The 230686-nt window shown below is 74.5% G+C and carries 190 protein-coding genes, 1 other RNA gene and 16 pseudogenes (1 of these 207 cut by a window edge); 90 read left to right on the forward strand and 117 right to left on the reverse strand.

Features of this window, described 5'->3' with window-relative positions; genetic code table 11:
- Nucleotides 1-99 carry the 3' end of a TetR/AcrR family transcriptional regulator gene (locus JD77_RS02830; RefSeq protein ID WP_145777392.1) on the forward strand. Its footprint begins 495 nt before the window's first position, so the window shows 99 of its 594 coding nt (coding positions 496-594); its start codon lies off the left edge, out of view; it ends in the stop codon at nucleotides 97-99.
- Nucleotides 100-188: 89 nt separating this feature from the next.
- On the opposite strand, the gene JD77_RS02835 is transcribed toward JD77_RS02830, so the two are convergent.
- Together JD77_RS02835 and JD77_RS02840 are read right to left on the reverse strand one after the other, a co-directional pair.
- Nucleotides 189-1967, reverse strand: a complete 1779-nt coding sequence (locus JD77_RS02835) for an ABC transporter ATP-binding protein (RefSeq protein WP_145777393.1) — start codon at nucleotides 1965-1967, stop codon at nucleotides 189-191.
- A gap of 252 nt (nucleotides 1968-2219) precedes the next feature.
- Nucleotides 2220-4097: an ABC transporter ATP-binding protein gene (locus tag JD77_RS02840; protein ID WP_145772905.1), complete on the reverse strand. Its 1878-nt coding sequence runs from the start codon at nucleotides 4095-4097 to the stop codon at nucleotides 2220-2222.
- 166 nt (nucleotides 4098-4263) lie between these two features.
- Here JD77_RS02840 and JD77_RS02845 point away from each other — a divergent pair, with 166 nt between their 5' ends.
- From JD77_RS02845 to JD77_RS02860, 4 genes are all read left to right on the forward strand, one after another.
- Nucleotides 4264-4893, forward strand: a complete 630-nt coding sequence (locus tag JD77_RS02845; RefSeq protein ID WP_145772906.1) for a TIGR03085 family metal-binding protein — start codon at nucleotides 4264-4266, stop codon at nucleotides 4891-4893.
- 104 nt (nucleotides 4894-4997) lie between these two features.
- Entirely contained in the window at nucleotides 4998-5939 is a 942-nt protein-coding gene (locus tag JD77_RS02850; RefSeq protein ID WP_145772907.1) for a terpene synthase family protein, read from the forward strand.
- A gap of 192 nt (nucleotides 5940-6131) precedes the next feature.
- The gene (locus JD77_RS02855; RefSeq protein ID WP_281292163.1) at nucleotides 6132-7460 is read left to right on the forward strand and encodes an IS4 family transposase; all 1329 of its coding nucleotides are present in this window, start codon (nucleotides 6132-6134) and stop codon (nucleotides 7458-7460) included.
- A 109-nt stretch (nucleotides 7461-7569) separates the two neighbouring features.
- Nucleotides 7570-9396 carry an AMP-dependent synthetase/ligase gene (locus tag JD77_RS02860; RefSeq protein ID WP_145772909.1) on the forward strand — a complete coding sequence of 609 codons (1827 nt, stop codon included), beginning with the start codon at nucleotides 7570-7572 and terminating at the stop codon, nucleotides 9394-9396.
- Between the two features lie 21 nt (nucleotides 9397-9417).
- Here the strand turns inward: JD77_RS02860 and yczR are convergent, their stop codons facing one another.
- Nucleotides 9418-10875: a MocR-like transcription factor YczR gene (gene yczR, locus JD77_RS02865; protein ID WP_145772910.1), complete on the reverse strand. Its 1458-nt coding sequence runs from the start codon at nucleotides 10873-10875 to the stop codon at nucleotides 9418-9420.
- 58 nt (nucleotides 10876-10933) lie between these two features.
- Here yczR and yczE point away from each other — a divergent pair, with 58 nt between their 5' ends.
- Complete coding sequence (gene yczE / locus JD77_RS02870) at nucleotides 10934-11602, forward strand: membrane protein YczE (protein WP_145772911.1); 669 nt, start codon at nucleotides 10934-10936, stop codon at nucleotides 11600-11602.
- A 68-nt stretch (nucleotides 11603-11670) separates the two neighbouring features.
- Nucleotides 11671-12132: a hypothetical protein gene (locus JD77_RS02875; protein ID WP_145772912.1), complete on the forward strand. Its 462-nt coding sequence runs from the start codon at nucleotides 11671-11673 to the stop codon at nucleotides 12130-12132.
- A 130-nt stretch (nucleotides 12133-12262) separates the two neighbouring features.
- On the opposite strand, the gene hisF is transcribed toward JD77_RS02875, so the two are convergent.
- From hisF to hisD, 9 genes are all read right to left on the reverse strand, one after another.
- Entirely contained in the window at nucleotides 12263-13030 is a 768-nt protein-coding gene (gene hisF / locus JD77_RS02880) for an imidazole glycerol phosphate synthase subunit HisF (RefSeq protein ID WP_145772913.1), read from the reverse strand.
- A gap of 34 nt (nucleotides 13031-13064) precedes the next feature.
- Nucleotides 13065-13460: a RidA family protein gene (locus tag JD77_RS02885; protein ID WP_145772914.1), complete on the reverse strand. Its 396-nt coding sequence runs from the start codon at nucleotides 13458-13460 to the stop codon at nucleotides 13065-13067.
- Nucleotides 13457-14182 (reverse strand): bifunctional 1-(5-phosphoribosyl)-5-((5-phosphoribosylamino)methylideneamino)imidazole-4-carboxamide isomerase/phosphoribosylanthranilate isomerase PriA, encoded by a 726-nt coding sequence (gene priA, locus JD77_RS02890; RefSeq protein WP_145772915.1) that lies wholly within the window; start codon nucleotides 14180-14182, stop codon nucleotides 13457-13459. The genes JD77_RS02885 and priA overlap by 4 nt, the downstream gene beginning before the upstream one ends.
- Before the next feature lie 43 nt (nucleotides 14183-14225).
- A complete protein-coding gene (locus tag JD77_RS02895; protein ID WP_145772916.1) occupies nucleotides 14226-14549 on the reverse strand; it encodes a hypothetical protein in 324 nt (107 codons plus the stop codon).
- A 327-nt stretch (nucleotides 14550-14876) separates the two neighbouring features.
- Nucleotides 14877-15500 carry an imidazole glycerol phosphate synthase subunit HisH gene (gene hisH / locus JD77_RS02900; protein WP_145772917.1) on the reverse strand — a complete coding sequence of 208 codons (624 nt, stop codon included), beginning with the start codon at nucleotides 15498-15500 and terminating at the stop codon, nucleotides 14877-14879.
- A 13-nt stretch (nucleotides 15501-15513) separates the two neighbouring features.
- Nucleotides 15514-15687, reverse strand: a complete 174-nt coding sequence (locus tag JD77_RS31820; RefSeq protein ID WP_170286365.1) for a hypothetical protein — start codon at nucleotides 15685-15687, stop codon at nucleotides 15514-15516.
- 46 nt (nucleotides 15688-15733) lie between these two features.
- Entirely contained in the window at nucleotides 15734-16345 is a 612-nt protein-coding gene (hisB, locus tag JD77_RS02905) for an imidazoleglycerol-phosphate dehydratase HisB (RefSeq protein WP_145772918.1), read from the reverse strand.
- Nucleotides 16346-16397: 52 nt separating this feature from the next.
- On the reverse strand, nucleotides 16398-17471 hold the full coding sequence (locus JD77_RS02910) for a histidinol-phosphate transaminase (protein ID WP_145772919.1): 1074 nt from the start codon (nucleotides 17469-17471) through the stop codon (nucleotides 16398-16400).
- A gap of 6 nt (nucleotides 17472-17477) precedes the next feature.
- Entirely contained in the window at nucleotides 17478-18794 is a 1317-nt protein-coding gene (gene hisD, locus JD77_RS02915) for a histidinol dehydrogenase (protein ID WP_145772920.1), read from the reverse strand.
- 107 nt (nucleotides 18795-18901) lie between these two features.
- Between hisD and JD77_RS02920 the strand changes: the two genes are divergently transcribed.
- The gene (locus JD77_RS02920) at nucleotides 18902-19603 is read left to right on the forward strand and encodes an LON peptidase substrate-binding domain-containing protein (RefSeq protein ID WP_145772921.1); all 702 of its coding nucleotides are present in this window, start codon (nucleotides 18902-18904) and stop codon (nucleotides 19601-19603) included.
- An 898-nt stretch (nucleotides 19604-20501) separates the two neighbouring features.
- Here the strand turns inward: JD77_RS02920 and JD77_RS02930 are convergent.
- The 24 genes and pseudogenes from JD77_RS02930 to mraZ form a co-directional block, all read right to left on the reverse strand.
- A complete protein-coding gene (locus JD77_RS02930) occupies nucleotides 20502-22034 on the reverse strand; it encodes a MinD/ParA family ATP-binding protein (RefSeq protein WP_425463557.1) in 1533 nt (510 codons plus the stop codon).
- Nucleotides 22035-22203: 169 nt separating this feature from the next.
- Entirely contained in the window at nucleotides 22204-23190 is a 987-nt protein-coding gene (locus JD77_RS02935) for a hypothetical protein (protein WP_145772922.1), read from the reverse strand.
- Between the two features lie 43 nt (nucleotides 23191-23233).
- Entirely contained in the window at nucleotides 23234-24178 is a 945-nt protein-coding gene (locus JD77_RS02940; RefSeq protein WP_145772923.1) for an RluA family pseudouridine synthase, read from the reverse strand.
- Nucleotides 24175-24777 carry a signal peptidase II gene (lspA, locus tag JD77_RS02945; RefSeq protein WP_145777394.1) on the reverse strand — a complete coding sequence of 201 codons (603 nt, stop codon included), beginning with the start codon at nucleotides 24775-24777 and terminating at the stop codon, nucleotides 24175-24177. Before lspA ends, JD77_RS02940 begins: the two co-directional genes overlap by 4 nt.
- 63 nt (nucleotides 24778-24840) lie before the next feature.
- A complete protein-coding gene (locus tag JD77_RS02950; protein WP_145772924.1) occupies nucleotides 24841-25260 on the reverse strand; it encodes a TraR/DksA family transcriptional regulator in 420 nt (139 codons plus the stop codon).
- A 223-nt stretch (nucleotides 25261-25483) separates the two neighbouring features.
- Nucleotides 25484-26988, reverse strand: a pseudogene (locus tag JD77_RS02955) (potassium/proton antiporter).
- 22 nt (nucleotides 26989-27010) lie between these two features.
- Nucleotides 27011-27310 (reverse strand): DUF167 domain-containing protein, encoded by a 300-nt coding sequence (locus tag JD77_RS02960; RefSeq protein ID WP_145772925.1) that lies wholly within the window; start codon nucleotides 27308-27310, stop codon nucleotides 27011-27013.
- Between the two features lie 6 nt (nucleotides 27311-27316).
- Entirely contained in the window at nucleotides 27317-27922 is a 606-nt protein-coding gene (locus JD77_RS02965) for a hypothetical protein (protein ID WP_145772926.1), read from the reverse strand.
- Nucleotides 27923-28032: 110 nt separating this feature from the next.
- Nucleotides 28033-28836, reverse strand: a complete 804-nt coding sequence (locus JD77_RS02970; protein ID WP_145772927.1) for a DivIVA domain-containing protein — start codon at nucleotides 28834-28836, stop codon at nucleotides 28033-28035.
- 52 nt (nucleotides 28837-28888) lie between these two features.
- Nucleotides 28889-29188, reverse strand: coding sequence for a YggT family protein (locus JD77_RS02975; RefSeq protein ID WP_145772928.1), 300 nt, complete (start codon nucleotides 29186-29188; stop codon nucleotides 28889-28891).
- A 29-nt stretch (nucleotides 29189-29217) separates the two neighbouring features.
- Nucleotides 29218-29925, reverse strand: coding sequence for a cell division protein SepF (locus JD77_RS02980; RefSeq protein WP_145772929.1), 708 nt, complete (start codon nucleotides 29923-29925; stop codon nucleotides 29218-29220).
- 196 nt (nucleotides 29926-30121) lie between these two features.
- The gene (locus JD77_RS02985) at nucleotides 30122-30868 is read right to left on the reverse strand and encodes a YggS family pyridoxal phosphate-dependent enzyme (protein ID WP_145772930.1); all 747 of its coding nucleotides are present in this window, start codon (nucleotides 30866-30868) and stop codon (nucleotides 30122-30124) included.
- An 8-nt stretch (nucleotides 30869-30876) separates the two neighbouring features.
- A complete protein-coding gene (gene ftsZ / locus JD77_RS02990; protein WP_145772931.1) occupies nucleotides 30877-31992 on the reverse strand; it encodes a cell division protein FtsZ in 1116 nt (371 codons plus the stop codon).
- A 276-nt stretch (nucleotides 31993-32268) separates the two neighbouring features.
- Nucleotides 32269-33084, reverse strand: coding sequence for a cell division protein FtsQ/DivIB (locus JD77_RS02995; RefSeq protein ID WP_145772932.1), 816 nt, complete (start codon nucleotides 33082-33084; stop codon nucleotides 32269-32271).
- Complete coding sequence (gene murC, locus JD77_RS03000; RefSeq protein ID WP_145772933.1) at nucleotides 33081-34562, reverse strand: UDP-N-acetylmuramate--L-alanine ligase; 1482 nt, start codon at nucleotides 34560-34562, stop codon at nucleotides 33081-33083. Before murC ends, JD77_RS02995 begins: the two co-directional genes overlap by 4 nt.
- Nucleotides 34563-34599: 37 nt before the next feature.
- Nucleotides 34600-35706: an undecaprenyldiphospho-muramoylpentapeptide beta-N-acetylglucosaminyltransferase gene (gene murG / locus JD77_RS03005; protein ID WP_145772934.1), complete on the reverse strand. Its 1107-nt coding sequence runs from the start codon at nucleotides 35704-35706 to the stop codon at nucleotides 34600-34602.
- On the reverse strand, nucleotides 35706-37112 hold the full coding sequence (locus JD77_RS03010) for an FtsW/RodA/SpoVE family cell cycle protein (RefSeq protein WP_246141194.1): 1407 nt from the start codon (nucleotides 37110-37112) through the stop codon (nucleotides 35706-35708). The genes murG and JD77_RS03010 overlap by 1 nt, the downstream gene beginning before the upstream one ends.
- A gap of 293 nt (nucleotides 37113-37405) precedes the next feature.
- On the reverse strand, nucleotides 37406-38539 hold the full coding sequence (mraY, locus tag JD77_RS03015; protein ID WP_145772935.1) for a phospho-N-acetylmuramoyl-pentapeptide-transferase: 1134 nt from the start codon (nucleotides 38537-38539) through the stop codon (nucleotides 37406-37408).
- The gene (locus JD77_RS03020; RefSeq protein ID WP_145772936.1) at nucleotides 38536-39936 is read right to left on the reverse strand and encodes a UDP-N-acetylmuramoyl-tripeptide--D-alanyl-D-alanine ligase; all 1401 of its coding nucleotides are present in this window, start codon (nucleotides 39934-39936) and stop codon (nucleotides 38536-38538) included. Before JD77_RS03020 ends, mraY begins: the two co-directional genes overlap by 4 nt.
- Nucleotides 39933-41456 (reverse strand): UDP-N-acetylmuramoyl-L-alanyl-D-glutamate--2,6-diaminopimelate ligase, encoded by a 1524-nt coding sequence (locus JD77_RS03025; protein WP_449289046.1) that lies wholly within the window; start codon nucleotides 41454-41456, stop codon nucleotides 39933-39935. The genes JD77_RS03020 and JD77_RS03025 overlap by 4 nt, the downstream gene beginning before the upstream one ends.
- Nucleotides 41457-41547: 91 nt before the next feature.
- Nucleotides 41548-43757, reverse strand: a pseudogene (locus JD77_RS03030) (peptidoglycan D,D-transpeptidase FtsI family protein).
- A gap of 5 nt (nucleotides 43758-43762) precedes the next feature.
- Nucleotides 43763-44363 (reverse strand): annotated as a pseudogene (gene ftsL, locus JD77_RS35045) (cell division protein FtsL).
- Entirely contained in the window at nucleotides 44360-45448 is a 1089-nt protein-coding gene (gene rsmH, locus JD77_RS03040; RefSeq protein WP_145777396.1) for a 16S rRNA (cytosine(1402)-N(4))-methyltransferase RsmH, read from the reverse strand. The pseudogene ftsL and the gene rsmH overlap by 4 nt, the downstream one beginning before the upstream one ends.
- Nucleotides 45449-45653: 205 nt before the next feature.
- Nucleotides 45654-46085, reverse strand: coding sequence for a division/cell wall cluster transcriptional repressor MraZ (gene mraZ / locus JD77_RS03045; RefSeq protein ID WP_145772939.1), 432 nt, complete (start codon nucleotides 46083-46085; stop codon nucleotides 45654-45656).
- Nucleotides 46086-46524: 439 nt separating this feature from the next.
- Between mraZ and JD77_RS03050 the strand changes: the two genes are divergently transcribed.
- The 4 genes from JD77_RS03050 (at nucleotide 46525) to JD77_RS03065 (ending at nucleotide 50081) form a co-directional block, all read left to right on the forward strand.
- Complete coding sequence (locus JD77_RS03050) at nucleotides 46525-47772, forward strand: MurT ligase domain-containing protein (RefSeq protein WP_145772940.1); 1248 nt, start codon at nucleotides 46525-46527, stop codon at nucleotides 47770-47772.
- Nucleotides 47762-48481, forward strand: coding sequence for a type 1 glutamine amidotransferase (locus JD77_RS03055; RefSeq protein WP_145772941.1), 720 nt, complete (start codon nucleotides 47762-47764; stop codon nucleotides 48479-48481). The genes JD77_RS03050 and JD77_RS03055 overlap by 11 nt, the downstream gene beginning before the upstream one ends.
- Nucleotides 48478-49164 (forward strand): TVP38/TMEM64 family protein, encoded by a 687-nt coding sequence (locus tag JD77_RS03060; protein WP_342799628.1) that lies wholly within the window; start codon nucleotides 48478-48480, stop codon nucleotides 49162-49164. The genes JD77_RS03055 and JD77_RS03060 overlap by 4 nt, the downstream gene beginning before the upstream one ends.
- 173 nt (nucleotides 49165-49337) lie before the next feature.
- Nucleotides 49338-50081 (forward strand): phosphotransferase, encoded by a 744-nt coding sequence (locus tag JD77_RS03065; RefSeq protein WP_145772942.1) that lies wholly within the window; start codon nucleotides 49338-49340, stop codon nucleotides 50079-50081.
- A gap of 250 nt (nucleotides 50082-50331) precedes the next feature.
- On the opposite strand, the gene leuS is transcribed toward JD77_RS03065, so the two are convergent.
- A complete protein-coding gene (gene leuS, locus JD77_RS03070; protein ID WP_145772943.1) occupies nucleotides 50332-53169 on the reverse strand; it encodes a leucine--tRNA ligase in 2838 nt (945 codons plus the stop codon).
- 559 nt (nucleotides 53170-53728) lie between these two features.
- On the opposite strand from leuS, the gene JD77_RS03075 reads away from it, so the two are divergent.
- From JD77_RS03075 to JD77_RS03085, 3 genes are all read left to right on the forward strand, one after another.
- Nucleotides 53729-54778 carry an AAA family ATPase gene (locus tag JD77_RS03075; RefSeq protein WP_145772944.1) on the forward strand — a complete coding sequence of 350 codons (1050 nt, stop codon included), beginning with the start codon at nucleotides 53729-53731 and terminating at the stop codon, nucleotides 54776-54778.
- 2 nt (nucleotides 54779-54780) lie between these two features.
- Entirely contained in the window at nucleotides 54781-56079 is a 1299-nt protein-coding gene (locus JD77_RS03080) for a DUF58 domain-containing protein (protein ID WP_145772945.1), read from the forward strand.
- 160 nt (nucleotides 56080-56239) lie between these two features.
- On the forward strand, nucleotides 56240-58711 hold the full coding sequence (locus JD77_RS03085) for a transglutaminase TgpA family protein (RefSeq protein WP_145772946.1): 2472 nt from the start codon (nucleotides 56240-56242) through the stop codon (nucleotides 58709-58711).
- 278 nt (nucleotides 58712-58989) lie between these two features.
- Here JD77_RS03085 and JD77_RS03090 read toward each other — a convergent pair whose 3' ends face one another.
- The 9 genes and pseudogenes from JD77_RS03090 to JD77_RS03125 all read right to left on the reverse strand — a co-directional run bounded on the left by JD77_RS03090 (nucleotide 58990) and on the right by JD77_RS03125 (nucleotide 69645).
- A complete protein-coding gene (locus JD77_RS03090; RefSeq protein ID WP_145772947.1) occupies nucleotides 58990-59382 on the reverse strand; it encodes a DUF3040 domain-containing protein in 393 nt (130 codons plus the stop codon).
- Nucleotides 59383-59497: 115 nt separating this feature from the next.
- Complete coding sequence (locus tag JD77_RS03095; RefSeq protein WP_145772948.1) at nucleotides 59498-60757, reverse strand: DNA polymerase IV; 1260 nt, start codon at nucleotides 60755-60757, stop codon at nucleotides 59498-59500.
- A 49-nt stretch (nucleotides 60758-60806) separates the two neighbouring features.
- Nucleotides 60807-62065: pseudogene (locus JD77_RS03100) on the reverse strand (alkaline phosphatase family protein).
- A pseudogene (locus tag JD77_RS03105) lies at nucleotides 62062-62828 on the reverse strand (methyltransferase domain-containing protein). Before JD77_RS03105 ends, JD77_RS03100 begins: the two co-directional pseudogenes overlap by 4 nt.
- A 59-nt stretch (nucleotides 62829-62887) precedes the next feature.
- Nucleotides 62888-63058 (reverse strand): hypothetical protein, encoded by a 171-nt coding sequence (locus tag JD77_RS31825; protein WP_170286366.1) that lies wholly within the window; start codon nucleotides 63056-63058, stop codon nucleotides 62888-62890.
- Nucleotides 63059-63148: 90 nt separating this feature from the next.
- Nucleotides 63149-66537 (reverse strand): annotated as a pseudogene (locus JD77_RS03110) (error-prone DNA polymerase).
- 102 nt (nucleotides 66538-66639) lie between these two features.
- On the reverse strand, nucleotides 66640-68289 hold the full coding sequence (locus JD77_RS03115; protein WP_145772950.1) for a DNA polymerase Y family protein: 1650 nt from the start codon (nucleotides 68287-68289) through the stop codon (nucleotides 66640-66642).
- Complete coding sequence (locus tag JD77_RS03120; protein WP_145772951.1) at nucleotides 68286-69053, reverse strand: hypothetical protein; 768 nt, start codon at nucleotides 69051-69053, stop codon at nucleotides 68286-68288. Before JD77_RS03120 ends, JD77_RS03115 begins: the two co-directional genes overlap by 4 nt.
- Nucleotides 69054-69195: 142 nt before the next feature.
- Complete coding sequence (locus JD77_RS03125) at nucleotides 69196-69645, reverse strand: SAV_6107 family HEPN domain-containing protein (protein ID WP_145772952.1); 450 nt, start codon at nucleotides 69643-69645, stop codon at nucleotides 69196-69198.
- Nucleotides 69646-70110: 465 nt separating this feature from the next.
- Here JD77_RS03125 and JD77_RS35385 point away from each other — a divergent pair, with 465 nt between their 5' ends.
- Nucleotides 70111-70536 carry a site-specific integrase gene (locus JD77_RS35385; RefSeq protein WP_145777398.1) on the forward strand — a complete coding sequence of 142 codons (426 nt, stop codon included), beginning with the start codon at nucleotides 70111-70113 and terminating at the stop codon, nucleotides 70534-70536.
- Between the two features lie 63 nt (nucleotides 70537-70599).
- Here JD77_RS35385 and JD77_RS03135 read toward each other — a convergent pair whose 3' ends face one another.
- Complete coding sequence (locus tag JD77_RS03135) at nucleotides 70600-70797, reverse strand: hypothetical protein (protein ID WP_145772953.1); 198 nt, start codon at nucleotides 70795-70797, stop codon at nucleotides 70600-70602.
- A gap of 98 nt (nucleotides 70798-70895) precedes the next feature.
- Between JD77_RS03135 and JD77_RS03140 the strand changes: the two genes are divergently transcribed.
- The 11 genes and pseudogenes from JD77_RS03140 to JD77_RS03190 all read left to right on the forward strand — a co-directional run bounded on the left by JD77_RS03140 (nucleotide 70896) and on the right by JD77_RS03190 (nucleotide 83315).
- Nucleotides 70896-71966 (forward strand): LacI family DNA-binding transcriptional regulator, encoded by a 1071-nt coding sequence (locus JD77_RS03140; protein ID WP_145772954.1) that lies wholly within the window; start codon nucleotides 70896-70898, stop codon nucleotides 71964-71966.
- Between the two features lie 337 nt (nucleotides 71967-72303).
- The gene (locus tag JD77_RS03145) at nucleotides 72304-73605 is read left to right on the forward strand and encodes a DegT/DnrJ/EryC1/StrS family aminotransferase (RefSeq protein ID WP_145772955.1); all 1302 of its coding nucleotides are present in this window, start codon (nucleotides 72304-72306) and stop codon (nucleotides 73603-73605) included.
- A complete protein-coding gene (locus JD77_RS03150; protein WP_246140508.1) occupies nucleotides 73602-74636 on the forward strand; it encodes a Gfo/Idh/MocA family protein in 1035 nt (344 codons plus the stop codon). The genes JD77_RS03145 and JD77_RS03150 overlap by 4 nt, the downstream gene beginning before the upstream one ends.
- Complete coding sequence (locus JD77_RS03155) at nucleotides 74633-75970, forward strand: DegT/DnrJ/EryC1/StrS family aminotransferase (protein WP_145772957.1); 1338 nt, start codon at nucleotides 74633-74635, stop codon at nucleotides 75968-75970. The genes JD77_RS03150 and JD77_RS03155 overlap by 4 nt, the downstream gene beginning before the upstream one ends.
- Complete coding sequence (locus tag JD77_RS03160; RefSeq protein ID WP_145772958.1) at nucleotides 75967-77166, forward strand: MFS transporter; 1200 nt, start codon at nucleotides 75967-75969, stop codon at nucleotides 77164-77166. The genes JD77_RS03155 and JD77_RS03160 overlap by 4 nt, the downstream gene beginning before the upstream one ends.
- Before the next feature lie 838 nt (nucleotides 77167-78004).
- A complete protein-coding gene (locus JD77_RS03165) occupies nucleotides 78005-78493 on the forward strand; it encodes a YbaK/EbsC family protein (RefSeq protein ID WP_145772959.1) in 489 nt (162 codons plus the stop codon).
- Nucleotides 78490-79194: pseudogene (locus JD77_RS03170) on the forward strand (monooxygenase); the annotation flags it as partial. The gene JD77_RS03165 and the pseudogene JD77_RS03170, both read left to right, overlap by 4 nt.
- Before the next feature lie 119 nt (nucleotides 79195-79313).
- Entirely contained in the window at nucleotides 79314-79907 is a 594-nt protein-coding gene (locus JD77_RS03175; RefSeq protein WP_145772960.1) for a GNAT family N-acetyltransferase, read from the forward strand.
- A complete protein-coding gene (locus JD77_RS03180; protein ID WP_387226724.1) occupies nucleotides 79907-80689 on the forward strand; it encodes a carotenoid biosynthesis protein in 783 nt (260 codons plus the stop codon). The genes JD77_RS03175 and JD77_RS03180 overlap by 1 nt, the downstream gene beginning before the upstream one ends.
- On the forward strand, nucleotides 80686-81813 hold the full coding sequence (locus JD77_RS03185; RefSeq protein ID WP_145772962.1) for a glycosyltransferase family 2 protein: 1128 nt from the start codon (nucleotides 80686-80688) through the stop codon (nucleotides 81811-81813). Before JD77_RS03180 ends, JD77_RS03185 begins: the two co-directional genes overlap by 4 nt.
- A gap of 11 nt (nucleotides 81814-81824) precedes the next feature.
- Entirely contained in the window at nucleotides 81825-83315 is a 1491-nt protein-coding gene (locus JD77_RS03190) for a phytoene desaturase family protein (protein ID WP_145772963.1), read from the forward strand.
- Nucleotides 83316-83362: 47 nt separating this feature from the next.
- Here JD77_RS03190 and JD77_RS03195 read toward each other — a convergent pair whose 3' ends face one another.
- The 3 genes from JD77_RS03195 to JD77_RS03205 all read right to left on the reverse strand — a co-directional run bounded on the left by JD77_RS03195 (nucleotide 83363) and on the right by JD77_RS03205 (nucleotide 86037).
- Nucleotides 83363-84052 carry a CDP-alcohol phosphatidyltransferase family protein gene (locus JD77_RS03195; RefSeq protein WP_145772964.1) on the reverse strand — a complete coding sequence of 230 codons (690 nt, stop codon included), beginning with the start codon at nucleotides 84050-84052 and terminating at the stop codon, nucleotides 83363-83365.
- A gap of 40 nt (nucleotides 84053-84092) precedes the next feature.
- Nucleotides 84093-85010, reverse strand: a complete 918-nt coding sequence (metF, locus tag JD77_RS03200) for a methylenetetrahydrofolate reductase [NAD(P)H] (protein WP_145772965.1) — start codon at nucleotides 85008-85010, stop codon at nucleotides 84093-84095.
- Nucleotides 85011-85146: 136 nt separating this feature from the next.
- Nucleotides 85147-86037 (reverse strand): GntR family transcriptional regulator, encoded by an 891-nt coding sequence (locus JD77_RS03205; protein ID WP_211372475.1) that lies wholly within the window; start codon nucleotides 86035-86037, stop codon nucleotides 85147-85149.
- A gap of 290 nt (nucleotides 86038-86327) precedes the next feature.
- Here JD77_RS03205 and JD77_RS35855 point away from each other — a divergent pair, with 290 nt between their 5' ends.
- Nucleotides 86328-87599 carry an NsdA family TPR-like regulatory protein gene (locus JD77_RS35855; protein ID WP_484213882.1) on the forward strand — a complete coding sequence of 424 codons (1272 nt, stop codon included), beginning with the start codon at nucleotides 86328-86330 and terminating at the stop codon, nucleotides 87597-87599.
- 9 nt (nucleotides 87600-87608) lie between these two features.
- A pseudogene (locus JD77_RS03215) lies at nucleotides 87609-88689 on the forward strand (polyprenyl synthetase family protein).
- Nucleotides 88690-88831: 142 nt separating this feature from the next.
- Here JD77_RS03215 and JD77_RS03220 read toward each other — a convergent pair.
- Nucleotides 88832-89146, reverse strand: a complete 315-nt coding sequence (locus tag JD77_RS03220; RefSeq protein WP_145777400.1) for an Rv2175c family DNA-binding protein — start codon at nucleotides 89144-89146, stop codon at nucleotides 88832-88834.
- Between the two features lie 395 nt (nucleotides 89147-89541).
- On the opposite strand from JD77_RS03220, the gene pknB reads away from it, so the two are divergent.
- Together pknB and JD77_RS03230 are read left to right on the forward strand one after the other, a co-directional pair.
- On the forward strand, nucleotides 89542-91518 hold the full coding sequence (pknB, locus tag JD77_RS03225) for a Stk1 family PASTA domain-containing Ser/Thr kinase (RefSeq protein WP_145772966.1): 1977 nt from the start codon (nucleotides 89542-89544) through the stop codon (nucleotides 91516-91518).
- A 1-nt stretch (nucleotide 91519) separates the two neighbouring features.
- Nucleotides 91520-92389 carry a deoxyribonuclease IV gene (locus JD77_RS03230; protein ID WP_145772967.1) on the forward strand — a complete coding sequence of 290 codons (870 nt, stop codon included), beginning with the start codon at nucleotides 91520-91522 and terminating at the stop codon, nucleotides 92387-92389.
- A gap of 174 nt (nucleotides 92390-92563) precedes the next feature.
- On the opposite strand, the gene JD77_RS03240 is transcribed toward JD77_RS03230, so the two are convergent.
- The 4 genes from JD77_RS03240 to JD77_RS03255 form a co-directional block, all read right to left on the reverse strand.
- Nucleotides 92564-93538 carry a threonine aldolase family protein gene (locus tag JD77_RS03240; protein WP_246141196.1) on the reverse strand — a complete coding sequence of 325 codons (975 nt, stop codon included), beginning with the start codon at nucleotides 93536-93538 and terminating at the stop codon, nucleotides 92564-92566.
- A gap of 107 nt (nucleotides 93539-93645) precedes the next feature.
- Nucleotides 93646-95052 carry a class II 3-deoxy-7-phosphoheptulonate synthase gene (locus JD77_RS03245; protein WP_145772969.1) on the reverse strand — a complete coding sequence of 469 codons (1407 nt, stop codon included), beginning with the start codon at nucleotides 95050-95052 and terminating at the stop codon, nucleotides 93646-93648.
- A gap of 109 nt (nucleotides 95053-95161) precedes the next feature.
- A complete protein-coding gene (locus JD77_RS03250) occupies nucleotides 95162-95647 on the reverse strand; it encodes a hypothetical protein (protein WP_145772970.1) in 486 nt (161 codons plus the stop codon).
- A gap of 168 nt (nucleotides 95648-95815) precedes the next feature.
- Nucleotides 95816-97411: a glycosyl hydrolase family 18 protein gene (locus tag JD77_RS03255; RefSeq protein WP_145772971.1), complete on the reverse strand. Its 1596-nt coding sequence runs from the start codon at nucleotides 97409-97411 to the stop codon at nucleotides 95816-95818.
- 141 nt (nucleotides 97412-97552) lie between these two features.
- Here JD77_RS03255 and JD77_RS03260 point away from each other — a divergent pair, with 141 nt between their 5' ends.
- Nucleotides 97553-98041: a glutathione peroxidase gene (locus JD77_RS03260; protein WP_145772972.1), complete on the forward strand. Its 489-nt coding sequence runs from the start codon at nucleotides 97553-97555 to the stop codon at nucleotides 98039-98041.
- A 98-nt stretch (nucleotides 98042-98139) separates the two neighbouring features.
- Here JD77_RS03260 and JD77_RS03265 read toward each other — a convergent pair whose 3' ends face one another.
- From JD77_RS03265 to JD77_RS03300, 8 genes are all read right to left on the reverse strand, one after another.
- Complete coding sequence (locus JD77_RS03265) at nucleotides 98140-98943, reverse strand: SGNH/GDSL hydrolase family protein (RefSeq protein WP_145772973.1); 804 nt, start codon at nucleotides 98941-98943, stop codon at nucleotides 98140-98142.
- Between the two features lie 399 nt (nucleotides 98944-99342).
- The gene (locus JD77_RS03270; RefSeq protein WP_145772974.1) at nucleotides 99343-100584 is read right to left on the reverse strand and encodes a chymotrypsin family serine protease; all 1242 of its coding nucleotides are present in this window, start codon (nucleotides 100582-100584) and stop codon (nucleotides 99343-99345) included.
- Between the two features lie 233 nt (nucleotides 100585-100817).
- Complete coding sequence (locus JD77_RS03275) at nucleotides 100818-101138, reverse strand: GNAT family N-acetyltransferase (RefSeq protein WP_145772975.1); 321 nt, start codon at nucleotides 101136-101138, stop codon at nucleotides 100818-100820.
- Nucleotides 101139-101213: 75 nt separating this feature from the next.
- Entirely contained in the window at nucleotides 101214-101564 is a 351-nt protein-coding gene (locus tag JD77_RS03280) for a DUF2203 domain-containing protein (protein ID WP_145772976.1), read from the reverse strand.
- Between the two features lie 168 nt (nucleotides 101565-101732).
- The gene (proC, locus tag JD77_RS03285; RefSeq protein WP_145772977.1) at nucleotides 101733-102551 is read right to left on the reverse strand and encodes a pyrroline-5-carboxylate reductase; all 819 of its coding nucleotides are present in this window, start codon (nucleotides 102549-102551) and stop codon (nucleotides 101733-101735) included.
- Nucleotides 102552-102623: 72 nt separating this feature from the next.
- The gene (locus JD77_RS03290) at nucleotides 102624-103652 is read right to left on the reverse strand and encodes a 6-phosphofructokinase (protein ID WP_145777401.1); all 1029 of its coding nucleotides are present in this window, start codon (nucleotides 103650-103652) and stop codon (nucleotides 102624-102626) included.
- 163 nt (nucleotides 103653-103815) lie between these two features.
- Entirely contained in the window at nucleotides 103816-104319 is a 504-nt protein-coding gene (locus JD77_RS03295; protein WP_145772978.1) for a pyridoxamine 5'-phosphate oxidase family protein, read from the reverse strand.
- A gap of 80 nt (nucleotides 104320-104399) precedes the next feature.
- Nucleotides 104400-104897, reverse strand: a complete 498-nt coding sequence (locus JD77_RS03300) for a polyadenylate-specific 3'-exoribonuclease AS (protein ID WP_145772979.1) — start codon at nucleotides 104895-104897, stop codon at nucleotides 104400-104402.
- A 249-nt stretch (nucleotides 104898-105146) separates the two neighbouring features.
- Between JD77_RS03300 and JD77_RS03305 the strand changes: the two genes are divergently transcribed.
- Nucleotides 105147-105839 carry a Crp/Fnr family transcriptional regulator gene (locus JD77_RS03305; protein ID WP_091196260.1) on the forward strand — a complete coding sequence of 231 codons (693 nt, stop codon included), beginning with the start codon at nucleotides 105147-105149 and terminating at the stop codon, nucleotides 105837-105839.
- 173 nt (nucleotides 105840-106012) lie between these two features.
- On the opposite strand, the gene JD77_RS33305 is transcribed toward JD77_RS03305, so the two are convergent.
- Nucleotides 106013-106153, reverse strand: coding sequence for a hypothetical protein (locus tag JD77_RS33305; protein WP_246140510.1), 141 nt, complete (start codon nucleotides 106151-106153; stop codon nucleotides 106013-106015).
- A gap of 248 nt (nucleotides 106154-106401) precedes the next feature.
- Here JD77_RS33305 and JD77_RS03320 point away from each other — a divergent pair, with 248 nt between their 5' ends.
- Nucleotides 106402-109926 (forward strand): ATP-binding protein, encoded by a 3525-nt coding sequence (locus JD77_RS03320; RefSeq protein WP_145772982.1) that lies wholly within the window; start codon nucleotides 106402-106404, stop codon nucleotides 109924-109926.
- A 33-nt stretch (nucleotides 109927-109959) separates the two neighbouring features.
- On the opposite strand, the gene JD77_RS03325 is transcribed toward JD77_RS03320, so the two are convergent.
- On the reverse strand, nucleotides 109960-110670 hold the full coding sequence (locus tag JD77_RS03325; RefSeq protein WP_145772983.1) for a lysophospholipid acyltransferase family protein: 711 nt from the start codon (nucleotides 110668-110670) through the stop codon (nucleotides 109960-109962).
- Nucleotides 110671-110911: 241 nt separating this feature from the next.
- On the opposite strand from JD77_RS03325, the gene JD77_RS03330 reads away from it, so the two are divergent.
- Both JD77_RS03330 and JD77_RS03335 read left to right on the forward strand, forming a co-directional pair.
- Nucleotides 110912-111751 carry a DUF308 domain-containing protein gene (locus JD77_RS03330; RefSeq protein ID WP_145772984.1) on the forward strand — a complete coding sequence of 280 codons (840 nt, stop codon included), beginning with the start codon at nucleotides 110912-110914 and terminating at the stop codon, nucleotides 111749-111751.
- Nucleotides 111752-111926: 175 nt separating this feature from the next.
- Nucleotides 111927-113345: an alpha,alpha-trehalose-phosphate synthase (UDP-forming) gene (locus tag JD77_RS03335; protein ID WP_145772985.1), complete on the forward strand. Its 1419-nt coding sequence runs from the start codon at nucleotides 111927-111929 to the stop codon at nucleotides 113343-113345.
- 102 nt (nucleotides 113346-113447) lie between these two features.
- Here the strand turns inward: JD77_RS03335 and JD77_RS03340 are convergent, their stop codons facing one another.
- From JD77_RS03340 to JD77_RS03370, 6 genes are all read right to left on the reverse strand, one after another.
- Complete coding sequence (locus tag JD77_RS03340) at nucleotides 113448-114269, reverse strand: alpha/beta hydrolase (RefSeq protein ID WP_145772986.1); 822 nt, start codon at nucleotides 114267-114269, stop codon at nucleotides 113448-113450.
- Nucleotides 114269-115672 (reverse strand): flavin-containing monooxygenase, encoded by a 1404-nt coding sequence (locus JD77_RS03345; protein WP_145772987.1) that lies wholly within the window; start codon nucleotides 115670-115672, stop codon nucleotides 114269-114271. The genes JD77_RS03340 and JD77_RS03345 overlap by 1 nt, the downstream gene beginning before the upstream one ends.
- A gap of 276 nt (nucleotides 115673-115948) precedes the next feature.
- Complete coding sequence (locus JD77_RS03355) at nucleotides 115949-116650, reverse strand: endonuclease/exonuclease/phosphatase family protein (RefSeq protein WP_145772989.1); 702 nt, start codon at nucleotides 116648-116650, stop codon at nucleotides 115949-115951.
- A 10-nt stretch (nucleotides 116651-116660) separates the two neighbouring features.
- A complete protein-coding gene (locus JD77_RS03360) occupies nucleotides 116661-117608 on the reverse strand; it encodes an ROK family glucokinase (protein WP_145772990.1) in 948 nt (315 codons plus the stop codon).
- A 77-nt stretch (nucleotides 117609-117685) separates the two neighbouring features.
- Nucleotides 117686-118375, reverse strand: a complete 690-nt coding sequence (locus tag JD77_RS03365; protein WP_145772991.1) for a hypothetical protein — start codon at nucleotides 118373-118375, stop codon at nucleotides 117686-117688.
- Between the two features lie 40 nt (nucleotides 118376-118415).
- A complete protein-coding gene (locus tag JD77_RS03370; protein ID WP_145772992.1) occupies nucleotides 118416-118871 on the reverse strand; it encodes an SRPBCC family protein in 456 nt (151 codons plus the stop codon).
- A gap of 163 nt (nucleotides 118872-119034) precedes the next feature.
- Between JD77_RS03370 and JD77_RS03375 the strand changes: the two genes are divergently transcribed.
- The 5 genes from JD77_RS03375 (at nucleotide 119035) to JD77_RS03395 (ending at nucleotide 126063) form a co-directional block, all read left to right on the forward strand.
- The gene (locus tag JD77_RS03375; protein ID WP_145772993.1) at nucleotides 119035-120849 is read left to right on the forward strand and encodes an AMP-dependent synthetase/ligase; all 1815 of its coding nucleotides are present in this window, start codon (nucleotides 119035-119037) and stop codon (nucleotides 120847-120849) included.
- A gap of 74 nt (nucleotides 120850-120923) precedes the next feature.
- Nucleotides 120924-122567 (forward strand): sensor histidine kinase, encoded by a 1644-nt coding sequence (locus tag JD77_RS03380; RefSeq protein WP_145777402.1) that lies wholly within the window; start codon nucleotides 120924-120926, stop codon nucleotides 122565-122567.
- 7 nt (nucleotides 122568-122574) lie between these two features.
- Nucleotides 122575-123243: a response regulator transcription factor gene (locus JD77_RS03385; RefSeq protein WP_007072219.1), complete on the forward strand. Its 669-nt coding sequence runs from the start codon at nucleotides 122575-122577 to the stop codon at nucleotides 123241-123243.
- Nucleotides 123244-123494: 251 nt separating this feature from the next.
- Entirely contained in the window at nucleotides 123495-124307 is an 813-nt protein-coding gene (locus tag JD77_RS03390; RefSeq protein WP_145772994.1) for an SAM-dependent methyltransferase, read from the forward strand.
- Nucleotides 124308-124395: 88 nt separating this feature from the next.
- Nucleotides 124396-126063: a putative bifunctional diguanylate cyclase/phosphodiesterase gene (locus tag JD77_RS03395; RefSeq protein ID WP_145777403.1), complete on the forward strand. Its 1668-nt coding sequence runs from the start codon at nucleotides 124396-124398 to the stop codon at nucleotides 126061-126063.
- Between the two features lie 90 nt (nucleotides 126064-126153).
- On the opposite strand, the gene JD77_RS03400 is transcribed toward JD77_RS03395, so the two are convergent.
- Both JD77_RS03400 and JD77_RS03405 read right to left on the reverse strand, forming a co-directional pair.
- Entirely contained in the window at nucleotides 126154-127278 is a 1125-nt protein-coding gene (locus tag JD77_RS03400) for a glycosyltransferase family 4 protein (RefSeq protein ID WP_145772995.1), read from the reverse strand.
- Nucleotides 127275-128534 (reverse strand): M48 family metalloprotease, encoded by a 1260-nt coding sequence (locus JD77_RS03405; protein WP_145772996.1) that lies wholly within the window; start codon nucleotides 128532-128534, stop codon nucleotides 127275-127277. The genes JD77_RS03400 and JD77_RS03405 overlap by 4 nt, the downstream gene beginning before the upstream one ends.
- 100 nt (nucleotides 128535-128634) lie before the next feature.
- Between JD77_RS03405 and JD77_RS03410 the strand changes: the two genes are divergently transcribed.
- Nucleotides 128635-128916, forward strand: coding sequence for a hypothetical protein (locus tag JD77_RS03410; protein WP_145772997.1), 282 nt, complete (start codon nucleotides 128635-128637; stop codon nucleotides 128914-128916).
- A gap of 31 nt (nucleotides 128917-128947) precedes the next feature.
- Here the strand turns inward: JD77_RS03410 and JD77_RS03415 are convergent, their stop codons facing one another.
- Nucleotides 128948-130489, reverse strand: a complete 1542-nt coding sequence (locus JD77_RS03415; RefSeq protein WP_145772998.1) for an NYN domain-containing protein — start codon at nucleotides 130487-130489, stop codon at nucleotides 128948-128950.
- A gap of 127 nt (nucleotides 130490-130616) precedes the next feature.
- On the opposite strand from JD77_RS03415, the gene JD77_RS03420 reads away from it, so the two are divergent.
- The 5 genes from JD77_RS03420 to JD77_RS03440 all read left to right on the forward strand — a co-directional run bounded on the left by JD77_RS03420 (nucleotide 130617) and on the right by JD77_RS03440 (nucleotide 136194).
- Nucleotides 130617-132374 (forward strand): DEDD exonuclease domain-containing protein, encoded by a 1758-nt coding sequence (locus JD77_RS03420; RefSeq protein WP_145772999.1) that lies wholly within the window; start codon nucleotides 130617-130619, stop codon nucleotides 132372-132374.
- Between the two features lie 126 nt (nucleotides 132375-132500).
- Nucleotides 132501-134294, forward strand: coding sequence for a RelA/SpoT family protein (locus JD77_RS03425; RefSeq protein WP_145777404.1), 1794 nt, complete (start codon nucleotides 132501-132503; stop codon nucleotides 134292-134294).
- A 53-nt stretch (nucleotides 134295-134347) separates the two neighbouring features.
- A complete protein-coding gene (locus JD77_RS03430; RefSeq protein ID WP_145773000.1) occupies nucleotides 134348-134887 on the forward strand; it encodes an NUDIX hydrolase in 540 nt (179 codons plus the stop codon).
- Between the two features lie 80 nt (nucleotides 134888-134967).
- A complete protein-coding gene (locus JD77_RS03435) occupies nucleotides 134968-135792 on the forward strand; it encodes a sugar phosphate nucleotidyltransferase (protein WP_246140511.1) in 825 nt (274 codons plus the stop codon).
- A 114-nt stretch (nucleotides 135793-135906) separates the two neighbouring features.
- A complete protein-coding gene (locus tag JD77_RS03440) occupies nucleotides 135907-136194 on the forward strand; it encodes an Lrp/AsnC family transcriptional regulator (RefSeq protein WP_145773002.1) in 288 nt (95 codons plus the stop codon).
- 68 nt (nucleotides 136195-136262) lie between these two features.
- Here JD77_RS03440 and JD77_RS03445 read toward each other — a convergent pair whose 3' ends face one another.
- From JD77_RS03445 to ctaE, 5 genes are all read right to left on the reverse strand, one after another.
- Nucleotides 136263-136955: a DUF4142 domain-containing protein gene (locus JD77_RS03445; RefSeq protein WP_145773003.1), complete on the reverse strand. Its 693-nt coding sequence runs from the start codon at nucleotides 136953-136955 to the stop codon at nucleotides 136263-136265.
- Nucleotides 136956-137140: 185 nt separating this feature from the next.
- The gene (gene qcrB / locus JD77_RS03450) at nucleotides 137141-138766 is read right to left on the reverse strand and encodes a cytochrome bc1 complex cytochrome b subunit (RefSeq protein WP_145773004.1); all 1626 of its coding nucleotides are present in this window, start codon (nucleotides 138764-138766) and stop codon (nucleotides 137141-137143) included.
- The gene (qcrA, locus tag JD77_RS03455; RefSeq protein ID WP_145773005.1) at nucleotides 138763-139854 is read right to left on the reverse strand and encodes a cytochrome bc1 complex Rieske iron-sulfur subunit; all 1092 of its coding nucleotides are present in this window, start codon (nucleotides 139852-139854) and stop codon (nucleotides 138763-138765) included. Before qcrA ends, qcrB begins: the two co-directional genes overlap by 4 nt.
- Nucleotides 139855-139894: 40 nt before the next feature.
- Nucleotides 139895-140731 (reverse strand): cytochrome bc1 complex diheme cytochrome c subunit, encoded by an 837-nt coding sequence (gene qcrC / locus JD77_RS03460; RefSeq protein WP_145773006.1) that lies wholly within the window; start codon nucleotides 140729-140731, stop codon nucleotides 139895-139897.
- Nucleotides 140732-140801: 70 nt separating this feature from the next.
- Nucleotides 140802-141401 (reverse strand): aa3-type cytochrome oxidase subunit III, encoded by a 600-nt coding sequence (gene ctaE, locus JD77_RS03465; RefSeq protein ID WP_145773007.1) that lies wholly within the window; start codon nucleotides 141399-141401, stop codon nucleotides 140802-140804.
- Nucleotides 141402-141509: 108 nt separating this feature from the next.
- Between ctaE and JD77_RS03470 the strand changes: the two genes are divergently transcribed.
- From JD77_RS03470 to JD77_RS03485, 4 genes and pseudogenes are all read left to right on the forward strand, one after another.
- Nucleotides 141510-142469 carry a cytochrome c oxidase assembly protein gene (locus tag JD77_RS03470; RefSeq protein WP_145773008.1) on the forward strand — a complete coding sequence of 320 codons (960 nt, stop codon included), beginning with the start codon at nucleotides 141510-141512 and terminating at the stop codon, nucleotides 142467-142469.
- A 104-nt stretch (nucleotides 142470-142573) separates the two neighbouring features.
- Entirely contained in the window at nucleotides 142574-142969 is a 396-nt protein-coding gene (locus JD77_RS03475) for a response regulator (protein WP_145773009.1), read from the forward strand.
- 110 nt (nucleotides 142970-143079) lie between these two features.
- Nucleotides 143080-144125: pseudogene (gene trpD / locus JD77_RS03480) on the forward strand (anthranilate phosphoribosyltransferase).
- Between the two features lie 82 nt (nucleotides 144126-144207).
- Nucleotides 144208-144447 (forward strand): hypothetical protein, encoded by a 240-nt coding sequence (locus JD77_RS03485; RefSeq protein ID WP_145773010.1) that lies wholly within the window; start codon nucleotides 144208-144210, stop codon nucleotides 144445-144447.
- Nucleotides 144448-144652: 205 nt separating this feature from the next.
- On the opposite strand, the gene JD77_RS03490 is transcribed toward JD77_RS03485, so the two are convergent.
- Entirely contained in the window at nucleotides 144653-145078 is a 426-nt protein-coding gene (locus tag JD77_RS03490; protein WP_145773011.1) for a cytochrome c oxidase subunit 4, read from the reverse strand.
- A 10-nt stretch (nucleotides 145079-145088) separates the two neighbouring features.
- Complete coding sequence (ctaC, locus tag JD77_RS03495) at nucleotides 145089-146048, reverse strand: aa3-type cytochrome oxidase subunit II (protein WP_145773012.1); 960 nt, start codon at nucleotides 146046-146048, stop codon at nucleotides 145089-145091.
- 169 nt (nucleotides 146049-146217) lie between these two features.
- Between ctaC and JD77_RS03500 the strand changes: the two genes are divergently transcribed.
- From JD77_RS03500 to JD77_RS03510, 3 genes are all read left to right on the forward strand, one after another.
- Nucleotides 146218-147369 (forward strand): cysteine desulfurase family protein, encoded by a 1152-nt coding sequence (locus JD77_RS03500; protein ID WP_145773013.1) that lies wholly within the window; start codon nucleotides 146218-146220, stop codon nucleotides 147367-147369.
- Nucleotides 147366-147611 carry a sulfurtransferase TusA family protein gene (locus JD77_RS03505; RefSeq protein WP_145773014.1) on the forward strand — a complete coding sequence of 82 codons (246 nt, stop codon included), beginning with the start codon at nucleotides 147366-147368 and terminating at the stop codon, nucleotides 147609-147611. The genes JD77_RS03500 and JD77_RS03505 overlap by 4 nt, the downstream gene beginning before the upstream one ends.
- 321 nt (nucleotides 147612-147932) lie before the next feature.
- Nucleotides 147933-149255, forward strand: a complete 1323-nt coding sequence (locus JD77_RS03510) for an IS110 family RNA-guided transposase (RefSeq protein ID WP_145773015.1) — start codon at nucleotides 147933-147935, stop codon at nucleotides 149253-149255.
- A 119-nt stretch (nucleotides 149256-149374) separates the two neighbouring features.
- Here JD77_RS03510 and JD77_RS03515 read toward each other — a convergent pair whose 3' ends face one another.
- The 3 genes from JD77_RS03515 to JD77_RS03525 all read right to left on the reverse strand — a co-directional run bounded on the left by JD77_RS03515 (nucleotide 149375) and on the right by JD77_RS03525 (nucleotide 152374).
- Nucleotides 149375-150352 (reverse strand): carbohydrate kinase family protein, encoded by a 978-nt coding sequence (locus JD77_RS03515; protein ID WP_145773016.1) that lies wholly within the window; start codon nucleotides 150350-150352, stop codon nucleotides 149375-149377.
- A 362-nt stretch (nucleotides 150353-150714) separates the two neighbouring features.
- Entirely contained in the window at nucleotides 150715-151083 is a 369-nt protein-coding gene (gene erpA, locus JD77_RS03520) for an iron-sulfur cluster insertion protein ErpA (RefSeq protein WP_145773017.1), read from the reverse strand.
- Nucleotides 151084-151237: 154 nt separating this feature from the next.
- A complete protein-coding gene (locus tag JD77_RS03525) occupies nucleotides 151238-152374 on the reverse strand; it encodes a glycerate kinase family protein (RefSeq protein ID WP_145773018.1) in 1137 nt (378 codons plus the stop codon).
- A gap of 97 nt (nucleotides 152375-152471) precedes the next feature.
- On the opposite strand from JD77_RS03525, the gene nadA reads away from it, so the two are divergent.
- The 3 genes from nadA (at nucleotide 152472) to JD77_RS03540 (ending at nucleotide 155915) form a co-directional block, all read left to right on the forward strand.
- A complete protein-coding gene (gene nadA, locus JD77_RS03530) occupies nucleotides 152472-153671 on the forward strand; it encodes a quinolinate synthase NadA (RefSeq protein ID WP_145773019.1) in 1200 nt (399 codons plus the stop codon).
- A 211-nt stretch (nucleotides 153672-153882) separates the two neighbouring features.
- The gene (gene murA, locus JD77_RS03535; RefSeq protein WP_145773020.1) at nucleotides 153883-155238 is read left to right on the forward strand and encodes a UDP-N-acetylglucosamine 1-carboxyvinyltransferase; all 1356 of its coding nucleotides are present in this window, start codon (nucleotides 153883-153885) and stop codon (nucleotides 155236-155238) included.
- A gap of 71 nt (nucleotides 155239-155309) precedes the next feature.
- Nucleotides 155310-155915 (forward strand): DUF3043 domain-containing protein, encoded by a 606-nt coding sequence (locus JD77_RS03540; protein ID WP_145773021.1) that lies wholly within the window; start codon nucleotides 155310-155312, stop codon nucleotides 155913-155915.
- 142 nt (nucleotides 155916-156057) lie between these two features.
- Here JD77_RS03540 and JD77_RS03545 read toward each other — a convergent pair.
- The 3 genes and pseudogenes from JD77_RS03545 to JD77_RS03555 form a co-directional block, all read right to left on the reverse strand.
- Nucleotides 156058-156612, reverse strand: a pseudogene (locus tag JD77_RS03545) (ATP-binding cassette domain-containing protein); the annotation flags it as partial.
- Nucleotides 156612-157448, reverse strand: a complete 837-nt coding sequence (locus JD77_RS03550; RefSeq protein ID WP_246140512.1) for an ABC transporter permease — start codon at nucleotides 157446-157448, stop codon at nucleotides 156612-156614. The gene JD77_RS03550 and the pseudogene JD77_RS03545, both read right to left, overlap by 1 nt.
- Nucleotides 157441-158293: pseudogene (locus tag JD77_RS03555) on the reverse strand (ABC transporter permease). The gene JD77_RS03550 and the pseudogene JD77_RS03555 overlap by 8 nt, the downstream one beginning before the upstream one ends.
- Nucleotides 158294-162073: 3780 nt before the next feature.
- On the opposite strand from JD77_RS03555, the gene JD77_RS31835 reads away from it, so the two are divergent.
- Both JD77_RS31835 and JD77_RS03565 read left to right on the forward strand, forming a co-directional pair.
- On the forward strand, nucleotides 162074-163354 hold the full coding sequence (locus JD77_RS31835; protein WP_170286369.1) for a WG repeat-containing protein: 1281 nt from the start codon (nucleotides 162074-162076) through the stop codon (nucleotides 163352-163354).
- Between the two features lie 118 nt (nucleotides 163355-163472).
- Nucleotides 163473-164471 (forward strand): aldo/keto reductase family protein, encoded by a 999-nt coding sequence (locus JD77_RS03565; protein ID WP_145773022.1) that lies wholly within the window; start codon nucleotides 163473-163475, stop codon nucleotides 164469-164471.
- Between the two features lie 64 nt (nucleotides 164472-164535).
- On the opposite strand, the gene JD77_RS03570 is transcribed toward JD77_RS03565, so the two are convergent.
- Both JD77_RS03570 and JD77_RS03575 read right to left on the reverse strand, forming a co-directional pair.
- Nucleotides 164536-165336, reverse strand: coding sequence for a site-2 protease family protein (locus JD77_RS03570; RefSeq protein ID WP_145773023.1), 801 nt, complete (start codon nucleotides 165334-165336; stop codon nucleotides 164536-164538).
- Complete coding sequence (locus tag JD77_RS03575; protein WP_145773024.1) at nucleotides 165336-165536, reverse strand: hypothetical protein; 201 nt, start codon at nucleotides 165534-165536, stop codon at nucleotides 165336-165338. Before JD77_RS03575 ends, JD77_RS03570 begins: the two co-directional genes overlap by 1 nt.
- 143 nt (nucleotides 165537-165679) lie before the next feature.
- On the opposite strand from JD77_RS03575, the gene JD77_RS35390 reads away from it, so the two are divergent.
- From JD77_RS35390 to JD77_RS03595, 4 genes and pseudogenes are all read left to right on the forward strand, one after another.
- The gene (locus tag JD77_RS35390) at nucleotides 165680-167542 is read left to right on the forward strand and encodes a serine/threonine-protein kinase (RefSeq protein WP_145773025.1); all 1863 of its coding nucleotides are present in this window, start codon (nucleotides 165680-165682) and stop codon (nucleotides 167540-167542) included.
- A gap of 85 nt (nucleotides 167543-167627) precedes the next feature.
- Nucleotides 167628-169793: a bifunctional adenosylcobinamide kinase/adenosylcobinamide-phosphate guanylyltransferase gene (locus JD77_RS03585; protein WP_170286370.1), complete on the forward strand. Its 2166-nt coding sequence runs from the start codon at nucleotides 167628-167630 to the stop codon at nucleotides 169791-169793.
- Nucleotides 169783-170555 (forward strand): annotated as a pseudogene (cobS, locus tag JD77_RS03590) (adenosylcobinamide-GDP ribazoletransferase). Before JD77_RS03585 ends, cobS begins: the two are co-directional and overlap by 11 nt.
- A 63-nt stretch (nucleotides 170556-170618) precedes the next feature.
- Nucleotides 170619-171905, forward strand: coding sequence for a DUF2314 domain-containing protein (locus JD77_RS03595; RefSeq protein ID WP_145773026.1), 1287 nt, complete (start codon nucleotides 170619-170621; stop codon nucleotides 171903-171905).
- 380 nt (nucleotides 171906-172285) lie between these two features.
- Here JD77_RS03595 and gcvT read toward each other — a convergent pair.
- Nucleotides 172286-173415: pseudogene (gcvT, locus tag JD77_RS03600) on the reverse strand (glycine cleavage system aminomethyltransferase GcvT).
- A 163-nt stretch (nucleotides 173416-173578) separates the two neighbouring features.
- Between gcvT and JD77_RS03605 the strand changes: the two are divergent.
- Nucleotides 173579-175150, forward strand: coding sequence for a leucyl aminopeptidase (locus JD77_RS03605; protein WP_145773027.1), 1572 nt, complete (start codon nucleotides 173579-173581; stop codon nucleotides 175148-175150).
- Between the two features lie 105 nt (nucleotides 175151-175255).
- Here the strand turns inward: JD77_RS03605 and JD77_RS03610 are convergent, their stop codons facing one another.
- A complete protein-coding gene (locus tag JD77_RS03610) occupies nucleotides 175256-175588 on the reverse strand; it encodes a hypothetical protein (RefSeq protein ID WP_145777406.1) in 333 nt (110 codons plus the stop codon).
- 175 nt (nucleotides 175589-175763) lie between these two features.
- On the opposite strand from JD77_RS03610, the gene lpdA reads away from it, so the two are divergent.
- The 7 genes and pseudogenes from lpdA to JD77_RS03645 all read left to right on the forward strand — a co-directional run bounded on the left by lpdA (nucleotide 175764) and on the right by JD77_RS03645 (nucleotide 183990).
- Nucleotides 175764-177155 (forward strand): dihydrolipoyl dehydrogenase, encoded by a 1392-nt coding sequence (lpdA, locus tag JD77_RS03615; protein ID WP_145777407.1) that lies wholly within the window; start codon nucleotides 175764-175766, stop codon nucleotides 177153-177155.
- A gap of 73 nt (nucleotides 177156-177228) precedes the next feature.
- Nucleotides 177229-179113, forward strand: a pseudogene (sucB, locus tag JD77_RS03620) (2-oxoglutarate dehydrogenase, E2 component, dihydrolipoamide succinyltransferase).
- Between the two features lie 139 nt (nucleotides 179114-179252).
- Nucleotides 179253-180671, forward strand: coding sequence for a low temperature requirement protein A (locus tag JD77_RS03625; protein ID WP_145773028.1), 1419 nt, complete (start codon nucleotides 179253-179255; stop codon nucleotides 180669-180671).
- A gap of 76 nt (nucleotides 180672-180747) precedes the next feature.
- Nucleotides 180748-181257, forward strand: a complete 510-nt coding sequence (locus tag JD77_RS03630) for a hemerythrin domain-containing protein (RefSeq protein ID WP_145773029.1) — start codon at nucleotides 180748-180750, stop codon at nucleotides 181255-181257.
- 599 nt (nucleotides 181258-181856) lie between these two features.
- The gene (locus JD77_RS03635; protein ID WP_145773030.1) at nucleotides 181857-182789 is read left to right on the forward strand and encodes an LLM class flavin-dependent oxidoreductase; all 933 of its coding nucleotides are present in this window, start codon (nucleotides 181857-181859) and stop codon (nucleotides 182787-182789) included.
- A 152-nt stretch (nucleotides 182790-182941) separates the two neighbouring features.
- Nucleotides 182942-183637, forward strand: coding sequence for a hypothetical protein (locus JD77_RS03640; protein ID WP_145773031.1), 696 nt, complete (start codon nucleotides 182942-182944; stop codon nucleotides 183635-183637).
- Nucleotides 183634-183990, forward strand: coding sequence for a transcriptional regulator (locus JD77_RS03645; RefSeq protein WP_145773032.1), 357 nt, complete (start codon nucleotides 183634-183636; stop codon nucleotides 183988-183990). Before JD77_RS03640 ends, JD77_RS03645 begins: the two co-directional genes overlap by 4 nt.
- Nucleotides 183991-184016: 26 nt before the next feature.
- Here the strand turns inward: JD77_RS03645 and JD77_RS03650 are convergent, their stop codons facing one another.
- Complete coding sequence (locus JD77_RS03650) at nucleotides 184017-184313, reverse strand: MerR family transcriptional regulator (protein ID WP_145773033.1); 297 nt, start codon at nucleotides 184311-184313, stop codon at nucleotides 184017-184019.
- A 5-nt stretch (nucleotides 184314-184318) separates the two neighbouring features.
- On the opposite strand from JD77_RS03650, the pseudogene JD77_RS03655 reads away from it, so the two are divergent.
- The 5 genes and pseudogenes from JD77_RS03655 to JD77_RS03675 all read left to right on the forward strand — a co-directional run.
- Nucleotides 184319-185104, forward strand: a pseudogene (locus JD77_RS03655) (aldo/keto reductase); the annotation flags it as partial.
- Nucleotides 185105-185235: 131 nt separating this feature from the next.
- Nucleotides 185236-186135 (forward strand): TIGR01777 family oxidoreductase, encoded by a 900-nt coding sequence (locus JD77_RS03660; protein ID WP_145773035.1) that lies wholly within the window; start codon nucleotides 185236-185238, stop codon nucleotides 186133-186135.
- Between the two features lie 136 nt (nucleotides 186136-186271).
- Entirely contained in the window at nucleotides 186272-188089 is a 1818-nt protein-coding gene (locus tag JD77_RS03665; protein ID WP_145773036.1) for a DUF6311 domain-containing protein, read from the forward strand.
- A gap of 58 nt (nucleotides 188090-188147) precedes the next feature.
- Complete coding sequence (lipB, locus tag JD77_RS03670; protein ID WP_145773037.1) at nucleotides 188148-188795, forward strand: lipoyl(octanoyl) transferase LipB; 648 nt, start codon at nucleotides 188148-188150, stop codon at nucleotides 188793-188795.
- A 4-nt stretch (nucleotides 188796-188799) separates the two neighbouring features.
- A complete protein-coding gene (locus JD77_RS03675; protein ID WP_145773038.1) occupies nucleotides 188800-189192 on the forward strand; it encodes a VOC family protein in 393 nt (130 codons plus the stop codon).
- A 13-nt stretch (nucleotides 189193-189205) separates the two neighbouring features.
- On the opposite strand, the gene aspS is transcribed toward JD77_RS03675, so the two are convergent.
- Nucleotides 189206-190492, reverse strand: coding sequence for an aspartate--tRNA(Asn) ligase (aspS, locus tag JD77_RS03680; RefSeq protein ID WP_145773039.1), 1287 nt, complete (start codon nucleotides 190490-190492; stop codon nucleotides 189206-189208).
- Between the two features lie 441 nt (nucleotides 190493-190933).
- Here aspS and lipA point away from each other — a divergent pair, with 441 nt between their 5' ends.
- The 3 genes from lipA to JD77_RS03695 are packed head-to-tail and all read left to right on the forward strand — an operon-like array spanning nucleotide 190934 to nucleotide 193143.
- Nucleotides 190934-191959, forward strand: coding sequence for a lipoyl synthase (gene lipA / locus JD77_RS03685; protein WP_145773040.1), 1026 nt, complete (start codon nucleotides 190934-190936; stop codon nucleotides 191957-191959).
- Between the two features lie 25 nt (nucleotides 191960-191984).
- A complete protein-coding gene (locus JD77_RS03690; protein WP_246140514.1) occupies nucleotides 191985-192404 on the forward strand; it encodes an FAD-dependent oxidoreductase in 420 nt (139 codons plus the stop codon).
- Between the two features lie 49 nt (nucleotides 192405-192453).
- On the forward strand, nucleotides 192454-193143 hold the full coding sequence (locus JD77_RS03695; protein ID WP_145773041.1) for a DUF4191 domain-containing protein: 690 nt from the start codon (nucleotides 192454-192456) through the stop codon (nucleotides 193141-193143).
- A 33-nt stretch (nucleotides 193144-193176) separates the two neighbouring features.
- Here the strand turns inward: JD77_RS03695 and JD77_RS03700 are convergent, their stop codons facing one another.
- Nucleotides 193177-193602 carry an RDD family protein gene (locus JD77_RS03700; RefSeq protein WP_342799629.1) on the reverse strand — a complete coding sequence of 142 codons (426 nt, stop codon included), beginning with the start codon at nucleotides 193600-193602 and terminating at the stop codon, nucleotides 193177-193179.
- Nucleotides 193603-193851: 249 nt separating this feature from the next.
- Here JD77_RS03700 and glnA (JD77_RS03705) point away from each other — a divergent pair, with 249 nt between their 5' ends.
- Nucleotides 193852-195276 (forward strand): type I glutamate--ammonia ligase, encoded by a 1425-nt coding sequence (glnA, locus tag JD77_RS03705; RefSeq protein ID WP_145773043.1) that lies wholly within the window; start codon nucleotides 193852-193854, stop codon nucleotides 195274-195276.
- Between the two features lie 186 nt (nucleotides 195277-195462).
- On the opposite strand, the pseudogene mptB (JD77_RS03710) reads toward glnA (JD77_RS03705), so the two are convergent.
- From mptB (JD77_RS03710) to JD77_RS03735, 6 genes and pseudogenes are all read right to left on the reverse strand, one after another.
- A pseudogene (mptB, locus tag JD77_RS03710) lies at nucleotides 195463-196958 on the reverse strand (polyprenol phosphomannose-dependent alpha 1,6 mannosyltransferase MptB); the annotation flags it as partial.
- Nucleotides 196959-196972: 14 nt separating this feature from the next.
- A complete protein-coding gene (gene mptB / locus JD77_RS03715) occupies nucleotides 196973-198385 on the reverse strand; it encodes a polyprenol phosphomannose-dependent alpha 1,6 mannosyltransferase MptB (RefSeq protein WP_211372478.1) in 1413 nt (470 codons plus the stop codon).
- A gap of 49 nt (nucleotides 198386-198434) precedes the next feature.
- On the reverse strand, nucleotides 198435-199004 hold the full coding sequence (locus JD77_RS03720) for a helix-turn-helix domain-containing protein (RefSeq protein ID WP_145773046.1): 570 nt from the start codon (nucleotides 199002-199004) through the stop codon (nucleotides 198435-198437).
- A 705-nt stretch (nucleotides 199005-199709) separates the two neighbouring features.
- Nucleotides 199710-201251: a hypothetical protein gene (locus JD77_RS03725; protein ID WP_246140515.1), complete on the reverse strand. Its 1542-nt coding sequence runs from the start codon at nucleotides 201249-201251 to the stop codon at nucleotides 199710-199712.
- Nucleotides 201252-201357: 106 nt separating this feature from the next.
- Nucleotides 201358-204492 carry a bifunctional [glutamine synthetase] adenylyltransferase/[glutamine synthetase]-adenylyl-L-tyrosine phosphorylase gene (locus JD77_RS03730; RefSeq protein WP_145777409.1) on the reverse strand — a complete coding sequence of 1045 codons (3135 nt, stop codon included), beginning with the start codon at nucleotides 204490-204492 and terminating at the stop codon, nucleotides 201358-201360.
- Between the two features lie 6 nt (nucleotides 204493-204498).
- Nucleotides 204499-205266 carry a type 1 glutamine amidotransferase gene (locus JD77_RS03735; RefSeq protein WP_145773047.1) on the reverse strand — a complete coding sequence of 256 codons (768 nt, stop codon included), beginning with the start codon at nucleotides 205264-205266 and terminating at the stop codon, nucleotides 204499-204501.
- A 73-nt stretch (nucleotides 205267-205339) separates the two neighbouring features.
- On the opposite strand from JD77_RS03735, the gene JD77_RS03740 reads away from it, so the two are divergent.
- Together JD77_RS03740 and JD77_RS03745 are read left to right on the forward strand one after the other, a co-directional pair.
- The gene (locus tag JD77_RS03740; protein ID WP_145773048.1) at nucleotides 205340-206269 is read left to right on the forward strand and encodes a S66 peptidase family protein; all 930 of its coding nucleotides are present in this window, start codon (nucleotides 205340-205342) and stop codon (nucleotides 206267-206269) included.
- A 228-nt stretch (nucleotides 206270-206497) separates the two neighbouring features.
- Entirely contained in the window at nucleotides 206498-206974 is a 477-nt protein-coding gene (locus JD77_RS03745; protein WP_145773049.1) for a hypothetical protein, read from the forward strand.
- 93 nt (nucleotides 206975-207067) lie between these two features.
- Here JD77_RS03745 and JD77_RS03750 read toward each other — a convergent pair whose 3' ends face one another.
- Together JD77_RS03750 and glnA (JD77_RS03755) are read right to left on the reverse strand one after the other, a co-directional pair.
- On the reverse strand, nucleotides 207068-207493 hold the full coding sequence (locus tag JD77_RS03750) for a DUF350 domain-containing protein (RefSeq protein ID WP_145773050.1): 426 nt from the start codon (nucleotides 207491-207493) through the stop codon (nucleotides 207068-207070).
- 91 nt (nucleotides 207494-207584) lie between these two features.
- Nucleotides 207585-208934 carry a type I glutamate--ammonia ligase gene (gene glnA / locus JD77_RS03755; protein WP_145773051.1) on the reverse strand — a complete coding sequence of 450 codons (1350 nt, stop codon included), beginning with the start codon at nucleotides 208932-208934 and terminating at the stop codon, nucleotides 207585-207587.
- A 270-nt stretch (nucleotides 208935-209204) separates the two neighbouring features.
- On the opposite strand from glnA (JD77_RS03755), the gene JD77_RS03760 reads away from it, so the two are divergent.
- Together JD77_RS03760 and panB are read left to right on the forward strand one after the other, a co-directional pair.
- Nucleotides 209205-210965 carry an NAD+ synthase gene (locus JD77_RS03760; RefSeq protein ID WP_145773052.1) on the forward strand — a complete coding sequence of 587 codons (1761 nt, stop codon included), beginning with the start codon at nucleotides 209205-209207 and terminating at the stop codon, nucleotides 210963-210965.
- A 145-nt stretch (nucleotides 210966-211110) separates the two neighbouring features.
- Complete coding sequence (gene panB, locus JD77_RS03765; protein WP_145773053.1) at nucleotides 211111-211956, forward strand: 3-methyl-2-oxobutanoate hydroxymethyltransferase; 846 nt, start codon at nucleotides 211111-211113, stop codon at nucleotides 211954-211956.
- A 79-nt stretch (nucleotides 211957-212035) separates the two neighbouring features.
- Here panB and npdG read toward each other — a convergent pair whose 3' ends face one another.
- From npdG to JD77_RS03785, 4 genes are all read right to left on the reverse strand, one after another.
- Nucleotides 212036-212734, reverse strand: a complete 699-nt coding sequence (gene npdG, locus JD77_RS03770; protein ID WP_145773054.1) for an NADPH-dependent F420 reductase — start codon at nucleotides 212732-212734, stop codon at nucleotides 212036-212038.
- Between the two features lie 182 nt (nucleotides 212735-212916).
- Nucleotides 212917-214410 carry an RNB domain-containing ribonuclease gene (locus tag JD77_RS03775; RefSeq protein ID WP_145773055.1) on the reverse strand — a complete coding sequence of 498 codons (1494 nt, stop codon included), beginning with the start codon at nucleotides 214408-214410 and terminating at the stop codon, nucleotides 212917-212919.
- A gap of 73 nt (nucleotides 214411-214483) precedes the next feature.
- Complete coding sequence (locus JD77_RS03780; protein ID WP_145773056.1) at nucleotides 214484-215140, reverse strand: histone; 657 nt, start codon at nucleotides 215138-215140, stop codon at nucleotides 214484-214486.
- Between the two features lie 82 nt (nucleotides 215141-215222).
- Nucleotides 215223-215426: a hypothetical protein gene (locus JD77_RS03785; RefSeq protein WP_145773057.1), complete on the reverse strand. Its 204-nt coding sequence runs from the start codon at nucleotides 215424-215426 to the stop codon at nucleotides 215223-215225.
- A gap of 172 nt (nucleotides 215427-215598) precedes the next feature.
- Here JD77_RS03785 and JD77_RS03790 point away from each other — a divergent pair, with 172 nt between their 5' ends.
- The 4 genes from JD77_RS03790 (at nucleotide 215599) to JD77_RS03810 (ending at nucleotide 217691) form a co-directional block, all read left to right on the forward strand.
- Complete coding sequence (locus tag JD77_RS03790) at nucleotides 215599-216057, forward strand: hypothetical protein (RefSeq protein WP_145773058.1); 459 nt, start codon at nucleotides 215599-215601, stop codon at nucleotides 216055-216057.
- Nucleotides 216058-216135: 78 nt separating this feature from the next.
- Nucleotides 216136-216912: a nucleotidyltransferase domain-containing protein gene (locus tag JD77_RS03795; RefSeq protein ID WP_145773059.1), complete on the forward strand. Its 777-nt coding sequence runs from the start codon at nucleotides 216136-216138 to the stop codon at nucleotides 216910-216912.
- Between the two features lie 62 nt (nucleotides 216913-216974).
- Nucleotides 216975-217331: a hypothetical protein gene (locus tag JD77_RS03800; RefSeq protein WP_246140516.1), complete on the forward strand. Its 357-nt coding sequence runs from the start codon at nucleotides 216975-216977 to the stop codon at nucleotides 217329-217331.
- Between the two features lie 87 nt (nucleotides 217332-217418).
- A complete protein-coding gene (locus JD77_RS03810; RefSeq protein WP_145773061.1) occupies nucleotides 217419-217691 on the forward strand; it encodes a hypothetical protein in 273 nt (90 codons plus the stop codon).
- Nucleotides 217692-218330: 639 nt separating this feature from the next.
- Here JD77_RS03810 and JD77_RS03815 read toward each other — a convergent pair.
- The 3 genes from JD77_RS03815 to JD77_RS03825 all read right to left on the reverse strand — a co-directional run bounded on the left by JD77_RS03815 (nucleotide 218331) and on the right by JD77_RS03825 (nucleotide 220740).
- The gene (locus tag JD77_RS03815; RefSeq protein ID WP_145773062.1) at nucleotides 218331-219629 is read right to left on the reverse strand and encodes a low temperature requirement protein A; all 1299 of its coding nucleotides are present in this window, start codon (nucleotides 219627-219629) and stop codon (nucleotides 218331-218333) included.
- 272 nt (nucleotides 219630-219901) lie between these two features.
- An RNA gene (rnpB, locus tag JD77_RS03820) (RNase P RNA component class A) lies at nucleotides 219902-220318 on the reverse strand.
- A gap of 71 nt (nucleotides 220319-220389) precedes the next feature.
- The gene (locus JD77_RS03825; RefSeq protein WP_145773063.1) at nucleotides 220390-220740 is read right to left on the reverse strand and encodes a hypothetical protein; all 351 of its coding nucleotides are present in this window, start codon (nucleotides 220738-220740) and stop codon (nucleotides 220390-220392) included.
- Nucleotides 220741-220940: 200 nt separating this feature from the next.
- Between JD77_RS03825 and JD77_RS03830 the strand changes: the two genes are divergently transcribed.
- The gene (locus tag JD77_RS03830; RefSeq protein WP_145773064.1) at nucleotides 220941-221702 is read left to right on the forward strand and encodes a sulfite exporter TauE/SafE family protein; all 762 of its coding nucleotides are present in this window, start codon (nucleotides 220941-220943) and stop codon (nucleotides 221700-221702) included.
- A 78-nt stretch (nucleotides 221703-221780) separates the two neighbouring features.
- On the opposite strand, the gene JD77_RS03835 is transcribed toward JD77_RS03830, so the two are convergent.
- Nucleotides 221781-223013, reverse strand: a complete 1233-nt coding sequence (locus JD77_RS03835) for an MFS transporter (RefSeq protein ID WP_145773065.1) — start codon at nucleotides 223011-223013, stop codon at nucleotides 221781-221783.
- A gap of 53 nt (nucleotides 223014-223066) precedes the next feature.
- Here JD77_RS03835 and JD77_RS03840 point away from each other — a divergent pair, with 53 nt between their 5' ends.
- Nucleotides 223067-223543 (forward strand): MarR family winged helix-turn-helix transcriptional regulator, encoded by a 477-nt coding sequence (locus tag JD77_RS03840; protein WP_145773066.1) that lies wholly within the window; start codon nucleotides 223067-223069, stop codon nucleotides 223541-223543.
- A 53-nt stretch (nucleotides 223544-223596) separates the two neighbouring features.
- Here JD77_RS03840 and mctP read toward each other — a convergent pair whose 3' ends face one another.
- The 7 genes from mctP to JD77_RS03875 all read right to left on the reverse strand — a co-directional run bounded on the left by mctP (nucleotide 223597) and on the right by JD77_RS03875 (nucleotide 230562).
- The gene (gene mctP / locus JD77_RS03845; RefSeq protein WP_145777410.1) at nucleotides 223597-225252 is read right to left on the reverse strand and encodes a monocarboxylate uptake permease MctP; all 1656 of its coding nucleotides are present in this window, start codon (nucleotides 225250-225252) and stop codon (nucleotides 223597-223599) included.
- Between the two features lie 58 nt (nucleotides 225253-225310).
- Nucleotides 225311-225559, reverse strand: a complete 249-nt coding sequence (locus JD77_RS03850; protein ID WP_145773067.1) for a DUF3311 domain-containing protein — start codon at nucleotides 225557-225559, stop codon at nucleotides 225311-225313.
- Nucleotides 225560-225803: 244 nt separating this feature from the next.
- A complete protein-coding gene (locus JD77_RS03855; RefSeq protein ID WP_145773068.1) occupies nucleotides 225804-226982 on the reverse strand; it encodes a bifunctional RNase H/acid phosphatase in 1179 nt (392 codons plus the stop codon).
- 6 nt (nucleotides 226983-226988) lie between these two features.
- Nucleotides 226989-227726 (reverse strand): zinc ribbon domain-containing protein, encoded by a 738-nt coding sequence (locus tag JD77_RS03860; RefSeq protein ID WP_145773069.1) that lies wholly within the window; start codon nucleotides 227724-227726, stop codon nucleotides 226989-226991.
- Entirely contained in the window at nucleotides 227723-228631 is a 909-nt protein-coding gene (locus JD77_RS03865; protein WP_145773070.1) for a Nif3-like dinuclear metal center hexameric protein, read from the reverse strand. Before JD77_RS03865 ends, JD77_RS03860 begins: the two co-directional genes overlap by 4 nt.
- Nucleotides 228632-228733: 102 nt before the next feature.
- The gene (locus tag JD77_RS03870) at nucleotides 228734-229336 is read right to left on the reverse strand and encodes a flavoprotein (protein ID WP_145773071.1); all 603 of its coding nucleotides are present in this window, start codon (nucleotides 229334-229336) and stop codon (nucleotides 228734-228736) included.
- Nucleotides 229333-230562 carry a helix-turn-helix domain-containing protein gene (locus JD77_RS03875; RefSeq protein ID WP_145773072.1) on the reverse strand — a complete coding sequence of 410 codons (1230 nt, stop codon included), beginning with the start codon at nucleotides 230560-230562 and terminating at the stop codon, nucleotides 229333-229335. Before JD77_RS03875 ends, JD77_RS03870 begins: the two co-directional genes overlap by 4 nt.
- Between the last annotated feature and the right edge of the window lie 124 nt (nucleotides 230563-230686).

Here is a 230686-nt window from a genome sequence, read left to right on the forward strand (position 1 = left end):
GTCCTCCGGCTGGAGCCGGTCGCCTCCGCCCCGCCCGAAACCCTGGTCGCCGCGCTCGCTCCCACCGTGCAGCGCTACCTCTTCGGCGACCTCGGGTGAGGGCACCGGCCGGCGCCCGGCCCGGCCGGCCCGACCTCCACCGCGGCCGTCGTTCCCCGCCCGCCTGCCGGAGGGCGGGGAACGACGAATCAGCGGGTCTGCTCCAGCCAGGACGCGTACAGCAGGCCGTAGACCGAGTCCGGGTCGCGGACCAGCTCGTCGTGCGGCCCGCGCTGCACCACGCGGCCCCGGTCCACGACGATCACCTCGTCGGCCGCCTGGGCGGTGGAGAGCCGGTGCGCGATGGCGAGCGTCGTGCGGCCCCGGGTCACCGCGTCCAGGGTGCGTTGCAGGCGTACCTCGGTGGCCGGGTCGACCGCGCTCGTCGCCTCGTCCAGCACCAGCAGGTCCGGGTCTGCCACGTACGCCCGGGCCAGGGCGACCAACTGCCGCTCGCCCACGCTCAGCGCCTCGCCGCGCTCCCCCACCGGCGTGTCCAGCCCCGACGGGAGCCCGTCCAGCCAGTCGGCCAGCCCCAGCTCGGTGAAGGCGGCGGTGAGCTGCGCGTCGGTCAACTCCGGCCGGGCGAAGCGGACATTCTCCCCGACGGTGGCGTCGAACAGGAAGCCGTCCTGCGGGACCATCACCACCCGGGAGCGCAGCGAGGCGAACCGGACCTGCCGCAGCGGCACCCCGGAGAGCAGCACCTCGCCGGTGGCCGGGTCCATCAGCCGGGTGAGCAGCTTGGCGAACGTCGTCTTGCCGCTGCCGGTCTCCCCGACCACCGCGACCCGGCTCTTCGCCGTGATCTCCAGGGTCACGTCGTGCAGCACCGGCGGGCCGCCCGGGTAGGCGAAGCTCACCCCGGCGAACCGGACGTCCAGCGGCCCCGACGGCAGCTCCCGCCCCCGTTCCCCGGGGTCGGCCACATCCGGGGCGATGTCCAGCACGTCGAGCACCCGCCGCCAGCCGGCGATCGCGTTCTGCGCCTCGTTGAGCACCTCGGTGGCGATCTGCACGGGCTGGATGAACAGCGTAACCAGGAACAGGAACGCGGTGAGCTGGCCGATGGACAGGTCGCCGCCCGCGCCGAGGACGATGCCGAGGGCCACCACGCCGGCCAGCGCCAGCCCGGCGGCCAGCTCGCCGACCGAGCTGCCCATGATGCTGATCCGGATCGCCCGCTGCTGGGCCAGCCGCTGCCCGTCGATCGCGACGTCGAGCCGGCGAGCCGTCCGCCCGGCGATCCCGTACGCCCGGATCACCGGCGCGCCCACCACGCTCTCGGCGATGGTGCCGAGCAGGGTGCCCGTCCGCTGCCGGACGACCGCGTACGCCCCCGCGAGGCGACGTTGGAGCAGCCGGATCACCAGCACCGCCGGCGCGAACGCGGCGAGCACGACCAGGGTCAACTGCCACGAGTACGCCAACATCACGGCCGTGGTCACCAGCAGCTGGCCGAGGTTGACGATCAGGATCACGCCGCCCCACTGGAGGAACTGGGTGATCTGGTCGACGTCGCTGGTCACCCGCGACACCAGCGAGCCGCGCCGCTCGGACTGCTGGTGCAGCATCGACAGGTCGTGCACGTGCCGGAACGCCCGGGTGCGCACGTTGGCCAGCGCCGTCTCGCTGACCGTGAACAGCCGGCGCATCATCAGGTACCCGCAGACGGTGGTCACCGCCAGGACGGCGGCGGTCACGGCCACGACGGACCACACCACGCCCAGGTCGAGCCCGCCGACGATGCCGTCGTCGATGCCCTTCTGCACCGCCACCGGAACGGCGACCCGCCCGACCATGTAGACCAGCGCCAGGCCGAGCGTGCCGGCCAGGCCGGTGCGCAGCTCCGGGGAGAGAGCCAGCCCGCGGCGCAGCGTCCGCCAGGTCGACTCGCCACCCTCCGCCGGCCGCTCGTCCTGCTCCACGGTCGCGCTGCTCACCGGTCCCACCTCTCGTCCGCGACTGCGGGGCTCCGCTCCGCTGCACTCCTCGCGCTCACCGGGGGCCCGCCTTCCGTTCGCGACTGCGGGGCTCCGCTCCGCTGCACTCCTCGCGCTCACCGGGGGCCCGCCTTCCGTTCGCGACTGCGGGGCTCCGCTCCGCTGCACTCCTCGCGCTCACCGGGGCCCGCCTTCCGTTCGCGACTGCGGGGCTCCGCTCCGCTGCACTCCTCGCGCTCACCGGTCCACCTCGACTTCCTCCAGGCCGGAGGCCAGCGGGCCGACCTCGTCGTACGTGCGCTGCTGCGCGCGGTCGGTCTCGGCCTGCTCGTAGGCGGTGACCAGGTCGGCGTAGCCGGGGACGGTGGCGAGCAACTCGACGTGGGTGCCCCGGGCGACCACCCGCCCCTGCTCCAGGTAGACGACCTCGTCGGCCAGCGCGATGGTGGCCCGCCGGTACGCCACGACGAGGATCGACGCGGCCGGACCGCCGGCGGCCGGGGCGCGCAGCCCGGCCAGGATGGCCGCCTCGACCCGGGGGTCGACCGCGCTGGTGGCGTCGTCGAGGACCAGCAGGCGGGGCCGCCCCGCGAGGGCCCGGGCCAGGGTGAGCCGCTGCCGCTGCCCGCCGGAGAGCGAGGTGCCCCGCTCGCCGACCATCGTGTCGAGCCCGTCGGGCAACGCCGCGACGAAGCCGTCGGCCTCGGCCAGCCGCAGCGCGGCCCAGACGTCGTCGTCGGTGACGCCCGGCCGGTCGAGGGTGATGTTGGCCCGGACGGTGTCGTCGAAGACGAACGGCACCTGGGCGACCAGCGCGACCGTGCCGGCCAGCGACGCGGGAGTGACCTCGCGGACGTCCACCCCGTCCAGGGCGACCGTGCCGGCGAGGGGGTCGACCAGCCGCACGGCCAGCGACGCGATCGTGGACTTCCCGGAGCCGGTGGGGCCGACCAGGGCCACCGTACGGCCGGCGGGGACCGTGAACGAGACCTCGCCGAGCACCTCGGTGCCGGGCAGGTGCGCCTCGGCCGGCTCGTACGCGAAGCTCACGTCGGCGAAGGTGAGGGTGGCCGGGCCGGCCTCGTCCGGGTCGAGCGCGCGCTCGCCGTACGGCATCTCGCCGGTGGCGTCGAGGACCCGGCGGACGCGGTCCCAGCCGGCGACGCTGCGCGGCAGCTCGGCCAGGACCCAGCCGATGGCCCGCACCGGGAAGGCCAGCACGGTGAACAGGAACGCGACGCTGACCAGCTCGGTGACGGTGATCGCGCCCTGCCGGAGCCGGAACGCGCCGACCACCAGCACGGCGAGGGTGCCGAGGCTGGGCAGCGCCTCCAGCATCGGGTCGAAGACGCCGCGCAGCCGGCCGACGGAGATCAGCGCGTCGCGCAGCTCGCCGGCCCGGGTCGCGAACCGGGCGGTCTCCTGGGCCTCGCGGCCCATGGTCTTGACCACCAGGGCACCGTCGAAGCTCTCGTGGGCGATCCCGCTGACCTCGGCGCGGAGCCGCTGGGCCCGGGCCTGGCGGGGGGCCATCCGGCGCGAGTAGACCACGTTGAGGGCGAACAGCGCCGGGAAGACGGTCAGCCCGACCAGGGCGAGCGCCCAGTCGGTGGCGAAGAGCGAGGCCACCGCGCCGACGAGCATCACGAGCGTGCCGACCGCGAACGGCAGCGGGGCGATCGGATACCAGGCCGCCTCGACGTCGGAGTTGGCGTTGGACAGCAGGGTGCCGGTGGCGTTGCGCTGGTGCCAGGACAGCGGCAGGTCCAGGTAGCGGCGGGTGACCCGGCGGCGGTAGGCGGCCTGGAGCCGGAACTGCATGTAACCGGCGCCGAGCCGGCGGCCCCAGATGCCGACCACCCGCAGCACGCTCATGCCGAACAGGGCGCCGGCCGCCGCGGCGAGCGCCGCGACGCCGACCGACCCGCGCTCGATCGCGGGCACCACCACGTCGCCGACCACCGCCCCGACCACGTACGCGGTGGCCACGACCAGCAGGCCGAAGAGCACGCTGCCGGCCACCGCGACCGCGAAGATCCGCGGCTGTTCCCGGATCGCCCGGCCGAGAACCCACAGCCCTCTGCGCAGCACGTCCCGACTTGTCCTGCTGGTCACGCTCTCCCCCGCCGTAAGCCGCAATTATCCCCCCTCATCCTTACCGGTCCGGTCCAACCGCGCCGCCCCGGGCCGGACATGTCGGCGATCACGTTCCGCGCGTTCTCGACGCGGCGGGCCGCCAGCGGGGCGCGCCGGGCGCGCGGTCCGGCCTACGATCGGTGCCATGCCGCGGTACGCCCGGTCGGAGCGCGACGCGCTCGCCGACCTGATGCTGAGCGTGGGCCCGGACGCGCCGACCGTCGCGGAGGGCTGGACGGTCCGGGATCTCGCCGCCCACCTGCTCGTCCGGGAGCGACGGCCGGACGCGGCCGGCGGGATCGTGCTGCCGCCGCTGCGCCGGCGCGCCGAGCGGGTGCGGGCGCAGCTCGCGACCCGGCCGTTCGCCGAGCTGGTCGCCGAGGTCCGCCGCCCGCCGGCGTGGAGCCCGGTGAGCAACCCGCTCACCCACGAGCTGTTCAACACGCTGGAGTTCTACGTCCACCACGAGGACGTCCGCCGGGCCACGGCCGGGTGGCAGCCGCGCGAGCTGCCGGCCGGGCTGCACGCCCGGCTGTGGCGCCAGGCCGCGGTGCTGGGCAGGCTCGGGCTGCGCCGCTTCCCCGCCGACGTGCTGGTGCAGGCGCCCGGGTACGGCGAGCTGGCGGCGGGCCGGGGCGGCCCGCGGGTCCGGCTGGTCGCCGCGCCCGGCGAGCTCGCCCTGTTCCTCACCGGCCGGCAGCGGGTGGCCCGGGTCCAGGTGGACGGCCCGGCGGCGCTTGCCGACCGGCTGCGCGCCGCCCGGCTGGGCATCTGACGCCGGCCGGCGTCGCGCCCACGGGCCAATCATGGGGGCCGATCCGGGCTGTCGTACCCTCGTCCGGGCGCCCGGCCCGGGGCGCCCCGGACGGAGAGGCGCACATGCGGAGCTTCGCGCTCTCGGCACTGCACGAACCGCCGTTTCCCACGCGGCGACACGCGGACACCGACCGCGCCGCCGAGGAGAGCCTGGACTGGGCGCGGGCGCTGGGGCTCGCCACCGAGGAACCGCGCCTGCGCCGGCTGCGCCGCGCCGCCGCCGCCGAGCTGGCCGGGCGCACCTGCCCGGACGCCGCAGCCGACCGGCTGCGCCTGCTGACCGACCTGGTCACCTGGTTGTTCGTCGTCGACGACGCGTGCGACGAGGACGGCCTGGGCGACGACCCCACCCGGCTGGCCCCCGTGGTCGCCGGCCTGCTGGACGTGCTGGACCGGCACGGCGGCCCGGGCGCGCCGCCCGGCAGCCCGCTCGCCGCCGCGCTGGACGACCTCTGCCGGCGCACCGGCGCCCACGGGCGGCCGGCGCTGCTGCTGCGCTTCGTCAGCCAGGTGCGCGACTACCTGCTGGCGCTGCTGTGGGAGGCGGCCAACCGGCAGCACCGGCGGGTGCCGGGGGTGGCCGAGTACGTCCAGCTGCGCCGGCACACCGGCGCCGTGCACCCCGCCTTCACCCTCACCGACCTGGCGTACGACGCGCCACCGGGGGCGGCCCGCCGGGTCTCCGCGGCGCTGGCCGGCGTCGAGACCCTGGCCGGCGACCTGGTCTGCTGGTGCAACGACCTGTTCTCGTACGGCAAGGAACACCGCTCGGACCCGGACCCGCACAACCTGGTCAGCGCGATCGCGGCCGAGACCGGGCAGGACGAGGCGGCGGCGCTGCGCGCCGCCGCCGACCGGTTCAACCGGGGCCTGGCCACGTACGCGGAGCGGGAGGCCGAGTTGCTCGGGGCCGGCGTTCCCGCGGTGGGCGCCTTCCTGGCCGCGCGGCGCAACTGGATCAGGGCGACCTACGACTGGTCGGCTCGCTCCGCCCGGTACGCCTGATCGCGGGCGGTCCACTAGCCGCAACGTCGCTCGGTTAAGGCGTTGTGGCGGCTGTCGAGGGGTGTGTCGCTCAGGCAAACAGAAGCGGAGTTCCGGTATTGAGGTGAGTCACTCCAAGACACCCTCGAGACCAGGAACTCCGCTTTGGTCGATCAGATTGCCATAACCCGTACGGTGAGGGTAGCCGCGGGGGTGTTCGCACCGGGTCATCTGGGTGAGTTGACCCAGTTCATACCTTTCGAGATGGTCGATGAGATCCTCGCGGCGACCCGCCGTACGCAGCAGCGGATCCGACTGCTGCCGGCCCGGGTGGTGGTCTATCTCGTCCTGGCGGGTTGCCTGTTCGCCGAACTCGGCTACGGGCAGGTGTGGCGGAAACTGACCGCCGGTCTGGCCGGGCTGGACCTGGCCGAGCCGTCCTCGGGGACGTTACGTGAGGCACGGCAGCGGCTCGGGTCTGCGCCGCTGCGGGCGTTGTTCGACCTGCTCCGCGGCCCGGCGGTCACCACGGCGAACCACGCCGTGCGCTGGCGGGGGCTGCTGGTGGCCGCGATCGACGGGACCACGATGTCGGTAGCCGACGCCGAGGCGGTCCGGGCCCGTTACCGCAAACAACGGGGTAACCACGGCGGGGCCGGCTACCCGGCCCTGCGGCTGAGTGTCCTGCTGACCTGCGGCACCCGCTCGATCATCGACGCCGTGTTCGGCCCGATCAGCACCGGTGAACTCGACCAGGCCCACACCCTGGCCCGTAGCCTGCGGGCCGGGATGCTGCTACTGGCCGACCGCAACTACGCCGCCGCCGACCTCATCACCACCCTCGCCGCGACCAAGGCCGACCTGCTGATCCGCTGCAAGAACGGCCGCCGCCTACCCGTGATCACCCGCTACCGCGACGGCTCATGGCTATCGACCATCGGCACCCTGCGCGTGCGGGTCATCGACGCCCAGATCACCATCAGAACCAGCGACGGCACCCGCACCAGCGGCTACCGGCTGATCACCACCCTGCTCGACCCGCACACCCACCCCGCCGGCGAATTGATAAAGCTGTATCACCGCAGATGGGAAATCGAAACCGCCTACCTGGAGATCAAATCCAGCATCCTCGGCGGCCGGGTCCTACGCGCACGCACCCCCGACGGCATCGACCAGGAGATCTACGCCCTGCTCACCGTCTACCAGGCCCTCCGCACCGCCATGACCGATGCCACCGACAGCCAGCCCGCCACCAACCCCGACCGAGCCAGCTTCACCACCGCCCTGCACACCGCCCGCGACCAGATCACCAACGCCACCGGCGTCATCGCCGACACCGTCATCGACCTGGTCGGCGCCATCGGCCGCGCGGTCCTGGCCCACCTGCTACCCGACCGCCGGATCCGGGTGAAAACCCGGATGATCAAACGCTCAAACTCCAAGTACCAAGCCCGCGGACCCAACGTAGACCGGCATAGCTACAAAGCCACCATCGCGATCGACATCATCACAAACCATTGCGAAACACCCGCCGGACCTTAACCGAGCGGCGTTGCCACTAGCCGACGTCCGGGGGCAGGCAATACTCTTCGGTAACCGCAGAACCGACGTGACCCCCGTCACGCCTCCACCCCCGAAGGCGGCTACAGCGATGGCTCTCGATGTACCGTACCGCTCCATCCCGGACATGTTCCTCCAGCGCGTGGCGGCGACCCCCGACCGCCGTGCCTTCGGCCACCCCGCCCCCGACGACTCCGGGCCGGTCTGGCTGACCTGGGCGCAGGTCGGGCAGCGCGCCAAGGCGATCGCGGCCGGGTTGCACGGGCTCGGCATCGGCCAGGAGGACCCGGTGGCCATCCTGTCGAGCACCCGGCTCGACTGGGTGCTCGCCGACTTCGGCATCATGCTGGCCGGCGGCGCCACCACGACGGTGTACCCGACCACCGAGTCCGCGGACGCCACGTACATCGTCGCGGACTCCGGGTCCCGGGTGCTGTTCGCCGAGAACCCCGTCCAGGCCGCTAAGGTCGCCGGGGCGGAGCTGCCGGCGCTGACCCACGTGGTGCTCTTCGACGGCGCGGCCGACCCCGCCGCGGCCGTGCCCCAGCTCACCCTGGCCGAGTTGGCGGAGCGCGGCGCCCGGGCGCTCGAGGCCGAGCCGGGGCTCGTCGAGCGGCTGGCCGAGGGGATCGGGCCGGAGCACCTGGCCACCCTGATCTACACCTCGGGCACCACCGGCCGTCCCAAGGGCGTCGAACTGCTGCACGGCGGCTGGTGCTGGGAGGGGGTGGCGCAGGCGGACGTGGGGCTGCTGCGCGACGACGACCTGCAGTACCTCTGGCTCCCGCTGTCCCACTCGTTCGGCAAGACCCTGCTCTGCGGGGTGACCCACGTCGGCCTGCCCACGTACGTCGACGGCCGGGTGGACAAGCTGGTCGAACTGCTGTCCGTCGTCCGCCCGACGCTGCTGTGCGGGGCGCCCCGGATCTTCGAGAAGGTCTACAACAAGGCGGTCACCACCGCCCGGGACGCCGGCGGCGCGAAGGCGAAGATCTTCGCCTGGGGGGTGCGGACCGGCAGGCAGAAGGTCGCGCTCGAGCAGGCCGGCAAGCCGGTCCCCGTCGGGCTGCGGCTGCGCTACGCGCTGGCCGAGAAGCTGGTGTTCAGCAAGCTCCAGGCCCGCCTCGGCGGGCGGATCCGGGTGCTGGTCTCCGGTTCCGCGCCGCTGAGCCCGGAGATCGCCACCTTCTTCGCCGCCGCCAACCTGCCGATCTCCGAGGGGTACGGCCTGACCGAGACCAGCGCCGGGAACTTCGTCAACCCGCCGGGCGGGCTGCGCATCGGCACCGTCGGCAAGGCGCTGGGCGACCTGGAGTGCCGGATCGACACCGACAAGGAGATCCTGGTGCGCGGCACGCCGGTGATGCGCGGCTACCACAACCTGCCCGAGGAGACGGCCGCCGCGTTCACCGCCGACGGCTTCTTCCGCACGGGGGACATCGGCACCCTGGACGACGACGGGTACCTGCGCATCACCGACCGCAAGAAGGACCTGGTCAAGACGTCCGGCGGCAAGTACATCGCCCCGTCGCACATCGAGGGCATGTTCAAGGCGCTCTGCCCGTACACCTCGCAGGCGGTCGTCATCGGTCAGGCCCGCAACTTCTGCACGATGCTGGTCACCCTCGACCTTGACGCGATCCGGGCGTGGGCGGCCGGCGGCCCGCTGGAGGGCAGGGGCTACGCCGAGATCGTCGCGTCGGCCGAGGCCCGGGCCATGGTCGAGGAGCACGTCGCGCAGCTCAACGCGAAGCTCAACCGCTGGGAGACGATCAAGAAGGTCACGGTCCTGCCCCGCGACCTGTCCATCGAGCACGGCGAGATGACCCCGTCGCTGAAGATCAAGCGGCGTGGTGTGGAGAGCAACTTCGCCGCCGAGATCGACAAGATGTACGAGGGATCGCTCGCGGAGATCTGAGCCGACCGGCCAGGGCGGGAGTCAGGCGATGACCGCCGGCTCCCGCCACTGGGGCCGGCCGCCGCGGTCCAGGTCGTACCGGACGGCGGCGAGCCGGCCGACGGCCTCGACGAGGTCCGCGGCGGGCAGGGTGAACGGCAGTCGCAGGAAGCGCTCCAGCGTCCCGTCCAGGCCGAACCGGGGACCGGGCGCCAGCCGTACGCCGATCTCCTCGGCCTCCCGGGCGAGGGCGCTGGAGATCGGCCCGTCCAGCTCGACCCAGAGCGTCACGCCGCCGCGCGGCACGGTGACCCGCCAGTCCGGCAGCAGCTCGGCCAGCGCGCCCGTGAGCGCGTCCCGCTGCGCGGCGAGCTGCGCCCGGCGGGCGGCGACGATGGCCGGCCCGGCGGCGAGTAACTGGACCGCGACCAGCTGGTCCAGCACCGGGCTGGCCATGTCCACCCCGACCCGGGCCGCGGCCAGCCGCTGCACCTGCGGGGCGGAGGCGCGCACCCAGCCGATCCGCAGGCCACCCCAGTACGGCTTGCTCATCCCGCCGATGGAGATCACCCGCGAGTGCCGGTCGAAGGTGGCGACGGGCGGCGGCAGCGGGGTGCCGTCCAGCGGCAGGTCCACGAACGACTCGTCGATGACCAGGTCGGTGCCGGCCGCGTGCGCGGCGGCGACCACCCGCTCGCGCAGCCCGGCGGGCATCAGGTGCCCGGTGGGGTTCTGGAACTCCGGGATCAGGTACGCCAGCTTCGGCCGGCCCTGGCGCAGGCTGCCCAGCAGCAGGTCCGCGTCCCAGCCGGGCCCGTCGACGGCCAGGCCGTGGGTGGTGATCCGGGCCCGGCGCGCGGCCAGCGCGGCCAGGGCGTTCGGGTACGTCGGGGACTCGACCAGGACGCTGCCGCCGGGGGCGAGGGCGAGCCGCAGCACCAGGTCCAGCGCGTGCTGGGTGCCGCTGGTGACCATGATCTGGTCGGGCGAGGTGGGCAGGCCGCGCGCCGCGTACCCGGCGGCCACCGCCTCGCGCAGCTCGATGATGCCCGTCGGATGGTAGCCCGCCCCGCCCAGGTAGCGGGGCAGATCCTCGGCCGCGGCGCGGGCGGCGGCGAGCAGTTCCGGCGGGGCGGCCAGCGCCGCCACCCCGAGGTCGATCATGTCCCGGTCGTCCTGCGGGGTCCACAGACCGGTGCTGGCCACGCGATGGGTGCCCGGAAGCATCGTCCAGCTCCCCGCGCCGCGCCGGCTGGCCAGGTGGCCGGTCTCCCGCAGCTGCCGGTACGCCGCGGTCACCGTGGTCCGGCTGATCCGCAGCGCCTCGGCCAGCTCGCGCTCGGCCGGCAGGCGTACGCCCAGGGGCAGGCGGCCGTCGGCGAGCAGGCCGCGGACGGCGGCGGCGAGCGCGGCGTAGTCGGGGCTGCGCCGACGGCCCGGCAGGGCGTGCCACTGTCCCAGCAGTCGAGCCAATTGGGCACCGCGCACCTGACTTGTCATGGCCACCCCTCCCATATTGGCTCTTCCCGCATCAGAATTGGCCCCTAGAGTGGCATGCATGTCAGATATTGGCAATCTGCTCCAGCGTCCGGTCCGGCGCCTGACCCAGCTCTACGCGGGGCTCGTCCTGTACGGCGCGAGCATGGCGCTGATGGTCCGCTCCGAGCTCGGCCTCGACCCGTGGGACGTGTTCCACCAGGGGCTGTCCCGGCGCACCGGGCTGTCGTTCGGCACCGTCACCATCGCCGTCGGCGCGCTCGTCCTGCTGCTGTGGATCCCGCTGCGGCAGCGCCCCGGCCTGGGCACGGTCAGCAACGTGCTCGTCATCGGGCTGGTGGTCGACGCCACCCTGGCCCTGCTGCCGGGCGGCGCCCCGCTGCCGGCGCGGGCGGCGCTGCTCGTCGCCGGGATCGTGACCAACGGCGCCGCCACCGCGCTGTACCTCGGCGCGCGGCTCGGCCCGGGCCCCCGGGACGGCCTCATGACGGGGTACGTGGCCCGCCGCCCGGGCCGGTCGATCCGGCTCGTCCGCACCGTCATCGAGGTCACCGTGCTGGCGCTGGGCTGGCTGCTGGGCGGCACGGTCGGCGTCGGCACGGTCGCGTACGCGCTCGCCATCGGGCCCCTGGTCCAGCTGTTCCTGCCCAGATGCGCGGTGACCCTGCCGGCGCGGCCGGCCACCGACCGCGTCGCGCCGGTCGCGGTGCGGCGCGGACAGCCGGGCTGAGCTGGGACGACGACGGGGTAGCCAAAGTGGCAGTTTCCTCCGAGGCCCGGGCACGGCATCATTCCTACATGGGGGAGAACGGATGGCGCTGGACGGACGCCTGGATCTTCGTGGCACTGGTCATCGCGAGCGGCGCGGGGCGGCACCGCCGGTCGGCGTCGACCCGCCGGCCGGAGGGGGTCCGGCTCGCTGACGTGCTCTCCACCGCCGACCACCTCAACCAGGCCATACCCGAACGGCACGAGGTGGAGAACGCCGTCCGACGGCTGCTCGGCGCCGGCCTGGTGACCGTCTCGGACGGCTGGTTCCGGATCACCAGCGAGGGCGAACGACTCTGGCGCACCCGGCCGAGTGCCGGCCTGGCGACCATGGTGGACACCGTGCAGGGCGCGCTGCGTCGCCGGCACACCCCGGGCAGCGCCGACTGGACGCTCGCCGAGGAGGAGCACGCCGCCGCCGTGCAGGAGTACGTCGTCCGCTCGATCCCGGCTCCCCGCCGCTCGCCCGAGGGGCAGTCCGGGCGCGGCTGACCGGGTCTCCCGTCCGCCCGGCCGGCGCGCCGGGCGCGGATGGTGCCGCGCGGGCGGCGGCCCCTCCCGGCCGTCAGCGGACAGGGTGGCCGTCAGCGGACAGGGTGGCCGTCAGCGGACAGGGCGGCTGTCAGCGGACAGGGTGGCCCGAGGCCCGGAGGCTCTCCTTGACCTCGCCGACGGTCAGCTCCCCGAAGTGGAAGACGCTCGCGGCCAGCACCGCGTCGGCCCCCGCCGCGACCGCCGGCGGAAAGTGGCCGATCTCGCCCGCGCCGCCGCTGGCCACCACCGGTACGTCGACGACGCGGCGCACCGCACCGATCAGCTCCAGGTCGAAGCCGGCCTTGGTGCCGTCGGCGTCCATCGAGTTGAGCAGGAGCTCCCCCGCGCCCAGCTCGGCGCCGCGCCGCGCCCACTCGACCGCGTCGATCCCGGTGCCCCGGCGGCCGCCGTGGGTGGTCACCTCGAAGCCGCTCGGCGTCCCGCCGGCCGGGGCGCGGCGCACGTCGAGGGAGAGCACCAGCACCTGCCGGCCGAACCGGTCGGCGATCTCGGCGATCAGCTCCGGCCGGGCGATCGCGGCGGTGTTCACCCCGACCTTGTCGGCGCCGGCCCGCAGCAGGGTGTCGACGTCGGCGACCTGCCGGACGCCCCCGCCGACGGTCAGCGGGATGAACACCGACTCGGCGGTGCGGCGCACCACGTCGAGCATCGTGCCGCGGTCGCTGGACGAGGCGGTCACGTCCAGGAAGGTCAGCTCGTCCGCGCCCGCCCGGTCGTACGCCGCGGCCAGCTCCACCGGGTCGCCCGCGTCCCGCAGGTCGAGGAAGTTGACCCCTTTGACCACCCGCCCCGCGTCCACGTCCAGACACGGGATCACCCGTACCGCCACCGTCATGCCGCGAGCCTATCCCCCGACCGTCGCGCCTCCCTCACCCCACGTCCCCGAGGTACGCCTCCAGCTCGACCTCCACCAGGTGCTCCGGGTCGATCAGCCCGGCCACCACCACCATGGTCGCCACCGGGCGGACCGCCCCGAACACCGCGTTGTGCGCCCGGCCGATCTCGTCGGCGAGGCTCCGGTCGGTCACGTACATCCGGGTCCGGACCACGTCGGTCGGCCCCGCGCCCACCTCGGCGAGCGCGGCCAGGCCGATCCGCAGCGCCTGCGCGGTCTGCGCGGCGGCGTCGCCGACGTGTACCACCCGGCCGTCGACGGTCGAGGTGCAGCCGGCGGTGATCGCCAGATCGCCCGCGCGGACCACCCGCGAGTAGCCGTACACGGCCTCCCAGGGGCCGCCGGAGCCGAGCCGGGTGACGGCGGTCACGCGGCAGCCAGGACGTCGAGCGCCTGCCGCACGGTGAACGCGCCCGCGTAGAGCGCCTTGCCGGCGATCACGCCCTCGACCCCGACCGGCTCCAGGGCCGCCAGGGCGCGCAGGTCGTCCAGGGTCGACACGCCCCCGGAGGCGATCACCGGGGCGCCGGTGCGGGCGCAGACCTCGCGCAGCAGGTCCAGGTTCGGCCCGCGCATGGTGCCGTCCTTGGTGATGTCGGTGACCACGTACCGGGAGGCCCCGGCCTTGTCGAGCCGCTCCAGCACCTCGAACAGGTCACCGCCCTCGCGGGTCCAGCCCCGGGCCGCCAGGGTACGGCCCCGCACGTCCAGGCCGATGGCGACCCGGTCGCCGTACTCGCCGCAGATCCGGTCGCACCACTGCGGGTCCTCCAGCGCGGCCGTGCCGATGTTGACCCGGGCCGCGCCGGTGGCCAGGGCGGCCCGCAGCGACTCGTCGTCGCGGATGCCTCCGGAGAGTTCCACCTTGACGTCGAGCCGGCGGACCACGTCGGCCAGCAGGGCGGCGTTGGAGCCCCGGCCGAACGCGGCGTCCAGGTCCACCAGGTGGATCCACTCGGCGCCGTCGCGCTGCCACGCCAGCGCCGCCTCGAGGGGATCGCCGTACGCGGTCTCGCTGCCGGCGGCGCCCTGCACCAGCCGGACGGCCTGGCCGTCGGCGACGTCCACGGCAGGCAACAGGGTCAGGCTCACGTTTCCACTCCTTCGGTCAACTTCTGTCAGCGACGGCGACGCGTCAGGAACGCCGGTCCAGGGCGATCACCACGATCGCCGGCAGCACCAGCAGCAACAGCACGGCCAGCGCCAGCCGCAGCGCGAGGCTGTCGACGAACGCCCAGATCCCGACCAGCGCGACGACGGTCAGCCCGACGATCGCCGCCCGCTCCCCGCGGCTGTGCCGGGCGAGCCGGCCGCTGCGGCGACGCGGCCAGCGGGGCGTGACCCGGCGCACCAGCGCCCGGCGGCGCTCCCGGCGGACCACCCGGCGGCGCCGTACGGCCCGCTCCCGCGCCAACTCGGCCTCGCGGGCCTCCCGCCGGCGGGCCCGCTCCTTGCTCACCGAGCTGCCCCTCGTCCGCCGCCAGCCGCCCGGTCACAGGGCCGGCCTTTCGCTCGCGACTGCGGGGCTCCGCTCCGCTGCACTCCTCGCGCTCACAGAGCTGGCCTTTGCTCGCGACTGCGGGGCTCCGCTCCGCTGCACTCCTCGCGCTCACAGAGCTGGCCTTTCGCTCGCGACTGCGGGGCTCCGCTCCGCTGCACTCCTCGCGCTCACAGAGCTGGCCTTTCGCTCGCGACTGCGGGGCTCCGCTCCGCTGCACTCCTCGCGCTCACAGAGCTGGCCTTTCGCTCGCGACTGCGGGGCTCCGCTCCGCTGCACTCCTCGCGCTCACAGGGCGGCCAGCCAGTTGCGCAGCAGCGCCGCACCGGTGTCGGCCGACTTCTCCGGGTGGAACTGCACGGCCGACAGCGCGCCCCGCTCGACGGCGGCGACGAAGTCCGCCTCGTGGTGGGCCGTGGTCACCGTGACCCCCGCCGCGGCCAGCGCCGCCGGGTCGCTGGCCCCGTACGAGTGGACGAAGTAGAACCGGCTGTCGGCCGGCAGGCCGGCGAACAGCGCCGACGCGGCGGGGGCGTGCACGGTGTTCCAGCCCATGTGCGGCAGCCGGGCGGCCGGCAGCCGGGTCACCCCGCCCGGCAGCAGCCCGAGGCCCTTGGTCACCACGCCGTGCTCGTCGCCGTGCTCGAACAGCACCTGCATGCCGACGCAGATGCCGAGCACCGGGCGGCCGGCGGCGACCCGCTCGGCGATCACCGGCCCCGCGCCCAGCGCCTCGATCCCCGCCATGCAGGCGGCGAACGCCCCGACGCCCGGCACGACGAGGCCGTCTGCCTCGGCGGCGGCGGCCAGGTCGTCCGTCACCGTGACGTCCCCGCCGACCCGCTCCAGGGCCCGCTCGGCCGAGCGGAGGTTGCCCGAGCCGTAGTCGAGGACCACGATCCGCTTGCTCATGCCGCCGCCTCGCTCATGAGCCCTCCCCGGGTAACAGCCAGAGCACCCCGCTGGCGGTGGCGAGCACCGCGAGCAGCGCCGTGATCACGATGGCACCCCGCGACGCACCATGGCGGTACAGCGACCACGTCCCGCCGACGAGCACGCCCGCCAGGATCAACAGCAGGGTGGGCAGCACCGCAGCCATCAGCGCCTTCCTTCCGTCGCCGCGGCGGTCCGCCGCGCCGTCCCGGTCACAGGGCCCCCTTGGTGCTGGGGATCGCGCCCGCCGCGCGCGGGTCGACCGCGGTGGCCTCCCGCAGCGCCCGGGAGACCGCCTTGAACTGCGCCTCGACGACGTGGTGGGCGTCCGGGTGGCCGCCGGGGCGGGCCGCCCGCAGCACGTCCACGTGCAGCGTGATCCGGGCCGCCTGGCCGAAGGACTCCCAGATGTGCCGGGTCATGCTGGTCGGGTAGACCGGCCCGATGTACGGGGCCAGCGGCGGCTCGTCGTGCACCACGTACGGCCGGCCGGACAGGTCGACGGCGGCGCGGACCAGTACCTCGTCCATGGGGACGGTCGCCGAGCCGTACCGCCGGATGCCGGCCTTGTCCCCCAGCGCCTGGTCGAACGCGGCGCCCAGCGCGAGCACGGTGTCCTCCATGGTGTGGTGCGCGTCGATCTCCAGGTCACCCACCGTCCGTACCGTCAGGTCGAAGCCGCCGTGCCGGGCGATCTGGTGCAGCATGTGGTCGTAGAAGCCGACCCCGGTGCTGATCTCGGCCTGGCCGGTGCCGTCGAGGTCGATCTCGACGAGGACCTTGGTCTCCTTGGTGACCCGTTCCACCCGGGCGGTGCGACTCATTGCTCGCCTTTCGATCGCGACTGCGGGGCTCGCAAGCTCACTCCTCGCGCTCTCATCGAACATTCTCCATTGCGGCGAGGAAGGCGTCGGTCTCGGCAGGGGTGCCGGCGGTGACCCGCAGCCAGCCGGGCAGGCCGACGTCGCGGACGAGCACGCCCCGCTCCAGCAGGGCCCGCCACGCGGCCGCCTGGTCCCCCTCGACGGCGAACAGCACGAAGTTGGCGTCGCTGTCGGCGACCCGGTGCCCTCGGGCGCGCAGCTCGGCGACGATCCGGTCCCGCTGGGCCTTGATCGCGTCGACCGTGCCGAGCAGGGCGTCGCGGTGCGCCAGCGCCGCCCGCGCGGCGGCCTGGGTGAGCGCCGAGAGGTGGTACGGCAGCCGGACGAGCTGCACCGCCGCCACCACGGCCGGGTCGGCGGCCAGGTACCCGAGCCGGCCGCCGGCGAAGCCGAACGCCTTGCTCATCGTGCGGGTCACCACGAGCCGGGGGTGGCCGGGCAGCACCGCGAGGGCGCTGACCGCGCCGGGCCGGGCGAACTCCGCGTACGCCTCGTCGACCACCACCATGCCGGGGGCGGCGTCGAGGACGGCGGCGACCACCGCCGGGTCGAGCGCGGTGCCGGTCGGGTTGTTGGGCGAGCAGAGGAACACCACGTCGGGGTTGTGCTCCCGGACCTGGGCCACCGCCTCGTCGGCGGTCAGCCCGAAGTCGACCCCCCGCCGGGCCGGCACCCAGCCGGTGCCGGTGCCCAGCGCCAGCAGCGGGTGCATCGAGTACGCCGGGGTGAAGCCCAGCGCCGTGCGCCCCGGCCCGCCGAACGCCTGGAGCAGCTGCTGCTGGATCTCGTTGGAGCCGTTGGCCGCCCACACCTGCTCGACGGTGAGCCCGTGGCCCAGGTACGCGGCCAGGTCGGCGCGCAGCGCCACGGCGTCCCGGTCGGGGTAGCGGTTCAGGTCGCGCAGCTCGGCCGCGAGGGCCTTGGCGATGGCGTCCGCCACCGGCTCCGGCACCGGGTGGGAGTTCTCGTTGGTGTTCAGCCGCACCGGCACGTCGAGCTGCGGCGCCCCGTACGGGGACAGCCCGCGCAGGTCGTCCCGGATCGGCAGGTCGTCAAGGCTGGTCACGCCGTCCTACCTTCCCGCGAAGCGGACACTGACCGCCTGCCCGTGGGCGGGCAGGTCCTCCACCCCGGCGAGGGTCACCACGTGCGGGGCGACCTCGCGCAGCGCGTCCTCGGTGTACTCCACGAGGTGGATGCCGCGCAGGAAGGACTGCACGGACAACCCGGAGGAGTGCCGGGCGCAGCCGCCGGTCGGCAGGACGTGGTTGGAGCCGGCGCAGTAGTCGCCGAGCGACACCGGCGAGTACGCGCCCACGAAGATCGCCCCGGCGTTGCGCACCCGCAGCGCCCACTCGCGGGCGTCCGCGGTCTGGATCTCCAGGTGCTCGGCCGCGTACGCGTCGACCACCCGCAGACCGGCGGCCAGGTCGTCGACGAGCACCACGCCGCTCTGCTCCCCGCCGAGGGCGGTGGCGACCCGCTCGGCGTGCTTGGTCGCCGGCACCTGCCGGGCCAGCTCGGCCTCGACCGCGTCGGCCAGCGCCACCGACGGCGTGACCAGGACGCTCGCCGCGAGGGGATCGTGCTCGGCCTGGCTGATCAGGTCGGCGGCGACGTGCGCCGGGTCGGCGGTGTCGTCGGCGAGAATGGCGATCTCGGTCGGGCCGGCCTCGGCGTCGATGCCGACCACCCCGCGCAGCAGCCGCTTCGCGGCGGTGACCCAGATGTTGCCCGGCCCGGTGATCATGTCGACGGGCTCGCAGCGCTCGGCGCCGGCCGGGTCGACCGTCGCCCCGTAGGCGAGCATGGCCACCGCCTGGGCGCCGCCGACGGCGTACACCTCGTCGACGCCGAGCAGTGCGCACGCGGCGAGGACCCGGGCGTCGGGCAGGCCGCCGTTGTCCTTCTGCGGCGGGCTGGCCACGACCAGCGAACGCACGCCGGCCGCCTGGGCGGGAACCACGTTCATCACCACGGTCGACGGGTACATCGCCAGGCCCCCGGGGACGTACAGGCCGACCCGGTCGACCGGCACCCACCGCTCGGTGACCGTGCCGCCCGGCACCACCTGGGTGGTGTGGTCCGTGCGCCGCTGATCGGCGTGCACCCGGCGGGCCCGGCCGATCGACTCCAGCAGGGCCGCCCGGACCGCCGGGTCGAGCGCCCGCTCGGCCGCCGCGATCGCCGCGCCGGGCACCCGCAGCCGCTCGGGCGAGACCCCGTCGAACCGTTCGCTCGCGTCGCGGATCGCCGCGTACCCATGCTCCCGGACCGCCTCGACGAGGGGGCGGATCCGCTCGACGGCCACGGAGACGTCGAGCTGGGCACGGGGCAGCAGGCGGCGCGGGTCACGGGCGACGCCGCGCAGGTCGATCCGGTTCAACACGCCTGCGAGTCTAGGCCGCCGGCCCGCGCAGCGGCCCACGGCGCCCGCAGGCCGGGACGGTGAGCCGAGCCACGCCCCGCCGGGGCGGGCGGACTAGGCTCGACGGCGTGACTGCGCGGTTGCCGGTTTTCCCCCTCGGAACGGTGCTCTTCCCCGGTCTGGTGCTGCCACTGCACATATTCGAGGAGCGCTACCGGGCGTTGGTGCGCCACCTGGTGGCCCTGCCGAAGGACGCCCCCCGCGAGTTCGGGGTGGTGGCGATCCGGACCGGCTGGGAGGTGGCCCCCGGGTCGCCCGAGCACCCGGTGCCCGGCGTCGGCCCGGTCACGCTGCACGAGGTGGGCTGCACCGCCGAGCTGCGCCAGGTGACCGAGCTGCCCGACGGGGGCTTCGACATCGTCACGGTGGGGCGGCGGCGGTTCCGGGTGACCGGGGTCGACGAGGAGGCCGCGCCGTACCTGACCGCCGAGGTGGAGTGGCTGCCCGAGCCGGACGGCCCGGACGAGACCGCCGGCCTGCTCGCCGCCCGGGTGATCTCGGTGTTCCGGCAGTACCTCGGCCTGATCCGCCCCGACCCGGAGGAGATCTCCGAGCAGCTGCCGGAGGATCCGACCGTGCTGTCCCACCTGGTCGCGGCGACGGCGGTGCTGACCGTCGACGACCGGCAGCGGCTGCTCGCGATCGACGACACCGCCGCCCGGCTCCGCGCCGAGCTGCGGCTGCTCAACCGCGAGGCGGCTCTGCTGCGCCAGGTGCGGGCGGTTCCGGTGCCGCTGTCGGAGCTGGCCGGTCCGCCGGCTCCGAACTGAGCCCGTCGGCCGTACCGGCGGCGCCGGTCGCCCCGGGCGCGGCACTCCCGGCGACGGTCGCGCCCGGCCCGGCGCCGGGGCCGACCGGGGCCAGACCGCGTCGGGCTCCGGCTCCGGCCGCAGCGACGGCCACCGGGACCAGCCGGCCAGCAGGGTGTACGTCACCGCCGCGCCGAACGCCGCCAGCAGCACGTTGCCGTACGGCACGGGGAGCACGCCGAACAGCAGCTCGACGCCTCCGCCGCGCAGGTCGGCGGGCTTGGTGAACGCCTGCCCGTCCGGGGCGGTGGCCAGCAGGTGCTCGTATGTCGACAGGCCGACGCGGCGACCGAGCTGCCAGGCCACCAGCGCCGCGCCGAGCCCGCCGACCACCCCGGCGACCATCCCGACCGGGCCGCGGCGGCGGCGCAGCACCAGCCACAGCCCGAGCGCGGCCAGCACCCCGAAGCCGAGGCCGAGGAGGCTGAACCAGCCGTCGGCGGCGATCGGCTGCTCGGGCTGCGGCTGGGCGTAGACGGCACCCTCGGCGGTCTTGACCACCGGGGTGCCGGGGGCGATCGCCGCCCAGAGCAGCCCCAGCGGCACGCCCAGCGCGGTCAGCACGGCCGCCCCGCCGAGCGCCACGGCGGCGGCCCGGCCGGGCCGGCGGGGCTGCCCGCCACGGCCGGCGGGAGCGACCCGGCGGGCGGGGCCCGGGGGCGGGCCAGGCGAGCGGATCGGCGCCGGGCGCGGACGCGGGCGTGCCGGCGGGCACCGGCAGCCCGGCCGGCGCGCCCGGGGCCGGGCCGGCCGGTTCGGCGTGGTGCGGGGGCCGGTCGGGGTCGGAGGTGTCCGGGCTCACCCGGCGATCCTCTCAGGCGCCCCGGCGGTCGGGGGCGCCGGTGCCACCGGATCGCCCTCAGCGGGCGAAGGGTTCGAGCATGACCGAGGCGGCGCGCAGCCAGGCCTGCCGCGTCTCCGGCCGGAGCTGGTGGTAGTCGATCGAGGAGCCGGTCTCCAGCGCCGGGTCGTACGGGACGACGGCGACGGCCCGCGTCCGGGTGGCGAAGTGCCGCTCCAGGTCGTCCTGCAGCGGGGACCGGCCGGGGGTCGGGCAGGAGATCAGGGTGACGGCGTTGTCGGCCAGCTCACCCATGCCGACCTCGTGCAGCAGGTCGAGCATCCAGTCCGCGCTGAACGCGGCGTCCTCCCGGGGCACGGTGGTGACCACGAGCTGGTCGGCGGCCTGCATCACCGTACGCCAGTTCGGGCTCTCCACGTTGTTGCCGGTGTCCACGCAGACCACGTCGTGGGTGCGCCGCAGCAGCTCCAGCACCCGCTTGACGGTGAACTGGTCCAGCCGCTGGGCGAAGCGGGGGCTCTCCTCCCCGGCCAGCACGTCGTACGAGCCGTCGGCGGCGTGCCGCAGGTAGTCGTCGAGGCTCGCCAGCAGCTCCTCGCCCTCGCGGATCTCGATGTGGGCGAGGTCCGCGATCAGGTGCCGGATGGTCCGGGCGTGCCGGGCGCTGCCGGCGCGCAGCCCGAGGGTGCCGCGCAGCTCGTTGTCGTCCCAGGCGAGCACGCCCCGCCCCCGCACACTGCCGATCGTGGCGGCGGCCAGCACGGTCGCGGTGGTCTTGTGCACGCCGCCCTTCGGGTTGGCGAAGGCGAGGGCGCGGGGGCTGCCCAGCTCGCGCCGGAGCATCCCGGCGGCCCGCTCCGCCTCGGTGTCGGGGCTCTGCGGCCGCCACTCGATGCGGGCCGGGTAGCCCCGCTCGACCACCGCCGGCGGCCCGGCCGGCGGCCGGTACGCGGGCTCCGCCGCCGGCTGGTACGCCGGCTCCGGACGGTAGCCGCCGCCGTCGAGCAGGGCGTACCGGGATTCCACCGGCGGGGACGGTTCGGCGTACCGGGGCTCGGCCGGCGGGGACGGTTCGGCGTACCGGGGCTCGGCCGGCGGGGACGGTTCGGGCCGGTAGCCCCTGTCGAGCAGGGCGTACCGGGACGGAAGTGGCGGTCCGGGCTCGGCCCGGTGCGGCGGCGCGTCCGGCCCGGAGTGTGCCGGGTCGGCCCGCCACGACGGCTCGACCGGGTACTGCGGCTGCTGGTACGCCGGCTCGGCCCGGTGCCCGGGGTCGAGCCGGTGCGCCGGGTCCACCTGGTAGCTCGCCCCGGCGCGGTAGCCGCCCCGGGCCGGCGGGACCGGCTCAGGGGGGTAGCCGGGCTCCGCCCCGTACCCGCCCCGGATCGGCTCGGCCGCGTAGCCGGGCTCCGCGCCGTACGGCGGCGGCTCGCCGGGGTGCCCAGCCGCCGGTGCCCGGCCGGCCCAGCCGTTGCCCGCCGTCCGGCGGGGCAGCGGCTCCGGGGCCGGCCCCTGGGCTCCTCGGCGCGGTGGTCGGCCTCGGCCTGCTCCGCGCGACCGCCGTGGGCCCGGTCGAGCAGCGCCCGCCATCGCGGGGCTGCTTCGGCCGGCCGACCCCAGCCGGTCTCCGTGCCGTCCAAGGCTCGCCCTCCCAGCGCCATCGATCTCGCCCTGACAGGCTACGAACCAAACCCTATTCGGACCACACCGGTCCGCGCACATCCTGACCGGTGTTCGTCACTCCGGCCCGGCCACCCGGTCAGTCCCCCGCGGCGTCGGGCGAGGTCGCGGGCCCGGGCGGCCCCGCGCCGGGCGCCGCCGAGGCGCCGGCGGGCGAACGCGCGGGCACCCTCGGTGCGGCTTCCGACGTTTCGCCCGCACCCGGGGCCGGCACGCCGGCGGGCCCGTCGTCGACCGGTGGGCGGGCCACGTCGCGCTGCTCGGGCAGCGGCGGGGTGAGCACCGCCCGGTCCAGCCGGACCAGCTCGGGGGCCGGGTCGACGGCCCGCACCCGCGGTCGGACGGCCAGCGCCCGCAGCGCGTCGGGCGCCGCGCGCACCAGCGCGGCGTAGGCGCAGGCGCAGCCCGTCCGGTACGCGGCGGCCTCCCCCGCCGCGACCTGCGCCCCGGTGTCGTACTGCCGGCGCAGCTCGGGGTCGGCGGCCCCGGCGGCGCGGGCGGCGTAGTCGGCGGCCTCGCGGTCCTTGCGCTCGGCCAGGCCGGTCATGCCGGCGAGGACGTCCCGCGGCAGCCGCTGCGCGGGCAGGCGGACGATCTCGGTCTGCCGGCCGGGCAGGGGCGCCCGGACGACCACCTCGGCCACCGACACCCCGGCGAGCAGCCCCGCCAGCCCGTCCGGCGGCACGTACGCCGAGAACGACACCAGCGCGTACGTCCCGGCCGGCGACGCGGCGGCCGGCAGGCCCGCCAGCTCCGCCCTCGCGGCGGCCAGGTAGCCGGGGACCGGGGCGCCGGCGGCGATCCCCACCCGGGTCACCTCGCCCACCGTGCGGTCGCCCACCGGCCGGTCGTGCCGGCTCGCCCAGCCGACGGTGAGCAGCACGGCCGCCACGGCGAGCAGGGCGGCCGAGGTCAGCCAGCGGGGCCGCCGGGAACGGTCGTCGGCGCCCGGCTCCGGCGCCCGGTCGGAGGCGGCGTCGCCGGAGGCCCCGTCGGCGCTCGGCTCGCCGGACGGCGGCCGGCCCCGCCGCGGATCGTCGGACTGCGGCCGTTCGGCAGCGCGCACCGGCGCGGGCCCCCTCGTCGGATCGTCTCGGCTGGTCGCCGGGTCAGTCGCGGAGGATCCGCAGCGCCCGGTCCAGGTCGTCAGGGTAGTCGCTGACGAACGTCACCTCGTCGCCCGTACGCGGGTGCGCGAAGCTCAGCGACCTGGCGTGCAGCCACTGCCGGCTGAGCCCGAGCCGGGCGGCGAGGGTCGGGTCCGCGCCGTACGTGAGATCGCCCACGCAGGGGTGGCGCAGCGTGGAGAAGTGCACCCTGATCTGGTGGGTACGGCCGGTCTCCAACCGCACGTCGAGCAGGCTCGCCGCCGGGAAGGCCTCCAGCGTGTCGTAGTGGGTGACGCTGGGCTTGCCGCCGGAGACGACCGCCCACCGGTAGTCGTGGTGCGGGTGCCGGTCGATCGGCGCGTCGATGGTGCCGCGCAGCGGATCCGGGTGCCCCTGCACCACGGCGTGGTAGCGCTTCTCCACCTCGCGGTACTTGAAGGCCCGCTTCAGCGCGGTGTACGCCTGCTCGCTCTTGGCCACCACCATGATCCCGGTCGTGCCCACGTCGAGCCGGTGCACCACGCCCTGCCGCTCGGCGGCGCCGCTGGTGGAGATGCGGTGGCCGATCGCGGCGAGCGCGCCGATCACCGTCGGGCCGGTCCAGCCGGGGCTCGGGTGGGCGGCCACGCCGACGGGCTTGTCCACCGCCACGATGTCGTCGTCGGCGTAGACCACCCGCAGGCCGGGGACGGCCTGCGGCACCACGGTCGGCGGGGCGGCCGGGGCCGGCAGCGTCACCTCCAGCCAGGCGCCGGCCTTGACCTTGTGCGAGTTCGGCCGGGCCGCGCCGTCGACGCGGGCGTCGCCCGCGTCGACCAGGGCCGCGGCGGCGGTGCGGGAGAGCCCGAACAGCCGGGCCACGGCCTGGTCCAGCCGCATGCCCTCCAGTCCGTCGGGCACCGGGAGGGAGCGCTGGTCGCCGCCCGCGGCGAAGGCGGAGGTCACGCCCGCTCCCGCTGCTCGACCGGGGCCTGGTCGGCGGCCCGCTTCGTCCCGACCCGGGAGCCGTCGCGCTGGCGACCGGTGAGCTCCAGCAGCACGGCCAGGATCACGCCGCAGACCAGGGCGCTGTCGGCCAGGTTGAACACCGGCCACACCCGCCCGTACGGGTCGAACAGGCTGATCATGTCGACGACGTGGCCGACGAAGTGCCCCGGGGCGCGGAAGATCCGGTCGGCCAGGTTGCCGAGCGCCCCGCCGAGCACCAGCCCGAGCGAGATCGCCCACGGCACGGAGCGCAGCCGCAGCGCCATCCAGCCGATCCAGCCGATCACCGCAATGGTGATCAGGGGAAAGACCCAGGTGTGGTCGGCGCCGATGCTCCACGCCGCGCCGCTGTTGCGGGTGAGGCTGAGGTAGACCTCCCCGTCGAGCAGCGACACCGGCCCCCGGTCGGAGAGGGTCTGCAGGGCGAGGTGCTTGGTGAGCAGGTCGACCAGGAAGGCGACCAGGCCGGTGGCGGCGAGGACGACGATCGCCCGACGCCGGGGCTTGCCGCCGCCCGGCTCAGCGGTGCCGGTTCCGGCGGGCGGTGTTGCCGTCATCTGCTCCCCATCGACGCTCTCGGCGGTGACGCTCACCGCCCGGACCGGCCGGGGAGCGCGGTGTCAGCGCCGCTCCTCCAGCTGCTTGCACTTCACGCAGAGGGTCGCCGACGGGAAGGCGGCGAGCCGCTCCACCGGGATCGGGTCGCCGCACCGCTCGCACCAGCCGTAGCCGCCCTCGTCGAGCCGCTCCAGTGCCCGCTCGACCTGCGTGATCCGTTCCCGGATGCTGTTGGCGAGTGAGATCTCCTGCTCCCGCTCGAACGTCTTGGTGCCGGTGTCGGCCTGGTCGTCCCCGGCCGAGTCGGTCAGCCGGTCGCGCTGCAGCTCGGTAATCTCGCTCAGCGTCTGATCGTACTCGGCGCGCAACTCGTCGCGCCGTGCCGCCAGGGCGGCCCGGATCTTCTCCGTCTCCGCGGCGCTGCGGGTGGCCCGAACTGCGGGCTTGCGGCCGGCGGTCTTCGTCTCGGCTGGCTTCGCCATCGTCGCTCCCTCGCGCCACGGGCGCCGCGACACCGCCGCGGGCCCTGGACAGGGGTCGCCGGCCTGGCGCCCCCAGGTAACAAAACGGGCGCGCGGCAAGGCGCCGCGCACTCCGGAGATTGGCAAGAATACGGAACGTACAGGCGTCCGACAACGTGCCGCACCGTCGCACCGCTATTCAGGGCCGAAAAGCCCTCAAATGGGCAAAAGGAACGCTAGCAGATCAGTCGTCGCGATCCTCGCCATACTCGCCAAACCACCTGGCCAGGCGTCCCCGCCGGCTCACCGCGCGCAGCCGGCGCTCCGTCTCGTCCCGCACCCCGGCCGTGGCCACGATGAGCAGGCTGTCGCCGACCTTGAGCCGGGTGTCCGGGCCGGGCACGAAACCCACCCCGTCGCGCAGCACCAGGGTCACCGACGCGCCCACCGGCAGCCGCAGCTCGTCCACGTGCACCCCGCCCAGCCGGGAGCCCGGCGGCACCTCCAGTTGCAGCAGGTCCGCCCGCATCCGCTCCAGCGGGGCGGTCTCCACCCGGATCTCCGCCGCCTCGGCGGGCGCGGTCACCCCGAGCCGGCGGGCGACCGGGGCGAGCGTGCTCGCCTGGAGCAGGGTGAAGATCACCACCAGCACGAAGACCACGTCGAAGAGCCGGTCCGCCCCCGGCACCCGCTCCGACAGCGGGATCGTGGCCAGCACGACCGGCACCGCCCCGCGCAGCCCGGCCCAGGACAGGAAGCCCTGCTCGCGCAGACCGACCCCGAACGGCCAGGCGGACACCGCCACCGACAGGGGCGGGCGACGAGCACCAGCGCCAGGCCGGCCACCACCGCGGGCAGCACCGCCGCGTCCAGCCGGCCCGGCGAGACCAGGAGCCCGAGCAGCACGAACAGGCCGATCTGGGCCAGCCACGCCAGCCCGTCGGCGAAGCCCAGGATGGCCTGCCGGTGCGGCAGCCGGGCGTTGCCCAGCAGCACCCCGGCCACGTACACGGCCAGGAAACCCGAGGCGTGCAGCACCGCGCCGGCGGCGTACGCGAGCACGGTCAGGCCCACCGCCGCGATCGGGTACAGCCCGGCCGAGGGCAGGGCGGCCCGGCGCAGCGCCCACCGGCCCGCGAGCCCGGCGGCCGCCCCCACCGCCGCGCCCACGCCCAGCTCGTAGCCGAGCAGCAGCGCCTCGTACCACCACGGGTGGGCGGCCTCCGCGGCCGACCGGGACAGCAGCACCACCAGCAGCACCACCGGGGCGTCGTTCATCCCCGACTCGGCCTCCAGGGTGGCGACCAGCCGGGGCGGCAACCGCAGCCTGCGTAGCGTGGCGAAGACCGCAGCGGCATCGGTACTGGACAGCACGGCCCCGTAGAGCATGGCCAGCCGCCAGTCCAGCCCGAGCAGCAGGTGCACCGCGAGGCCGACCAGCACGATGCTGACCAGCACGCCCAACGTGGACAGCGTCGCCGCCAGGCCGAGCACCGGCCGCAGGGTGCTCCACCGCGCGGTCAACCCGCCCTCGGCGATGATCACGATGAGCGCGCAGAAGCCGAGGGTCCGGGTCAGCTCGGCGTCGTCGAACCGGATGCCCAGCCCGGACTCGCCCAGCGCCACCCCGAGCGCGAGGTAGACCAACAGGCTCGGCACGCCCAGCCGGCTGGAGAGCCGGACGGCGCCGACCGCGACCAGCACCACCGCCGCGCCGAGCAGCAGCGCGACGTCGAAGCCGGGGTTCACGCCGCCCCGGGGCGGGCAGCGGTCACCGACCCGACCCGTCACGCAGCCGGCACAGCGCCTCGGTCAGCTCGCGTGTCGGGCGCTCCACGAGGAAGAGCTTGTCACGGCTGGCCGCGCCGGCCCGCAGCGAGACCGCCGCCGGTCGGACCCCGAGGGCGTCCGCGAGCGCCCGGCGGGCCGCCTCGGTGGCGCGGCCGTCCACCGGGGGGGCGGTCACGGCGATCACCAGGGCCGGCCCGTGCGGGCCGTCGTGCCGGCCGCCGACCCGGGCCCGGGCGGCGCCGGGCTTCACCCGTACGGGGATCGTGAGCGTGTCGTCCATGGGGCGTCAGCGCGGCCGGGTGTCGGCGAGCAGGGACGTGTCCGGCGCGCAGCGGGCGCACGGGGTGAAGCCCAGCGCCACGGCCTCGGAGACCGGCAGCGCCTCGGCGTCCCGCCCGAGCAGGTGCGGGCAGTCGGCGAGGTGGTAGCGGGGCCGGCCGTCCACGACGAGGACCTCGGCGTCGAGCCCGGCGACGAGCGCCGCGTCGGCCGGGGACACCCGCAGCGCCGGTGGCTCGTCCGGTGGCTCGTCCGGGGAGGGAACCTCCGACGTGGCCGCGTGCGTCTCGCCCGCCGGGACCGACGACCCGGGCGGTTGCCGCCACCCAGCGTCGTCGGTGCCGTCTGTCGCGGGAACGTGCTGGGTCGGGATGTCCGGCCCGGCCTGCCCGGTGCGGCCGGCCGGGGGCCGACGGAACCGGGAGGCGTCGGCGTCGGGCCGCCCGGCGGCCGCCCGGCTGGCAGCCGCGCGGCGGGCGCCCGCCACCAACGCGAGCGCGGCCAGCAGGCTGGCCGCGATCGAGGTGGTCAGCAGGAGGCTGGAGCCACCGGCGAGGCCGAACACCAGGAGCGCGACCGCGACGAGGATGAGCAGCAGGCTTGCGACTATCACGCCGGCTCACCCCCGCCGCGTCGATTCAGGTGGTCGCCGTCGGCGGCCGTCGGAGCGACGGCCGCCGGCCCGGCAGGATCAGCGGCCGCACGGCCGCCGGCCCGGCAGGATCAGCGGCCCGACTCCAGCGCGCCCGAACGACCGCCGCCGTACGAGCTGGCGAGGCCGGCGGCGGCGAGGCCGTTGCTGCCGCCCACGGCCCGGTTGCCCTCGCTGCGGGTCATCTCGGCCTCGAGGCCCTGGCCCCGGCCGTCGAGGTCACGCAGCTGGCTCTCCAGGTACGCCTTGAGCCGGGTGCGGTACTCCCGCTCGAACTGCTTGAGCTCCTCGATGTGCTTCTGCAGCGCGGTGCGCTTGGCGTCCAGGCCGCCCATGGCCTCCTGGTGCCGCTGCCGGGCGTCGCGCTCCAGCGCGTCGGCCTTGGCGCGGGCCTCGCGGGTGACCTCCTCGGCCTTCGCGCGGGCCTCGGAGAGCAGCTGGTCGGCCTCCCGGCGGGCGTCGGAGACGTGGTCGTCAGCCGTGCGCTGGGCCATCATCAGCACCCGCAGCGCCTGCTGCTCGCCGTCGCCGCCCGCGGCCGGGCCGCCCTGCGCCCGGACCTGCTCCAGCTCGGCCTGCATCGCGCGGGCGGCCTGCTCGGCCGCCGCCTTGTCGCGCTGCACCCGGTCGAGCTGCGCCTTGACGTCGTTGAGCTCCGCGGCGAGTCGGGCGTCGCCACCGGGGCCGGCGGGGGCACCGCCACGGCCACCGCGCTCCACCTGGGCGCGCAGCTCGTTGTTCTCCTCGATCAGACGAGCAAGCTCACGCTCGACCTCGTCCAGGAAGGCGTCGACCTCCTCCTCGTCATACCCCCGCTTGCCGATCGGCGGCTTTTTGAAGGCGACGTTGTGGACGTCGGCCGGGGTCAGCGGCATCGGAACTCCTCGGGTCAGTTGCGGCCGCGTAGCGGGCTGGACCTGCGGGTTCTCACCCGAGGATCAGCCCCTTCAACACGAACTCCATCAGCACGAACAGGATAACCAGGAGCACAAGGGAGGCCAGGTCGATGCTCACGGTACCAATTCGCAGTGGAGGGATCACACGCCTCAACGCCTTCAGAGGCGGATCAGTGACGCTCCACACGGATTCCAGTCCCGCCGTCGCCGCCCGTCCCGGCTGCCAGCGGCGACCGTACGCGAGGACCGCGCTGAGGACAAACCGGGCCAGGAGGAGGATCAGGAAGACATACAGGATCAGGTACAGCACTTGCAGCAGGATCGACAACACAGCAGGCGACGTCCCTCGGTCGGGCGGGTCTAACTCAGGCTGAAGAACCCGCCCTCGGCAATCTTGGCCTTGTCCTCCGCGGTGACCTGGACGTTGGCCGGTGAGAGCAGGAACACCCTGTTGGTCACGCGCTCGATCGTACCGCGCAGGCCGAAAGCCAGCCCGGCGGCGAAGTCGACCAGTCGGCGCGCATCCGCCTCGTCCATCTCGGTGAGGTTGATGATCACCGGGACTCCGTCGCGGAAGTGCTCCCCGATCGTGCGAGCCTCCCGGTAGGTGGTCGGGTGCAGCGTGGTGATCTGGTAGCGCTGCTCCTCCTCGGGCGCCACCGCCCGCTCCCGCTGCTGGGCCTGCGGAGCCAGGGCGAGGTTGTCCCGCGTGTGGTAAGTCAGCGCGCCGGAGCCCTCACCGGCGGAGCCGCGGGTGATCGACCGGACGCTGGACCGCTCCGACCGCTCGGCCCGCTCCGACCGCTCGGTCTCGGCCCGATCGGCGTCCAACGGCCGGCTGGCCGAGCGCTCGGTCAGTCGGCCGCGCTCGCCGGCCCGGGGCCGGGGCGCCGGCGGCTCGTCGGCCTCGTCGTCCTCCTCGTCGGCGAACTCCTCCGCGTACCGGCTGCCCTGCCGGTAGCGCGAGTCGCGGTAGCCACCCTTGTCGTAGCCACCGTCGTCGTAGGCCCGCTCGTCGTCCTCCTCGACCAGACCGAGCCAGACCCCCGCCTTGCGCAGTGCACCCATCCCCGCGCCCTTCCCGTCCGCCGTGCGGCACGCGCCCCCGTCGTGCCGTGTCGCTTCTCGCGAGTGGACATCTGGTGCCCACCGGACCGGAACGGCAATCCCCCGGCCCGCGTTTCGCGGTCGCGAGCCGTGCCCCTCGACGTCGGGACGCCGTTCCTGAAACAACACTGATGTAATTTGCCTTCTCGCGGTCAGGCTACCGCAGCGTGGAACGCATTCCGAGCAACGCGCTGCCGACGCGGACATGTGTCGCGCCGTACGTGATCGCGGCCTCCAGGTCCCCGCTCATCCCGGCGGACAGCGCCGCGGCCTCCGGGTGGACCGCCCGGAACCCGCGCGCCACCTCGGCCAGCCGGCCGAACGCCCGCTCCGGCTCCCAGCCCAGCGGCGCCACCGCCATCAGCCCGGCCAGCCGCAGCCCGTCGGCACCGGCCACCACCTCGGCCACCGGGCCCAGCCCGGTGTCCGGGTCGGCGGAGTCGGCCAGCGCGCCGCCCCGGGCCGGGTCGCCGTCGATGCTGACCTGGACCAGCACGTCCAGCGGCCGGTCCCGGCCGGCCACCGCCGCGGCGTCGAGCGCCCGGGCCAGGCGGACGCTGTCGACCGACTGGACGACGTCGGCGTACCGGACGACCGAGCGGCACTTGTTGCGCTGCAACTGGCCGATGAAGTGCCACCGCGGGGCCGCCCCCGCGGTGGTCACCTCGGCGGCCTTGCCGGCAGCCTCCCGGTCGCGGTTCTCCCCCACGTCGGTGACCCCGAGGCTCGCCAGCGCGAGCACGTCGGAGGCCGGGTAGGTCTTGGTCACCGCGATCATGACGACCTCGGAGCGGTCCCGGCCGGCGGCCGAGCAGGCGTCGGCGATCCGGGCCCGGACCCGGGCCAGCCCGGCCGCCAGTTCGGCGCGGCGGTCCGGGCGGACCGACGGGTGCGCGTCCGTCATCGGGATGGTCAGGATCCGTTCTTGAGGAAGTCGGGCACGTCGACGTCGTCGAACAGCACCCGGCGCGGCGACTGGGTCGGCGCCGGCATGGTCGTCTGCGGCGGCACCGCCGGGGCGGGCTGGGCCGGCTGGTTCTGGTTGCTCTTGCGGCCCGACTCGGCCGCCTTGTACGCCGGCGCGCCGCCGTCGAAGCCGGCGGCGATGACGGTGACCCGCACCTCGTCGCCGAGGGCGTCGTCGATGACCGCGCCGAAGATGATGTTGGCGTCCGGGTGGGCCGCGTCGGTGACCAGCTGGGCCGCGTCGTTGATCTCGAACAGTCCGAGGTCGGAACCGCCGGCGATGGACAGCAGCACGCCGCGCGCGCCGTCCATGCTCTGCTCCAGCAGCGGGCTGGAGATCGCCGCCTCGGCCGCCTCGACCGCGCGGTTCTCCCCCCGGGCGCTGCCGATGCCCATCAGGGCGCTGCCCGCGCCGCTCATCACACTCTTGACGTCGGCGAAGTCCAGGTTGATCAGACCCGGGGTGGTGATCAGGTCGGTGATGCCCTGGACACCGGAGAGGAGCACCTGGTCGGCCGTGCGGAACGCGTCCATCATGCTGATGTTGCGGTCGCCGAGGGCGAGCAGCCGGTCGTTGGGGATCACGATGAGCGTGTCGCACTGGTTGCGCAGCTCGTCTATCCCGGCCTCCGCCTGCACCTGCCGGCGCTTGCCCTCGAACGAGAACGGCCGGGTGACCACGCCGATGGTCAGCGCGCCGAGCTTGCGGGCGATGTTGGCCACCACCGGGGCGCCGCCCGTGCCCGTGCCGCCACCCTCGCCGCACGTCACGAAGACCATGTCGGCGCCCTTGAGCACCTCCTCGATCTCGTCGCGGTGGTCCTCGGCGGCGTTCTTGCCGACGTCCGGGTTGGCGCCCGCGCCGAGCCCGCGGGTCAGCTCGCGGCCGACGTCCAGCTTGACGTCGGCGTCGCTCATCAGCAGCGCCTGCGCGTCGGTGTTGATCGCGATGAACTCGACGCCCTTGAGCCCAACCTCGATCATCCGGTTGACGGCGTTGACGCCGCCGCCCCCGATGCCGACGACCTTGATGACCGCCAGGTAGTTGTGCGGAGGTGTCATCTCCGGTCCTTTCCCTTCGAGATTGGCATGGGCCGACCCCACACGGCTTGGCCAGACCAGCGTCGCCGGCCGCGACTCCCCAGAGAGACCGAGAGCCGAACCCTCACCCTCTACTAGAGGCCTACAGTTATGTCAACTACTGATCCTCTTCCGGGCAACGTAAGCGGCCCCACGCCCGGAGCCAAGGACCCGCTCGGCGTGTCGCCGCCGGAGAGGGCCACGCCTCACTTCCCAATCCGCGCACCGCCCACACCCGGCCGTCCGCTGACCCGCGGATCACTTGAACGTGACCACGTCCGGCGCGCTGACGTCGATGGTGTCGGCCTGGCGACCGAGCAGGGCGGTGGCCACCCGCGCCTTGTCCCCGCTCCGGGTGGCGTCGCCCCAGACCACGGTCCGGCCGCCCGGCAGCCGCAGGCTGATCCGGGCCAGTCCCTCGACGGTGACCTCGACGAGCCCGTCGCGCAGCTGCGGGGTGAGCGCCGCCAGCACCTCCAGCCCGGCCCGGGTGCCCGGGTCCTTCGGGCCCGGCCGGGCGACCCGCACCACCGGCAGGCCGCCGGGCCGCTCCGCCACGGTCCGGAAGACCACCCCGGACCGGTCCACCACGGCGAACCGGCCGCCCTGCGGCACCACCGCCACCGGCGTGCGCTCCACCACGCGTACCACCAGGGCGTCGGGCCAGTCCCGCGACACGGTGGCCCGTTCCACGGCGGCGAGCCGGCCGACGCGCCGGGCGGTGGCCGCCAGGTCCACCCGGGCCAGCGGGTAGTCGTCCGGTACCGCGGCGGCCTCCCGGACGTCGACCGGGGTCACCAGCTTCGCGCCCTCCACCCGGACCTCGCGCACCCCGAACAGGCCCGTGCCCAGCACCGTCCAGGCGACCAGCGCGCCCAGGGCGAGCACCCCGGCGACCACCGCCCAGGGCAGCGCGGCGCGCATCCGGCGCTGCCGGGCCCGGGCCATGAACCGGCGGGTGGACGGTGGCACGGCGTCCCGGCCGGCCCGGACCAGCTGCCAGCGCCGCGCCGGCCCGCGCCGGCCGCCGGGGTCCGCGCCGGCGGTGCGGCCGCGCGCCGGACCCGGGCTCATCCGGCGGTGGCCGCCGTGCCGTCCGCGTCGCCGGTGGCGCCGACGCCGGCGGCGTCCCCGGTGCGGGCGAGCAGGGCGTCGAGCAGCTGGTCGCCCATCAGCGAGATCGGCGGGGCGCCCATGGTCACCACCACATCGCCGGGGCGCGCCCGGCGGGCCACCTCGACCGGGGCGTCCTCCCAGGACTCCACGAAGACCTTCCGCTCCGCCGGCAGCGGCACCGCCTCGACCAGCGCGGCCGACCCCTCCCCGGGCGCCCGCAGCTCGCCGGGGCCGAAGACCTCCAGCAGCACCAGCTCGTCGGCGATACCCAGCGCCGCGGCGATCTCCGCCTGGAGGTCGCGGGTGCGGTAGAGCCGGTACGGCTGGAACACCACGATCAGCCGGCCGTCGCCGGCCACCTCGCGCAGCGTCTGCAACGCCAGCGTCATGGAGGTCGGATGGTAGGCGTACTCGTCGTAGACCAGCACGCCGTCCGCGACGCCCTTGCGCTCGAAGCGCCGGCGCACGCCGGGGAAGACCGCCAGCGCGGCCTCGGCCGCCTCCACCGGCAGCCCGAGCAGGTACGCCGCCAGCACCGCCGAGGCGCTGTTGAGGCCCATGTGCCGCCCCGGCACCGGCAGCCGGATCTCGCCCAGCGACCGGCCGTCGATCTCGGCCAGGTAGCGGACGCCCTGCGCGGAGGAGACCATCTCGCTCAGCCGCAGGTCCGCGTCGGGCGACTCGCCGTACGTGTGCACCCGGCGGCCCTCGGCGCGCAGCGTCTCGGCCAGCCGCCGCCCGCCCGGGTCGTCCGCGCAGGTGATGACGTACCCGTCGGGGTCGGTGAGCCGGGCGAAGTCGGCGAACGCCGCCTCCAGCGTGGCCAGGTCGCCGTACGTGTTGAGGTGGTCGGCCTCGATGTTGGTGATGATCGAGACGTACGGGCGGTAGATCAGGAACGAGCGGTCGCTCTCGTCCGCCTCGACCACGAAGTGCTCGCCGGTGCCGTGGTGGGCCCCCGAGCCGACCTCGGAGATCTCCCCGCCGATCACGAAGGACGGGTCGGCCCCGGCCTGCTGGAGCACCATCGTGACCATCGAGGTGGTGGTGGTCTTGCCGTGCGTGCCGGCGACCGCCACCGTCCGGCGGCCGGTCATCGCCGCCGCGAGGGCCTCGGAGCGGTGCAGCACCCGCAGCCCCCGCCGGCGCGCCTCGACCATCTCCAGGTGGTCCTGCGGGATCGCCGAGGAGTACACGACCGTGTCCACGCCGTCCAGGTTGGACGCCTCGTGGCTCATGTGGATCGTGCCGCCCAGGGCGCGCAGGCCGGCCAGCGACGGCCACTCCCGCAGCTCGCTGCCGGAGACCGGCAGGCGCCGGGTGAGGAAGAGCCGGGCCAGCCCGCTCATGCCGACGCCGCCGACCCCGATCAGGTGGATCCGGCCCAGGTCCTCGGCGGTCAGGGTGCCGGCCGGGGTGAACTGCGCGGTGTTCATGACGGGTACCTTCCGGCCTCGACGGTCGCCCTGGTCCTCATCGGGCCACCGCCTCGTAGACGTAGTTCAGCAGCGCCTCGTCGCCGTCGCGGCGCCCGTACGCGGCCGCGGCGGCGCCCATCGCGGCCAGCCGGTGCCGGTCGCGGACCAGCGGGATGACCGTCCGCTCCAGCCAGTCCGGGGTCAGCTCGGCGTCGTCGACGATCAGCCCGCCGCCGGCCTCCACCACGGGCAGCGCGTTGCGCTTCTGCTCCTGGTTGCTGTGCGGGTACGGCACGTAGATGGTGGGCAGCCCGATCGCGGCCACCTCGGCGCAGGTCATCGCGCCACCCCGGCCGAGCATCAGGTCGGCGGCGGCGTAGCCGAGCTCCATCTGGGACAGATACGGCAGGGTCACGTACGGCACGGGCAGGTCGGTGGGGACCGGTACCGGCTCGTTGCGGGCGCCCATCACGTGCAGCACCTGCACGCCGTTGCGGGCCAGCTCCTTCGCCGCGCCCGCCACGGCGAGGTTGATCGACCGCGCGCCCTGCGAGCCGCCGGCGACGAAGAGCACCGGCAGGTCGGGGCGCAGCCCGAAGTGGGCCCGCGCGGCGGCGGCGTTGGCGGCCCGGTCCAGCCCGGCGATGCCCCGGCGCAGCGGCACGCCGACCACCCGCGCGTCGCGCAGCGACTCGGCCTGCGCCGGCTGGTGCGGGAAGCCGACCGCGACGTGCTTGGTGAACTTCATCCCGAGCCGGTTGGCCACCCCCGGCGGCACGTTCACCTCGTGGATGACGATCGGCAGCTCGCGCCGCCAGGCGGCGAGGTAGCCGGGCACCGAGACGTACCCGCCGAAGCCCACGACCGCGTCGGCCCGCACCTCGTCGATCACCTTGCCCGCGGCGCGGGCGGCCTTCCACATCCGGTCCGGGGTGCGGACCAGGCTCATGTTCACCGACCGGGGCAGCTGGTACGCGGGGATCTGCCGCAGGTCGTAGCCGGCCGGCGGGATCAGCTCGTTCTCCAGGCCCCTCGGTGTGCCGAGGCAGGTGATCCGGACGCCCGGGTCGTGTCGGCGCAGGCAGTCGGCGAAGGCGAGCAGCGGGTAGATGTGGCCACCCGTACCCCCTCCGCAGAGCACCACCGAACGCAGCGGACCCATCAGCGTCTCCTCTCGCTCGCCGCCCCGCCCCGGGCCCGGCCCTGCCGGGCGCCGCGGGATGCGGCCTGGTCGTCCTCGCGCCGCGCCCGCGACCGGGGTACGGACCCGCGGTCAGCGGGTGGTGGCGCCGGTCGGCGGCGCCGGCCGGGAAGCGGCGGCAACGGAGCCCACACTAGTCGGACCCACCGGGCCGGCGGACGGGCATGCAGGGCTCGGGCCGCGTCCGGTTCCGCCCGGGCGAACGACGCCAGCATCCCGACGGCCGCCAGGGTCACCACCAGGGCGCTGCCGCCGTCGGAGATGAACGGCAGCGGCACGCCGGTCAGCGGGAGCAGGCCGATGACGCCGCCGATGTTGATGATCGCCTGCCCGACCAGCCAGGTGGTCGCGCCGGCCGCGGCGAGCCGGCGGAACGGGTCCTCGACCCGCCGGGCGATCCGCAGCCCGGTGTAGCCGAGCACCGCGAACAGGGTGATCAGCACCACGCAGCCGACGACGCCCAGCTCCTCGGCGAACACCGCGAAGATGAAGTCGTTGTGCGCCTCCGGCAGCCAGCCGAACTTGAAGCTGCTCTTGCCCAGCCCGACCCCGAACCAGCCACCGTGCTCGATCGCGTTGCGGCCCTGGACCAGCTGGTAGCACCAGCCCTCGAAGCACTTCTCGGGTTCGGGCGGATTGAAGAAGATGGTCAGCCGGGCGAGTCGGTAGTTCTCCTCACCCTTCGCCCCCGACCCGGCGCCGAGCGAGGCCGCGGCGACCAGCAGGCCGATCCCGATCAGCCCGACCACCGACAGCACGGCGAAGACCCGGGTGCGCACCCCGGCGGCCCAGAGCAGGCCGACCACGAGCGCGAGCATGCAGAGCATGCTGCCCAGGTCGTTGAAGCCGACCAGGACGAACAGCAGCGCGACCACCGGGAACAGCGGGGTGGCCAGCTCCTTCCACCAGCCCAGCCGGGCCCCCTTGCGGGCCAGCAGGTCGGCCCCCCACAGCACCAGCGCGAACTTCGCCAGCTCCGACGGTTGCAGCTGGACGCCACCGACGACCAGCCACAGCAGTTTCGCCTCCAGCGGCCCGACCCGCTCTATCTCGAACAGCGAGTTCAGCGCCACCAGCAGATTGAGCAGGAGCAGCAGGGCCACCGCCACGCCGAGCGCCGTCCGGGCGACCGAGCGGTACGTGCTCGCGGGCAGCCGCTGGCACGCCCAGAACGCCACCACGCCGATCACGGCGAAGATCGCCTGCTGGCTCAGGTCGACGAAGGCGCTGCCCTCCTCGGCGAAGTTCTTCACGCTGGTGGCCGAGAAGACCATCGTCAGGCCGATGACCAGCAGCAGGCCCGCGCTGGAGATCAGCAGGTAGTAGGAGGCCAGCGGCCGGGCCAGCAGACCGCGCAGCGCCGCCAGGCCGCCGGCGGCGCCCAGGCCGAAGGGCGGCTCGGGTGCGGGCGGGTCGGCCGTACGCCCCCCACCGCCCGCGGCCCGCCGCGGCGGCGTGCCGGTCGTCGTCGTGCCCGCGTCTCGTTCCTCCCCCACCCGCCCATCATTGCGAATAGGGACGGCCCGTTCGCGTCGAACACCCCCGACTCGGCGTGTCGCCGAGAGGGAAGGCCCCCTGTCGACGCGTTTCGCGCGGCAGGGGGCCCCTGTCGACATCCGGGAGGAGGCGGCGTCGGGCCGGCCCGACGAGCCCGGCCGGATCAGGTCATCGCTGCCAGGAAGTCGCTGTAGAACAGGCCCAGCGCGATGGCCACCCCGATCCCGGCGATGATCCAGAACCGGACCACGATGTTGACCTCGCTCCAGCCGGCCAGTTCGAAGTGGTGCTGCAGCGGCGACATCCGGAAGACGCGCTTGCCGGTGGTGCGGAACGAGATGATCTGGATGACCACCGACATCGTGATGATCACGAACAGCCCGCCGATGATCGGCAGCAGCAGGATCGTCCGGGTGGACATCGCCATGCCCGCGATGAGGCCGCCCAGGCCCAGGGCACCGGTGTCGCCCATGAAGATCCGCGCCGGCGAGGTGTTCCACCAGAGGAAGCCGACGCAGGCCCCGGCCGCCGCCCCGGCGATCAGGGCGATCTCCAGCGGGTCCCGGACGGTGTAGCAGTAGTTGTTGGGGTTGGCCGTGTACGTCGGGTCGGCGCACCAGTGCCGGTACTGCCAGAACGCGATCAGCGCGTACGCCGCGAGCACCATCACGGACGCCCCGGTGGCCAGGCCGTCGAGTCCGTCGGTGAGGTTGACGCCGTTGGTGGCCGCCATCACCACGAAGATGAAGATGACCACCGCACCGATCTTGGTGACGTCCAGCGCGGGGATGTCCCGGATGAAGCTCAGGGTCGTGGCGCCCACGGTCTCGGTGTTGGTCGCCGTGCCGCTGGCGTCGGTCATGGTGCTCGGGAAGTACAGCGCCACGACGCCGAAGGCCGCGCCGACGAGGATCTGCCCGGCCAGCTTGCCGCGCTTGTTGAGGCCGCCGCTGTGCCGCTTGCGCACCTTGAGGAAGTCGTCGATGAAGCCGACCGCGCCCGAGAACACCATCAGCCCCAGCAGCACCAGCGCCGTGATGGTCGGCTCGACCTGGGCGATCTGACGGTCCGGCAGGGTGGTCAGGGCGAGGTGCCCCGCGACGTACGCGACGACCGTGGCCAGGATGAAGACCACGCCGCCCATCGTCGGCGTGCCCTTCTTGCCCTGGTGCATCGCCGGGCCCTCGGCCCGGATCGGCTGACCGGCCTTGAGCCGGGTGAACACCTTGATCGCGATGGGGGTGCAGAACAGCGAGACGATGAAGGCGACCCCGATGGCGACGATCACCGCCCTCACGAGGCGGCCCCGTTCCCGGCGGCCTCGGCGCGCAGCGCGTCGGCCACCTCCCAGGTGCGGTACCGGGAGCCCTTCACCAGGACGACGTCGCCCGGTCGTAGCTCGCTCCGCAGCACCTCGACGGCTGCCGCCTGATCGGTGAGCAGCACCGACTCTCCTCCCCAGTCCTCTACCGCTGTCGCGCCCTCGTGGATCGGCGCCGCCGGCTCGCCCACCACGAGCAGCCGGTCCACACCCAGCTCGGCCGCGAGGCGGCCGACCTCAAGGTGCCCCTCCCTCTCGTACGACCCCAGCTCGGCCATGTAGCCGAGCACTGCGACGGTACGCCGCCCAGCGCCGAGGCCGGCGAGGGCCCGCAGCGCGACGCCCGTCGAGGCGGGGTTGGCGTTGTACGAGTCGTCGATCACCGTCACCCCGTCGGGACGGTCGAAGACGTCCATCCGGCGGGTGGAGACCAGGCCCAGCCCGCCCAGCGCGGTGGCCAGCTCGGCCGGCGGCACGCCCAGCTCCCGGGCCACCGCCGCGGCGGCGAGGGTGTTGGACACCTGGTGCCGGCCGGTGAGCCCGAGCCGCACCGGCGCGCTTCCCTCCGGCGTCACCAGCGTGTACGACGGCCGCCCGCGCTCGTCCATCGCGACGTCCACGGCCCGCACGTCGGCGTGCGCCGCCTCGCCGTAGCGGACCACCCGGGCGGAGGTGCGGGCGGCCATCGCGTCGACCAGCGGGTCGTCGGCGTTGAGCACCGCCAGCCCGTCGGCCGGCAGCGACTCGACCAGTTCCCCCTTGGCCAGCGCGATGTTCTCCACCGAGCCGAACTCGCCGATGTGCGCCACGCCGACGTTGAGCACCACGGAGATCCGGGGCGGCACCACCTCGCACAGGTAGCGCACGTGCCCCACCCCCCGGGCGCCCTTCTCCAGCACCAGGAAGCGCGTCTCCGGGCCGGCCTGCAGCGCCGTCCAGGGGTGGCCCAACTCGTTGTTGAACGACCCCGGCGGCGCGACCGTGGGGCCGAGCCGGACGGTGAGCTGGGCGATCAGGTCCTTGGTGGTGGTCTTGCCCGAGGAGCCGGTCAGCCCGATCACGGTCAGCTCGGGCAGCCGGTCCACCACGGCCCGGGCCAGCCGGCCCATCGCGTCGAGGGCGTCGGCGACGAGCACCATCGGCACCCCGGGCACCTCCCGGGTGCCGAGCACGGCCACCGCACCGGCCTCGACGGCGGCGGCGGCGTAGTCGTGCCCGTCCACGCGCTCGCCGGGGAACGCCACGAAGAGCGCCCCCGGGCCGACCCTGCGGGAGTCGAACTCCACGGAACCGGTGACCCGGACGGCCGGGTCGGCGGCGAGCAGGCGACCGTCGACGGCGGCGGTCACCTCGGCCAGGGTGAGCGGGATCACCGCAGGCCCACCAGGTCGCCGCCGAAGCGGGCGCGCAGCGCGTCCGCCAGCTCCGTCCGGTCGTCGAACGGCAGCACCTCGCCCGCCACCTCCTGCCCGCGTTCGTGCCCCTTGCCGAGCAGGGCGATGGCGTCTCCCGGCGCCGCCAGCCGGACCGCCTCGTCGATCGCGGCCCGCCGGCCGCTCACCTCGATGATCCGGGCCGGCGTGCCCGCCCGGTACGCCCCGGCCAGCACCTCGGCCCGGATCGCGGCCGGATCCTCGGCGCGCGGGTTGTCGTCGGTGACGATCACGACGTCGGCCCCCTCGGCGGCGGCGGCGCCCATGGCCGGCCGCTTGCCCCGGTCCCGGTCGCCCCCGGCCCCGAGCACGCAGATCAGTCGCCCGCCGCTCAGCTCGCGGAGCGCGGCCAGGGCGGCCACGATCGCGTCCGTCTTGTGCGCGTAGTCGACCACCCCGCGCACCGGGCCGGCGGCCACCAGCTCCAGCCGGCCGGGCACCCCACCGCAGGCGGCGACCCCGGCAGCGGCCGTCCGGGCGTCCACCCCGGCTGCGACGAGCGCCGCGACGGCCAGCAGGGCGTTGGCGACGTTGTGCCGCCCGGGCAGCGCCACCCCGGCCGGCACGGTCAGCCCGTCGGGGCCGTGCGCGGTGAACCGCTGGGCGTACCCCTCGCCGTCGACGTCGGTCGCGTACCAGGTCGCGGTCGCGTCCCCGGCGGCCGAGTAGCTGACCGTGGCAGGTTTGAACAGCGGCCGCAGCGCGGGGTCGTCGGCGTTGAGCACCTCGACGTCGCAGCGCCCGTCGAACAGCTGCGCCTTGGCCGCGAAGTAGTCCGCCGCGTCGGCGTGGAAGTCCAGGTGGTCGGAGCCGAAGTTGGTGTACCCGCCGACGGTGAACCGGACGCCGCCCACCCGGCCCAGCGCCAGGGCGTGGCTGGAGACCTCCATGACCACGGCGGTGACCCCCCGCTCGCGGGCGGCGGCCAGCATCGCGTGCAGGTCGGTGGCCTCCGGGGTGGTGCGCACGCTGTCGACCACGAGGTCGCCCAGCCGGGTCTCCACCGTGCCGAGCAGGCCGGTGACGTGGCCCGCGGCCCGCAGGCCCGACTCGACGAGATAGGCGGTGGAGGTCTTGCCGGCCGTGCCGGTCACCCCGATCACCGTGAGCCCCTCGGTCGGGTCGCCGTAGACCGCGGCGGCGAGGGTGCCGAGCACGGCGCGCGGGTCGGGCACCACCAGCGCGGGCAGGCCCCCGTCGGCGACGGCCGGTGCGCCCGCGGGGTCGGTGAGCGCGGCGACCGCGCCGGCGGCCCGCGCGGCGGCGGCGAACTCCGCGCCGTGCCGGCGGGCGCCGGGCAGGGCGGCGTACAGGTCGCCGGGGCGGACCTCCTGGCTGGCGTGGGTCACACCGGTCACGGGGAGGTCGGCGGCGCCGGGCGGGGCCTCGACGGCGAGCCGGTCGGCGAGGTCGCCGAGCCTGATTCCTGTCACGGTACGGGGACGCGGATTCCCTGGCACGGCGTCAGACCCTACCCGGTCGCCCGGTCCCGACCACACAGCCGCCCCGGTGGTTCGTCCCCACTCACCGATGATGTCCCGCCCTGCCAGGTCAGCGTGGAAAGACCTCGAACTTGGGGGTTTTGCCGTCCGTGGACGGCGGTACCCGGTAGTGGTTCAGAGTGAAGCCCATGATCTGCCGGAAGGCCGGCGCGGCGACCGCCCCGCCCCCGCCGCCCGGGCTCCACACGAAGACCGCGACCACGTAGCGGGGGTTCTCCGCCGGGGCCATGCCGATGAACGAGCCGACCTCGCCGGGTTGCAGCTTGCCGTCGACGTACCGCAGGCCCGTGCCGGTCTTGCCGGCCACCCGGTAGCCGGGCACCGCGGCGGCGAGGCCGGTGGCGTTCTCGACGGTGGTGACAGCCTCCAGCATGGTGCGCAGCGCGGCCGCGTTCTGCGGGCTGAGCACCGGCCGGGTGACCGGGGGCTTGGCGGGCGTCCGCTTGCCGTCCGTGCCGCTGATCACCTCCTTGATCAGGTGCGGCTGGACGTACGTGCCGTTGTTGGCGATGGCGGCGTACGCGGCGGCCATCTGCAGCGGGGTGGCGTCGACGCTGTGCCCGATCGGCACCGACCCCTCCGACGACCCGCTCCACTGGTCGGCGGGCAGCAGCCGGCCGCTGGCCTCCCCCGGCATGCCCTCGCCGGTGGGCTGGCCCAGCCCGAACCGCTTCTGGTAGTCGATCAGCCGGTCCCGGCCGAGCTTGTCGGCGATCTCGATGGTCCCGACGTTCGACGAGTACGCCAGCATCCCGGGCAGGCTCATCCGCCGGCCGTTGGCCGGGTGCGTGTCGGTGAACCAGGTGTCGCCCTTGCGGATCGCGTTGGGCACCGGCAGCGTCGTGTCCGGGGTGATCACACCCTCCTGGAGCGCGGCGCCGAACGTGATCGCCTTGTGCACCGAGCCGGGGTCGACGATGAAGCTGGTGGCGGCGTCCTCCCGGTCCGTCGGGTCGCTCTCCTCCGGCTTGGCCGCGTTGTAGCTGGGGTGGCTCGCCTGGGCCAGCACCTCGCCGGTCGCCACGTCGAGCACGATCGCCGCGCCGACGCTGCCGCGGGTGCGTTCCATCTGCGTGCCGAGGATGCGCTGGCACCGGAACTGCAGGTCCCGGTCGATCGTCAGGGCCAGCGAGCTGCCCGGCTTGGCCGGGGTCGTGCGGCTGTAGCCGCCGGGGATGGGGGCCCCCAGGTCGCCCTGGCCGGCCTCGTAGACGCGGCGGCCGATCTCGCCGCGCAGCAGGTCGTCGTAGCGGGCCTCCAGCCCCTCCAGGCCGATCATGTCCTGGCTCGTGAAGCCCAGCAGGTTGGCGGCCAGGTCGCCGCCGGGGACCTCGCGCCGCTCGTCGCGGTGCACGCCGATGCCGTCCAGGTCCAGGTCCAGGATCTGCTTGGCGGTGGGGATCTCCACGCCCCGGGCGAGGTACTCGAACTGGGAGGCGCGGCCGTTCTCCAGGGTGCGCGGCTTCATCCGCTCGGCCAGTTCCGACACCGGCAGGCCGAGCAGCGGGGACAGCGCCCGGGCGGTCGCCGTACGGTCCTTGACCCGGGTGGGGTCGGCGTAGACGTACCGGGCCTCGATGCTGTGGGCCAGCGGGGCGCCGTCGCGGTCGTAGATGGCGCCCCGGGGGGCGGGCAGGTCGACCCGGACCAGCCGATCGGGAAGGCCCGCCTCGGCGTACGCGGGGGTGTCGACCGCCTGGAGGAAGACCAGCCGGATGCCGATGGTGGCGAACAGCGCCAGCACGACCAGGGTGCCCAGGCGCAGGCGGCGGCGGGGGTCGGCCAGCCGGGGCGGCTTGCGCGGCTTGCGCGGGGACCGCCCGGGGCGGGCCGGTCCGCGCGGCGCGGGCCCGGCCGGCGGCGCGGCGGCGCCGGCTCGTCGTCGTCCGTCCAGGCCCGGTCGGGCCGGGGCTGGACCGTGCGGATCACCCCGGACCGGCCGTCCGGGGCGGTCTCCCGGCGGCCGGCGCGGGCGGCGCCGGCCCGGCCGCCGTCGAGCACCTGCAGCGCCGGCCGGAACGGGTCGCCGGAGCGGCTGCTGCGCGGAGTCCGCCGCTGCTCGGCGCCGCCGGACCCCGACCGGCCGGCCGCGCCCTGCTCGCGGATCGTGCGCCCCCGAGGGGTGTACGCCCGCGCGCCGGAGATGCCCCCGACGCCCGGCTCACCGGAGCGCGGCTCCCCCCGCCCGGTCTCGCGTGACGAACCGCGCCGGGAGCCCGTTGTGGCATCCCGGCGCGGTTCCTCCGACCTCGGTGGCACGGTGGTCAGCCTCCCGCGCCCTGCTGACTGGTGACCGAGGGCTTGCCGTTGGCCGGCTGCGGCACGCCGATCATGCGCCCGTCCGGCAGCCGGATGTACGCCGGCTCCTCCGCCTCGACCATGCCCAGCCGCCTGGCGGCGGCGGTGAGGTTGCCCGGCGCCTCCGCCTCGGCGATGTCCTTCTCCAGCTGCTGCTGGTCCACGTCGAGCTTGGCCTGCTGCTGCTGGAGCTTCTCCAGCCGGAACGAGTTCTCGTTGATCTTCGTGTTGACCAGCAGGATGCCCAGCACGCCGCCGACCACGAGCACCAGGATCAGCGCCACGAACGGCGCCCGCGGCACCGACACCGGCGGCGGCGGCGCCACCCGCAGGCGCGGCGACGCGGTCGCCGCCGGGCGGGACCGCTCGGCCGGACGAAGCGCGGCGGTGCCGTTGACCGGGAACTCGCGCGCCCCCCGGGCGCGAGTCTCCGCCTGCCGGTCGAGCCGGCCCGCCCGGGTGCCGGAGTCCCGGCCCGCGTCGTCCGCTGCGCCGCGGTCCGGCCCCCGACCGCGGTGCGCGCTGCCCGACGCCGGTGTCCCGGACGTCGCGCCTGTTGACGTTCATGTTCCCTCCCCCTCTTCGTCCGTCCCTGCCCCGTCCACCGGAGTCGGCCGAGCCGACCCCGTCCCCGGTTGGTGCATCGCCTTGACCCGGCGGCGGTACCGTTCGCGGTCGGTCCGCCGCCGCTCGGCCTCCGGGTCGATCCGTTCCGCGGCCCGCAGGCGCACCGAGGCGGCGCGCGGGTTCGCGGCGACCTCCACCTCCCCGGGAAGCTCGGCGCCCCGGCTGAGCAGCCGGAACGTCGGGCCCGACCCGGGGAGCTCGACCGGGAGGTCGACCGGGCCCTTGCTGCGGACCCGGTCGGCGAGGGCCGCCTTGGTGAGCCGATCCTCCAGCGAGTGGTAGGACAGGACCACCATGCGGCCGCCCAGGGTGAGCTTGTCGAGCGCGGCCGGCAGCGCCGTCTCCAGCGCCGCCAGCTCCCTGTTTACCTCGATCCGTAAAGCCTGAAACGTTCTCTTCGCCGGGTGTCCCCCGGTTCGTCGGGCTGGTGCCGGAATGTTCTCCACGACCAGCTCGGCGAGCCGCGCCGACGAGGTGATCCGGGCGCGCTCGCGCTCCCGGACGATCGCCGAGGCGATCCTGATGGCGAACTTCTCCTCGCCGTACACCCGCAGCACCCGGGCGAGGTCCGGGTGGGGGTAGGTGTTGACCACCTCCTCGGCGGTCACCCCCCGGGTCTGGTCCATCCGCATGTCCAGCGCGGTGTCCTGCGAGTAGGCGAACCCGCGGTCGGGCGCGTCGAGTTGGAGCGAGGAGACGCCGAGGTCGAACAGGACCCCGTCGACCGCCGGGTAGCCCAGCCGGGCGAGCACCTCGGGCAGTTCGTCGTAGACGGCGTGCTCGAGGTGGATCCGGTCGGCGAACCGGGCCAGCCGGACCCGCGCGTGGGCGAGGGCCTCGGTGTCCCGGTCCAGACCGATGAGGACCGTGTGCGGATGCGCCTCCAGCACCGCCTCGGCGTGACCGCCCAGGCCCAGCGTGGCATCGACGTGGATCGTCCGGTCGGCCCTGCCCAGCGCGGGGGCCAGCAACTCGAGACACCGCTCGAGCAGCACGGGCACGTGCGTGCCGCGAAGCTCCCCCATGTCGACCCCCACTGGTTGAAACCGTCCGTTCTCTCGCCGCGCCTGCCGCCGGACGACGCCACCGTCGTACCGCCAGATCCCCATCCGCTCCCGCCCACCGGAGGCCGCGGCCCTCCGATCAGATCGTGCGCCTGGCACCGGGGAAGGGGTGCCAGGAGCTCGAAAGCGGCTGGAGATCTCGCAGTACGTCGGGCGTCGTCCCGCCCTACAGACCGCCGGGCAGCACCCCCTCCTCGATGTCGGCGAAGTCGTCTTCGCTCTCGGCGAGGTAGGTCTCCCAGGCCGCCCTGTCCCAGATCTCCACCCGCGTGCTCGCCCCGATCACCACCAGGTCCCGGTCGAGCCCGGCGTACGCCCGCAGGTGGGCCGGGATGGTGACCCGGCCCTGCTTGTCCGGGACCTCGTCGTGCGCGCTGGCAAAGAAGACCCGGCTGTAGGCCCGGGCCGCCTTGTTCGTCATCGGCTGCGCGCGCAACTGGTCGGCGATGCGCTGGAACTCGGGCATCGGGAAGGCGTAGAGGCAGCGATCCTGCCCTTTCGTGATCACGACACCCCCCGCCAGCTCATCCCGGAACCTCGCCGGCAGGATCAACCGGCCCTTGTCGTCCAGGCGCGGGGTGTGGGTGCCGAGGAACATCGGCCCAACCCCCTCGCCCTTGCAGCGGCGTTCGCGGCGCCGCCTCCCCCCGGGCCGGTGGACCCTCCCGGCCCCACCATCGCGCCCCACTCTACTCCACTTCCCTCCACCTGCAACCAGAATCGCCCGCGCGGCGCGTCCTTTCCGCGCGCAAAACCGCACGTCAGAAGGGGTGGAGCGGAGTGGAGGGCCGCGGCGGCCCTTCGGCCGCGTCCGCTACCCGACATAGATCGACTCCATCCGGCCGAGCGCCCGCTGCCCGTCCGCGGAGAGCCTCCGGCCGTCCGCGCGACGCCTCCGGCCGTCCGCAGGGAGCCTCCGGCCGTCCGCGCGACGCCTCCGGCCGTCCGCGGGGAGCCACCGGCCGAACGGTTCGCCGTCGGCGGCGATCTGGCGGGGACGGCGGTCCGGTAACCTCGCTCGGGTGACGGACGCGAAGATGCCCCTGCGGGCAAAGGTGGCCAGCTCCGTGTCGCGGACCGCTGCGGCGCTGTCGCGAGCCGCGGGCCGCGGCGACGGCTCGGTGATCGGCGGATGGATCGGGCTGAAGATCGACCCCGACCTCCTGGCCCACCTCTCGGCCGGACGCGCCATCGCGCTCGTCTCCGGCACCAACGGCAAGACCACCACCACCCGGCTGGCGGCGGCCGCCGTCGGTGTCCTGGGCCGGGTGGCCACCAACTCCTTCGGCGCCAACATGCCCACCGGCCACACCTCCGCGCTGGCCAAGGCCGGCAGCACCCCGTACGCGGTGCTGGAGGTCGACGAGCACTACCTGGCCCAGGTCCTGCGGTCCACCGAGCCGCACGTCGTCGCGCTGCTCAACCTCTCCCGCGACCAGCTCGACCGGGCCAAGGAGGTCGCCATGATGGCGCAGCTCTGGCGCGCCGCCCTGGTCGACCACCCCGACGTGCGGGTGGTGGCCAACGCCGACGACCCCATGGTGGTCTGGGCGGCCACCCCGCCGGTCGACCCGGCCCGGGGCGTGCGGGCGCCGCACGTCACCTGGTTCAGCGCGGGCCAGCGCTGGCACGACGACTCGTGGGTCTGCCCCGAGTGCGGCCACACCATCCAGCGCTCCGGCGAGCAGTGGTGGTGCAGCGGGTGCCCGCTGCGCCGGCCCGAGCCGCAGTGGACCGTCGAGGACGACGGCGTGCTCGACCCGACCGGCGCGTGGCACAAGGTGAGCCTCCAGCTCCCGGGCCGGGTCAACGTCGGCAACGCGGCCACCGCGCTCGCAATCGCCGCCGAGTTCGGCGTCCGTCCGGTCGACGCGGTCTCCCGGCTGGCCGCCGTCACCTCCGTGGCCGGCCGCTACGCGCAGGTGGAGCGGGAGGGGCGCAACATCCGGCTGCTGCTGGCGAAGAACCCGGCCAGCTGGCTGGAGGCGTTCGACATGGCGGACCTGGCGCCGACCCTGCTGTCCATCAACGCCCGGGACCCCGACGGGCTGGACACGTCCTGGCTGTTCGACGTCGACTTCGCGCCGCTGCGCGGCCGGCAGGTGCTGATCACCGGCGACCGGGCGTTCGACCTGGCCGTCCGCCTCGAGGTCAACGAGGTGCCGTTCCAGCACGTCCGGACGTTCGCCGAGGCGGTCCGGGCGGTCCCGCCCGGCCGCCTGGAGGTCATCGCCAACTACACCGCCTTCCAGGACATCCGAGCGGAGCTGGACCGTGTCAACTGAGAGCCTGCGTATCGTCTGGATCTACCCCGACCTGCTGTCCACGTACGGCGACCGGGGCAACATGCTGATCCTGGCCCGCCGGGCACAGCTGCGCGGGATGCCCGTGGAGGTGCTGGAGGTGCGCTCCGACCAGCGGCTGCCCTCCACCGCCGACATCTACCTCATCGGCGGCGGCGAGGACGGCCCGCAGGCACTCGGCGCGCAGCGGCTGCTCGCCGACGGCGGCCTGCACCGGGCCGTCGCCCAGGGCTCGGTGGTGTTCGGGGTGTGCGCCGGCTACCAGCTCCTCGGCACCTCGTTCTTCGCGAAGGGCACCCAGTACCGGGGGCTGGAGCTGCTGGACTTCTCCTCCGACCGGGGCCCCACCCGCGCGGTCGGCGAGCTGGCCGGCGACATCGACGCCCGGCTCGGCGTGCCGGCGCTGACCGGCTTCGAGAACCACGGCGGCCGCACCCACCTCGGGCCCGGGGTGTCCCCGCTGGCCCGGGTCACCGCCGGCGTCGGCAACGACGGCGCCACCGAGGGGGCGTGGCGGGGCAAGCTGCTCGGCACGTATTCGCACGGCCCGGCCCTGGCCCGCAACCCCGCCCTGGCCGACCTGCTGCTGCGCTGGGCGACCGGCGTACACCAGCTCCCGCCCCTGGACGACACCTGGGCCGAACGGCTCCGCGCCGAGCGCCGCGCCGCGGTGGCCGCCGCCCGCGCGTGATCCGGGTGGTCCGACGGCTGCTCCGGCAGCCGTCGGCGCGCCGGTTCGCCCTGCTGCTGCTCCTGCTCGCGGCGTTCACCGCGCTGCTGGCGGTGGTGCCCCGACCCGACGTGGCGCACCTGCCGCGGCTGGCCGACCCCCTCGGCCCGTACGCGCCGGTCGCGGCCGTGGTCGGCGGCGCGTTGCTGCTGGTCGCCCTGGTGCCCCGCACCTTCGTCACGCTCGCCGCCGGGGCGGTCTTCGGCCCGGTCGCGGGCGCCGCGTACGCCCTCGGCGCCGCGCTGCTGGCCGCCGCGATCGGCTTCGCCGTCGGCCGGGCGCTGGGCCGCGAGTTCGTCGCCGAGCGGGTACGCGGCCGGCTCGCCCGGCTGGACGGCTGGCTCGCCCGGCAGAGCGTGCTCGGGGTGGTCACCGTCCGGCTGCTGCCGATCGCCGGCTTCGGCCTGGTCAGCTACGGCTACGGCACCACGGGCGCGCGGGTGCTGCCGTTCCTGGCCGGCAGCCTGCTCGCCTCCGCCCCGACCGCGTTCGGCTACGCCGCGATCGGCGCGGCGGCCGCCTCGCCCGGCGCCGTGAACTGGTACGCCGCCGCGCCCGCCGCCCTCGGGCTGGTCGCCAGCGTCGTGCTGGCGCACCGGTGGTGGCGGGCGGAACGCCGCCGCCGCGCGGAGCCGGCCCCGTGAGCGCGAGGAGCGCAGCGCAGCGAAGCCCCACAGTCGCGAACGAAAGAAAGCACCCGTGAGCGCGAGGAGCGCAGCGCAGCGAAGCCCCACAGTCGCGAACGAAAGAAAGCACCCGTGAGCGCGAGGAGCGCAGCGCAGCGAAGCCCCACAGTCGCGAACGAAAGAAAGCACCCGTGAGCGCTGAGGAGCTGCTGCCGGGTGGTTGGGTCGCGGAGGTCGCCCGGGTCGGGGACACGGTGCGGCGTACCCCGCCGGCCAACGCCGGGTACGTCGCCGAGCTGCTGCGGCACCTGGAGCGGGTGGGCTGCCGGGTGGCGCCGGCGTACCTGGGGGTCGACGAGCAGGGCCGGCAGGTGCTGGGCTACCTCGACGGGCGGGTGCCCTGGCGGGACCGGGAGGATCCGGCGTACTTCTCCGACGGCGCGCTCGCGGGGGTGGCCCGGCTGGTCCGGGCGCTGCACGACGCCTGCGCCGGCACCCCGCTGGCCGGCGACGCGGAGACGGTCTGCCACCGCGACCTCTCCCCCAAGAACACCGTCTACCGGGACGCTGGGCAGGGACCGCTGCCGGTGGCCTTCCTGGACTGGGACCTGGCCGGCCCGGGCCGGCGGGTCGAGGACGTGGCCTTCGTCTGCTGGCACTGGGCCGAGCTGGGCCCGGGCGCGGACCCGCACGAGCTGGCCCGCCGCTGCCGGCTGGTCCGGGACGCGTACGGGCCGCTGCCGGGCGCCGACGAGCTGCTCGACGTGATGCTGACCCAGGTCGACGGCACGTGGCGCGGCATCGCCGAGGGCGCCGAGCGGGACGTCCCGGGCATGCGCCGACTGCGCGCGGCCGGCGCGGTGGAGGCGATCCGGGGCTGGCACGCCTGGCTCCGGGCCCACCACGGAGCCCTGACGACCCTCCTGACCCCCTAACCGCCCACCGTGCCCTCGCACCCCCGCGCGCCGCGCCCGCGCGCCCCAAGATCCGCGCAACTTCGGGGAAGTAGTCCCCTCCCGGCGCGGAATGGCCGCAACTTCCGTGAAGTTGTCGCCACGGGCCGGGCGGGAGGTGCGGGGGTGCGGGGGGTGCGGGGGGGTGCGGGGGGGTGCGGGGGGGGGCGGGCGGTGCGGGCCGGGCGGGGGCTCGGCGGTGCGGGCGGTGCCGCACCGCCGAGAGCCGGGGTCAGGCGACGACCGAGACCATGCGTCCCTGGACGACGATGACCTTGCGGGGCTCCTTGCCCGCCAGGCTGGCCGCGACCGCCTCCAGGGCCGCCGCGCGCACCGCGTCCTCGGACGCGTCCGCGGGGACCTCGATCCGGCCGCGGACCTTGCCGTTGACCTGCACCGGGTACGTCACCGTCTCCGCGACCAGCAGCGCCGGGTCGGCCGCCGGGAAGTCCGCGTACGCCAGCGAGGCGTCGTGGCCCAGCCGCCGCCACAGCTCCTCGGCGATGTGGGGGGCGAACGGGGCCACCATCAGCACCAGCGGCTCGGCCACCTCGCGCGGCGTGGCCGGCAGCCGGGTCAGCGCGTTGGTCAGCTCGATCAGCTTGGCGATGGCGGTGTTGAACCGCATCCCCTCCATGTCGGAGCGGACCCCGTCGATCACCCGGTGCAGCAGCCGCCGGGTCGCCTCGTCGGCCGGGTCGTCGGTGACCCGCAGCTCGCCGGTCTGCTCGTCGACGACCGCCCGCCAGACCCGCTGCAGGAACCGGTACGACCCGACGACCGCCCGGGTCTCCCACGGGCGGGACACCTCCAGCGGGCCCATCGACATCTCGTACACCCGGAAGGTGTCGGCGCCGTACGCGGCGCACATGTCGTCGGGGGTGACCACGTTCTTCAGCGACTTGCCCATCTTGCCGTACTCGCGGCGCACCTCCTCCTCGCCCAGGAACCAGCGGCCGTTCTGCTCGACGACCTCCTCGGCCTGCACGTAGGAGCCCCGGGCGTCGGTGTACGCGTACGCCTGGATCATGCCCTGGTTGAACAGCTTGCGGAACGGCTCGAACGACGAGACGTGGCCCAGGTCGTACAGCACCTTGTGCCAGAACCGGGCGTACAGCAGGTGCAGCACGGCGTGCTCGGCGCCGCCGACGTACAGGTCGGTGCCCCCGCAGTCGCCGTCGCCGCGCGGGCCCATCCAGTACCGCTCGTTCTCGGCGTCGACGAACCGGTCGGCGTTGGTCGGGTCCAGGTAGCGCAGCTCGTACCAGCAGGAGCCGGCCCACTGCGGCATCACGTTGGTCTCCCGGGTGTACCGCTTCGGGCCGTCACCCAGGTCCAGCTCCACCTCGACCCAGTCGCGCCGGCGCGACAGCGGGGTCTCCGGGTCGGTGTCGGCGTCGTCCGGGTCGAACGTGCGCGGTGAGAAGTCGTCCACCTCGGGCAGCTCGACCGGCAGCATCTCCTCGGGCAGCGCGATGGCCGCGCCGGTCTCGTCGTACACGATGGGGAACGGCTCGCCCCAGTAGCGCTGCCGGCTGAACAGCCAGTCCCGCAGCCGGTACGTCACCGCGCCGGCGCCGTGCCCGTTGGCCTCCAGCCACTCGATGATCCGGGCCTTGGCGTCGGCCACCCCCAGGCCGTTCAGGTCCACGCCCCGCTCCGGCGCGGCGCTGTTGATCGCCGGGCCGTCCCCGGTGTACGCCTTGCCCTCGAAGCCCTCGCTGGGCTGCACGGTCCGCACGATCGGCAGGTCGAAGACCTCGGCGAAGTCCCAGTCCCGCTCGTCCTGCGCCGGCACCGCCATGATCGCGCCGGTGCCGTAGCCAGCCAGCACGTAGTCGGCGATGAAGATCGGGATGCGCCCGCCGGTGACCGGGTTGGTCGCGTACGCGCCGACGAAGACGCCGGTCTTCTCCCGGGTCTCCGCCTGCCGCTCCACGTCCGTCTTGGCCGCGGCCGCCTTCCGGTACGCCTCGACGGCCGCGCGCGGGCTGGCGTGCCCGCCCGTCCAGGCGTCCCTCGTGCCCTCGGGCCAGGCGGCCGGCACCAGCGCGTCGACCAGCTCGTGCTCGGGCGCCAGCACCATGTAGGTGGCGCCGAAGACCGTGTCCGGCCGGGTCGTGAACACCCGGATCGGCTCGGCGTCGGTGGGGAACTCGATGTGCGCGCCCTGCGAGCGGCCGATCCAGTTGCGCTGCATCAGCTTGATCGGCTCGGGCCAGTCCAGGGTGTCCAGGTCCTCCAGCAGCCGGTCACCGTACGCGGTGATCCGCATCATCCACTGCTTCAGGTTCCGCTTGAACACCGGGAAGTTGCCCCGGTCGGAGCGGCCGTCGGCGGTGACCTCCTCGTTGGCCAGCACGGTGCCCAGGCCGGGGCACCAGTTGACCGGCGCCTGCGAGACGTACGCCAGCCGGTGGTCGTCGACGATCGCGCGCCGCTCGGCCACGGACAGCTCCGCCCAGGGGCGGCCGTCGGGGGTGGGGCGGTTGCCGCCCTCGAACTCGGCGATCAGCTCGGCGATCGGCCGGGCCTTCCTGGCCTCCCGGTCGTACCAGGAGTTGAAGATCTGCAGGAAGATCCACTGGGTCCAGCGGTAGAAGCCGGTGTCGATGGTGGCCACCGAGCGGCGCTCGTCGTGGGCCAGCCCCAGCCGGCGCAGCTGCGCTTTGTACCGCTCGATGTTCGCCACGGTGGTGGTGCGCGGGTGGGTGCCGGTCTGCACCGCGTACTGCTCGGCGGGCAGGCCGAACGCGTCGAAGCCCATCGCGTGCAGCACGTTACGCCCCGCCATCCGCTGGTAGCGGGCGAAGCAGTCGGTGCCGATGTAGCCCAGCGGGTGCCCGACGTGCAGGCCCGCCCCGGACGGGTACGGGAACATGTCCAGCACGTACAGCTTCTCCGCGCCCGCGCGCGGGTGACCCGCGTCGGCCAGCGGGCCGGCCGGGTTCGGAGCGTGGAAGGTGTCCTCCCGCTCCCAGTAGTCCTGCCAGCGGTTCTCGATCTCGTCGGCCAGGGCCGCGGTGTACCGGAACGGGGGGATGTCGCCCGCCGCTGCTGCCTCACTCATGGCGTCTCCTCGCTTCGCTCGTCGCCGCCGGCCATGCCCCGGCCGGGCTGGGTGCTGACCTCGCTCGGCGCGGTCATGTCGGGTATGGGGAGTGGATCCGCTCGCCGCGTCGCCGCCCGGCGGCGGTCGGATGCCGCCGCCGGCGTGGCGGACGCGGTGCCCGCCGCCTGTCGCGGGGCGCGGTGCCGCCGCCCGGCGGAGGGCACAAAAAAGCCCCTCGCGCAGGAGGGGCCGCCGTGCCGTCGCGCGTCAGCGCATCAGCACGGCCCGGTAAGAAGCAGGAAGACTCCAGCCATGACGGGCAGTGTACCCCGTTCGTCCGGACGGCACCCCGGCCGCACCGCCAGGTGGGACTCCCGCCCCCCGCGTGGCTCCCCCGTCAGACAGATATTCCGGGCGTAACCGACCGACTGCCTGCGCGGGTCGGCGGTGACGGTAAACATAGTTAGCCTGAGAGGCCAGTGAGAAATCTGCGGCAGACGAGTCTCCCGTCGCGAACCAAAGGGCGGGGCCAGGTGCTCTGAACAGAGCTGCCGTTCCGGCGACGAGGAGGAGGCCCGTGACACAACAGACCTGGGACGAGGTGGGCGGTCTGCTGCCGCACGACGAGTTCCGCGCCGCCAGCGAGGCCATCGTGGCCAACATCGAGCAGGTCATCGAGGGTAAGACCGCGACCGTGCGCCTCGCCCTCGCCGTCCTGCTCGCCGAGGGTCACCTGCTCATCGAGGACGTCCCGGGGGTCGGCAAGACCAAGCTGGCCAAGGCCCTCGCCCGCTCCATCGACTGCTCCGTGCGCCGCATCCAGTTCACCCCCGACCTGCTGCCCAGCGACGTCACCGGCGTCAGCGTCTACAACCAGGAGACGCACGACTTCGAGTTCCGGCCCGGCGCGGTCTTCGCCAACCTGGTGGTCGGCGACGAGATCAACCGGGCGTCGCCGAAGACCCAGTCCGCCCTGCTGGAGTGCATGGAGGAGCGGCAGGTCACCGTCGACGGGGTCACCTACCAGCTCCAGACGCCGTTCATGGTGATCGCCACCCAGAACCCGATCGAGATGGAGGGGACGTACCCCCTGCCGGAGGCGCAGCGCGACCGGTTCACCGCCCGGATCGCCATGGGCTACCCGGACCCCGGGGCCGAGCTGGCGATGCTGGACGGGCACGGCGCGGCCGACCCGCTGCAGGAGCTGCGCCCGGTCTCCGACGCCGACACGGTCCGCCGGCTGATCGCCACGGTCCGCCAGGTGCACGTCGCCGACGCGGTCAAGCAGTACGCCGTCGACCTGGTCACCGCCACCCGCGAGGCCGCCGACCTGCGGCTGGGCGCGTCCCCGCGGGCGACCCTGCAGCTGCTGCGCACCGCCCGGGCCGTCGCCGCCCTGGAGGGGCGCGACTACGTCCTGCCCGACGACCTCCAGGTGCTCGCGGTGCCGGTGCTCGCCCACCGCATCATCCCGACCGCCGACGCCCAGCTCGCCCGGCGCACCACCGACGCGATCGTCTCCGAGCTGGTCCACCGGCTGCCGCTGCCGCACGACCGCAAGCGCTCCCCGTACGACACCCGGTCCGACGGCAACGGCCGCGCTCCGTACGAGCCGCGGAGGCGGTGACCGTGCGCGACGGGCTCCGGGGGCTCACCACCCGTGGCCGCTCGTTCCTGGCCGCGGCGGTGGCCGCGGCCGTGTCCGCCGCCATCCTCGGCGAGAAGGACCTGCTCCGGGTGGCCGTGCTGCTCGCCGTCCTGCCGCTGCTCGCCGCCGCCTACGTCGGGCGCAGCCGCTACAAGCTGGCCTGCAGCCGGTCGCTGGAGCCGCACCGGGTGCCGGTCGGGGCCAACTCCCGGGTGGTGCTGCGGTTGCAGAACCTGTCCCGGCTGCCCACCGGCACCCTCCTGCTGGAGGACCGGCTGCCGTACGCGCTGGGCAGCCGGCCCCGGGTGGTGCTGGAGCGGCTCGGCGCGCACCAGGCCAGCTCGGTCGCGTACACGGTCCGCGCGGACGTGCGCGGCCGGTACGACGTCGGGCCGCTGGTGGTCCGGCTGACCGACCCGTTCGGGCTCTGCGAGCTGACCCGGGCTTTCCCCAGCACCGACCACCTCACGGTCATCCCGCAGGTCACCCCGCTCCCCCCGGTCCGGCTCCCCGGCGAGTACGCGGGCAGCGGCGACAGCCGGGCCCGCTCGGTGGCGGTGCACGGCGAGGACGACGCGGCGACCCGGGAGTATCGGATGGGCGACGACCTGCGCCGGGTGCACTGGAAGTCCACCGCCCGCACCGGCGAGCTGATGGTCCGCCGCGAGGAACAGCCCTGGGAGAGCCGGGCCACCGTCGTGCTGGACACCCGCGCGTACGGTCACCGCGGCGACGGCCCGACCGCCAGCTTCGAGTGGACGGTCTCCGCGGCGGCGAGCATCGCCGTGCACCTGCGCCAGTCCGGGTACAAGCTGCGCCTGGTCACCGGCAACGGCGCGGACGTCGACGCGACCGAGGGCGGCGGGGAAGGGCTGCTGCTCGACCACCTCGCCGAGGTGCGGCTGGACCCGCGCGGCGAGATCACCACGCTCGTCCAGCGGGTCCGGCAGCGCGCCGACGGCGGCCTGATCATCGGCCTGTTCGGCTCCCTGGGCACCGCCGAGGCGGAGCTGCTGGCCGGGCTGCGGGGCAACGGCGCGACCTGCGTCGGCTTCCTGCTGGACAGCTCCACCTGGCTGAACCTCCCGGAGCGAGCCCGGGCCGAGGCCGACCACGCGCACGGCGCCGCCGCGCTCGCGCTGTTGCAGAACGGCTGGCGGGTGATCGGCGTGGAGCACGGCGCCCGGCTGCCGGCGCTGTGGCCGCAGGCCGGCCGGGGTTCGCAGGGGTTCGCCCTGCGGGCGGCGCTCGCCGAGACCGTCGCGGGCGGCGTGAAATGAACCGTCGCGGGCGGCGTGAAATGAGCCGTCGCGGGCGGCGTGAAGTGAGCCGTCGCGGGCGGCGTGGAGTGAGCCGTCGCGGGTGGCGTGGAGTGAGCCGTCGCGGGTGGCGTGAGACGAACCGTCGCGGGTGGCGTGACGTGACCGGAAGGGTGATCCCGTGACCGCGACGCGCAACCTCGGGTTCGTGGCCGCAGCCGCGACCCTGCTGGCGTCGGCCCCGCTGTCGGCCATCTTCCAGCGCTGGACGTGGCTGGTGCAGGCCGCCATCGCGGTCGCGGTGGTGGCCGGGGTGGCCGCGCTGACCCGGCTGGTCCGCGCACCGCTGTGGGGGCAGGCGCTGGGCATGGTCGGCGGGCTGCTGCTCGCGCTCACCTGGCTGTTCCCGGGCGGCACCGAGCTCGTGCCGTTCCTGCCCAGCCCGGGCACGTTCACCCACTTCGGCGGGCTGCTCAGCGCGTCCGTGCAGGACATGCGCACGCAGACCGTCAAGGTGGACGACACCGACCCGCTGCTGTTCGTCGCCGTGCTCGGCGTCGCCGGGGTGGCGATCGTGGTCGACGTCCTCGCCGTCGGGCTGCGCCGCCCGGCGCTGGCCGGGCTGCCGATGCTGGCCATCTACTCGGTGCCGGTCGCGGTCTACGTCGACAGCGTCCCCGCCGTGCCGTTCGTGGTCGGCGCCGCCGGCTACCTCTGGCTGCTGGTCACCGACAACGTCGACCGGGTGCGCCGGTTCGGCCGCCGGTTCACCGGCGACGGGCGGGACGTCGACGTGTGGGAGTCGTCCCCGCTGGCCGCGGCGGGCCGCCGCCTGGCCGTGGTCGGGGTGGCGCTGGCGGTGGCCCTGCCGTTGGCCGTGCCCGGCATGACCGGCGGCATGCTCGACGCGCTCGGCGGCGGGGCGGGCAACGGCAACGGACGCCCCGGCCAGGGCGGCAACTCGGGACGCATCGACCTGTTCGCCGCGCTGAGCGGCGAGCTCACCCAGTCCGAGGTCAAGAACTTCGTGAAGGTGACCACGACCGAGCCCTCCCCGTTCTACCTGCGCTTCGGTGTTGCCGACGAGCTGCGCCAGGACGGTTTCCGCGTGCGTACCCCGACCGGCCGGCCCGTGACCCGCGGGGGTCTGCCCGAGGTGGCGGATGCCCGGCCGGGCGTCGAGCAGCGGCAGTACCGGGCCACCGTGGAGGTCACGCGGAACCTCACCATGCGGCTGCTGCCGGTGTACTCCGAGCCGGTGCGCACGGAGGACCTCGACGGCAACTGGCTCTACGACCCGAACCAGCAGGTGCTGTTCTCCAACCGGGAGAGCTCGCAGAGCATGCGCTACTCGTTCGACTACGTCCGGTCGACGTACAGCCCCGAGGCGCTCCAGGCCGCCCGGTCGCTGCCGGCGGATCACCCCGTACGCCTCCAGCAGACCGGCACCCCGCGGGTGTCCGAGGTGGACGCCCTGGTCGCCGGCCTCGTCAGGGGCAAGCGCACCGACTACGACAGGGTGCGGGCCATCTACGACTACTTCTCCGCGGACAACGGCTTCACCTACAGCACCACCACCAAGGGCGGCACCAGCGGCCAGGACATCGTCGACTTCCTCACCAACAAGGCCGGCTTCTGCCAGCAGTACGCCGCCGCGATGGCCTGGCTGGTCCGCGCCGCCGGTGTTCCGGCCCGGGTGGCGTTCGGCTTCAGCAACGGCAGCGGCCCGACCAACGGCACGTACGTGCTGACCAACCGGAACCTGCACGCCTGGACCGAGGTCTACTTCGACGGGATGGGCTGGGTGCCCTTCGACGCCACCCCGGCCAACGGGGTGCAGGGCTCCACCCGGTCGGAGTGGGCGCCCGACACGGACACCCCTGAGCCTTCCACCCCCTCGGCGGGCGACCCGGCCACGCCGGGCGGGATCGATCCGTCCGCCGACCCGGCGGGGCCGAACGTCGCCGACCGGGAGGCCGACCAGGGCCTGGCCCTCGGCGGCGGCACGGCGGCCGGGCAGGCGCCGGTCTGGCCCTGGTGGACCGCCGGACTGCTGCTGGCGCTGCTGCTCCTGCTGGCCGTGCCGGCCCTGCGTCGGGCGGCCCTGCGGCGCCGGCGGGGCTCCCGGGTGGCCGCGGCCGCACCGGCCAGCATGGACACGAGCGCCGACCGGGCCGGCCCGGGGCGGGCGGTGATCGTCGGGCAGGGCGCCGACCGGGCCCGGGCCGACGCGCACGCCGCCTGGGACGAACTGCTCGACACGCTGGTGGACTACCGGGTCCGGGTGGACCGGACGGAGACGCCGAGGGCTACCGCGGAGCGCCTCGTGGCCGACGCGCTCACCGAGGATGCCGCCGCCGTGGAGGCGGTCCGGCTGCTCGGCCGGGCCGAGGAGCGGGCCCGCTACGCCCGTGACCCGCTCACCGGCGAGCCGCTGTACCCGGCCCTGGGCGCCGTGCGCGGCGCGCTCGCCGCGCGGGCCGGCCGGCGGACCCGGATGCTGGCCGCCGTGCTGCCGCCGTCGGTGCTGCTGCGCTGGCGCGCGGCGGTCACCGACACGTCCTCGCGGGTGGTGGCCCGGACGAGCGACGTGCGGTACAGGCTGCTGCGCTGGAACCCCCGCCGACTGCTCGCCGCCCGCACCGGCCGCTGACCACGTCGCCACGGGCGGGGCGGCCCGACACCCGGGCCGCCCCGCCCACGGCCCGGGGGCACCCCATGTCGGCGATACGGCGGCATCCAGGCCGGGGGACACCCCCATGTCGGCGACGGCCGGCGCGGCGGGGGCTGCTGCGGGGCCGGCAACGGCGGCATGGGGGCCGACGGGAGGCGTCGGGCGGGACGGGCACGACGAGCGGCCCGCCGGCGGGCGGGCCGGAGCCGGCGCGGTCCCGTCAGACGACGGGACCGGAGATCAGCGGCGGTGCGGGGTCAGCGGTGCCCCTCCGGGCGCTGCCGCCACCGCTCCTCCATCCGGTCCAGGAACGACGACCTGCGGCCCGACCGCCCGCGGGGGCGCCGGCTGGTCGTCCCGCCGACGACGTGCAGGTCGGGTGACTGCGCCCGGCGGTGCGACTGCACCGCGTACGCCGCCGAACCCAGCATGACGACGAAGCCCGCCACCGCCAGGGGTGGCGTCTTGATCACCGCACCGTAGACCAGCAGGGCCAGCCCAACGATCATCGCGCCGGCAGCGACGAGCAGGCGACGCCGCGCGTGGAAACGCGGGTCGCTGGCGCGCACGGCCGAGGCGAATTTGGGGTCCTCGGCAAGCGACCGCTCGATCTGCTCGAACAGCCGCTGCTCGTGCTCCGAGAGCGGCACGGCACTCCTCCCCGGTCACGCTAGGTCGGCCCGGACGGGTCGACAGACCGTGCAGCCGACCGGCTGCTTACCATCAAGTCTACGAGGGGGGTCGCGCGTCGGAAAGCGGGACGACCTACGGGCGGGGCGGATTTTCATTTTGCCGCCGATCGCGACGACCGAGCAGACTCGCCGGACCTATGACGGACCGCCCGAATCGGGCGGCCGCGGCGTCCACGGCCGCCTCCGCCTCCCGCCAGCCGCGCTCGGGCGCGTCCAGGGTGAGCTGCCGCGGGGTCTCCCCCGCCGGGGCGAGCCCCTCCATCCGCACCCCGACGAGTCGGATCCGCTCGCCCGGGTCCAGGACGGTGTAGAGGGCCCACGCCGTGTCGAACATCTCCCGCGCCGTGTCGGTGGGGACGCCGAGCGTGCGGGAGCGGTTGACGGTGCGGAAGTCGGCGGTGCGCACCTTGATCGACACCGTCCGCCCCACCTGGCCGGCCCGGCGCAGCCGCGCGCCCACCTTCTCGGCGAGCGCGAGCAGGGCCCGCCGGATCTCCAGCGGGTCGGCGACGTCCACGTCGAAGGTCACCTCGGCGCCGATCGACTTCTCCACGTGCTCCGGGGTGACCCGGCGCGGGTCCCGCCCCCGGGCGAGCTCGTGCAGGTGCGTGGCGGCCGCCTCCCCGAGCGCCTTGCGGAGCATGCCGAACGGCGCCTCGGCCACGTCGCCGACGGTCGCCAGGCCGAGGCGGCGCAGCGTCTCGGCGGACCGCTCCCCCACCCCCCACAGCGCGGCGACCGGCAGCGGGTGCAGGAAGTCGAGGACCCGGTCGGCGGGCACCACGAGCAGCCCGTCCGGCTTGGCCCGGGTGGACCCCAGCTTGGCCACGAACTTGCTCGGCGCGACCCCGACCGAGCAGGTCAGCCCCTGCTCCCGCGCGACCCGGGCGCGGATGCGCCGCGCGATCTCGACCGGGGGCCCGAACAGCCGGCGGGCACCGGACACGTCGAGGAACGCCTCGTCGAGCGAGAGCGGCTCGACCAGCGGCGTGACGTCCCGGAAGATCTGCATCACCGCCCGGGAGGCGGCCGAGTATTCCGCCGGGTCGGTCGGCAGGAAGACGGCGTGCGGGCAGAGGGCCCGGGCGCGCGCGGTGGGCATGGCGCTGCGCACGCCGTACCGTCGGGCCTCGTAGCTGGCGGAGCTGACCACGCCGCGCGGGCCGATCCCGCCGACCACGACGGCCCGGCCCCGCAGCTCGGGGCGGCGGCGCACCTCGACCGAGGCGTAGAAGGCGTCCATGTCGACGTGCAGCACGGGTGAGCCGGAGTCGTCGGCGTCCGGCCCGAAGCGCGGGTCGCCACCGCGCGGCAACGACTGACTGCGACCCATTCCCGCAGGTTAGTCGCCCGGTCCGACACCCGGCGGGGTGCCGGCGCGGTCAGCCGCGCACGACCAGCAGCGGAATCGTCATCTCGGCGGCGGTGTCCGCCCCGTGGTACGCGACCAGCCGCGACTCGATCGGCGTCTCCGACCGGGTGGCGACCACGGCGGACGTGCCCCGGCAGACCACCACCACGTCGCCGACCCGGCGGAGGTGCTCCTCGGGCACCGGGCCGAACCAGCCCGTGGCCACCGCCTCGTCCCGGTGCAGCACCCGGGCTGCGTCGCCGAGCACCGCCGACCAGGCGGCCACCACGTCGCCGGCCGCGCCGGGCGCGACGTGCAGGTAACGGACCCGGGGCTCGCCGGCGAGCACCCGCACCCCGGCCCGCAGCCGGGGGTCGGCGTCGAAGTCGATGCGGTCGGCCCACGGCACGTCGAGCTGACCGTGGTCGGCGGTGACCAGCAGCGCGGCGTCCGGGGGCAACCCGTCGACCAGCCGGGCGAGCAGCCCGTCCACCGCCGTCGCGGCGAGGCGCCACGGCTCGGAGTCGAGGCCGCTGAGGTGGCCGTGCCGGTCCAAATCGGGGTGGTAGCCGGAGACCAGGGTCGGTCCGTCGCCGGCGGCGAGCGTGGCGAGCATCGTGGCGGCCAGCGCGTCGACGTCGGCGGCGCCCCGGTAGGCGCCGCCCCGGTTGGCGGCCACGGTCAGCCCGCTGCCGCCGTACTCGGGGCGGCTCACCACGGTCACCGCGACCCCGGCGGCGCGGGCCCGCTCCAGCTGGGTGGGGACGGGCTGCCAGCGCAGCGGATCGGGGTCGCCGGCCCAGTCGATGTGGGTGAGCACCCGGTCGGTGCCGGGCACCCGCACCTTGAAGCCCAGCACCCCGTGCGCGCCGGGCGCCACGCCGGTGCCGAGGGTGACCAGGCTGGTCGGCGTGGTGGACGGGAACCCGGAGGTCAGCGGGCGGCCGACGGTCGCGGCCAGCCCGGCCAGCGTGGGGGCGTAGGGGGCGGCGGTGGGGATCTGGTACCAGCCGAGCCCGTCGACGAGCAGCAGGGCGACCCGCCGCACCCCGGCCAGCGCGGGGGCCAGCCCGAGCGGGTCGGCGGCCCCGGGCACCCCGAGCACGGCCAGCGCGCTGGGCAGCACGTCGGCCAGGCTCCCACCGCCGTAGCGCGGCGCGACCGGCGCCAACGGCCCGCCCGAGGAGGCCGCGCCGGCCGGGACGCAGCGCCGGCCGGGGACGCGGAGGACAGCCGGGAGCCCGGACCCGGGGCGGTCGGGTCGCCGGACGACGGGACGGGACCGGTCATGCCGGCCGGCGGGCGAACAGGTGCAGCTGGGCGGCGAGGTCCCGGTACGGCGGCCGGGCGGCCAGGGCCAGCTCCAGCTCGACCAGCGCGGCCGGCTGGCCGTCCGCGACGGCGGCGGGGAGCAGGTCGGCGAGCACGCGTACCCCGTGGATCTCCTCCACGACGAGTCCGGCGGCGGTGAGCAGCGCCTCGGCGCGCCCGGCGTCGTACCTCCGGCGCAGGGTGTCCCGGGGGCCGGCGGTGCCGGCGGGGTCGGCGGCCAGCGCGGCGGCCTGGTCGAGGTGGCCGTTCATCGCCCGGCCGAGCACGGCGGCGGCCTGCCCGGCGACCAGAACGCTCGCCGCGCCGCCCGGGCGCAGCGCGGCGGCCAGGGCCGCCACCACCGGCGCGGGTCGTCCACCACCTCCAGCACGGAGTGGCAGAGCACGAGGTCGGCGCTGGCCGGCCCGACCAGCCCGGCGAGCGCGTCCCCGTCGCCCTGGAGCGCGCGTACCCGGTCGGCGACCCCGGCCTCGGCGGCCCGGCGGGTCAGCGCGGCGAGCGCGTCGGGGCTGGCGTCGACCACGGTGACCCGGTGGCCGGCCCGGGCGAGGGGGACGGCGAAACCGCCGGTGCCGCCGCCGACGTCGAGCACGGTCAGCTCGTCGTCGGCGCGGCGCTCCAGCTCGGCTCGCAGCACCGACCAGATGACGGCCGTACGGGGGGTCAACGGCGGGCCGGCGAGCCGGCCTCGGGTCTGCTCCACCCCGTCGAGCCTAGTCACCCGGTCCAGTCGTCCGGCGGGTCCGGTGACCGGGAAGGAACCGGACCCGCCGATGGAGGTCAGGACTCGCCGCCGCCCGCGGGGTCCTCCTCGGCACGGGACCGGTGGCTGTTGGCCACCGGCCCGTCGGTCACCGGATACTCCCGGGCCTCCGTGTGCGTCGCCACCCAGTTCGCGCGGAGCCGGGTGCGTCGGGCGTTCGCCACACCGGTGTGCGTGTCGTTCCCCATCACTGGTTCATTCCCCCTTGCCAAGGGCGGGCCGCTCTGCCCGCCCGCTCCATCTTTCCCGCGCGCGCCGCGGACGAGCAGTGATGATTATCACCGGAAATCACGGGACGCCGGGCTGACCGGCGGCTCGATGGCGTCCAGCCGGTCGGCGGCGAGGTTGACCACCCCCTCGTGCCGCTCCAGCCGTCCCCGGACCACCAGGGCGGCGCTGCTCCGGGCCACCCGCCGGTACCGCTGCCACAGCCCCGGCGAGCAGGTGACGTTGAGCATGCCGGTCTCGTCCTCCAGGTTGAGGAAGGTGACCCCGCCGGCGGTGCCCGGCCGCTGCCGGTGGGTGACGAGCCCGCCGACCCGGATCCGCCGACCCGGCTCCACCGCGCCGAGCCGGGCGATCGGCACCGCCCCGAGGGCGTCGAGCCGGTCGCGGAGGAACCGCACCGGGTGGCTCTCCGGGGACAGGCCCGTGGCCCAGACGTCGGCCACGAGGCGGTCCACCGCCTCCATGCCGGGCAGGGTCGGCGCGGTCGCGCCGGTCACCGTTCCGGGCAGCCGGTCCGGCCGGTCCTGGGCCGCCGCCCCGGCGGCCCACAGCGCCTGCCGCCGGGTGAGCCCGAAGCAGGCGAAGGCGTCCGCGGTGGCCAGCGCCTCCAGCTGCGCGGCGGTGAGGCCGACCCGCCGGGCCAGGTCCGGCATGTCCCGGTACGGCCCGTGCGCCGCCCGCTCGGCCTCGATCCGCTCGGCCACGCCCTCGCCGAGGGTACGCACGCCGCCCAGCCCGAGCCGGACCGCCGGACCGCCCAGCCCCCAGGCGTGCGGCGGCTCCCCCGGCTCGCTGCCCCACCGGGTGGCCGGGGTCGACTCCAGCACCGCCCTGGCGCCGCTGGCGTTGACGTCCGGCCGGCGCACCTCGACGCCGTGCCGGCGGGCGTCGTCGACCAGGGTCTGCGGCGAGTAGAAGCCCATCGGCTGGGCGTTGAGCAGGGCTGCCAGGAACGGGCCCGGGTGGTATCGCTTGAGCCAGGAGCTGGCGTACACCAGGTACGCGAAGCTCATCGCGTGGCTCTCCGGGAAGCCGTAGCTGGCGAACGCGGAGAGCTTGCGGTAGACGTCGTCGGCCAGCTCGCCGGTGATGCCCCGCTCGGCCATCCCGGCGTAGAGCCGGTCGGCGATCTGCGCCATCCGCTCCGCCGACCGCTTCGACCCCATCGCCCGGCGCAGCTGGTCGGCGCCGGCCGCGTCGAAGCCGGCCAGGTCGATGGCGAGCTGCATCAGCTGCTCCTGGAACAGCGGCACCCCGAGGGTCTTCTCCAGCGCGTTGCGCATCAACGGGTGCGGGAAGGTCACCGGCTCCTGGCCGCTCTTGCGCCGGATGTACGGGTGCACCGAGCCGCCCTGGATCGGGCCGGGCCGGATCAGCGCCACCTCGACCACCAGGTCGTAGAACTCGCGGGGCCTGAGCCGGGGCAGGGTGGCCATCTGGGCGCGGCTCTCCACCTGGAACACCCCGACCGAGTCGGCCCGGCAGAGCATGTCGTAGACCTCGGGGTCGTCCAGGCCCATGTCGCCCAGGTCCAGGCTCATGCCGATCATGTCGTAGCCGTAGTGCAGGGCGGAGAGCATGCCGAGGCCGAGCAGGTCGAACTTGACCAGGCCGACGGCGGCGCAGTCGTCCTTGTCCCACTGGAGCACGCTGCGCCCCGGCATCCGCCCCCACTCCACCGGGCAGACCTCGATCACCGGGCGGTCGCAGATCACCATGCCGCCGGAGTGGATGCCCAGGTGCCGGGGGAAGGTCTGCAACTCGTCGGCGTACGCCACCACCTGCTCGGGGATGCCCTCGACGTCCACGGCCGCGACCGCGCCCCAGCGGTCGATCTGCTTGCTCCAGGCGTCCTGCTGCCCCGGCGAGAAGCCGAACGCCCGGGCCACGTCCCGCACCGCCGACCGGGGCCGGTACGAGATGACGTTGGCGACCTGGGCGGTGTGCTCCCGGCCGTACCGGGCGTAGACGTGCTGGATGACCTCCTCCCGGCGGTCGGACTCGATGTCGACGTCGATGTCCGGCGGGCCGTCGCGCTCGGGGGCGAGGAAGCGCTCGAACAGCAGCCGGTGCCGGACGGCGTCCACGTTGGTGATCCGCAGCGCGTAGCAGACCGCCGAGTTCGCCGCCGAGCCCCGCCCCTGGCAGTAGATGTCCCGCTGCCGGCAGAACGCGACGATGTCGTACACCACCAGGAAGTAGCCGGGGAATCCCAGCTCCTCGATCATCCGCAGCTCGTGGTCGAGCTGCGCGTACGCCTCCGGGTGCGCCTCGGGCGGCCCGTACCGCTCCCGCGCGCCGTCCATGGTGAGCTCGCGCAGCCAGCTCATCTCGGTGTGCCCCGGCGGCACCGGGTACGCCGGCAGCTTCGGCGCCACCAGTTGCAGGTCGAACGCCAGCTCCGCGCCGAACTCGGCGGCCCGCGCCACCGCCCCCGGGTACGCGGCGAACCGGGCGGCCATCTCCGCGCCGCCGCGCAGGTGGGCGGTGGCCGCGGCGGGCAGCCAGCCGTCGATCTCGTCGAGGCTGCGCCGGGCCCGGACCGCGGCCAGGGTGGTGGCCAGCCGGCGCCGCCCCGGGGTGGCGTAGTGCACGTTGTTGGTGGCCACCGTGGGCAGCCCGGCGGCGGCGGCCAGCTCGGCGAGGGCGTCGTTGCGGTCGGCGTCGACCGGGTGCCCGTGGTCGGTCAGCTCCACCGCCACGGTCTCGGCGCCGAACAGGTCGGTCAGCCGGTCCAGCTCCCGGGCCGCCGCGTCCACCCCCTCGGTGAGCAGCGCGGCGGGCACGTGCCCCTTGCGGCAGCCGGTGAGGACCAGCACGTGGTCGCGCAGCTCCTCCGCGACCTCCTCCAGCTCGCCGTAGTCCGGGCGGCCCTTCTCGCCGCCGCGCAGCTGGGCGCGGGCGATGGTGGCGGCCAGCCGGGCGTACCCCTCGTGGCCGTGGGCGAGCACCAGCAGGTGCGACCCGTGCGGGTCCGGCTCGCCGTTCTGCGGCCCGGGCAGCCCGAGGGAGAGCTCCGCGCCGAAGACCGTCGGCAGGTGCAGCGTGCGGGCCGCCTCGGCGAAGCGCACCACGCCGTAGAAGCCGTCGTGGTCGGTGACGGCGAGCGCGGTGAGCCCCAGGCGGGCGGCCTCCTCGGCCAGCTCCTCGGGGTGGCTCGCCCCGTCGAGGAAGCTGAAGTTGGAGTGCGCGTGCAGCTCCGCGTAGGGCACCGGGTCGTCCGGACGGGGTAGCTCGGGCGGCTCGTACTGCTGCCGCTTGCGGCTCCACGCCGGGGAGTCGCCGCCGTCGGCGTCGACCGCGAGCGGGTCCACCACGTGCAGGTGCCGCTCGCTCCGGTGCCCCGCCCGCCACCGGGCCGCCCGCCGCCGTCGCCGGGCCACTCGGAGAGCACCCGCTCCAGCTCCGACCAGGGCATATTCGGGTTGTGGAAGCTCACCGGAACCTGGTCCCTGGGCCGCCCGGTCCCGCATTCCTGGCGATCTTGGTACGTTTCGACCCCTTCGAGGGCCGAAACGTACCAAGATCGCAGGGTCCGTGCTCAGTCATAGATCGCCTCCACCAGCCACTGGCCGGCCTCGACCGCCAGCAGCAGGGCGGCGCCGTCGGCGAGGCAGACCTGGAACCGCGCCCGGCGGCGCGCCTCGGCCGGCGCCCACCAGCGCTCGTCGACCGGCCACGGGCCGGCCCAGCCGACGATCTCCACAGGTCGGGCCGTACCGACGGCCAGCCGGACGGGCGGGGCGCTCACCTGGAGCCGCGCGCTGACCACGACCGGCTCGCCGGCGGCGTCGTGCACGGTGGCGAGAAGCGGGGTGGGCAGCACCACGGCCGGCGCGGGCGGTGGCAGCCGCCCCGGCCACGGCGGCGTCGGCGCCGCCCGGCCCGACCGCGCCAGCCCGCCCGCCGGGCCGGCCGGCAGAGGTGGCTCGCCGGGGCGCGCCGGCAGGGATGGCCCGCCGGGGCGCGCCGGCAGCCGCTCGTCGCCCCACGGCACCAGCCGCACCTGGTCGCCCGGGGATCGCCCGCCGCCGAGCACCGCGGTGACCACCGCCTCGGGGCCGAGGATCCCCTGGACCCGGCTCAGCGCCCGGTGCGCCCGCTCCCGCTCCTCGCCCGTCTCCCCCCACAGGCCGGGTTGCAGGCCGGCCCGGGCGAGCACCCCGTCGGGTACGAGCCGCAGCCGGATGATGCCGGACGTCGGGCGGGCCGGGCGGGCGCCGGACCGGCTGGTGCCGCCGGAGAGCCAGCCGTCCAACTGCCAGCGCACCCGGTCGGCGATGGCCGCGGCGGTGAGCAGGCCGTCGTGCCGCCAGACCCGGTGCAGCTCCTGGCCGTGCGCGGTGACCGCCTCGATGCCGAGCCGGGTGCAGGCCAGCCCGTGCGCGGCCAGCCGCTCGTGCAGCCGTTCGGCCAGCGCACGGGCGGCGAACGCCGCGGCGTCGACCCGGTCGATCGGCTCGTCGTGGTCGGCGGTCACCGTCAGGTCGGCCGGGGGCCGGCGGACGGCCAGCGCCCGGTGGTCCCGGCCGGCGGCGAGCCGGTGGGCGAGCGCCCCGTCGAAGCCGAACCGGGCCAGCACGTCCCCGGCCGGCAGCGCGGCGAAGTCCCCGAGGGTGCGTACGCCGAGCCGGCGCAGCAGGTCGGCCAGGGCCGGGCGGCCCAGCGCCTCCACCGGCAGGGCCGCCAGGAACGCGGGTGTGTCGCCGGGGGCCACCACCCGACCCGAGCGGGCGGCCAGGCCGGCGGCGAAGACCCCGTCGGCGATGCCGGCCTGGCTCTCCACCGCGCAGGTCTGGGCGACGTGCTCGATGATCCGCTCGGCGGCGGCCTCCTCCCCGCCGAAATAGCGGCTCGGCCCCCGGGCGGCCAACGCGCAGGCACCGGGGCGGACCACCTCGACCCCGGCGGCCAGTTCCTCGACGGCGGCGACCACCGGCTCGAACGCCCGGGCGTCCCGCCCCGGGTCGTGGTCGACGACGGTCAGCTGCGGGCAGCGCCCCTGCGCCTCCCGCTTGCGCAGGCCCCGGCGGACCCCCTCGGCGCGGGCCCGCTCGGAGCAGGCGACCACCCGGTTGGCGTGCAGCACGGCGACCGGGCCGGTGGCCGGCACCCCGTCGATGATCTCGGCGGCGAGCACCGGCCAGTCCGGGCACCAGAGCAGCAGCGTGCGTACCGGCGTGCCGGTCACGCGGAACCGACCAGGGCGAGCAGGCCGGCCGGGGGCACGGGTCGGAGCCGGCCCGCGGCGGCGCGGCCGGTGACCGAGGCGGCAGGGGCCGCGGACGGGCGGGGAACGACCCGGGTGAGCGCGTCGCCGGGGAGCCAGACCTTGATCTCCTTGGGGCGGGCTGCCGCGCCCCGGCCCCGGGCGGAGACGGTGACCTCGCGGCGCCGCAGCCGTCCCCGGCCCTGCCCCAGCCCCTCCCAGGCCCCTCTGACCACCTGCAACGTGACGTCCGCGCCGGCCCAGCGGCCGTACGGGACGAGCACGCTCCCGCGTTGCCGGGCGCGGGCGGCCAGCCGATTGGCGACCGAGGCGGAGACGGTGGCCGGCACGGCGGCGACCACCACGTCCACCCCGTCGATCAGCGCGGCGACGACGGTGGGCCAGTCCGGCCCGGGCTGCGGTACCAGGGCCAGCCGGTCCAGGGCGATCCCGGCCTCGGCGGCCGCGCCCGCGCCGAAGGTCGGCACCCCCACCACGGCGCACCACGAGCCGGCCCGGGACGCCTCGGCGAGCAGCGCCAGCACCAGCGAGGTGCCACCGCTGCGCCGGGGCTGGCCGGCGGCGACGGCGATCGTGCTGCCCCGGCGCAGCCCCCGGTTGGGCAGCAGGCCGGTCAGCTCGGGAGCGACGGGGAGCAACCGGTGACCGCCGGCCGGGTCCGGCGCGCTGGCCGGGCGCACCAGACCGGCCAGCGCGGCGGAACCGACCACCATGCGGCCCGCCATCGGACCTACCCCCCGTCGTGCCTCGTGTCGTGCTGGGATCGTGCGGCGCGTGTGTGCGGCGCAGTGCGTGTGCGTGCGGTGCGCGCGGGACGGGTCGCGGCGCCGGGCGGCCGGCGCGGCCCGCCTCGTCGCGCCGGACGGCTCAGGCGGCGCGGCCGTCGAGCGCCGGCTGGTGGGCCAGCCCGAGGGCGGTCTCCACCACCGTCACGAACTGTTCGGCGGCCCGGAGCAGGTCGTCGGCCTCGCGGGCGGTGACCACCCGGGGGATGCCGGCCTCGGCGGCGGCGCGCTTGCCGGCGGCGGCGGCGAAGAACACCGCCCACTCGTCGAATTCGGGGGCCACGGCGCGGAGCAGGACCCAGACGCTGGTGACCCGGTTGCGCCGGGTCGGCGCGGGGCGGGCGCGGGCGGCGAGCAGGGCCGCGGCGGCGCGGAGCGCGGCCAGGTGGGCGGCGGCGTAGCGCAGGCCGTCGGGGCGGGTCTGGGCGGCCTCGGCCAGCCCGCGACGGGCCACCGTGAGGAGCTGGGCCGGGGTGCGGTGCGGCAGCACGTGCGCCGGCACCGTCGGTGCCTGGGCCGGGTTGGTCGGCATGGGGCTGTCTCCTCCACGTGGCCGGGGCCGGGCGCGGCGACCGGTCACGGGCTCGGCCGGCGGGGCCGGGCCCTGGGTGTCGCCGGCGCAGGCCGGTCGGGTGGTGCGGAGGAAGACGCACCGGGTGGGGCCGGCCGGGTGTGGACGCTTCCCCACACCACACCCGGCCGGCGTACCGGCGGGTTCGTCGCCCGCCGCCCGGGGGTCGTTGGGCGGCGGGCGACGCTCCTGCCTGACGGGCGCGGGCTCGCGACTGCCCGGCACCCACGTGCGGCCCGCGGAGCCGCACCACCCGGACCGGAGCCGCGAAACACCGACCCGGGCTCGTTGGAACGAACGTTCGAGGCAATCGAACACTCGTTCTAACCACCCCGACAGTACACCCTTCCCCCGACGAAAATGCAACGCCTGCGTACGACGTGCCACGGCCGCACCGGCGCGTAACGAACGCCCTGCTCGACGCCCCTGACGGCGGCGGCACTAAAGGCGGGGATCTCGGTCACGGTGTCGCCGCACGTCCTGCGGCATACCTGCGCGACCCTCTCCCGCGACGCCGGGGCCCGCTTGGAGGACATCCAGGACCAGCTCGGTCACGCCGTCCGTACCCACCCGCCGCTACGACCACGGCGGTGCCCGGCTCGACCGGTCCCCCGGCTTACAGCCTCGCCGGCTACCTCACCGGCTGACGACCCGGCGGGGGCAAGGCTGCCCTGCCACCTCCGGCCCGAACGTGCGAACCCACAAGGCGCGGGACCACGCACGATCCGCGCCGCCACCAGGGCGCTGGCCGGAATGGCGACGGCGCCAGGCGGGTGGCCCTCCGACCCGCTGTGCCCGGCGGGTGGGGCCGCCGTCGCCGGGAATGGCCTGGCGATCACACCGACGCGGTGACGGCTTCCGGGCGCTCCCGTAGGACACCGATGATCGGCGAGCGCCCGCACGATGCCGCAATCCTCAAAGGGGGCGAGTCTCGATGTCTCGTTCCGGCTCCACGCGATCGGCGAGGTAGCGCAGGAGCGCGGCGACCGACACGCGGAGGTCGGCCAGCGGCGGGCCGTCCGGCCGGTGTTCCGGCACGACGGGGGCGTCAGGGCGGGCACTGAGTACGTGCCGGCGTGTCTGTTCGAGGGCGCGAATGCCGAACGGGTCCATCGGTTCCTCCTTGAAGCCGGGCCGCGCGTTTGAGCTCTCGCTCTGAACTAGTTTAGTCTGAACTGGTTCAGTGTGGGAGCATCATCGAGGTGGATGGCGTGAAGCGCGGGCACAGGGGTGGAGGGCGATCGGGCGGAGGTCCTACGCTGGCCGACGTCGCCGCCGCCCTCAATGTGTCGAAGTCGACGGTGTCGAACGCCTACAACCGACCGGATCAGCTCAGTGCGCAGTTGCGTGAGCGGATCATGGCCGAGGCTGGGCGGCTCGGCTACCACGGTCCCGACCCGATCGCTGCTACGTTCAGCCGCCGCCGGGCCGGGGCGATCGGGCTGATCTTCGACGACCCGCTGACGTTCGCCCTCACCGACCCCGCGGAGGTGCTGTTCTCCACGGGCATCGGCGAGGTTTGCGAGCAGGCCGGTGTGGGTCTCCTCCTCATCCCGCAGGGCAGCGGGGTCGGACTGGTGCGGCAGGCGCTGGTTGACGGGTTCGTATGCCACTGCGACATCGACGGGGATACCCGTGTCGATACTGCGGTCGGACGCGGGATGCCCGTCGTCGTCGTGGACGGCCTGCCCCGGCCGGACGCCGGCTACGTAGGCATCAACGACCGCGCCGCCGCCGCCGAGGCGGCGCGTCATCTGATCGAGCTCGGCCATCGGCGTATCGCCGTGCTGGCCTCACCGTTGCGTCCGGACGGCCGCGGTGGGCTGGCCAACATCGACCGGCAGGCGGCGGCACAGCACCACGTCATGCGAGAAAGGTTGGCGGGATACCGGACTGCCCTGGAGGCCGGCGGCATCGACTGGGCCGGTGTGCCCGTGGCCGAGTGTTCTCCGTACGGGCGGGAGTCGGGTTACCGCGCGGCAGCCGATCTGCTCGACAACTCGGGCCCACCGACCGCCCTGTTAGCCGGCAGCGACGAACTCGCCCTCGGGGCCCTGCGGGCCGCTGCGGCGCTCGGCCTGGCCGTGCCCGGCGATCTCTCGATCGTCGGGTTCGACGACGCGCCGCCTGCGGCCTGGGCCACACCCGGCCTCACCACGATGCGGCAACCGCACCGGGACAAGGGCCGGCTGGCCGCCGAATACCTCATGGCGCCACAGGAGCGCGCCATTGTCACGCTTACCGCAGATCTGATCGTACGGGGGTCGAGCGCGCCACTCTGAAATTCACATAGCGAGAAACATTCCGACGGCTCGGATAGCAGCCGATCGGGCATATCGCGCTGCACTTATCTAAGTGCATTCAAGAAAAACATGCGTCAATGTTTAACCGTCGCGGGACAGAGTGTCGCACGTCACAACTCGCCCGTGAGCTGCGAGACAATAGATCATCCTTCCACGTTCCTCGCGGCAAATATGAATCTCGCTTGGCGCAGCTATGTGGCCGGCGACGCGCACAGCTACAGTGGCCTCGGGCTTTCTCGCAATTCTTCATGCACCGGAATGATCGCCGTAGGCCAATGTGTTGTGCCGCTGTAGAGCGGCAACGGGAGGAGGGCGAATGGACACTGGCGCCATTCGCGAGGCGAGGCCAAGACCACGTACCCCGATCATCACCGACGACGACCGCGCACGTATCGATCGCTACCTGCTGCTTAACGACTTCCAGCCATCGTCCCGGGCGCTCAGCGCTCCGTGCCGTGCCCCGCGCGGTGACTGGTACGGGACCGCCCTGGGCGCCGAGCAGGCCGCCCTGGCCCACGAGTTCACCGAGGTGCATGGTCGCGGTTACGACTTCTACAGCATCCCTGTCAGCAACGGCACGCGAGCGATCTCCCTGACGCTGACCGCGCTCGCGGCGCACGCGGACCGGCTCGGCCTGCGCCGGCCGCGCGCCGGTGACAACGTCATCGTGCCCGCCCTGACCTGGCCCGCGACGGCGACCGCCGCGCTCGCCGTCGGCTTCGCACCGCGACTGGCCGACGTCCGCGCGGAGACGCTCGGCATCGACCCGGACTCGGTGAGCGATCTCATCGACAACCGCACGTTCGCGATCGTCGCGGTGCACCTCTACCACCGGCTCGCCGACATCGACGAGCTGGCGGCCATCGCCGCAGAGCACGGGATCGCTCTGGTGGAGGACTGCGCGCACGCCCACGGCGCCAGCCATCGCGGCCGGCCGACCGGCTCCATCGGGCACGCCGGCACGTTCAGCCTGCAGGCGAGCAAGACGCTTACCAGCGGCGAGGGCGGCATCGTGACCACCCGGTACCAGCTGCTCGCAGAGCAGATCGCCTCGCTGGCCAACTGCGGACGGCCGTGCGGACAGGCGCTGGAGATGCCGTCGGGCAACGACCGCCTGCCCGGGCTGTCGGCGGCCTTCGCCCGGGCCCAGCTCGTCGAGTTCGGTGCCCGGCAGGCGGCGCGCGTCGAGCTGTGGGCGCAATTGGACAAGAGGGCCGCCAGCCTGCCCGGCGTCGTCCCGTTCCCGGCACAGCCGGGGACGATCTCGCCCACCTACAAATGGGCGGCCCGATACCCGCTGCACGAGTGGGGCGGCCTGTCCTTGGACGAGGTGGCCAAGGCTTTGTCCGGCCTGCTGGACGTCGAGGTCTCCCGGGTGTATGCGCCACTGACCGACACGTCGCTGTATCGGCCGCTCAACGATCCGCTGGCGGTGAGCATCCATGACCGGGACGAGCTGGACCCGGCCAGGTACGACTGCCCGGTCGCCACCGAACTGAGCAACTCGGTGCTCGCCATCGAGCACGCGGCAGCGCTCCGCCCCAGCTTCGCGGAGGAGTACGCCGCCGCCGTCACCACGATCCAGGCCACCACGCACAAAGGGTCAGCAGCGACGTGAGAAATCTCAGGGTAGGCATCATCGGATGTGGCCAGATGGCCCGCAATCACGCGGTCGCCTACCAGGCCCTGAACGGCGTCGAGCTCGTTGCGGCACACGACCACGACGATCGGGCCGCCGACCGGTTCTGCGCGGACTTCGGCATCAGGCGGGCCGGCCTGTCCGAACTGCTGGAAACGGTGGACGCGGTCAGCGTCTGTACCTGGCCGGCCTCACACGCGGCGCTCACGCTGGCGGCCCTGCAGGCCGGGGTGCACGTGCTCTGCGAGAAGCCGCCCGCAACCAACGCCGACGAGGCGGCCGAGATGCTGGAGATGGCCGGCAAACAGGGGCTGGTGCTCACCTACGGGCTGCTCTACCGACACGTGTTCCGCGACATCGCCGGCCTCGTCACGGACGTCGGCCGACCGTACAAGATCAACGCTAAATGGTTGCGGCGGTTCGGGTTCCCGAGCTGGAGCGCCACCGGCTACCTGCACAGCTCCGGCGGAGCCCTGACCGATCTCGGAGTCCACATGATCGACCTGGCGCTGTACCTGCTCGGCAACCCCGATCCCACACTTGTCCATGCCGCCGCCTGGAATCACCGTACCCAGGAGTTCTACGGCCAGGACACGTCCACCGACGACAGCGCCTTCGTCTTCATCCGGCTCGACAACGGGTGCTCCGTGGTGGTGGACGTGGCGTACTCGACGGACATGACCGACGACGAGCACGTCTCTGTCGAGGTCCAGGGGTCCCGCGGCACGCTGCTGCTCGCGGTCCCGACCACGCAGACCACCTTCACGCCGGAACTGTTCCCGCGCTTCCACCGCTGCGACGAGACGTCATCCAGCTTCTCCCTGGTCAGCCGGCGGCCGCGCCTGGTCCGCGAAGCCATCCAGGACCAGCTCGCCGACTTCTGCGACGCCGTCCGCACCGGGCAGCCGCCGCTCGTCCCTGCGAGCGAGGCGGTCACCCTCCAGCGGATCCTCGACCTCGCGGTCCTCTCCGCCCAGACGAAGAATCGCACGATCGGAGTGAACGCATGACCGACATGCCGGCCGCCCTCGGAGGCCGCCCCGTCGTCCGCCCAGACAACGAGCCGGGCTGGCCGCTGTCCGGGGCCATCGAGAAGGCAGCCCTCGCCGAGATCACCGACAGCGGCCAATGGGTCGGGTTCAGCCACATTCCCGCCAAATGGCGGGCGATCCTCGAGCAGGTGGTAGCCGCCACCACCGGCCATCGCTACGGGATCGGGCAGCCCAACGGCACCCTCGCCATCGCCAGCGGCATCCGCGCGCAGCTGCGCTCCCGCGGCCCGCAGTGGGCACGAGGCCGTGACCAGGTCCTGGTCGCTGACCTGACGCACGCCTCCGCCCACCACGGCGTCCGGCTGGGGGTCGCGTCGGAGCTCGGACGCGCCCCCGAGCTGGTGGCGATCGACGCCCGCCCGGACGCCACCATGGACGCCGAGTGCGTCGCCGGCTACCTCGGTCAGCACGCCAACCGGGTTCTGGCCGTGGTGCCAGCGACCATGTACGGCAACTTCGGACCGATCGAACAGATCGTGCGGCTCGCCGAGGATCACGACGTCGTCGTGCACCACGACAACGCGCTGGGCGGTGCTGCCCGGTACGACGGGCGACACGCGGTCACCGCATCGATCTCCGGACACGGCGAGGGCAAGGCGACACCCTCCTGTGAGGGCGGTCTCGTCGTGACGTCCGACCCGGACGTGGCCGCACTGGTCAGGGCCGACACCGACTGCGGCAACGCCCCGGCGCGGCTCGACCCGATCCCGTACGCCGACTTCGGGCCGATCCCCGCCGGCAACCAGCGCATGGGCGAGCAACCAGCCGCACTCATGCTGATCCAGTGGCTGCGGGCAATGCACAGCAGGCTTCAGGTACGGGAGAACCGGCGGCTCGTCACCGAGCTCGCGCAGGACTCGGCCCTGTTCCCCGTACCGGTGCTGAAGGTCCCGCCGGTCGACGCCGAGTATCCGCCGTTCTTCTGTCTGCACATGGAGTGCACCGACGAGTTGGAGACCGAGCTCGGCCTGACCCCCGACGATCTGCGGGTCGCGCTCACTGCGGAGGGGATCTGGGCCGAGGCAGGGTTCATCCCGACCCACCTCGACCCCGCCTGGCAGGACCAGATCACCGACGTCGGCTTCACCTACGCCGGATCGAAACGGGTGTACGAGCGCGCGATCTTCATGCACAACAAGTATCTGCGCCACCCGGACTTCCCGGTCTGGCTGGCCGAAATCCTGCAACGGATCAGGGACAACGCCGGGAAACTCGCCGGCATCAGCGAAAGCATCCCGGAAAGCGATCGTCATCGGGTGACCAACCCGTTCGTCCGGAAGGCGCACCCATGACCGGGCCGACCCGGCGCTCCGCGGTCGTACCCATGATCGCGTTGTCGGGACTCTACTTCGTCAACACGTTCCTGTCCGCGGCACTCGCCCCGCGCTACGCCGAACTCGTAACCGACCTGGGCATCTCCGCTGACGGGCTCGGTCTCGCCCTGCTTGGGCAGGCAATCGGTCTTACCGCGATCATCCTCACGGTAGCGCCCCGCCTCGCCGACCGCTACGGCGCGCGGGCAGTCGCCCGGCTCGGCGCCGTGTCGTTCTGCGTCCTGACGCCGCTGATCGGCCTGGCAAACTCCTGGACCATGCTGTTCGCCGCCTTCCTGGCGACCGGCGCGGTCAACTCGCTGCTCGATCTGGGCATGGCCCGGTCGGCGACCGAAGCCGAGCAACGGACCGGGCGTACGCTCATCACCTTCCTCGACATCCCGGCTGCGCTCGGATCGTTGGTCGGGGCGGCCGCTGGCGCCGCGACCGCCGGACGGGCCGGCATCGGCGAGTACGCCCTGGCGGCGAGTGTGGCCGGCCTGTTCATCGTCCTGGCGGTATGGCGGTTCCTACCCTCACCGGCGGCAAGGACACCGGACCTGCCGGAACAACATCAGAGCATCCCGGTCGTCGCGCTGTGCGTCCTGGCCGCGGCCGGGCTCGGCATGCAGCTCGCGGTGCTCGACTGGGCCAGCCTCGTCTACCGGGAACTGGCCGCCCCACCGACCCAGTACGGCATCGGCAACCTGGCCTTCGTCACCGGCGCGACCCTGATCCTGATCGTCTGCGGACCGCTGGCCGACCGGTTCGGCCCGGCCGCGGTGCTGCGGACATCGGCGGTGGTCGGCATCGCCGGCATGGTGGCCGCCACGTTCTCCAGCTCCGTCGTGGTTGTCACCATCGGGTTCGCCCTGGCCGGGATCGGTCTGCAACCGGCCCACCCGCTCGCGTTGAGCGCCGCCGGACGCGGGTCGGTCAAGAATCAGGCCCGGGTGATCGGCGCCAGTTACATCGGGATGGCGCTGATGCGGCCAGCAGTCGGTGGTCTCGCCACCGCCATCGACGTCCAGGTCGCCCTGGGGCTGGTGACCATCGCCCTCGGGATTGCTGTGTTCATCCTGGCCCCGAAGGCCCGTAAGGCGCCGACCGTCGAACGTGTCTCGTCAAATACGCACGGCGATGAACGAGGGCTGTCAACTACGCGACAGATATAGCCTTGCTTCTATTCCAACGACTTTGCTGATATGACGTTGGGTAAGGCGTCACCGCAGCCTGGCCGTTCCGATCCGATCAGCCGGTTCTGCGCGGACGCCCGCACCCCTAACTCGATCTTCGAGTTCCTGCACGAACACCGTGACCAGCTGACCGGGGTTGGGCCACTTTCGCGTCGGCGCTGACGCCGTCACCCGCCTGCTGACCTGCCTGGCCAAGACCGGCGGCCGCGACCGCCGGGAAGCGCCGCGGTGCGGGCGCCCAGCCGCGCGAAGCAGACCACCGGCGGCGGGGCAGTTTCGCCGGCCTGCGTGACGTGCGAACGCGGCTACCGCGCCGGAGCTCGGCCCGGAAGGGTGACCGAGGGATGGGCGCATGTGGCCTGCGCCGAGGCGGTCCGCGAGCGGGACCGGATTCCTGCGTGGGGAGACGTTCGCCGCGCGTAAGCCGTCGGACTGGCCGCTCGGCAAAGGCCCCTCATCGAGCCGGGTCACGCGCACCTGCGCGGGCCCCTGGTGCGCGAGGACGCGGTCGCCGCCCGGGTGGAGGCGTTCTTCGCCGAACCGCGGGCGGCGGACGAGGTGTTCAGCACGTACCGCCCGGACAGCGGGTCCGGTGCCCGGCTCGGTGGCCGGGCACCGGACCCGGCCACCGCCGACCCGCTGGTGCGGGAGGTGCTCGGGCTGCGCGAGGCGGCCCGGGCCCGCACCGGCGGCTGGTTCGACGCGCGGCGGCTGCCGCTGCCCGCCGGGGGCACGGGCTTCGACCCGTCCCCGGGACGCGCCGCCGAGCCGAGCGGGTCGCCGCCGGCCGGTGAACCGGGAGCGCGAGAATGGCGGCATGCAGCAACACCCGAACGTACGGGCGGTGCAGGACGCCCTCGCCGCCGCGGGCGCGCGGGACGGCTCCGGCCGGCCCGCCCAGGTCCGCCTGTTGCCCGAGGCGGTGCACACCGCCGCCGCGGCGGCCGAGGCGCTCGGCGCGCCCGTCGGCGCCATCGCGAACTCGCTCGTCTTCGCCGCCGACGACGCGCCGCTGCTGGTGCTCACCTCCGGCGCGCACCGGGTGGACACCGCCGGCCTGGCCGCGTCCCTCGGGGTGACCCGGCTGCGGCGGGCCACCCCGGAGTTCGTCCGCGCGCACACCGGCCAGGTGATCGGCGGGGTCGCCCCGCTGGGCCACCCGCGGCCGCTGCGCACCGTCGTCGACACGGCCCTGGAGAAGTACGACGAGGTGTGGGCGGCCGGCGGGGTGCCGCAGGCCGTCTTCCCCAGCACGTACGCCGAGCTGCTCCGGATCACCGCCGGCGCCCCGGCCGACGTGGCGTGACCGGCGTACCCGAGCTGGTCACCCTGCACGCCTGGCGGATCCCCCGGGCCGCCCTGCCCCGGGCGCTGGCCCGGATGGCGGCGCACCCGGCGCGGCTGCGCCGCACCCCCGGGGTCCGGTTCGGCAAGCTGCTCGGCACCGGGACGGGGACGGGCTTCGGCCCCGGCGACGCCGACCTGACCCGCTGGGCGGCGCTGGTCGTCTGGGACTCCCCGGCCGCCGCCGCCGGCTTCGCCGCGTCGCCGGTGGGCCGCTCCTGGGCCCGGATCGCCCGCGCGTCCGTACGGGTGGACCTGCGGCCGCTGGCCAGCCGGGGCGAGTGGTCCGGGCGGCGCCCGTTCGGCGAGCCGTCCGGCGGCCGGGGCACCGGGCCGGTGCTGGCGCTGACCCGGGCCCGGCTGCGGGCCCGCCGGGCGGTGACCTTCTGGCGGGCCGTCCCGCCGGTGGCCGCCGCCCTGGCCGACGCGCCCGGCCTGCTCGCCCGGTTCGGCGTCGGGGAGGCCCCGCTGGGCTGGCAGGGCACGGTCAGCGTGTGGCGGGACCCCGCGGACCTCGTCGCGTTCGCGTACCGTCACCCGGAGCACCGGGCCGCGATCGCGCGCACCCCCGTCGAGGGGTGGTACGCGGAGGAACTCTTCGCGCGGTTCGAGGTGCGCGGCGTGACCGGCGACCGGTCGGTGCTCGGCTGGGTCGCCGACGGCGACGCGGGGCTCGATTCGGTCGCCGACGGCGACGCGGTGCTGGATTGGGTCGCCGACGGCGACGCGGGACTGGATTGGGTCGCCGACGGCGACGCGGGAACGGCGAAGGGTGGACAGGGATGAGGTTGGTGCGCTGGACGCCGGACGATCTGGTCCGGCGGCTGGACGACGTGGTGGCCGTGTACGGCGAGGCGATGAACTACCGCACGGACCTGCTGGACGCCCGCCGCGGCTACATCGCCACCCACGTCCGCCGCCCCGGCTTCCGCGCCGTCGCCACCCTCACCACCGAGGGCCACCTGGCCGGCTTCGGGTACGGCTACCTGGGCGCCCCGGGGCAGTGGTGGCACGACCAGGTGCACCGGGCGCTGGACGGCGAGGCCCGGCGGCGCTGGCTGACCGACTGCTTCGAGGTGGTCGAGCTGCACGTCCGGCCGCCCGCGCAGGGGCACGGCCTGGGCACCCGGCAGCTCACCGCCCTGCTCACCATGGCGCCGGGCAGCACCACCCTGCTGTCCACGCCCGAGGCCGACGAGCAGCGCTCCCGCGCCTGGCGGCTGTACCGCCGGTTCGGCTTCGTCGACGTGCTGCGCCACTTCCGCTTCCCCGGCGACGAGCGCCCGTTCGGCATCCTCGGCCGGGACCTGCCGCTCACCCCGGCAGCGGCGACCGGGTCGGCCCAGGCCGCGGGCCGGCCGCCGGGGGCGCGGTGATCCGGCGCCGGCTGCCCTGGGCGCTGCTGGGCGTGCTGGTTCTCGCCCAGGTCTGCTACCCGCTCACCGCCGGCGCCACCCGGGCCCGGCTGACCGTGGCCACCGTCCTGCTGGGATACCTGCTCGCGGTGGGCCACGCGCTGCTGTCCCGGGGCGTACGGGCCGCCGGGGCGCTGGTCGCGGTGGCCACCGGCGGCGGCTTCGCGATCGAGGCGCTCGGGGTGACCACCGGCTTCCCGTTCGGCGGCTACGACTACTCCGGCGAGCTGGGACCGAGGCTCGCCGGGGTGCCGCTGGTCATCCCCCTGGCCTGGACGTGGATGGCCTGGCCGGCGTGGCTGGTCGCCGCCCGGCTCGCCCCGCCCGGGCCCCGCCGGGTGGCACTGGCCGCGATCGGGCTGTCCGCCTGGGACCTCTTCCTCGACCCGCAGATGGTCGCCGAGGGCTACTGGGCGTGGCGGGACCCGACCCCGGCGCTGCCCGGGCTGCCCGGCGTCCCGGTGAGCAACTACCTGGGCTGGCTGCTGTTCGCGGTGCTGCTGGCGGCGACGCTGCGCCCCCTCGCCGGGCCGGCCGTCGACCGCGCCGACGGGCGGGACGCGCCGATGCTCGCCCTCTACCTGTGGACGTACGCCTCCAGCGTGCTGGCCCACGCGGTCTTCCTCGACCTGCCCGCCTCGGCGGCCTGGGGCGGTGCCGGCATGGCCGTGGCCGCCGTACCGCTGGCCCTGTCGCTCGCGCGGGAGCAGCGCCACCGCCGGCCGGTCGACGTCGCCGCGTGATCGGGGTCCTGGCCCTGCTGGTGGCCGTCGCCGCGCTCACCGCCCACACCTGGGTCAACGCGACCCGGTGGCTGCGCCGGCCGGCCGACAGGCCGGTGGAGGTCGCCGAGGCCGTAGCGGTGCTGCTGCCGCTGCGCGACGAGGCCACCCGGGTCGCCCCGTGCCTGCGGGCGCTGCTCGCCCAGCGGGGCGTGCCCCGGCTGCGGATCGTGGTGCTCGACGACGGCTCGACCGACGGCACCGCCGACGTGGTCCGCGCGGTGGCCGGCGGCGACCCCCGGTTCACCCTGCTCACCGGGGCCGCCCCGCCGCCGGGCTGGCTGGGCAAGCCGCACGCCTGCCACCAACTCGCCGCCCGGGCCGACCCGGCCGCCACGGCGCTGGTGTTCGTCGACGCCGACGTGGTGCTCGCCCCGTACGCGGTGGCGGCGGCGGTGGCCGAGCTGCGCGCCGCGCGGGTGACGCTGCTGTCGCCGTACCCCCGGATCGTGGTGGCGACGGCGGCCGACCGGCTGGTGCAGCCGCTGCTGCAGTGGCTGTGGCTGACCTTCCTGCCGCTGCGGGCGATGGAGCGCTCGCCGCGGCCGTCGCTGGCGGCGGCCGGCGGGCAGTTCCTGGTGGCGGACCGGGCCGGCTACGCCGCCGCGGGCGGACACGCGGCGGTGCGCGGGAAGATCCTGGAGGACGTCGAGCTGGCCCGGGCCGTCAAGCGGGCCGGCGGCCGGATCGCCCTGGCCGACGCCTCGCGGCTGGCCGCCTGCAGGATGTACGCGGACTGGCCGGCGCTGCGCGACGGCTACTCGAAGTCGCTGTGGGCGACCTTCGGCCACCCGGGCGCGGCGGCGGCCGTGGTGGCGGCGCTGCTCCTGCTGTACGCCGCTCCCCCGCTGCTGGCCGCGGGCGCCCTGCTGGCCGGCGCGCCTGCGGTGGCCGCGGCGGCGTTCGCCGGCTACCTGCTCGGGGTGGCCGGGCGGGTCGTCACCGCCCGGGCGACCGGCGGCCGGTGGTGGCCCGACGCGCTCGCCCACCCCGTGTCGGTCGCGTTCCTCGGCTGGCTGACCCTGCGGTCGTACCATCTGCGGAAGCGACGCCACCTGACCTGGCGGGGTCGCCCGGTCGGCTAGGAGGGCAGGGAATGGCGCGGATCGTGGTCGTCGGCGCCGGGGTGGGTGGCCTGGCCACCGCCGCCCGGCTGGCCGCCACCGGGCACGAGGTGACCGTCTTCGAGCGGGCCGACAGCGTCGGCGGCAAGCTCGGCCGGCACACCCGCGACACCCCCGCCGGGGCGTTCACCTTCGACACCGGGCCGAGCCTGCTCACCCTGCCCGAGGTCTTCCACGAGCTGTTCGAGGCCACCGGGGCGAAGCTCGACGAGTACCTCGACCTGGCGCCGCTGGACCCGATCGTCCGGCACGTCTTCCCCGGCGGCGGCCCCACCCTGGACTCCTGCGCCGACCCGGCCGAGTTCGCCGCCCGGATCGGCGCCGCGTTCGGCGACCGCGCCGCGGCGGACTGGCAGCGGCTGTGGCGCCGCGCCGCCCGGGTGTGGAACGCCTCGCACGCCGACGTCCTGCGCCGGCCGGTCGGCTCCCCGCTGGATCTGGCCGCGCTGGCCTGGCGGCTCGGCGACCTGGCCGCGATCGCCCCCGGCCGGACGCTGCGCGGGCTGGGCCGCCGGCACCTGTCCGACCCCCGGCTGCGGATGCTGCTGGACCGGTACGCCACGTACACCGGCGCCGACCCGCGCCGCGCCCCGGCCGCGCTGGTCGCCGTCCCGTACGCCGAGTTGACCTTCGGCGGCTGGTACCTGCGCGGCGGGCTGGGCACCCTCGCCGACGCGCTGCTGACCCGCTGCCTCGACCTGGGCGTGGTCGTGCGGACCGGCACCACGGTCACCCGGATCGACGCCGCGGGCGGCCGGGTCCACGGGGTACGCCTCGCCGGCGTCGCCGCCCCCGTCCCGGCCGACGTGGTGGTGGCCAACGCGGACGCGCTGACCGTCTACCGGGACCTGCTGCCCAGCCCGCGCCGGCTCGCCGCGCTCACCGACCGCAGCCTCGCCGGCTTCGTGCTGTTGCTCGGCGTGTCCGGGGACTCCGGGCTGGCCCACCACACCGTGTTCTTCCCGCGCGGGACCGACGCCGAGTTCGACGCGGTCTTCGGCCACCCGGGGCGCGGGGTGCGGGCCCGCCCGGCGGCCGACCCGACGGTGTTCGTCACCGTCGCCGACGACCCGGCGGTCCGCCCGGACGGGCACGAAGCGTGGTTCGTGCTGGTCAACGCCGCCCGCCACGGCACCGCCGCCGGGGCGGTGGACTGGCGCCGGCCGGGGCTGGCCGAGGCGTACGCCGACCGGATCCTCGACGTGCTCGCCGAGCGGGGCGTGGACGTACGGGACCGGCTGCTGTTCCGCGAGGTCCGTACGCCGGCCGACCTGCACGCCGACGCGGCCGCGCCGGGCGGGGCGATCCACGGCACCGCGGGCGGCCTGCTCCGCCCGGCCAACCGGGGGCCGGCGGCCGGGCTGTGGCTGGTCGGCGGGTCCACCCACCCGGGCGGCGGCCTGCCGATGGTCGCCCTGTCGGCCCAGATCGTCGCCGACGAGATCGGCCCGGCCTGGGACTGAGGCGGCGACGTCATCACGGGCGCCGGTTGGGCCGACTCCGACAAGGGTCAGCCGGCGGCGAGCAGGGCGCGGCGGACGGCGGAGAGCAACTGCCCCAGGCCGAAGCCGGCCAGCAGCACCCAGACGGCGGTGGCCATGGTGATGGTGCCGGCGGCCAGGTCCGGGGCGATCAGCCCGGTCAGCCCGGCCAGCAGCAGCCCGACCAGGGCCACGCAGACCCGCGTCGGGCGCTCCCCCACGGTCACCGCCCCGATCTCCCGCATCCCGGCCGCCACCGCCCGGGCCCGGACGTACTCGTGCAGCCAGGACAGCCCACCGGCGGCGGCGACCAGCGCGCCCGGCGCCCCCACCAGCCAGAACGCGACCAGCCAGGCGGCCTCGCCGAGCCGGTCGGCCAGCGAGTCGTAGACGTAGCCGAGCCGGGTCGTGCGGTTGGTGGCCACGGCCACCGCGCCGTCGACGCTGTCGGCCACCGCGGCGACCAGCACGAACAGCGCCCCGATCAGCGGCCCGTCGACCGGCCGGACGGCGAACAGGGGCACGCAGAGGCAGAGCAGCACGCCCGCCACGGTGACCGCCGTGGGGGTGACCCGCAGCCGGCCCAGCACGTACCCGAGGTGGTAGGCGAAGCGCAGCCAGGCGCGCACCACCGGGGCCGCCGCCCGGGGGTCGAAGCCCCCGTGCAGCCGCGCCCACGCCGCCGCGTACTGGTCCCAGTTCAGCTGAGTGCCCACCACGGATCAACCGACGCACCGGCGCGCAGGTGTCGCGCCGCGGTCACACCCGCGCGCCGACCTGCAACTGCTGCCAGACCTCGCGGGTCGCGGTGGACCGGTTGAGGGTGATGAAGTGGATGCCGGCCACGCCCTCGTCCAGCAGCCGCCGGCACATCTGCGCGGCCTGCTCGATGCCGAGCCGGCGGACGGCCTCCGGGTCGTCGGCGACCGCCTCGAACCGTGCGGCCAGGGCCGGCGGGAAGGGTGCCCCGGACAGCTGCACCGACCGCTCGATGGTGCCCAGCTGGGTCACCGGCATGACGCCGGCCAGGATCGGGGTGTCGCAGCCGGCCGCCGCCACCCGGTCCCGCAGGCGCAGGTAGTCGTCGGCGTCGAAGAACATCTGGGTGATCGCGAAGTCGGCGCCGGCCCGGCACTTGCGGACGAAGTGCGCCGTGTCACTGGCCACGTCGGGCGAGCGCGGGTGCTTGTACGGGAAGGCGGCCACCCCGACGCTGAAGTCACCGGCGTCGCGGACCAGCCGCACCAGTTCCTCGGCGTAGAGCACGCCCTCGGGGTGGCGGACCCACTCCCCGCCGGGGTTGCCCGGCGGGTCGCCGCGCACCGCCAGCACGTTGCGCACCCCGACGCCGGCCAGCCGGCCGATGACGTTGCGCAGCTCGGCGACGGAGTGGTTGACCGCGGTCAAGTGCGCCATGGGCAGCAGCGTCGTCTCGGTGGCGATCCGCTCGGTCACCGCGACCGTGGTGTCCCGGGTCGACCCGCCGGCGCCGTACGTGATCGAGACGAACGACGGGCGCAGCGGCTCCAGCTCGCGGATCGCCTGCCAGAGCAGCCGCTCGCCCGCGGGCGTCTTGGGCGGAAAGAACTCGAACGAGAAGGTCGGCTGGCGGTCGCGCACCAGCTCCCCGATCGCTGGCTGCGAGTTCGGGAGGACCGAGGGAAGACCGAGCGCCACGGGTGAACTCTAGCGGCCGGCGGGCGTCGTACCCAGAGCCTTCCCACCTGTCGCGACCACCCCTCCACCGCCTTCACGGTGGCCCGTGGGTTCCCACAGGTAGCCCGACAGCCCGGGGCGGAGTGACGTTGAAGGTTCAGGTCAGGTCGATCATGTAGTCCAGACTCACCCTGTCGGCCGGAATGGTGATCTCGGCTACCTCCACCGCCCGATCCCCTACGAACGTCTGCCGGGTGATGACCACAACGGGCACGCCACCGGGCACGCGTAGAGTCTCCGCCTCGTCAGGTATCGGCATCTGTGCCCGCACCTGCTCGCGTACGCCGGTGATGGTGTAGCCGAGCGGGTGCAGCTGCGAGGTGTTACCTCCGGGCCAGGGCTCGTTGGCAGGGTCGGCCACCGGCGTGCCGGCAACCATGTCCAGCAGCAGGTATGAGATGGACATCTGCTGCGGCACGCCGTGTGTGCGGAAGACGAACCGCCGTTCCAGCAACATCGTGCCCGGCGTTACGCCGAACAACTCGGCCAGGGCGTCCACGGCCGGAGCTTCCCTGAATTCCTTGTCGAGGCTGTAGGCGCTCCACGGCACCTGCTGATCGGTGGTGAACGACGTACTCAACTCACCGCTGCGGACCTGCTCAGGCTCTGCCCGGTACCGGTCCGAAGCAAGCCGCCGTACGGGCATCACCGGACGGACGTAGCTGCCCCTTCCCTTCGCGGAGGCGATCAGGCCCTCTGCCCGCAGCAGTGCCAGGGCTTCACGCACGGTGCCCCTGGCGACGGAGAACTCGGCCATCAGCGCCGATTCGCTGGGCAGCAGGGAACCAGCTGGAATCACGCCGGACATGATCCGACGACGTAGCTCTTCTGCAACCTGCCGGTAGCGGGCTGCTCCTGAGTGCGGGGTAGGCACGTCCGACACGCTAATCCGATCTTCCTGAGGCTCCTGATTCCTGCGCGACCACACGCACCTGTCTGGACAGGTTGCCTCGATGGAGTGGTTCATGCGCAAGACAAGCTTCTTCATCCTGGCCGGCACGGGCCGGCCCGGCGCGACCGGAATGTCGTACCCGGGGGGTAGACAGGGGTCAGCGCGGGTGGGGCCGGCCGAGCCGGTCCCCGGGGGCACGCGCGGGGGTCAGCGCCGACCGGCGGCGCACCGGTCCGCCCGACGGGCGGGCGGCGCCGCCACCGCCCGATCCCCCTCGGAGGAGCGATGACCCCGTCCCCGCCACCCGGCCCGCAGCCGCTCGGGCCGTTGCTGGCCCGGCTCCGGCTGGCGCTCGGCTGGAGCCAGCAGCGCCTCGCCGCGCGGCTGTGCGCCGTGTCCGGCGTACCCACCCTCACCCGGCACGAGGTGTCCCGCTGGGAGCGGCAGCTCCGGGTGCCGGGCGACTTCTGGCTGGGCTGGCTGGCCGTCGTCCTCGACGTACCGGTCGGGCTGCTGTCCGGGGCCGCCGCGCGCAGCCGCCCGGAGCCCCCGCCGGTCGTCCGTCCCGGCTCGCGGTCCCGCTCGGCGCTGCTCGCCCTGGCCCGGCGCTGGCTGGCCGACCCGCGCGGATCGCTGCTGATCGTCCCGCCGCGCGTCGGGCCGTCCCCCACCGGCCCGGCCGGCGCCGCCTGGTCGGAGGCGGCGGCCGATGCGACGCGGACCGGCCCGACCGGGGCGGTACCCACGCTGACGGAGCTGCGCCGGCTCGACGACCTGGCCGGGGGCGCCGACCTGGTCGGGTACGGGGCGTACCGGCTGGGGCGGGCGGTGCGGGAGCTGTCGGGGCCGGCCCGGCCGCCCGCCGCCGGCTGCTGCCGGTGCTGGCCGAGTCCGCCCAGCTGGCCGGCTGGCTGGCCGCCGACGCCGGTCACCCGGCGGGCGGCCTCGACGCGTACCGGCTGGGGTTGCGGGCCGCCGCGGCGGCGGGCGACCCGGCGTTCGGCGCGCACGTCCTCGGCGCGGCGAGCCACCTGCTGGCCGGCGCGGGTGACCCGTACGGCGCCCTGGCGCTGGCCCGGACCGGATACGCCGGCGCCCGCCGGTCCGCCAGCCCCGGGCTGCGGGCGCTGCTGCTGCACCGGGTGGCGCTGGCCGCGGCGCTCGGCGGCCGCCCGGAGGCGGCCCGGCGGGCGCTGGCCGCGGCCGACCGGGGCGCCGACGCCGTCGAGCCGGCCCGGGAGCCGCCCTGGCTGTACTGGCTCGACGGGCCGGAGCTGGCCGCGATGACCGGGCGGACGCTGGTCGCGCTGGGCCGGCCCCGGGCGGCCGAGCCGCTGCTCGCCGCCGCCCGCCGGCCCGGCCGGCCGCGCGGCGCCGCGCTCTACGGCGCCTGGTTGGCCCGCGCCCACCTCCAGCTCGGCGACGTGGAGCAGGCCTGCGCGGTGGCCGAGGCCGCGTTGCTGGACGCGGTCCGCGCCGGCTCGCCCCGGGCCGCCGGCCAGCTCGCCGAGGTGCGCCGCCGGCTGGCCCGGCACGCCGGCGAGCCCGCGGTACGACGGCACACCGCCGTCGCCGCCGCGGCGGCCCGGTACCTGCCCAGCAACGGGCCGGCGGCGCACCAGGGACCGCTAGTGCCGCTTTCCCGGGGGATTCGCTAGCGTCGTGGCGTGACCCACGCTGCTCCCGTATCCCCCGTCGACCGTGCCGGCCTCCGGCAGCGGGTCAACAAAGCCCTCACCGAGTTCCTGGCCGGCCAGCGCTCCTGGATGACGGGCGTCGACGACGCGCTGGTGCCCGTGGCCGAGGCGATCGAGGCGTTCGTGCTGCGGGGCGGCAAGCGGCTGCGGCCTGCCTTCGCGTACTGGGGATACCGGGGCGCGGGCGGGATCGACTCGGACCAGGTGGTCAGCGCCCTGGCCGCGTTGGAGTTCGTGCAGGCCAGCGCGCTGATGCACGACGACCTTATGGACCGCTCGGACACCCGGCGCGGCGAGCCGGCGGTGCACCGGCGGTTCGCCGCCCGGCACCGGGGGCCGGCTGGGGCGGCGACGCCGACGGGTTCGGGGACGCGGCGGCGATCCTGCTCGGCGACCTCTGCCTCGTCTGGTCCGACGAGCTGCTGCACTCGACCGGGCTGGACCCGCGCACCGTGGCGCGCGCCCGGCCGGTCTTCGACGAGATGCGCACGGAGGTCACCGTCGGGCAGTACCTCGACGTGCTCACCCAGGCCACGGGCGACACCTCGGTGGAGCGCGCCGGCAAGGTGGCCCGCTACAAGTCGGCCAAGTACACGGTCGAGCGCCCGCTGCTGCTCGGCGCGGCGCTGGCCGACGCGCCCCGGAGGTCCGGGCCGCCTACTCGGCGTACGGGCTGCCGCTGGGCGAGGCGTTCCAGCTGCGCGACGACGTGCTCGGGGTCTTCGGTGACCCGACCCAGACCGGCAAGCCGGCCGGGGACGACCTGCGCGAGGGGAAGCGGACGTACCTGGTCGCGGCAGCTGTGGAGGCCAGCGACGACGCGGGCCGGGAACTGCTGCTCGGACAGCTCGGCGACCCGGGCCTGGACGAGGACGGGGTGATCCGGCTGCGGGAGCTGATCGCCTCGACCGGGGCGCTGGCCCGCACCGAGGAGCGGATCGCCACGCTGACCGACACGGCGCTGGCCGCGCTGGCCGCCGTGGAGCTGGAGACCGAGGCCCGGCAGGCCCTGGTCGACCTCGCCATCGCCGCCACCCGCCGCAGGGGCTGACCACCCGGCCCGACCCGGCCCGACCCGGCCCCCGGCCCCCGGCCCCGCCGGGTGATCATGGAGTTGGCGGCGACGCCGAGCGCCGAACGGGGCTGCCAACCCCATGATCACCGCGGCCGGGAGAAGCGGGCGGGCGCCTGCGTCAGAAGCCGAGGGCCTGAGCGCGGCGCTTGACCTCGCGGGCCTGGTCGCCGCCGAGGGCGCTGGCCGGGGTGCCCGGCAGGGTGTCGTCCGGCTCGTAGAGCCAGCGCAGCGCCGCCTCGTCGTCGTAGCCGGCGTCGGCGAGCAGGTTGAGCACGCCGGGCAGGTGCTTGAGCACGGTGCGGTTGGCCACCAGGTCGGCGGGGACCCGGCGGACGCCGTCGCGCCGGACGGCGAGCAGCTCGCGGTCCCGGATCATCTGGTGGACCTTGCTGATCGACAGGCCGAGGCGCTCGGCGACGTCGGGCAGGGTCAGCCAGCCGGCCGGACCGGCGAGCTCGGCGCCGGAGGCGGCCTGGTCGGATGGCTCGGCGCCGGAGGCGGCCTGGTCGGATGGCTCGGCGCCGGAGGCGGCCTGGTCGGATGGCTCGGCGCCGGAGGCGGCCTGGTCGGATGGCTCGGCGCCGGAGGCGGCCTGGTCGGATACGGAGTCGGTCACCCGCTCACCCTGCCACGCCGCCGGCGGCGACGGCGAGCGGCATCCTCGGCGTCGACTCGGTGGCCAGGCCCGCGACCTGGTCCCCGGTGTCCCCGCTCGTCCCGTATGCGCAGCCGGCGGCGCTCCGGCGGAGCGCGCCGTCGCGGGCCACCGGGCCGGCGGCGGTAGCATCTGTTCAACCCTCACCCGACTGACACATAGACTGCCTGCCGATGGACACACAGGTCGCCGACACGTTGCTGGGCTCGCTGATCGACGGGCGCTACCGTATTCGCGGTCGCGTGGCCCGTGGCGGCATGGCGACCGTGTACACCGCCACCGACGAGCGCCTCGGGCGCACCGTCGCGGTCAAGATCATTCACCCGACCCAGGCACCCGCGGCGCAGGCCCGGACGGCCGGGTTCCTGGGACGGTTCACCGACGAGGCGAAGACCATCGCCCGGCTGACCCACCCGAACGTGGTGGCGGTCTACGACCAGGGCACCCACTCCGGCCTGCCGTACCTGGTGATGGAGTACGTACGCGGCCGGACGCTGCGCGACGTGCTCGCCGAGCGCCGCCGGCTCAACCCGGAGGAGGCGCTGGCCATCGCCGAGCAGATGCTCGCCGCGATCGCCGCCGCGCACCGGTCCGGCCTCGTGCACCGGGACGTGAAGCCGGAGAACGTGCTGGTCGCCGAGGCGCCCACCGGCGGCGTCGCCAACCTGGTCGACAGCGTGGTCAAGGTGGCCGACTTCGGGCTGGCCCGGGCGGTCGAGGCGAGCGGCGACGAGGGCAGCCAGCTCATGGCCACGGTGGCGTACGTCCCGCCGGAGCTGGTCACCGACGGCCACGCCGACCCCCGCAGCGACGTCTACTCGGCGGGCATCGTGCTGTTCGAGATGCTCACGGGTCGGGTCCCGTACGACGGCGGCCGACCGGTGGACGTCGCCTGGCAGCACGTCGACCGGGACGTCCCGGCCCCCTCGACGCTGGTGCCCGGGCTGCCGCGGGTGCTCGACGAGCTCGTCGCCCGGGCCACCCGGCGGGACCCGGGCGCCCGGCCCACCGACGCCGGCGCCCTGCTGGCCGAGGTGCAGGTGGCCCGGGACGACCTGGGTAACCAGAGCACGCACACCGCCGTGCTGCCCCCCGTCGCCGACGAGGCCACCCCGATGTCCCAGCCGACCATGGTGGTCGCCGCCGTCCGCCCGGCCGAGCGGCCCGCCTGGGCCCGGATGTCCGAGCAGGGCCAGCCGCCGCACCGGCGCCGGGCTGCGCCGCAGGGCGGCAACCCGGCCGGATGGCTCGCCGTGCTGCGTACCCGATTCACGGGCGACGCGCGGAGCCGCACGGGCGCGATCGCGGCCGTGGTGGTGCTCGCCCTGGTCGTCGCGCTGGCCGGCTGGTGGTTCGGGGTGGGCCGGTACACGGTCGCCCCGGAGCTGGTCAGCCTGACGAAGGCCGAGGCGCAGGCGCAGGCCACCCGGGGCGGCTTCACCCTCCGGTACGCCGAGCCCCGCTACGACGAGAAGACCCCCCGCGACGGCGTCGTGGCGCAGGACCCGGGGCCCGCCGGCCGGATCCTCAAGGGCGGCGAGATCACCCTCACCCTCTCGCTCGGCCCGGAGCGGTTCCCGCTGCCCGACGTGGTGGGCAAGGAGTTCGCGCTGGCCGAGGCCGACCTGGTCAACCTGAAGCTGGTGGTGGCCAGGGGCACGGCGCGCTACGACGACAACCTGCCCGAGGGCGTGGTGGTCGCCACCGACCCGAAGGTCGGCGCCGAGGTACGGCCGGGCACCAACGTCACCGTCGTCCTCAGCAAGGGCAAGGCCCCGATCTCGGTGCCGAGCCTGGTCGGCAGGAACGTCAACGAGGCCCGGACGATCCTGGCCCAGCTCGGCCTGGTGCCGGTGGAGACGTACAAGGACTCCGACAAGCCGAAGGACGAGGTCCTGGCGCAGAGCCCGGCCGACGGGGCCGGCGTGGAGAAGGGCGCCCAGGTCAAGCTGGACGTCAGCAAGGGGCCGCCGCAGGTGGTCGTGCCCCGGGTGATCGACCTGCCCTGCCCGCAGGCCAAGCAGCAGTTGGAGGCGCAGGGCTTCCCGGTGAACGTGCAGTTCAACCCCAACGGCATCGTCCGGTTCCAGGCCCCCGGGGAGAACAGCCAGGTGCCCCCGGGCACCGCCGTCACCATCGGGTGCCTCTGACATGGCGGCCTCCGCACCGCGCCGGCCTGTCGGGTCGCACACCCCCACCTCGGGCGGGCTGGCGAAGGCGGCCCTGCCGTACGTCGACGCCGCGGCCTCCGAGGTGGTCCAGGTCTACGTCTCCAACTCGCGGGGCTGGGCGCTGCCGCCGGGCGACCCGGCGCAGGACCGGCTGTTCCGCGACGGCTGCGCCGAGCGCGGGGTGCCCGTGTTCATCCACGCGTCGCTGCTGGTGAACCTGGGCTCCCCCACCCCCGCCACCGTGGAACGGTCGACGCAGACGCTGGCGCACGCCCTGCGCCGCGGCGCGGCGATCGGCGCGCAGGGGGTGGTGTTCCACGCCGGCAGCGCGGTCGACGCCGGCCACGCCGAGGCGGCCATGCGTCAGGTACGCGAGGCCCTGCTGCCGCTGCTGGACAGCGCCGCGGCGGCGGACGGCCCGATGCTGCTGGTCGAGCCGAGCGCGGGCGGCGGCCGGTCGCTGGCCTCCCGGGTGGAGCACCTCGGCCCGTACCTGGACGCCGTGGACCGGCACCCGGGGCTGGGGGTGTGCTTCGACACCTGCCATGCCTGGGCGGCCGGCCACGACCTGGCCGCGGAGGGCGGCATGACGGCCTGCCTGGACACCCTGGTGGCCACCGTGGGCGAGGGCCGGCTGCGACTGGTGCACGCGAACGACTCGAAGGACCTGTGCGGCTCGACCCGGGACCGGCACGAGAACATCGGCAAGGGCCTGATCGGCGAGCCCGCGTTCGCCGAGCTGATGGCCCACCCCGCCACGGCGGGCGTCCCGGTCGTCGTGGAGACCCCGACGGAGAAGCACGAGGGCCACGCGGCGGACATCACCACCCTCCGCCGCCTGCACCCCTAACCCGCGGACCACCCTCGCGCCCCCAGGCCGCGCCCGCCCCGGCCGCGCCCTCCCCGGCGGCGCCCGCCCCGGCCGCGCTCGCCCCGGTGATCAAGAGAATTGCGTCATCGCGGGCACCGGATCATGACGCAAACCTCTTGATCAACCGGCAGGGGGCGCGGGGCGGGTGACCGGTCAGGCGCGGAGGATGCGGGTCAGGGCAGCCGCCGCGCGGTCGACGGCGGCGTCGTCGACGTCCATGTGGGTGACCAGGCGGGCGGTACGCGGGCCGAGCACCGAGACCAGCACGCCCTCCTCCCGCGCGGCGGCGGCCAGGGCACGCGCGTCCAGCGGGGACTTGGTCAGGTCCAGCGGCACCACGTTGGTGCGGACCACGGCGGCGAGCACCCCGTACGGGGCGACCGCCTCGGCCAGCCGGGCCGCCTTGGCGTGGTCCTCGGCGAGCCGCCCGACGTGGTGCGCGAGGGCGTACCGGCCGGCGGCGGCGAGGACACCGGCCTGGCGCATCCCGCCGCCCATCCGCTTGCGGACCATGCGCGCCCGGGCGATCTTCTCCGCGCTGCCCACGACGAGCGACCCGACCGGCGCGCCGAGGCCCTTGGACAGGCAGACCGACATCGTGTCGAACAGCCGGCCGTACTCGGCCAGCGGCACCCCGTCGGCGACGTGCGCGTGCCAGATCCGGGCGCCGTCGCAGTGCAGCGCCAGCCCGGCGTCGTCGGCGACGCGCCGCAGCTCGCGCAGGGTGGCCAGGGGGATCACCCCGCCGCCGCCCCGGTTGTGGGTCTGCTCGACGGCGATCGCCCGGGTGGGCACCGCGAAGTAACCGTCCGGGCGGATCATCCCGGCGACCACGTCGGGGTCGACGTCCGCGCCGACCGCCGGCCACGTCCGCGACGAGATACCGCCGTACGCCGCCGCCGCGCCGATCTCGTACGTGACGACGTGCGCGTCGGCGTCGCAGAGCAGCTCGTCGCCGGGCGGCACGAGCAGTTGCAGGGCGATCTGGTTGGCCATCGAGCCCGTCGGGGCGAACAGCGCCGCCTCGTGCCCGAACAGCGCCGCGACCTCCGCCTCCAGGCCGTTGACCGTCGGGTCCTCGCCGTAGACGTCGTCGCCGACCTCGGCGGCGGCCATCGCCTCGCGCATCCCGGCGGTGGGCCGGGTCACGGTGTCCGACCGCAGGTCGATGAGATCCTCAGCCACGGTCGTCCTTACGGCCGCCGACTGCGGGGCTCGCAAGCTCACTCCTCGCGTCAGCCACGGAGCATCTCCGCCACCAGGAAGGCCAGCTCCAGCGACTGCTGGGTGTTCAGCCGCGGATCGCAGGCGGTCTCGTACCGGTCGGGCAGGTCCAGGTCCTCGATGCCCTGGGCGCCGCCGAGGCACTCGGTGACGTCTTCGCCGGTCAGCTCGACGTGCAGGCCGCCCGGGTGGGTCTCCAGCGCGCGGTGCACCTCGAAGTAGCCGAGCACCTCGTCGACGATCCGGTCGAAGTGCCGGGTCTTGTAGCCGTTGGAGGACTCGTGGGTGTTGCCGTGCATCGGGTCGCACTGCCACACCACCTTCGCCCCGGCGGCGGTGACCTTGGCCACGATCGGTGGCAGCGTGTCGCGGACCCGGTGGTTGCCCATCCGGCTGATCAGGGTGAGCCGGCCGGGGACGTTGTCCGGGTTCAGCTTCTCGCACAGCTCGATCGCCTCGTCGGGCGTGGTGGTCGGGCCGAGCTTCACGCCGATCGGGTTGGCGATGCGGGAGATGAAGTCGATGTGCGCCCCGTCGATCTGCCGGGTCCGCTCGCCGATCCAGAGGAAGTGCCCGGACAGCCCGTACGCGCGGTTGGCGGAGACCCGGGTGAGCGCCCGGTCGTACTCCAGGGCCAGGGCCTCGTGGGAGCAGTAGAGGGTGACCTTGCGCAGCGCCTCGTCCTGGGTCATGCCGCAGGCCCGGATGAACGCCATCGCCCGGTCGATCTCCCGGGCGATGGCCTCGTAGCGCTCGCCGGCCGGGGAGTTCTTGACGAAGCCCTTGTTCCAGTCGTGCACCGCGTGCAGGTCGGCGAGCCCGCCGGCCAGGTACGCCCGGAGCATGTTCATCGCGGCGGCCGAGTTGGCGTACGCGCGGATCATGCGCTGCGGGTCGGCGACCCGGGCCTCCGGCGTGGCCTCCAGCGAATTGATCAGGTCGCCGCGGTAGGCCGGCAGCCCGCGCGCGTCGGTCGGCAGCGACCGGGGCTTGGTGTACTGCCCGGCGACCCGGGCGACCTTGACCACCGGCAGGGACGCGCCGTACGTCAGCACGACGGCCATCTGCAGCAGCGTGCGGGCGTTGGCGAGCAGGTGGCTCTCGGTGTTGTCGGCGAAGGTCTCCGCGCAGTCGCCGCCCTGGAGCAGGAACGCCTTGCCCTCGCAGACCAGCGCGAGCCGCTCGCGGAGCTGGTCGACCTCGTAGGGGGCCACCACCGACGGCACGGTGTCGAGCACCTTGCAGACCTCGGCGACGACGGCCGGGTCCGGCCACGGCGGGGTCTGCGCGCGGGGCAGGTCCCGCCAGCGGTCCAGGCCGAGGGCGGCGTCCTCGGCGGAGTCGACGGTCGGCCGGCTGGTCTGCAGCCCCGGGCTGCCCACTGCCGGATGGCTCAGCTGATGCCACTCATGGCGCATGACAGAAAGCGTACGGCGGCCGCCGGCGCGTCCCACCGCCGAGGGCGACGGTTCCGGCAGTTGGGAGATGCCCGGTGTGACCAGCGCCACGGGCAGGCCGCCCGGCGCGTCAGGGGGTGACCGACGGCTCCGGGGTCGGGGTGCGGCCGCCCGGCGTCTCGCCGGAGACGCACCAGTCGGCGCCGCTGCGGGTGACGGTGAACAGCAGCGGCCGCGTGGCCTCGCGCGAGCCGGCGGTCACCGTGACCGAGGTGCTGACCTCCTGCCCCCGCTCCGCGGGGCGGACGTCGGTGATCGTGGCCCCCGACACGGTGAAGTGGTCGGCGAAGTCGCCGTTCGGGCCGGTGGCCGCGGCGTCGAACGCCTCCTGCAGCGGGGCGCAGAGCTGGCTCCGCCCCGCGGCGACGTCCTTGGCGATCATCGCGTCGAGGTACGCCTGGACCCGCTCCCGGGACTTCGCGGCGGCCTCCTCGGCGGGCGCCCGCCCGGCCGGGATCTCCTCCTCGCCGTCGCCGCCGATCCCGCAGCCGAACAGGGCGAACGGCAGGATCGCGAGCGTCGCGGCGAGCGCCGCCCTGGAGTGCGTCACGCCCATCGGTCCCTCCCCTCGACTCCGGCACGACGAGGTGCCGATCCGCGAGTCTGTCACATCGCCCAGGCCGGACCGCGCACCCGGGCCGGCGCGTGCCGGCCCGGGTCGGGGATGCGGGGAGGGACCGGTGTGGTCCCTCCCCGCCGGGTGGGTGTCGCGTCGGCCCTCGGCTCAGCCGAGCCCGCCCTTGACCGCGCCGATCAACTCGCCGTTGCTCGTGTCGCCGGAGAGTTCCCAGATGAAGGCGCCGCCGAGGCCCTGGTTTTTCGCGTACGTCATCTTGCCGCCGATGGTGGCCGGGGTGTCGTAGCTCCACCAGTTGCTGCCGCACTTGGCGTACGCGGTGCCGGCGACCGTGCCGGTGGACGGGCAGCTGCTCTTCAGCACCTTGTAGTCCTCGATGCCGGCCTCGTAGGTGCCCGGGGCGGGGCCGGTGGCCGTGCCGCCCGGGGTGGCCTGGGTCACCCCCGTCCAGCCCCGGCCGTAGAAGCCGACGCCGAGCAGCAGTTTGCTCGCCGGGATGCCCTTGCCCTTGAGTTTCTGGATCGCCGCGTCCGCCCAGAAGCCCTGCTGCGGGATGCCGGCGTACGAGGTGAGCGGCGAGTGCGGGGCGGTCGGGCCCTGCGGGTTGAAGGCGCCGAAGTAGTCGTACGCCATGACCATGAACCAGTTGAGGTTCGCCGCGGCGCCGGCGTAGTCGGCGGCGTCGATCTTTCCGCCGCTGCTGCCGTCGGCGGTGATCGCCGCGGTGACCAGGGCCGAGGAGCCGAACCGGGAGCGCAGCGCGCTGACCACGTTCTTGAACGCGTTCGGGCCGCTGCTGTCGCACTGCAGGCCGCAGGCGTTGGGGTACTCCCAGTCGATGTCGATGCCGTCGAAGACGTCGGCCCAGCGCGGGTCCTCGACCAGCCGGTAGCAGCTGTCGGCGAACGCGGCCGGGTTCTGCGCGGCCTGCGTGAAGCCGCTGGACCAGGTCCAGCCGCCGAAGGACCAGACGACCTTCAGGTGCGGGTACATCCGCTTGAGCTTGCGCAGCTGGTTGAAGCTGCCGCGCAGCGGCTGGTCCCAGGTGTCCGCGACGCCGTCGACGCTGTCCGCCGCCGTGTACGCCTTCTCGTAGTCGGCGTAGCTGTCGCCGATGCTGCACCGGCCGCCGGTCGTGTTGCCGAACGCGTACATGATGTGGGTGAGCTTGCCGGCCGAGCCGCTGGTGTGGATGTTCTTGACGTGGTAGTTGCGGGCGTAGACGCCCCACTCGGCGAAGTAGCCGACGACCTTCTTGTCCCCGCTGGGCGGCGGGGTCGTGGGCGGCGGCGTGGTGGCCGGCGGGGTCGTACCGGGCGGGGTCGTGGTGGGCGGCGGGGTGCCGCCGCCGCACGGCGCGCCGTTGATCGTGCAGTTCAGCGGCGCCTTGTACGCCCCGGTGCCGTTGTAGCCCCAGCTGAACGTCGCGCCGGGGGCGAGCGGGCCGGCCCAGCTCTTCTTGACCGCGACGTAGTGGTTGCCGCTGCTGGTGACGTCGGCGTCCCAGAAGCTGCTGATGGTGGTGCCGGCCGGCAGGTCGAACTCGATGCGCCAGGTGTCGACGCTGGCGCTGGAGCCGTTGGCGACGGTCACCCGCGTCTCGTGACCGGTCCCCCAGTCCTGCACCCGGGCGAACGCGGCGGTCACACTTCCGGCGCCGAACGCCGAGGCCATCGGGACCGCCGCGACGGTCACCGCGACCACGGCGCCGGCCCAGAGGGACCGGCGGAGCGATCTCTTCATGTGGCGTCCCCCCAAACAGTTAGGAAACTTTCCAGAATTATTTCTGAGACGCTACTCACGTTGTCACCAGTTCGTCAAGATGTACTGGTGTCTATACTTGTGAAGCAGGCGTCGGGCTTCGCCGCTGGGTAGCCTCGGCCCATGACCGTCTTCGACATCGACATCGACGCCCTGGCCGGCGGCCCGGCCGACCTTGGCGCGTACCGGGGCAGGGCGCTGCTGGTGGTGAACGTGGCCTCCCGGTGCGGCCTCACCCCGCAGTACGCCGGCCTCCAGGCTCTGCACGAGGCGTACGCGGACCGCGGCCTGGTGGTGCTCGGCGTGCCGTGCAACCAGTTCGCCGGCCAGGAGCCGGGCACCCCCGCCGAGATCGGCGAGTTCTGCCAGGTCAACTACGGCGTGACCTTCCCGCTGACGGAGAAGGTCGACGTCAACGGCCCGGGCCGGCACCCGCTCTACGCGGAGCTGGTGTCCACCCCGGACGCGGAGGGCCACACGGGCGACGTGCGGTGGAACTTCGAGAAGTTCCTGGTCGCGCCGGACGGCACGGTGGCGGCCCGGTTCGCCCCGACCGTCACTCCCGAAGACCCGGAACTGCGCGCGGCGGTCGAGAAGGTCCTGCCGGCCTGAGCCGGTCCCGCCCCCGGACGCGCGCCGGGGCCGCGCGCCCACCCCGGTGGGGTGGGCGCGCGGCCCCGGAGGTCACCGGCGCGGCCGGGCCTGGCCGGTCAGCCCGCGACGGAACGGAAGACCGGGTAGTAGCCGCCGGCCTGGCCGGCCGCGGTCGGGTGGTACGACACGCCGAGGTCCAGGTAGTTCAGGGCGTGCAGCCACTTCTCGCCGTAGCTGCACAGCTGGTGGCCGACGAAGATCGACCGGACGTCGGCGAACTTGAAGCCGGCCGAGGTGGCGGCGGTCCGGGTGATGTCGTCCACCAGGTTGATGCCGTCGTTGAGCGCGGCGCGCGAGTTGGCGCTGAGCCCGACGCAGAAGGTGCCGAGCTGGTAGAAGACCGGGTAGCCCACGACGACGAGGCGCGCGGACGGGGCGCGGCTCTTGATCCCGTTGTAGACGTTGGCCAGCTTGCCGGACAGCTCGTTGCGGGCCTTCGTCTTCGCCGCCTCGATGGCGGCGAGGCACTGGCTCTCGCCGTACAGGACGCAGGTCGTCATGATGTTGGCGAAGCCGACGTCGTTGCCGCCGATGGTGACGCTGACCAGCGTGGTGGTCGACGACAGCGCGGAGAGCTGGTTGTTGATCACGTCCGTGGTGGTCGCGCCGGAGCAGGCGACCGAGCGGTACGAAGCCGGCCTGATGTTGGCGTTGTACAGCGCCGGGTACGCGTTGGTGCTGCGCTGGCAGGCACCGCTCTCAGAGGTGTAGCTGCCGGCTCCGACGCCGGAGGCGTACGAGTCGCCGAGTGCGACGTAGCGGTCGGTGGCGGCCGCCTGGGCCGGGACGGCCAGCGCGAACGTGGCGCCGATGGAGGCCGCGAGGCTCACGGCGAGGGTAACGAGACGGGATTTCCGCACGTCGCACTCCTGGGGGTGGGAAGTGTTGGTGCGAGATAGATATCACTGGATGCACCCCCTATGGAAGATCACCGATATCCAACAGGGTGGACAGGGGTGGATCGGTCTACATCCGCCCGTAGCGGCAGAAGGCGACAAACTTCGATGCGTAGGGCGAGAGCGATCGGCGCCGAACAGGGGCGCCGCGGGCGGCGCGGCCCCTGCCGCTGGCGCGGCGGCAGCGGCTCATGGCAGGTGCCGCACGGGTTCTTCACCAGGTGCCGGGCGACGCGAGCGTCCCCGGCGACCGACGAGCGCCGAGCCGACGCGCTGGTAGGGGCGGCGGCTCCTGGCGCCGGTGCGGCCAAAACGGCGCGGCTGGCCGGAGGGGCTTCCGGCCAGCCGCGTTCCGCGAGTGGATCAGCTCGTGACGATCGACGCGCCGTAGCTGCCCAGGGACACGGGGATCGGGGCGTAGTAGACGTAGTTGTATCCGGGGGTGTAGATGGTGCCGGGGCACGAGGCGTTCGGCACCGCCACGGCGCCCGCGGTCATGGTGCCGAGGGCGTTGGCGCGGCCGTCGGTGCGGTAGGCGATGACCGGTCCGCCGCTGTCGCCGGGAGCGACGGCGCACAGGCCGCCGGTCTGACGCGCCTGCACCAGGGGGCCGACCGAGCCGCACGGGATCCCGCCGACCGCCACGTACATGTTGACCCCGGTGACCTGGACGCTGCCGTGCTCACCACTGGTGGAACCGCTGGTGTTCACGTAGTTGCCGACGAAGCTGCTCGCCGCGCCGCCGATCGCGACACTGGTGTTGGAGTACGGACCGCCGGTGAAGACCCGCCCCCAGGACGGGGTGTTGATGATCTCGATGTCCTGACAGGTGATCTTGCTGTGGATCGTGCCCATGCCGACGCCGGCGCCGGTGGTCACGGCCTGCCCGTTCTCGCCGCAGTGCCCAGCCGTGATCATCTGCTGGGCGCCGCCGACGTTGATCGCGAAGCCCGTGCTGCACCCGCCGACGGGTGACCAGAACCGACCGCCACCGTAGTAGTTGGGGATGTCGGCCTGCCGGTCGTAGGTGGCGACCGGCTGCTCGCCGCGCACGATCGACACCGCCACGCCGGAGTCGCGTACGGCGGGCGCCGCACCGACCCGGGCCGTGTCGCCGCTGACCGTGACCTGCACGCCGCTGCCGTCGACCTTCGGGCTCACGCCCACCACGCCGGGCACGGCGGCCAGCCTCCGGGCGGCGGCCGTCAGCTCCTTCTCGGAGTGCCGGGCCGGGAGGACCCGCACCGGCACCGTGCGGTTGAGATCGGCGACCAACGACCGCACGGATGCTCCGGAATCGCCTTTCCAGTAAACCCGCACCTCGCGATTCTCGGGGGCCGCGACAATCCCGGCGAAGCCTGCGCCCTTCGCTGTCAGGATCTTCTCAGCCGCGTTGTTGAGCTTTGTCTGCACCGCGATCAATTCGGACCACGTGGCGAAGCCACCGGGAACGACGCCGGCCGGTCCAGCGCCGGGCGCGACGGGCTTGCCGGCAGCCGACGCCGGACCGGTCAGTGACCCCGCGGCGAGCACGACCGCGCCGGCCACGACGACGGCGCGGCGCAGCACGGCCCGCCTGTTCGGGGAGTGGTTGAACCGGATCATCCAGGACCTCCTGAAGTCTGCGGCCAATTGATGGCCAGCACTCCGGAGTCTGCCCCTGCACCTTTATCAAGTCATCAACCCTGACGGCTTTTAAACAGATATCCACTAATCGCCGGGCGCACCACCTTACATAAATGACAACCAATGAGAATCCCCCACACACCGGACTCCGGGAATGTCGTGAAGCAGCAATCCCGTTGCGGCGGTGGACCTCGCGAGGGTCGCGGCGGCGGTCAGCGGGGCGGCAGGTTCAGCCGCATCGTCGGGCCGGAGACGGCGACGAAGCCCAGCGACCGATACAGCGGCTCCCCGTCCGCCGACGCCCGCAGGTCGATCTTCCGCACCCCACGCCCGGCGAACCACTCCAGCAGCGCCTCCAGGCACGCCCGCGAGTACCCCCGCCGGCGGCACCCCGGATCGGTGACCACGTTGTACACGTACCCGGTCAGGCCGCTGGGGTTGGTCGGGCCGCCGAGCCGGCGGTCGATCGTGCCGACCGCACAGGCGGCCAACTCCCCCGGCCGGTCCGGCTTGTCGACGACGAAGACGCCCATCGCGTCCTGGGGCTCGGCCAGCCGCTCGCGCAGCGTCCGCCGGGCAACCTTCTCCGTTGATGAGAGGCCTTCCGTTCACACCCGGCGGCGGCCGGCGAAGCCGCAGTCGGCGCGGTGGTACCAGCGCACGTCGGCGTCCCCCTCCAGCCAGCACCACAGCACCGGGTGGCCGTCGCGCTCGCCGGGAAAGTCGAGCAGCACCGGGGCGAGCCCCTTGATCTGGATGTCGTGCTCGTGCAGCTCCTCGACGACCGCGTGCAGTCGCGCCTCCAGGCCCTTGGCCTCGGCCACGCCGCCGAGCGGGCTCGGCCGCCCGCCGGCCAGGTCGGCGCGCAGCTCGGACAGGTCGGCCCGGAGCCGGATCAGTTCGTCGATGCGCGGGTGCAGGGTGGCCACGAGCTGGCGGGCCTGGGCGAGCGTGAACACCGCGCCAGTATGGGCCACCCGGCGGGACCGTGACGCCCCCGCGCCGGCACGCCACAACTTCCGGGAAGACGTGGCGTCCCGGCGGGAGGACGCGGCCTCCGGGAAGTCGTACGGATCCGGACCGCGCGACACGGCCGCGCGCGGTGCGGGGTAGCCGCGTACGCCGGATCAGCCGGACTGGGCGGCCAGCTCGCGGGCCCGGTCGCGCGCGGCCTCCAGCGCGGCGAGCATGGCCGCGCGGACGCCGTGGTTCTCCAGCTCGCGGACGGCGGAGATGGTGGTGCCGGCCGGCGAGGTGACCGCCTCGCGCAGCTTGACCGGGTGCTCGCCGGAGTCACGCAGCATGACCGCCGACCCGATCGCGGTCTGCACGATCAGCTCGTGGGCCACCTGGCGGGGCAGGCCGAGCAGGATCCCCGCGTCGATCATGGCCTCGACCAGCAGGTAGAAGTACGCCGGCCCGGACCCCGAGAGGGCGGTCACGGCGTCCTGCTGGGACTCGGGGACCCGGATCGTCGCGCCGAGCGGCTTGAACATCTCCTCGGCGAGCGCCAGGTGCGCCTCGGTCGCGTGGGCGCCGGCCGAGATGGCGCTCATCGCCTCGTCGACCAGGGCCGGGGTGTTGGTCATCACCCGGACCACGGGGGTGCCGGCGGGCAGCCGCCGGCCGAAGAAGCTGGTCGGCAGGCCGGCGCAGAGCGAGATGACCAGCTTGTCGGCCGGCACCTTCGGCCCGATCTCGTCGAGCAGGGCGGCGGCGTCCTGCGGCTTGACCGAGACGGCCAGCACCTCCGCCTCCTCCACCGCCGTCAGGTTGTCGACGACCCGCACGCCGTAGCGGGCGGTCAGCTCCTCGGCCCGGGCCGACCGCCGGGCCGTGGCGAGCAGCCGCTCCACCGGCCAACCCGAGCGCAGCAGCCCGGAGAGCATCAGCTCGCCGATCTTGCCCGCCCCGATCACCGCGACCGTGTGGACTCCGAGTGACATTTCCGCCGTACCCCTTCCGGGTCCGGGCGGGGCGCGGCGGACCGCTCCGGTCCACCGCGCCGCCGCCGTCGCTCAGCTGCCGAAGAAGACCTCGGCCTCGGCGTACCGCTCCAGCGGCACGGTCTTCAGCTCCCGGGTCGCCTCGGCCAGCGGCACCCGGACGATGTCCGTGCTCTGCATCGCGACCATCTTGCCCCAGTCGCCCTCGTGCGCGGCGTCGATGGCCTGCAGGCCGAGGCGGGTGGCGAGCACCCGGTCGAAGGCGGTCGGGGTGCCGCCGCGCTGGATGTGGCCCAGCACGACCGTCCGCGCCTCCTTGCCGGTCTTCGCCTCCAGCTGCTCGGCCAGCCACTGGCCGATGCCGCCGAGGCGGACGTGGCCGAACGCGTCCAGCTCCTGGTTGTGCAGCACCATCTGGCCGTCCAGCGGCTGGGCGCCCTCGGCGACCACGACGATCGGGGCGTACTGGTGCTGGAAGCGCTTCTCGACGTACCCGGCGACCTGGTCGACGTCGAACTGCCGCTCCGGCAGCAGGATGGCGTTGGCGCCGCCGGCCAGGCCGGCGTGCAGGGCGATCCAGCCGGCGTGCCGGCCCATCACCTCGACGACCAGGGTGCGGTGGTGGCTCTCCGCGGTGGTGTGCAGCCGGTCGATCGCCTCCATGGCGATGTTGACCGCCGTGTCGAAGCCGAACGTGTAGTCGGTGGCACCGAGGTCGTTGTCGATCGTCTTCGGCACGCCGACCACGTGGACGCCCAGCTCGTGCAGCTTGGTGGCGACGCCGAGCGTGTCCTCGCCGCCGATCGCGATCAGCGCGTCGACGCCCTGCGCGGCGAGATTCTCCTTGATCCGCTCGACGCCGTTCTCGATCTTGAAGGGGTTGGTACGCGAGGAGCCGAGGATCGTGCCGCCCCGCGGCAGGATGCCCCGCACCTCCGCGATGCCCAGGGGCTTGGACAGGCCCTCAAGCGGGCCCTTCCAGCCGTCCTGGAAGCCCACGAACTCGTGGCCGTAGCTGGCGACGCCCTTGCGGACCACCGCCCGGATTACCGCGTTCAGACCCGGGCAGTCGCCGCCGCCGGTGAGCACGCCGATACGCATGATCTGCTCAACCTCCTGGAGCATCAGGTAAAGCCCGATTTGCCCCAGGATATGTGTCAGGTCAGACCATCGGCACCGTTGCCGGCCCGGGGCGGGCCGTCAGTGCGCACTGTAGCCGCCGCGCCGGTGCGCCGGCAGCGCGCCCCGGGCAGATGTCCACGGCTCAGAACCGCACCTCGCGGTTCCGGGCCGGCCTCGGCGGCCGCTCGGGCACCTTCCCCCGGGCCGGGTCCAGCAGATCCAGCCGGGAGCCGCCCGGCGCGTCCCAGTGGACGGCGGAGGAGACGCGCACGCGCAGCAGGGTCAGCCCGGAGGTGGCCGGACCGTCCGGGAACCAGATCCACAGCGGCGGGCTCCACAGCCGCCGCGCGCGCTCGGGGTCGTACGCCTCCTGCGCCGTCCCCGAGAGCGAAACCCAGGCCTGGTTCCCGTGGTCGGGAAACGCCGCGTTGACCTCGGGGTTGACCCGGATCTGGCGGACCTTGGTCGAGTCGGCGTACGCGAAGAACCACAGGTCGCCGTCGAACTCCGCCTGCTGGAGCAGCATCGGCCGCCCGACCAGCCGCCCGTCGAGCCCGAAGGTGGTCAGCACGCAGGTCCGGGCGGCGCGGACCAGCTCGGTGACCCGGCGCCGGACGTCATCGGAGCGGGGCCGGTCACTGCTCATCGGGATACCCCCTCGATCGGCTCGACGTCGATCCGATGCCCGGGACGGATCGGGTCAAACCTGCCGAGGGCAGGCCCACCTCAGCGGGCGGTCATGGCGCGCCAACGGGCGAGGTTGTGCCGGGCGTCGACCAGCGCGTCGTGCCGGGCCGCGGCGGCCTGGGGCAGCCTCGGCCGACCCCGGTCGTCCCAGAGCTGCCGCAGGTCCTTGGTGAACCGCGGGATCTCCCGGGGCAGCGCCGGCATCGCCCCCCAGAGCTGGGCCAGCACGACGTGGTCGTACGCCGCGTACCAGGCCCACAGTTCCAGCTCCTCGTCCGGCCGGCCGCGGATCGGCTCGACCAGGAACTCGTAGAGGTCGTCGCGGATCCGCTCCCGGGACCGCCAGGACCGGTCGGCCGGCGACGGGAGCTTGTCCAGCACGTTGCGCCGCACCCACGGCACGGCGCGGGAATCGTCGAACTCCGTGGACACGGCGTAGAACTCGCGCCCGTGCTCGTCGACGACACCGATCGACACCAGGTCGACCGTGCGGCCGTCCTCAATGAACTCGCAGTCGTAGAAGTAGCGGTAGACCATCGCCCGTCATCCTCGCCCACCGGCGCCACCGACCGTCGGCCGGGGGCCGTGCCGCACCCGCGCCGACGTCCTCCGCCGCAGGTCGCGACTGTCACGGAGTTGACTCCAGGGGTGTACAGCGCGCCACAGGAGAGTCATGATCTGATGTGTACCGCTACCGGACGCCGAACCGGTTCAGAACCTCGTACCGGGGGCTGTCAGGTTCACCCGGCTGCGAGTTGTGGTCCTTGACCGGGGAGGGGTTGGGCCGTGGAGGTTCGCCTGCCGGAGCCGGGTGACGCGCTCACGGGTGTCGAGATGTTCGCCGGCCTCGAGCCGGAGGTGCGTCAACGGGTCATCGCGGCGGCGGTGCCGCGCACGTACCGCAAGGGCCAGCTGCTCTTCGTCGAGAACGACCCGGGCGAGTCGCTCATCGTGCTGCGCCGCGGGGCGGTGGCCGTGTTCCGTACGGCGCCGACCGGGGAGCGGGCGGTGCTGACGGTGATCCGACCGCCGGACGTGCTCGGCGAGGTCTCCCTGCTGGACGCCTCCACCCGCTCCGCGTCGGCGGAGGCGATCGAGGACTGCGCCGCGCTCGCGCTGTCCCGCCCGGCCTTCATGGAGCTGGTGCACTCCAACCCGCGCATCCTCGACGCCGTGATGCGCTCGCTCGGCGGCCTGATCCGCCGCCTGACGGAGCAGAACGCCGACCACGTCTTCCTGGACCTGCCCGGCAGGGTCGCCAAGACCCTGGTCCGGCTGGCCGGCGAGAGCCAGGCGCCGATGATCACCATTGAGCTGAACCAGAGCCAGCTCGCCGAGATGGCCGGTGGCTCCCGGCAGAGCGTCAACCAGGCGATCGGGTCCTTCGCCAGCCGGGGCTGGCTGCGTACGGAGGGGCGCCGGATCGTGGTCACCGACGTCGCGGCGCTGCGCCGCCGCGCGGGCATGAACGACCGCTGATTCCCACCCCCACCCCACCCCCTCCAGTGGGTTGATCACGGGTTGGCGGCGACGACGGCGAGCGAAGACGCCGCCGACTCCCTGACCAACCGAAGCCAGGCCCGGGAGAGGCCGCGACGACGGCGCGGGGCCGGTGGGCAGACGCCCACCGGCCCCGGTCGTTCGACGGTCGGTCAGTTGCGCGAGTCGTCCGCCGGCGGCGCGCCCGGGCCCGGGCCGATCTTGCTCGGGCCACCCGACGTGCCCGTCGACGGGGTGGTCGTGCCGGTGCCCTCGGCCGGGGCGGTACCCTGGCCGTCCGGGGTCTCTACCATGCCAAGCTCCTCCAGTGAGGCGAGAGTGACGGCGTCGACGTCTACCGTGTCGCCCGGGGCCCACAGGGTCCCGCGGTGGTCCGTCCAGGCGGCGGACAGTCGTACGTGCACGGCACTCTCCTGACGGTGTATTTCCTGAGTGGAAGATTAGCCTCGCCCGAACAGCCGCACCGACCGCCCGGTTATCGGGTAGCCGACTCAACGGCGGCGGCGCGATACTCGGTTGACCTCGCGCTACGGAGCCGACCATCGACCTCAAGTGTGGACACTGCTCACGCGAAGCCGGTCCGGACGACCGCTTCTGCGGCGGCTGCGGGCAGGCGCTGACCCGCAGCTGCGCGCACTGCGGGCACCCCAACGGCGCCGAGGCCAACTTCTGCACCAGTTGCGGCCATCCGCTGCGCGACCGTCCCATCGTGGTGCAGGAGGACCGCCGGCAGGTCAGCGTGCTGTTCGTCGACATCGTCGACTTCACGACGTACGCCGAGCGGGCCGACCCCGAGCAGGCGCGCGGCCTCCAGCAGGGCTACTTCGCGACGGTACGGCGGCTGGTGCACCAGTACGGCGGGGTGGTCGAGAAGTACATCGGCGACGCGGTGATGGCGCTGTTCGGGGCGCCGGTGGCCACCGACAACGACGCGCTGCGCTGCGTCCGGGCCGGGCTGGAGCTGCAGCGGAACCTGGCCCGCCAGCCCGCCGGCCCGCACCCGCCGCTCCAGTTCCGGGTCGGCATCGCCACCGGCGAGGCGCTGGTGGACCTCTCCGCCGCACGCGACGGCGGGCAGGGCTTCGTCACGGGCGACGTGGTGAACACCGCCTCCCGGTTACAGTCCCTGGCGCCGCCCGGCGGGGTGGTGGTCGACGAGAGCACCTGGGCCGCCACCCGGCACGACATGGAGTACGCCGACCGGCCGCCGGTCACCCTGCGGGGCCGCTCCACCGTCAGCCGGATCTGGCTGGCCGTCCGCGCCCTGCCGCAGCGGGACCTGAGCACGGCCGAGCTGACCCCGATGGTGGACCGGGAACACGAGCGCGGCCTGCTGGTCAGCGCCCTGCACCGGACGGTCAACGAGGGCACCTCGCAGCTGGTCACCGTCTTCGGCCCGGCCGGCGTGGGCAAGAGCCGGCTGCTGCGCGAGCTGGCCCGGCACGCCGCCAGCCTGCCCGGCCCGCCGGTGACCTGGCTGGTCGGGCAGTGCCCGCCGTTCGGCGAGAACGTGACGTACGCCGCGCTCGCCGACATCGTCCGGGCCTGGGTCGGCGTGCCGGACGTGGACGACCCGGCGGCGTTCCGCGGGCGGCTGCGGCAGCGCCTGGCGGCGCTCGCCGACCCGCACGCCGTACGGCTGGCCGACTCGCTGGGCCCGCTGATCGGCCTGCCGGGCGAGCGGCTCACCCCGGGCGAGACCGAGGCGGCCTGGCGGCGGTTCCTGCTCGGCCTCGCCACGGCCGGGCCGACGGTGCTGGTGTTCGAGGACATGCACTGGGCCGACCAGGCGATGCTCACCTTCGTCGAGCAGCTGGGCGCGGCAGCGCGGGGGGTGCCCCTGCTGGTGGTGGCGACCGCCCGGCCGGAGCTGAGGGAGCGGCACCCGGCGTGGACCGGGACGATCAGCGGAGCCATGTCGATCTCCGTGCCGCCGATGCACGACGACGACATCGGCACCCTGTACTCGCTGCTGCTCGGGCAGGCGGCCCTGCCGCCGGCGTCCCGGGCGCCGCTGATCGAGTTCGCCGACGGCAACCCGCTCTACGCCCAGGAGTACGCCCGGATGCTGCTGGACGCGCCCGGGTCGGCCGGGCGCCCCGACCCGGCGGGCGCGCCCGGCATGCCCCGGACGGTGCAGGCGGTCATCGCCAACCGGCTCGACCTGCTCGACCCGTCCGACCGGGCCGTGCTCCAGGCCGCCGCCGTGGTCGGCGTGCAGTTCTGGGCGGGGCCGGTGGCCACCGCGCTGAGCCGGCCGGTGGAGTGGGTCGAGCGGGCGCTGGACCGGCTGCAGCGCCGGGACCTGGTGTACGAGCAGACGAGCTCGACCCTGCCCGGCCAGCCGGAGTACCGGTTCCGGCACATCCTGGTGCGGGACGTCTGCTACCAGCGGCTCCCCCGGGCCGAGCGGGTGCTGCGCCACCAGCGCACCGCGGACTGGCTGGAGCAGGTCACCGACGGCCGGCAGCACGACCTCGTGGAGATGCTGGCCAACCACCGCTGGGCGGCGCACGAGATCGCCCGGACCGTCGGCCTGGACACCGCCCCGTACGCCCCGGCGGCCCGCGCCGCCCTGCACCGCGCCGCCCGGCGGGCGTACGAGCTGCACGCGCTGGACACCGCCGCCACGCTGGTGGGTCGGGCGCTGGCCCTGGCCGGCGAGCCCGACCCGACGCTGGAGCTGTTCGCCGCCGAGGTGGCGTTCTACCGCGATGGCGACGGCTTCCTGGTCGACGGCGGGACGGACACGCTGACCCGGCTGGCCGACCGGCTGGCCGCGGCCGGGGAGCGGACGGGCGCGGCCCGGGCGTGGACGCTGCTGGCCACGGCCGCCTGGAGCCGGGCGGACCGCGCCGAGACGCTGCGCTGCCTGGACCGGGCCATCGGCATCTACGCCGACCTGCCCGACACGGAGGAGAAGGCGGGGGCCCTGCTGGAGCTGGCCCGGGTGCACATGCTGAACGCCGAGACCGATCCGGCCTGCGCGGCGGCCCGGGCGGCCGCCGCCCTGGCCGCGCGGCTCCAGCTGCGCGAGGTCAGCGCGAACGCCCGGATCACCCTCGCCGTCGCCCGCTACCTGTGCGGCGTGAGCGAGGCGTACGCCGAGCTGGCGGAGGTCACCGAGCACTGCCGGGTGGAGCGGCTGACCAGCCGCCGGCGGGCGGTGCAGAACCTGGCCTGGGCGTTGCAGGAGGAGGGCGACCTGGCCGGCTCGGCCCGGCTGGTGGACGAACAGCGCTCGCTGGACAACGGCGGGGAGCACAGCCTGGCCACGAGCTTCGAGGACCCGTGGGCCCGGTCGTACTACGCCGGGGACTGGGGATCGGCGTCGGCGCTGGTCGCCGAGTGGATCCGGCGGCCGACCGCCGAGTGGGACCTGCACCTCGTGGCGGCGTCGGGCTGGATGCGGGCGCTGCGCGAGGAGCCGGAGCCCGCCACGGGCGAGGCGGCGGAGCTGGCCGTGGCGGGCCGCCCGCCGGCCGCGCCCCAGTCCGGCGCGCCGGAGCAGGAGGCCGGGGCCGACCAGGTGGCGCGGGCGGTCGTGGCGGCCCGGCGGTCCGGCTTCCACCGGGTGCTGCGCTCGACCCTGGCCCACGCCGCGTTCTGCCGGGCGGTGCAGGGGCGCGCCGAGGAGGCGCTGGAACTGCTGGGCGAGCTGGACGACGACTGGCGCAAGACCAGGATGATCCCGTTCGCCGAGTGGGTTCCGGCGGTCGGGCACGTCGCCGTGGTGCTGGGCGGCGACGCGGCCCGGCTGGTCCGCGACCTGCTGGCCCACTCGCCCCGGACGACGCCCTGGGCGCGGGCGGCCGGGCAGGCGGCGGAGGCGGCGCTGGCCCGGGCGGCGGGCGACGCCGCGACCGCCGCGGAGCTGCTCCGGTCGGCGGCCCGGCGCTACCGGCGGATGGGTGACGCCACCGACCACATGATCGCCACCGCGCTCACGGCGCCGGCGCTGCGCGAGGTGGACCCGCGGGCCGCGGCCGAGGTGCTGGCCGAGGTACGCGAGTTCGCGGCCCGCAACGACGCGCCGGGGCTGCTGCGGCTCGCCGGGGCGGGTTGAGCGGCCCGTCCCGACGGCCACGGGCCGGGCCCGTCAGACGGTCAGGGGCTGGCGCGGGGGCGGCTCGGCGGGGGACGCGTTCTTGACCTTCTGGGCGTAGACCTCGACGTACTCGCGCCCGGACAGCTCCATCAGCTCGTACATGATCTCGTCGGTGGCCGCGCGCTCGACGAACCGGTCGCCGGCCAGCCCCGCGTACCTGGAGAAGCCCAGCGGCGCGCCGAAGCGGATGCGCACCCGCTTGACCTTGGGGATCAGCTTGCCGGGCGGCTGGATCTCGTCGAGGTTGAGCATCACCACCGGGACGACCGGGGCGCCGCTCTCCAGCGCCAGCCTGGCCACCCCGGTCTTGCCCCGGTACAGCCGGCCGTCCGGCGAGCGGGTGCCCTCGGGGTAGATGCCGGCGATGCCGCCGGTCCGCAGCACCCGCAGCTGGGTGTCCAGCGCCGCCTGGGCGGCCTGCCCTCCGGAGCGGTCGACCGGGATGGTGCCGGAGCCGACGAAGAACATCTTCGTCAGCCAACCCTTGATCCCCTTACCGGTGAAGTATTCGGCTTTGGCGATGAAAGTGACTTTTCGCTTGACGACCAGCGGGGTGAAGATCGAGTCGGAGAAGGAGAGGTGGTTGCTGGCCAGGATGACCGGCCCGGTGTCCGGGACGTGGTGCAGCCCCTCGACCTGTGGACGGAAGATCAGTCTCAGCAGCGGGCCGCGGATGATGTACTTCATCAGCCAGTACAGCACCGGCGTCCTTCCCGAGAGGTGGCGGCGACGCCACCGCGGCCGGGGCCGGGGCCACGGGCGAGCGCCCGGCGGCCCGCGCGGGTGCCCTCGGCGAGCGGGGACTGTCGAGGTGTGAGCCTACGAACCGGGAGCGGCACGCCACAACGCACTCCCGGAACCGGGCCCGGACGTGTCACGATTCAGGGCACGGCGTACGGGACGCGAGCAACGCACCCCGCGGGTGCGATGAGGAGGTTGTCCGGTGTCAGCGGGTGGGGCCCGCCGGGGACGGCGGGACAACGGGCTCGACGCGAGCGAGTACGCCGTCGCCGGTGACGTCGATCCCCGGGTCGGCGAGCACCTGCTGGACGTGCTGGCCGCCGGCGGCATCGCCGCCTACCTCCAGCCCTCGGCCGACCTGAACCCGGTCACCCGCACCACCACCGTCCCGGCCCGGCCCGTGGACCGGCTCTACGTGGACCGCTCCCACCTGACCACGGCCCGCGACTACCTCAGCCAACTGGCCGAGGAGACCCCCACCGAGCAGGCCCGGAACGAGCCGGACGTGGACGCCGAGTGGGCGCGGATCGTGGCCGCCTTCCACTCCGCCCCCGCCCCGGGGGCCACCCCGTGGCCCGCCGCGGAGGACGTCGACGACGACCCGGTCGAGCCGGGCGAGCCGAGCCCGGGCTCCACCGGCCGGGCCGGCGCGGACGAGGGCGCCACGGCCACGGACGTACGCCGGCTGCCCTGGGCGACCGACGTCTCGGGCGTCTCCCTGAGCCGGGGCCGGCAGGACGAGCCGTCGCTGTTGGACGGGCTGGACACGTTCGGCGCCGACCTGCCCGACGACCCGGACGAGGGGTACACCCCGCCGCCGCCTCCCCCGCTGCCCCGGATCTCCAAGTACGCCGTCGTCGGCGTGCTGGCCATCGTCGTCGGCTTCGTGCTCTTCCTGAAGCCCTCGCTGCTGCCGGTGGACTCGTCCGTGGTCACCCTGTTCGGCTTCACCGGCATCCTCGCCGGCTTCGTGACGCTGATCTGGCGGCTGCGGCCGGGCGACTCCGACGACTACGACCCGGACGACGGCGCGCGGGTCTGAGCAGCACGCCCGACCCGCGCCGCCCGATGCTCCGGGGGCACCCCCGCGCCCGCGGGACGGATGCAACAGTGTAACTTACTGTCAGTAGGAATACCGCTGTATGTCACTCACCCCGCTGACTGCCCGGTTTTTCCCTGCTCGTGGCGGTCGGTCTCTGCTGATCGGAATGCCCGAGATGCGACAGAGTTCCCTCGTCGTGGTGGCCAACCGCCTACCCATCGACGACAGTGCGGCGCCCGACGGCGCCTGCGAGTGGCGACGCAGCCCCGGCGGGCTGGGGAGCGCCCTGCACCCCCTCCTGCGGCACACCCCGGCGGCCTGGGTCGGCTGGGCCGGTGGAACCGGGCCGGCCCCGCGCCTGCCCGACATCGACGGCGTACGAATGCACACCGTGCCGCTGAGCCCCGAGGACCTGCGCGACCACTACGAGGGGTTCGCCAACGCGACCCTGTGGCCGCTGTACCACGACGCCGTCGAGCAGCCGGAGCACCACCGCCGCTGGTGGGAGGCCTACCAGCGGGTCAACCGGCGGTTCGCCGAGGCCACCGCCGAGGTGACCGAGCCCGGGGCGGTGGTCTGGGTGCAGGACTACCACCTGCAACTGGTCCCCGGCCTGCTCCGCGACCTGCGCCCCGACCTGCGGATCGGCTTCTTCCTGCACGTGCCGTTCCCGCCGCCCGAGCTGTTCATGCAGCTCCCCCGCCGGGCCGAGCTGCTGCGCGGCATGCTCGGCGCCGACCTGATCGGCTTCCAGCGCGCCCAGGCCGCGCACAACTTCGCCCAGCTCGTGGCGAAGGTGCTGGAGCTGCCGGCGACCGACCGGCGGATCGACGTGGGCGACCGGGCGGTCCGGGTCGGGGCGTTCCCGGTCTCGATCGACACGGCCGAGATGGCGGCACTGGCGGCCCGTCCCGACGTGGCGGCCCGGGCCCGGCGGCTGCGCCAGGACCTCGGCGACCCCGACCGCGTGATCCTCAGCGTCGACCGCATGGACTACACCAAGGGCATCGAGCAGCGGCTCAAGGCGTACCGCGAGCTGCTGGCCGGCGGGCACGTCAAGGTGCCCCACACGGTGCTGGTGCAGGTGGCGGTGCCCAGCCGGGAGCGGGTCGGCCAGTACCAGATCCTGCGGGACCGGGTGGAACACCAGGTCGGCCGGATCAACGGCGAGTTCGGCCGGGTCGGCGAGCCGGCCATCCACTACCTCACCCAGCCGTTCGACCGGGCCGAACTGGCCGCGCTCTACCGGATCGCCGACGTGATGGCGGTGACCCCGCTGCGGGACGGGATGAACCTGGTCGCCAAGGAGTACGTGGCGGCCCGGGTGGACGACACCGGGGCGCTGCTGCTCAGCGAGTTCGCCGGCGCGGCGGCCGAGCTGCCGCAGGCGTACCAGGTCAACCCGCACGACCTGGAGGGGCTCAAGCAGGGGCTGCTCGCGGCGCTGCGGGCCGACCCGACCGACGCCATGCGCCGGATGCGGGCGATGCGCGCGCACCTGCGCGACAACGACATCCGCGCCTGGGCCCGCTCCTACCTCAGCGCCCTCGACGACGGCGACTCGCTGCTCACCCGCCTCACGACGGCCGGCTGACCCGGCCGGCCCGACCGGCCCGCCATGTCGGCGACATCGCGGCATCCGGGTTGCGCGGATGCCCCGATGTCGCCGACCTCGGGTGGCTGAGGCGGCGGCTGCTCAGGCCGACGCCTGGTCCTTCTCCAGCCAGTCGAGGATCGCGTCGATCGGCTCCCGCCAGCGGGCGTCCAGCATCAGGTCGTGCCCCATGCCGGGAAAGAGCAGCGGGGCGCCGCCGTGCCGCCGGGCCGCCCGGGTCAGCGCGGCCGGCGGGACCACCCGGTCGTCGGGGCTGCCCAGCACGAGCACCGGCGGATCGCCCACCGCCGGCTCGGGGGCACGGTGGGTGAGCAGCTGCCACTGCGCCCGCCGGCCGGCCCGGCCCAGCCGGGAGGCGTACCGGCGGGCGTCGGCCTCGGGCAGATCCCGGCTGAACAGCTGCCGGTGGCTCAGCCGCAGCCGCCCACCGACCACGGCCGGCAGGGTGCCGACGGGATTGCGGCGCAGCGCGGTGGCCAGCGTCGCCCAGTCGCCGAGCACCGGCGCGACCAGCACCGCCGCCCGGGCCGGGTACCGGGCCAGCGCGTGCCGGACCACCAGGGCCCCGGCGCCGTGCCCCACCAGCACCGCCTGGCGCGGCAGGCCCGCCGCCACCTGCGTCACGTCGTGGGCGTACGCCCGCAGCGTCGCCTCCGGCGCCGGTCCGCTGCCGCCGTGCCCGCGCAGGCTCAGCGCGTACGCCGGGAACCCGCGCCCCGCGGTGTGCTCCAGCCAGTGCTCGGCGAACGTCCAGGCGCCGTGGCCGAAGCCGGGCACGAACAGCAGCGGTGGGCGGCCCTCCTCGACGGCGGGCGCCGCGCTGAGCACCTCCCGGCGGGCCGGGCGGACCGGGCGCGCCCACTCCCGGCCACGCATGATCCGCGGCAGCTGGGCCTGGGACATTACTTGCCCTCCAACTGGTGCAGGGCGCGCTGGACCGCGCGCAGGTAGTCGGCGTGGCCGACCTCGAACCAGTGCCGGCTGCTGTCCTTGACCCTGCCGGAGTACCGCTCGCCGGCGCCCGCCGCGACCCGCTTCGCGAACGCGGCCGCCCGCTCCGGCCGGGTGACGCGCTGCCGAAGGAGCCGGGCGAAGAGCACGGCCTGCCAGTGCGACAGGGTGAACACGCCGGAGTCCGGCTGCACCAGGCCGACGACGGCGAGGGTCGGCTGCCCGGAAGCGAAGGCGTTGAGCCACAGCCGGGGCCGCCCGGAGCCGTCGGCGTCGCCGAGCAGCGCCGGATCGAGGAACTCGAAGCGCGGCAGGTAGCCGGTGGCGAAGACGACCAGCTCCGGGTCGACCTCCCGGCCGTCGGTCAGCTCCACGGCCTTGGCGTGGAACCGGGCCACGTCCGGCACGGGCGTGATCTCGCCGTGGCCGACGTAGTAGACCAGCTGACTGTTGACGATCGGGTGGGTCTCGTAAACCCGGTGGTCGGGCTTCGGCAGGCCGAACCGGGTCAGGTCGCCGACGGTCAGCCGCAGCGTCCAGTGGTAGAGCCACTGCCGGACGCGCAGCGGCACCCGCAGCGCGATCAGCCGGTCGTTGACCCGGTCGGCGGGGCGGCCGAAGACGTACTTCGGGGCGTACCAGTAGCCGCGGCGGGTGGAGTGCCAGCAGTGGGAAGCCTGCTGGGCCGCCTCGACCGCGATGTCGCAGCCGGTGTTGCCGGCGCCCACCACGAGCACCCGCTTGCCGCGCAGCTGCGCCGGGTCCTTGTACGACGAGGCGTGCATCACCTCGCCACGGAACTCCTCCAGCCCCTCGTACCTCGGCAGCTTCGGCGACCAGTTGTGGCCGTTGGCGACGACCACGGCGGCGTACCGGGAGGTGCGCTCCGGGCCGTACCCGCCGGTGCTGCGGGTCGTCACGTCCCACCGGTCGCCGGCCACCGGCTCCACCCGGACGACCTCCGTGCCGAACCAGATGTGCTGACGCAGGTCGAAGTGGTCGGCGTAGCGCTCGAAGTAGGACAGCAGCTGGCTGTGGTGCGGGTAGTCCGGCCAGTCGTCGGGCATCGGGAAGTCGGGGAACTGCGTGAACGGCCGCGACGAGATCAGGTGGGTGCTGGCGTACACCGGGCTGCGGTCGTGCCGCCAGTTCCACGCGCCGCCGACGCCGGTCTCCCGCTCGTAGCAGTCGACGCCGAAGCCGTGCTCCTTGAGGTTCTTCGCGGCGGTCAGGCCGCTGGCCCCCGCCCCGATGACGCACACCGTGTCACCCCGGTCGGAGACCGGGCGGCCATCCCGGGTCAGGAGCGTCGTCGCTTCCGGCTGCGGGTGGCCGGGGTCGGTCGAGGGGGACACCGGATTATCTCCTTCGTGCGGCACGGGCGCCGGGTCGTGAGCGGAATCCGCCGGTTCGTGCGCGAAATCCTTCCGGCAACCCGACCGCTTTGTCCAGTCCAGGCGGCTGCTGCGCAGCCCGTGGTTCGTCCAGTCCAGGCGGCTGCCGCGCAGCCCGTGGTCCGTCCAGTCCAGGCGGCTGCCGCGCAGCCCGTGGTCCGTCCAGTCCAGGCGGCTGCCGCGCAGCCCGTGGTCCGTCCGGTCCCGGCGGCTGCCGCGTCCGGCCCCGCCGGAGGGTCAGCCGGCGACCGGCAGCCGGAGGTCGGCCAGCAGGGGGAAGTGGTCGCTGGCGCGGCGGGTCAGCGGGGTGTCCACCACGTCGAAGGCGACCACGGTGATCCGCGGGTCGACGAACAGGCCGTCGATGCGGGCGCGCGGGCTCACGCACGGGTACGTGTGCCGGTCGGCGCAACCCGCCGCCGCCGCGTCGGTCAGCCCGTCGGCCACCGTGCGCCAGGCCGCGCCGCCCGGCCCCTCGTTGAGGTCGGCGCCGACCACCACGGGCAGGTCGGCCGCGGCCAGCTCCCGCTTGAACGCAGCGGCCTGCCCGGGGCGCTCCGCCGGGTCGGTGGACAGGTGCGAGCCGGCCAGCAGGAACCGGGCGCCGCCGACGCGGCACTCGGCGTACGCGGCGCCGCGCATGTGCCGCCCTGGGGTGAGCGGGTACCGCTGGCACCGGGTGGCCAGCACCCGCACCCGCAGGCTGGTCAGCAGCAGGTTGCCCAGCGCGGGCAGCCCGCCGGCGGCGACCACCAGGCCGAACGACGCGGCCAGCGTGGCGGACTTCTGCCGCCACCGGAACCGCCGGGGGGCCTCCTGGACGATCACCACGTCGGGAGCGGCCTCGCGGACCACCGCCGCCAGCGCGGCCGTGTCGTCGCGCCGGCTGTGGATGTTGTAGGACAGGACGCGCAGCGGCGCGCCTTCGGCCTCGGTCACCCCGCCCGCCTCAGATCCGGCGGGCCAGGTCGGCGGCGCCGATCACGCCGGCGGTGTTGCCCAGCTCGGCGGGGCGCACCTCGGCCACGGGCAGCCGGCGGCGCTGGGCCAGCGCCTCGGCGAAGGACTGCCGGGTCGGGCCGAGCAGCAGGTCGCCGGCATCGACGACGCCGCCGCCGACGACCAGCACCTGCGGGTCGAGGATCTGCGCCATGTCGGCGAGGCTCGTGCCGAGCCAGCGCCCGACCTGGGCGAACGCCTCGGCGGAGACGGTGTCGCCGCGCTGGGCGGCGGCCGTCACCATCGGGCCGGTGATCGCCTCGGCCACGCCGCCGGCCAACTCCAACAGGAGGGTGGCCCGGTGCGGCTCCTGCCGGGCGGCGGCGCGGGCGAAACGGACCAGGGCGCTGCCGCTGGCGTACTGCTCGATGCAGCCGAGCCGGCCGCAGCCGCACAGGTGGCCGTCGGGGACGGTGAGCATGTGGCCCAGTTCGGCGGCGATGCCGTGCGCGCCGCGGACCAGCTCGCCGCCCAGCACGATCCCGCCGCCGACGCCGGTGCCGATGGTGAACATGACCATCGAGTCGTCGGCGTCGCGGGCGGCGCCGTAGCGGAACTCGGCCCAGGCGGCGACGTTGCCGTCGTTCTCCACGATCACGGGCAGCCCGGTGGCGTTGCCGACGTACGCGCGCAGCGGCTCGTCGCGCCAGGCGAGGTTGGGGGCGAAGAGGACGGTGGAGCGGCTGGCGTCGATCCAGCCCGCGGCGCCGATGCCGACCGCCTCGACCTGCCGGCCCGTCGCCAGCTCGGTGACCACGTCGATGATGACGTCCCGGGTCTTGGCCACGTCGTCGGCGGGGGTGTCCCGGCGGGTCTGCGCGAGAACCGTGCCGGTGTCGTCGACGACACCACCGGCCACCTTCGTGCCACCGACGTCGACTCCGATGGTCAGCGTCACCGCTGCCACTCCCCTCTGCTGTGCTGCCCCGGCACCGTCGCGGCGAACCGCCGCGGGTGGGTCGGGATGTCCGGTGGTCAGGCCCCGTCGCCTGGTGGGTCCCCGTCGACGTCGCCGGGTGCCCGGGAGGCGGGCACCGCGGGTCGGCCGGCCGGCGGCCGGGGGTCTCCCGGCACGTCCGGCCCGGCGTCGTCGGCGGGCGACACGACGGCAGCCGGAACGGCCGCGCCCTCCTGTCGGGTCGCGGCGGACCAGACGTCCCGCTCCGGTGCCGGCTGAGAATCATGCCCGGTGCGGGTGGCCTCGCGCCACACCTGGTCGTCCGCGGTGCTCCCGCCGTCCGGCCGGGTGGCCGTCGGGGCGGCGGGCTCCGCCGGGTGCGACGCCGGCTCCCCGGCGGAGGCGAACGCGCGCAGCAGGCTGGCGATGCCGGCCGCCAGGTCCCCCGCCCCGGTCGCGAGCCGTTCGGCGAATTCCGGACTCGGGTCGCGCAGGGCGGCGATACCCCGACAGACCGGGCAGACGCAGCACTCGGCCGCGCCGGTGGCGAACCCGCCGGACCCGGCGGCGCCGCCCGGCCCGCCGTCGCGGCGCGAACCGTCGGCGCTGTGACCGAGGACACTCGAGACCATCCCGCCAAGCGGACCCCACGGGCTCGCCCCGGAACGGGTGCCCGCGGTCGCGCCGGCCAGCCGGACCGCCGCGAGCACCGTGGCGATCAGCCGCTCCGCCTCCTCCCGGGCCGAGCCCGGATCCGTACCCCCCATGGTCGGCTCCTCTACCGTGACCGGGGCGTCGCCGGCCGCGTCACCGCGCCGCACCGTCTTCTTCTACCCGGCGCTTGAGCTGCTTCAACGCCGCGTCCATGATCATTTTTTCGGCCTTGCGGCGGAACATGCCGAGCATGGCCACGGACAGCTCCACCTCCAGGGTGTACGTCACCGTGGTCGTGCCGTCCGGATTGCCGACCAGGTCGTACGAGCCGCGCTGGGAGCGCTGCATCCGCGACGGGGCCACCAGGTGCCACTCGATGCGGGTCAGGTCCTCGGCGTACCCGTAGGCGAGCACGTACTCGTCGGCCATCACCCCGGCGTCGAGGGTGAACCTGACCTGGCTGGCGTAGCCGTCCTCGTACTCCTCGACCACCTCGGCCCGCCGCACCGCGTCGGCCCACTCCGGGTATCGCGCGAAGTCACAGATCACCGCCGCCACCCGGTCCGGTGACGCCCCGACGACGATCGACTGGGTGGAGGAGTCCGCCATGGGGGGAGGCTACCCGGCGGCGGGGGCCGTCGCCCCGGTCCACCCCCGTCACGCGCCGGGCCGGCCTCCATACCGCCCCCACCCTGGCGGGCGGGTAGGTTTCGACAGAGCCCACCCGTTCGGGCCCCGGCCCGCCCGGTCAGTGCGAGCACGAGGAGTGCAGGTGCGCGAGTTCTCCGTTCCGCCGATCGTCACCGTCGGGAACGCGGCCAACCTCACCGATCCGGTCTGGGACAATGCCGATGCCGCGCCGGACGCCGTCCAGTTCGTCCGCCCCGGCCGGTCGGTCGGGCAGCCGGACCGGGCCTGGGTCGACGTGACCTGCCGACAGTTCCGCGACGAGGTGGTCGCCGTCGCCCGGGGCCTGGTCGCGGCCGGCGTCTCCCCCGGCGACCGGGTCGCCCTGATGAGCCGCACCCGGTACGAGTGGACCCTGGTCGACTACGCCATCTGGGCCGCCGGCGGGGTGACGGTGCCGATCTACGAGACCTCCAGCGCCGACCAGGCCGCCTGGGTCCTCGAAGACTCCGGCGCGGTGGCCGTCGTGGTGGAGACCGACCAACACGCCGCCCTGGTCGCCGGGGTCCGCGAGCGGCTCCCCGCGCTGGCCCGCGTCTGGCAGATCGACCGGGGCGCGGTCGACGAGCTGGTCGCCGCGGGCGCGCCGGTCGACCCGGCAGAGATCGAGCTGCGCCGCAAGGCCGTCGGGTCCGGCGACGTCGCCACGATCATCTACACCAGCGGCACCACCGGCCGCCCCAAGGGCTGCGTACTGACCCACCGCAACATGTACGCCGACATCGCCAACGCGGTGCCCGTCCTGCCGAACCTGTTCAACGCGGGCGCGGCGACCCTGCTCTTCCTTCCCCTCGCGCACGCCTTCGCCCGGCTCATCCAGATCGGCGTGGTGCAGGCCCGCGCCACGATGGCCCACTGCGCCGACACCAGGAACCTGGTCGCCGAGCTGCAGGAGTTCAAGCCGACCTTCGTGCTGTCGGTCCCCCGCGTGTTCGAGAAGGTCTACAACGGGGCCCGGCAGAAGGCCGAGGCGGACGGCAGGGGCCGGATCTTCGACCGGGCCGAGCGGGTGGCCATCGCGTACAGCGAGGCGCTGGAGCGGCCGAACGGCCCCGGCCTGGCGCTGCGCGCGCGGCACGCGGTGTTCGACAAGCTGGTCTACCGCAAGCTGCGGGCCGCCCTCGGCGGCCGGTGCCGGGACGCCATCTCCGGCGGCGCCCCGCTGGGGGCCCGGCTCGGCCACTTCTTCCGCGGCGTCGGGGTGAACGTCCTGGAGGGGTACGGGCTGACCGAGACCGCCCCGGCCGCCGCGGCGAACCTGCCCGGCGCCACCCGGATCGGCACGGTCGGCCGCCCCCTGCCCGGCGTGACCATCCGGATCGCCGACGACGGGGAGATCCTGATCTCCGGCGACCTGGTCTTCCAGGGGTACTGGCGCAACGAGGAGGCGACCGCCGAGGCGCTCACCCCGGACGGCTGGTTCCGCACCGGCGACCTGGGGCGGCTCGACACCGACGGCTACCTCAGCATCACCGGCCGGAAGAAGGAGATCATCGTGACCGCCGGCGGCAAGAACGTCGCCCCGGCGGTGCTGGAGGACCAGGTCCGGGCACACCCGCTGGTCAGCCAGTGCGTGGTCGTCGGCGACCGGCAGCCGTTCGTCGCCGCGCTGGTCACCGTCGACGAGGAGGCGCTGCCGAAGTGGCTGGCCGCGCACGGCCGCCCCGAGGACACCCCCGTCGAACGGCTGCGCGACGACGAACAGCTGCGCGCCGAGGTGCAGCACGCGATCGACCAGGCCAACCAGTCGGTCTCCCGGGCCGAGGCGATCAAGGTGTTCCGGATCCTGCCGCACGACTTCACCGAGGCCACCGGCGAGCTGACCCCGTCGCTGAAGGTCAAGCGCCAGGTGGTGCACGAGTCGTACGCGGCGGAGATCGCCGACATCTACCGGCGCTGACTACCATCCGTCACGTGCCCGACTCCTCGACACCCGTCCGGCCCCCCACGCAGCCCCTCGCCGCCGCTGCGCGGGTGGTCCTGCTCGCGCTGGTCGCCGTCCTGACCCTGTTCGTCACCCGCGACGCCGGCCAGCTCTGGTGGATCGCCCTGCTGGGCCTCGCCGGGCTGCCCGCCGTGCTCGCCCCCCAGCACCGGGTACTCGGCCCGCTCAGCCGCTGCGCCGAGGTCGTGGTGCTGGGGCTCGCCGCGAGCCAGGTCGCCGCCGTGTCCACCCTCGGCGGCTCGGTCGACGCGCTCGGCGCCGGCGCCTCGGCCGTGCTGCCGTACCTCGCCGTCCCGGTGACCGTGACGGCGCTGCGCCGTCGGTTCCGCGAGGGCGGCGCGCTGCTCGCCGTCACCGCCGCCACCCTGCTGCTCAGCGCCGCGCTGACCGAGGTCGACGGCGGCCGGCAGCTCGGCCAGCCCGGGTACCTCACGGTCTGCGCCCAGTGGCTGATCATGGCCGGCCTCGGGCTCTACACCGCCGGCACCCTGCACCGGGTGATGCGGGTCCGCGGCGAGGGCAAGCCGCAGCCGTACGCGGAGGCGACCCGGCTGCTGACCCAGCTGCGTACCGTCGCCCGGCAGCTGCCCGGCGCCACCCTGGACCCCGGGGGGATCTCGGAGCACCTGCTGGAGGAGCTGCGCGCGGTGGCCCGGGCCGACCGGGCGGCGGTGCTCTCCGCCAGCGGCGGCGGCCGGCTGGTGGTGCTCGCCCAGGTGGGCGTGGACCGGGTGGACTGGGAGACCACGCTCGACGCGGACTCGGCGATCGCCGACGCCTGGGCCAGCCAGCAGCCGCAGACGGCGGCCCGCTCGCAGGCCCGCTCACACTCCGGCGGGGACGTCTCGGCGCTGATCGTGCCGCTGGTCGCCGGGGTCCGCACGGTCGGCCTGGTGGTGCTGGAGGCGGACGCCGCGCACGCGTACCCGCCGCCGGTGATGTCCCGGGTGACGGCGCTGACCCGCCCCGCCGCGCTGCGGCTGGAGGCCGCGCTGCTCTTCGACGAGGTGCGCTCGCTGGCCACGAACGAGGAGCGACAGCGGCTGGCCCGGGAGATCCACGACGGGGTCGCCCAGGAGCTGGTGATGGTCGGGTACGGCATCGACAACGCGCTGGCCACCGTCCACGACGACGCCGAGGAGACCGCCGAGTCGCTGCGCACCCTGCGCCAGGAGGTGACGCGGGTGATCACCGAGCTGCGGCTGAGCCTGTTCGAGCTGCGCAGCGAGGTGGACCGGCACGGCGGGCTGGCCGCCGCGATCGCCGAGTACGCCCGCACCGTCGGCGCGTCCGGCGGCCTGCGGGTGCACCTGTCGCTGGACGAGTCCACGGCCCGGCTGCCCGCCGCCACGGAGGCGGAGCTGCTGCGCATCGCGCAGGAGGCCGTCACCAACGCCCGCAAGCACGCCGGCGCGTCGAATCTGTGGGTGACCTGTGAGGTGGATCCGCCGTACGCGCAGATCGAAGTGTCGGATGACGGTCACGGTATCCCCGACCAGCGCCCGGACGGGCGCTACGGTCTTGCGATCATGGCCGAGAGGGCGGAACGTATCCGGGGCCGGTTGGAGGTCAGGCCGCGACAGCCCACCGGGACGACGGTGGCGGTGGTTCTCGGCTCGTCGCCCCGGCGCGATAGGGTGCGCGGCAGCGTCGCAGCAGCAGAAGGGGAGTAACCCGAGGATGACCACAAGTCCGACACCGGCCACCCGCACCAAGGTCCTCCTTGTCGACGACCATGATCTGATCCGCAAGGGGCTGCGGCACGCCTTCGAGCGGGACCGGCAGTTCGAGGTCGTCGGTGAGGCCGCGACCGCCGCCGAGGGCGTACGCCAGGCCGGCGCCCTCCAGCCGGATGTGGTGATCATGGATCTGCGCCTGCCCGACGGCAGCGGCCTCGAGGCCACCCGGGCGCTGCGCAAGTCCAGCGCATCGATGGGCATCGTCGTGCTCACCATGTACGCCGGCGACGACCAGCTGTTCGGGGCCCTGGAGGCGGGGGCGAGCGCGTTCGTGCCGAAGACGGCGCCCGCCGACGAGGTGGTGGCCGCCGCCCGGCACGCCGCCTCCTCGCCCAGCGCCTTCACCGCGGCCGACCTGGCCGAGGCGATGAAGCGGCGGCTGGCCCCGTCCGGCCCGCAGCTGTCCCCTCGGGAGGGGCAGGTGCTGCGGCTGCTCGCCGACGGGATGAGCGTGGCCGGCATCGCCAAGCAGCTGTTCGTCAGCGAGTCCACGGCCAAGACCCACATCTCGAAGCTCTACGAGAAGCTGGGCGCGGCCAACCGGGCGCAGGCGCTGATGACGGCGCTGCGGCTGGGGCTGCTCGAGGCCCCGGACGCCCCGAAGTTCTGACGGCCCCCGCCGGCGTCGAGGGAGCGGACGGCTCGTTCCAGCCGCCGGGCGGGGGCCCGCCCGGTCCGGTCGACGGGACCTCACCGCCGGCTCGCGCGGCAGCGTCCGCCCTGGCCACGGCCCGGGTCGCCGCCGCGCGGGCCGCGGCGGCGGCGCCGACGCGCACTTGGTCACCCGGGCAGGGGGCGGGCAGAATGTCCGGGTGACCCGCGCGGGCGGCGCCGCCCGCGTCGTTGACAAAGGGGTGGGGCATGCAACGGCCGGACTGGGCACCCGACAGCATCGACATCGAACGCCCGAGCGTGGCCCGCATGTACGACTACTACCTCGGCGGCTCGCACAACTTCGCCGCCGATCGGGCGGCGGCGCGCGCGATGGTCGACGCGGTGCCCGAGGCGCCGCTGATGGCCCAGGCCAACCGGGCGTTCCTGCGCCGGGCGGTGCACTTCCTCGCCGAGGCCGGCATCCGGCAGTTCCTCGACATCGGCTCCGGCATTCCCACCATCGGCAACGTCCACGAGATCGCCCAGCGGATCGATCCGGAGTCCCGGGTGGTCTACGTCGACGTCGACCCGGTGGCGGTGGCGCACAGCCGGGAGATCCTCAGCGGCAACGACCGCGCCACGGTGGTCCAGGAGGACCTGCGCCACCCCGACCGGATCCTGGCCCACCCCGAGGTGACCCGTCTGCTGGACTTCTCCCAGCCGGTCGCCGTGATGATCGTGGCGGTGCTGCACTTCGTGCCGGACTCCGACCGGCCCGAGGAGCTCCTGCGGACGCTGCGCACGGCGCTCGCCCCGGGCAGCCACCTGGTGCTGTCCCAGGCCAGCGACGAGGGCCGGCGCCACACCGGGGAACGCGCCGACGCCGAGGAGGTCTACCGGCGCACCGACAACCCGCTGTCGATCCGCAGCCGGGCGGAGCTGGCGTCGCTCTTCGACGGCTTCGAGCTGGTCGACCCCGGCGTGGTGTGGGTGCCGCAGTGGCGTCCCGAGACACCGGAGAGCGCCGAGGACGCCGAGCGGGCGGTCTTCATGGGCGGCGTCGGGCGGCTCGGTGGGTGAGCCGCCCGACGACCCGACCGGCCCGGCCAGCCCGGGCGCCTTCGCCCGCGCCTGGGCGAAGGCGGTCTCCGGCACCAGTTACCTGCCGATGACCCAGGTCCAGCTGGAGGCGTTGCTGCAACGGCTCACCGACCGGCTGGCCGAGGCGCTGCAGGCCGAGCCGTTGGACCTGCGCACGGGGCACCAGGTCGGGGCGGAACTGGTCGCGGCGCACATCGCCTCGGCCGAGGGGCTGGGCCGCACGGTCGAGGTGATCCAGCTCCGGCTGCTGCGCGACCTCGGGCTGGTCGGCGAGGACGTCCAGGACCGGCTGGCCCGGCTGCTGGCCACCGTGGCCACGGGCTATGCCCGGGCCCTGCGCGACCGCACGCTCGACGAGCAGGACGCGATCCGCCGGGCCACGATGACGGCCCAGGCGCAGGCCGAGCGGGCGCTGCGCGACAGCGAGGCCCGCTTCCGCCACCAGGCCACCCACGACCCGCTGACCGACCTGCCCAACCGGACGCTGTTCACCGAGCGGCTCCGCGCCGCGCTCGACGCCCCGAGCCGGGGCGCGGGCCGGGTGGGCCTGTGCTTCCTCGACCTGGACCGGTTCAAGGTCGTCAACGACACCCTCGGTCACCAGGTCGGCGACCTGCTGCTGGTCTCGGTCGCCGACCGGCTGCGCCGGGCCCTCGGGGAGCACCTGGTCGCCCGTCTCGGCGGCGACGAGTTCGTCATCCTGGTCGAGCGCACCGCGTGCACCGACGACGTGGTCAAGGTGGCCGAGGCGGCGCTGGCGGCGCTGAACGAGCCGGCCCTGATCGACGGGCACGAGCTGTGCGTATCCGCGAGCATCGGCATCGCGGAGTGCCCGGTCGCCGCCACCACCCCGGTCGACCTGATGCGGGCCGCCGACGCCACGCTGCACTGGGCCAAGGCCGACGGCGGTGCCCGCTGGTCGCTGTACGACGCCGAGCGCAACCGCCGCGAGCTGGCCCGGTACGCGCTCTCCTCGGCCATCCCGGCCGCGCTGGAACGCGGCGAGTTCTACCTGGACTACCAGCCGCTGACCTCGCTGTGCGACGGCAGCGTGCTCGGGGCGGAGGCGCTCGTCCGCTGGCGGCACCCGGAGCTGGGCGAGCTGCGCCCGGACAGCTTCATCGGGCTGGCCGAGGAGACGGGGCTGATCGTGCCGCTCGGCGGGTGGGTGCTCGCCGAGGCGTGCCGGGAGGCGCAGACCTGGGCGTCCGCGGGGTCGGCCGCGCCGTTCGTCAGCGTGAACCTGGCGGTGCGGCAGGTGCACCGGCCGGGGCTCGTGCAGGAGGTGCGCGGCGTGCTGGAGCGCACCGGCCTGCCGCCCGGGCGGCTCCAGCTGGAGATCACCGAGAGCACGATGATGAGCGCCGACGAGGAGCCCGTCCGGGCCCTGCGGGTGCTGGCCGACCTCGGTGTGCGGATCGCCATCGACGACTTCGGCACCGGCTACTGCAACCTGGCGTACCTGCGGGACCTGCCGGTTACCGAGCTGAAGGTGGCCGGGGAGTTCGTGGCCGGGCTGCGGGCGCCGGCCGACGACCCGGCCAGCCGCACCGACGAGCGGATCCTCGCCTCGCTGGTGTCGCTGGCGCACGCGCTGGACCTGCGGGTCACCGCCGAGGGGGTGGAGACGGCCGGGCAGGCCGAGCGGCTGCGGGCCATCGGCTGCGACGTCGCCCAGGGCTGGCACTTCGGCCGGCCCGCGCCGGCCGCCCGCATCCTGGAGCGCCTCGGCTGACGGCCCACGAGCGCCATATCGCCGACATGGCGGGGTTCCGGCGCGTTGGACACCGCCATGTCGGCGACATGGCGTCGATCAACCCGGGCCTCAACCCGCGAGCAGGGCCGCCAGCCGGGCCGCCTGGGCCTCCCAGCGCCACTCCCGCTCCACCCACGCCCGGCCGGCCGCCCCGAGCTGGCGGGCCAGGTCCCGGTCGGCGAGCAGGGTGGCCACCCGGTCGGCGAGCTGGGCCACGTCCCGGCCGGAGACGACGTACCCGGTCTCCCCCTCGCGGACGGCGTCCGGGGCGCCGCCGGAGTCCCCGGCCACCACCGGCAGGCCCGTCGCGGACGCCTCCAGGTAGACGATGCCGAGCCCCTCGACGTCCAGGCCCCGGTTGCGGGTGCGGCAGGGCATGGCGTACACGTCGCCGGCCGCGTAGTGGGCGGGCAGCTCGACGGCCGGCACCGAGCCGGTGAAGACGACGTCCCGCTCCACGCCGGCCTGCCGGGCCAGCTTCTCCAGGGTGCCCCGGTACGGCCCCCCGCCGACGACCAGCAGCGCCGCGTCCGGCACCCGGCGGCGGATCTCCGGCATCGCCCGGATCAGCATGTCCTGGCCCTTACGGGGCACCAGCCGCGAGACGCACACCACCACCGGCCGGTCGGCCAGCCCGAGCCGGACGCGGACCGGCTCCCCGTCCACGTCCGGGTGGTACGTGTCGACGTCCACGCCCGGGGCCAGCCGGTGCAGCTCGGTCACCCCGTGCAGCGCCCGCTCCAGCCGCACCCGGGTGTACTCGCCGAGGTACGTGACCACGTCCGCGCCCCGGCCGATCCGGCGCAGCGCCGTCCGGGCGCCGGGCAGCGCCGCCCAGCCCACCTCGTGCCCGTGGGTCAGGGCCACCACCCGGCGGATGCCGGCGCGCCGGCGCAGCCCGGCGGCGAGCAGCCCGAGCGGGGCGGCCGCCCCGAACCAGACGGAGTCGCAGTCGTACCTGCGGGCCAGCCGGGCGGCCCGCCGGGCGACCAGCGGGGTCGGCAGCAGCACCCGGGTGCGCTCCCGCACCACCTCGAACGGCTGGTCGGCGTCGAACTTGTCCGCCCCCCGCCAGCTCGACGCGTACACGACGACGGAGCCCGCGGGCTGGCGTACGGCGAGGTTGTGCACGAACGACTGGATGCCGCCGGGGCGGGGCGGGAAGTCGTTCGTGATCAGCAGCGTGCGGCTCATCTGCCGGCCTCCCTGGCGTAGGCACGGGCGGCGGCGATCCGTTCCACCGTGGACGGGTGCGACGCCGAGTAGAGATATTCCCAGCGGGGCGGGTCGGGGTCGGCCAGGTTGATCCCGGCCAAACGGCGCTGCATCGCCTCGAAGGTGGCCGGATCGCGGGTGAGGGCCAGGGCGTGCGCGTCGGCCCGGGCCTCGATGCGGCGGGAGACGAGCGCCTGAGCCGGCGCGGACACCAGCCCGGCCACCGTGACCAGCGCGAGGAGCAGCGGGAGCGCCCTGGGCTCGGCGATCGAGTCGACGCCGGCCAGGCGCAGCAGCGGGCCCGCGGAGCCGAGCAGGTAGAGCGCGACCACCGCCAGGGCCGCGCCCAGCGCCCCGGTCAGGGTGCCGGTCCACACGTCGCGGTCCTTCGCGTGGCCCAGCTCGTGCGCCACCACGCTGGTCACCTCGGCCGGGGTCGCCTCGCGCAGCATCGTGTCGTACACGACGACCCGGCGGGTCGGGCCGAGCCCCGAGACGTACGCGTTGACCGCCCGGGTACGCCGGGACGCGTCGGCGACCAGCACGTCGCGTACGGGCACCCCGTCGCGGGCCGCCATGCTCGTCAGCTCGGTGCGCAGCGGGCCCTGCTCCATCGGGGTGAACCGGTTGAACACCGGCTCCACCAGCACCGGCACCACGAACGACAGCAGCACCACCAGGAGGGCCGCGCCGGCCGCCCCGAACGCCCACCACCAGCGCGGGGCGATCCGGGTGACGGTGTAGAAGCCGAGCAGCGCGAGCGCGCCGATGACGGCGGTGACCGCGTACGACTTGAGCAGGTCGACCGTCCAGCCGCCCCAGCCGTTGGTGGCGAGCCCGTACCGGGTGAGGATCGCGTGCCGCCAGGCGGAGAAGGGCACGGTGAGCAGGTCGGCGACGAACAGCACGGCGAGCCCGCCGAGGACCGCCTGGGCGACCCAGTGGCCGCCGAAGGGCCGGGCGACCAGCTCCACCAAGCGACCGCCCAGCGGGCTGAGGCCGAGGGCCAGGGCCACCAGCAGGCCGACCGCCAGCGCCGCCCAGCCGCCGGGGCGCAGCGCGGCCCGGAAGGCCCGGCCCCGGGCGACCTGCTCGACGGGGAGGTCCCGCAGCGCGGCGAGCTGGTCGGCGCGCGGGGCTGGCGGCCGGTGCCAGGGCACCAGCAGGGCAGCGGCGACGACCAGCGCGACGACGAGCCCGGCGAGGGTGAGCACGGCCCACCCGCGGGGCGTCACCGCGTCACCCCGGCGCGCGGCGCGGGGCCGCGCCGCGCGCGCCGCCGTCGCGTCGTACCCGCGTCATGCCGTCGCTCCTCCCGTCGAGAGCGCCCATCCTATGAGGCGGGCGCGGCCCGGCGCCGACATGGCGGTGTGTCCCGCGCTGTCCGGCCCGCCGAGGCCGCGCGGTCGCAGCCGCGAGCTGCGCTTCGTGGAACTGTCCGAGATCGCCACGGTGCCCTTCGTCGCGGCGGCCCGAGGGCACGACCGCCGTGCCGCCGTCCGCGCCTTCCGTCAGGTCGCGGCGACGGTCGCGGGCCGCCTGCACGGCATGTCCGCGCGGGCCGGCGGCGGACCGCACCGGCTGGCCGGCGTCGGGGCGGGCCGGGCCGGCGGCTGAACCGCGAGCGGTGTCCTCTCCCGCTCGGGGATCAGGAGCGGGCCAGCCGGCGCAGCAGCGAGTCGGCGCCGAGCGGGTACGCGCCGTGCCGGCGTACCCCGTCGGCGACCTCGCGGTCGGAGGAGACCACCACCACCGGGCGGCCGGGCGGTTCGGCGCGGACCAGCCGGCGGATCAGCTCGTCGGCGGTCTCCCCCTTGCGGGAGAACAGCACCCGCACACCGCGCGGGGACGGCGGCAGCCCGTGCATCCGCTCGGCCCCGTCGAAGACCACGGTGACCTCGTCCCCGGTCTGCGCCGCGATCCCACCCAGCCCGGTGATCAGGCGCTTGCGCTGCTGCTCCAGCGACATCTCGCCGAAGCCGCGCTTGGTGACGTTGTAGCCGTCGACGACCAGGTGCGCCTTCGGCAGCGCGAGGAGCTGGTCGAGCCGGGCCGGGTCGTCGGTGTCGCGGGCCCGCGCGGCGGCACCGGCCGGGGTCGCCGCCGACCCGTCGGCGAACGCGTCGGCGACGAAGTCGGCGGGGAGCCGGTCGGCCGGGTCCAGCGCCAGCTCCCGGCGCAGCCCGACGGCGGCCTGCCCGATCGTCTCCAGCAGCAGCCAGAGCCGGGCGTCGTCGACGGAGCGGGCCTCCTTGGCGCTGGCCCGGGCCACCCCGGCCGCGGCCTCCGCCTCGGCCAGCCGGGCCCGCGCCCGGCGCAGCTCGGCGTCCGCGTCGGCCGCCGCGCGGGCGGCGCGGCCCCGCTCGGTGGCCACCATCTCGGTGGCCTTGCGCTCCCGGGCCTGCGTCTCGCGCAGCGTACGGGCGAGCTGGCGGGCCTCCTCGCGGAGCTGGCCGAGCTCCTCGCGGACCCGGGCCAGCTCGTCGCGCAGCTTCTCGGCCTCCACCCGGGCCACCGCCCGGTCGTGCTCGGCGCGGGTGGCCCGCTGCTCGGCCTCCCGGATCAGCTCGTCCACGAGGGCCCTGTCCGCCTCGGCGCGCACCGCGGCCCCGCTGGCCTCGATCAGCTCCCGCCAGCCCCGCGGCCGGACCAGGTAGGCCAGGGCGGCCACCTCGACCGGGTCGGCGGCGGCCGGCGCGGTGCCCTCCACCACCGCCGCGCCGAGGTCGCCGGCGTCGGCGAGCACCCGGGCGGTGATCCGCTGCCGGAACAGCGGGTCGGCGGTGAGCTGGGCGGCGATGGCCGGGGCACCGAGCCGGGCCCGACGGTTGGGGGCGAACTTCGCCACCCGGCGCAACGGCACCGGGATCTCGTCGACGGGCAGGCCGGGCAGCATGGCCGCGGTGAGGGCGACGATCCGCTGGCGCACCGGCTCCGGCAGCGTCGGCTCCGGCTCGGGCGCCGGCTCCCCCGCGCCGGCGTGATCCGCCGTGCCGGCGTGGTCCGACGTGCCGGCGTGATCCGACGTGCCGGCGTGATCCGACGTGCCGGCGTGGTCCAACGTGCCGGCGTGGTCCAACGTGCCGGCGTGATCCGACGTGCCGGCGTGATCGTCCTCACCGGTGTGGTGCACGGCGCCGACCGGCTCCTCCCCCGGGAGGCTGTCGTCGTGCGGCTCGGTGAGGGGCATGTGGCAAGTCTCCCACCGCGACCGGGCCCACCGCCGGGTGAGTGAGCCGATCTCTCATCCTACTGCGGTGGTGGCCAGAGGGACCGGTGGGACGGGAGTGTCGGACCGGGGGTCTACGGTGCCGCACGTGGGCGGAGCGGAGTACGTCCAGCAGGCGCTCGCCGGGCTGGACCCGGCGGCGGGCGACGGGGTGGACCCGGCGCTACCGCTGTACGCGACGACGTTCGTGGTGGTCGACCTGGAGACCACGGGCGGCGCGCCGGACGGCGGCGGGATCACCGAGATCGGCGCGGTGAAGGTGCGCGGCGGCGAGGAGCTGGGCGTGCTCGCCACCCTGGTCAACCCGGGCGTGCCGATTCCGCCGTTCATCACGGTGCTGACCGGGATCACCCAGGCCATGCTGGTTCCCGCGCCGCCGATCGAGCAGGTGCTGCCCAGCTTCCTGGAGTTCGTCTCCGACGCCGTGCTGGTCGCCCACAACGCCCCGTACGACGTGGGCTTCCTGAAGGCCGCCTGCGCGAAGCACGGCTACCGGTGGCCCAACCCCCGGGTGTTGGACACCGCCGCGCTGGCCCGGCGGGTGCTCACCCGCGACGAGGTGCCCAACCGCAAGCTCGGCACCCTTGCGGCATACTTCCGCACGGCCACCCAGCCGACCCACCGGGCGCTGGCCGACGCCCGGGCCACCGTCGACGTGCTGCACGGGCTGATCGGCCGCCTCGGCGGGCACGGGGTCGACACGATCGGCGAGGCGATCGAGTTCGCGCGGGCGGTCACCCCGACGCAGCGGCGCAAGCGGCACCTCGCCGACGGGCTGCCGAGGGTCCCCGGGGTCTACATCTTCCGGGCCGCCGACGACCGGCCGCTCTACGTCGGCACGTCCGGCGACATCGCCACCCGGGTGCGCAGCTACTTCACGGCCTCGGAGAAGCGGGCGCGGATCTCCGAGATGCTCGCCGCCGCGGAGCGGGTGGAGGCGGTCGAGTGCGCCCACTCGCTGGAGGCGGAGGTGCGCGAGCTGCGGCTGATCGCCGCGCACGCCCCGCCGTACAACCGGCGGTCGAAGTTCCCCGAGCGGGTGGTGTGGCTCAAGCTCACCGAGGGGCCGTACCCGCGGCTGTCGGTGGTCCGCTCCCTCTCCCCCGGCGACGACGCGTACCTGGGGCCGTTCGGCTCGCGCCGGGCCGCCGAGCTGGCCGCGGCGGCCTTCCACGACGCCGTCCCGCTGCGCCAGTGCACGCACCGCCTGTCGCTGCGCGCGGTCACCCCGGCCTGCGCGCTGGCCGAGCTGGGTCGCTGCGCCGCGCCGTGCGAGCACCGGATCACCCCGGAGGAGTACGACCGGCGCGCGGTCGCGCCGTTCCGCACCGCCACGGCGAGCGACCCCCGGGTGGTGGTGGACGCGCTGCTGGCCCGCATCGAGGCGCTGGCCCGCGACCAGCGGTACGAGGAGGCGGCCGTGGTGCGGTCCCGGCTCGCGGCGGTGCTGCGGGCCACGGTACGCATGCAGCGGCTGGCGGGCCTGACCCGGATCGCCGAGCTGGCCGCCGTCCGGCCGGCAGCCCGGGGCGGGTGGGAGGTCGCGCTGGTGCGGCACGGCCGGCTGGCCGGCGCCGGGGTCTCGCCGCCGGGCGTACACCCCCGACCGACGCTGGAGGCGGTCCGGGCGACCGCCGAGACGGTCCCGCCCGGGCACGGCCCGGTGCCCCGGGCGTCCGCCGAGGAGTCCGAGCGGATCCTGTCCTGGTTGGAACGACCCGAGACCCGGCTGCTGGAGATGTCCTCCGGTTGGTCCTCTCCGGTCACCGGCGCGGGCCGTTTTCGGGGCCTGCTGAGCAAGGCGGAGTCCGCCTCATCCCACCAACTCTCGACCGAACGCCCATGACCAAGTGACCGATCGGACTACGTCGACTCCCTTAGTCTGTTAAGGAAGTGCAGTCCTGCCCGTTTCGTGGGCCTGCTCCCGGTTGCCGCCTGGCGACCGCGGGGCCGGGGTGAGGAGGTGTCCCTCGTGGACGTCGACGCCGGACGCGGCGCCGCCCTGGGGGGCGCGCTTCCGACCCAGCCTGGCGAGCTGCCCCTGGCCCGGCGGCTGCGGTCGCTGCTGAGCTGGCCGAGCACCGATGGCGACCCGGTCACCCAACTGGTCCGCACGCACCGGGCCATCCATCCCGACACGGACCCGTCGGTGCTGCGCCGGGCGTACACGATCGCGGAGAACATGCACCGCGGCCAGTTCCGCAAGAGCGGCGAGCCGTACATCACCCACCCGCTCGCGGTCGCCCAGATCTGCGCCGAGCTGGGCATGGACGCCACCACGCTGGTGGCCGCGCTGCTGCACGACACGGTGGAGGACACCCGCTACACCCTCCAGGCCCTCGCGGAGGACTTCGGCGGCGAGGTGGCCCACCTGGTCGACGGGGTGACGAAGTTCGACAAGGCGTTCTACGGCAAGGCCGCCGAGGCGGAGACGACGCGCAAGATGATCGTCGCGGCCGGCAAGGACGTCCGGGTGCTGATCATCAAGCTGGCCGACCGGCTGCACAACATGCGCACCCTCGGCGTTCGCTCGGCGGCGTCGCGGGAGCGGATCGCCCGCAAGACGCAGGAGGTGCTCGTCCCGCTCTGCGACCGCCTCGGCATCCAGACCCTCAAACGCGAGCTGGACGACGTCGTGCTGCTGCATCTGGAGCCCGAGGAGCACGCCCGCATCGCCCGGCACGTGCACGACCGGCCCGGCTGGGACGCGTACCTCGCCGACGTGGTCGCGCGCGCGCGGGTGGCGCTGCGGCGCGGCCGGGTCGACGCCCAGGTCGCCCCGCGTCCCCGCCACCTTTACTCGATCTGGAAGGACACCGTGGCCGGGGGCCACACCGTCCCCTACGACCTGCCCCGGATCGTGATCGTGGTGGACGGCCCCGCCACCGACTGCTACGCGGCCCTCGGCGCCGTGCACGGGCTCTGGCGGCCGGTGCCGGGCCGGTTCAAGGACTTCATCGCCTCCCCGAAGAACAACCTCTACCGCTCCCTGCACACCACCGTCCTGGGGCCGAAGGACCGGACGGTCGAGGTGCTGATCCGCACCGTGGAGATGCACCGCTCGGCCGAGTACGGCATCGCCGCCGACTTCCGCTTCCCCCGCCCGGCCGGCGCTGCCGCCGCCGCCCGGGCCGAACAGCTCGCCTGGCTGCGTCGGGTGCTCGACTGGGAGCAGGAGGCCCCCGACCCGGCCCAGTTCCTCCAGTCGCTGCGCTGCGACCTCGCCGAGGCCCAGATCCAGGTGGTCGCCGAGGGACGGCAGGTGGTGCTCCCGGCCGGGGCGACCCCGGTCGACGTGGCGTACGAGCTGGGCCCCGAGCGGGGCGACCACTGCCTGGCGGCGCGGATCAACGGCCGGCTCGCCCCGCTCTCCTCGGAGCTGGAGGAGGGCGACGTGGTGGAGATCTTCACCGAGTCGGACGCGGAGAGCGGCTTCGAGGCCGACGTCGCCCCGCGCGGGCCCCGCCGGGAGTGGCTGGGCTTCGTCAAGTCCCCGCACGCGCAGATGCAGATCAACCGGTGGTTCGCCGAGCACACCGAGCCCGGCATCTCGATCGCCGACAAGGTCCGCCTCGGCCGGGCCACGATCGGGCTGGCGCTGCGCAAGCACGATCGGGGGCTGGCCAGCGACATGCCGCTGCTGCGGCTGTCCGAGGAGCTGGGCTACCCCGACCTGGAGACCATGCTGGTGGCGGTGGTCGACCGGGCGCTGGAGCCCGACGCCGTGGTGCGCCAGCTCATCGACCTGGTGGATCACCGGGAGTGAGCGATCTTCCCCCAGGCCGTCGGGCACCCGCTGGCGGGCACTAGCCTGGACCCATGATCCCCCGCTCGCGCGCCACCGGACGGGCCTTCGCGTACCAGGTCTTCTACCGGCTGCCCGTGCCGCTGCGGCGCCGACTGGTCCGGCTCGCCGTGCCGAAGTACATCGTGGGCGCGGTCACCCTGGTCCGCGACGCCGAGGCCGACGCCCCCGGCCGCCTGCTCCTGCTGCGCCAGCCGCCCGGGCACAGCTGGACGCTCCCGGCGGGGCTGCTGCAACGCGGCGAGGCCCCGGTGGTGGGCGCGGCCCGGGAGCTGTTCGAGGAGAGCGGCGTCCGGCTCGCCCCCGAGCGGCTGCGTCCGGCCGTGCCGAACGCGGTCGTCCACGCCAAGGGCTGGGTGGACGTGGTCTTCGAGGCTGAGGTGCCCGCATCGACCACGGAGCTGAAGGTCGACGGCGCGGAGGTCTTCGAGGCGGCCTGGCACCCGCTGGACGACCTGCCCCGGCTGAGCCGGGCGACCGCGAACCTGCTCGGGTACTACGGCATCGGGCCGCGCGCCGGCGAGGTGCCGCCGCCGGCCGGCCCACGGCAGTGACCGCCCCGGGCCGCTCCGCCGGTGCCTCCGGGCCGGCCGGTCCCGGGGCGGGAAGCGCGGGGCCGGAGGTCTGCGCCGTCGTGCTCGCCGCCGGTGAGGGGACTCGGCTGCGACCGCTCACGGAGCGGGTGCCCAAGGCGCTGTGCCCCGTCGGCAACGTGCCGCTGCTCGACCGGGCGCTGGCCCGGCTGGCCGGGCTCGGCCTCACCGGTCCGGCCCGGGTCGCGGTGAACGCCTGCTATCTGGGCGAACAGGTGGTCGCGCACGCCGCCGGCCGGGCGCACCTGTCGGTAGAGCCGGGTGCCCCGCTCGGTACCGCCGGCGGCGTGGCAAACCTGCGGGACTGGATCGCCGGCCGGGGCGTCCTGGTCGGCAATGCCGACGCCTACCTCGCCGACCCCGCCGCCGCCCCGGGCCCGGACATCGCCGCGCTGCTGACCGGCTGGGACGGCGAGAGCGTACGGCTGCTGGGTCGGCCCGCCGCCGATCCGGCCGCCTCCGGCGCCTTCAGCGGGCACCGGTTCGTCGGCTTCTCGCTGCTGCCCTGGCGGCTGGTCCGGGGCCTGCCGCTCGAGCCGGCCGAGCTGGTCAGGGCCCTCTGGCGGCCCGCCGAGGCGGCGGGCGCGCTGACGGTCGTGCCGTACGCCGGCACGTTCTACGACACCGGCACGCCGGCCGACTACCTGGCGGCGAACCTGCACGCGGCCGGGGACGGCAACCTGGTCGACCCGACGGCGACGGTCACCGGCCGCTGCGACCGGGCCGTGGTGGGCGCGGGGGCGCGCGTCCGGGGCGAGGTCAGCCGGTCGGTGGTGTGGCCGGGGGCCGAGGTGGACGCCGGGGAGCGGCTGGCCGGGGTGATCCGCGCCCCGGGCGGCCTCACGGTCGCCGCCGGCCCCCGCTGAGCCCGACCCGACCGAGCCCGCGGGGCAGCTGTGCCGGCGGCAGGCCAACCCGACGAACGCCGACGGACGGCGCACTAGCATGGTCGGCGTACACGCACGACGAAGGGCGGACCATTGATCACCGCGATCGTACTGATCGACTGCGCCACCGACTCGATCCCGGAGGTGGCCGAGAACCTGGCCAACCTGCCCGGTGTCAGCGAGGTCTACTCGGTGGCCGGGCACGTCGACCTGATCGCCATGGTCCGGGTCCGGGAGTTCGAGCAGATCGCCGAGATCATCGCCGGCAGCATCTCGAAGGTGCCCGGCGTGGTCAAGACGCAGTCCCACATCGCCTTCCGCGCGTATTCGCAGCACGATCTGGAGGAGGCGTTCGCGATCGGCCTGGCCAGCGCCGACTGACCGCCGCACCCCCGGAAAGGCGGTAGCCAGCCCACCGGGCGGCGGGCTGGCTACCTGGGCGTACGGCGTCAGCTGACGCCCGGGGCCGGGGACTCGGTGGTACCCGGGGCCGGGGACTCGGTGCCCGGGGCCGTCGACTCGGTGGCGCCCGGTGCCGGCGACTCGCTGGTGGTACCCGGGGCCGGGGTGCCCGTGCCGCCCGGGCTGGGCGTGCCGCTGGCGCTGGTCTGCGGGACCGGGATGCCCAGGGTCTGGGCCAGGGCGGTCAGCGCGTCGAGGTGCGCCTGGAGCACCGGCAGGGCGTTCTGGGCCAGCTGGACGACCGACTGCTCGCTGCCCTGCGAGATCTCGGTCTGGGTGGCCTGGACGGCCTGGACGTGACCGGCCAGCTCGTCGGTCACCCACTGCTTGTCGAATTCGGCGCCGCTGAGACCGTTCAGCCGGTCGATGATCTTCTGCTGGTCCGCCGTCGGCGAGCCGGGCAGCTGGACGCCCAACTGCTGGGCGGTGCTCTGCACCGTCTGGTCCAGCTGGGTGTGGTCCGTGACGAACTGGGCACCCAGGTCCTTCACCTGCTGGTTCTGGCCCTTCTGCTGCGCCAGGTTTCCCGAGGCGATCTCGAACAGGTTCACCTGGTGCAGGGCCTGCAGGTACTGGGTGTCCTGCGTCGACGGCTGTGCCGCGGCCTGCGCCGCCGCCGCGGGCGCCAGCCCGACCACCACCAGGGCGGCGAGCAGTCCGAGGCGTTTGAGACCCAACATCTTTCCCCCCCTTTTCCGTTGGACCGCACGGATACCCGGCTGAGGAGGATTAACCCTGCCAATCCGCAGCCGCGCCCCCGCGCGGCACCGGAGCGCCCCGGGCGGGCGGGAGTGATCCCGGGGCGGAAAACGGACGTGGCGCCCGTCGGAGGTCCGACGGGCGCCACGTGCGACTCGGGCGAGGGTCAGCGATGGCTCTCGCCGCTGCTGATCTCCTCCCGCGCCGGCCGGGGCTCGACCGGCGGGTGGCCCGGCGAGACCGGCGCCTCGGCCGGCTTCTCGATCGGGAAGAAGAAGCCCCGGATGGCGGGCCCGAGGGCGCCCAGGCGGTTCATCTTCTTGGGCACCACCCAGCCGACGTACTCCAACTCGCCGTGGCCGTCGTGGCCGGCCGCGGTGAGCGGCTGGTGGATCTCCTCGAACCGGCCGTCCGGCAGCCGCCGGATGATGCCGGTCTCCACGCCGTGGGCCAGCACCTCACGGTCGTGCTGTTGCAGGCCCAGGCAGATCCGGTACGTCACGTAGTATGCCAGCGGCGGGACGATCAGCAGGCCGATCCGGCCCGCCCAGGTCATGGCGTTCAGGCTGATGTGGAACTTGTCGGCGATCACGTCGTTGCCGCCCGAGAGCGTCAGGACGATGAAGAACGCCACGGCCATCGCGCCGATCGCGGTCCGCTCCGGGGTGTCCCGGGGGCGCTGCAGCAGGTTGTGGCTGCGGTAGTCCTTCAGCCGCCGCGCCTCCAGGAACGGATAGAGCGTCGAGAGGCCGACCAGGATTCCCGGCAGCACGACCGTGGGCCAGAACAGCGGCGGGATGACGTACCCGTCGCCGATCGGAATGTTGATCTCCCAGGCCGGCATGAGGCGGGTCGAGCCGTCGAGGAACATGACGTACCAGTCGGGCTGGCTGGCGGCCGAGACCACCCACGCCTCGTACGGGCCGAAGTACCAGATCGGGTTGATCTGGAACAGGCCACCCATCAGCGCGATCACGCCGAAGACGACCATGAAGAAGCCGCCCTGCTTCAGCGCGTACCGCGGAAACATCCGCTCGCCCACGACGTTGCCGTTGGTCCGGCCGGGGCCGGGCCACTGGGTGTGCTTCTGCTTGAAGACCAGGCCCAGGTGGGCGCTGATCAGCGCCACGAGCAGGCCGGGGATGAGCAGCACGTGGGCGATGAAGAACCGGCTGATGATGATCTCGCCCGGGAACTCGCCGCCGAAGATCGACGAGGTGACCCAGGAGCCGATCACCGGGATCGACAGCATGATGCCGGAGGCGATCCGCAGACCCGTGCCGGAGAGGCCGTCGTCCGGCAGCGAGTAGCCGGTGAAGCCGGCGAGGAAGCCGACCCAGAACAGCAGCGAGCCGATGATCCAGTTGGTCTCGCGCGGCTTGCGGAACGCGCCGGTGAAGAAGACCCGCAGCATGTGCACGACGATCGCGGCCATGAACAGCAGCGCCGCCCAGTGGTGCATCTGCCGCATGATCAGGCCGCCCCGGACGTCGAACGACAGGTCCAGGCTGGAGGCGTAGGCGGCCGACATCGGCGTGCCCCGCAGCGGGGCGTAGCTGCCGTTGTAGACCACCTCGGTCATCGACGGCTCGAAGAAGAAGGTCAGGAAGACACCGGTCAGCAGCAGCACGACGAACGAGAACAGCGCGATCTCGCCGAGCAGGAACGACCAGTGGTCCGGGAAGACCTTGTTCAGCAGCCGGCGCAGCGGGGTGGCGACCTGGAAGCGCTCGTCCACCCCCACCGCGGCCTTGCCGGGCACGGCTGCCATGTCCAACTTACGACGCTTCACGGCCGCTCCCAGAAGTCAGGCCCGATGGTCTCGGTGTAATCCGACCGCGCCACGAAGAAGCCCTCGTCGTCCACCTCGATCGGCAGCTGGGGCAGCCGCCGGCTGGCCGGGCCGAAGACCGGCCGGGCGTTGTCGGTGATCAGGAACTGGGACTGGTGGCACGGGCAGAGCAGACGGTTGGTCTGCTGCTCGTACAGGCTGGCCGGGCAGCCCGCGTGCGTGCAGATCTTGGAGAACGCGGCGTAGTTGCCCCACATGTAGCCGCCGTGCCCAACCCGCTGGTTGGCCTCCCGGGACTTCTGGGCGTCCGACTCGCGCAGGTGGATCAGCAGCGTCGGGGAGTCGGCGTGCTTGTTGCTCACGCCGTGCTCGATGCCCGGGAAGACGGTCAGCTGGCCGCCGGCGCTGATGTCGGCCGGGCGGATCGGCCGGCCGTCCTCGCGGACCAGCCGCACCGGCCGGCCGCCGTTGTTGCTCGGGTTGAACCCGGTGGTGAACATCTGGTTGTTCTTGTGCGGCTGCGAGATCAGGCCACCGACCAGCGGGGCCGCGACGACCGCACCCACCGGCAGGAGACCGGCGACCAGCGAGACGCCCAGCAGCGGACGGCGCTTCACGCCCATCTCGTCGGCGAGGTACAGCATCGTCTCGCCGGTGATCCTGCGATCGTCCGGGGAGAAGGCGCCCTCGTGCCGGTCCTGGATCGAGACCTCCTTGGGCAGCAGCTTCTTGCCCCAGGTCAGGATGCCGAAGCCGACGCCCAGCAGGGCCACGCCGAGGGTGAGGCCGAGCAGCGGGGTGTAGAGCTTGTCGCCACCGCGGCCCGGCTCGTACTCCCACGGCCACCAGATGTAGACCACCAGGAACGCGGTCGCGGCGAGGCCGGTGAGCAGGAACATCGCGGCGACCGTACGGACCAGGCGGCGCTCGGCCCGGCTGCCCGGGACGACCTGCGGCTCGTAGTGGACGATCTCGATGTCGTCCCGGCGCGCGCCCTCCTGCACGATGTCGAACCGGCTGAACCGGGGGTCGTGCACGTCGAGCGGCTCCCGGCCCTGCTGGGCCTGGTGCTCGGTCTGGGTGCTCATGCCGCCACCTCACAAGCGCTGAATCGAAGGATCCGCCCGGTCACGACTTGCCCGCAATCCACAGGCTGGCGAAGACGAGCGCGACGATGCCGATCAGGAAGATGGCCAGGCCCTCGGTGGACGGCCCGTACCGGCCGAGGTTGAAGCCGCCCTGGTCCTGGTCGTGCTTCAGGGTCTCCTGGATGTAGGCGATGATGTCCGCCTTCTGCTCCGGGGTGATCTGGTTGTCCCCGAAGACCGGCATGTTCTGCGGGCCGCTCAGCATCGCGGCGTAGATCTGCCGGTCGCTGGCGGGACGCAGGCTCGGCGCGTACTTGCCGGAGGACAGGGCGCCGCCGCCACCGCCGAAGGCGTGGCACTGCGAGCAGTTGATCCGGAACAGCTCGCCGCCGGCCGCCAGGTTGGCGCCGTTGCGCAGGTCACCCTCGGGGATCTGCGGGCCGCCGCCGAGCGACTGGACGTACTGGCCGAGCTGGCGCACCTGGTCGTCGGTGAAGACCGGCGGCTTGCGCATGGCCTGGGCCTCCTGCCGGGCCATCGGCATCCGGCCGGAGCTCACCTGGAACTCCACCGAGGCGGAGCCGACGCCGATCAGGCTCGGGCCACGACCCTCGACACCCTGCGCGTTGCGGCCGTGGCAGCTCACGCAGCTCACGTCGAACAGCGCCTTGCCCTCGGCGGCGGCGCCGGTGAGCGGCGGGTTTTCCTGCGCCTGGACGCCGGGGGCGAAGACGGTGTAGGCGCCGCCGGCCAGCGTGAGCGCGGCGATCAGGCGGAACGCCGCGCCCAGCCGGCGGCGGCCCCTGCTGCGCGCTGCGGGCCGCCCGCCGCGCAACCGCGCGAGCAGACCGCGTCGGCGGTCGTTGTCAGAAGTCATGACCTGTGTCCTTAAGGGTGGGACTTGTCTCAGGGACGGGGCAGCGGCGCGGTACGTGACGCCGCCAAGATCACTGGAGCCAGTAGATCATGGCGTAGAGGCCGATCCACACCACGTCGACGAAGTGCCAGTAGTACGACACGACGATCGCCGAGGTGGCCTGGGCGGGGGTGAACCGGCCCATGGTCGTGCGGATCATGAAGATGATGAAGGCGATCAGACCGCCGGTCACGTGCAGGCCGTGGAAGCCGGTGGTCAGGTAGAACATCGACCCGTACCCGTCTTCGTTGATCTTGACGCCCTCGTGCACCAGCTCGCGGTACTCGTTGAGCTGGCCGAGCACGAAGATCAGACCCATCACGAAGGTGACGGTGAACCAGCGCCGCAGGGCGTGGACGTCACCCTTCTCCGCCGCGAACACGCCGAGCTGGCAGGTCACCGAGGACAACACCAGGATCACCGTGAAGGTGGTCGCGTACGGGATGTTGAGGTGCTCGGTGTGCTTCGCCCACTGCTCCGGCGCGGCGGCGCGGATGGAGAAGTACATCGCGAACAGCGCCGCGAAGAACATGAGTTCGCTGGAGAGCCACACGATCGTCCCGACACTGACCATGTTGGGCCGCGTCAGGGAGTGGATCCGGCTCTTGTCAATGGCTGGGGCCGCAGTCACGCGGTCATTATTGCCCTTGACCACGGCCGGCGATCAGCGGGGGGCCAAACCGGTGGGATCCGTGGCCCGAACGTGGCAGGTCCGGTTCGCCTGGCTAGCCTGAAAAGCGTGCTGCACGTCGATTCGATCTTCCCCGCCACCTCGGCGGCCGGTGCGCCGTCCGTGCTCGCGGCCGGCGGCGACCCGCTTCCGCCGCCGTTCACCGTCGTCCGGGTGTTCACCGAGACCCGGCTCGACAGCTGGCTCGCCCTCGGCCTGGTGCTCGCCGCCGGACTCTACCTGTACGGCGTGCACCGGCTGCGACTGCGCGGGGACCGCTGGCCGGTGACCCGCACCGTGTTCTTCCTCGGCCCGGGCCTCGGCGGCATCGCCTCGGTCACGGTGAGCGGCCTGCACGCGTACGACACGACGCTGCTGTCGGTGCACATGGTGCAGCACATGGTGCTGTCGATGGTCGCCCCGATCTTCCTGGCCCTCGGCGCCCCGGTCACGCTCGCCCTGCGTACCCTGCCGGTGCGCCCGCGCAAGCGGCTGCTGGCGATCGTGCACAGCCGCGTCGCCCGGATCTACACCTTCCCCCTCGTGGCGTTCGCCATCTTCGTGGTGAACCCGTTCGCGCTGTACTTCACCGACCTGTACCGGTACACGCTCGAACACGCCTGGGCCCACGAGCTCGTGCACGCGCACTTCATCGCCACGGGCTGCGTGTTCTTCTGGCCGCTGCTCGGGCTGGACCCGCTGCCCGGGCGGTGGCCGTACCCGGCGCGGGCGCTGCTCATGGTGCTGTCCGTGCCGTTCCACACCGTGCTCGGGCTCACGATCATGCAGAGCACCACGCTCTTCGGCGGCGACTGGTACCCGTCGCTCGGCCTCACCTGGGCCAACCCCGGGGACGACCAGGTCGTCGCCGGGGGCATCCTGTGGGCCGGCGGCGAGTTCGTCAGTGTGACCATGCTCGCGGTCCTGGTGGTGCAGTGGGTGCGCCAGTCGGAGCGGGAGGCCCGCCGGCTCGACCGCGAACTGGACCGCCAGGAGGCCCGCGAGCGGGCGGCGGGATCCGCGGCCTGATCAGCCCCGGAGCGTACGCGGGCTGGCCCGGCCGGGCGGCAGCCGGCCCGCCGGCGGCGACGGGTACGATCAGCGGGCAGCTACGAGGTGGGAGCCAGTTTGCGATGAGCGATCGTCCTTGCACCGTCCTGCTCTACAGCGACGACCCGCAGGTCCGTGACCGGATGCGGCTGGCCGTGGGCACCCGACCGGCGCCCGGGCTGCAGATCGAGTTCGTCGAGGCGTCCACCTACGCCGAGTGTGTCCGACTGGTCGACGACTACGAGATCGACCTGATGCTGCTGGACGGCGAGGCGAGCCCCGGCGGCGGCCTCGGCATCGCCCGGCAGATCAAGGACGACCGGGCCGACGCTCCCCCGACCTGCCTGGTGATCGCCCGCGCCGCCGACCGATGGCTGGCCGCGTACGCCGAGGTCGACGCCACCCTGGTGCACCCGCTCGACCCGGTCACCACCGGCACCACCGTGGCCGAGCTGCTGCGTACCCACGCCGCGGCCTGAGCCCTGGGCCCGTGCCGCCAGTCCCCGCCGGCGGCGCCCGGCCCGTCACGACCGCCGTCGTCGCCGGTCGTGCCTCATCCGCACATCCACGCCCGCTCGGGAGGCCCGCCATGGGCGAACGGACCTGGCCGCTTCTGCTCACCGCGCTGCTGCGCGGGGAGGAGCTCTCCAGCGCGGACACCGCCTGGGCGATGGGCGAGATCATGTCCGGCGCGGCGGTCCCGGCGCAGATCGCCGGCTTCGTCGTCGCGCTGCGGGCCAAGGGCGAGACCCCGGCGGAGCTCGCCGGCCTGGTCGAGACGATGCTCGGCCGGGCGGCGCAGGTCGACCTGCCGGAGGAGCTGCGGGAGTCCGCGCTCGACGTGGTCGGCACCGGCGGTGACCTCGCCCACACGGTGAACATCTCGACGATGTCCGCACTGGTGGTGGCCGGCGCGGGGGTCCGGGTGGTCAAGCACGGCAACCGCGCCGCCTCGTCGTCCTGCGGCACGGCCGACCTGCTGGAATACCTCGGCCTCCCGCTCGACCTCGCGCCCGAGGCGGTGGCCCGGTGCGTGGCGGAGGCCGGCATCGGCTTCTGCTTCGCGCCCGGTTCCACCCGGGCATGCGGCACACCGGCCCGACCCGCCGGGAGCTGGGCGTGCCCACCGTCTTCAACTTCCTCGGCCCGCTGACCAACCCGGGCCGGCCCCGTGCCGCCGCGGTGGGCTGCTTCGACGCGCGCATGGCGCCGGTGATGGCCGCCGTCTTCGCCGAGCGGGGCGACTCGGTGCTGGTGCTGCGCGGCGAGGACGGCCTCGACGAGTTCTCCACCGCCGCCCCGACCCGGGTCTGGGTGGCCCAGCGGGGCACCGTCAGGGAGGCGGTGCTGGACGCGACGGAGCTGGGGCTGCCCCGGGCCACGCTGGCCGACCTGCGGGGCGGTGACGCGGCCTACAACGCCGGCGTGGCCCGCCGGCTGCTGGCCGGCGAGACCGGTCCCGTCCGGGACGCGGTGCTGGTCAACGCGGCCGCCGCGCTGGCCACCCAGGGCCCGCTCGACGGAGACCTCGCCGCGGCCCTGCGCGCCGGGATGGCCCGGGCCGCCGAGTCGATCGACTCCGGCGCCGCCGCGGCGGCGCTGGACCGCTGGCTCGAGGTCGCCCGCGCGCTCTGAGCGCCTCCCGGGTGTCGGCTCCCGCGGACATGTCGGGCCCTCGTGGGAAACTACACAGGAGTGATTTTCCGGAGGGGATCCTGTGTCCGACCGCGAGTTGTACTGCGACACCTGCGAGGGCGTGCAGCCGTTCGAGGCGCCGCCGTGCGTCGACGGCCACGGGGCCGACTGCCCCGAGCTGGCCTGCGTGAGCTGCGGCGCGGCCGTGCTGATCGCCACCGTCAGCCTCCCGCCCACCCGGCCCACCGCCCGCCCCACCCCCACCCCACCCCCACCGCCACGCCGCCTGACTAACGCCGCCGCGCCGCCGCCGGCCGCCTGACCGGCCGGCCGCGCCGGCCGCGCCGGCAGCCGGCCAACACGGACCCGCTCGGTGATCAAGAGGTTTACGTCATGCGCGTGGCGCGATTCAGGCGCAAATCTCTTGATCACCCGCCTTCGGCGGGCGCCGGGCGCCGGTGCCTAGACACGCGTGAGCCCGCGCCCCCGCGACGGGGACGCGGGCTCGGCCGCGGATGATTCCCGGGTCAGTGCTCGGCGGTGCGCCGGGTGCCGCTGTAGTACTCGAACAGCAGGCCGCAGGCGGCGAAGACGACGGCCACCAGGCCCACGCCGAGCAGCCAGAACTGCCAGAGAACCAGGCCCATGCCGGCGATCGCGGCGGCGAGCGCCAGGCCGAACGGCCAGTAGCTGCCGGGGCTGAAGAAGCCGATCTCGCCCGCGCCGTCGGCGATCTCACCGTCGGCCCGGTCCTCCGGGCGCAGGTCGATCCGCCGGGAGACGAACCAGAAGAAGCCGCCGCACATCGCGCAGAGCAGGAACGACAGCGCCAGCGCGACGGTGCCGACCCACTCGACCCGGCCGGAGTCGCCGTACGTCCACGCGCCGTAGAGGACGGTGGCGCCGAGCAGGAACCCGGCGATGACAAGGAAGATACGCCACTCGGTCTTCATGCCCGCTCCCTCAGCTGCCCGCGGTGGCAGGGTTGAAGTTGGACTTGTCGCGCCGCGTGTCGAACGGCTCGGTCGTCTTGGCGTACGGCTCCTCGCCGATCGCCGACAGCGCCTCCTGCGTCGACTTGCCGTCGCGCTTGGCGGCCAGGAACTGGTCGTACTTCGCCGGCGAGACGACCCGCAGCTCGAAGTTCATGAACGCGTGGTACGTGCCGCACAGCTCGGCGCAGCGGCCGACGTACGCGCCCTCGGCGTCGAGGCTGGAGACCTCGAAGACGTTGCGGACGTTGCCCGGCATCACGTCCCGCTTGAACAGCAGCTCGGGCACCCAGAACGAGTGGATGACGTCGCGGCTGGTCTCCTCGAAGCGGATCGACCGGCCGGTCGGCAGCACCAGCACCGGGATGGCCTCGGTGGTGCCGAGCACCGACGCGACCGTGTTGGCGTCCGCGCCCTGGCCGTCGCGGTAGTTGAACTGCCAGTTCCACTTGAAGGCGACGACCTCGACCGTGACGTCCGGGTTTTTCGAGGTCTTGTTCACGTCGGTCTGCACGACCGCCGTGTAGTAGAAGAGCACCGACACGATCAGGATCGGGGCGATCGTGTAGAGGAACTCCATCGGCATGTTGTACCGGGTCTGCACCGGCAGCTCGTTGCCCCGCTTCCGGTAGCGCACCACGCACCAGAAGATCAGGCCCCAGACGAACACGCCGACCGCGAGGGCCGCGATGCAGGACGCGATCCACAGGTCGTACATCCGGTGGGACTCGGGCGAGATGCCGCCCTGCGGCCAGCCGAAGCCGCCGAACGTCCTGCCGACGTCGCAGCCCGTGAGCAGGACCAGCAGCGCCGCGCCGCCGAGGCCGAGGCCGGCGAGCCGACCAGCACCACGCCGCCGGCGCGCGCCGGCCCCCGGAGAAGCGCTGTGCCGTACGGCCGAGGGCCGTACCTCCGAACTCCTTGCGACCACCTGGTCCTGCCTCCCTAGCGCGCCGCGGTGGTGGTTTCCTCATCACCGGCGGCAAAGGCGTCACCGACGGTCGCAGATTACTCGACCATGACCGGCCTGACCGTGTTGGGGTCAGTCTCGGCACCGATCGGGGGGATCTTGGGCGTACCGGCGCGATAGCGTTCCAGCCGTGAGCGCATCCCCGGTCTACCTGGACGCGGCCACCGCCGCCCCGCTGCACCCGGTCGCCCGGCAGGCGTTGCTGGCCGCCCTCGACGACGGCTGGGCCGACCCGGACCGCCTTTACCGCCAGGCCCGCCGGGCCCGCCAGCTCCTCGACGCCGCCCGCGAGGCCGCCGCGCAGGCCGTCGGCGTCCGCGCCGACGAGCTGTCCTTCACCCCCAGCGGTACGAGCGCGGCGCACTCGGCCGTGCTCGGCGGCCTGGCCGGGCGGCGGCGGGCGGGCGACGCCCTGGTGCACTCCGCGATCGAGCACTCGGCCGTGCTGCACGCCGGGGAGCGGCACGTCGCCGCCGGCGGGCGGGCGACCTCCGTACCGGTGGACCGGCTCGGCCGGCTCGACCTGGACGCCTGGTCGGCGGCCGTGGCCGCGCCCGGGGTGGCTCTCGCGGCGCTGATCGGCGCCAGCCACGAGGTGGGCACGGTGCAGCCGGTGCCGGCGGCGGCGGCCGCGTGCGCCGCCGCGGGGGTGCCGCTGTACGTGGACGCGGCGCAGCTGGTGGGCCGGGTGCCGGTGCCGGCGGGCTGGTCGGTGCTGACCGCCAGCGCGCACAAGTGGGGCGGGCCGCCCGGCGTCGGGCTGCTGGTGGTGCGCAAGGGCACCCGCTGGGAGTCGCCGTGGCCGGCGGACGAGCGGGAGTCGGGGCGTACGCCGGGGGTGGTGAACCTGCCGGCGGTGGTGGCCGCGGCGGCGAGCCTGCGCGCGGCGGCGGCCGAGGCGGGAGCCGAGACGGCGCGGCTGGCGCCGCTGGTGGACCGGATCCGGGCCCGGGTGGCGGCGGAGGTGCCCGACGTGGAGGTGGTCGGCGACCCGGTCGACCGGCTGCCCCACCTGGTCACGTTCTCCTGCCTGTACGTCGACGGCGAGGCGCTGCTGCACGCGCTGGACCGGCGGGGCTTCGCCGTCTCGTCCGGCTCCTCCTGCACGTCGTCCACGCTGCGCCCGTCGCACGTGCTGGAGGCGATGGGCGTGCTCTCGCACGGCAACGTACGCGTCTCGCTGCACCGGGAGACGACGGAGGCCGAGGTGGAGCGGTTCCTCGCCGAGCTGCCGGGCGTCGTGGCCGACCTGCGCGCCGAGGCCGGGGTGACCGGGCTGTGAGCGCGGGCGACGCCGCACCCGACGAGGTGCTCGACTGCCGGGGCCAACGCTGCCCGCTGCCGGTGATCAAACTGGCCCGCCGGCTGCCGGAACTGCCCGTCGGCGCGGTACTGCGGGTGCTCGCCGACGACCCGGCGGCGGCGGTGGACATCCCGGCGTGGTGCCGGATGCGCGCCCACGACTTCCTGGCGGCCACCGCGGCTCTGGACTCCCCGGCATACGACGTCCGCCGCGCCCACTGACCAACCGCCACCCCGACTCCCCCGCGATCTTGCACTTTATGCCTCCAGTTTGGGTGCTTCACCCCATTTGCCGGGGCCACAACTGCAAGTCACCCGGTCTTTTCGGGACGCCTCGCAGGCGTGAAAATGGTGGACAGGTCGCCCGCCGACGCCGATCGATCTTGGTCTAGTTGAGGCCGTCTGCAAGTCTGGCGCCGGGGCCCGGACTCTTGTGGGTCACGCACTGTTGCTTCGAGCACGCCGGTCAGATTTTCGGTTCCCGACCGAGGCCCCCGGGCGACCTACCCACTGGTCGATCACGGTGAGGAGGGACGCGGGCGGATGCGCGGGTTACCCGAAGAGATCCCGGACGCTGACAGCGAGAAGGTCTGGGAGCGGGTGTGTGCGGTCGATGTGGCCAAGGAGTCGGGGATGGTGTGTACCCGGCTACCCGCCGCGGGTGGGCGGCGGGTGAGCCGGGTGTGGCAGGTGACGGCGACCACGAACGCGGTCAGTGACCTTGCCGCCGATCTGGTGGCGGCGGGGGTGGAGAAGGTCACCGTGGAAAGCACGTCGGACTACTGGCGGATCTGGTTCTACCTGTTCGAGGCAGCCGGGTTGGACGTGCAGTTGGTCAACGCCCGTGACGTCAAGAACGTGCCCGGGCGGCCGAAGACCGACAAGCTGGACGCGGTGTGGTTGGCCAAGCTCACCGAGAAGGGCCTGTTGCGGCCCTCGTTCGTGCCTGCGGCTCCGGTGCGGGTGTTGCGTGACTACACCCGGATGCGGGTGGATCTGGTCCGGGACCGGACCCGCTACTGGTCGAGGTTGGAGAAACTGCTTGAAGACGCCCTGATCAAGGTGTCGTCGGTGGCCTCCACCCTGCGGACGGTGTCGACGCGGGACATGGTTGAGGCGTTGATCGCCGGTCAACGTGATCCGGCGACCCTCGCCTCGCTGGCCCACGGAGCGCTGCGCCGCAAACGCAACGCCCTCATCGAGGCACTCACCGGCCGCTTCGACGACCATCACGGCGAGTTGGCCCGGATCCTGCTCGACCAGATCGACCGCCTCGACACCGAGATCGCGAAACTCACCACACGGATCGGGCAGATACTCGACGACATCGACCCACCCTCCCAGCCGGGCGGCGGCGACGGCGACACCCCGGCGCCAGACGCCCGGCGGCGCCTGGCCGAGATCCCGGGCATCAGCACCGAGTCCGCGCAACTGATCATCGCCGAGATCGGTCTGGACATGACACGGTTCCCCACCGCGGCGCACCTGGTGTCCTGGGCGAAGCTGTGTCCGCGCACCATCCAGTCCGGTACCAGCCTCACCGCGGGCAAGACAGGCAAAGGCAATCCGTACCTCAAAGGCGCCCTCGGTATGGCCGCAGCCACCGTCGCCCGCGGCAAGGGAACGTTCCTGTCCGAACGCTACCGGCGTCTGGTCACACGTCGAGGCAAAGGCAAGGCCAAGGTCGCCGTCGCCCGCTCCATCCTCGTGATCATCTGGCACCTGCTCAACGACCCAACCGCCCGTTACCACGATCTCGGCGCCGACTTCCACGAACGCCGTATCAACACCACCCGGAAGATCAACAGCCTGGTCCGGCAACTCGAAGCCCTCGGCCACACCGTCACCCTGCAACCGACAACCTGACCCCACACCCCCACCCCGCCCGGGCTGGCCATCAACACCGGGCCAGCCCACCGCGCCCAAAACCCGTCGTGGTACAGGTCATTTACCGGTCAGATCGCGGGCGGTGGGCGGGGCGTCGGTCAGGGCAGCAGGTGCGGGCGGACGTCCTCGGCGGCGGCGTCGCCGTACGACTCGGCGAGGCGCTTGACGAACAGGTCGGGGCGCACCTCGTACTCCTGGGTGCCGACGGTCTCCAGCACCAGCGCGGCCAGCAGCGAGCCCACCTGGGCGGCCCGCTCCAGGCCCAGGCCCCACGAGAGGCCCGCGAAGAAGCCGGCCCGGAAGCCGTCCCCGACGCCGGTCGGGTCGACCGCCTGGACCTCCCGGACGACCGGCACGTGGATCGTCCCGAAGTCCCGGCCGGCGAGCTCGGCCCCGTCCTTGCCCAGCGTGGTCACCCGGATCTTCACCCGGTCCAGCAGCTGCGCGTCGGTGAGGCCCGCCTTGCTCCGCAGCAGGGACTTCTCGTACTCGTTGGTCATCAGGTACTCGGCGCCGTCGATCAGCGTCGCCACGTCCCCACCGGACATGCGGGCGAGCTGCTGGGACGGGTCGGCCACGAACGGGTACCCGCGTTCCCGGCACTCGGCCGAGTGCCGCAGCATCGCCTCGGGGTCGTTGGCGCCGACCAGCACGAGGTCGAGCCCGCCGAGCCGCTGCGCGACCGGGGCCAGCTCGATGTTGCGGGCCTCGCTCATCGCCCCGGCGTAGAAGGAGGCGATCTGGCACATCTCGGTGTCGGTGGTGCAGACGAAGCGGGCGGTGTGCGCCACCTCGCTGACGTGTACCGAGCCGCAGTCGACGCCGTGCCGCTCCAGCCAGGAGCGGTAGTCGGCGAAGTCGGCGCCCACCGCGCCGAGCAGGACCGGACGCAGGCCGAGCTGCCCCATCCCGAAGGCGATGTTGGCCGCCACCCCGCCCCGGCGCAGCACCAGGTCGTCCACCAGGAAGGACAGCGAGACCTTGTCGAGCTGGTCGGCGATGAGCTGGTCGGCGAACCGGCCGGGGAAGCTCATCAGATGGTCGGTCGCGATCGAACCGGTCACGGCGATCTTCATGTCAACCCTCGCGGTCGGGGAGCACGGCGCCGGTCAGCCTACCGGCCCGGAACGAGAGCGGGACGGGGGTCGGTCGAACAGCCGTCACCGTCCGCTCAACCCGGCGACCGCCCCCGTACATCCGGCATACCGCCCGTGGTGGCATCCGCGCTGCTCGGCGCTACGAGCGGCGACCGGCGCCGCGAGGGACGGCCGACCGGAATGATCTCGGACGGTAGGGCCGCGTGGAAAAACGGACAGCGGGGCACCCCTGTCCCCAGGGGTGCCCCGCTGTCCGGTGGCGCTTCGGCCCGGATCGACGCCGACGCCGATCGGGGCCGAGCCGGCGTCGGCTCGGCCGACCTGGCTCGGCCGCTGTCGGCTCAGCTGAACGAGTCGCCGCAGGCGCAGGAGTTGCCTGCGTTCGGGTTGTCGATCGTGAAGCCCTGGGCGTCGATCCGGTCGGCGAAGTCGATGGTGGCGCCGGCCAGGTAGGGGGCGCTCATCCGGTCGACGACGACCTCGACGCCGTCGAAGTCGGTGACGACGTCACCGTCGAGCGACCGCTCGTCGAAGAAGAGCTGGTACCGCAGGCCGGAGCAGCCGCCCGGCTGCACCGCCACCCGGAGCCGCAGGTCGTCGCGGCCCTCCTGCTCGATCAGGGCCTTGACCTTCTGCGCCGCGACGTCGGTGAGGACGACGGAACTGGGGGCCTTGGCCTCGGTCGACTCGGTCTGCGCTGGCGTGGTCACGTGGAAGTCTCCCTGCGCGTGTGGGTCTGGACGCACTGGCCAACACCGTACGTCGCCCAGTGATTCCCGATGTGGTCGCAGCCTCGATTGTAAGCCGCCGGGGCCGGGATCAGCAGATCGGCGGCGTGACAGCTCCACCCCGGGCGCCCCGTGGTCAGCGGCTCCACTGCCGGGCCAGGCGGGCGCCGAGCTGCCGCAGCCCCTCGGCCGGGCGGCTCAGCGCCGCGTCGAGCCCGCCGCGTTCCTCGCCGCCGAAGTGCTCCACCAGGCTGTACGCGTCGGTCACCCCGGCCGCCGCGGCTTCCCGGCGCCCGGTGCTCACCTGCCCGGCCAGCACCACGCACGGCACTCCCCGGTCCCGGGCGGCGCCGGCCACCCCGGCGACGACCTTGCCGCGCAGCGACTGGTGGTCGAAGGAGCCCTCGCCGGTGATCACGAGGTCGGCGGCGTCGAGGGCGGCGGGCAGCCCGATCGCCCGGGTGACCAGGCCGATGCCGGACTCGCACCGGCCGCCGAGGGCCAGGATCGCGGCACCGAGGCCACCCGCGGCACCGCCGCCGGGCAGCGCGCCGAGGCCGGCCGGGCAGCCGGGCAGGTCCCGCTCCAGGACGGCGGCGAAGCGCTCCAGCGCGGCGTCGAGCAGCAGCACGTCCTCCCGGGTGGCCCCCTTCTGGGGGCCGTACACGTTGCTGGCGCCGTGCAGGCCGAGCAGTGGGTTGTCCACGTCGGTGGCGGCGACCAGGGTGGCCCCGCGCAGTCGGGGCGAGCCGTCCAGCCCGGCGACGGCGGCCAGCGCCGCGCCGCCGTACGGCAGCGCCAGGCCGGCCCCGTCGAGCGGGGTGACCCCGAGCGCGGCCAGCATCCCGGCGCCGGCGTCGTTGGTGGCGGAACCGCCCAGCCCGATCACCACCGTCCGGGCACCGTGCTCGATCGCGGCGGTGACCAGCGCGCCGAGGCCGTACGAGGTGGTGGCCTTCGGGTCACGCTCGGCCCGGGCGAGCAGGTGCAACCCGCACGCCTGGGCGCTCTCCAGGTACGCCGTGCCGTCGTCGGTGAGCAGGATCTCACCGGCGGCCGGCCGGCCGAGCGGAGCGACGGTCGGCACCGCGATCCGGCGCCCGCCCAGCGCCTCGGCGAGGACGGCGACGAAGCCGGGGCCGCCGTCGGCGAGGGGGCGGATGAACAGTTGGTCCGCCTCGGCCACCTCCCGCCAGCCCTCGGCCACCGCGGCGGCCACCTCCTGGGCGGGCAGGGTGCCGGCGAACTTGTCCGGGCAGAGCAGCACGCGCATGCCCAGCAGTGTGGCAGGCCACACCGGGGCCGCGGGGAGTGTGGCAGACCACACCGGCGGCGACCGTACGGCGGCGCCGCTGTGGGACCATTTGGACGTGACTTCGACCTGGGTGGAACCCTCCAACACCGCGACGGCCCTGCTCCTGCTCGGCCGCGGCAGCGACCCCGCCACCGAGCGTGGCGTGGAGTGTCCGGGCGACCTGCCGGCGCCCAGCGACCCCGACCTGGTGGCCCGGGCCGCGGCGGCGAAGGCGGCCCTCGGCGACCGGGTCTTCGTGCTCGGCCACCACTACCAGCGCGACGAGGTGATCCAGTTCGCCGACGTGACCGGCGACTCGTTCAAGCTGGCCCGCGAGGCGGCGGCCCGGCCGGACGCGGAGTACATCGTCTTCTGCGGCGTGCACTTCATGGCCGAGAGCGCCGACATCCTCACCGCCGACAGCCAGAAGGTGGTCCTGCCCGACCTGGCGGCCGGCTGCTCGATGGCGGACATGGCCGTGCTGTCCCAGGTCGAGACGGCCTGGGACGTGCTGACCGAGCTGGGCGTCGCGCGGGACGTGGTCCCGGTGACGTACATGAACTCCTCGGCGGACATCAAGGGCTTCGTGGGCCGGCACGGCGGCGTCGTCTGCACCTCCTCCAACGCGCGGCGGGCGCTGGACTGGGCGTACGGGCAGGGGTCGAAGGTGCTCTTCCTGCCCGACCAGCACCTGGGGCGCAACACGGCCGTGCTGGAGCTGGGCCTCTCGCTCGACGACTGCGTGCTCTACGACCCGCACAAGCTGAACGGCGGGCTCACCCCGGAGCAGCTGCGGGACGCGAAGATGATCCTGTGGCGCGGGCACTGCTCGGTGCACGGCCGGTTCACCCTCGACAGCGTCAACGACGTACGGGAGCGGGTGCCGGGGGTCAACGTGCTGGTCCACCCCGAGTGCCGGCACGAGGTGGTCACCGCCGCCGACCTCGTGGGCTCGACCGAATACATCATCAGGGCCATCGAGGCGGCGCCGGCCGGCTCGGCGTGGGCGGTGGGGACGGAGCTGAACCTGGTCCGGCGGCTGGCGCTGGCCCACCCGGACAAGCAGATCATGTTCCTGGACCGGGCCGTCTGCTACTGCTCGACCATGAACCGGATCGACCTGCCGCACCTGGTCTGGGCCCTGGAGGAGCTGGTGGCCGGCCGGGTCGTCAACCAGATCACCGTGGACCCGGACACCGCGCGGCACGCCCGGGCGGCGCTGGACCAGATGCTCGCGCTCCCCGGCGCGGACACCCCGCCACCGGCCACGGTCTGATCGCGCCGCGCGACGCGGCTGACACGCAGGCGCACCTCGCGCCCCGATTCATGCCTTCGGGGGCGCTGTGCCCGGGTCCATCTCCTCATGGAGGGCTATGCTGCCGAGGCGACGACGCGCGGCTCCGTTTACCGCCGGCCGCATCGCGGGTACCAGCAGCGAACGCCCGCATCACCATCAACACGGCAGCACCGACGCGCTGGAGGTTGCGTTGACCGACGACGTCCTGGTCGTACACGGAGGCACTCCGCTGGAAGGGCGGATCCGCGTGCGCGGCGCGAAGAACCTGGTGTCCAAGGCGATGGTCGCCGCCCTGCTGGGCGACAGCCCCAGCCGGCTGTTCGACGTGCCGCGGATCCGCGACGTCGAGGTCGTCCGGGGGCTACTCGGCCTGCACGGGGTGAAGGTGACCGACGGCGACGAGGACGGTGAGCTGGTCTTCGACCCGGCCAACGTCGAGAGCGCCAGCACCGACCAGATCAACGTGCACGCCGGCTCCAGCCGTATCCCGATCCTGCTCTGCGGGCCGCTGCTGCACCGGCTGGGCCACGCCTTCATCCCGGACCTGGGCGGCTGCCACATCGGGCCGCGGCCGATCGACTTCCACCTCCAGGCCCTGCGCGAGTTCGGCGCGACGGTCGAGAAGCGGCCGGAGGGGCTGCACCTGTCCGCCCCGAACGGGCTGCACGGCACGAAGTTCGCCCTGCCGTACCCGAGCGTCGGCGCCACCGAGCAGGTGCTGCTCGCCGCGGTGATGGCCGAGGGCGTCACCGAGCTGCGCAACGCCGCCGTGGAGCCGGAGATCATCGACCTGATCTGCGTGCTGCAGAAGATGGGCGCGATCATCAAGGTGCACACCGACCGGGTGATCGAGATTCAGGGCGTGCCGAAGCTGCACGGCTACACCCACCGGCCGATCCCCGACCGGATCGAGGCGGCGAGCTGGGCGGCGGCGGCGCTGGCCACCCGCGGCCACGTCGAGGTGCTCGGCGCCCAGCAGGCCGACATGATGACGTTCCTGAACATCTTCCGCTCGGTCGGCGGCGAGTACGAGGTGACCGACGCCCGGCCGCCGCGGCTCGGCCGGCCGGGCCAGGAGGGCGGCATCCGGTTCTGGCACCCGGGCGGCGAGCTGAAGTCCGTCGCCCTGGAGACCGACGTGCACCCGGGCTTCATGACCGACTGGCAGCAGCCGCTGGTGGTGGCGCTGACCCAGGCCCGGGGCCTGTCGATCGTCCACGAGACGGTGTACGAGCAGCGCCTCGGCTACACCTCGGCGCTCAACTCGATGGGCGCCAACATCCAGGTCTACCGGGACTGCCTCGGCGGCACCCCGTGCCGCTTCGGCCGGCGCAACTTCAAGCACTCCGCCGTGATCGCGGGCCCGAGCAAGCTGCACGCGGCCGACCTGGTCATCCCGGACCTGCGGGCCGGGTTCAGCCACCTGATCGCCGCGCTCGCCGCGGAGGGCACCTCCCGGGTGTACGGCGTCGACCTGATCAACCGGGGCTACGAGGACTTCGAGGCCAAGCTGGCCGACCTCGGCGCCCACGTCGAGCGCCCGTAACCTCGCTCACTCCCCCGCGCCCGGTGCACCGCGATGTGCACCGGGCGCCGTGGTTTGGCTACCCTTGCCGCGTGCCGCTGTTTCGCCGCAAGTCCACCGCCCTCGTCGACGACGCCGTCACCACCGTGACGCCCGACGAGCAGTCCTCCGCTGCCCGGTCCCGGGGCTACACCCCGAGCAAGAAAGAACTGGGCCAGGCGACGCCGAAGCGTCCGGTCACCGGTCGCCGGCCGGCCGGCGCGACCAAGCCGCTGAGCAAGGAGGAGGCGCGGGAGCGCCGCCGCGAGCTGCGGGCGGAGGCGGCGGCCGAGTTCCGGCGCGAGGGCGGCCCGCGCGACCGCGGCCCGGAGCGGCTGCTGGCCCGCAACGTCGTCGACTCCCGCCGTACGGTCGGCACCTGGTTCTTCGGCGGGGCGCTGATCGTGCTGCTCGGCTCCAACCAGGCCATGCCGCCGGTCGTCCGGCTGGTCTCGAACATCCTCTGGGGCGCGCTCGCCCTCGGCGTGGTGATCGACTCGATCCTGATCAGCCGCCGGATCAGGAAGCTGGTCCGGGAGCGGTTCCCGAGGACCGACCAGCGGCTCGGCTCGCTCTACCTGTACGCGATCATGCGGTCGATCACGTTCCGCCGGATGCGCGCCCCGGCTCCCCAGGTGAAGATCGGCGAGGCGATCTGAGGCTGGCCCGCCCGCTGTGGAGTTGCTCCCACGGACGGTGCGCCGCCCACGCGCCGATGTCGGCGACATAGGGGTCTCCGAGCGCTCCGGATGCCGCCATGTCGGCGACCTGGGGGTGGATCACCGGCCGTAGAGGCGGGCGCACCTCCGGGCCGTGCAGCAGGGCGGCGGTCAGCTCGCCGCGCATCCGCTGCCCGAGGGAGAGCTGGCGGACCGGGGTGTCCAGGAACGCGTCCAGGTCGAGCAGGTCCCGGCAGCGGCGCAGCCGGGCGGCGTGGTCGGCGGCCGGCACCCGGTAGACGTGCCGGAGCAGGTCGAACGAGTCGCGCAGCGGCAGGTCCCACCAGAGCTGGGAACGCTGGCCGAACACCACGCCGATGCGCAGCGCCAGCCGGGTGCGCTGCGGCACCGGGCGCAGCCCGCAGACGCGTACCTCGCCGGCCGACGGCGCGAGCACACCGGTGAGCATCTTCAACGTGGTGGACTTGCCGGCGCCGTTCGGGCCGATGTAGCCGAGCATCTCGCCCCGGGCGACCCGCAGGTCGATCCCGTCGACCGCGCTCACGACCCGCTTCTCCCGGCGCAGCCGCCCGGCCCGGACCCGGACCGTGAACTCCTTGCGCAGCCCGCGCACGTCGATGACGTCCGCCGCCGACAGGCCCGGTGCCTCGCGTGCCGTGCTGACCTCTGCGCTCATCAGGACCCCGTACTCCGGTAGTGCCGGACACCGACCCGCCAGGCCGCCGCCGCGGCCGCCGCGGCGACCAGCGCGACCGCCGGCGAGACCCAGCCGACCCACGCCGGCAGGCCGAGCGGGTCGGCCCGGCCGAGCAGCGCCAGCGCCGGCTGGTAGCTGACGAAGGCGAACCCCATCCCGTACGCGAAGACCGCGCGGAACCAGCCGCCGTAGACCGTGACGGGGTACGACGTGAAGTCGCGCCCGCCGTAGGTGAGCGAGTTGGCCAGCTTCCCCGACTCGGTCCAGTAGAACGAGACGGTGGCGGTGGCCACGAAGACCGAGCCGAAGAAGACCACCGCGGCCACCGGGGCGAGCAGCAGCAGCGCCAACCGGGCAGGCGTCCAGTCGACGCCCGCCGAGGCGACCGCCACCACCAGCACGGCCAGGCCCAGGGCCGCCCGGGACACCTTGCGCAACGGCAGGTCCAGCAGGAGCAGCTGCGGCAGCGCCCCGAGCGGGCGGACCAGGACGGCGTCCAGCAGGCCGGTGCGCACGTACCGGGGCAGCCGCTCGATGTTGCCGACCAGCAGGTCGGCGGTGGCGAACGCGAAGGCGGACAGCCCGACCATCACCATGGCCTCGCGGAGGGTGAACCCGCCCAGCTCCCGGGTCACCCCGAACAGCACCAGGACGGTCACCACGTCGAAGAGGGTGGCCCCGACGTTGCCGACGAGGTCCACCAGGAACGACGTCCGGTAGGCGGTCTGCGAGCGGGCCTGCGCCCCGAGCAGCGCCCGGTACGCGGCCAGTCGCCCGCCTGGGCGCGCCGCGCGGGCCACACCGGCCTCAGCCACCCTGCACCACCAGCCGGCGCTCGGCACGGCGCTGCACCAGCCGGCACAGTCCCAGCACCGCCGCCGCCCAGCAGACCTGCACCCCGACCAGCCCGAGCTGGGTGGGCGTGGGGTCGCGCTCGACCAGCACGTCGAGCGGCGTCTGAAACATGCTCGGGAAGGGCGTGCCCAGCTGGACGGCCACGTACAGCCAGTCGGGCAGGAAGCGCAGCGGGAAGTAGAGCCCGGCGAGCACCCCGGAGCAGAGGGTCCACAGGATCAGCGGGCCGCGGGCGTCCTCCAGCCAGTACGCGGTGGCGTTGACCAGGAACCGGCAGCCGAAGCAGAGCACGATCGCGGCCAGCGCGGAGAGCACGAACAGCGGCACGGTCGCCCAGCGGGCCGGCAGGTGCACGGGAAAGAAGATCGGACCGACCAGCAGCGGGGGCGTCAGGCGGGACACACAGGCCCAGCCGGCTCGGCCGAGGTCCGTGGCGAGGTAGCTGGTCACCGGGTGGACCGGCCGCAGCAGGTCGCTGGCCACCTCGCCGGTGCGGATCCGGTCGGCCAGGTCCGTCCAGCCCCAGAGCAGAATCACCGCCAGCAGTCCCTGCCCGACCCAAGACGAAGGAGGCGAGCTGTTCCCGGTCGTACCCGCCCGCCCCGCCGGCCGCGCCGGCCACCGCCAGCAGGACGTAGCAGCGCAGGAAGCCGAACACGGTGTTGGTGGCCGCCCCGGCGAGCGCCGCCTGCCGGTACGTGGCGTAACGCCGGAATCCAGATGCCGTTATAGATAGGAATGTCCGAAACCATAGGGTAACGTTTGAGTCGGCAGGCCGCGCCACAGTGGCGGTGACAGAGCCCACGCCGTTACCCTCCTTCCGCAACCATGCCATGCCGGACCGAGCGACTTTACCGGCAGGTAGGGCGCCCAGCGCGACAATTTCCCAACGAGGTGACATCGCCGTGAGCGAGCGACGCGAGCCGGGCAACGGGGCGCGCCACGCGGGCGGCGACCGGAACTTCCGATGACTGGCGACTACTTCGACCGCTGGCGCGACCCGGCCGAGCCGTCCTGGGTGTTCGAGACCACCGCCGAGTGGCATCCTCAGTTCCCTGGGCAGCGCTACCCCGGCGACATCGGCCTGCGGCAACCCCCGGCGCAGAACCGGGGACGCGCCGCCGTCGTCGGCCGCGCCGAGGTGCAGCCCGGCCACGCCTCCCCCGACCAGCGGCCGGTGAGCCCGGCCCCGGGCGGGCGCGACGCGGCGTACCCCGACGGCCGGGACGACCTCGACCGGCGCGGGTGGGACGACCGCCGCGCCGGCCCCGGCGAGCCGCGTCGCCCCGACGGCCGCCAGGCCTGGCCCGGGAACGGGCGGGCGGACGCGCCCGCGGACCACGGCGGCCCGTTCGAGGACCGCGCCCACCGGCCCGACGACTGGGGTTTCGGCCCGGAGGAACGGGATTTCGGTCACGACGCTCGGCCCGTCCGCCGTGCCGAGCGGCGCCCCGGCTACGACGACCGGGCTCCCGGCTACGGCTACGCGGACCGGACGGCCGGCCAGGACGACCGGCGCGGTGGCGACGGCCGGTGGCGGGACGACGACCGGTTCGCCCGGCCCGGCCCGGGCAGTCGCTTCCCCGCCGAGGGCGGCCGGCGGCGCGTCCCACCGGAGGACGCCTGGCACCGTGACCGGCACCCGGCCGACCGGACGCCGGTCGACCCGTACCCGCCGCGCGGGCCGCAGCGGGATCTGCCCGACCGCCACGACCGGCGCGGGCCGGAGTGGGCGCCGGACCGCGACCCCGCGGCCCGGCACGGCGACCCGTACGACCAGCGGCGCCCCGGCGACGGACGACGCCCGCGTCCCGGAGAGACGCCCGCCCCGGTCTCCCCCGCACCGCGCCCCGGCTCGGGATGGCCGCCCGAGCCGGACGACGGCCCGCACCCGCCGTACGACCGGACGGGCGGCGAGCGGCCCGGGCCAGGCGGCTGGGGGCAGGACCACCGCCAGCCCGTCCCGCAACGGGGCGACCGTCCGGTGCCGGGCCGCGGCGGCCGGCCTGAGCAGGACTACGACGATCGGCCCGCGCCGAGCCGCGAGGGCCGGCCGCCACTCGACCGCGACGGCCGACCCGCACCGGGACGGGACGCGCGACCGGGCCCCGACCGGGACGGCCGGTCCGTGCCGGACCGAGACGGCCGGTCCGGGTCCGACCGGGACGGCCGGTCCGTGCCGGACCGAGACGGCCGGTCCGGGTCCGACCGGGACGGCCGGTCCATGCCGCCCCGCGCGGGTCAGCCGGTGGAGCGGCCGCTCCGCCGGCACGACCAGCCGGGCGTCGGCCAGCCGGGCGTCGATGCGCCGCACCGGCCGGCCGACCCGTACCGGGAAGCCCCCGGGACGTCGCCGCGCACCCGGGGATATCCCGGAACCCGGCGGCCCGGTCGGCACCGGCGCGTCGCGACGACCTGCCGTGGCCGGACGCCGGCCCCATCCAGCCGCACGGGCGGGGACCGAGCCGCCCCGGCACCGACCCGTACGAGCACCGCCCGCCCGTCGACCGGGCCGTCCCGCCGGTCCACGACGATCGGCGGCCGACCGGGTACCCGCCGGCGGAGCCGCGCCGCCCCCGTCCCGACGGTCAACCACCTGCGCAGCGGCCGATCGAGGAGCCGGTACGCGAGCACGGACCGGGCGGGCCCCCGACGCCGGTCTCCGGCCCGCCCGGGCACGGTGCTCCCGGCCAGACCACGCAGCCCGGGGGGCCCGTGCCGGCGTCCGGCGTGCCCGGTCCGGATCTTCCCCGCCGGGGCGCCGCGTCACGGGGGCTGGTACCCGCTCCCAGCGCGCCGGAACTCCGGGCGCCGGTCTCGGCCCCGCCCGTCCAGCCGGTCTCGCGGGTGTCCGCCCCGCCGGTCTCGGGCCCGCCCGCCCCGCCGGTGTCCGCCCCGCCGGCCCCGCCGGTCTCGGGCCCGCCCGCCCCGCCGGTGTCCGCCCCGCCGGCCCCGCCGGTCTCGGGCCCGCCCGCCCCGCCGGTGTCCGCCCCGCCGGCCCAGCCGTCCGGGCCACCGATGGAGCCCGTGTCCGCGCCACCGGCGGAACCGGTCTCCGCGCCACCCGTCTCCGCGCCACCGGCGGAACCGGTCTCCGCGCCACCCGTCTCCGCACCACCGGTGGAACCGGTGTCCGGGCCACCGGCCGCCCGGCTCCGGCTGGAGTTCCTGCCGGCTCCCGGCCCGGCCGAGAGCCGACCCACGCCCGAGCCGCGCGAGGAGCCGCCGGCCGGGAACGACGAGCCGGTCCGTGCGCACCCGACGCCCCCCGATCCCGCGCCGGAATCGCCCGGTCGCGCGGGCTCCGACGGCCGCGTCGCGCCGAGCGCGGACGTCCCGCCGACGCGGGACGGCACGTCGGCCGCCGGTCCGCGCGGCGACGTACCGGCGCGCCCGCCGGTGCCACCGGCAGGGCCGGCGCCCGCCGCCGAGCCGGCCGTCAGGCCAGGGCCGGCGGCCGGCAAGGACGCCGAACCCGACAGTCGCGAGGAGCCCCCGGCCGGGAGCGCCCCGGGTGCCGACCGAACTCTGGCGGCCCGCGGCGGCTCCACCACGGCTCCCGCGGGCGAGCGGGCGTCCCCGGTACAGGTCGAGGGACCGGTCGGCCCGCAGCGAGATGCCCCTGCCAGGGCGGGCGAGGCCCGCGCCGGGCGCCCGCACGATCATCTGTCGTTGCCGGAGAAGCCCGACGGCGTGTCGTCTCCCTCTGCAGCAGATGATCACATCGGCGCCCGGGGCGGCATCGATTACGGCGTTACCAACCGTCCCGGCGAAGACGACGCCGCGGACGCCGGCCCGACCGCGCCGGCCGCGAGGGAGCCGGAGCAGTTCGGCCAGCGGGACGACGACCGCCCGGAGATCCGGGACGTACGGCAGGGACGCGCCGCCTCGCCGGAGCCCGCCGCCGTACCCGCCCCGTCGGCGTCCGCTCCGGTCGACGCGAGTGCCGGCGCGGCCGGTAGCACGGACGGGGCAGCTCCGGAGGCACCCGGCACAGCGAACGCGGCCGCCGTACCCGCCGACGCGCCCCCGCCGCCCGCCCAGTTCGACGAACCGGTTCAACCGGACGAGCCGGCACCGGTCGACGAGTCGGCACCGGTGGAGGCGGCGGCCCCCAGGGCCGCTCCGGCCTCGGGCGGCGCGGACGCCTGGTTCCGGCCGAGCCGCCCCGTGCCGCCGGTCGCCGCCGCACCCGCCGGCGGGCAACCCGCGCCGGCCGAGGACGACGCGGCCGACGAGGACGACGCGGCCGACAAGGACGAGGCGGCCGACGAGGACGACGCGGCCGAGCCCGTCACGGTGCCGCCGCCGGCAGTCACCGCCCCGGCGGCCGGTGACCCGCCGCCGGCCGGTGACACGCCGTCCCGCCCGGTGAGCGCGCCCCCGGCGTACCCGGTCTCGGGGGTGCCCGCGCACCCCGTGTCCGCACCCCCCGCGCACCCCGTCTCGGGGGTGCCGGCGCACCCCGTGTCCGGCGTACCCGCGCACCCCGTCTCCGCGCCGCCCGGTCGGCCGGTGTCGCCCGCCGGGCCGGGGCGCGGCCGGGCAGGACCGGCCGGCGGACCCGGAGCAGGCGCTCGCGGCGTTGCGGTGGCGGCTACACCCGGAGACCCTGCGCGAGGAGACGGACGACCCGGAGAAGCTGCGTACGGTGCGGGACGGGCTGACCGCGAAGCTCGACGTGGCCCTGGACAACCGGTCGCGGGCGCGGCTGCTCAGCCTCCGCGCGGTCGCGTCCCGCATCCTCGGCGACCTGGACGAGGCGCTCGACGACGCGCGGCTCGCCCTGACGTACGCCGAGGCCACCGGCGAGTTGCGACGGACCGCGCTGGCCCGGGCGCGGCTGGCCCAGGTGCTGCGCTGGCGGGGCGAGTTCGCCGAGGCCGACCGGCTCTTCGCCGAGGCGAACTCCAGCGAGCTGCCCGACCGGCTGCGGGCGGCCCTGCACGAGCACGCGGGGCGGTGCTGCTACGACCAGGGCCGGCTGATGGAGGCGTGCCACCACTTCGAACGGGCGCTGGACCTGCGCCGGGCCGACGACCCCGAGCTGACCGCGCGGACCCGCGTCGCGCTGGACGCGGTCGCCGAGCGGGCCGGCCGGGACGGCTTCGGCCCGTACCCGCGCACGCGGGACGAGATCGTCCGCGCGGGCCGGCCGCCGGTGCCCACGTTCGACCAGGACCAGCAGCGGTGGGGGTACGCCGACGCCGACGGCAACCTGGTGCTCGGCACCGACTACGCCGAGGTGCAGCCGTTCCGGGAGGGTGTGGCCTGGGTGCGCCGGCCGGAGGGGACCCGCTGGGCGCTGGTGGACGAGTCCGGGCGCACGCTCATCGAGGCGAACAACGGCTACCGGGCGGCCGGCTCGTTCTCCGACGGCCTGGCCTGGGTCTCGATGGACGGCACCGGTGGCTGGATGGCGATCGACATGTCCAACATCGTGGTGATCCCGCCCGGCTTCGACGACGTCCGCCCGTTCCGGGGCGGGCTCGCGACGGTGCGCGTGGGCGGCGGCTGGGGCGCGGTCGACCGGACGGGTGCCGTGGTGGTCCCCACCCGGTACCACAGCCTCACCACGGCGCTGGCCGACGGCCGCTACATCGACGGGTTCACCGAGGAGGGACTGGCCGTGGTCGAGCTGAACGGCCGGCGCGGGGTGGTGGACCGCACCGGGCGGGTGATCGTGGCGCCCGCGCACCCGACGGTGGTCGTCCACCCGGTCGCGTTCCTGATCGGCGACGGGGCGGGCCGCTGGGGGGCGCTCGACCGGCGGGGCGAGCGGCTGATCGACCGCGTGCACCCGAGCCGGGACCGGGTGCTCGAGGAGATCGACAAGCTGCTCGCCGACGCCACCCCGCTGCTGTGAGCCGCGCCACGCGTCGGGCGGCCCGCCCGGAAGGCGGCCGCCGCCCGGCGCTGCGCCCCGGCCCACCCCGCCGGCTCGCCGCCGCGTGACCATGATCGGACGGGGCTAGGGTCGAGAGATGGAATTCCGACACCTAGGCCGCTCGGGCCTGATGGTCAGCGAGATCTCGTACGGCAACTGGATCACCCACGGCTCGCAGGTCGAGGAGGACGCCGCCCTCGCCTGCGTCCGGGCCGCCCTGGACGCCGGCATCACCACGTTCGACACCGCCGACGTGTACGCCGGCACGAAGGCGGAGGAGGTGCTCGGGCGGGCGCTCAGGGGCGAGCGCCGCGAGGGGCTGGAGATCTTCACCAAGGTCTACTGGCCGACCGGCCCGGGCCGCAACGACAGCGGCCTGTCCCGCAAGCACATCATGGAGTCGATCAACGGCTCGCTGCGCCGGCTGCAGACCGACTACGTGGACCTCTACCAGGCCCACCGGTACGACCACAGCACGCCGCTGGAGGAGACGATGGAGGCGTTCGCCGACGTCGTGCACTCCGGCAAGGCGCACTACATCGGCGTGTCGGAGTGGACGGCGGCGCAGATCCGCGAGGCCCACCGGCTCGCCCGGGAGCTGCGCATCCCGCTGGTGTCCAGCCAGCCGCAGTACTCGATGCTGTGGCGGGTCATCGAGGCCGAGGTGATCCCCACCAGCGAGGAGCTGGGCATCGGGCAGATCGTCTGGTCGCCGATGGCGCAGGGCGTGCTCTCCGGCAAGTACCTGCCGGGCCAGCCGCCGCCCGCCGGCTCCCGCGCCACGGACGAGAAGTCGGGTGCGAACTTCATCGCCCGGTTCCTCACCGACGAGGTGCTGACCCGGGTGCAGCAGCTCAGGCCGCTGGCCGAGCAGGCCGGGCTGACCATGCCGCAGCTCGCCGTCGCCTGGGTGCTGCAGAACCCGAACGTCGCCTCGGCGATCATCGGCGCGTCCCGGCCCGACCAGGTGCACGACAACGTCAAGGCCGCCGGCGTGAAGCTCGACGCCGACCTGCTGAAGGCGATCGACGCCATCGTGGACCCGGTCACCGAGCGCGACCCGGCGAAGACGGTGTCCCCCGCCCGGCGCCCGTGATCCCGCCCGGGTCCGGCCGGCGCGGGCGCGCCGGCCGGACCCCGGGCATCATGATCGCGCGCCGTCAGCCCCGCCAGAAGCGGATCAGGTCGAGGCCGGCGACGTAGAGCTGCGGGGGCAAACCCAGCACATCCGCCACGGCGAAGATCCCGTCGAAGAACCAGCCGCCGATGCGCGGGTTCCACAGCAGCGCGAAGAGCAGGATGAACCCGTACGGGGCGAACAGGTCGTACATCCGCCGCCACTGCGGGTTCAGCCACGGCTGGATCATGTTGCCGCCGTCCAGCCCGGGCACCGGCAGCAGGTTGAGCACGCTCGCGGTGAGCTGGAGGAACGCCAGCAACGCCACGCCGGCCCAGAACTCGACCGACCCGTTGCCGCCGAACCCGAGCCGCAGGACGGCCACCAGCAGCACGGTGAACAGCACGTTGGTGGCCGGGCCGGCGAGGCTGACCAGGGTGTGCCGCCCCCGGCCCGGGATGGCGTGCCGGTCCACCCACACCGCCCCGCCGGGCAGGCCGATCCCGCCGAGCAGCACCACCACCACGGGCAGCACGATCGACAGCAGCGGGTGGGTGTACGTGAAGGGGTTGAGCCGCAGGTAGCCCCGATGCGCGACGCCGCGGTCGCCGGCCCGGTACGCGACCAGCGCGTGAGCGTACTCGTGCAGGCAGAGCGAGACCAGCCAGCCCGAGACGACGAAGAGGAACACGTCGAACCGGACGTTGCCGATCCGGTTCCAGGCCAGCACGGCGCTGGTCGCCATCAGGGCGACCAGGCCGACGAAGATCGGGCTGGGCCGGAACGCGTCCCGGGGCACCCCGAGCACCAGCGGCTCGCCGGCGCCCGGGCGGTCGCCGGTCATCACTCGGCCGGAGGCTGCAGGCTCATCCGGTACTCCACCCGGTCGTCCTCGACGAGCGTTACCGTGGTGACGCCGGACGCCGCGAGTTCCCGCCAGGTCTGGCCGATCCACGACTCGGCGTCCGCCTGGCTGCCGAACGTCTCCGCCGGTCCCCCGACCGACGCGCCGTCCGCGCCCTCGTACCGCCAGCTCCACGCCATGCCGCGTCTCCCCTCGCCGCTGAGTCCCCTGGGACGAACCCCCGCAAGCGTAGTCGGCCCCGCACGGGACGGGCCCGGCGCTCCGTCCGCGGCGGGCGGCCGGGTGGGTCATCGGGGCAGTTCCGGGCCGGTACGGTGGCGCGGTGCTGACTCAAGGAGTGCTGCTCGGCGGCCGGTACCTGCTCACCGAACGCGTCGCGACCGGCGGCATGGGCGCCGTGTGGCGGTGCACGGACACCCTGCTGGACCGGGTGGTGGCCGTGAAGGTGCTGCTGCCGTCGCTGACCGCCGATCCGGAGTTCACCACGCGGTTCCACGCCGAGGCCAGGATGATGGCCGCCCTGCGCCACCCCGGCATCGTCGCCGTGCACGACTTCGGGCAGTCCACCCTCGACGACGGCAGCCAGGTCAGCTACCTGGTGATGGAGTACGTCGACGGCGAGCCGCTGGTGACCTGGATGCGCCGGGCGGGGCGGCTGGACCCGGCGTCCACGATGTCGGTGGTGGCCCAGGCGGCGGGGGCGCTGCACGTCGCCCACACGGCGGGGATCGTGCACCGCGACGTCAAGCCGGGCAACCTGATGGTGCAGCGGGACGGCACGGTGGTGCTGGTCGACTTCGGCATCGCCCGGTCCCGCGGCGCGGCCAGCATCACCGCCGCGCACACCGTGCTCGGCACCGCCTCGTACATGTCCCCCGAGCAGGCCACGGGCCAGCCGGTGTCGGCGGCCACCGACGTCTACGCCCTCGGCGCGGTGGCCTACTACTGCCTCGCCGGCCGGCCCCCGTTCGACGGGACCAACCCGTTGCAGGTGGCCATGCGGCACGCCCAGGACGAGCCGGCGCCGCTGCCGCCGGGCACCCCGCCGCCGGTGGTGGAGCTGATCGCCCGGGCGATGGCGAAGCGCCCCGCCGACCGGTACGCCAGCGCGGCGGAGCTGGCCGACGCGGCCCTGGAGGCGCGCGACGCCACGATGGCCACCTTTCCGGTCTCGGCCCGCCCGCCGTGGGCGGTGCCGGGCCCGGCACCGAGCGCCCCATCCACACCTCCCGGCGTCCCGACCCCGCCTCCCGTCGTCCCGACCCCGCCCACCGGCGTCCCGACCCCGCCTCCCGTCGGCCCGGCCCGGCCGATGCCCCCGGAAGCCCAGGTCACCCCGCCCACGCCGGCCGGCCCACCGCCGGTCCCGCCGGCCGTACCCGTACCCGCCCCCCGGCCCGGCGGCCCCGCGCCGTACCTGCCGGGGGTCTCGTCCGGGCCCGGCCCGGACGGTGGCCTGCCGGCCACCCTGGAGACCGAGACCGCCGGTTCCCGGCGGCGTCGCCGTCTCGCGCTGGCCGGCGTCGCCGCCGCGGTGGCCGCGGTGCTGGTGGCCGTCGTCGCCGCGACGGCGCTCTGGTGGGCCCCGGGACAGGCCGCGCAGGAGCCGCCGGCCGCGCTGGACGGGGGTTCGGCACCGGCCGTGGCCGGGCCCGGTGACGCCGGCACGATCCGCTCGGTCCGGCCCGCCCCCACCGGCGTCGCCGCCTCGGCGACGCCGTCCGGGTCCGCCCGCCCCGGCACCACCGCCCGGCCGACCCGCCCCGCCGACGACGCGGCCGCGCCCTCCGGCGCCGCGAGCGCCAGCCCCCGCCCGGGTACGACCACCACCGCCCCGCCGAAGCCGAACCCGTACACGGCGGCGCGGGTCTGCGGCAGCGGGTACGCCGTGATCGACTCGGCGACGCTGACCGGTTCCGACGGTGTCCGGCGCGGGCGGGTGTTCCTGCTGTACAAGGCCGCGACGGGAGAGAACTGCGTGGTGACGCTCAAGGACACCGGGGTGGGCGTGAAATCGGCCGTGTCCGCGTACCTGGAGGTGCAGGGGAAGGCCCGGGTCACCGACGGCGGCTCCTTCGCGTACTACGCCGGGCCGGTGCGGGCGGCCGCGGCCCGGGCCTGCGTCAGGTGGGGCGGCTCGGTCGGCGGGGCCGGCTACGGCAGCCCGTACGAGCACTGCGGCTGAGCGTTCGACGCGGGCGCCGCCGCGACCGCCGGTCGGCGTACGGGCCGGCGGGCGGCGCGGCCTGCGGCGGCCTTAAGGTACGGGCATGTCCGTTGACGGGTGGCACACGCTCCTGGTGCTCGGCGGTATCCGCTCGGGCAAGTCCGAGTTCGCAGAGTCCCTGGTCGCCGACGCGTCCACGGTCCGCTACGTGGCGACGGCGGCGACCGGCGACCCGGCGGACGCCGAGTGGGCGGCCCGCCTGGCGGCGCACCGCGGCCGGCGGCCGGCCGGCTGGACCACGGAGGAGACGGCCGACGACCCGCGCCGACTGGCCGACGTCATCGCGTCCGCCGGCCCCGGCGAGACACTGCTCGTCGACGACCTCGGCGGCTGGGTGACCGTCCTGCTCGACCCGGCCCACCAGCCGGCCGACGACACGGCCACCATCGCGGAGCTGGCCGCGGCGGTCCGCGGCTGCCCGGCCCGGCTCGTGCTGGTCAGCCCCGAGGTGGGCCTGTCGCTGGTGCCGGCCACGCCGTTGGGCCGGGCGTTCGCCGACGCCCTCGGCTCGGCCAACCGGGCGGTTGCCGAGGCGTGCGACGCGGTCGTCCTCGTGGTCGCCGGCCAGGCGTGCTGGCTGAAGCCGGCCGCCCCGGCCCGCGCCGCCGCCGTCCCGGCGCAGCCCGCCGCGCCCGACCGGGTGGCCGCCGACAGGGGCGAGATGGCCGCCGGCCAGGGCTGGGAGGCCGCCCTGCCGGACGTGCTGACCCCGGCCGCCGTCTCCCCGGCCCCGCCCGCCGCCCCGCAGCCGGAGGGCGCCCCGTGGGCCGCGCCGACGATGGCGCTGCCGATGGTCGCCACGGGCCTGGTCATCCAGCCCGGGATGGACCTGCCCATGCCGGACGAGCACACGGGCCCGCAGGCCGTGGAGCGGCTCGCCACCCTCGACCTGCCCGGGGCGGGGCTGGGCGTGCTGGAACGGGTGGTCGCCTTCGCCGCCGCCACCCAGGGCACCCCGACCCCGGCGCCCTGGGACGCCGTACGGGTGCTGCTGCTGCACGGCGACCACAACGGCGGCGCGGCGGCGGGCGCCTCGACCGCGGAGTCGGCCCGCCGGGCCGCGCAGGCCCGCGCCGGCCAGGGCGCGCTGGCCCGGCTGGCCGCCGAGAACGGCGCCAGCCTCCAGGTGGCGGAGGCCCCGGCCGCCGCCCCGATGGAGGGCATGCCCGCGCTGGATCCGGAGACCGTGGACAAGGCCCTGCGGTACGGCTGGCGGCTCGCCGAGGAGGCCGCCGACGCGGGCGTACGGCTGCTGGTGTTGGGGGCGTGCGGGGCCGGCACGGAGGCGGCGGCGGCCGCCGTGCTCGCGGCGACCGCCGGGGCGGAGCCGCCGGCGGTGCTGGGCCGGGTCGTGACGGAGCACGGCCAGATCGACGACGCGGCCTGGATGCGGCGCTGCGCCGCCGTCCGAGACGCGATGCACCGCACCCGGCGCTCGCCCCGCGACGCCCGGGACGCGCTGGCCGAGCTGGGCGGCGGGACGATCGCGGTGGCCACCGGCGTGCTGCTCGGGGCGACCGCCCGCCGGGTTCCGGTGCTGCTCGACGGCCCGGTCGGCATCGCCGCCGGCCTGGTCAGCCGGGATCTGGCCGGGCAGGCCCGGCACTGGTGCCTGCTGGCCGACGACGGGGGCCATCCGGCGGTCCGGCTGGGTGCCGACGTGCTGGGCCTGACCCCGCTGCTCGACCTGCGGCTCGACCTGGGCGAGGGCGCGAACGCCCTGGCCGCGCTGCCGCTGCTGCGCTCGGTGCTGGCGCTGGCCGCCGGGCTGCCCGCCCGGCCGGTCGCCGGAGCGGGCGCGGGCGCCGACGGGCCGGGCGGCCGCACGGTCGACGCCACCGACGAGCCGGGCGACGGCACGGAGCCGGACTTCCGCGAGCCCGAGCCGGCGGGCCCCGGGCCGGCCACCACCGGGCCGACCGAACCAGCCAAGCCGGCGGAACCGGGGGAACCAGCGGAACCAGCCAAGCCGGCCGAACCGGCGGAACCAGCCAAGCCGGCGGAACCAGCGGAACCAGCCAAGCCGGCCGAACCGGCGGAACCAGCCAAGCCGGCGGAACCGGCGGAACCAGCCGAGCCGGCGGAACCGGCGGAACCAGCCAAGCCGGCGGAAGCGGACCGGCCGGCCGGCATCGAGCCGGCCGAGGAGCCGACGACCGGGTCGGCCGGGGCCGCCACGGCGGACCCGGCCGGGCGGCGTGCCGGCTGAGGGGCGCCTCGGCGACGGCCTGCGGCTGGCGCTCACCACGTTCAGCACGCTGCCGGTGCGCGGCGGCCGGGTGGACCGGGCCGCGGCGGGCGCCGCGATGGCGCTCGCCCCGGCCGTCGGTGCGCTGCTCGGCGCGGCGCTCGCCGGGGCGCTGCTGGCCCTGGCGTCCGTCACGGCGCCGCTGGTCGCGGCCGGGGTGACGGTCGGCGTCGGCGCCCTGCTCACCCGGGGGCTGCACCTGGACGGGCTGGCCGACACCGTCGACGCGCTCGGCTCGTACCGGCGGGGGGCGGCGGCACTGGAGATCATGAAGAAGCCGGACGTGGGCCCCTTCGGAGTGGTCGCGCTGGTGGTCGTACTGCTGGTGCAGGCCGCCGCGCTCGCGGAGCTGGCGGCCGGGCCGTGGCCGGCGACGCTCGCGGCCGTGGTGGCGGCCACGGCGGCCGGCCGGCTCGGGGTGACCGTGGCCTGCCGGCGGGGGTGCCGGCGGCCCGCCCGGACGGGCTCGGCGCGCTGGTCGCCGGCACCGTCGGGCCGCCCGCGGTGGCCCTCGGCGCGGCCGCCGTCGCGCTCGTCGCCGTGGCCGCCGTGCCGGGCCGGCCGTGGCAGGGGCCGGCCGCCGTGCTCGCCGCCCTCGCCGTCGCGGTGCTGCTGCTGCGGCACGTGGTACGCCGCCTCGGCGGCGTCACCGGCGACGTGCTCGGCGCGGCGGTGGAGGTGGTCACCACGCTGGTCTACCTGGGTCTGGTGGCGAGCCGCTGACCCTCGGGCGGCGGGGCGGGTAGCGTTTCGGGCGACAGGGCGGCGTGAGGAGACGGGAGGGCCATGCTCATCACGGACGACTTCCTGCCGGTCCCCGTCCCGGAGTCGCTCAGCGCGACCTACCTGGTGCCGACGCGGGGGCTGCCGCGGGTCGGTCCGAAGGCCGCCGTCCGGGGGCTGGCCGGCCGGCTCGCCGAGCCGGTGCACGGGCTGGCGACGCAGATGCTGGACAGCCCGCTGATGAGCGTGGACACCCGGCCGATCGGCGAGTTCCCCGAGCTGCCGCCGGACCTGCTCGCCGCGTTCGGGGCGAGCGAGGCGCAACTCGACCGGCTCGCCGCGGCCACCCACCTCGTCGTCGTGCAGGCGGAGTACCGGCCGGGCTGGCCGCCGGCGCACGAGTGGGCGGCGCGTGCGGTGGCCGCCGCGGTCGCCGAGCGCTCCGGCGGGGACGTGGTGGACGTCTTCGGCCTGCAGTTCCTCGACCCGGCGGCGGCGCTGCGGTCGCTGCCCGACGCGCAGGGGCGGGTTCGCCTGATCGACTGGATCCTCGTGCCGTACTCCTCCGACGCCGACGGGCTGTGGTTCACCACGAAGGGGCTGCGGCGGTTCGGGCTGCTGGAGCTGCAGACCCAGGGGGTACCCGACCACCTGACCCGGGCCTGGGGCGCGGTGATGACCGGGGCGGCCCGGCGGCTGCTGCGGGAGTGGACCGACGGTCTGGCCGGCGAGGAGGTGCCCGCGTTCGTGCAGCTGCCGGTGCTCGCCACGGTCACCGGGCACGACATCGCGGTGGCGTACGGCAACCCGGAGCAGCACGGGGCGACCGCGCCGGTGCTGCTGCGGTTGGAACTGGACCCGGCGACCGACCCGGAGGCGGACTCGTTCCTGAGCCTGCGCCCGCCGCCCGGGCACCCGGGGCCGGCCGGCCGGTACTTCGCCGCGGCCTGCGCCACCCTGTTCGCCGGCATCCAGCCGGACGTCCGCTACACCCGCCCCGGGGACGCGATGAGCAGGGCGATCGCCACCGCCCGGGCCGGCCTGGACGACGTCCGGGCCCGGTTCCTGGCCGGCGCGCTGCCGCCGGAGTCGCAGCTCGTCGTCAAGTACGGCCTGCCCGGCGACGACGGACCCGAGTACGTCTGGGCCGGCGTGGCCTCGTGGGACTCCCCGGAGCGGATCACGGGCGCCAGCGCCAGCGACGCCGCCAACGACCCGAGCGTCCGGATCGGCTCCCCGGTGGTGGTCGAGGCGGCCGACGTCGTCGACTGGGCAGTCCTCGACGGCACAGGCGTGATCGAGGGCGGCTGGACGCAGGCCGTCCTGGACGCCGGCGAATCCCCCGCCTGACCCGCCGCCCTTCCAGCGCACCCGCCCGGCAGCCGGCCCGCCGATCCCGCCGGCCCCACCGGCCCGCCGGCCTCGCCGGCCTCGCCGATCCCGCCGGCCCCGCCGGCCCCGCCGATCCCGCCGGCCCCGCCGATCCCGCCGATCCCGCCGATCCCGCCGGCCCGCCGGCCCCGCCGGCCCCGCCGGCCCCGCCGGCCCCGACGATCAAGAGATTTGCGTCAACGGGAGCGCCGTTCCTGACGCATTCTTCTTGATCACCGGGGCGGGCGGGGGCCCGGGGCCGGGGCGGGGCCCGGGGCCGGGGCCGGGGCCCGGCACCGGGGCCGGGGCGGGGGCCCGGCACCGGGGCCGGGGCGGGGGCCCGGCACCGGGATCGGCGGTTACTTGACCGAGGGCTGCACGAAGGGGGGGCGGGTGAGACGCATCGGGGCGCGGCGGCCGCGGATGTCGACCTCGACCGTCGCGTCGTCGGCCAGGCCGGCCGCGGTGTCCACGAGGGCCAGGGCGATGCCGAGCTTGCGGGTCGGCGAGAAGGTGCCGCTGGTGACCGTGCCGACGGCCTGCTCACCCGCGTACACGGTCATGCCGGCGCGCGGGATCGCCCGGTCGACGGCCTCCAGGCCGCGCAGCGTACGCCGGGGGCCGGCCGCCTTCTCGGCGAGCAGCGCGTCGCGGCCCAGAACGCCGGCTTGCCCCAGCCGACGGCCCAGCCCGCGCGGGCCTGCACCGGGGTGATGTCCGGCGACAGGTCCTGCCCGTGCAGCGGGTACCCCATCTCGGTGCGCAGCGTGTCCCGCGCGCCCAGCCCGCACGCCCGGAGCTCGAAGCCCTCCCCCGCGGCGAACAGCGCGTCCCAGACCGCGACGGCGTGCTCGGCCGGCACCACCAGCTCGTAGCCCAGCTCGCCGGTGTAGCCGGTGCGGCAGACGGTCAGGTCGGCCCCGGCCAGGGTGGCGGGCCGGAAGCTCATGTAGCCGTGGTCGGTGGGCAGGCCCAGCGCGTCGAGCAGCTCCGCCGAGCGCGGCCCCTGCACGGCCAGCACCGCGTACGCCTCGTGTTCGTCGGTGACGACCACGTGCTCCGGGGCGGCGGCGCGCAGCCGGCGCACCACCTCGGCGGTGTTCGCGGCGTTCGGGATGAGGAAGACGTGGTCGGAGGCGTACAGGTAGGCGATGATGTCGTCCACCACGCCGCCGGTGGCGTCGTCACAGCACAGCGTGTACTGCGCGCCGCCCGGGGCGATCCGGCCGAGGTCGTTGGTCAGGCACGCGTTGACGAAGTCCGCGGCCCCCGGCCCGGCCACCCGCGCCTTGCCCAGGTGCGACACGTCGAACACGCCGACCCCGGCGCGAACCGCCGCGTGTTCCTTGAGCACCCCGCCCCCGGCGTACTCCAGCGGCATCTCCCAACCGCCGAACGGGGCGAACTTGGCGCCGAGGGCGGCGTGCCGCTCGTGCAGCGGGGAACGGCGCAGTCGGATCGCGGCGGCGCCGGAGGTCACGTCGGTCATGGGTGGCAACTTACCGGCCCTTGAACGGCTGGTTAGCATCGGCGGGACCCTGCCGGCGGCGTTCGGCGGGACAGCCAATCATCCGGCGGGTAGGTTGCCGCCGGAGACCTTCATCGCCGGTACGCGACGACGCGTCCGGCCCGGCCCGCCCGGAGTTGCCTCAGTGACATCGCCCAGCACCACCCTCAGTCTGGTCGACACCGACCCCGCCGAACTCGCCGTCGACGCGATCGTGATCGGCCTCTACAGCCAGAGCGGGGAGCAGGCTGCCGATGCCGGCCCCGCCGGCGCGCTGCTGCTGGCCAGCGGCGCCGAGAGCATCGCCGCGGCCTTCGACGGCAAGCTCACCGAAACGCTGGCGCTACTCGGCGCGACCGGCGCCCCGGGTGAGGTCGTCAAGCTGGCAACCCTGGGCACGGTCACCGCCCCGGTCGTCGTCGCGGTCGGGCTCGGCGGCGAGCCGACCGGCGCCGCCCCCGCGCCGGAGGCCCTGCGCCGGGCGGCCGGGTCGGCCGTGCGGGCCCTGGCCGGGGCGCGCCGGGTGGCGCTGAGCCTGCCGCTGCCCGACGACGCCGACGCGGCGGCCGCGCTGCGGGCGGTCGCCGAGGGCGCGCTGCTCGGCGGGTACCGCTTCGCCGGCTACAAGACGCGGCCGCAGCCGGCTCGGCGGGAGCCGGTGGCCGAGGTGCTGGTCGCCGTCCCCGACGCGGGCGACGCGAGCGCCCAGGCCGAGGTGACCCGGGCGCAGGCCGTGACGAACGCGGTCCGGCTCACCCGGGACTGGGTGAACACCGCTCCGAACCTGCTGCGCCCGCCGGCGTTCGCCGACGCGGTGGCCGAGGCCGCCCGCGAGGCGGGGCTGGGCGTCGAGGTGCTGGACGAGGCGGCTCTGGCGGCCGGCGGCTACGGCGGCATCCTCGCCGTCGGCCAGGGCTCGGAGGCCCCGCCGCGCCTGGTCAAGCTGACCTACACCCCGGAGGGCGGCGGCAACGGCAAGCGGGTCGCGCTGGTCGGCAAGGGCATCACCTTCGACACGGGCGGCGTCTCGATCAAGCCCGCGCAGGGCATGTGGGAGATGAAGTCCGACATGGGCGGCGCGGCGGCCGTCGGCGCCGCCATGCTGGCGATCGCCGCGCTGAAGCCGTCGGTCGCGGTGACCGGGTACCTGCCGATGGCCGAGAACATGCCGTCCGGCACCAGCTACCGGCCGGGCGACGTGATCAGCATGTACAACGGCAAGCAGGTGGAGGTGCTCAACACCGACGCCGAGGGCCGGATGGTCCTCGCCGACGCCATCGCCCGGGCCTGCGAGGACGGCACCGACTACCTGTTCGAGACCTCCACCCTGACCGGCGGGCAGGTCATCTCGCTGGGCAAGCGGATCGCCGGCGTGATGGGCACCCCGGAGCTGTGTGAGCGGGTGAAGGCCGCCGGCGAGGCCACCGGCGAGCCGGCCTGGCCGATGCCGCTGCCGGACGACGTGCGCAAGGGCATGGACTCCGACGTCGCCGACATCTCGCAGGTCAACGCCGGCATGGACCGGGCGGGCCACATGCTCCAGGGCGGGGTCTTCCTGCGCGAGTTCGTCACGGACGACGTGGCCTGGGCGCACATCGACATCGCCGGCCCGAGCTACCACTCGGGCGAGGCGACCGGCTACTGGACCAAGGGCGGCACGGGCGTCCCGGTCCGCACCCTGGTCCACCTGGTCGAGGACATCGCGGCGAACGCCTGACGCCGCTCGAGCTCGGCGCAGACTCACGGAGAGAGTGGCCATTCCGCGCGGAATGGTCACTCTCTCCGTGCAACAGGGCACGCCCGCATACGCGTACGGGCGTGTTCAGTACAGCTCGGGGCGGCGCTTGCGGCGCTCGTTGTAGTCGCGCATGCGCTGGGGATACCCCATGAGTCGCACGTCGTAGACCGGGATGGCCAGGCGGTGGGCGAAGCGACGGGCGCCCTCCGGGCCGTCGATGCGGCGGCGGGTCCACTCCCCGTCGTCGGCGATCAGGATGACCGTCGTCTCGGTGACCGTGGTCCGCGGCTCGATGTACGCCTCGACGCCCCGCCGGGTCCGGACGAAGTTCTCCAGGTGGTCGAGATCGGCGCGGTCGGCCGGCCGGTCGCCGCCCGCCGGGCGCGCCTGCTTGCGTCGTCGTCGGAACAGCGCCACCGACCGTCCCCCCATGTCCGTCATCGAAGAGCATGGCAAGCGTACGTGCCGGAGACGTGTCGTTGGGCACCTCACTACGCGTCCGGTGCGGGGTGGTGACAAGATGACCGAGGTGGGGGCGGCCACTGTCACCCGCCGTGACCCCCGATGCAGCGACGCGACCTGGGAGTTGGACGTGAGCGAGCCGAACGACGCAACCTTCGACATCGTCATCCTCGGAGGTGGTAGCGGCGGCTACGCGACCGCGCTGCGTGCCGCCCAGCTGAACCTGTCGGTCGCGCTGATCGAGAAGGGCAAGCTCGGCGGGACCTGCCTGCACAACGGCTGCATCCCCACCAAGGCGCTGCTGCACGCCGCCGAGATCGCCGACCAGACCCGCGAGTCGGAGCAGTTCGGCGTCAAGGCCGAGCTGGTCGGCATCGACATGGCCGGGGTCAACGCGTACAAGGACGGGGTCATCTCCCGCCTCTACAAGGGCCTGCAGGGCCTGGTGGGCGGTTCCAAGAACATCACGTTCGTGGCGGGCGCCGGCAAGCTGGTCGCGCCGAACGCCGTCGAGGTCGACGGCAAGCGGTACACCGGCCGCAACGTCGTGCTGGCCTCCGGCTCGTACGCGAAGAGCCTGCCCGGCCTGGAGGTCGACGGCGAGCGGGTCATCACCAGCGACCACGCGCTGACGCTGGACCGGGTCCCGTCCTCCGCGATCGTGCTCGGTGGCGGCGTCATCGGCGTCGAGTTCGCCAGCGTGTGGAAGTCCTTCGGCGTCGACGTGACCATCATCGAGGCGCTGCCCCGCCTGGTCGCCGCCGAGGACGAGGAGTCGTCGAAGGCGCTGGAGCGGGCGTTCCGCAAGCGGAAGATCAACTTCAAGGTCGGCAAGCCGTTCGAGAAGGTCGAGAAGACCGAGAACGGCGTGCGGGTGACCATCGCCGGCGGCGAGACCGTCGAGGCCGAGCTGCTGCTGGTCGCCGTCGGCCGCGGCCCGAACACCGCCAACCTCGGGTACGAGGAGCAGGGCGTCAGGATGGACCGCGGCTACGTGCTGACCGACGAGCGGCTGCGCACCAGCGTGCCGAACGTCTACGCCGTCGGCGACATCGTGCCCGGCCTCCAGCTCGCCCACCGCGGCTTCCAGCAGGGCATCTTCGTGGCCGAGGAGATCGCCGGCAACAACCCGGCCGTGATCGACGAGGCCGGCGTCCCGCGGGTCACCTACTGCGAGCCGGAGCTGGCATCGGTCGGCCTGACCGAGGCGAAGGCCAAGGAGCAGTACGGCGCCGACAAGGTCAAGAGCTACAACTACAACCTGGGCGGCAACGGCAAGAGCCAGATCCTCAAGACGGCCGGCTTCGTGAAGCTGGTCCGGGTGGAGGACGGCCCGGTGGTCGGCGTGCACATGGTCGGCGCCCGGGTCGGTGAGCTGATCGGCGAGGCGCAGCTCATCTACAACTGGGAGGCGTACCCGGCCGAGGTGGCGCAGCTCGTGCACGCCCACCCGACGCAGAACGAGGCCCTGGGCGAGGCGCACCTGGCCCTCGCCGGCAAGCCGCTGCACGCGCACGCCTGATCGAGAACTGATACCCGCGGCGTCCGGCGGCAGACGGGCGAGATGCACCAGGGAACGAAGGAGTCTTAGAGAGATGCCGGTATCGGTCACCATGCCTCGGCTCGGCGAGAGCGTCACCGAGGGCACCGTCACCCGCTGGCTCAAGCAGGAGGGTGACACCGTCGAGGTCGACGAGCCGCTGCTCGAGGTCTCGACCGACAAGGTCGACACCGAGATCCCGTCGCCGGCGGCGGGCGTGCTGAGCCGGATCGTGGTGGGCGAGGACGAGACCGCCGAGGTCGGCAGCGAGCTGGCGGTCATCGCCGGCGAGGGCGAGCCGGCGGGCGGTGGCGCGGCCCCGCAGCAGGAGGAGCCGGCCGCCGAGGCCGCCCAGGCCGCGGCCGAGCCGCAGGCCGAGGCGGAGCAGCCGGCCGTGCAGGAGCCGGCCCCGGCGGCCCCGGCGACCCCGGCCCCGGCCCCGGCGGGCCAGGGCACCCCGGTGAAGATGCCGGCACTCGGCGAGAGCGTCACCGAGGGTACGGTCACCCGCTGGCTCAAGCAGGTCGGCGACACCGTCGAGGTCGACGAGCCGCTGCTCGAGGTCTCCACCGACAAGGTCGACACCGAGATCCCGTCGCCGGTCGCCGGCACGCTGCTGGAGATCAAGGTCGCCGAGGACGAGACCGCGGCGGTCGGCGCGGACCTGGCGATCGTCGGCGCGGCCGGCGCCGCCCCGGCGGAGCAGCCGGCGCCGAAGCCCGAGCCGACGGCGGCGGCCCGGCGCCGAAGCCCGAGCCGAAGGCGGCGGCCCCGGCGCCGAAGCCCGAGCCGAAGGCGGCGGCCCCGGCGCCGAAGCCGCAGGTTGAGGCCCCGGCCCCGAAGGTCGAGGAGCCGACCCCGGGCGTGTCGTACAACGAGCCGGCGGCGGAGGCCGAGACGGCGGCCCGGCCCGCGCAGGCCGAGCGGCAGGCGACCCCGGCGGCGCCGACGGCCGCCCCGCAGCGCCCGGCGCCCGCGCAGGGCGGCGGCGAGGAGGCGGCCGGCTACGTGACCCCGCTGGTACGCAAGCTCGCCAGCGAGCACGGCGTGGACCTGTCCGCCGTGCGGGGCACCGGCGTCGGCGGCCGGATCCGCAAGCAGGACGTGCTGGAGGCGGCGGAGCGGGCCAAGGCCGCGAAGGCCGCGCCTGCACCGGCCGCCCAGCCGGCCGCCGCGGCGGCCCCGCCAAGCCGGCCGCGAAGCCGCAGCCGAGCGCGAAGCGCGGCACCACCGAGAAGCTGCCCCGGATCCGCGCGGTCATCGCCAAGCGGATGCAGGAGTCGCTGCACGAGATGGCGCAGCTCACCACGGTGGTCGAGGTGGACGTCACCAAGGTCGCCAAGCTGCGGGCCCGGGCCAAGGACTCGTTCCAGCAGCGGCACGGCGTGAAGCTGTCGTTCCTGCCGTTCTTCGCCCTGGCGGCCGTCGAGGCGCTGCAGGCGTACCCGATCGTCAACGCCAGCATGGACCTGGACGCCGGCTCGATCACCTACCCCGACGCCGAGCACCTGGGCATCGCGGTGGACACCGAGCGCGGCCTGATGGTGCCGGTGATCCACAACGCCGGTGACCTCAACCTGGGCGGGCTGGCCAAGCGGATCGCCGACCTGGCCGACCGCACCCGGACCAACAAGATCAGCCCGGACGAGATCGCCGGGGCGACCTTCACCCTGACCAACACCGGCAGCCGGGGCGCCCTCTTCGACACCCCGATCGTGCCGAGCCCGCAGTCGGCGATGCTCGGCACGGGTGCCGTGGTCAAGCGGCCGGTCGTGGTGAACGACCCGGAGCTGGGCGAGGTGATCGCGGTCCGCTCGATGGTCTACCTGGCCCTGTCGTACGACCACCGGCTCATCGACGGCGCCGACGCGGCCCGCTTCCTGGTCGCGGTGAAGGAGCGGCTGGAGGCCGGCAACTTCGAGGCCGAGTTGGGCCTGTAACCCGCGGCACGACGAACGAGGGGCGCTCCGGTCACACCGACCGGGGCGCCCCTCGCCGTTCCGCGCGGCGCGTCCCGCCCCCGAGGGGACTCCCGCCGAACCCGCACCCGCCCCGTCAGCCGCTGGGCAGAGTGGACGGGTGGGCGGAGGCGGGTGGCGAGGGCGGCTGGGCTCCGCCATGACGGTCGCCCCGGGCGCCCGGGTCGACCGCTTCGAGGTGTTCTTCGACCTGGTCTTCGTCTTCTCGTTCTTCATCATCACCCGGGCGACCGCCACGCAGCTCAGCGGCCGGTCCCTGCTGCACGGCATGCTGGTGCTCGCGGTGCTCTGGTGGGCCTGGATGATCCACAGCGTGGTGGCCACCCGGGTCCGGCTCGGCGAGGGCTTCGTTCCCGTGCTGATGGTCGTCGCGATGGCTGCGCTGTTCTGCTTCGCGCTGGGGCTGCCGCAGGCGTTCGGCAGCCCGCACGGGGGTGCGGCCGGGCCGATCACCGTCGCGGTCAGCTACGTGGTGCTGCGCGCCGTGCACCTGCTGCTCTACCTGCACGTCACGCGCGATACCCCGGACGAGCTGCGGCAGCTCATCCGGTTCACCCCGGAACTGGTGATCAGCACCATCCTGCTGATGACGGCCGCGCTGCTCCCCGGCCGGATCCAGGACCCGAGCGTGGCCGCGCTGGTCCGCGACGGCCTCTGGGTGGCCGTGGTGCTGGTCCAGTACGCCTCGGGACTCCTGATCGGCACGGGAGGCTGGAAGGTACGGTCGGCGGAGCACTGGACGGAACGCTACGATTTCATCCTGATCATCGCCCTGGGCGAGTCGATCATCTCGGTCGGCGTCGGCAGCAACCTGATCGGCCAGCCGCCGACCTGGCCGGCGGTCCTCTCCGCCGCACTCAGCATCTTCTTCACCGCGGCGCTGTGGTGGGCCCACTTCGACGTCGTCGGGCCGGCCGCCCGCATCGCGTTGCACGCCGCCCAGGGCGCGCCCCGGGTGGCGATGGCCAGGGACGCCTACGCGTACCTCTTCCTGCCCATGATCGCGGGGATCATCCTGTTCGCCCTCGGCGCCGAGGGGCTCGTGCAGGACATCGCCAACCCCCTCGAACCCTTCTACGGCAAGGCGCAGGACACGGACGTGGCGCTGTTCTTCGGCGGGGTGATCTGCTACCTGATCGGGAACATGCTGTTCCAGCTCCGCACGCTCCGTACGCTGTCCTGGTCCCGGGTCGGCGCCGTGCTGGCACTCGCCGCCGGCATCCCGCTCGGCCCGCACCTGCCCGGGTTGGCCGCCCTGGGGCTGTTGACCGTCATCTGTGTGGGCCTCGTGACGGTCGAGGTGCTGACCATGGGGGCAGCGCGGCAGGCCCTGCACGATCTGGTGTTCCACGAGCGCACCACGCACGAGGCGTACGAGGCCGCCTACCGTGCCCAGTGGCACGAGGGGGAGCTGGAGGGCATCAGCGAGCCCGAAGCACTCGCGGAGCCGGAGCAGCTCGGAGAGCTGGAGAAACCGGAGCAGCCGCCGGGCTCCCGGCGCGGGGAGCGCGGCGGGTAGGCTCCGTGGCAGCGTCGCGGTGCACCCGGCAAGGAGACCGCCGAGGGCATGGAGGCGCGGGACGTACGGGACAGACGTGCACCCTTCCCCCGAGCCGGCCGACCGCCTCCTGGCGCTCGGCCACCAGTTGATCGAGATTCACCTCTGGCTCCGCGAGGAGCTGGCCCGGCTCCGCGAGAGCCTCGACCCCGGGGCCGACCCTGACCGGGGCGCGCTGCGCAGCCTGCGGGCGCACTGTCTCACCTTCTGCGCCGCCCTGACCCGGCACCACACCGGCGAGGACGCGGGCGCGTTCCGGGTGCTGGCCGAGGAGGCGCCCGAGCTGCGTCCGGTCCTCGACGAGCTGGCCCGCGACCACCGGATCGTGGACGGGATCGTGCGCCGGGTCGAGGAGCTGGTCGCCGACCCGCCGGGCGGCGACCCGGCGGCCACGGACCGGGTACGCGCGGAACTGGACGGCCTCGGCGCCCTGCTCGGGTCGCACTTCACCTACGAGGAACGCAAGCTCGTCGGCGCGCTCGACGCGCTGCGCGGCCGGGCGGGCGACACGGAGAAGCTGTTCGGCGTTGCCCCGCCTGCCTGGTGACGGGCCGGCAGCGGCAGGACCGCCCCGCGGCGCGGCTGGCGCGGCGGACGGTTCAGGCGTACCGGTTCGCGTTTGGATCTTACTGCCGGGGCAGGAGCGGATGGTTCTCGCGCATGCGGGAGCGGCTCGTGTCGCCTACAACTGGGCGCTTACCCGGCTCTGGCGCACGCATGGGCGCGGGAACGGACGCGGGAGAGTCGGCGCGGTCAGGTCGCCCGGCCACCGGCGGGCCGTCCCGTCCCTGCGTCCAACGGGTGCCCCGCCGCGGCCTGCGCGTGACGGCGGGGCGCGTGCCTCCGCCGGTCTCGGTGTCGCGGAGCGGGCGGGCGGGCCCACGGCCGGTCTCCCTGCGCCTTCGCGGCCGGGGCGACGGTGGTGGCTCATCCGCACCGGCGTACGGAGGACCCACCGGCGTGATCGGTCAACACCGCCCCCAGCAGCGCGGGCGCATGGACGGGGCAGCTCCATAGGGGGCGGAAGGATGCCGGCTGGCAGGCGGATTCGGCGGTCGGCGGATTCGGCGGTCGGCGGATTCGGCGGTCGGCAGAATCCGGCCTGGCGGGCTGGCCTCGCGGGCGTCGACCCCGGACGCTGGGCCGATGGCGACCTTCTCCCTGCAGTCCACGCCCACCGACGGCGCGAGCTGGCTCGACCTGGCCCGGCGCGCCGAGGCGGCCGGCTTCGACGCCCTGCTCGCCGCCGACCACCCAGGCTCCTGCGGGAACCCGTTCGTGGCACTGGCCGCCGCGGCGGCGGTGACCAGCACGATCGGGCTCGGCTCGTACGTGTCGAACCTCGGCGTCCGCGAGCCGATGCTGCTCGCCACCGACGTGGCCACCCTCGACCTGGTCTCCGGCGGGCGGGCCCGGCTGGGCGTCGGCGCCGGTCACACCCCGGCCGAGTGGCGCGCCGTCGGCCGGGAACGCCCCGACGTCGCCGGCCGGGTACGCCGCTGCGTCGCCGCCACCGAGGCCGTCCGCGCCCTGCTCGACGGCGAGGAGGTCACCGTGGACACCCCCGGCCTGACTGTGCACGCGGCCAAACTGGAGTCGCCCCGACCGGTCCAGGACCGAATCCCGCTCACCGTCGGGGCGTCCAACTCGACCCTGCTGCGCTGGGCCGGTGCGCAGGCCGACGTCGTCGGGCTCGCCGGCCTCGGCCGTACCCTCGCCGACGGCCACATGCACGAGACCCGCTGGCGCGCCGACGAGATCGAGGCGCAGCTCGCCTGCGTCGCCGCCGGCGCGGCCGGCCGGGCCGAACCGCCGCCGCTGGAGGCGCTGGTGCAGCGCGTGGTGGTGACCGACGACGCGGAGGCCGCCGCCGCGGAGCTGGCCGAGCGTACCGGCCTCACCGTCGCCGAGCTGCTGGCCGCGCCGTTCGTGCTGATCGGCACCGAGGACGAGATCGTCGCGGCCGTCGCGGAACACGAGCGCCGCTGGGGCATCACCCGCTTCGTGGTACGCACCGACGCGCTGGACCCGCTCGCCCCGGTGCTGAGTCGCCTGTCGACCGAAGCGACGCGTAGCTGATGTCCGCGTACGTGACACAGCAGCACGTCCAACTCGCCATGCGAGCGTGAACAGCTCCCGCCGCGCGGCGGGGCCGTGCTGCAACACGGCCCCGACTCCTGGCCACGAATCTCGCACTAGCGCCGAGAGGTTTGTTGTGGAAACCTATTGGCATGACTACCGACTCGGTACCCGCCGGCGGCGACCCCCGCCGGCTGCTGTACGACGTGCGTACCCTCGCCCACCGGGTGCGCGTCGACCAGCGGATGACCTGGGTCGCGCTGCTGGCGCTGGCCGCGGTGACGCTCGCGGGGATCCCGTTCGACTGGTTCGGCATGAGGGTGCACTGCCACCCCGACGGCAGCTGCCAGTTCGCGCGCCGGGGCGTGCTGTACTACTGGCCGCCGGCGCTGCTGCTGGCGTACACGGGCATCGCCGTCTGCTATGTGCGGGCCGCGCGGGCACGGGGGCTGGGCGCCCGGGTCCTGCCCTACACGATCACCGGTGCCGCGACGACCGCCGTGTTCACCGCCGCATGGGTGGCCGCCGCCCTGTACTTCCCGAGCCACCCGGCGCCGATGCACCCGCTCCCGTACTGGTGGTTCGTGCTGGATCGGCTGGTCGCACCGTGGGGCATGATCGGGCTCGCGTTGCTGGTACTGGCGCGGCTGGAGCGCAACCTCGGGCTACTGCTGTTCACCGCCGGCTACCTGGCGTTGGTGCTGCTGGTCCTGCCGATGGACTCAGGCTGGGGGCCGCCCCACTGGGGACTCCGGGCACAGTTCGCGGTGCCGCAGCTCGTCAGCGGCATTGTGCTGCTGCTGGGCGCGGCCGGCTTCGCGGCCGCCCGACGACGGCGGCACCGGTGACGGCCGTGACCGGCACCCCGGACCCAGCTGCCGCGCACCCGGTCACCGGGCTGGACGACGTCGTGCACCAGCGGGTGCGACTCGGCATCCTCACCATCGCGCACGAGGCCCGCCGCGTCGAGTTCGGCTACCTGCGCACCCAGCTCGACCTGACCGCCGGCAACCTCTCCAAGCACCTGAGCGTGCTCGAGGCGGCCGCCCTGATCGAGGTCGAGAAGGGCTACGAGGGCCGCCGCGGCCGCACCTGGATCACCCTCACCCCCGCCGGCACCGCCGCCCTCGCCGAGGAGATCGAGCGACTGAAACTGCTCATCGCACGAGTCGAGACCCCCAACACCCCGACGGACCGGTGACCACCGATCGGTGGCCATGCGCACCGTCAGGCGAGCGTGTCGTAGTAGCGAATCTTCTCGCGCAGGTGGTCGTACTGGTGCTGAAGCAGGCGCATCTGCTCCTCCACCCGCTCGGCGTACCGGCACATCTCGGCGATCGGCATGCCGGTGTCGCGCAGACAGCGGAACAGCCCCAGCCAGCTCAGGTCCTCGTCGGTGAACACCCGTCGCCCGCCGGAGGTGCGGGCGACGTCGCTGAGCAGGCCGATCTTCTCGTAGTAGCGGAGCGTGTCGAGGCTGAACCCGCTGCGGCGAGCGGCCTCCGACGGCGGGTACCCGATCATCGACCGACGGCGAGTCGGTCCGCACGATCCACCGCGCCCTGGACCTCGGGGTGACCCTCTTCGACACGGCCAGCAACTACGGCGCCGGGCACAGCGAGCGCGTCCTCGGCCGGGCCCTGGCCGGACGGCGGGACCGGGCGGTGATCGCCACCAAGTTCGGCAACCGCGCCGACGAGGCGACCCGCGAGTGGACGGGCACCGACGCCGCCCCGGCGTACGCGGCGCTCGACCTGGTCGACACCCTGGAGGGCCTGGTCGCCCAGGGCAAGATCCGGGCGTACGGCTGGAGCACCGACAACCCGGACTCGGCGCGGGCGTTCGCCGGGGCGGGGCCGCACTGCGCCGCGGTCCAGCACGACGAGTCGGTGCTGCTGGACAACCCGGCGACGTTCGCCGTGTGCGACGAGCTGGACCTGGCCAGCATCAACCGGGGTCCCCTCGCGATGGGCCTGCTCACCGGCTCGGACCGGGCCGTCGGGCGGGACGACGTACGCGGGATGGCGCCGGACTGGCTGGTCTGGTTCACCGACGGCCGGCCGACGCCCGAGTGGTCGGCCCGGGTCGCCCGGATCCGGGACGCCCTCACGGCGGACGGCCGCACGCTGGCGCAGGGCGCGCTCGGGTGGCTGCTGGCGCGCAGCCCCCGGACGGTGCCGATCCCCGGCTGCCGGACGGTGGCGCAGGCCGAGGAGAACTTCGCCGCGCTCGCCCTCGGCCCGCTGCCCGCGGACGCGTACGCCGAGGTGGAACGCCTACTGACGGACCTCCGCCCAACCCCCGCCGCGCGCTGACCGGGCCCCACCCCTCCGCGATCTTGCACTTCTGGCCCGGATACATCAGACATAACGCCCATAACAGGGGCCGAAAGTGCAAGATCGCGGAGGTGGGCCGCGCGTGGGGGCGCGTACCGGAAGATGGGGGCATGCGGATACTCGTGGCCGGCGCGTCCGGCTTCCTGGGCACCCGGCTGGTCCAGCGGCTCACCGCGGACGGGCACCAGGTCACGCGCCTGGTCCGGCGGCCGGCGCGCACCCCGGACGAGCAGCGGTGGAACCCGTCGGCCGCCGAACTGGACCCGGCGGTGGTCGCCGCCGCGGACGCCGTGGTGAACCTGGCCGGCGCCGGGGTCGGCGACCGGCGGTGGAACGACGAGTACAAGCGGCTGATCCGGTCGAGCCGCGTCGACACCACCACGACGCTGGCGATCACGATTGCCGGGCTGTCGGCGGCCGCCCGGCCGGCGGTGCTGCTCAACGCCTCCGCCGTCGGCTGGTACGGCAACACCGGCGACCGGGTCGTCGACGAGGACGCCCCACCGGGCGAAGGCTTCCTGGCCGACGTCTGCCGGGTCTGGGAGGCCGCCACCCGCCCGGCCGAGGACGCGGGCGTACGGGTGGTCCGGCTGCGCACCGGGCTGCCGCTGCACCGCGACGGCGGGATGCTCAAGCCGCAGCTGCTGCCGTTCCGGCTGGGAATCGCGGGGAAGCTGGGCAGCGGCCGGCAGTGGCTGCCGTGGATCTCGCTGGCCGACTGGCTGCGCGTGGCGTTGTTCCTGCTGGAGCGCGACGACGTGGCCGGCCCGGTGAACGGCGTCGGCCCGAGTCCCGTCACCAACGCCGAGTTCACCAGGGAACTGGCCCGCCAGCTGCACCGCCCGGCGATCATGCCGGTTCCCGCACTGGCGCTGAAGATCGCGCTCGGCGGCTTCGCCCAGGAGGCCCTGACCAGCGCGCGGGTGCTGCCCGGCGTTCTCACCCGGGCCGGGTTCACCTACCGCCACCAGGACCTCCCGGGCGCGCTGCACGCCGCCCTGGCGGGGTGAGGGAAGGAGCCCCTGCTGACGGGGCCCCTTCCACCCGTGGCGGTCCACATTCACGTTCACCGAAGTGTGCGGACGCCGGCCCGTCAGCTTCCGTGTCTGACCGGCGGGCCCAGGTCCGATTGGTAACGTCCGCTGCGTGCCGTCCTCCCCGTCCCTGGCCACCGGACCGACGTCCGTCCCCGCCGTCCCGCGCGACCGGCGCGCGGACCTGATCGCCGCGCTGCTCGCGATCGGGCTCGCCGTCTGGGTGACCAGCGGCCTGTGGCGCGACCCGAACCACCGGGCGATCACCGTCAACTCCAGCGACCAGGCGCTGTTCGAGTGGCTGCTCGCCTTCGGCGGGCACGCGCTCACCCACGGGGAGAACCCGCTGCTGACGTACCTGATCAACGTCCCGGACGGGGTGAACCTCGCGGTCAACACCTCGATCACCGTGTACGCGGCGGTGTTCGCGCCGCTGACGTACCTGATCGGGCCCCCGGCGGCGTTCCTGGTGATCCTCACCCTCAACCTGGCCGCCACCGCGCTGGCCTGGTACTGGCTGCTCTCCCGGCACCTGCTACGCAGCCGGCTCGCGGCGACCGTCGGCGCCCTGTTCATCGCCTACTCCCCCGGCATGGTGTCGCACGCCAACGCCCACCTGAACTGGACCGCCGGGTGGCTGGTGCCGCTGCTGGCCTGGCGGCTGTTCGCGCTGCGCCGCCCGCGGCACTGGCTGCGCGACGGGATCCTGCTGGGCGTCGCCGTCGCGGTGGGCTTCTCCATCGCCGCCGAGGGGCTGTTCTTCACCGCCCTCGCGTTCGCGCTGTTCCTCGCCGTCTGGGCGCTGCACCCGAGCCGGCGGGCGCAGGCCCGGGAGGCGCTGCCCACGTTCCTGCGCGGGCTCGCGGTGACCGCGCTGACCGCCGGGGCGCTGCTGGCGTACCCGCTGTGGCTGCACTTCGCCGGGCCGCAGAGGTTCCACGGCACCGGCTTCGACCCGCTCGTCCACTCCGAGGACGTCGCCGCGTACTGGGCGTACCCGCGCCGCTCCCTGGCCGGCGAGGCGGGCTTCGGCACCTCGCTGGCGCCCAACCCCACCGAGGAGAACTCGTTCTTCGGGGCGCCGCTGCTGCTGCTCACGGCCGTCTGCGTCGGCTTCCTGTGGTGGCGGGACCGCGCCCGCCGGGCCACCGTCTGGGGCCTCGCCGTGACCGCCGTCGTCTTCGCGGTGCTCTCGTGGGGACCCCGGATGAGGTTCGACGGCCAGCGCACCGACCGCTCGCTGCCGTTCCGGCTGCTGGACAACCTGCCGGTGGTCAACGCCGCCCTGCCGTCCCGGCTCGCCCTGGTGGTGGCGGTGGTGCTCGGCCTGCTGCTGGCGTACACCGTCGACCGGCTGCGTGCGCAGCCGCCGCGGCGCCGCGCCGCGACGGCGGCGTGGGCGCTCGGCTTCGCCGCCGCCCTGGTGCCCCTGCTGCCCACACCGCTGCTGACCAGCGTCCGCGAGCCGGTGCCGGCCTTCATCACCTCCGGCACCTGGAAGAGGTACGTCTCCCCGGGCGGGGTGCTCACCCCGCTGCCGCTGACCGTCGACCTCACCCCCGACGGGCAGCGCTGGCAGGCGTACGCGCTGGCCGACCGGCAGGGCGAGTTCCGCATCCCGGCCGGGTTCTTCCTCGGCCCCGGCGGGCCGGACGGCCGTGGTCGGATCGGCCCGGTGCCCCGCACCTTCGACAGCCTGATGTTCGAGGCCGGCCGGGACGGGCTCGTGCCGATCGTCACCGAGGGCAGCATCAGGGAGTCCCTGGCCGACCTGCACTACTGGAAGGTCGAGGTGGTGGTGCTCCCCGACCAGGTGCACGGCGCCAAGTTCGACATCGACGAGGACGCCCTGCGGCGCACCGCCACCGCCCTGCTCGGGCCCCCGGAGCGGGTCGACGACGTCTGGCTGTGGAAGGTGCCCCCGCCGTGACCTGCCGTGAGCCGGCTCACCAGAGGTGACCGGCGGGTACGGGACTAGGCTGGTCGGCGTGACGACGACGATTCCGGGCCTCACGGCCGTCCGCGCCGGGGTGCTCGACTACCAGGCCGCGTGGGACGAGCAGCGCCGGCTGCACGAGTCGGTGGTGGCCGGCGAGCGCGGCGACACGGTGCTGCTGCTGGAACACCCGAGCGTCTACACCGCCGGCAAGCGCACCGAGCCGTGGGACCGGCCGATGGACGGCACCCCCGTGGTGGACGTCGACCGGGGCGGCAAGATCACCTGGCACGGCCCGGGGCAGCTCGTCGGCTACCCGATCCTGCGGCTGCCCGACCCGGTGGACGTGGTCGCGTACGTGCGCCGCACCGAGCAGCTACTGATCGACGTCTGCGCCGAGTTCGGCCTGGCCGCCGGCCGGGTCGAGGGGCGCAGCGGGGTCTGGGTGCCGGAGGACGACCGGGGCCCGGCCCGCAAGGTGGCCGCCATCGGCATCCGGGTGGCCCGCGGCGTCACCCTGCACGGCTTCTCGATCAACTGCGACTGCGACCTGACGTACTTCGACCGGATCGTGCCCTGCGGCATCCGGGACGCGGGCGTCACCTCGCTCACCGCCGAGCTGGGCCGCCCGATCACCGTCGCCGACGTGCTGCCGGTGGTCGAGCGGCACCTGGCCACCCTGGTCACGGTCGCGGACTGATCGGATGCGGCTCGACCTCGTCACCCTGGTCGTCGCCGAGTACGACCCGGCGATCGACTTCTTCACCGAGGTGCTCGGCTTCGACCTGGTCGAGGACAAGCCCTCGCTGACCACGGACGGCCGCCCGAAGCGGTGGGTGGTGGTCCGCCCGCCGGGCGCGCAGACGGGCCTGCTGCTGGCCCGCGCCGACGGCGAGCGGCAGGAGGCCGTCGTCGGCGACCAGACCGCCGGCCGGGTCGGCTTCTTCCTCCACGTCGACGACTTCGACGCCACCTACCGCCGGATGGTCGAGGCGAAGGTCGAGTTCGTGAAGCCGCCGCGCACCGAGCCGTACGGCCGGGTGGCCGTCTTCCGCGACGTCGCCGGCAACGCCTGGGACCTGCTCGGCCCCGCCTGACCTACCGCCCCGCTCAGGGGGTCAGCCGGTGCAGGTCGCGGGGGAAGGCGGTCACCTCCCGGACGTTGGCCGCCCCCGTGAGGCGGGCGACGAAGCGTTCCAGGCCGATCGCGAAGCCGCCGTGCGGGGGCATCCCGTGCCGGAACGCGTCGACGTAGCCGGCGTACGGCTCGACCGGCTCGCCGCGCGCCGCGAGGGCGGCCAGGTAGTCGTCGTACCGGTGCAGGCGCTGCCCGCCGGTGACCAGCTCCAAGCCGCGGAACAGCAGGTCGAACCCGTTCGAGTACGCCGGCCGGGCCGGGTCCGGGTGGGTGTAGAAGGGCCGCTTCGCCATCGGGTACCCGGTGACGAAGACGAACTCGGAGCCGTGTTCCCGGCGGGCCCACTCCCCCAGCGCCCGCTCGTGGGCGGGGGCGAGGTCCGGCTCGTCGGCAGGCGCGCCGGCGATGGCCAGCGCCTCGGTGAAGTGCACCGCCGGGATCTGCTCGGGCACCTCGGGGGGCGTGACGCCGAGCGTGGCCAGGGCGGCGCCGGCCCGGTCGGCGACCGCGTCGAGCATCCCGGCGAGGGTGTCGCGCAGCACCGCCATGACGTCGGTGTGGTCGGCGACGAAGCCCAGCTCGGCGTCGAGGGAGGTGTACTGGGCCAGGTGCCGGACGGTGTCGTGCGGCTCTGCCCGGAACACCGGGCCGACCTCGTACACGCGCTCGAAGACGCCGACCATGAGCTGCTTGTAGAACTGCGGCGACTGGGCCAGGTACGCGGGCCGGCCGAACCAGTCCAGCGCGAAGACGTTCGCGCCGGACTCGGTCGACGAGGCGACCACCTTCGGAGTGTGGATCTCCACGAAGTCGCGGGCGTCCAGGGCGGCGCGGAACCCGGCCACGCCCGCCGCCGAGATCCGCAGGGCGGCCGACCGAGTCGGGTGGCGCAGCGCGGTCGGGGCGTGGTCGAGCTGGGTGGGCAGGGTCGCGGTCAGCGCCGGCCGGTACAGGTCGAACGGCGGCGGAACGGCGGGCGGGCCGAGCGGTCGTACCGCCGGGTCGGCGAGCTCGACCCCGGCGGGGGCGGTTCCGTTCGCGACCACCGTGGCGGTGACCTCGACGACGGTCTCCTCGGTGAGCTTCTCGACGGCGGCGCGCACGGCCGGGTCGGTGACCACCACCTGGGCGAGCCCGGCGGCGTCCCGCACGATCAGGAAGGCCACCGACTTGAGCAGCCGGCGGCGGTGCACCCAGCCGGCGATCCGGACGGTCGCGCCGACGTGGGCGGGGAGCTGGGTGGAAAGGGTGCGTTGCATGGCGGCTACCTCCTCGGTCAGTCGCAACGCCTTCGCCGCCCCTGGGCGGCGAAGCATCGCCTCAGCCCCGGGAGGTGTGGGCGAGCGGGTCCTCGCGGTGCCACCACACCTTCGCCCCCGCGCGAGCGGGGGCCTCGTTCGTCGCCTGGTGACCGGGGCCAGCGGGCGGGCTCTACTGGGCGCGTACGCCGTTCTTCCCGCAGCTCGGGAGGGTCTTCGCGCGCCTGTGCCAGACCGCCTCTCAGCGAACGGCGGCTCTCTGGGCTGGCGGGTCGGCGCGCTACTCGGCTCCGTCACAGCTTTGCCGGCGAGGGTAGCAGCCGGCCGGGGCGCCCGTGACGGCGTTTTCGCCGCTCACGGTGTGCGGCGTCACAGGGGTTCGGGGGTGACGGGCGTCGCCCGCGGTTCATCGACGGCGACCGTCGGGCGTAGGCTCGTTTCGTGACGATCGAGCACTTCGCGCCGGCGCCATCGACGACGCCGACGCCGACCGAGCAGCCGACGAGCAGCCCCGCCGCGCGTACCGGAACGGTCGCCCCGGAGGGGCGGCGCATGCTGCGGATCGAGGCGCGCAACGCCGAGACGCCGATCGAGCGCAAGCCGCCGTGGATCAAGGTGAAGGCCAAAATGGGGCCGGAGTACACCCAGCTGCGCGGGCTGGTCACGCGCGAGGGGCTGCACACCGTCTGCCAGGAGGCCGGCTGCCCCAACATCTACGAGTGCTGGGAGGACCGGGAGGCGACGTTCCTCATCGGCGGCGACCAGTGCACCCGGCGCTGCGACTTCTGCCAGATCGACACGGGTAAGCCGGCGGAGTTCGACGCCGACGAGCCCCGCCGGGTGGCGGAGTCCGTGGTGGCGATGGGCCTGCGGTACGCGACGATCACCGGCGTCGCCCGCGACGACCTGCCCGACGGCGGTGCCTGGCTGTACGCCGAGACGGTCCGGCAGATCCACGCGCTCCAGCCGGGCTGCGGCGTGGAGCTGCTGATTCCCGACTTCAACGCGGTCCCCGAGCAGTTGGCCGAGGTGTTCGGTTCCCGGCCGGAGGTGCTGGCGCACAACGTCGAGACGGTGCCCCGGATCTTCAAGCGGATCCGGCCGGCCTTCCGCTACGAGCGCTCGCTGGACGTGATCCGGCAGGCCCGCGCCGCCGGCCTGGTGACCAAGAGCAACCTGATCCTGGGGATGGGCGAGGAACGGGCCGAGGTGTCCCAGGCGCTGCGCGACCTGCACGAGTCGGGCTGCGAGCTGGTCACCATCACGCAGTACCTGCGCCCGTCGCCCCGGCACCACCCGGTGACCCGGTGGGTCAAGCCGGAGGAGTTCGTCGAGCTGCGCGAGGAGGCCGAGGAGATCGGCTTCGCCGGGGTGATGAGCGGGCCGCTGGTGCGCTCGTCGTACCGGGCGGGCCGGCTCTACCGGCAGGCGCTGGAGGCCCGGGGCTCCGTCCCCGCCGGCGCCTGAGCGTTTCCGGCCGCTGGGCACGGCCGTGCACCGGGCCGGCGGGCGGGCCGTCGCGGTCACCGTGGCCACCGCGACCGGCGCGCGCCGGCTCGCCGCCGACCACGTGATCTCCAGCATGCCGCTCCCGGCGCTGGTCAAGGCCGTGGACCCGCCCGCGCCACCGCGGGTACGGGCCGCCGCCGACGCGCTGCGGCACCGCGACTTCCTGACCGTGGCGCTGGTGGTGCCGGCCGACGCCGGCTTCCCGGACAACTGGATCTACGTGCACACCCCGGGGGTACGCGTCGGCCGGATCCAGAACTTCGGCTCCTGGTCGCCGTACCTGGTGCGGGACGGGTTCACCTGCCTCGGGCTGGAGTACTTCGTCGACGCCGGCGACGACCTGTGGGAGTCCCCCGACGACGACCTCGTCGCCCCCGTCCTGCCCCGCCGCGGGGCGGCGTGAGTACGGGCGCGGATCAACGGGGCGTGCGGGGACCACTAGACTCTGCGGCATGGCAAAGCCCCAGGAGAAGGTCTCGTTCGGCCAGCGGCTGAAGCAGATCGGGATGGTGTTCCAGTTCACCGCCAAGCAGGACAGGTGGTTCGCCCCGCTGGCCGCCGGCGCGGTGCTGATCCCGCTCGCGCTGACCGTGGTCGCGGTGATCCTCTGGGGCTGGCTCTGGCTGCCGCTGGGCATCCTGTTCGCGCTGCTCGCGCTGCTGATCGTGCTCAACCTGCGGTCCAACGCGGCGATGATGAACGCCGCGGAGGGGCAGCCCGGCGCGGCGGCGCAGATCATGGAGAGCATGCGCGGCGACTGGCGGGTGACCCCCGCCGTCAGCTCGACGACCCAGATGGACATGGTGCACCTGGTGATCGGCCGCCCCGGCGTGATCCTGCTGGCGGAGGGCAGCCCCCAGCGGGTGCGCGGCCTGCTGGGGCAGGAGAAGCGACGGCTGGCCAAGGTGATCGGCAACGCCCCGCTCTACGACTACGTGATCGGCCGCGACGAGGGCGAGCTGCCGATCCGCAAGCTGCGGATGACCCTGATGCGGCTGCCGCGCAACCTCAGCGGCAAGGACGTGAACGCCCTCGACAAGCGGCTCAAGGCGCTCACCGCCCGCCCGCAGCTGCCCAAGGGCGCGATCCCCAAGAACATGCGCCCGCCGCGCGGGGCGTTCCGCCAGACCCGGGGCCGCTGACCCGGGGTTCCGCCGCTCGCCCCGCCGGGCGCGCTACCGCCGCGACGCGGCGCGCTCGGGCGTAACGGGCGTGGCCGACGTGACGACCGAGCCGGTGAGGCGGTCGTGCAGGCCCCGGCGGTGCCCGTCCATGAGCAGGGCCGGGACGACCAGGGCCAGCAGCACGCCGCGCAGCAGGGCGCGGACGACGCCGAGCCGGCCGCCGTCGGCCCAGTCGACGCACCGGACCCGGGTGATGTACATGCCGGGGGTCTGGGCGAACAGGCCCAGGAAGAAGCCGTACTCGACGACCAGCACCACGACGGGCGCCCAGCCGTCCCGGACGGGGTCGGCGAAGATGTTGGCCACCAGCAGGCAGAGCACCCAGTCGATCACCAGGGCGCCGAACCGGCGGCCCAGGCTGGGCGGGACGAAGCCGGAGTCGGCGGCGGGCGGTACGGGGCGCTGCGGCGTGGTCACAGCCGCCAAGGGTAGCCAGGCGCGGCGCGGCAGCCGGATCCACACCCACCGGGAATCGGATGAAGCCGTTGATCTGCGACGGAACGTCACGCCGAGTATCGTCCGAACGGACACCCGGTGGCGGCTGACCGGTGCTTATGACGCAGCGGGAGGGACGTAACACGGCGGAAACAGAGGGGACACGGCCGGGCAACCCCGCGGCCATAGCGTCGCCAGGAGCCAGCCACCCCGTGGAGCCAGGAGGATGTTGTGTTCGCCAATCCCGAGGAACTCCTGCGGTACCTCAAGAATGAGGACGTGAAGTTCGTCGACGTACGTTTCTGTGACCTGCCCGGCGTGATGCAGCACTTCAACCTGCCGGTGGAGTCCTTCGACGACAGCGTCTTCACCGACGGTCTCGCGTTCGACGGATCGTCGATCCGCGGCTTCCAGGCCATCCACGAGTCGGACATGCTCCTGCTCCCGGACGTCGCGACCGCCTTCGTCGACCCGTTCCGCGTGCAGAAGACCGTCGCGCTGAACTTCTTCATCCACGACCCGTTCACCCGCGAGGCGTACTCCCGGGACCCGCGCAACGTCGCCAAGAAGGCCGAGGCGTACCTGGCGGCGAGCGGCATCGCGGACACCGCGTACTTCGGCGCCGAGGCGGAGTTCTACATCTTCGACTCGATCCGGCACGAGACCGCCGCGAACAAGGGCTACTACTACATCGACTCGGTCGAGGGCGCCTGGAACACCGGTCGCGAGGAGGAGGGCGGCAACCGCGGTTACAAGACCGCGTACAAGGGCGGCTACTTCCCGGTGCCGCCGGTGGACCACTTCGCCGACCTGCGCGACAAGATCGTCCGCCGCCTGGTCGACAACGGCTTCACCGTCGAGCGCTCGCACCACGAGGTCGGCACCGCCGGCCAGTCGGAGATCAACTACAGGTTCTCCACGCTGCTGCACGCCGCCGACCAGCTCCAGCTGTTCAAGTACATCGTGAAGAGCGAGGTCTGGGCGAACGGCAAGACGGCCACCTTCATGCCGAAGCCGCTCTTCGGCGACAACGGCTCGGGCATGCACACCCACCAGAGCCTCTGGCTGAACGGCGAGCCGCTGTTCTACGACGAGACCGGCTACGCCGGCCTGTCCGACATGGCCCGCTGGTACATCGGCGGCCTGCTGCACCACGCCCCGTCGCTGCTGGCCTTCACCAACCCGACGATCAACTCGTACCGCCGCCTGGTGCCGGGCTTCGAGGCGCCGGTCAACCTGGTCTACTCGCAGCGCAACCGGTCCGCCTGCACCCGTATCCCGGTGACCGGCAGCAACGCGAAGGCAAAGCGCGTCGAGTTCCGCGTGCCGGACCCGTCGAGCAACCCGTACCTGGCCTTCGCGGCGATGATGATGGCCGGCCTGGACGGCATCAAGAGCAAGATCGAGCCGCCGGAGCCGATCGACAAGGACCTGTACGACCTGCCGCCGGAGGAGTGGGGCACGGTCAAGCAGGTGCCGGGCTCGCTGCCGGAGGTGCTCGACGCCCTGGAGGCCGACCACGACTACCTGCTCGACGGCGGCGTGTTCACGCCGGACCTGATCTCGACGTGGGTCGAGTGGAAGCGGGCGAACGAGGTCGACCCGGTGCGCCTGCGCCCGACCCCGCACGAGTTCGCGATGTACTTCGACTGCTGACCCCTCGGGTCAGCACGCTCCTCCAGCACCGGCCGGGCCGGCTCCGCCTCCGCGGGGCCGGCCCGAGCCGCCCGCGGCGGCGCGATGTCGGCGACATGGCGGGGTCGACGCCGCCCGGACCCCGGCATGTCGGCGAGACGGTGGGGTTGACGCCCACGGAGCCACCCGGGCGGCGCTCACCCGTCCGGGCCGCCGACCTCCCGACCCCCACGGGCGGCGTGGAACGCCCGCACCGCCAGGACGACCACCAGGGCCGTCATCGCCACCGCGCCCGGCGCCTTGGTGAACCGGGCCAGGTTGGTGCCGTCGGGCAGGGTGAGGAAGGACGCGACCGCGGCGGGCAGGACGAACCAGACCGTCCGGCCCAGCGGGACCACCGAGACCGCCAGCAGCGCCAGGGGCCAGGTCGCGTACCAGGGGTGGAAGACCGGGGACAGGGCGACCGTGGCGGCCAGCGCCAGGCCGGACCCGAGCAGCGCCACCCGGGGCCGGGCCACCGCCAGGGCGCGGACCCGCGGGCGGGCGTCGTTCAGCCGGCGCAGCGACCGCCACGCCCGGAACCACAACGCCACCAGCAGCACGGCGAGCACCAGCAGGCCGGCGGCGCGGGCCGCCGGCACCGCGTGCGGCCGCAGGCCGGCCAGCCTCCCCGCGTAGTTCACGGCGAAGCCGACGGCGGTGGGCGGCGAGGTCCACTGCGCGGTGTCGCCGGTGTGGGCCAGTCCGCCGATCCAGCCCAGGCCCAGCCGGGACGCCAGCGAGGTCGCCAGCAGCGCGGCCAGCGTCCCGGCGGCCAGCCACCCGCCGTCGCGCAGCAGCGCCCGCCAGGTGTACCGACCGTGCACGGCGGCCAGGGCGGCGAACGGCAGCACCACCAGCGCGGTCGCCTTCACCGCCAGGGCCAGCCCGAGCAGCGCCCCGGCCGCCAGCAGCGCGGACGGCCGGCCCGGCCTGCGGACCAGCACCAGCAGGCCGAGCAGCAGCGGGCCGAGCGCCACCGCGTCGTTGTGCGCGCCGGCCACCAGGTGCACCCCGACCAGCGGGGCGGCCAACGCGAGCCAGGCCGCCCGCCGGGCCGGCACCCCGGCGGCCCCGGCCAGCCCGGGCAGGCAGAGCGCGGCCAGCAGCAGCCCCGCCACGGCGAAGAGCCGCAGCAGCGCGATCGCCCCGGCCAGCCCGCCGCCGGCGGTCGCCGCGAGGGCCGCCAGCAGCACGAACAGCGGCCCGTACGGGGCCGGGGTGTCCCGCCAGATCGGCGCCACCGAGTCCAGCCACGGACACCCGGCCGCCGCCACCCCCACCCGGTACGGGTCGTGCCCGTGCGCGAACGACCAGCCCTGGCAGGCGTACGAGTAGACGTCCCGGCTGCCCAGCGGCGGCGCGGCCAGCAGCGGCAGCAGCCAGAGCCCGGCCGTCAGGTACGCCCACCGCGTCGACGGGGTGCCCCGGCGCAGCGTCCACCAGGCCCCGACCATCAGCGCGGTGCCGACCAGCCAGCAGCCGAGCGCCGCCGGCCCGTACCGCCCCCGCCAGATGTCGACCAGGGTGCCGTCGGTCAGTTCGGGCAGCGCCCCGCCCAGCCACCCGGCGACCGCCAGCAGCGCCGCCCCGAGCAGCCCGGCCCAGCGGGCCCGCCGGGCGTACGCCGCGGGCGGGGCGGGCGGCTCGCCGGCAACGCTCACCGGCACACCTCTGTTCAGTCGGCTCCTTCGGCGGCGCGGGTCGGCTCGCGGGCCGCCCGAGCCGACCGTACCAACCGCACGGCCGCCCAGATCAGCAACAGCGTCATCAGGGGGGCGCCGGGCATCTTGGTCCACCGGGCCAGGCCGGTGCCGTCCGGCAGGATGAGGAACGCCCCGACCAGCGCCACCACCACGTACCAAACGCCGCGCCGGGCGGTGGCGGCCAGCACGGTCAGCGGCCAGATCCAGTACCAGGGGTGCACCACGGGCGACATCGCCACCGTGGCGGCCAGCGCCAGCCCGGCGTGCCGCAGCGGGTCCCGGGTGCGGGCCCGCCACCACAGCCACAGCAGCAGGCCGGCGAGCACCACCACGCCCAGCGCGCGGGTCACCGGCAGCGCGTTCACGTGGGCGCCGAACAGCCGCGCGACGTACTCGGCGGTCTGCCCGACCGCGGTGGGCGGCGACGTCCAGGCGATGGCGGCACCGCCGGTGGAGAGCCCGCCGATCCAGCCGAAGTCCAGGCCTGCGGCGACGGTCACCCCGACCATCGTGGCGAAGGCGCTGCCGACGACCCACCCGCCGTCGCGGACCAGCGTGCGGATCCGGTACGGCCCGGTCATCGCGGCGAGCGCGGCGAACGGGATCACCACCAGACCGGTGATCTTGACCGACGCGGCCAGCCCGAGCAGCGCTCCCCCGGTCAGCAGCGGCCCGGGGCGGCCCGGGCGGGCGGCGACCACGGCGAGGCCGGCGACGAGCAGGCCGACCATGAGCGAGTCGTTGTGCGCACCGGCGACCAGGTGGACGCCGACGAGCGGGCCGGCCAGCGCCAGCCACAGCGCGCGCCCGACGGGCACCCCGCACCCGCGGGCCAGCGCCGGCAGGGCCCACGCGGTCAGCGCGACCCCGGCCACCGCGAGCGCCCGGAACAGCACGATGCTCGCGGTCAACGACCCGGTCGCCTTCACCACCGCACCGGCGAGCACCACGAACAGCGGGCCGTACGGGGCCGGGGTGTCCCGCCAGATGTACGAGATGGTGTCCAGCCACGGGCAGGGCAGCGTGGAGACGCCGTGCTCGTACGGGCTGATCCCGGCCGCGTAGCTGGCCCCCTGGCAGGCGTACGCGTAGACGTCCCGGCTGGCCATCGGCGGCGCGACCAGCAGCGGCAGCAGCCAGAGCCCGGCGGTGACCAGGGCCCACCGCGCGGACGGCACCCGGTCCCGCAGCGACCACCAGGCCCAGGCCACCAAGGCGGTGCCGACGAGCCAGGCAGCGAGGATCAGCGGCCCGTTCGGCCCCTGCCACACGCTGACCGGGCTGGGGCGCAGGTCACCGTTCGAGAACGTACCGCCGAGCAACGCAGCGAGGGCGAGCAGCAACGATCCAGCGAGGCCGGTCCAGCGCGCGAGATGGTGAGGCACGCTGGACATGCTGCCAGCCCATTGGCGGGGAGCAACGGCGGCACCCAGCCTACGCTGTGGTGACCTCCTCCCAGAGCGACAGAAGGCCTGGGGTTTCCTGCGAACACGCGGCCACCAGGTAGAGAACAGCGTGTTTCGGCAGCGGCTGATGCCCGTTCAGCCAACGCTCCCAAGTAACACGACTGAGGTCCGTAATCTCCTCCAGCCGCACCACGTCCAGCCCCGATCGGTCCACCAGGCAGCGGACACGGGTCACCAGTCGGCAGGTGCCGCCGGGCAATGCGCCGGATGATCGCAACCGACGCCCGCTGTTCGCCGGGGCAGCAGCACCGGAGCCGTGTACACCAGGCCGAGCCGCGCCCGCCCTGGCCGCTTCCTCCCACAACGCGGTCAACCGAACGTCGTCCCCGTCACACGCGGCGCTCATGCGCTCCACTGCCTGCCGGGGCGGCAACTTTTTACCGTTGAGCCACCGCTCCCAGGACGACTTGCTATAACCGGTCCGTTGCCCAAGTCGAGACAAACTCAATTCAGATCGATCTTTCAGAAATCGCAGCTCGACCACCAATTTTTCAGCCGGTTCAGAAAGACCGGAAGATAGCTGCTTCCACAACTTCAAGCCCCCCGTTTCGCAGCTTAAACGAATCCCAGATCACGATGTCCCTCGATGTCCCAGATCGTTCCAGAAGTCTAGCGGAACGTCCCCCTGCTACGCCGGACTGTGACGCGTAAGCGCGGTACGGGTTCCGAAAGCAGTGCAGAAAAACCGCACCGCACAGTTATCCGCACGCACTGGCGGCACGCATGCAGGCAACGCAGAATGGAGTTCGACTTGTCAAAGAATCGCCGGATCGCGCTGGGAGCAGCGGTGCTCGCAGCCCCATTCGTTCTCGCCGCGCCCAGCCCCGCGCAGGCACATGGAACTTGCCTGGAGCTGCCCGGCCGAGGCGCGGGCTGCGTTAGCACTAGCCACACCAGCGTTTCCGCGTGCGATGGAGCGGCGGACGGCTGGGGGGTACGGACGTGGTACAGGACGAGCAACAATGTCACTGACCACGTCGGTGACCCGGACGGCAGCGGTGGAAGCTGCGGCTCCGAGTCTCCCCTGGGGGGCGGCACCATTACCTCGTACCGAGTATGCGCGGGCCCGAACAACACCGACAGCGAATGCACCCAGTGGGTTACGGCCTAGTCAACCCGCCCAAACCGGCAGCCTGCCGGCGGGTACGCCGTCCGCCGCCGAACGGTGCCGTTCGTCGGCGGACGCGGTTTGCCGCCTACCCTAATAGCGGCCAGGATTCGTCCGACGACGCAGCCTTGGCGGTCAGCAGTGGTTCGTCGGTACGAGATCGCTGAAAATCGTGAAGTCGCCCGGGGTGCGAACTACCACCTCGGTCCACCCATCCGGACCTGGTCGCAGGCACCCGTTCGCCCCATGAAGGGAGAGCCAGCGTGACCACCGTACGCGGACCGACACGTGCCCGACCCGGTCTGTGGTGAACCGCACCCCGACCCGGTCAGAGGTCACCAGCCGGCCCGGCATACCCACCAGCGGCGTCGGATCGGTCACGGCATACAGCCGCCAGGTCGCGCCCCGCCACACCTCCCGCAGGTACGGCTGACCCTCGACGACCAGGTCGGTCTCCTGCCTGGCCCACCGGTCGGGGACGCTATCCGGGGCGACCGCGACGTACGCGACGGCCTCCCGGCGCAACCAGACGGCGTATTCGTCGGCGGTCAGGTCGCCCTCGTAGAACAGCGGGTTGCGGGCCGTGTCGACTTGCCGTTCCCAGCCCCGGGCCAGCGGAACCGTGTCCGGCAGGTACGCCGACTCCCAGTGGTCGCGCAGCGGCACCACCTCGACCCGGCCCACCGGCTGCCGGCGGGCCAGTTCGTCGGCGAGCGGCTGGTAGAACGCCCGCGCGCTCTCGGGCGAGCCGGCCCGGCCGAGGTCGCTGGTCATCACCGGGTTCTGCCACCAGACGAGGGCGGCGAGCAGTCCAGCCAGCCACGGCCCCGGCAACGGGGCGTACGCGGCGAGCAGCGGCAACGCAAACAGCATCGGCAGCCGCAGCGCGTTGGAGCCGATCGGGGTGGGCACCGCCTGGGCGGCGACCAGCAGCAGCACGGTCAGCGCGGCGCCGATACGCAGCGTCCGGCGGCGGCGCGGCAGCAGGAAGAACACCGCCACGGCCAGCGCCACGTTGACCCGCATCGACTCGGCGCTGAACGGCTGGGTGCCGCCGTTGCCGAACAGCAGTGCCATCGGAGCGAGCGCGACCGCCGGGGCGAGGGCGAGCGTCAGGCTCTCGCCGAGCGGCCGGTCGACCCGCCAACTGCCGGGCAGCGGCCGTCCCGGGCCGGGCCCCCGGCGCAGGGCGGCCAGCAGCAGCGCCGCGCCGGCCAGGCCGGTAAACAGCCCGGCGACCGGGCTGGCCCAGGTGGCGAGCGCAGCGAGCAGCCCGGCCAGGACCAGGCGCGCGGGACGGGGCGGTCGATCGGCGGCGACCGCGCAGAGGGCGAGCAGACCGAAGGCCAGCCCGACGGCGAAGGTGACCCGGCCGCTGACCAGGTTGCCGACCAGCACGACTGCGCCGAGCAGCCCGGCCAGCACCGGGCGGCAGGGCCGGTGCCGGGCGAACAGCCAACCGAGCGCCCCGGCGGCGACCACCGCGGCGACCGCGCCGAGCGGGCGGGGCCCGGTCCAGGCGGCCAGGCGGGCGGTGAACAGGCTGTAGCCGTACTGGTTAACGCCGCCGTACCAGCCGAGGTCGATGGGGGTAGCGCCGTGCCGGCCGGCGAACCCGACGCGGGCAACCTGGGCGGCCAGGTCGGTGCCCATCAGCGGGGCGAGCAAAAACGCCACCGCGAGCAGGGCCGCCGCGAGCGCTGCGGCGCCGGCCGCCAGCGTGGGTGTCGACCGGCGGCCCCTGCTCCGCAAACGGCGGTAGGAAGGCGCCCTTCCTTTCACGTCAGCCATCGAAGACGCGTTCCATCGCGGCGCGGGAGCGGCGGGCCGTGCGCAGGTACTCGTCGAGGAACTCGCCGGGGTCGTCGCGGCCGAGCAGCCGGGCCGCTCCGGCCAGCTCGACGCCGTGCCGGGGCAGCTGGTCGCCGGCGCGGCCCCGGACCAGCATCAGCGCGTTGCGGACCTGGGCCGCGAGGGTCCACCCGGCGGCCATCGCGGCGGCGTCCGCCGGGTCGACCAGGCCGGCGTCGGCGGCCGCCGCGAGCGCGTCGAGGGTACGCGTGCCGCGCAGCGCGGGGACGCGTCCGGCGTGCCGGAGCTGGAGCAGCTGTACGGCCCACTCGACGTCAGCCAGGCCGCCCCGGCCGAGCTTGGTGTCGGTGGCCGGGTCGGCGCCCCGGGGCAGCCGCTCGTGCTCGACCCGCGCCTTGATCCGGCGGATCTCGACGATCTGCTCGCGGGTCAGCCCGTCGGCCGGGTAGCGGACGGGGTCGACCAGCGCCTCGAACTCGGCGCCGAGGTCGGCGTCCCCGCAGACGAACCGGGCCCGCAGCAGCGCCTGCGCCTCCCACACCTTCGACCAGCGCGCGTAGTACTGGGCGTACGCGGCGAGGCTGCGTGCGAGGGGGCCCTGCCGGCCCTCGGGGCGCAGGTCGGCGTCCACCCCGAGCGGCGGGTCGGGGGCGGGCGCGGACAGCAGCCGGCGCAGTTCCTCGGCGACCGCGTGCGCGGCAGTGCCGGCCGCCCGCTCGTCGGCCCCGGGCGGCGGGGCGTAGACGAAGAGCACGTCGGCGTCGGAGAGGTAGTTCGACTCGTACCCGCCGAGCCGGCCCATGCCGATGACGGCGAACCGGAGCCCGGGCAGGGCCGGCTGGGCGGCCCGCGCCGTACGCAGCGCGGCGGCCAGGGTGGCGTCGGTGACGTCGGCCAGCGCGGCGCCGACGGCGGTGACCTCGGCGAGGCCGCGCGCGGGCCGGGCGGCCGGGTCGGGGCGGTCCGGGTCGGAGCGGTCCGGGTCGGAGCGGTCCGGGTCCGGGCGGTTCGGGGTCGGCCGGCTCGGGGTCGGGGCGAGCGAGCCGGCCCGGCTCAGCACGTCGGCGCAGGCGAGCCGCAGCAGCTCGCGGCGGCGCAGCGCGCGGACCGCCCGGATCGCCTCGACCGGGTCGGCGTGCCGGGCCGCCGCGGCGGCGAAGCCCTCGCAGAGCACCTCGTGGGGGCGCGGGGTCAGCTCGTTCTCCTCGGCCAGCAGCCGCAGCGCCTCCGGCTCGCGGGCCAGCAGGTCGGCGGCGTACCGGGAGGAGGAGAGCACCCGGGCCAGCCGGCGGGCCACCGGCCCTTCGTCCCGCAGCAGGCGGAGGTACCAGGGGGTGCTGCCGAGGGCGTCGGAGACCTGCCGGTAGTTGAGCAGCCCGCGGTCGGGCTCGGGGGCGTCGGCGAACTCGCTGAGCAGCACCGGCAGCAGGGTGCGCTGGATGGCGGCGGTGCGGCTCACCCCGCCGGTGAGGGCCTGCAGGTGGCGCAGCGCCCCGGCGGGGTCTGCGAAGCCGAGGATCTCCAGGCGGTGCCGGGCCGCCTCCGGGGTCAGCCGCAGCCCGTCGGCCGGCACCCGGGCCACGGACTCCAGCAGCGGCCGGTACAGCAGCTTGGCGTGCAGCCGGCGTACCTCGGTGGCGTGGGTGACCCAGTCGGCGCGGAACTCCTCGACGGCGCTGCGGCCCGGCGTGGCCTGGTAGCCGAGGGCGGCGGCGAGCCAGCGCAGCGCGGCCGGGTCGGTCGGCACGGTGTGGGTGCGGCGCAGGCCCTGGAGCTGGAGCCGGTGCTCGACGGCGCGCAGGAACCGGTACCCGCCCAGCAGTGCCTCGCCGTCTGCCCGGCCGACGTAGCCGCCGGCGACCAGGGCGCGCAATGCGGGGATCGTGCCCGGCGCCCGCAGCGACTCGTCGCCCCGGCCGTGCACGAGTTGCAGCAGCTGGACGGCGAACTCGATGTCGCGCAGCCCGCCGGGGCCGCGCTTGATCTCGCGCTCCAGCTCCTTCGGCGGGATGTTGTCGATGATCCTGCGGCGCATCGACCGGACGTCGGAGACCGCCTCGGGCCGCTCGGCGGCCCGCCACACCAGCGGGGCGAGCTGGTCGATCCACTCCCCGGCGAGCGCCAGGTCGCCGGCCGCCGGGCGGGCCTTGAGCAGCGCCTGGAACTCCCAGGTGCGCGCCCAGCGGCGGTAGTACGCCAGGTGGCTGGCCAGGGTGCGCACCAGCGGCCCCCGGCTGCCCTCGGGACGCAGCGCCGCGTCGACCGGCCAGGCGACCAGCCCGCAGACGTGGATCAGCCGGGTGGCGACGGTCGTGGCGGCCGGCAGTTCGTCGTCCTCGGCGCACACGAAGATCACATCGACGTCGGAGACGTAGTTCAGCTCGCCGCCACCGCACTTGCCCATCGCCACCACGCCCAGCCTGGGCGGGTCGGTGCCCTCGGGCAGCTCGCCGACGGCGATCCCGTACGCCTCGGCGAGGGTGGCGTCGGCCAGCGCGGAGAGCGCGGCCATGGTCTGTTCCAGGCTCCGCGCGCCGGTCAGGTCGGCCGCCGCGATCCGCAGCAGGGCCAGCCGGTACGCCTGGCGCAGCACCGCGACCGGCTGGGCGGACGCGGTGCGGCGGGCCGCGGCGGCCAGGTCGAGCCGGCCGTCGGCGGCGGGGGCGAGCCCGTCCGGCTCGGTGGCGAGCACCGGCCACTGCCGGGGGTTGGCCACCAGGTGGTCGCCGAGCGCCGCCGAGGCGCCCAGGACGGCGAGCAGCCGCCGCCGCAGCCCCGGGTCGGCGTGCAGCGCCTCCAGCAGCGCGGACGGCTCCTCCTCGCCGACGGCCCGGCACTCGACCTCGACGGCCCGGCGCTCGGCCTCGACGGCCCGGCGCTCGGCCTCCACGAGGCGGTGGAGCTGGCGCAGCGCGAGATCTGGGTCGGCGGCCCTGGACAGGGCGGCGAGCAGCTCGGCGGCCCGCTCGTCGACCGGCTCCTGCTCGTCGGGCCGCCACAGGCCCAGCCCGGCCGGGCCGAGCAGGTCGGCCGCACGGGCCCCGCCGTCGTCCTCGGCCGTGCCGAAGCCGTAGCGGGCCAGGCGCCCCCGGACGGGTCTGCTCAGCACGGCTCAGTGCCCGAGCAGCGGAAGATCGCGCCGCACCGCGTCGTCCGCCAGCTCGCCGAGGGCGAGGGCGGCGAACCGGACAGCGAAGGGCTGCCACACCTCCTCGACGTCGGCCATCACCCGGTCGCAGGCCGCCACCACCAGCTCGGGGTCGTAGCCCAGCTCGGCGAGCAGCGCGGAGTCGGTGGCCCAGTCTGCGATCATCGCGGTGTCGCACTCGATGTGGAACTGCAGCCCCCAGGCCCGGTCGCCGAGGCGGAACGCCTGGTGCGGGTAGCGGGTGGAGACGGCCAGCAGGGTCGCGCCGTGCGGCAGTTCGGTGATCTCGTCGGAGTGCCACTGCAACACGTCCGGGATCAGCGGCACGTACCGGAAGAGCGGGTCGGCCTCGGCGGCGTCGCGCCGGCCGACCACGGCGGGGCCGACCTCGGGCCCGGACGGGCTGCGCTCGACCAGCCCGGCGTGCGCGGTGGCGAGCAGCTGCGCGCCGAGACAGACCCCGAGGGTCGGCAGCCGGTGCCGGACCGCCTTGCGCAGCAGCCCCTCCAGCGCGGGGAACCAGGGCGTGCCCGGGGTGCCGTCGGGCAGCGGGTACGCCTGCTGCTCCCCGCCCAGCACGACCAGCGCCACGTACCCGTGAAGGTCGGCGGGGAGTTCGTCGCCGGCGTGCGGGCGCAGCACCCGCAGCTCCAGCCCCCCCTCCACCAGCCACTCCCCCAGCCGGCGGACGTCGTCGGTCGGATCGTTCTCGATCACCAGCGCGGTTCCCACGCCGTCGAGGCTATCCCGTGCGGCCAGCCGTGCCCGGAACGGCTCCGGCGGGCCCCGACTAGGCTCGGCGACTGTGATCGACGACGGCGTCCTGCGCCCACCCGTGCTGCGCCCCGGCGACACGGTGATGCTGGTGTCCCCGTCCGGGCCGACCCGGCCCGAGCGGGTGGCCCGGGGCGTCGAACTGCTCACCGGCTGGGGGTTGCGGCCCGTGCTCGCGCCCAACGCGTACGCCCGCCGGGGCTACCTGGCCGGCGCGGACGAGCTGCGCGCCGCCGACCTGAACGCCGCGTTCGCCGACCCGGAGGTGCGCGGGGTGATCTGCACCCGCGGCGGGTACGGCGCCCAGCGGGTGGTCGACGCCGTCGACATGGCGGCGGTGCGGCGCGACCCGAAGGTGGTGGCCGGCTTCTCCGACATCACCGCGTTGCAGCTCGCGCTGTGGCGCGGGGCCCGGCTGGCCAGCGTGCACGGCCCCGGCGCGGCCTGGCTGGACGAGCGCACGCCGCCGTACTCGGCCGAATCGCTGCACGCCGCGCTGATGACCACCGAGCCGGTCACCGTCGCCGCCGTGCCGGGCGAGGAGACATCCGGCGTACGCGTCCCCGGCAGCGCCACCGGGACGCTGCTCGGCGGCAACCTCTGCCTGATCGCCGCCTCGGTCGGCACCGCGGACATGCCCGACCTCACCGGGGCGGTCCTGCTGGTCGAGGACGTGCAGGAACCGCCCTACAAGGTCGACCGGATGCTGACCCAGCTGCGCCGCGCCGGGGCGCTGCGCCGGGTGGCCGGGGTGGCCGTCGGCCAGTTCACGGACTGCGCGGACAGCTGGGACACCACGGTCGCCGACGTGCTGGCCGAGCGCCTCGGCGACCTCGGCGTACCGGTCCTCGGCGGGCTGCCGATCGGCCACGGCCACGGCCAGCTCACCGTCCCGCTGGGCACCCGGGCCACCCTCGACGCCACCGCCGGCACCCTCACGGTCGCCCCCGCCGTCCACTGACCCCACCCCGCGCGCCCCCGCCTGTCGGATGGTGGGGGCTGCCCCGGGTACGCCCGCCTCCGCGCCCGCCTCGGCCCACCTGCGCCGGCACGACGTACCCGGGCAACGGATTCCGCCCGCCATTACCTCGGGTTTTCAGCTGGCTGACAGGGTCGCCACGGCTTCCGCCCAGCTCAACCCGTCACTGTCGGTGAGGTCATCACACACGAGTGCCGAGTTGGAGGACCGATGTCCCGCACCACCGTTACGAAGAAGCGCCTGCTGGTCGGGCTGGCCGCCGCCGGCGTGCTGGGCGTGGGGATCGCGGCGCCGACCGTCGCGTTCGCCGGGGACACCACCCCGGCGCCGAGCGCCAGCGCGAGTCAGGACACCGACCAGTCGCAGCGCGTCGACCGGCAGGCCGCGTTCGCCGAGGAGCTGGCCAAGGAGCTGGGCGTCCCGACCGACAAGGTGACGGCCGCCCTGGAGAAGCTGCGCGAGCAGCACAAGGCCGACCGGCCGGAGCGCGGCGACCGCCCCGGGAACGCCGCCGACCGCCAGGCGAAGCTGAAGGAGCGGCTGGACCAGGCCGTCAAGGACGGCAAGCTCACCCAGGAGCAGGCCGACGCGATCACCAAGGCGGTCGAGGCCGGCGTCTTCCCCGGCCCGGGCGGTTTCGGCCGGGGCGGCCACGGCGGCTGGCACGGCGAGCGCGCGCCCGCCTGACGCGCGTTGCCGCCGACATGGCGGTGTCCTGCTCACCCGGACACCGCCATGTCGGCGATGTGCCGATAACACGCGGCGGGGTCAGGGGGCGCGTCAGGCGATGCAGGCGCAGACGATCAGCGCGGCCCCGAAGTGGGTGGCGGCGCTGACCCGGGCGGCCGGGTGCGGCTCGTCGGAGCAGACGATCTCCCCGAGCCTGCCGGGGGTGAGCAGGTCCAGCACGACGAACGCCAACCCCATGATCAGCAGGCCGACCAGCCCGAAGATCACCGTCGAGGCGAGCCCCTTGGCGAAGTCGTGGTAGCTGGTGAGGATCGCGGTGAACACGATCCCGGCGATGCCGAGCTGGTTGGCGGCCAGCAGCAGCGCGGCGTTGCCGTTGCGCCGCATCCAGATCAGCTCCCGCAGCCGCCCGGGGGTGAGCAGGTCGACCAGCCCGAAGCCGGCCGCCATCAGCCCCACCCCGACGACCCCGAACACCACGCTCTGCCAGGCTCCGCCGAACAGGTCCGCCAGCACCGACTTGCCTCCCGACCAGTTCCGCCCGGCGGGGGTACCGGGACGGTGATCGAGACGATAGCCGGCCCGCGCAACCGCCGGCAGCCCCGGCCTACAGCGAGAGGTAGCGCTGCCGCTCGTACGGGGTGACCTCCCGGCGGTACTGCTCCCACTCGGCGCGCTTGTTGCGCAGGAAGAAGTCGAAGACGTGCTCGCCGAGCACCTCCGCCACCAGCTCGGAGCCGGCCATCACGTCAATCGCCTCGGCCAGGTTCTCCGGCAGCGCCTCGTAGCCCATGGCGCGGCGCTCGGCGCTGGTCAGCGACCAGACGTCGTCCTCGGCCCCGGGGGGCAGCTCGTAGCCCTCCTCGATGCCCTTGAGGCCGGCGCCGAGCAGCACCGCGAAGGCCAGGTACGGGTTGGCCGCCGAGTCCGGCGAGCGGACCTCCACGCGGGCCGAGTTCGGCTTGCCGTACGCGGGGACGCGGACCAACGCGGACCGGTTGAGGTGCCCCCAGCAGACGTACGCGGGGCTCTCGGTGATCCGGTCCGGCAGTGCCTGCGGGTAGAGCCGCTTGTACGAGTTGACCCACTGGTTGGTGACGGCGGTGTACTCCCGGGCGTGGGTGAGCAGCCCGGCGATGAACGACTTCGCCACCTTCGACAGCTTCATCGGGTCGCCGCCGTCGTGGAACGCGTTGCGCTCCCCCTCGAACAGCGACAGATGGGTGTGCATGCCGCTGCCCGGCTGGTCGGTGAACGGCTTCGGCATGAAGCTGGCCTGCACGCCGGTGGACAGCGCCACCTCCTTCACCACATGCCGGAAGGTCATGATGTTGTCGGCGGTGGTCAACGCGTCGGCGTAGCGCAGGTCGATCTCCTGCTGGCCGGGCGCGACCTCGTGGTGGCTGAACTCCACCGAGATGCCGATCCGCTCCAGGGCGAGCACGGCCTGGCGACGGAAGTCGCGGGCCACCGCGTGGGTGGTGTGCTCGAAGTAACCGCCGGTGTCGACCGGGGTGGGCAGGGAGCCGTCCTGCGGGCCGTTCTCCAGCAGGAAGAACTCGATCTCGGGGTGGGTGTAGAAGGTGAAACCCTTCTCGGCGGCCTTCGACAGCGCCCGGCGCAGCACATGCCGCGGGTCGGCCCAGGACGGGCTGCCGTCGGGAAGCAGGATGTCGCAGAACATCCGGGCGCTCTCGCCGCTGACCCCGCCCTCGAACGGGAACACCTGGAAGGTGGTCGGGTCGGGCATGGCCACCATGTCGGACTCGAAGACCCGGGCGAAGCCCTCGATCGCCGAGCCGTCGAACCCGATGCCCTCCTCGAAGGCCGCCTCCAGCTCGGCGGGCGCCACCGACACGCTCTTGAGCGTGCCCAGCACATCGGTGAACCACAGCCGGACGAACCGGATGTCCCGCTCTTCCAGCGTACGGAGGACGAACTCCTGCTGACGGTCCACTTCCACTCCTCGCGACACACTGTCGGCCACCGGCTCCGGCCGGTCCGCCCGGACCGCCCAGTCTCCCGCCGCCTCTTTACGGGAACGTTACGCGAACCATCCGCGACGCGTCCTCCGGTGCCCCGCCGACCGGCCCTGCCGCGCCCCTTTCCTGGGCGCCTGCCCCGCGGCCCACAATGTCGGGGCCGCCCGGCCCAGGTCGGCGCGGCGGTGGTGAGAGCTGCCGCCGCCCGCGGTGTCGGGGCGGCCCGGCTGGGGCAAGATGAGGTCATGCCCACCCTGCGTCTCGCTCTGTCCCAGGTCAACCCGACCGTCGGCGACCTGGCCGGCAACGCCGACCTGGTCCGTCGGTGGACCCGACGGGCCGCCGACGCCGGCGCCCAGCTCGTCCTGTTCCCGGAGATGATGCTGACCGGGTATCCGGTCGAGGACCTGGTCTTCCGCCGGTCCTTCGTCGCCGCGTCCCAGGCCGCGCTGCACCGGCTCGCCGCGGACCTGGCCGCCGACGGGCTCGGCGACCTGCCGGTGGTCGTCGGCTACCTGGACGCCGACGGCCCGCCGCAGATCAGCTCCGCCGCCGAGCCGGGCCGGGGGGCGCGCAACGCCGCGGCACTGCTGCACCGGGGCGCCGTCGTCGCCACCTACTTCAAGCACCACCTGCCCAACTACGGCGTCTTCGACGAGGACCGCTACTTCGTCCCGGGCGACACGCTGACCGTCGTCCGGGTCGGCGGGGTGGACGTCGCGCTGACCGTCTGCGAGGACCTGTGGCAGGCCGGCGGGCCGTTCGCGGTCGCCCGGCAGGCCGGGGTGGGCCTGGTGGTCAACATCAACGGCTCGCCGTACGAGCTGAACAAGGACGACATCCGGCTGCCCCTGGTTCGCCGGCGGGCCGCCGAGGCCGGCGCCACCATCGCGTACGTCAACATGATCGGCGGCCAGGACGAGCTGGTCTTCGAGGGCGACTCGATGATCGTGGCGCCGGACGGCACGCTGCTGGCCCGCGCCCCGCAGTTCGTCGAGCACCTGCTCGTCCACGACGTCGAGCTGCCGGCCGCGGCCGCGCCCCTGGCCGTCCACGGCGAGCTGGCCGACGGGATGCGGCTGGTCCGTACCCCGGTCGAGGCCGCGCTGCCGCCGGCCGGGGGGCCGGCGGCGGTCGGCGGGATCATGGAGCCGGTCGCCGACGAGGCCGAGGTGTGGCACGCGCTGGTGCTGGGCCTGCGCGACTACGTCGACAAGAACCGCTTCCCGTCGGTGGTGCTGGGGCTCTCCGGCGGCATCGACTCGGCGGTGGTGGCCGCGCTCGCGGTCGACGCGCTCGGCCCGGATCGGGTGGTCGGGGTGTCCCTGCCCAGCCAGCACTCCTCCGAGCACTCCCTCGCCGACGCGGAGGACCTGGCGAAGCGGACCGGGCTGGACTACCGGGTCCAGCCGATCCAGCCCATGGTGGACACGTACCTGGCGAACATGTCGCTGTCCGGGGTGGCGGTGGAGAACCTCCAGGCCCGGGTGCGCGGGGTGATCCTGATGGCGCTGTCGAACCAGGAGGGTCACCTCGTCCTCACCACCGGCAACAAGAGCGAGCTGGCGGTCGGCTACTCGACCCTGTACGGCGACTCGGTCGGCGGGTTCAACCCGGTCAAGGACGTGTGGAAGACGCTGATCTGGCGGCTGGCGAAGTGGCGCAACGCCGACGCCGCCCGCCGGGGCGAGACGCCGCCGATCCCGGAGAGCTCGATCGGCAAGCCGCCGAGCGCCGAGCTGAGCCCCGGCCAGCTCGACAGCGACACCCTGCCGGACTACCAGGTGCTCGACCCGATCCTGATCGGGTACGTCGACGGCGACCTGGGCCGCGACGGCCTGGTCGCCGCCGGTCACGACCCGGCGGTGATCGACCGGGTGCTGCGCATGGTGGACACGGCCGAGTACAAGCGCCGGCAGTCCGCGCCGGGCACGAAGATCTCGATGAAGGCGTTCGGACGCGACCGGCGACTGCCGATCACGAACCGCTGGCGCGAGCACGGCTGAGCCGTTCGCCCGGCCCCCTGTCGAGGGGGCCGGGCGGCCCGGAAGTGAAATCCTCCACTGCGCTCTGCCGCCGTCACCCGTCCGGTGGGACGATCGCGGCGGAACCCGGGGACCGCGCAGGCGGCCTCGAGCGAAGGAGACAGTCATGGTGGAGTCCACCCCGGCCGAGGTGACCGCCCTCTACGGCGGGCCGGCCACCCGGCGGGTCCGCACCCGCGACCTGCTCGCCGCCAAGGAGCGCGGCGAGCGGTGGCCGATGCTCACCTCGTACGACCAGTACACCGCGTCCATCTTCGACGCCGCCGGCATCCCCGTGCTGCTCGTCGGCGACTCGGCGGCGAACAACATCTTCGGGTACGACACGACGGTGCCGGTGACCGCCGAGGAGCTGCTGCCGCTGGTCCGCGCGGTGGTGCGGTCGACCCGGCAGGCGCTGGTGGTGGCCGACCTGCCGTTCGGCTCGTACGAGGAGGGGCCGACGCAGGCGCTGCGCAGCGCGGTGCGGTTCATGAAGGAGGGCGGCTGCCACGCGGTGAAGCTGGAGGGCGGCCGGCGCTGCGCGGAGCAGGTCGCCGCGATCACCGGCGCCGGCATCCCGGTGATGGCGCACGTCGGCTTCACCCCGCAGCGCGAGCACACCATCGGCGGCTACCGGGTGCAGGGGCGCGGCGACGCGGCCGAGGACGTCCTCGCCGACGCCCGGGCGGTGGCCGAGGCGGGCGCGTTCGCGGTGGTGCTGGAGATGGTGCCGGGCGAGGTGGCCAAGCGGATCACCGCCGAGCTGCCGATCCCGACCGTCGGCATCGGCGCCGGCCCGGACACCGACGCCCAGGTGCTGGTCTGGCAGGACATGGCCGGCCTGCGTACGGGGAAGGCCCCGCGCTTCGTGAAGCGCTACGCGGACCTGTCCGGGGTGCTGACCGAGGCGACCCGCCGGTACGCCGACGAGGTCCGCGGCGGCGACTTCCCCGCCGCCGAGCACACGTTCTGAGGCGCGAGCAAGGGCTCCCTGCCAAGCGACTTCGCCATGGCAGGGGGTCCTGTCGACGCGCAGGGTCGGCCCGCGGCGCTCACAGGTCCGTGACGCGGATGCCGGCGTGCGCCTTGTAGCGCTTGTTGATGGCGATCAGGTTCGCGGTGAACGCCTCGATCTGGTGGGCGTTGCGCAGCCGCCCGGCGTAGATGCCGCGCATGCCGGGGATCCGGGCGGCGAGCGCCGCCACGACGCCGACCAGTTCCCGGTCCTCGGTGCAGATCAGCACGTCGAGGTCGATCCGGCCGATCTCCGGGTCGGCCAGCAGGGGCGCGCTCACGTGGTTGAACGCGGCGCAGACCCGGGACTCCGGCAGCAGCCGGGCGGCCTGCTGGACGGCGCTGCCGTCCTCGACCGGCAGCGCGTACGGGCCCTGCCTGTCGAAGCCCAGCGGGTTCACGCAGTCGACGACGATCTTGCCGGCGAGCGGCTGCGCCAGGGCGGCGACGGTGGCCTCGTGCCCGTCCCACGGCACCGCGATCACCACCACGTCGCTGCGGCGGGCCACCTCGTCGTTGTCCGCGCCGGTGACCTGCCCCCCGGCGGGCACGTGGGGCAGCCCGGCGATCTCGGCGGCGGCCTGCGCGGCCCGCTCGGCGGACCGCGAGCCGATCAGCACGGTCTGCCCGGCCCGGGCGAACCGGTAGGCCAGGCCCCGGCCCTGGTCGCCGGTGCCGCCGATGATCCCGACGGTTAGCCCGGACACGTCGGGCAGGGTGCTCGCGTCGTATGCCATGGGCCCATCCTCGCAAAGACCACCGGCTGGCAGGAACGCCGGCCGAGGTGAGAGTCCCAGCCGGCGGCGGCGCCGGCTGCCGGGCTGAGGGCAGCGGCACAACGCCGAAATCTGGCGTGGCCGGGCTGAGGGCAGCGGCGCCCGCCGAGACCTGGCGTGGCCGGGCTGCCGGGCGCGGCGGTTCAGGCCAGCTCGAAGAGGACCTTCCGGGCCACCGGGTCGGCGGTGACCAGCCGGACGCGGACCCGCTCCCCCAGCGGCAGCGCGCCCGTGCAGCGGGCCCGCACCGGCGGGGCGTCCAGCGCGACCGTGCCGCCCGGCTGCCGGCCGGGCCGGGCCTGCCCGTTCGCCGGCCGCCCCGGCCCCGCCTGGCGGTCCGGCGCCCCGCCCGGCCGGGCCTGCCCGTTCGGCGGCGCGTCCACGTCCAGCACCGCCGCGGAGAAGGTCTCGCCGACCCGGTGCTCCAGCAGGACCGCCTCGGTCAACTCGACCGCGCCGCGGGTGGCCGCCGACGCCGCCCGGTCGGTGGTCGTCATGACCTCCGGCAGCCTCGGCAGCGCCGCCCGGGCCCAGTCGGGCACCGGCCGGTCCTCGTGCAGGGCCAGGCAGACCTCCGTGGCGTACCGGTCGGCCAGCCGGCGCAGCGGCGCCGTGACGTGCGCGTACGCCGCCGCGACCCCGCCGTGCTCCGGATGCTCCGGCAGGTCGCCGTCGAACGCCGTGTACGCGGCGCCGCGCATCAGCTCGGCCGCCTGGTCGACGAAGGCGGCCGCCCTGGGCTGCGAGGCGTCCAGCCCGGCGAGCACCTCGCCCACGCTCGCGCCGTCCGGCCAGTCGACGCCCAGCGGGGCGGCGGCCGTACGCAGCCGAGCCACCGCCTCCGGCCTCGGCGCGGGCATCGTACGCAGCAGCCCGATCCGGCCGGCCAGCATGATGTCCGCCGCGGCCATCCCGGTCAGCAGGGAGATCTGGGCGTTGTGGTCCTCCATCGGCACCGGCCCGCGCAGCACCAGCCGCCAGCCGTCGCCGTCGGCCTCGACGTCCTGCTCGGGCAGCGGCAGGTTGACCGCGCCCCGGCGCAGCCCGCGCGCGGTGAGCAGGGCGCCGATCTCGGGCAACAGGGCGATCGGCTCCGGCAGCCGCCCGGCCTCGGCGTCGGCCTGCACGCCGGCGTAGTCCAGCTTCGCCCGGCTACGTACGAGGGCGCGTTCCAGCGCGACGGCGACCGTGCCGCCGTCGGCGTCGAGGTCGATCGTCCACACCACGGCCGCCCGGTCCTGGTCGGGCAACAGGCTCGCCGCGCCCTCGCTGAGCGTCTCCGGGTGCAGCGGCACGTTGCCGTCGGGCAGGTAGACAGTCTGCCCGCGCCGCCAGGTCTCCGCCTCGAGCGCGCCGCCGGGGCGTACGTGCGCCGCGACGTCGGCTATCGCGTACCGGACCCGGAAACCGCCACCGGGCCGGCGGGCGAGGTGCATCGCCTGGTCCAGGTCCCGCGAGCCGGCCGGGTCGACGGTGACGAACGGGACGTCGGTGCGGTCGGCGGAGGGCCGGGGCGGCGCGGCCGCGGCCTCGTCGGCCTCGCGCTGGGCGTCGGGCGGGAACCCCTCGGGGAGCCCCAGCTCGCGCCGCAGCGCGCCGAAGTCGATGCGGGGCGCCAGTACGCGTCGGATCACCACAGGCCAATCCTGACAGCGGTACGCCCGCTCCGCCTCCCCGGCGCGGCGGCTGCTCAGCCGCCCGGCGCCGGCCTCAGCCGGTGGCCTTCCGGGCCGGCGCCTTCTTCGCGGCCACCGTGCGGGTGCCCCCGGTCGGCCGGGTCGACGCGGCCTTCTTCGCGGCGGTGGCCTTCTTCGCGGTGGTGGCCTTCTTCGCCGTGGGCGCCTTGCGGGCGGGCGCCTTGCGGGCCGGCGCCGTCTTCGCCGCGGTGGTCCGCTTCGCCGCCGTCGCCTTCTTCGCCGCCGTCGCCTTCCTCGCTGTCGCCGCCTTCTTCGCAGGCGCCCTCTTCGTGGGTGCCTTCTTCGCCGCGGCCGTCGTGGTCTTCGCGGGCGCCGTCTTCGCCGCGGCCTTCCTGGCGGGCGCCGTCTTCGCCGCGGCCCTCCTCGCGGGCGACCCGGTGGCGGCGGTCTTCCTCGCGGGGGCCTTCTTGGCGGCCGTCTTCCCCACCGGGGCCTGCGCGGTGACCCTGGTCGCGGGCGCCTTCCGCACCGGGGCTCGGCCGGCACCGGCGCCGGAGGCGTTCGGCGACGCCTTGGTGACCGTGGCCCCCCGCGCCGTCGTGGTGCCCATGCCGGCCCTGCGCGCGGGAGTGGCCCGGGCCGCGCCCGCGGCCCGTCGCGCCGCGGTGGTCTTCTGCGCGGTGATACGTTCGGCGGCTGGGCCGGTGGTGGCCTGCTGTGCTTCGGCCATCGCGGTTCCCTCCTCGGGGACATGCTTCCGCGCGCCGCCTCGCGGGGCGCGGAGTTCCTCGGCACGGACCGTCCCGCGCCGTCTACCTGTCCTCCCCGGCCCAACGGGCGTCCTCGGCCTCCCACGCCTCGTTGCGCTCCCGCACCCGCTGCAGGGCGTTCCCGGCGTCGGCCGCCGAGGCGTACGGCCCGAGAACGTACCGCGCCGCGCACACGTCGGCGTCCGTCTCGACCCGGTGGTGCCGGATGCACCAGTAGTAGTGATCGCCGCTTCCGCTGTCGCTCATGGGATCACTGTGCACCGCGCACCCACCGGCCGCCACCGGACCACGGCGAACGCCGCCGATGATCTCCACAGTAGACGCGTGGACCGCCGGCCGGGCCGGAATGGCGAAACCGGGCGACGGGCGGCGACTCCGACGGGATGCGGGCCGGACGGGGCAGCCGGAAGGCGGACCGGTGTCGCAGAATCCCGGGGTGCGTTACGGGGAGGAACGGTGGGGGCGGTCGCGGCGGCTGTCCGTCGTCGCCGCGGTCGCGGCGCTGGCCGTCGCCGGGGCGGCGGTGGCGCTGCCGCTGCTGCGCGACCACTCGCAGCGGCGGCTGGAGCGGCGGGCGGAGCGCGAGGTGCGGGCCACCGCCCAGCGGGCGCGCACCGAACTGCTGGCCACCCCCACGGCGTCCGGTCCCGCGCTGCGGCAGGCGGCCACGCGGGTGGCCGGGGTGGAGGTGCTGGCCGTGGCGGGCGACGACCCCGGGCGCGACGACGGGGTCCGACTGGTCTTCCGGGTACGGGTCGCCAAGACCGCGGCATCCGTCTTCGGCTGGCAGCAGGCCTCCGCCGCCGCGTGCTTCGCCCAGGTGGTACGCGCGAACGCCGGGCCCGCCCCGCTGGAGCGCCTGCCCTGTCCCGCCTGACGGCACGGCTCGGCGAGGGCCACCCGGAGCCGAATCCCCGCCCGCGTCCACCGGCCGGCCGCCGCGCCACAATGCGGCATGGACACTGACGTACGGCAGTACCTGGCGGACCTGGTCGCGGCGGCCCGGGACGTGCTCGGCGGCGACCTGGTCGGGGCGTACGCGGCCGGCTCGGTCGCCCTCGGCGCGTACCAGGTCGGGCGCAGCGACGTCGACGTGGCGCTGGTCTGCGCGGACGCACTGGACGACGGACACAAGCGGGAGCTGGTGGCCCGACTGCGGCACGAGGCGCTGCCCTGCCCGGCCCGGGGGCTGGAGCTGGTCGTCTACCGCCGGGAGGTGGCCGGCTCCGGAACCCCCGAGCCGGGGTTCGAGGTGGAGTTGAACACCGGCGCGCGGATGCCGTTCCGGGCGACCTGGTCAGGCGACGAACGGGCGGCCGCCGACGGCCGGTTCTGGTACGGGCTGGACCGCAGCATCCTGCACCAGGACGGGCTGGCCCTGCTCGGGCCGCCGGCCGAGGAGATGTTCGCCGACCTGTCGCCGGCCGACCTGCGCCGGCTGCTGGTCGAGGCGCTGACCTGGTGGCTCGCGCTCCCGACGCCGCCCGGCGACGAGCCGGCGGCCGGGGCCGAGGACGCCGTGCTCGGCGCGTGCCGCTCGCTGGTGCGCTGCCGGGACGGCGTGTGGCTGCCGAAGGTGGCGGCCGGCCGCCGGCTCGTCGAGCGGGGCCACCCCGAAACGGCGCTGATCGAGCGGGCGATCGCCGTCCGGCTCGGCGGCCCGCCGCCGGGTGGCCGCGAGGCCCGGGACTTCCAGCGGGGCGTACGCGACGAGATCCGCGCGGCGATGTGACCGCCGCGCCGACCACGGGTGGCGCGTCCGGGAAGCTGCGACCGGTCGACGATGCTGGTGGCATGACGAACGCCGGCACCCCCTCGACGCGGACACTGCACCTCTACTGCCGGGTCGAGGTGACCGTCACCGACCCCGAGGCCCTCGCCGAGCACGGCGTCGCCGAGCTGCGGCGGGCAGACATCGACTGGGCGCGGGAGGAGGACGACGTCGAGTCGGCGGCCGACGAACTGCGACGCGACGTGGCCAGGTCACTCGCGTCCGTCGTGGACATCTCGGCCCTGGTGGAGGGCGTGCCGGGGGTCGAGTTCCGTGGCGGCCTGTGCCGCGCCGAACCCGGCCCACCCCGCGCCCGGCACACGGAGGCGGAGGCGGAGGCGGAGGCGGAGGCGGAGGCGGAGGCGGAGGCGGAACGGTAGTGGGCCCGATCCGCACGGCCGATCATACGATGGTTGTCGATCAGTCGTCGGATGCCGCCCGCGCCCGGGCCTCGCTACCGTCGGCCCATGAGCGGCGCACGGACGGCATGGGTGCTGGCCGGAGTGCTGCTGCTCGGCCTGGGCGTGGCCGCCGTCCTCCGGCTGCGCCGGCGCAGGACCGCCGCGCGGCCGGGCAGTCGCGAGGAGGCCCTCGAAGCGGCCCGGCACGCCAGCCGGCAGATCGCCCGCGACGTGCGGAGAACCCGTCGGGGCACCATCCGCGGCAAGGGTGGCGGGGGAAACGACGGCCTGGCCATCGACGCGGGCATCACGAGCGACGGCGGACCGGGCTCGGTCTGAGTCCCCGTTGCCGTTGGCGTGGCCGGCGGTGGCAGGGGCCGGAATGCCGCGACAACAGTGGGCGTACGCGATCGGGCCGGCTTCCGGGTCGACGTGCGGAGGCCACCGGCTCACGCGAAGTCGCGGTGTTCCGGTGGTCGGTTCACGGAACCCAGCGGCGGCCGGTACCGGTGGCGCCGGGGCGTGCGCACGCTCCCGAAGTTGTGCTCCGATACGCGGGTGATTCGCGCACGGTTGATCCGGTGGGTGACTCCAGGCAGGGCGGAGTGGTTCCTGCTTCTGGCCGCCCTGTCCACCGGGGGGCTTGCATGGAAGGCGGGTGCACCCCGGTGGGCGGCCCTGATCTTGTCGCTCGTTATCGCGCTGATGATTCGGCGGATGCGGCGGCAAGGTCACATCGAACGGGTTCTCGTGCGATGGCTTCACCGCGATGAGGAACCACCTGCATAGAACGGTGCGTACCGGTTGCGTGCCCGGTGCTGCGGTGACCACTGGGTCGCCTCTGGGCCGCCCGGGCCGTCAAGCGGCGGCCTACGACGACCCGCAGCAACCGAAGAAACAGCAGGTCAGCCGCCATGTGACGGCGGCGGACATGGTCGGATGGTCAGCGATGCGTTCCGGTGGCGGCCGCCTGGACTCTTACGGGACAGCCCCTTCGCCCGAGTCGCTGTTGCCTCTGGCTGTGGGTTCGCCCTCCGCCTCCTCGAAGAGCGTCTGGCGCAGTCGCCACCGGTGCCGGCGACTGATGAAAAACTCGGTGCCAGCCGTCACCAGGCAGACCCCGGCAAGGCAGGCCAGGGCCTGCAGAGCAGGGAGCCAGGCGGTGACGGGCAGCAGGCCCAGCAGGAGCGCGGCGGCGGCGAGTCGGGGCCAGATGACGATAAGGAGGCCGTGACCGAGCCGCCCGTGGAACCCGGCGTGGGCGAGCAGGAACAGGGCGACGCCGCCGTACATCGTGTACCGCCCGGTGCGGTCGAGCGGCTCGCCGCGGTTGTAGGAGTGGACGGCCTCGATGAGGCCGGGCGTGTGTTTCAGTCCGAGGGAGAGCAGGATGATCCCTGCGATCATGGGTAGGTGCAGGTAGGTGTAGGCGTCCCGGGCGAGTCGTACCCGATGGATCGGGTCGGCGGTGCGCAGTGCGTGCTCTCCGACGAGCGTGGAGAGGTCGAAGTAGATCCATTCGAGGGAGCCGACGATGACCGCGGCGAGCGCCGAGGCGAGGATGAAGCTCGCTGAGGCCTGCAGGTATTGGCCGGTGACGCCGATCGATACCAGCACCTCGCCCAAGGCCAGGATGATGATCAGATTGTGTCGCTCGGCCCAGTGCCGGGCGGAGAAGATCTGCCGAGACACGGGTAGCGCCATCCCGACGCCGTAGTCGATGCCGATGGCCAGTACCCACAGGGCTATCTGGCCGGCCAGCGTTGTCACGCTGGCGAGCCCGGCCAGCGGCAGCAACGCGGCACCGAGCAGGAGGCCGATGGCGGCGAGCGCCGGCACGGTGAGCGACGCGATCTCGCGGCCCCGCAGGCTCGGCGTGGCGTACCAGCGCAGTCCCAGGTACAGAAGCCGGACTGTGGCGTAGCAGCCGACGAACCCGAGGGGGGCTGCCACGCTGCCGGAAACGCCCATGAACGCGTCCAGCGTGACAGCCGCCAGCACGAACATCACCGGCGTTGCCGCCAGCAGGGTGAACCTGGTGAGGCCGTAGTTTCCCCGTACCCGGTTGCTCAGCCAGGCGAAGAGCGACCACAACCACCAGAGCAGGGCCAGGACAAGCAGCCCGTGCGCGATACCGAGCCCACCCTTGTCGGCGGTCATCAGCGTGGTGACCTGAATGAACGCGAAGACGAACACCACGTCGAAGAAGAGCTCTGCGGTGGAGACGCGGGAACGTTCGGAGATCCGCCAAACGCCTGGGCGCAACCTCTGGACCATGGAAGCGTCCTCCCGCGATCAGGCCGAGCTGGCCCGGCGGCCACCCGTGTTGCACCCACGTCTCCTCGTCGCGGCAACTCGCTGTCTGCGGCTACCCCAGCCGACGCGCCGCAAACCGGTGGATCACTACGGTCCAGGATCAGGACGCCCCCAGGGCGTCAGGTTCGTCTCCAGGGCGTCGACCGCGGGCCAACGATGACCACCAACGCCCATAGCCAGCCCCACATACGACGAGGTCGCAGCCTTGATCGAGGCTGCGACCTGGTGGGCGACGGACGAGTCGACCTGTACGCCGGATTCTGTGCCCGACGCGTACCCCTCGCGGGGCCCGCGCCGGCGGCGGCCATCCATCTCGGCCTGCCGTCGCCGGCAGGCTCCAGCGGCCTACCCGCAGACATCGGGCGGGCAACCCTCAGGCGTCTGCGCGGACCGTCGCCTCGCGGTGACGGCCCTTTCTTGGCCTTGCTCCGGGTGGGGTTTACCGAGCCATCCCGGTCACCCGGGATGCTGGTGGGCTCTTACCCCACCGTTTCACCCTTACCGTCCCTTTCGGGGTCGGCGGTCTGTTTTCTGTGGCACTGTCCCGCGGGTCACCCCGGGTTGCCGTTAACAACCACCCTGCCCTGTGGAGTCCGGACGTTCCTCGGCGACGGGCCGGAGCCCGTCGACGCGACCGCCCGGTCGACTCGTCCGTCGCGCCCTCATCCTAACGACGCCGGCATCGGATCTATTGCGCGCCCACCACAGTCCTCGGGCGGTCTCAGGGGGACGGATCGCGAGGACGCCACGCCCTGTGTACGCCTACGCTCTTCCACGTGTTGCAGCTGCCGGTGCTCAGGAAGCAGACCCGGGTCAGCGCGGTCCAGTTTGTGTCGCCCGGCGTGCTCACGACGACGAAGTTGATGTCGGCGCAGCGGCTGCTGGTGGTGTAGTAGCCGGTGCTCGACGGGGTGAACGAGTTGCTCGAACCTCCGGTCAGCTGGTTGTTCCAGACCGAGCCGTCGTAGCAGGCGGCGGCCTGGGCCGGAACGGCGGGAACCGCCGCCATCGGAACGCCCAGGACCAGCGCGGCCACCGCTCCCCTGACCATCTTCGCGATGCGTTTCTTCATCCCTCCCCCATGGATGTGGCGTCCCTGCCGTCGCGGCGAGAGCCAACACGAACTCGCCCGTCCAGACCACGGAATGCAGGCGACGCGCTACGGACCGACCGCCAACATATCAATGCTCATCAATTGATTCCAGCACCCTGGCGCAGCCAGCGATGGCCGGACCGGGGCGGCGGGGCGTGGGGTACTAACCTCGGGGGACCATGGATTTTTCCGACGCCGCACTCCTGCTCGCCGCCGGTCTCGCAGCGGGCACGGTGAACGCGGTGGCCGGCGGCGGCTCGCTGATCACCTTTCCGGCCCTGATCGCGACCGGCCTGCCGCCGGTGCCGGCGAACGTCACCAACTCGGTCTCGGTCTTTCCCGGGTACGTCTCCAGCGTGGCGGGCAGCCACATGGACCTGCCCCGCGGGCGGGCGCTGTGGGCGCTGCTGCCCACCACCGTCGCCGGCGCGGTGGCCGGCTGCCTGCTGCTGCTGGCCACGCCGGCCCGGGCGTTCGAGCTGGTGGTGCCGTTTCTGGTGCTGGGGGCCACCGCCGTGCTCGCGTTCCAGGATCCGCTGCGCCGACTGGTCGGCCACCCGGCGGACCTCGCCCCGCGCCGCCGCACCGTCACGGTGCAGGCCATGGTCGCGGTCGGCGCGGTGTACGGCGGCTACTTCGGCGCGGCGCTCGGGGTGATGCTGGTCGCCGGCCTGGCCCTGGTGCTGGACGCCACGCTGGCCCGGGTCTCGGCGATCAAGAACCTGCTGTCGGCCGTGGTGGGGCTGACCACGGTGGTGGTCTTCGCGCTGTTCGGCCCGGTGGACTGGGCCGCCGTGGCGGTGGTCGCCCCGGCGACCCTGGTGGGCGGCTACGCCGGGGCGCGGCTGGTGCGCCGGCTGCCGCCGGTGGTGCTGAAGACTATGGTCGTGGCGTTCGGCACCGTAATCGGCCTGTATCTGCTCTGGCGCGCGCTGCGCTGAATGGCGACAAAGACAGGCCGCCCCGCCGCGCGGGGAGCTGCGGCGCGGCGGGGCGGCCTGGTCGGGGGAACGGCAGGCTCAGTACGCCTCGCCGACCGGCTCCTCGGGGGCGCGCTCGGCTCCGGCGGCGGCCCGGTTCCAGCGCGACCAGAGCACCCGCTCGCCGTAGCCGGCGGCCATCACGTGCGCGAAGGCGAGGTAGACCAGCACGCCCACGCCGAGCACCCCGAAGCCGACCCAGAACGGCAGCGCCAGCCCGTGCTCGGCGAGCTTGCCGGAGATGATCGGGGCGGGGGCGGCGGCGCCCCAGCGGACCAGGTTGAACGCGCCGGTGGCCACCCGCCGGTCGCCGGAGCCGAGGCCGAGCGCCAGGTCGGTGAGGTTGGCGTTGGCCAGGCCCATGAACAGGCCGGAGAGCACGAGGACGGCCAGCGACTCGGCGGTGCCGCTCGACGTGGCGAAGAGGACCATGCAGACGAGCAGGCCGACGACGGCCACGCCGACGGTCTGCACCGCCCCGATGCGGTGGGCGAGCCGGTGGCCGACCAGCAGGATGCCGGCGGCCAGGCCGAGGCCCCAACCGGTGAACGCCAGGCCCAGCGGGACGACGTCGAGGTGGAGGAACAGCGGCGTGTAGCCGAGCACGACGAAGAACACGAAGTTGTACGCGGCGGTCACCACGCAGAGGGTCACGAACGCCGGCTTGCGGTAGGTCGAGAAGATCTCGCCGACGCGTACGGGCGCCTGCCGGGTGGCCGGCTCGCGGAGCCGGCGGGCCGCGACGGCCAGCGCGAGCACCATGAACACGCCGCAGACGAAGAACGGCAGCCGCCAGCTGACCTCGCCGAGCAGGCCGCCGAGCAGCGGGCCGACGGCGAAGCCGAGGCCGAGCGCGGTCTCGAAGAGGCCGACGACCCACTCGCGGTCGTTGGCGAGGTTGACCAGCACCACCATGGCGGTGGCGAAGAACATCGCGTTGCCCAGGCCCCACACGCCGCGCAGCACGGACAGCTGCACGATGTCGTTGCTGAACGAGGCGAGGATGGCGGCCACGCCGACGACGGAGACGCCGGTGATCAGCACCGGCTTGAAGCCGAACCGGCCGCTGGCCAGGGTCGCCGGGATCATGCCGACGGCCATCACCGAGATGTACGCGGTGAACAGCAGCTCGACCTGCCAGGCGGTGACGCCGATGGCCTCGCCGATGGCGGGCAGGATCGGGTCGACGACGGCGATGCCGGCGATGGCGAGGAAGGCCACCAGCGTGGTGGCGTAGATGGCACTGCGGTTGGGCTCGGTACGCCGGTCCACTCCGCCTCCCAGGTAGCTGTATCGTACAGGTAATTTTCTTGTATCATACAGCTATGAGCGACGACCAGACGAGCGAACCCGAGCGGGACGAGGCCACCCTCGGCCGGATCGAGACCGAGGTGGCCCTGCTGATGCGGCTCGGCGAGGCCACCCGCCGGGCCACCGGCACCGCCGAGCACCGGGTGCTCGACCGGGCGGCGTACGTGATCCTGCGCCACCTGGCCGCCGCCGGCCCGCAGAACGTCTCCGCGCTGGCCGCCCGGCTCGATCTCGACGGCTCCACGGTCACCCGGCAGGTCTCCGCCATGCAGCGCGACGGCCTGATCGCCCGCACGCCGGACCCGAGCGACGGCCGGGGCACGGTGATCTCCCCCACGGCCGCGGGACTGCAGCGGATGGTCGCCGTCCGGGCGGCCCGTACCCGGCTGTACGGGGAGATCCTCGGCGACTGGACCGCCGACGACCGGGACACCCTCGCGGACATGCTCGCCCGCCTCAACCGGGCCCTGGAGGCCCGCACCCGCCGCTGACGGCGCGGACCGGACCGAGGGCCCCCGCCAGGAGCGGGAGCCCTCGTCACACGTCAGGCGACCGGTTCGGGGGCGGCGTCCGCGCCCGAGCGCGTGCCGGGGGTGACGCGGGGGTCGCCCTCGTCGGCGAAGTAGTCGTCCGGGCTGGTGCCGTCGGCGCCGTCGGCCACCCTCGCGGCCCGCAGGACGAGGGTCAGCAGGGCGGCTACCAGGCCGTTCGCCAGCACGGCGACGATCCCGACGTAGATCGTCTTCTGGGTGTCGAAGCCGAACTCGCCCAGCGGGAACGCCGAGCCGGCGAAGTGCTTCTTCCCGGTGGCCGGGTTGCCGATCTGGTAGAGCATCCACATGCCCAGGCCCATGCCGGCTACCCAGCCGACGACCAGGGCGCCCCGGTGGAACCACCGGGTGTAGAGGCCCAGGGCGACCGCCGGCAGCGTCTGGAGGATGATCACGCCGCCGATGAGCTGCAGGTCGATGGAGAACTGCGGGTCCAGGAAGACGATGCAGGCCACCGCGCCGACCTTCACCACCAGCGAGGTGATCTTCGAGACGTTCGCCTCCTGCGCCGGGGTGGCGTCCCGCCTCAGGTACTCCTTGTAGATGTTGCGGGTGAACAGGTTCGCCGCCGCGATCGACATGATCGCCGCCGGCACCAGCGCCCCGATGCCGATGGCCGCGTACGCGAGCCCGGCGAACCAGTCGGGGAACTGCTGGTCGAACAGCACCGGCACCACCGTGTTGCTGTCCACGGTGCCCTCCTTCGCCCCGGGCAACGGCTTGACGCCGGCCGCGATGGCCATGAAGCCGAGCAGCGCGATCAGCCCGAGCAGCAGGCTGTACGCGGGCAGCGCCGACATGTTCCGCTTTATCACGTCGCGGTTCCGGGTGGCGAGCACGCCGGTGATGCTGTGCGGGTAGAGGAACAGCGCCAGCGCCGAGCCGAACGCCAGGGTGACGTACTGGAGCTGGTTGTTGGCGTTGAGCAGGACGCCGTCGTTCGGGTTCGGCGTCGCGGCGAACTTCGCGTCGGCGGCGTCGAAGATCTCGCCCCAGCCGCCCAGCTTGTACGGCAGGTAGCAGACCGCCACCAGGATCACCACGTAGATCAGCGTGTCCTTGACGAACGCGATCAGCGCCGGCGCGCGCAGCCCCGACTGGTACGTGTACGCGGCCAGGATCGCGAACGCCACGATGATCGGCAGGTGCCGGGCGAGCGTGCTCTCCCCCGTGACGCCCATCGTCTTCAGCACCGCCTCGATGCCGACGAGCTGCAACGCGATGTACGGCATCGTGGCGACGATGCCGGTGATCGCGACGAGCAGCGCCAGCACCGGCGAGTCGAACCGGCTGCGGACGAAGTCCGCCGGGGTGACGAAGCCGTGCCGGTGCGAGACCGACCACAGCCGGGCCAGCACCAGGAACACCATCGGGTAGATCACGATCGTGTACGGCACGGCGAAGAACCCGGCCGCGCCCGCCCCGAACATCAGCGCCGGCACCGCCACGAACGTGTACGCCGTGTACAGGTCGCCGCCGATGAGGAACCAGGTGATCCAGCCGCCGAAGCTGCGCCCGCCCAGCCCCCACTCGTCGAGGTGGGCCATGTCCCGCGGGGCGCGCCACCGGGCGGCCACGAATCCCATCGCGCTGACCAGCAGGAACAGCATCGTGAAGACGATGATCTCGGTCAGGTGGTTCCGCCACATCACCGAACCACCTCCGTTCGCGACTGCGGGGCTCGCAGGCCCGGCTCACTCCTCGCACTCACCGGCCACCCCGCCTCTTCGTCATCTGGTACACCAGCGTGGTGGTCGCCACGCCGAGCAGGATGTAGGCCAGTTGCAGCCAGTAGAAGCGCGGGAAGCCGAGGAACCGCGGGGAGTCGGCGTTGAACAGCGCCGGGATCAGCGGGACCACGAGCGGCACGAACAACAACCAGTTCCAGGGGCTGCGGTCCTTCGCCCTCGCCCTGGTCGGCGCACTACCGGGCGCCTCCGGTTCGGCTTCGGCCATGCGACACACCTCCGGGGGTCGTATCTCGCCAGGTGACGGGCGGACGTTACGACCAAGTGACGCCGGTCACGCGATCGGTAACCGACGATGCGCCGAACGGCCGGCCGCCTGCGCCGAACGGCTCCCGCCCCGCCCCTTTCGCCCGCGCAGATTCACGGAAAGAGTGGCCATTCCGTGCGGAGTGACCACTCTTTCCGTGAAAGTGCGCGCCCCGGTCGGCGGTGGGGTGGGGTGGCGGAGTCGATCAGAGGGCCGCGAGGTGGGCGGTGTCGTTGACCGACCGGACCGCGACGCCGCCGTCGGGCCAGCGGTCCACCACGGAGATGCCGGCCGCGTCGAGGTAGAGCCGGTGCAGGAACGCGTCGCCGGCGGCGAGCGCGTCGCGCAGCACGAGCTTGATCGGCGAGACGTGCGAGACCACCACCACGGTCTCCCCCGGGTACGCCCGCAGCAGCGCGTCGGCGGCCCGGGCCGCCCGGGCCCCGACCTCGGTGAACGACTCGCCGTCGGGCGGGGCGACCCGGGTCGAGGCGAGCCAGGCGTCCAGTTCCCCCGGCCAGCCCTCGCGCACCTCCGCGAAGGTGCGCCCCTCCCAGGCGCCGAAGTCGCACTCGATCAGGTCGTCCATGCGGCGTACCGGGATGCCGCCGAGCGCCCCGGCGATGGCCTCGGCGGTCGCCGTACACCGGGACAGGGGCGAGCTGACCACGGCCGCGACGGCCGGGGCGAGCGCGGCCACCCGGGCGGCCGTGGCGCGGGCCTGGGCCCGCCCCCGCGCGGACAGGGGCACGTCACCACGGCCGGAGTAGCGGCGCTGCGCGGTGAACTCGGTCTCGCCGTGCCGGACCAGGATCAGCCGGGTGGCGGTGTCGCTCGGGCGCGGCTCCCAGGAGGCGGGGGCGGTGGCCGGGTCGGAGCCGGCGCCCCGGGTCGCGGCGCCGGCGGCGGCCTCGCGGGCGCGGTCGACCGCCTCGGGAGCGGCCGCCGCCCGCGGCGGCGCGGCGGCCCCGGCGGCGGCCGCGTCCATCGCGGCGTTGGCGAGGGCGTCCGCGTGCCGGTTGCGCTCCCGGGGGATCCACTGGAACCGGACGGCGGCGAACCGGCCGACCAGCGCCGCCGCCTGCGCGGCGAGCGGGCGCAGCCCCGGGTTCTTGATCTGCCAGCGGCCGCACATCTGCTCGACCACCAGCTTCGAGTCCATCCGCGCGTCGACCTCGGCGGCGCCCAGCTCGGCGGCGGCCTCCAGGCCGGCGATCAGCCCCCGGTACTCGGCGACGTTGTTGGTGGCCACGCCGATCGCCTCGGACCGCTCGGCCAGCACCTCGCCGCTGGCCGGGTCCCGGACCACCGCGCCGTAGCCGGCCGGGCCGGGGTTGCCCCGGGACCCGCCGTCGGCCTCGACGACGACCGCGCGCACCGCCATCGCGGGCTACAGTCCCGACTCGTTGGTGCGGACCATGATGCGGCGGCACTCCTCGCAGCGCACCACCTCGTCGGGGTCGGCCCGGCGGATGCGGGCCAGGTCGGCGCCGGAGAGCTCCAGCCGGCAGCCGCCGCAACGGGCGCCGGTCAGCAGGGCCGCGCCGAGCCCGGTGTCCTCGCGGATACGGTCGTAGAGCGTGACGAGGTCGGTCGGGAGGTCGCCGGCGAGCGGCTGCCGGGCGCTGCGCTTGAACTCCTCCTCCTTGGCGATCTCGGCGAGGCTGTCGTCGCGGCGCCGCTCGGCCGCCGCGCGCCGCTCGCGCGCCTCCGCGATCCGCCGCTCCACCCCGTCGAGGGTGGCCTGGGCGGTCTCCCGCTGCTCCATCAGCTCCAGCTCGGCGTCCTCCAGGTCGCTCTGCCGGCGGTTGAGGGAGACCAGCTCGTGCTGGAGCGCCTCCAACTCCCGGGCCGGGCCGGTGCCGGCGGCCAGCCGCGCCTCGTCCTTGCTCTTGCGGGCGCGGACCTGGTCGACGTCCTTCTCCAGCCGGGCGATGTCCCGGTCCAGGTCGTCGACGGCCACCTGGGCGCGGACCCGCTCGTCCTCCAGCGCCGACAGCTCCCGGGCCAGGGCCTCCAGCTCGGCGTGCTCGGGCAGCGACCGGCGGCGGTGGGCGAGCTGGGCGAGGGCGGTGTCGATCGCCTGGAGGTCGAGCAGGCGGCGCTGGACCTTCGGGTCAGCCTTCACGGGCGGGGCTCCTTGTCGTCCGCGGCGGGTGCGGGGTAGGGGGCGGCCGATCCGGGACCGGCGCCGGGTGCGGCGGCGTGCACGGTCCACGGGTCGGTGTCCAGGTCGGACACCGTGGTCTCGACGCCCAGTTCCGCCCGCAGGAGGGCGGCCAGGTCGTCCAGCCAGGGTCGTTCGGTCGCCCAGTGGGCGGCGTCCAGGAGGGCGGGACCGTCGCCGGCGAGGTGCTCGCCGGCGGGGTGGTGGCGCAGGTCGGCGGTGAGGTACGCGTCGACTCCCGCCGCGGTCGCCGCCGCGAGGAACGAGTCCCCCGAGCCGCCGCTGACGGCGAGGGTGCGGATCGTGCGCCCCGGGTCGCCGGCGGCGCGGACCCCCCACGCGGTGGCGGGAAGGACGGCCGCGGCGTGCCGGGTCAGCTCGGCGAGGGTCATCGGCCGGGGCAGCTCGCCGATCCGGCCGATCCCCCGGCCCCCGCCGGCGGCCGGCGAGCCCGGCCGCCGGGGCTGCAACGGGCGCAGCCCGGTCAGCCCGAACCGCGCGGCCAGGGCGTCGGAGACGCCGGGGTCGGCCACGTCGGCGTTGGTGTGCGCCACGTACAGCGCCACGTCGGCCCTGATGAGCTGGTGGACGATCCGCCCCTTGTACGTCGTCGGGGCGACCGAGGAGACGCCGCGCAGCAGCAGCGGGTGGTGGGCGACGATCAGGTCGGCGCCGGCCGCGAGGGCCTCGGCGACCGTCTCGGGGACCACGTCCACCACGCAGGCCACCCGGCGCACCTCGGCGTCGGGCTCGCCGAGCACCAGCCCGACGCGGTCCCAGTCCTCGGCCCAGGCCGGCGGGTAGCGCCGCTCCAGCGTCGCCACGACGTCGGCCACGGTCGGCGGCGGGGCCGCGCTTGTGCTCACGGCGGGCCAGCTTACCGGCGTCGGCCGCGCGGCACGGCCTCGGCCGTTGACAGGGGCCCCTCGCACCACCGGAAGCGTCGACAAGGGGCCCCTGCTCCCACCTCAGGCGGCGGCGTCGACCTGGTACAGCCGGGCGCGGAGCGCGGCCAGGCCGACGCCCCAGGGGAAGCCGTGCAGGTGGCGCTCGCCGGCGCCGGGCGGATGCAGCGGGTAGACGTCGTCGCCGAAGCACACGTCCACCCCCCACTCGGTGAGCCGGGCCAGGCTGGCCCGGAACGCCGGGTGGGCGGCCATCGCGGCGTTGGTGAACGGCACCGCCACGATCGGCACGGCCATGCCCTGCGCCTCGACCAGCAGCCCGAGGGCGAGCGTGTCGGCGATGCCGGCCGCCCACTTGTTGACGGTGTTGACCGTGGCCGGGCAGACGATCATCGCGTCGGCGGTCGGCAGCACGTCCAGGTCGCCCGGATCCTTGTAGCGGCTGCGGACCGGATGGCCGGTCTGCCGGGCCAGCGCCGCCCGGTCGACGAACTTCGCGCCGTCCGGCGTGGTGACCACGCAGACGTCCCAGCCGTCCTGCTGCGCCAGCTCGACCAGCCGGTCGACGTGACCGGCCAGCGGCGAACCGCACGCGATGACGTAGAGCACCCGACGGTGTTCACTGCTGCGGTGCGGGCCGTTTCCTGCGGCCCCCACCACGCTCATACTCCCACTCCCATGTGCTCAGCCAACTCCGCGATCGGCGGAGGCGGCGCACCCCGTGTGCGACGCAGGACGTCCGACATCACCTCGTGGGCGATCGGGCGGCAGCGGATCTCCGAGGGCGCCAGCCGGTCGCCGCGCAGCAGCATCTCGCCGGCGTTGGCCACGTCGCCGAGCTGCGCGTAGCCCCGGGCCAGGTCGAGCAGGTGGTGGGCCCGGCGCTCGGGCAGCAGGGCGTTGAACGCGGGCTCGGGGAGGCTGCGGTGGTGCACCTCGACCGCCCGCCCGCCGTCGCCGAGCTCGACGGCGGCGGCGGCCCGGTGCAGCTCGACGTTGGTCGGGCCGAACGACGTCCAGTAGTGGTTGAAGTCCCCGCCGAGCAGGGTGGCCGCCTCCTGGGCGCCGTTGATCAGGTCGTCGACGGTCGCGGAGTCGCCGAGCCGGGCGGCGGCCATCGCGCCCTGCAGCAGCAGCAGGCCGTAGACCGAGAGGCGCTCAGGGGAGGAGTCGTTGAGGCCGCCGGGGCCGAGCCGGTTGGCGATGTTGACGTTGAGCTCCAGCGCCGGGCGGGCCCGGCCCATCGCCACCATCGCGTTGCAGACCCGGGTGGTGGCGATGCCGGCCAGCAGCGGGTCGTCGGCCCGCTGGGCGACTGCCATCGACCGGTCGGCGGCCAGCCACGCCAGCTCGCACTCACCGAGCTTGCGCAGCACGGAGGAGGCGATCTGGTAGACCTGCCCGAGCAGGTGGGCGGCCTCCCGGGCGTCGTCGCCGCCGTGGCCGGCGTCCGCGGCCTGGGCGTCGCGCAGCAGCTTCGGCAGCGCCCGCGTGAGCATCCCGTAGCGGCCGTACTGGTAGGTGAGCCAGGCGTGGTTGACGGCCTTGCGCATGTCCGTCAGCGGCGGGGGGTACGGGGCCGCGGCGAAGTAGGCGCTCATCGAGTCGTACCGCTCCAGGGCGGCCCGGATCTCCTGGACCTCGACCTGGTCGATGCAGTTCAAGGCGTCGGTCCGCCGCTCCGGGTCCTTGCCGAGCAGCAGCTGGACGTCGACCTGGAGGATGTCGGCTATCTCGTAGAGGACGGAGAACTTGTCGAGCCGGCGCACCCCGCGCTCGACCTTGTCCACCCAGCTCTTGGACTTGCCGAGCCGGTCGGCGAAGACCTGCTGGGACATCTTGCGCCGCCCGCGCCAGTAGGCGACCCGACGGCCTATCGGTAGCTCGTCCATCTCCTCATCCCTCCCCCCGGCCCCGACTCCGGCCGACCCCGGCCGGGCGCGGGTCACGCCCGACCGTTCGTACTGAGATTCTTCGCTGATCGCACAGTCTGTGCGTCAGCCGTGCGGACAGTCC

Source organism: Micromonospora olivasterospora (assembly GCF_007830265.1).
Classification (GTDB): domain Bacteria; phylum Actinomycetota; class Actinomycetes; order Mycobacteriales; family Micromonosporaceae; genus Micromonospora; species Micromonospora olivasterospora.

What these genes read in the sequence shown, in the direction of transcription:
- JD77_RS02845 (WP_145772906.1), top strand. Translation starts at nt 4,264, where the DNA reads ATGCCGCGGTACGCCCGGTCGGAGCGCGACGCGCTCGCCGACCTGATG.
- JD77_RS02850 (WP_145772907.1), top strand. Translation starts at nt 4,998, where the DNA reads ATGCGGAGCTTCGCGCTCTCGGCACTGCACGAACCGCCGTTTCCCACG.
- JD77_RS02860 (WP_145772909.1), top strand. Translation starts at nt 7,570, where the DNA reads ATGGCTCTCGATGTACCGTACCGCTCCATCCCGGACATGTTCCTCCAG.
- yczR (WP_145772910.1), bottom strand. Translation starts at nt 10,875, where the DNA reads ATGACAAGTCAGGTGCGCGGTGCCCAATTGGCTCGACTGCTGGGACAG.
- yczE (WP_145772911.1), top strand. Translation starts at nt 10,934, where the DNA reads ATGTCAGATATTGGCAATCTGCTCCAGCGTCCGGTCCGGCGCCTGACC.
- JD77_RS02875 (WP_145772912.1), top strand. Translation starts at nt 11,671, where the DNA reads ATGGGGGAGAACGGATGGCGCTGGACGGACGCCTGGATCTTCGTGGCA.
- hisF (WP_145772913.1), bottom strand. Translation starts at nt 13,030, where the DNA reads ATGACGGTGGCGGTACGGGTGATCCCGTGTCTGGACGTGGACGCGGGG.
- hisH (WP_145772917.1), bottom strand. Translation starts at nt 15,500, where the DNA reads ATGAGCAAGCGGATCGTGGTCCTCGACTACGGCTCGGGCAACCTCCGC.
- JD77_RS31820 (WP_170286365.1), bottom strand. Translation starts at nt 15,687, where the DNA reads ATGGCTGCGGTGCTGCCCACCCTGCTGTTGATCCTGGCGGGCGTGCTC.
- hisB (WP_145772918.1), bottom strand. Translation starts at nt 16,345, where the DNA reads ATGAGTCGCACCGCCCGGGTGGAACGGGTCACCAAGGAGACCAAGGTC.
- JD77_RS02930 (WP_425463557.1), bottom strand. Translation starts at nt 22,034, where the DNA reads ATGGCGGGCGCTGCTCGACCGGGCCCACGGCGGTCGCGCGGAGCAGGC.
- lspA (WP_145777394.1), bottom strand. Translation starts at nt 24,777, where the DNA reads ATGACGGCAACACCGCCCGCCGGAACCGGCACCGCTGAGCCGGGCGGC.
- JD77_RS02950 (WP_145772924.1), bottom strand. Translation starts at nt 25,260, where the DNA reads ATGGCGAAGCCAGCCGAGACGAAGACCGCCGGCCGCAAGCCCGCAGTT.
- JD77_RS02960 (WP_145772925.1), bottom strand. Translation starts at nt 27,310, where the DNA reads ATGGACGACACGCTCACGATCCCCGTACGGGTGAAGCCCGGCGCCGCC.
- JD77_RS02970 (WP_145772927.1), bottom strand. Translation starts at nt 28,836, where the DNA reads ATGCCGCTGACCCCGGCCGACGTCCACAACGTCGCCTTCAAAAAGCCG.
- JD77_RS02980 (WP_145772929.1), bottom strand. Translation starts at nt 29,925, where the DNA reads ATGGGTGCACTGCGCAAGGCGGGGGTCTGGCTCGGTCTGGTCGAGGAG.
- JD77_RS02985 (WP_145772930.1), bottom strand. Translation starts at nt 30,868, where the DNA reads ATGACGGACGCGCACCCGTCGGTCCGCCCGGACCGCCGCGCCGAACTG.
- ftsZ (WP_145772931.1), bottom strand. Translation starts at nt 31,992, where the DNA reads ATGACACCTCCGCACAACTACCTGGCGGTCATCAAGGTCGTCGGCATC.
- JD77_RS02995 (WP_145772932.1), bottom strand. Translation starts at nt 33,084, where the DNA reads ATGAGCCCGGGTCCGGCGCGCGGCCGCACCGCCGGCGCGGACCCCGGC.
- murC (WP_145772933.1), bottom strand. Translation starts at nt 34,562, where the DNA reads ATGAACACCGCGCAGTTCACCCCGGCCGGCACCCTGACCGCCGAGGAC.
- murG (WP_145772934.1), bottom strand. Translation starts at nt 35,706, where the DNA reads ATGGGTCCGCTGCGTTCGGTGGTGCTCTGCGGAGGGGGTACGGGTGGC.
- rsmH (WP_145777396.1), bottom strand. Translation starts at nt 45,448, where the DNA reads ATGGGGGAGCTTCGCGGCACGCACGTGCCCGTGCTGCTCGAGCGGTGT.
- mraZ (WP_145772939.1), bottom strand. Translation starts at nt 46,085, where the DNA reads ATGTTCCTCGGCACCCACACCCCGCGCCTGGACGACAAGGGCCGGTTG.
- JD77_RS03050 (WP_145772940.1), top strand. Translation starts at nt 46,525, where the DNA reads ATGCCCCTGCGGGCAAAGGTGGCCAGCTCCGTGTCGCGGACCGCTGCG.
- leuS (WP_145772943.1), bottom strand. Translation starts at nt 53,169, where the DNA reads ATGAGTGAGGCAGCAGCGGCGGGCGACATCCCCCCGTTCCGGTACACC.
- JD77_RS03095 (WP_145772948.1), bottom strand. Translation starts at nt 60,757, where the DNA reads ATGGGTCGCAGTCAGTCGTTGCCGCGCGGTGGCGACCCGCGCTTCGGG.
- JD77_RS31825 (WP_170286366.1), bottom strand. Translation starts at nt 63,058, where the DNA reads ATGGGGAACGACACGCACACCGGTGTGGCGAACGCCCGACGCACCCGG.
- JD77_RS03120 (WP_145772951.1), bottom strand. Translation starts at nt 69,053, where the DNA reads ATGGCGGGCCGCATGGTGGTCGGTTCCGCCGCGCTGGCCGGTCTGGTG.
- JD77_RS03125 (WP_145772952.1), bottom strand. Translation starts at nt 69,645, where the DNA reads ATGCCGACCAACCCGGCCCAGGCACCGACGGTGCCGGCGCACGTGCTG.
- JD77_RS03135 (WP_145772953.1), bottom strand. Translation starts at nt 70,797, where the DNA reads ATGGACCCGTTCGGCATTCGCGCCCTCGAACAGACACGCCGGCACGTA.
- JD77_RS03145 (WP_145772955.1), top strand. Translation starts at nt 72,304, where the DNA reads ATGGACACTGGCGCCATTCGCGAGGCGAGGCCAAGACCACGTACCCCG.
- JD77_RS03155 (WP_145772957.1), top strand. Translation starts at nt 74,633, where the DNA reads ATGACCGACATGCCGGCCGCCCTCGGAGGCCGCCCCGTCGTCCGCCCA.
- JD77_RS03160 (WP_145772958.1), top strand. Translation starts at nt 75,967, where the DNA reads ATGACCGGGCCGACCCGGCGCTCCGCGGTCGTACCCATGATCGCGTTG.
- JD77_RS03165 (WP_145772959.1), top strand. Translation starts at nt 78,005, where the DNA reads ATGCAGCAACACCCGAACGTACGGGCGGTGCAGGACGCCCTCGCCGCC.
- JD77_RS03175 (WP_145772960.1), top strand. Translation starts at nt 79,314, where the DNA reads ATGAGGTTGGTGCGCTGGACGCCGGACGATCTGGTCCGGCGGCTGGAC.
- JD77_RS03190 (WP_145772963.1), top strand. Translation starts at nt 81,825, where the DNA reads ATGGCGCGGATCGTGGTCGTCGGCGCCGGGGTGGGTGGCCTGGCCACC.
- JD77_RS03205 (WP_211372475.1), bottom strand. Translation starts at nt 86,037, where the DNA reads ATGAAGAAGCTTGTCTTGCGCATGAACCACTCCATCGAGGCAACCTGT.
- pknB (WP_145772966.1), top strand. Translation starts at nt 89,542, where the DNA reads ATGGACACACAGGTCGCCGACACGTTGCTGGGCTCGCTGATCGACGGG.
- JD77_RS03230 (WP_145772967.1), top strand. Translation starts at nt 91,520, where the DNA reads ATGGCGGCCTCCGCACCGCGCCGGCCTGTCGGGTCGCACACCCCCACC.
- JD77_RS03240 (WP_246141196.1), bottom strand. Translation starts at nt 93,538, where the DNA reads ATGCGCGAGGCGATGGCCGCCGCCGAGGTCGGCGACGACGTCTACGGC.
- JD77_RS03245 (WP_145772969.1), bottom strand. Translation starts at nt 95,052, where the DNA reads ATGCGCCATGAGTGGCATCAGCTGAGCCATCCGGCAGTGGGCAGCCCG.
- JD77_RS03250 (WP_145772970.1), bottom strand. Translation starts at nt 95,647, where the DNA reads ATGGGCGTGACGCACTCCAGGGCGGCGCTCGCCGCGACGCTCGCGATC.
- JD77_RS03255 (WP_145772971.1), bottom strand. Translation starts at nt 97,411, where the DNA reads ATGAAGAGATCGCTCCGCCGGTCCCTCTGGGCCGGCGCCGTGGTCGCG.
- JD77_RS03260 (WP_145772972.1), top strand. Translation starts at nt 97,553, where the DNA reads ATGACCGTCTTCGACATCGACATCGACGCCCTGGCCGGCGGCCCGGCC.
- JD77_RS03270 (WP_145772974.1), bottom strand. Translation starts at nt 100,584, where the DNA reads ATGATCCGGTTCAACCACTCCCCGAACAGGCGGGCCGTGCTGCGCCGC.
- JD77_RS03275 (WP_145772975.1), bottom strand. Translation starts at nt 101,138, where the DNA reads ATGGGCGTCTTCGTCGTCGACAAGCCGGACCGGCCGGGGGAGTTGGCC.
- proC (WP_145772977.1), bottom strand. Translation starts at nt 102,551, where the DNA reads ATGTCACTCGGAGTCCACACGGTCGCGGTGATCGGGGCGGGCAAGATC.
- JD77_RS03290 (WP_145777401.1), bottom strand. Translation starts at nt 103,652, where the DNA reads ATGCGTATCGGCGTGCTCACCGGCGGCGGCGACTGCCCGGGTCTGAAC.
- JD77_RS03295 (WP_145772978.1), bottom strand. Translation starts at nt 104,319, where the DNA reads ATGAGCAGTGACCGGCCCCGCTCCGATGACGTCCGGCGCCGGGTCACC.
- JD77_RS03300 (WP_145772979.1), bottom strand. Translation starts at nt 104,897, where the DNA reads ATGGTCTACCGCTACTTCTACGACTGCGAGTTCATTGAGGACGGCCGC.
- JD77_RS33305 (WP_246140510.1), bottom strand. Translation starts at nt 106,153, where the DNA reads ATGGTAGAGACCCCGGACGGCCAGGGTACCGCCCCGGCCGAGGGCACC.
- JD77_RS03335 (WP_145772985.1), top strand. Translation starts at nt 111,927, where the DNA reads ATGCGACAGAGTTCCCTCGTCGTGGTGGCCAACCGCCTACCCATCGAC.
- JD77_RS03340 (WP_145772986.1), bottom strand. Translation starts at nt 114,269, where the DNA reads ATGTCCCAGGCCCAGCTGCCGCGGATCATGCGTGGCCGGGAGTGGGCG.
- JD77_RS03365 (WP_145772991.1), bottom strand. Translation starts at nt 118,375, where the DNA reads ATGGGGGGTACGGATCCGGGCTCGGCCCGGGAGGAGGCGGAGCGGCTG.
- JD77_RS03370 (WP_145772992.1), bottom strand. Translation starts at nt 118,871, where the DNA reads ATGGCGGACTCCTCCACCCAGTCGATCGTCGTCGGGGCGTCACCGGAC.
- JD77_RS03385 (WP_007072219.1), top strand. Translation starts at nt 122,575, where the DNA reads ATGACCACAAGTCCGACACCGGCCACCCGCACCAAGGTCCTCCTTGTC.
- JD77_RS03390 (WP_145772994.1), top strand. Translation starts at nt 123,495, where the DNA reads ATGCAACGGCCGGACTGGGCACCCGACAGCATCGACATCGAACGCCCG.
- JD77_RS03395 (WP_145777403.1), top strand. Translation starts at nt 124,396, where the DNA reads ATGACCCAGGTCCAGCTGGAGGCGTTGCTGCAACGGCTCACCGACCGG.
- JD77_RS03400 (WP_145772995.1), bottom strand. Translation starts at nt 127,278, where the DNA reads ATGAGCCGCACGCTGCTGATCACGAACGACTTCCCGCCCCGCCCCGGC.
- JD77_RS03410 (WP_145772997.1), top strand. Translation starts at nt 128,635, where the DNA reads ATGAGGCGGGCGCGGCCCGGCGCCGACATGGCGGTGTGTCCCGCGCTG.
- JD77_RS03415 (WP_145772998.1), bottom strand. Translation starts at nt 130,489, where the DNA reads ATGCCCCTCACCGAGCCGCACGACGACAGCCTCCCGGGGGAGGAGCCG.
- JD77_RS03430 (WP_145773000.1), top strand. Translation starts at nt 134,348, where the DNA reads ATGATCCCCCGCTCGCGCGCCACCGGACGGGCCTTCGCGTACCAGGTC.
- JD77_RS03445 (WP_145773003.1), bottom strand. Translation starts at nt 136,955, where the DNA reads ATGTTGGGTCTCAAACGCCTCGGACTGCTCGCCGCCCTGGTGGTGGTC.
- qcrA (WP_145773005.1), bottom strand. Translation starts at nt 139,854, where the DNA reads ATGAGCACCCAGACCGAGCACCAGGCCCAGCAGGGCCGGGAGCCGCTC.
- qcrC (WP_145773006.1), bottom strand. Translation starts at nt 140,731, where the DNA reads ATGACTTCTGACAACGACCGCCGACGCGGTCTGCTCGCGCGGTTGCGC.
- JD77_RS03475 (WP_145773009.1), top strand. Translation starts at nt 142,574, where the DNA reads ATGAGCGATCGTCCTTGCACCGTCCTGCTCTACAGCGACGACCCGCAG.
- JD77_RS03490 (WP_145773011.1), bottom strand. Translation starts at nt 145,078, where the DNA reads ATGAAGACCGAGTGGCGTATCTTCCTTGTCATCGCCGGGTTCCTGCTC.
- JD77_RS03510 (WP_145773015.1), top strand. Translation starts at nt 147,933, where the DNA reads ATGCGCGGGTTACCCGAAGAGATCCCGGACGCTGACAGCGAGAAGGTC.
- JD77_RS03515 (WP_145773016.1), bottom strand. Translation starts at nt 150,352, where the DNA reads ATGAAGATCGCCGTGACCGGTTCGATCGCGACCGACCATCTGATGAGC.
- JD77_RS03525 (WP_145773018.1), bottom strand. Translation starts at nt 152,374, where the DNA reads ATGCGCGTGCTGCTCTGCCCGGACAAGTTCGCCGGCACCCTGCCCGCC.
- JD77_RS03565 (WP_145773022.1), top strand. Translation starts at nt 163,473, where the DNA reads ATGGAATTCCGACACCTAGGCCGCTCGGGCCTGATGGTCAGCGAGATC.
- JD77_RS03570 (WP_145773023.1), bottom strand. Translation starts at nt 165,336, where the DNA reads ATGACCGGCGACCGCCCGGGCGCCGGCGAGCCGCTGGTGCTCGGGGTG.
- JD77_RS03575 (WP_145773024.1), bottom strand. Translation starts at nt 165,536, where the DNA reads ATGGCGTGGAGCTGGCGGTACGAGGGCGCGGACGGCGCGTCGGTCGGG.
- JD77_RS03585 (WP_170286370.1), top strand. Translation starts at nt 167,628, where the DNA reads ATGTCCGTTGACGGGTGGCACACGCTCCTGGTGCTCGGCGGTATCCGC.
- JD77_RS03595 (WP_145773026.1), top strand. Translation starts at nt 170,619, where the DNA reads ATGCTCATCACGGACGACTTCCTGCCGGTCCCCGTCCCGGAGTCGCTC.
- JD77_RS03635 (WP_145773030.1), top strand. Translation starts at nt 181,857, where the DNA reads ATGGCGACCTTCTCCCTGCAGTCCACGCCCACCGACGGCGCGAGCTGG.
- JD77_RS03640 (WP_145773031.1), top strand. Translation starts at nt 182,942, where the DNA reads ATGACTACCGACTCGGTACCCGCCGGCGGCGACCCCCGCCGGCTGCTG.
- JD77_RS03650 (WP_145773033.1), bottom strand. Translation starts at nt 184,313, where the DNA reads ATGATCGGGTACCCGCCGTCGGAGGCCGCTCGCCGCAGCGGGTTCAGC.
- JD77_RS03660 (WP_145773035.1), top strand. Translation starts at nt 185,236, where the DNA reads ATGCGGATACTCGTGGCCGGCGCGTCCGGCTTCCTGGGCACCCGGCTG.
- JD77_RS03675 (WP_145773038.1), top strand. Translation starts at nt 188,800, where the DNA reads ATGCGGCTCGACCTCGTCACCCTGGTCGTCGCCGAGTACGACCCGGCG.
- aspS (WP_145773039.1), bottom strand. Translation starts at nt 190,492, where the DNA reads ATGCAACGCACCCTTTCCACCCAGCTCCCCGCCCACGTCGGCGCGACC.
- JD77_RS03695 (WP_145773041.1), top strand. Translation starts at nt 192,454, where the DNA reads ATGGCAAAGCCCCAGGAGAAGGTCTCGTTCGGCCAGCGGCTGAAGCAG.
- JD77_RS03745 (WP_145773049.1), top strand. Translation starts at nt 206,498, where the DNA reads ATGTCCCGCACCACCGTTACGAAGAAGCGCCTGCTGGTCGGGCTGGCC.
- JD77_RS03760 (WP_145773052.1), top strand. Translation starts at nt 209,205, where the DNA reads ATGCCCACCCTGCGTCTCGCTCTGTCCCAGGTCAACCCGACCGTCGGC.
- panB (WP_145773053.1), top strand. Translation starts at nt 211,111, where the DNA reads ATGGTGGAGTCCACCCCGGCCGAGGTGACCGCCCTCTACGGCGGGCCG.
- npdG (WP_145773054.1), bottom strand. Translation starts at nt 212,734, where the DNA reads ATGGCATACGACGCGAGCACCCTGCCCGACGTGTCCGGGCTAACCGTC.
- JD77_RS03780 (WP_145773056.1), bottom strand. Translation starts at nt 215,140, where the DNA reads ATGGCCGAAGCACAGCAGGCCACCACCGGCCCAGCCGCCGAACGTATC.
- JD77_RS03785 (WP_145773057.1), bottom strand. Translation starts at nt 215,426, where the DNA reads ATGAGCGACAGCGGAAGCGGCGATCACTACTACTGGTGCATCCGGCAC.
- JD77_RS03795 (WP_145773059.1), top strand. Translation starts at nt 216,136, where the DNA reads ATGGACACTGACGTACGGCAGTACCTGGCGGACCTGGTCGCGGCGGCC.
- JD77_RS03800 (WP_246140516.1), top strand. Translation starts at nt 216,975, where the DNA reads ATGACGAACGCCGGCACCCCCTCGACGCGGACACTGCACCTCTACTGC.
- JD77_RS03810 (WP_145773061.1), top strand. Translation starts at nt 217,419, where the DNA reads ATGAGCGGCGCACGGACGGCATGGGTGCTGGCCGGAGTGCTGCTGCTC.
- JD77_RS03815 (WP_145773062.1), bottom strand. Translation starts at nt 219,629, where the DNA reads ATGGTCCAGAGGTTGCGCCCAGGCGTTTGGCGGATCTCCGAACGTTCC.
- JD77_RS03825 (WP_145773063.1), bottom strand. Translation starts at nt 220,740, where the DNA reads ATGAAGAAACGCATCGCGAAGATGGTCAGGGGAGCGGTGGCCGCGCTG.
- JD77_RS03830 (WP_145773064.1), top strand. Translation starts at nt 220,941, where the DNA reads ATGGATTTTTCCGACGCCGCACTCCTGCTCGCCGCCGGTCTCGCAGCG.
- JD77_RS03840 (WP_145773066.1), top strand. Translation starts at nt 223,067, where the DNA reads ATGAGCGACGACCAGACGAGCGAACCCGAGCGGGACGAGGCCACCCTC.
- mctP (WP_145777410.1), bottom strand. Translation starts at nt 225,252, where the DNA reads ATGTGGCGGAACCACCTGACCGAGATCATCGTCTTCACGATGCTGTTC.
- JD77_RS03850 (WP_145773067.1), bottom strand. Translation starts at nt 225,559, where the DNA reads ATGGCCGAAGCCGAACCGGAGGCGCCCGGTAGTGCGCCGACCAGGGCG.
- JD77_RS03855 (WP_145773068.1), bottom strand. Translation starts at nt 226,982, where the DNA reads ATGGCGGTGCGCGCGGTCGTCGTCGAGGCCGACGGCGGGTCCCGGGGC.
- JD77_RS03870 (WP_145773071.1), bottom strand. Translation starts at nt 229,336, where the DNA reads ATGAGCGTGGTGGGGGCCGCAGGAAACGGCCCGCACCGCAGCAGTGAA.
- JD77_RS03875 (WP_145773072.1), bottom strand. Translation starts at nt 230,562, where the DNA reads ATGGACGAGCTACCGATAGGCCGTCGGGTCGCCTACTGGCGCGGGCGG.